218 protein-coding genes and 1 pseudogene (2 of these 219 only partly in view) are annotated in these 230,686 nt (G+C 33.1%); 148 read left to right on the top strand and 71 right to left on the bottom strand.

Annotated elements, in window-relative coordinates; all coding sequences use genetic code 11:
* The 8 genes from GKZ88_RS01325 to GKZ88_RS01290 form a co-directional block, all read right to left on the bottom strand.
* A protein-coding gene (locus GKZ88_RS01325) for an AIR synthase related protein (RefSeq protein WP_155100602.1) crosses the window boundary here: on the bottom strand, window positions 1-820 show its 5' portion. Its footprint begins 359 nt before the window's first position; the window shows 820 of its 1,179 coding nt (coding positions 1-820); it begins with the start codon at window positions 818-820; its stop codon lies off the left edge, out of view.
* Window positions 821-1,009: 189 nt separating this feature from the next.
* Complete coding sequence (locus GKZ88_RS01320) at window positions 1,010-2,500, bottom strand: carboxypeptidase regulatory-like domain-containing protein (protein ID WP_155100601.1); 1,491 nt, start codon at window positions 2,498-2,500, stop codon at window positions 1,010-1,012.
* Window positions 2,501-2,574: 74 nt separating this feature from the next.
* Window positions 2,575-3,951 carry a CsgG/HfaB family protein gene (locus GKZ88_RS01315; protein WP_155100600.1) on the bottom strand — a complete coding sequence of 459 codons (1,377 nt, stop codon included), beginning with the start codon at window positions 3,949-3,951 and terminating at the stop codon, window positions 2,575-2,577.
* 54 nt (window positions 3,952-4,005) lie between these two features.
* Window positions 4,006-4,476 carry a curli assembly protein CsgF gene (locus GKZ88_RS01310; RefSeq protein ID WP_155100599.1) on the bottom strand — a complete coding sequence of 157 codons (471 nt, stop codon included), beginning with the start codon at window positions 4,474-4,476 and terminating at the stop codon, window positions 4,006-4,008.
* 74 nt (window positions 4,477-4,550) lie between these two features.
* On the bottom strand, window positions 4,551-5,288 hold the full coding sequence (locus GKZ88_RS01305; protein ID WP_155100598.1) for a CsgE family curli-type amyloid fiber assembly protein: 738 nt from the start codon (window positions 5,286-5,288) through the stop codon (window positions 4,551-4,553).
* 4 nt (window positions 5,289-5,292) lie between these two features.
* Window positions 5,293-5,781, bottom strand: a complete 489-nt coding sequence (locus GKZ88_RS01300) for a hypothetical protein (RefSeq protein WP_155100597.1) — start codon at window positions 5,779-5,781, stop codon at window positions 5,293-5,295.
* 65 nt (window positions 5,782-5,846) lie between these two features.
* A complete protein-coding gene (locus GKZ88_RS01295; protein ID WP_196216436.1) occupies window positions 5,847-6,434 on the bottom strand; it encodes a hypothetical protein in 588 nt (195 codons plus the stop codon).
* A 420-nt stretch (window positions 6,435-6,854) separates the two neighbouring features.
* Complete coding sequence (locus GKZ88_RS01290) at window positions 6,855-9,044, bottom strand: glutamine synthetase III (protein ID WP_155100595.1); 2,190 nt, start codon at window positions 9,042-9,044, stop codon at window positions 6,855-6,857.
* A 427-nt stretch (window positions 9,045-9,471) separates the two neighbouring features.
* On the opposite strand from GKZ88_RS01290, the gene GKZ88_RS01285 reads away from it, so the two are divergent.
* Window positions 9,472-10,488, top strand: a complete 1,017-nt coding sequence (locus tag GKZ88_RS01285) for a glutamine synthetase beta-grasp domain-containing protein (protein ID WP_073482767.1) — start codon at window positions 9,472-9,474, stop codon at window positions 10,486-10,488.
* 277 nt (window positions 10,489-10,765) lie between these two features.
* A complete protein-coding gene (locus tag GKZ88_RS01280; protein WP_347343850.1) occupies window positions 10,766-11,740 on the top strand; it encodes a TerC family protein in 975 nt (324 codons plus the stop codon).
* A 72-nt stretch (window positions 11,741-11,812) separates the two neighbouring features.
* Here GKZ88_RS01280 and GKZ88_RS01275 read toward each other — a convergent pair whose 3' ends face one another.
* The 3 genes from GKZ88_RS01275 to GKZ88_RS01265 all read right to left on the bottom strand — a co-directional run bounded on the left by GKZ88_RS01275 (window position 11,813) and on the right by GKZ88_RS01265 (window position 14,335).
* Window positions 11,813-12,331: a hypothetical protein gene (locus GKZ88_RS01275; RefSeq protein WP_155100593.1), complete on the bottom strand. Its 519-nt coding sequence runs from the start codon at window positions 12,329-12,331 to the stop codon at window positions 11,813-11,815.
* 85 nt (window positions 12,332-12,416) lie between these two features.
* Window positions 12,417-13,286 (bottom strand): alpha/beta hydrolase family protein, encoded by an 870-nt coding sequence (locus tag GKZ88_RS01270; protein WP_155100592.1) that lies wholly within the window; start codon window positions 13,284-13,286, stop codon window positions 12,417-12,419.
* 176 nt (window positions 13,287-13,462) lie between these two features.
* On the bottom strand, window positions 13,463-14,335 hold the full coding sequence (locus GKZ88_RS01265; protein ID WP_155100591.1) for an AraC family transcriptional regulator: 873 nt from the start codon (window positions 14,333-14,335) through the stop codon (window positions 13,463-13,465).
* Window positions 14,336-14,784: 449 nt separating this feature from the next.
* Between GKZ88_RS01265 and GKZ88_RS01260 the strand changes: the two genes are divergently transcribed.
* From GKZ88_RS01260 to GKZ88_RS01245, 4 genes are all read left to right on the top strand, one after another.
* A complete protein-coding gene (locus GKZ88_RS01260; protein ID WP_155100590.1) occupies window positions 14,785-15,186 on the top strand; it encodes a secretion protein in 402 nt (133 codons plus the stop codon).
* Between the two features lie 472 nt (window positions 15,187-15,658).
* Window positions 15,659-16,060 carry a T9SS type A sorting domain-containing protein gene (locus GKZ88_RS01255; protein ID WP_155100589.1) on the top strand — a complete coding sequence of 134 codons (402 nt, stop codon included), beginning with the start codon at window positions 15,659-15,661 and terminating at the stop codon, window positions 16,058-16,060.
* Window positions 16,061-16,422: 362 nt separating this feature from the next.
* A complete protein-coding gene (locus tag GKZ88_RS01250) occupies window positions 16,423-16,827 on the top strand; it encodes a T9SS type A sorting domain-containing protein (RefSeq protein ID WP_155100588.1) in 405 nt (134 codons plus the stop codon).
* A gap of 374 nt (window positions 16,828-17,201) precedes the next feature.
* Entirely contained in the window at window positions 17,202-17,588 is a 387-nt protein-coding gene (locus GKZ88_RS01245; RefSeq protein WP_155100587.1) for a secretion protein, read from the top strand.
* 53 nt (window positions 17,589-17,641) lie between these two features.
* Here the strand turns inward: GKZ88_RS01245 and GKZ88_RS01240 are convergent, their stop codons facing one another.
* The gene (locus tag GKZ88_RS01240) at window positions 17,642-18,088 is read right to left on the bottom strand and encodes a type ISP restriction/modification enzyme (RefSeq protein WP_155100586.1); all 447 of its coding nucleotides are present in this window, start codon (window positions 18,086-18,088) and stop codon (window positions 17,642-17,644) included.
* A gap of 270 nt (window positions 18,089-18,358) precedes the next feature.
* Here GKZ88_RS01240 and GKZ88_RS01235 point away from each other — a divergent pair, with 270 nt between their 5' ends.
* The gene (locus GKZ88_RS01235) at window positions 18,359-18,745 is read left to right on the top strand and encodes a flagellar motor protein MotB (protein WP_155100585.1); all 387 of its coding nucleotides are present in this window, start codon (window positions 18,359-18,361) and stop codon (window positions 18,743-18,745) included.
* Window positions 18,746-18,803: 58 nt separating this feature from the next.
* Here the strand turns inward: GKZ88_RS01235 and GKZ88_RS01230 are convergent, their stop codons facing one another.
* The gene (locus GKZ88_RS01230) at window positions 18,804-20,006 is read right to left on the bottom strand and encodes a hypothetical protein (RefSeq protein ID WP_155100584.1); all 1,203 of its coding nucleotides are present in this window, start codon (window positions 20,004-20,006) and stop codon (window positions 18,804-18,806) included.
* Window positions 20,007-20,280: 274 nt separating this feature from the next.
* Between GKZ88_RS01230 and GKZ88_RS01225 the strand changes: the two genes are divergently transcribed.
* The 3 genes from GKZ88_RS01225 to GKZ88_RS01215 are packed head-to-tail and all read left to right on the top strand — an operon-like array spanning window position 20,281 to window position 21,176.
* Complete coding sequence (locus tag GKZ88_RS01225) at window positions 20,281-20,541, top strand: hypothetical protein (protein ID WP_155100583.1); 261 nt, start codon at window positions 20,281-20,283, stop codon at window positions 20,539-20,541.
* Entirely contained in the window at window positions 20,516-20,788 is a 273-nt protein-coding gene (locus GKZ88_RS01220) for a hypothetical protein (protein WP_155100582.1), read from the top strand. Before GKZ88_RS01225 ends, GKZ88_RS01220 begins: the two co-directional genes overlap by 26 nt.
* Before the next feature lie 46 nt (window positions 20,789-20,834).
* On the top strand, window positions 20,835-21,176 hold the full coding sequence (locus GKZ88_RS01215) for a hypothetical protein (protein ID WP_155100581.1): 342 nt from the start codon (window positions 20,835-20,837) through the stop codon (window positions 21,174-21,176).
* Between the two features lie 81 nt (window positions 21,177-21,257).
* Here GKZ88_RS01215 and GKZ88_RS01210 read toward each other — a convergent pair whose 3' ends face one another.
* Window positions 21,258-21,701, bottom strand: coding sequence for a hypothetical protein (locus GKZ88_RS01210; protein WP_155100580.1), 444 nt, complete (start codon window positions 21,699-21,701; stop codon window positions 21,258-21,260).
* A 193-nt stretch (window positions 21,702-21,894) separates the two neighbouring features.
* Window positions 21,895-25,335, bottom strand: coding sequence for a methylmalonyl-CoA mutase family protein (locus GKZ88_RS01205; protein WP_155100579.1), 3,441 nt, complete (start codon window positions 25,333-25,335; stop codon window positions 21,895-21,897).
* 298 nt (window positions 25,336-25,633) lie between these two features.
* Here GKZ88_RS01205 and GKZ88_RS01200 point away from each other — a divergent pair, with 298 nt between their 5' ends.
* The 6 genes from GKZ88_RS01200 to purU all read left to right on the top strand — a co-directional run bounded on the left by GKZ88_RS01200 (window position 25,634) and on the right by purU (window position 30,585).
* The gene (locus GKZ88_RS01200) at window positions 25,634-27,181 is read left to right on the top strand and encodes a L,D-transpeptidase family protein (protein ID WP_155100578.1); all 1,548 of its coding nucleotides are present in this window, start codon (window positions 25,634-25,636) and stop codon (window positions 27,179-27,181) included.
* 195 nt (window positions 27,182-27,376) lie between these two features.
* On the top strand, window positions 27,377-27,718 hold the full coding sequence (locus tag GKZ88_RS01195; protein ID WP_155100577.1) for a hypothetical protein: 342 nt from the start codon (window positions 27,377-27,379) through the stop codon (window positions 27,716-27,718).
* 141 nt (window positions 27,719-27,859) lie between these two features.
* Window positions 27,860-28,288, top strand: coding sequence for a cytochrome c oxidase assembly factor Coa1 family protein (locus GKZ88_RS01190; protein ID WP_155100576.1), 429 nt, complete (start codon window positions 27,860-27,862; stop codon window positions 28,286-28,288).
* Window positions 28,289-28,293: 5 nt separating this feature from the next.
* A complete protein-coding gene (locus GKZ88_RS01185; RefSeq protein WP_155100575.1) occupies window positions 28,294-28,722 on the top strand; it encodes a hypothetical protein in 429 nt (142 codons plus the stop codon).
* A gap of 186 nt (window positions 28,723-28,908) precedes the next feature.
* Window positions 28,909-29,625 (top strand): DUF4197 domain-containing protein, encoded by a 717-nt coding sequence (locus GKZ88_RS01180; RefSeq protein ID WP_155100574.1) that lies wholly within the window; start codon window positions 28,909-28,911, stop codon window positions 29,623-29,625.
* Window positions 29,626-29,730: 105 nt separating this feature from the next.
* Window positions 29,731-30,585, top strand: coding sequence for a formyltetrahydrofolate deformylase (gene purU / locus GKZ88_RS01175; RefSeq protein ID WP_155100573.1), 855 nt, complete (start codon window positions 29,731-29,733; stop codon window positions 30,583-30,585).
* 339 nt (window positions 30,586-30,924) lie between these two features.
* Here purU and GKZ88_RS01170 read toward each other — a convergent pair whose 3' ends face one another.
* From GKZ88_RS01170 to pyrF, 3 genes are all read right to left on the bottom strand, one after another.
* Window positions 30,925-32,418, bottom strand: a complete 1,494-nt coding sequence (locus tag GKZ88_RS01170) for a catalase (protein ID WP_155100572.1) — start codon at window positions 32,416-32,418, stop codon at window positions 30,925-30,927.
* Between the two features lie 626 nt (window positions 32,419-33,044).
* On the bottom strand, window positions 33,045-33,845 hold the full coding sequence (locus tag GKZ88_RS01165) for a helical backbone metal receptor (protein WP_155100571.1): 801 nt from the start codon (window positions 33,843-33,845) through the stop codon (window positions 33,045-33,047).
* A gap of 127 nt (window positions 33,846-33,972) precedes the next feature.
* A complete protein-coding gene (gene pyrF, locus GKZ88_RS01160; RefSeq protein ID WP_155100570.1) occupies window positions 33,973-34,794 on the bottom strand; it encodes an orotidine-5'-phosphate decarboxylase in 822 nt (273 codons plus the stop codon).
* 407 nt (window positions 34,795-35,201) lie between these two features.
* Between pyrF and GKZ88_RS01155 the strand changes: the two genes are divergently transcribed.
* From GKZ88_RS01155 to GKZ88_RS01105, 11 genes are all read left to right on the top strand, one after another.
* Complete coding sequence (locus GKZ88_RS01155; protein WP_155100569.1) at window positions 35,202-35,675, top strand: DNA starvation/stationary phase protection protein; 474 nt, start codon at window positions 35,202-35,204, stop codon at window positions 35,673-35,675.
* A gap of 98 nt (window positions 35,676-35,773) precedes the next feature.
* Window positions 35,774-35,959, top strand: a complete 186-nt coding sequence (locus GKZ88_RS01150) for a CsbD family protein (protein WP_133525069.1) — start codon at window positions 35,774-35,776, stop codon at window positions 35,957-35,959.
* 159 nt (window positions 35,960-36,118) lie between these two features.
* Window positions 36,119-36,670, top strand: coding sequence for an AraC family transcriptional regulator (locus tag GKZ88_RS01145; RefSeq protein WP_155100568.1), 552 nt, complete (start codon window positions 36,119-36,121; stop codon window positions 36,668-36,670).
* A 21-nt stretch (window positions 36,671-36,691) separates the two neighbouring features.
* The gene (locus GKZ88_RS01140; RefSeq protein WP_133525071.1) at window positions 36,692-37,141 is read left to right on the top strand and encodes a response regulator; all 450 of its coding nucleotides are present in this window, start codon (window positions 36,692-36,694) and stop codon (window positions 37,139-37,141) included.
* Between the two features lie 14 nt (window positions 37,142-37,155).
* The gene (locus tag GKZ88_RS01135) at window positions 37,156-38,940 is read left to right on the top strand and encodes a CHASE3 domain-containing protein (protein WP_155100567.1); all 1,785 of its coding nucleotides are present in this window, start codon (window positions 37,156-37,158) and stop codon (window positions 38,938-38,940) included.
* Window positions 38,941-39,151: 211 nt separating this feature from the next.
* Window positions 39,152-39,724 (top strand): DUF4142 domain-containing protein, encoded by a 573-nt coding sequence (locus GKZ88_RS01130; RefSeq protein WP_230392445.1) that lies wholly within the window; start codon window positions 39,152-39,154, stop codon window positions 39,722-39,724.
* Between the two features lie 36 nt (window positions 39,725-39,760).
* Entirely contained in the window at window positions 39,761-40,405 is a 645-nt protein-coding gene (locus GKZ88_RS01125) for a porin family protein (RefSeq protein WP_155100565.1), read from the top strand.
* Window positions 40,406-40,441: 36 nt separating this feature from the next.
* Window positions 40,442-40,594, top strand: a complete 153-nt coding sequence (locus GKZ88_RS01120; RefSeq protein ID WP_155100564.1) for a lmo0937 family membrane protein — start codon at window positions 40,442-40,444, stop codon at window positions 40,592-40,594.
* 47 nt (window positions 40,595-40,641) lie between these two features.
* Window positions 40,642-40,926 (top strand): YtxH domain-containing protein, encoded by a 285-nt coding sequence (locus GKZ88_RS01115; RefSeq protein ID WP_155100563.1) that lies wholly within the window; start codon window positions 40,642-40,644, stop codon window positions 40,924-40,926.
* A gap of 46 nt (window positions 40,927-40,972) precedes the next feature.
* Window positions 40,973-41,335, top strand: coding sequence for a hypothetical protein (locus GKZ88_RS01110; RefSeq protein ID WP_155100562.1), 363 nt, complete (start codon window positions 40,973-40,975; stop codon window positions 41,333-41,335).
* A 30-nt stretch (window positions 41,336-41,365) separates the two neighbouring features.
* Entirely contained in the window at window positions 41,366-41,749 is a 384-nt protein-coding gene (locus tag GKZ88_RS01105; protein ID WP_155100561.1) for a hypothetical protein, read from the top strand.
* A 343-nt stretch (window positions 41,750-42,092) separates the two neighbouring features.
* On the opposite strand, the gene GKZ88_RS01100 is transcribed toward GKZ88_RS01105, so the two are convergent.
* Complete coding sequence (locus GKZ88_RS01100) at window positions 42,093-43,424, bottom strand: DUF5723 family protein (protein ID WP_155100560.1); 1,332 nt, start codon at window positions 43,422-43,424, stop codon at window positions 42,093-42,095.
* Between the two features lie 779 nt (window positions 43,425-44,203).
* Complete coding sequence (gene prfA, locus GKZ88_RS01095) at window positions 44,204-45,280, bottom strand: peptide chain release factor 1 (RefSeq protein ID WP_155100559.1); 1,077 nt, start codon at window positions 45,278-45,280, stop codon at window positions 44,204-44,206.
* A 633-nt stretch (window positions 45,281-45,913) separates the two neighbouring features.
* On the opposite strand from prfA, the gene kwaA reads away from it, so the two are divergent.
* The 11 genes from kwaA (at window position 45,914) to GKZ88_RS01040 (ending at window position 54,039) form a co-directional block, all read left to right on the top strand.
* Entirely contained in the window at window positions 45,914-46,504 is a 591-nt protein-coding gene (gene kwaA / locus GKZ88_RS01090; protein WP_196216435.1) for an anti-phage protein KwaA, read from the top strand.
* Window positions 46,485-47,441, top strand: a complete 957-nt coding sequence (gene kwaB, locus GKZ88_RS01085) for an anti-phage protein KwaB (protein ID WP_155100558.1) — start codon at window positions 46,485-46,487, stop codon at window positions 47,439-47,441. The genes kwaA and kwaB overlap by 20 nt, the downstream gene beginning before the upstream one ends.
* Before the next feature lie 56 nt (window positions 47,442-47,497).
* Window positions 47,498-48,193: a hypothetical protein gene (locus GKZ88_RS01080; RefSeq protein ID WP_155100557.1), complete on the top strand. Its 696-nt coding sequence runs from the start codon at window positions 47,498-47,500 to the stop codon at window positions 48,191-48,193.
* Window positions 48,194-48,464: 271 nt separating this feature from the next.
* Window positions 48,465-49,379: a restriction endonuclease gene (locus tag GKZ88_RS01075; protein ID WP_155100556.1), complete on the top strand. Its 915-nt coding sequence runs from the start codon at window positions 48,465-48,467 to the stop codon at window positions 49,377-49,379.
* Window positions 49,380-49,642: 263 nt separating this feature from the next.
* The gene (locus GKZ88_RS01070; RefSeq protein WP_155100555.1) at window positions 49,643-49,927 is read left to right on the top strand and encodes a hypothetical protein; all 285 of its coding nucleotides are present in this window, start codon (window positions 49,643-49,645) and stop codon (window positions 49,925-49,927) included.
* A gap of 7 nt (window positions 49,928-49,934) precedes the next feature.
* The gene (locus GKZ88_RS01065) at window positions 49,935-50,633 is read left to right on the top strand and encodes a hypothetical protein (protein WP_155100554.1); all 699 of its coding nucleotides are present in this window, start codon (window positions 49,935-49,937) and stop codon (window positions 50,631-50,633) included.
* Between the two features lie 4 nt (window positions 50,634-50,637).
* Window positions 50,638-51,297 (top strand): hypothetical protein, encoded by a 660-nt coding sequence (locus tag GKZ88_RS01060; protein ID WP_155100553.1) that lies wholly within the window; start codon window positions 50,638-50,640, stop codon window positions 51,295-51,297.
* 238 nt (window positions 51,298-51,535) lie between these two features.
* Window positions 51,536-52,033 carry a DUF3859 domain-containing protein gene (locus GKZ88_RS01055; RefSeq protein ID WP_155100552.1) on the top strand — a complete coding sequence of 166 codons (498 nt, stop codon included), beginning with the start codon at window positions 51,536-51,538 and terminating at the stop codon, window positions 52,031-52,033.
* Window positions 52,034-52,108: 75 nt separating this feature from the next.
* A complete protein-coding gene (locus GKZ88_RS01050) occupies window positions 52,109-52,639 on the top strand; it encodes a nucleoside monophosphate kinase (protein ID WP_155100551.1) in 531 nt (176 codons plus the stop codon).
* Window positions 52,640-52,645: 6 nt separating this feature from the next.
* Complete coding sequence (locus GKZ88_RS01045) at window positions 52,646-53,329, top strand: hypothetical protein (protein ID WP_155100550.1); 684 nt, start codon at window positions 52,646-52,648, stop codon at window positions 53,327-53,329.
* 53 nt (window positions 53,330-53,382) lie between these two features.
* Window positions 53,383-54,039, top strand: coding sequence for a hypothetical protein (locus tag GKZ88_RS01040; RefSeq protein ID WP_155100549.1), 657 nt, complete (start codon window positions 53,383-53,385; stop codon window positions 54,037-54,039).
* Window positions 54,040-54,125: 86 nt separating this feature from the next.
* Here GKZ88_RS01040 and GKZ88_RS01035 read toward each other — a convergent pair whose 3' ends face one another.
* Window positions 54,126-55,184 carry a tetratricopeptide repeat protein gene (locus GKZ88_RS01035; protein WP_155100548.1) on the bottom strand — a complete coding sequence of 353 codons (1,059 nt, stop codon included), beginning with the start codon at window positions 55,182-55,184 and terminating at the stop codon, window positions 54,126-54,128.
* A gap of 239 nt (window positions 55,185-55,423) precedes the next feature.
* On the opposite strand from GKZ88_RS01035, the gene GKZ88_RS01030 reads away from it, so the two are divergent.
* From GKZ88_RS01030 to GKZ88_RS00975, 12 genes are all read left to right on the top strand, one after another.
* Entirely contained in the window at window positions 55,424-56,440 is a 1,017-nt protein-coding gene (locus tag GKZ88_RS01030) for a hypothetical protein (RefSeq protein WP_155100547.1), read from the top strand.
* Window positions 56,441-56,486: 46 nt separating this feature from the next.
* The gene (locus GKZ88_RS01025) at window positions 56,487-56,789 is read left to right on the top strand and encodes a hypothetical protein (protein WP_155100546.1); all 303 of its coding nucleotides are present in this window, start codon (window positions 56,487-56,489) and stop codon (window positions 56,787-56,789) included.
* Window positions 56,790-57,002: 213 nt separating this feature from the next.
* Window positions 57,003-57,275: a hypothetical protein gene (locus GKZ88_RS01020; protein WP_155100545.1), complete on the top strand. Its 273-nt coding sequence runs from the start codon at window positions 57,003-57,005 to the stop codon at window positions 57,273-57,275.
* 160 nt (window positions 57,276-57,435) lie between these two features.
* Entirely contained in the window at window positions 57,436-58,251 is an 816-nt protein-coding gene (locus GKZ88_RS01015; RefSeq protein ID WP_155100544.1) for a DoxX family membrane protein, read from the top strand.
* A 177-nt stretch (window positions 58,252-58,428) separates the two neighbouring features.
* Window positions 58,429-59,403, top strand: a complete 975-nt coding sequence (locus tag GKZ88_RS01010; RefSeq protein ID WP_155100543.1) for a hypothetical protein — start codon at window positions 58,429-58,431, stop codon at window positions 59,401-59,403.
* 160 nt (window positions 59,404-59,563) lie between these two features.
* Complete coding sequence (locus GKZ88_RS01005; RefSeq protein ID WP_155100542.1) at window positions 59,564-60,064, top strand: hypothetical protein; 501 nt, start codon at window positions 59,564-59,566, stop codon at window positions 60,062-60,064.
* Window positions 60,065-60,123: 59 nt separating this feature from the next.
* Window positions 60,124-60,657: a hypothetical protein gene (locus tag GKZ88_RS01000; protein ID WP_155100541.1), complete on the top strand. Its 534-nt coding sequence runs from the start codon at window positions 60,124-60,126 to the stop codon at window positions 60,655-60,657.
* A gap of 41 nt (window positions 60,658-60,698) precedes the next feature.
* Window positions 60,699-61,067 carry a hypothetical protein gene (locus GKZ88_RS00995; protein ID WP_155100540.1) on the top strand — a complete coding sequence of 123 codons (369 nt, stop codon included), beginning with the start codon at window positions 60,699-60,701 and terminating at the stop codon, window positions 61,065-61,067.
* 202 nt (window positions 61,068-61,269) lie between these two features.
* Window positions 61,270-61,740 (top strand): hypothetical protein, encoded by a 471-nt coding sequence (locus GKZ88_RS00990; protein WP_155100539.1) that lies wholly within the window; start codon window positions 61,270-61,272, stop codon window positions 61,738-61,740.
* 32 nt (window positions 61,741-61,772) lie between these two features.
* Window positions 61,773-62,225 (top strand): hypothetical protein, encoded by a 453-nt coding sequence (locus GKZ88_RS00985; RefSeq protein ID WP_155100538.1) that lies wholly within the window; start codon window positions 61,773-61,775, stop codon window positions 62,223-62,225.
* 93 nt (window positions 62,226-62,318) lie between these two features.
* On the top strand, window positions 62,319-62,915 hold the full coding sequence (locus GKZ88_RS00980; protein ID WP_155100537.1) for a hypothetical protein: 597 nt from the start codon (window positions 62,319-62,321) through the stop codon (window positions 62,913-62,915).
* A 206-nt stretch (window positions 62,916-63,121) separates the two neighbouring features.
* The gene (locus GKZ88_RS00975; protein WP_155100536.1) at window positions 63,122-65,032 is read left to right on the top strand and encodes a S9 family peptidase; all 1,911 of its coding nucleotides are present in this window, start codon (window positions 63,122-63,124) and stop codon (window positions 65,030-65,032) included.
* 84 nt (window positions 65,033-65,116) lie between these two features.
* Here GKZ88_RS00975 and GKZ88_RS00970 read toward each other — a convergent pair whose 3' ends face one another.
* Window positions 65,117-66,133: a hypothetical protein gene (locus GKZ88_RS00970; RefSeq protein WP_155100535.1), complete on the bottom strand. Its 1,017-nt coding sequence runs from the start codon at window positions 66,131-66,133 to the stop codon at window positions 65,117-65,119.
* A gap of 290 nt (window positions 66,134-66,423) precedes the next feature.
* Between GKZ88_RS00970 and GKZ88_RS00965 the strand changes: the two genes are divergently transcribed.
* The 5 genes from GKZ88_RS00965 (at window position 66,424) to GKZ88_RS00945 (ending at window position 72,326) form a co-directional block, all read left to right on the top strand.
* A complete protein-coding gene (locus GKZ88_RS00965) occupies window positions 66,424-66,852 on the top strand; it encodes a copper resistance protein NlpE N-terminal domain-containing protein (RefSeq protein ID WP_155100534.1) in 429 nt (142 codons plus the stop codon).
* Window positions 66,853-66,993: 141 nt separating this feature from the next.
* Window positions 66,994-68,094 carry an acyltransferase gene (locus tag GKZ88_RS00960; RefSeq protein ID WP_155100533.1) on the top strand — a complete coding sequence of 367 codons (1,101 nt, stop codon included), beginning with the start codon at window positions 66,994-66,996 and terminating at the stop codon, window positions 68,092-68,094.
* Window positions 68,095-68,411: 317 nt separating this feature from the next.
* A complete protein-coding gene (locus GKZ88_RS00955) occupies window positions 68,412-70,718 on the top strand; it encodes a type IA DNA topoisomerase (protein WP_155100532.1) in 2,307 nt (768 codons plus the stop codon).
* 174 nt (window positions 70,719-70,892) lie between these two features.
* The gene (locus GKZ88_RS00950) at window positions 70,893-71,369 is read left to right on the top strand and encodes a DUF6265 family protein (RefSeq protein WP_155100531.1); all 477 of its coding nucleotides are present in this window, start codon (window positions 70,893-70,895) and stop codon (window positions 71,367-71,369) included.
* A gap of 531 nt (window positions 71,370-71,900) precedes the next feature.
* The gene (locus GKZ88_RS00945; protein ID WP_155100530.1) at window positions 71,901-72,326 is read left to right on the top strand and encodes a hypothetical protein; all 426 of its coding nucleotides are present in this window, start codon (window positions 71,901-71,903) and stop codon (window positions 72,324-72,326) included.
* A gap of 138 nt (window positions 72,327-72,464) precedes the next feature.
* On the opposite strand, the gene GKZ88_RS00940 is transcribed toward GKZ88_RS00945, so the two are convergent.
* Window positions 72,465-73,625: an MFS transporter gene (locus GKZ88_RS00940; protein ID WP_155100529.1), complete on the bottom strand. Its 1,161-nt coding sequence runs from the start codon at window positions 73,623-73,625 to the stop codon at window positions 72,465-72,467.
* A 181-nt stretch (window positions 73,626-73,806) separates the two neighbouring features.
* On the opposite strand from GKZ88_RS00940, the gene GKZ88_RS00935 reads away from it, so the two are divergent.
* From GKZ88_RS00935 to GKZ88_RS00925, 3 genes are all read left to right on the top strand, one after another.
* The gene (locus GKZ88_RS00935) at window positions 73,807-74,532 is read left to right on the top strand and encodes a DUF4198 domain-containing protein (RefSeq protein ID WP_155100528.1); all 726 of its coding nucleotides are present in this window, start codon (window positions 73,807-73,809) and stop codon (window positions 74,530-74,532) included.
* A gap of 255 nt (window positions 74,533-74,787) precedes the next feature.
* Window positions 74,788-77,016: a TonB-dependent siderophore receptor gene (locus GKZ88_RS00930; protein ID WP_155100527.1), complete on the top strand. Its 2,229-nt coding sequence runs from the start codon at window positions 74,788-74,790 to the stop codon at window positions 77,014-77,016.
* Between the two features lie 187 nt (window positions 77,017-77,203).
* Window positions 77,204-78,517, top strand: coding sequence for an APC family permease (locus GKZ88_RS00925; RefSeq protein ID WP_155100526.1), 1,314 nt, complete (start codon window positions 77,204-77,206; stop codon window positions 78,515-78,517).
* 204 nt (window positions 78,518-78,721) lie between these two features.
* On the opposite strand, the gene GKZ88_RS00920 is transcribed toward GKZ88_RS00925, so the two are convergent.
* The gene (locus GKZ88_RS00920; RefSeq protein WP_155100525.1) at window positions 78,722-81,355 is read right to left on the bottom strand and encodes a valine--tRNA ligase; all 2,634 of its coding nucleotides are present in this window, start codon (window positions 81,353-81,355) and stop codon (window positions 78,722-78,724) included.
* 286 nt (window positions 81,356-81,641) lie between these two features.
* Between GKZ88_RS00920 and GKZ88_RS00915 the strand changes: the two genes are divergently transcribed.
* The gene (locus tag GKZ88_RS00915; protein ID WP_155100524.1) at window positions 81,642-82,022 is read left to right on the top strand and encodes a DUF1573 domain-containing protein; all 381 of its coding nucleotides are present in this window, start codon (window positions 81,642-81,644) and stop codon (window positions 82,020-82,022) included.
* A 127-nt stretch (window positions 82,023-82,149) separates the two neighbouring features.
* Here the strand turns inward: GKZ88_RS00915 and GKZ88_RS00910 are convergent, their stop codons facing one another.
* From GKZ88_RS00910 to GKZ88_RS00890, 5 genes are all read right to left on the bottom strand, one after another.
* Window positions 82,150-82,635: a hypothetical protein gene (locus GKZ88_RS00910; RefSeq protein WP_155100523.1), complete on the bottom strand. Its 486-nt coding sequence runs from the start codon at window positions 82,633-82,635 to the stop codon at window positions 82,150-82,152.
* Window positions 82,636-82,733: 98 nt separating this feature from the next.
* The gene (locus GKZ88_RS00905; protein ID WP_155100522.1) at window positions 82,734-84,866 is read right to left on the bottom strand and encodes an OmpA family protein; all 2,133 of its coding nucleotides are present in this window, start codon (window positions 84,864-84,866) and stop codon (window positions 82,734-82,736) included.
* 10 nt (window positions 84,867-84,876) lie between these two features.
* Window positions 84,877-85,806 (bottom strand): type IX secretion system membrane protein PorP/SprF, encoded by a 930-nt coding sequence (locus tag GKZ88_RS00900; RefSeq protein WP_155100521.1) that lies wholly within the window; start codon window positions 85,804-85,806, stop codon window positions 84,877-84,879.
* Between the two features lie 31 nt (window positions 85,807-85,837).
* A complete protein-coding gene (locus GKZ88_RS00895; protein ID WP_155100520.1) occupies window positions 85,838-88,468 on the bottom strand; it encodes a gliding motility-associated C-terminal domain-containing protein in 2,631 nt (876 codons plus the stop codon).
* A 151-nt stretch (window positions 88,469-88,619) separates the two neighbouring features.
* The gene (locus GKZ88_RS00890) at window positions 88,620-89,948 is read right to left on the bottom strand and encodes a PDZ domain-containing protein (protein ID WP_155100519.1); all 1,329 of its coding nucleotides are present in this window, start codon (window positions 89,946-89,948) and stop codon (window positions 88,620-88,622) included.
* Between the two features lie 123 nt (window positions 89,949-90,071).
* Here GKZ88_RS00890 and GKZ88_RS00885 point away from each other — a divergent pair, with 123 nt between their 5' ends.
* The 5 genes from GKZ88_RS00885 (at window position 90,072) to lgt (ending at window position 95,172) form a co-directional block, all read left to right on the top strand.
* Window positions 90,072-91,268, top strand: a complete 1,197-nt coding sequence (locus tag GKZ88_RS00885) for a pyridoxal phosphate-dependent aminotransferase (protein ID WP_155100518.1) — start codon at window positions 90,072-90,074, stop codon at window positions 91,266-91,268.
* Window positions 91,269-91,454: 186 nt separating this feature from the next.
* Window positions 91,455-92,126, top strand: a complete 672-nt coding sequence (gene folE / locus GKZ88_RS00880; RefSeq protein ID WP_133525116.1) for a GTP cyclohydrolase I FolE — start codon at window positions 91,455-91,457, stop codon at window positions 92,124-92,126.
* A gap of 128 nt (window positions 92,127-92,254) precedes the next feature.
* The gene (gene cysS, locus GKZ88_RS00875; protein WP_155100517.1) at window positions 92,255-93,733 is read left to right on the top strand and encodes a cysteine--tRNA ligase; all 1,479 of its coding nucleotides are present in this window, start codon (window positions 92,255-92,257) and stop codon (window positions 93,731-93,733) included.
* A 164-nt stretch (window positions 93,734-93,897) separates the two neighbouring features.
* Entirely contained in the window at window positions 93,898-94,146 is a 249-nt protein-coding gene (yidD, locus tag GKZ88_RS00870; protein ID WP_155100516.1) for a membrane protein insertion efficiency factor YidD, read from the top strand.
* Window positions 94,147-94,212: 66 nt separating this feature from the next.
* Entirely contained in the window at window positions 94,213-95,172 is a 960-nt protein-coding gene (gene lgt, locus GKZ88_RS00865; protein ID WP_155100515.1) for a prolipoprotein diacylglyceryl transferase, read from the top strand.
* 402 nt (window positions 95,173-95,574) lie between these two features.
* Here lgt and secDF read toward each other — a convergent pair whose 3' ends face one another.
* The 10 genes from secDF to GKZ88_RS00815 all read right to left on the bottom strand — a co-directional run bounded on the left by secDF (window position 95,575) and on the right by GKZ88_RS00815 (window position 115,732).
* The gene (gene secDF / locus GKZ88_RS00860) at window positions 95,575-98,547 is read right to left on the bottom strand and encodes a protein translocase subunit SecDF (RefSeq protein ID WP_155100514.1); all 2,973 of its coding nucleotides are present in this window, start codon (window positions 98,545-98,547) and stop codon (window positions 95,575-95,577) included.
* A gap of 228 nt (window positions 98,548-98,775) precedes the next feature.
* A complete protein-coding gene (gene mdh / locus GKZ88_RS00855; RefSeq protein WP_155100513.1) occupies window positions 98,776-99,711 on the bottom strand; it encodes a malate dehydrogenase in 936 nt (311 codons plus the stop codon).
* A 109-nt stretch (window positions 99,712-99,820) separates the two neighbouring features.
* On the bottom strand, window positions 99,821-101,761 hold the full coding sequence (gene gyrB / locus GKZ88_RS00850) for a DNA topoisomerase (ATP-hydrolyzing) subunit B (RefSeq protein WP_155100512.1): 1,941 nt from the start codon (window positions 101,759-101,761) through the stop codon (window positions 99,821-99,823).
* Window positions 101,762-102,122: 361 nt separating this feature from the next.
* On the bottom strand, window positions 102,123-104,867 hold the full coding sequence (locus GKZ88_RS00845) for a pitrilysin family protein (protein ID WP_155100511.1): 2,745 nt from the start codon (window positions 104,865-104,867) through the stop codon (window positions 102,123-102,125).
* A 197-nt stretch (window positions 104,868-105,064) separates the two neighbouring features.
* Window positions 105,065-106,684 carry an asparagine synthase B gene (gene asnB, locus GKZ88_RS00840; RefSeq protein ID WP_155100510.1) on the bottom strand — a complete coding sequence of 540 codons (1,620 nt, stop codon included), beginning with the start codon at window positions 106,682-106,684 and terminating at the stop codon, window positions 105,065-105,067.
* A 315-nt stretch (window positions 106,685-106,999) separates the two neighbouring features.
* Window positions 107,000-108,676 carry an asparagine synthase B gene (gene asnB / locus GKZ88_RS00835; RefSeq protein WP_155100509.1) on the bottom strand — a complete coding sequence of 559 codons (1,677 nt, stop codon included), beginning with the start codon at window positions 108,674-108,676 and terminating at the stop codon, window positions 107,000-107,002.
* A gap of 584 nt (window positions 108,677-109,260) precedes the next feature.
* Window positions 109,261-109,710, bottom strand: a complete 450-nt coding sequence (locus GKZ88_RS00830; protein WP_155100508.1) for a hypothetical protein — start codon at window positions 109,708-109,710, stop codon at window positions 109,261-109,263.
* 146 nt (window positions 109,711-109,856) lie between these two features.
* On the bottom strand, window positions 109,857-111,608 hold the full coding sequence (locus GKZ88_RS00825) for a TonB-dependent receptor (protein ID WP_155100507.1): 1,752 nt from the start codon (window positions 111,606-111,608) through the stop codon (window positions 109,857-109,859).
* A gap of 157 nt (window positions 111,609-111,765) precedes the next feature.
* Window positions 111,766-112,629 carry a PhzF family phenazine biosynthesis protein gene (locus tag GKZ88_RS00820; RefSeq protein ID WP_155100506.1) on the bottom strand — a complete coding sequence of 288 codons (864 nt, stop codon included), beginning with the start codon at window positions 112,627-112,629 and terminating at the stop codon, window positions 111,766-111,768.
* An 85-nt stretch (window positions 112,630-112,714) separates the two neighbouring features.
* On the bottom strand, window positions 112,715-115,732 hold the full coding sequence (locus GKZ88_RS00815; protein ID WP_155100505.1) for a tetratricopeptide repeat protein: 3,018 nt from the start codon (window positions 115,730-115,732) through the stop codon (window positions 112,715-112,717).
* Window positions 115,733-116,086: 354 nt separating this feature from the next.
* Between GKZ88_RS00815 and GKZ88_RS00810 the strand changes: the two genes are divergently transcribed.
* Window positions 116,087-116,770, top strand: a complete 684-nt coding sequence (locus tag GKZ88_RS00810; protein ID WP_155100504.1) for an ATP-binding cassette domain-containing protein — start codon at window positions 116,087-116,089, stop codon at window positions 116,768-116,770.
* A complete protein-coding gene (locus GKZ88_RS00805) occupies window positions 116,770-117,642 on the top strand; it encodes a glycosyltransferase family 2 protein (RefSeq protein WP_155100503.1) in 873 nt (290 codons plus the stop codon). Before GKZ88_RS00810 ends, GKZ88_RS00805 begins: the two co-directional genes overlap by 1 nt.
* Window positions 117,643-117,791: 149 nt before the next feature.
* On the opposite strand, the gene GKZ88_RS00800 is transcribed toward GKZ88_RS00805, so the two are convergent.
* From GKZ88_RS00800 to GKZ88_RS00790, 3 genes are read right to left on the bottom strand one after another with little or no spacing between them, the layout of a single operon-like run.
* Window positions 117,792-118,877, bottom strand: coding sequence for a glycosyltransferase family 4 protein (locus GKZ88_RS00800; protein ID WP_155100502.1), 1,086 nt, complete (start codon window positions 118,875-118,877; stop codon window positions 117,792-117,794).
* The gene (locus tag GKZ88_RS00795) at window positions 118,874-119,278 is read right to left on the bottom strand and encodes an FdtA/QdtA family cupin domain-containing protein (protein WP_155100501.1); all 405 of its coding nucleotides are present in this window, start codon (window positions 119,276-119,278) and stop codon (window positions 118,874-118,876) included. Before GKZ88_RS00795 ends, GKZ88_RS00800 begins: the two co-directional genes overlap by 4 nt.
* A gap of 3 nt (window positions 119,279-119,281) precedes the next feature.
* Entirely contained in the window at window positions 119,282-120,379 is a 1,098-nt protein-coding gene (locus tag GKZ88_RS00790; protein WP_155100500.1) for a glycosyltransferase, read from the bottom strand.
* A 174-nt stretch (window positions 120,380-120,553) separates the two neighbouring features.
* Between GKZ88_RS00790 and GKZ88_RS00785 the strand changes: the two genes are divergently transcribed.
* Window positions 120,554-121,456, top strand: coding sequence for a glycosyltransferase (locus GKZ88_RS00785; protein WP_155100499.1), 903 nt, complete (start codon window positions 120,554-120,556; stop codon window positions 121,454-121,456).
* 124 nt (window positions 121,457-121,580) lie between these two features.
* Here GKZ88_RS00785 and GKZ88_RS00780 read toward each other — a convergent pair whose 3' ends face one another.
* The 7 genes from GKZ88_RS00780 to GKZ88_RS00750 all read right to left on the bottom strand — a co-directional run bounded on the left by GKZ88_RS00780 (window position 121,581) and on the right by GKZ88_RS00750 (window position 128,453).
* Complete coding sequence (locus GKZ88_RS00780; protein WP_230392444.1) at window positions 121,581-122,327, bottom strand: transferase; 747 nt, start codon at window positions 122,325-122,327, stop codon at window positions 121,581-121,583.
* A complete protein-coding gene (locus GKZ88_RS00775) occupies window positions 122,314-123,813 on the bottom strand; it encodes an O-antigen translocase (protein ID WP_155100498.1) in 1,500 nt (499 codons plus the stop codon). The genes GKZ88_RS00780 and GKZ88_RS00775 overlap by 14 nt, the downstream gene beginning before the upstream one ends.
* A gap of 3 nt (window positions 123,814-123,816) precedes the next feature.
* Complete coding sequence (locus tag GKZ88_RS00770) at window positions 123,817-124,962, bottom strand: DegT/DnrJ/EryC1/StrS family aminotransferase (protein WP_155100497.1); 1,146 nt, start codon at window positions 124,960-124,962, stop codon at window positions 123,817-123,819.
* Window positions 124,959-125,906, bottom strand: a complete 948-nt coding sequence (locus tag GKZ88_RS00765) for a GNAT family N-acetyltransferase (RefSeq protein WP_155100496.1) — start codon at window positions 125,904-125,906, stop codon at window positions 124,959-124,961. Before GKZ88_RS00765 ends, GKZ88_RS00770 begins: the two co-directional genes overlap by 4 nt.
* An 8-nt stretch (window positions 125,907-125,914) precedes the next feature.
* Window positions 125,915-126,517 (bottom strand): trimeric intracellular cation channel family protein, encoded by a 603-nt coding sequence (locus tag GKZ88_RS00760; protein ID WP_155100495.1) that lies wholly within the window; start codon window positions 126,515-126,517, stop codon window positions 125,915-125,917.
* 77 nt (window positions 126,518-126,594) lie between these two features.
* Window positions 126,595-127,443 carry a hypothetical protein gene (locus tag GKZ88_RS00755; RefSeq protein WP_155100494.1) on the bottom strand — a complete coding sequence of 283 codons (849 nt, stop codon included), beginning with the start codon at window positions 127,441-127,443 and terminating at the stop codon, window positions 126,595-126,597.
* A gap of 260 nt (window positions 127,444-127,703) precedes the next feature.
* Complete coding sequence (locus GKZ88_RS00750; RefSeq protein ID WP_155100493.1) at window positions 127,704-128,453, bottom strand: RDD family protein; 750 nt, start codon at window positions 128,451-128,453, stop codon at window positions 127,704-127,706.
* A 20-nt stretch (window positions 128,454-128,473) separates the two neighbouring features.
* Here GKZ88_RS00750 and GKZ88_RS00745 point away from each other — a divergent pair, with 20 nt between their 5' ends.
* From GKZ88_RS00745 to GKZ88_RS00640, 22 genes are all read left to right on the top strand, one after another.
* A complete protein-coding gene (locus tag GKZ88_RS00745; protein WP_155100492.1) occupies window positions 128,474-129,454 on the top strand; it encodes a stage II sporulation protein M in 981 nt (326 codons plus the stop codon).
* A 12-nt stretch (window positions 129,455-129,466) separates the two neighbouring features.
* Window positions 129,467-130,240: a DUF4129 domain-containing protein gene (locus GKZ88_RS00740; protein WP_155100491.1), complete on the top strand. Its 774-nt coding sequence runs from the start codon at window positions 129,467-129,469 to the stop codon at window positions 130,238-130,240.
* Entirely contained in the window at window positions 130,233-131,438 is a 1,206-nt protein-coding gene (locus GKZ88_RS00735; RefSeq protein WP_155100490.1) for a DUF4350 domain-containing protein, read from the top strand. Before GKZ88_RS00740 ends, GKZ88_RS00735 begins: the two co-directional genes overlap by 8 nt.
* A 215-nt stretch (window positions 131,439-131,653) precedes the next feature.
* Complete coding sequence (locus GKZ88_RS00730) at window positions 131,654-132,667, top strand: MoxR family ATPase (RefSeq protein WP_155100489.1); 1,014 nt, start codon at window positions 131,654-131,656, stop codon at window positions 132,665-132,667.
* A gap of 178 nt (window positions 132,668-132,845) precedes the next feature.
* Window positions 132,846-134,177 carry a DUF58 domain-containing protein gene (locus GKZ88_RS00725; protein WP_347343844.1) on the top strand — a complete coding sequence of 444 codons (1,332 nt, stop codon included), beginning with the start codon at window positions 132,846-132,848 and terminating at the stop codon, window positions 134,175-134,177.
* A 178-nt stretch (window positions 134,178-134,355) separates the two neighbouring features.
* Complete coding sequence (locus GKZ88_RS00720; RefSeq protein WP_155100488.1) at window positions 134,356-134,976, top strand: hypothetical protein; 621 nt, start codon at window positions 134,356-134,358, stop codon at window positions 134,974-134,976.
* Window positions 134,977-135,051: 75 nt separating this feature from the next.
* Complete coding sequence (locus GKZ88_RS00715; RefSeq protein ID WP_155100487.1) at window positions 135,052-136,023, top strand: hypothetical protein; 972 nt, start codon at window positions 135,052-135,054, stop codon at window positions 136,021-136,023.
* A gap of 59 nt (window positions 136,024-136,082) precedes the next feature.
* Window positions 136,083-137,171 carry a phosphoglyceromutase gene (locus GKZ88_RS00710; protein ID WP_155100486.1) on the top strand — a complete coding sequence of 363 codons (1,089 nt, stop codon included), beginning with the start codon at window positions 136,083-136,085 and terminating at the stop codon, window positions 137,169-137,171.
* Window positions 137,172-137,208: 37 nt separating this feature from the next.
* The gene (locus tag GKZ88_RS00705) at window positions 137,209-138,135 is read left to right on the top strand and encodes a DUF2167 domain-containing protein (RefSeq protein WP_155100485.1); all 927 of its coding nucleotides are present in this window, start codon (window positions 137,209-137,211) and stop codon (window positions 138,133-138,135) included.
* Window positions 138,136-138,324: 189 nt separating this feature from the next.
* On the top strand, window positions 138,325-139,116 hold the full coding sequence (locus GKZ88_RS00700; RefSeq protein ID WP_155100484.1) for an RNA methyltransferase: 792 nt from the start codon (window positions 138,325-138,327) through the stop codon (window positions 139,114-139,116).
* Between the two features lie 16 nt (window positions 139,117-139,132).
* On the top strand, window positions 139,133-140,671 hold the full coding sequence (locus GKZ88_RS00695; protein ID WP_155100483.1) for a serine hydrolase: 1,539 nt from the start codon (window positions 139,133-139,135) through the stop codon (window positions 140,669-140,671).
* Between the two features lie 174 nt (window positions 140,672-140,845).
* Window positions 140,846-143,065, top strand: coding sequence for a RelA/SpoT family protein (locus GKZ88_RS00690; protein WP_155100482.1), 2,220 nt, complete (start codon window positions 140,846-140,848; stop codon window positions 143,063-143,065).
* Window positions 143,066-143,244: 179 nt separating this feature from the next.
* Entirely contained in the window at window positions 143,245-143,787 is a 543-nt protein-coding gene (locus tag GKZ88_RS00685) for a hypothetical protein (protein ID WP_155100481.1), read from the top strand.
* A 184-nt stretch (window positions 143,788-143,971) separates the two neighbouring features.
* Window positions 143,972-144,430, top strand: a complete 459-nt coding sequence (locus GKZ88_RS00680) for a transcriptional repressor (RefSeq protein ID WP_026981862.1) — start codon at window positions 143,972-143,974, stop codon at window positions 144,428-144,430.
* Window positions 144,431-144,526: 96 nt separating this feature from the next.
* Window positions 144,527-145,798 carry an adenylosuccinate synthase gene (locus GKZ88_RS00675; protein ID WP_155100480.1) on the top strand — a complete coding sequence of 424 codons (1,272 nt, stop codon included), beginning with the start codon at window positions 144,527-144,529 and terminating at the stop codon, window positions 145,796-145,798.
* 56 nt (window positions 145,799-145,854) lie between these two features.
* A complete protein-coding gene (locus GKZ88_RS00670) occupies window positions 145,855-146,436 on the top strand; it encodes an NUDIX domain-containing protein (RefSeq protein ID WP_155100479.1) in 582 nt (193 codons plus the stop codon).
* 73 nt (window positions 146,437-146,509) lie between these two features.
* Window positions 146,510-146,902 carry a hypothetical protein gene (locus tag GKZ88_RS00665; RefSeq protein WP_155100478.1) on the top strand — a complete coding sequence of 131 codons (393 nt, stop codon included), beginning with the start codon at window positions 146,510-146,512 and terminating at the stop codon, window positions 146,900-146,902.
* 24 nt (window positions 146,903-146,926) lie between these two features.
* Window positions 146,927-147,493: a hypothetical protein gene (locus tag GKZ88_RS00660; protein WP_155100477.1), complete on the top strand. Its 567-nt coding sequence runs from the start codon at window positions 146,927-146,929 to the stop codon at window positions 147,491-147,493.
* A gap of 85 nt (window positions 147,494-147,578) precedes the next feature.
* The gene (locus GKZ88_RS00655) at window positions 147,579-148,463 is read left to right on the top strand and encodes a L,D-transpeptidase (protein ID WP_155100476.1); all 885 of its coding nucleotides are present in this window, start codon (window positions 147,579-147,581) and stop codon (window positions 148,461-148,463) included.
* A 320-nt stretch (window positions 148,464-148,783) separates the two neighbouring features.
* The gene (locus GKZ88_RS00650) at window positions 148,784-149,374 is read left to right on the top strand and encodes a TetR/AcrR family transcriptional regulator (RefSeq protein ID WP_155100475.1); all 591 of its coding nucleotides are present in this window, start codon (window positions 148,784-148,786) and stop codon (window positions 149,372-149,374) included.
* 62 nt (window positions 149,375-149,436) lie between these two features.
* Window positions 149,437-150,582 (top strand): NAD(P)/FAD-dependent oxidoreductase, encoded by a 1,146-nt coding sequence (locus tag GKZ88_RS00645; protein ID WP_155100474.1) that lies wholly within the window; start codon window positions 149,437-149,439, stop codon window positions 150,580-150,582.
* 92 nt (window positions 150,583-150,674) lie between these two features.
* Window positions 150,675-151,511 (top strand): hypothetical protein, encoded by an 837-nt coding sequence (locus GKZ88_RS00640; protein ID WP_155100473.1) that lies wholly within the window; start codon window positions 150,675-150,677, stop codon window positions 151,509-151,511.
* Between the two features lie 55 nt (window positions 151,512-151,566).
* On the opposite strand, the gene guaB is transcribed toward GKZ88_RS00640, so the two are convergent.
* The 4 genes from guaB to GKZ88_RS00620 all read right to left on the bottom strand — a co-directional run bounded on the left by guaB (window position 151,567) and on the right by GKZ88_RS00620 (window position 156,522).
* Window positions 151,567-153,039: an IMP dehydrogenase gene (gene guaB / locus GKZ88_RS00635; RefSeq protein WP_155100472.1), complete on the bottom strand. Its 1,473-nt coding sequence runs from the start codon at window positions 153,037-153,039 to the stop codon at window positions 151,567-151,569.
* 208 nt (window positions 153,040-153,247) lie between these two features.
* Window positions 153,248-154,648, bottom strand: a complete 1,401-nt coding sequence (locus GKZ88_RS00630) for a DUF5723 family protein (RefSeq protein ID WP_155100471.1) — start codon at window positions 154,646-154,648, stop codon at window positions 153,248-153,250.
* Window positions 154,645-155,196, bottom strand: a complete 552-nt coding sequence (locus tag GKZ88_RS00625; RefSeq protein ID WP_155100470.1) for a hypothetical protein — start codon at window positions 155,194-155,196, stop codon at window positions 154,645-154,647. Before GKZ88_RS00625 ends, GKZ88_RS00630 begins: the two co-directional genes overlap by 4 nt.
* 459 nt (window positions 155,197-155,655) lie before the next feature.
* Window positions 155,656-156,522 carry a hydroxymethylglutaryl-CoA lyase gene (locus tag GKZ88_RS00620; protein WP_155100469.1) on the bottom strand — a complete coding sequence of 289 codons (867 nt, stop codon included), beginning with the start codon at window positions 156,520-156,522 and terminating at the stop codon, window positions 155,656-155,658.
* Window positions 156,523-156,732: 210 nt separating this feature from the next.
* Here GKZ88_RS00620 and GKZ88_RS00615 point away from each other — a divergent pair, with 210 nt between their 5' ends.
* Both GKZ88_RS00615 and GKZ88_RS00610 read left to right on the top strand, forming a co-directional pair.
* Window positions 156,733-157,344: a hypothetical protein gene (locus GKZ88_RS00615; RefSeq protein ID WP_155100468.1), complete on the top strand. Its 612-nt coding sequence runs from the start codon at window positions 156,733-156,735 to the stop codon at window positions 157,342-157,344.
* On the top strand, window positions 157,341-158,057 hold the full coding sequence (locus GKZ88_RS00610; RefSeq protein WP_155100467.1) for a DUF3307 domain-containing protein: 717 nt from the start codon (window positions 157,341-157,343) through the stop codon (window positions 158,055-158,057). Before GKZ88_RS00615 ends, GKZ88_RS00610 begins: the two co-directional genes overlap by 4 nt.
* Here GKZ88_RS00610 and GKZ88_RS00605 read toward each other — a convergent pair.
* Window positions 158,043-159,077 carry a quinone-dependent dihydroorotate dehydrogenase gene (locus GKZ88_RS00605; protein ID WP_155100466.1) on the bottom strand — a complete coding sequence of 345 codons (1,035 nt, stop codon included), beginning with the start codon at window positions 159,075-159,077 and terminating at the stop codon, window positions 158,043-158,045. The genes GKZ88_RS00610 and GKZ88_RS00605 overlap by 15 nt on opposite strands.
* A 423-nt stretch (window positions 159,078-159,500) precedes the next feature.
* Here GKZ88_RS00605 and GKZ88_RS00600 point away from each other — a divergent pair, with 423 nt between their 5' ends.
* The 7 genes from GKZ88_RS00600 (at window position 159,501) to GKZ88_RS00570 (ending at window position 168,185) form a co-directional block, all read left to right on the top strand.
* Window positions 159,501-161,942: an arylsulfatase gene (locus GKZ88_RS00600; RefSeq protein WP_155100465.1), complete on the top strand. Its 2,442-nt coding sequence runs from the start codon at window positions 159,501-159,503 to the stop codon at window positions 161,940-161,942.
* A 108-nt stretch (window positions 161,943-162,050) separates the two neighbouring features.
* Window positions 162,051-162,635: a hypothetical protein gene (locus GKZ88_RS00595; protein WP_155100464.1), complete on the top strand. Its 585-nt coding sequence runs from the start codon at window positions 162,051-162,053 to the stop codon at window positions 162,633-162,635.
* A gap of 18 nt (window positions 162,636-162,653) precedes the next feature.
* The gene (locus GKZ88_RS00590) at window positions 162,654-163,886 is read left to right on the top strand and encodes a porin (RefSeq protein WP_155100463.1); all 1,233 of its coding nucleotides are present in this window, start codon (window positions 162,654-162,656) and stop codon (window positions 163,884-163,886) included.
* Between the two features lie 86 nt (window positions 163,887-163,972).
* Window positions 163,973-164,956, top strand: coding sequence for a DUF6515 family protein (locus GKZ88_RS00585; protein WP_155100462.1), 984 nt, complete (start codon window positions 163,973-163,975; stop codon window positions 164,954-164,956).
* A 103-nt stretch (window positions 164,957-165,059) separates the two neighbouring features.
* Window positions 165,060-166,202 carry a formylglycine-generating enzyme family protein gene (locus tag GKZ88_RS00580; RefSeq protein ID WP_155100461.1) on the top strand — a complete coding sequence of 381 codons (1,143 nt, stop codon included), beginning with the start codon at window positions 165,060-165,062 and terminating at the stop codon, window positions 166,200-166,202.
* A gap of 117 nt (window positions 166,203-166,319) precedes the next feature.
* Entirely contained in the window at window positions 166,320-167,597 is a 1,278-nt protein-coding gene (gene pepT, locus GKZ88_RS00575) for a peptidase T (protein WP_155100460.1), read from the top strand.
* A gap of 27 nt (window positions 167,598-167,624) precedes the next feature.
* On the top strand, window positions 167,625-168,185 hold the full coding sequence (locus GKZ88_RS00570; protein ID WP_155101186.1) for a DUF1801 domain-containing protein: 561 nt from the start codon (window positions 167,625-167,627) through the stop codon (window positions 168,183-168,185).
* A 355-nt stretch (window positions 168,186-168,540) separates the two neighbouring features.
* On the opposite strand, the gene yajC is transcribed toward GKZ88_RS00570, so the two are convergent.
* From yajC to GKZ88_RS00555, 3 genes are all read right to left on the bottom strand, one after another.
* Complete coding sequence (yajC, locus tag GKZ88_RS00565; protein WP_155100459.1) at window positions 168,541-168,816, bottom strand: preprotein translocase subunit YajC; 276 nt, start codon at window positions 168,814-168,816, stop codon at window positions 168,541-168,543.
* A 96-nt stretch (window positions 168,817-168,912) separates the two neighbouring features.
* Window positions 168,913-169,824, bottom strand: coding sequence for a transcription antitermination factor NusB (gene nusB, locus GKZ88_RS00560; protein WP_155101185.1), 912 nt, complete (start codon window positions 169,822-169,824; stop codon window positions 168,913-168,915).
* Between the two features lie 277 nt (window positions 169,825-170,101).
* Window positions 170,102-171,208 (bottom strand): Glu/Leu/Phe/Val dehydrogenase, encoded by a 1,107-nt coding sequence (locus GKZ88_RS00555; protein ID WP_155100458.1) that lies wholly within the window; start codon window positions 171,206-171,208, stop codon window positions 170,102-170,104.
* A gap of 203 nt (window positions 171,209-171,411) precedes the next feature.
* On the opposite strand from GKZ88_RS00555, the gene GKZ88_RS00550 reads away from it, so the two are divergent.
* From GKZ88_RS00550 to GKZ88_RS00535, 4 genes are all read left to right on the top strand, one after another.
* Window positions 171,412-173,190, top strand: coding sequence for an ABC transporter ATP-binding protein (locus GKZ88_RS00550; RefSeq protein WP_155100457.1), 1,779 nt, complete (start codon window positions 171,412-171,414; stop codon window positions 173,188-173,190).
* Between the two features lie 69 nt (window positions 173,191-173,259).
* Window positions 173,260-173,628 carry a PUR family DNA/RNA-binding protein gene (locus GKZ88_RS00545; protein WP_029268690.1) on the top strand — a complete coding sequence of 123 codons (369 nt, stop codon included), beginning with the start codon at window positions 173,260-173,262 and terminating at the stop codon, window positions 173,626-173,628.
* A gap of 190 nt (window positions 173,629-173,818) precedes the next feature.
* Entirely contained in the window at window positions 173,819-174,649 is an 831-nt protein-coding gene (locus tag GKZ88_RS00540) for an alpha/beta hydrolase (RefSeq protein ID WP_155100456.1), read from the top strand.
* A 21-nt stretch (window positions 174,650-174,670) separates the two neighbouring features.
* Complete coding sequence (locus tag GKZ88_RS00535) at window positions 174,671-175,219, top strand: alpha/beta hydrolase (protein WP_155100455.1); 549 nt, start codon at window positions 174,671-174,673, stop codon at window positions 175,217-175,219.
* Between the two features lie 107 nt (window positions 175,220-175,326).
* Here the strand turns inward: GKZ88_RS00535 and GKZ88_RS00530 are convergent, their stop codons facing one another.
* Window positions 175,327-175,662, bottom strand: a complete 336-nt coding sequence (locus GKZ88_RS00530; RefSeq protein WP_155100454.1) for a tRNA-binding protein — start codon at window positions 175,660-175,662, stop codon at window positions 175,327-175,329.
* A 132-nt stretch (window positions 175,663-175,794) separates the two neighbouring features.
* On the opposite strand from GKZ88_RS00530, the gene GKZ88_RS00525 reads away from it, so the two are divergent.
* Together GKZ88_RS00525 and GKZ88_RS00520 are read left to right on the top strand one after the other, a co-directional pair.
* Window positions 175,795-176,688: an alpha/beta hydrolase gene (locus GKZ88_RS00525; RefSeq protein WP_155100453.1), complete on the top strand. Its 894-nt coding sequence runs from the start codon at window positions 175,795-175,797 to the stop codon at window positions 176,686-176,688.
* Window positions 176,689-177,277: 589 nt separating this feature from the next.
* A complete protein-coding gene (locus GKZ88_RS00520) occupies window positions 177,278-177,673 on the top strand; it encodes a GreA/GreB family elongation factor (protein WP_155100452.1) in 396 nt (131 codons plus the stop codon).
* A 110-nt stretch (window positions 177,674-177,783) separates the two neighbouring features.
* Here GKZ88_RS00520 and GKZ88_RS00515 read toward each other — a convergent pair whose 3' ends face one another.
* The 8 genes from GKZ88_RS00515 to GKZ88_RS00480 form a co-directional block, all read right to left on the bottom strand.
* Window positions 177,784-178,092 (bottom strand): cytochrome c, encoded by a 309-nt coding sequence (locus GKZ88_RS00515; protein WP_155100451.1) that lies wholly within the window; start codon window positions 178,090-178,092, stop codon window positions 177,784-177,786.
* Between the two features lie 100 nt (window positions 178,093-178,192).
* Window positions 178,193-179,125 (bottom strand): peptidylprolyl isomerase, encoded by a 933-nt coding sequence (locus tag GKZ88_RS00510; RefSeq protein WP_155100450.1) that lies wholly within the window; start codon window positions 179,123-179,125, stop codon window positions 178,193-178,195.
* A gap of 48 nt (window positions 179,126-179,173) precedes the next feature.
* Window positions 179,174-180,316, bottom strand: a complete 1,143-nt coding sequence (locus GKZ88_RS00505) for an MFS transporter (protein WP_230392443.1) — start codon at window positions 180,314-180,316, stop codon at window positions 179,174-179,176.
* A 204-nt stretch (window positions 180,317-180,520) separates the two neighbouring features.
* Window positions 180,521-180,868 carry a cupin domain-containing protein gene (locus tag GKZ88_RS00500; RefSeq protein ID WP_155100448.1) on the bottom strand — a complete coding sequence of 116 codons (348 nt, stop codon included), beginning with the start codon at window positions 180,866-180,868 and terminating at the stop codon, window positions 180,521-180,523.
* A complete protein-coding gene (locus tag GKZ88_RS00495; RefSeq protein ID WP_155100447.1) occupies window positions 180,861-181,772 on the bottom strand; it encodes a Zn-dependent protease in 912 nt (303 codons plus the stop codon). Before GKZ88_RS00495 ends, GKZ88_RS00500 begins: the two co-directional genes overlap by 8 nt.
* Before the next feature lie 14 nt (window positions 181,773-181,786).
* Window positions 181,787-182,659 carry a sugar phosphate isomerase/epimerase gene (locus GKZ88_RS00490; protein ID WP_155100446.1) on the bottom strand — a complete coding sequence of 291 codons (873 nt, stop codon included), beginning with the start codon at window positions 182,657-182,659 and terminating at the stop codon, window positions 181,787-181,789.
* A 61-nt stretch (window positions 182,660-182,720) separates the two neighbouring features.
* Window positions 182,721-183,254: an NADPH-dependent FMN reductase gene (locus tag GKZ88_RS00485; protein WP_155100445.1), complete on the bottom strand. Its 534-nt coding sequence runs from the start codon at window positions 183,252-183,254 to the stop codon at window positions 182,721-182,723.
* Between the two features lie 94 nt (window positions 183,255-183,348).
* Window positions 183,349-183,708, bottom strand: coding sequence for a hypothetical protein (locus GKZ88_RS00480; RefSeq protein WP_155100444.1), 360 nt, complete (start codon window positions 183,706-183,708; stop codon window positions 183,349-183,351).
* A 477-nt stretch (window positions 183,709-184,185) separates the two neighbouring features.
* On the opposite strand from GKZ88_RS00480, the gene trmD reads away from it, so the two are divergent.
* From trmD to GKZ88_RS00385, 19 genes are all read left to right on the top strand, one after another.
* Complete coding sequence (gene trmD / locus GKZ88_RS00475) at window positions 184,186-184,866, top strand: tRNA (guanosine(37)-N1)-methyltransferase TrmD (RefSeq protein ID WP_155100443.1); 681 nt, start codon at window positions 184,186-184,188, stop codon at window positions 184,864-184,866.
* A gap of 240 nt (window positions 184,867-185,106) precedes the next feature.
* On the top strand, window positions 185,107-185,457 hold the full coding sequence (rplS, locus tag GKZ88_RS00470; RefSeq protein WP_155100442.1) for a 50S ribosomal protein L19: 351 nt from the start codon (window positions 185,107-185,109) through the stop codon (window positions 185,455-185,457).
* Between the two features lie 282 nt (window positions 185,458-185,739).
* The gene (locus GKZ88_RS00465) at window positions 185,740-187,962 is read left to right on the top strand and encodes an NADP-dependent isocitrate dehydrogenase (protein WP_155100441.1); all 2,223 of its coding nucleotides are present in this window, start codon (window positions 185,740-185,742) and stop codon (window positions 187,960-187,962) included.
* A 152-nt stretch (window positions 187,963-188,114) separates the two neighbouring features.
* Window positions 188,115-190,499: a TonB-dependent receptor gene (locus GKZ88_RS00460; RefSeq protein ID WP_155100440.1), complete on the top strand. Its 2,385-nt coding sequence runs from the start codon at window positions 188,115-188,117 to the stop codon at window positions 190,497-190,499.
* A 14-nt stretch (window positions 190,500-190,513) separates the two neighbouring features.
* Window positions 190,514-191,359 carry a DUF4249 domain-containing protein gene (locus GKZ88_RS00455; protein WP_230392442.1) on the top strand — a complete coding sequence of 282 codons (846 nt, stop codon included), beginning with the start codon at window positions 190,514-190,516 and terminating at the stop codon, window positions 191,357-191,359.
* A gap of 1 nt (window position 191,360) precedes the next feature.
* Window positions 191,361-191,846, top strand: coding sequence for a GyrI-like domain-containing protein (locus GKZ88_RS00450; RefSeq protein WP_155100439.1), 486 nt, complete (start codon window positions 191,361-191,363; stop codon window positions 191,844-191,846).
* A gap of 45 nt (window positions 191,847-191,891) precedes the next feature.
* Window positions 191,892-192,332: a DinB family protein gene (locus GKZ88_RS00445; protein WP_155100438.1), complete on the top strand. Its 441-nt coding sequence runs from the start codon at window positions 191,892-191,894 to the stop codon at window positions 192,330-192,332.
* Between the two features lie 93 nt (window positions 192,333-192,425).
* Window positions 192,426-193,088, top strand: a complete 663-nt coding sequence (locus GKZ88_RS00440; RefSeq protein ID WP_155100437.1) for a thiamine diphosphokinase — start codon at window positions 192,426-192,428, stop codon at window positions 193,086-193,088.
* 164 nt (window positions 193,089-193,252) lie between these two features.
* Entirely contained in the window at window positions 193,253-193,882 is a 630-nt protein-coding gene (locus tag GKZ88_RS00435; RefSeq protein ID WP_155100436.1) for a hypothetical protein, read from the top strand.
* Window positions 193,883-194,064: 182 nt separating this feature from the next.
* Complete coding sequence (locus GKZ88_RS00430) at window positions 194,065-194,520, top strand: hypothetical protein (RefSeq protein WP_155100435.1); 456 nt, start codon at window positions 194,065-194,067, stop codon at window positions 194,518-194,520.
* Window positions 194,521-194,742: 222 nt separating this feature from the next.
* On the top strand, window positions 194,743-195,501 hold the full coding sequence (locus tag GKZ88_RS00425) for a hypothetical protein (RefSeq protein WP_155100434.1): 759 nt from the start codon (window positions 194,743-194,745) through the stop codon (window positions 195,499-195,501).
* Window positions 195,502-195,668: 167 nt separating this feature from the next.
* Entirely contained in the window at window positions 195,669-196,148 is a 480-nt protein-coding gene (locus tag GKZ88_RS00420) for a hypothetical protein (protein ID WP_155100433.1), read from the top strand.
* Window positions 196,149-196,251: 103 nt separating this feature from the next.
* The gene (gene rlmF / locus GKZ88_RS00415) at window positions 196,252-197,196 is read left to right on the top strand and encodes a 23S rRNA (adenine(1618)-N(6))-methyltransferase RlmF (protein ID WP_155100432.1); all 945 of its coding nucleotides are present in this window, start codon (window positions 196,252-196,254) and stop codon (window positions 197,194-197,196) included.
* Between the two features lie 58 nt (window positions 197,197-197,254).
* A complete protein-coding gene (locus GKZ88_RS00410; protein WP_155100431.1) occupies window positions 197,255-197,485 on the top strand; it encodes a hypothetical protein in 231 nt (76 codons plus the stop codon).
* Window positions 197,470-197,772, top strand: a complete 303-nt coding sequence (locus tag GKZ88_RS00405) for a type II toxin-antitoxin system RelE/ParE family toxin (protein ID WP_155100430.1) — start codon at window positions 197,470-197,472, stop codon at window positions 197,770-197,772. Before GKZ88_RS00410 ends, GKZ88_RS00405 begins: the two co-directional genes overlap by 16 nt.
* A gap of 88 nt (window positions 197,773-197,860) precedes the next feature.
* A complete protein-coding gene (locus GKZ88_RS00400) occupies window positions 197,861-198,091 on the top strand; it encodes a uroporphyrinogen decarboxylase (protein WP_155100429.1) in 231 nt (76 codons plus the stop codon).
* Window positions 198,092-198,175: 84 nt separating this feature from the next.
* Complete coding sequence (locus GKZ88_RS00395; RefSeq protein WP_155100428.1) at window positions 198,176-199,150, top strand: alpha/beta hydrolase; 975 nt, start codon at window positions 198,176-198,178, stop codon at window positions 199,148-199,150.
* Between the two features lie 17 nt (window positions 199,151-199,167).
* Window positions 199,168-201,159: an excinuclease ABC subunit UvrB gene (gene uvrB, locus GKZ88_RS00390; protein ID WP_155100427.1), complete on the top strand. Its 1,992-nt coding sequence runs from the start codon at window positions 199,168-199,170 to the stop codon at window positions 201,157-201,159.
* Window positions 201,160-201,258: 99 nt separating this feature from the next.
* Window positions 201,259-203,430 (top strand): prolyl oligopeptidase family serine peptidase, encoded by a 2,172-nt coding sequence (locus GKZ88_RS00385; RefSeq protein ID WP_155100426.1) that lies wholly within the window; start codon window positions 201,259-201,261, stop codon window positions 203,428-203,430.
* A gap of 48 nt (window positions 203,431-203,478) precedes the next feature.
* On the opposite strand, the gene GKZ88_RS00380 is transcribed toward GKZ88_RS00385, so the two are convergent.
* On the bottom strand, window positions 203,479-203,880 hold the full coding sequence (locus GKZ88_RS00380) for an excinuclease ABC subunit B (RefSeq protein ID WP_155100425.1): 402 nt from the start codon (window positions 203,878-203,880) through the stop codon (window positions 203,479-203,481).
* Between the two features lie 55 nt (window positions 203,881-203,935).
* On the opposite strand from GKZ88_RS00380, the gene GKZ88_RS00375 reads away from it, so the two are divergent.
* From GKZ88_RS00375 to GKZ88_RS00360, 4 genes are all read left to right on the top strand, one after another.
* Window positions 203,936-204,739, top strand: a complete 804-nt coding sequence (locus GKZ88_RS00375) for an alpha/beta hydrolase-fold protein (RefSeq protein ID WP_155100424.1) — start codon at window positions 203,936-203,938, stop codon at window positions 204,737-204,739.
* Between the two features lie 28 nt (window positions 204,740-204,767).
* Window positions 204,768-205,778, top strand: a complete 1,011-nt coding sequence (locus GKZ88_RS00370) for a dipeptide epimerase (RefSeq protein ID WP_155100423.1) — start codon at window positions 204,768-204,770, stop codon at window positions 205,776-205,778.
* 2 nt (window positions 205,779-205,780) lie between these two features.
* Complete coding sequence (locus GKZ88_RS00365) at window positions 205,781-206,803, top strand: aminotransferase class I/II-fold pyridoxal phosphate-dependent enzyme (RefSeq protein ID WP_155100422.1); 1,023 nt, start codon at window positions 205,781-205,783, stop codon at window positions 206,801-206,803.
* 136 nt (window positions 206,804-206,939) lie between these two features.
* Window positions 206,940-207,398, top strand: a complete 459-nt coding sequence (locus GKZ88_RS00360) for a DUF1456 family protein (protein WP_155100421.1) — start codon at window positions 206,940-206,942, stop codon at window positions 207,396-207,398.
* A 399-nt stretch (window positions 207,399-207,797) separates the two neighbouring features.
* On the opposite strand, the gene sucC is transcribed toward GKZ88_RS00360, so the two are convergent.
* On the bottom strand, window positions 207,798-208,991 hold the full coding sequence (gene sucC, locus GKZ88_RS00355) for an ADP-forming succinate--CoA ligase subunit beta (RefSeq protein WP_155100420.1): 1,194 nt from the start codon (window positions 208,989-208,991) through the stop codon (window positions 207,798-207,800).
* Between the two features lie 416 nt (window positions 208,992-209,407).
* Here sucC and gltB point away from each other — a divergent pair, with 416 nt between their 5' ends.
* Window positions 209,408-213,925, top strand: a complete 4,518-nt coding sequence (gene gltB / locus GKZ88_RS00350; protein ID WP_155100419.1) for a glutamate synthase large subunit — start codon at window positions 209,408-209,410, stop codon at window positions 213,923-213,925.
* 111 nt (window positions 213,926-214,036) lie between these two features.
* Window positions 214,037-215,491, top strand: coding sequence for a glutamate synthase subunit beta (locus GKZ88_RS00345; protein ID WP_155100418.1), 1,455 nt, complete (start codon window positions 214,037-214,039; stop codon window positions 215,489-215,491).
* A gap of 59 nt (window positions 215,492-215,550) precedes the next feature.
* On the opposite strand, the gene GKZ88_RS00340 is transcribed toward GKZ88_RS00345, so the two are convergent.
* Window positions 215,551-215,775, bottom strand: coding sequence for a hypothetical protein (locus tag GKZ88_RS00340; RefSeq protein ID WP_155100417.1), 225 nt, complete (start codon window positions 215,773-215,775; stop codon window positions 215,551-215,553).
* A 247-nt stretch (window positions 215,776-216,022) separates the two neighbouring features.
* Between GKZ88_RS00340 and lysA the strand changes: the two are divergent.
* The 3 genes and pseudogenes from lysA to GKZ88_RS00325 form a co-directional block, all read left to right on the top strand.
* A pseudogene (gene lysA, locus GKZ88_RS00335) lies at window positions 216,023-217,249 on the top strand (diaminopimelate decarboxylase); the annotation flags it as partial.
* A gap of 291 nt (window positions 217,250-217,540) precedes the next feature.
* The gene (locus tag GKZ88_RS00330) at window positions 217,541-218,026 is read left to right on the top strand and encodes a hypothetical protein (RefSeq protein WP_155100415.1); all 486 of its coding nucleotides are present in this window, start codon (window positions 217,541-217,543) and stop codon (window positions 218,024-218,026) included.
* Between the two features lie 314 nt (window positions 218,027-218,340).
* Complete coding sequence (locus tag GKZ88_RS00325; protein WP_155100414.1) at window positions 218,341-218,892, top strand: hypothetical protein; 552 nt, start codon at window positions 218,341-218,343, stop codon at window positions 218,890-218,892.
* A gap of 202 nt (window positions 218,893-219,094) precedes the next feature.
* On the opposite strand, the gene GKZ88_RS00320 is transcribed toward GKZ88_RS00325, so the two are convergent.
* Complete coding sequence (locus GKZ88_RS00320) at window positions 219,095-220,303, bottom strand: MFS transporter (protein ID WP_155100413.1); 1,209 nt, start codon at window positions 220,301-220,303, stop codon at window positions 219,095-219,097.
* Window positions 220,304-220,403: 100 nt separating this feature from the next.
* Here GKZ88_RS00320 and GKZ88_RS00315 point away from each other — a divergent pair, with 100 nt between their 5' ends.
* The 16 genes from GKZ88_RS00315 to GKZ88_RS00240 all read left to right on the top strand — a co-directional run bounded on the left by GKZ88_RS00315 (window position 220,404) and on the right by GKZ88_RS00240 (window position 230,483).
* Complete coding sequence (locus GKZ88_RS00315; protein ID WP_155100412.1) at window positions 220,404-221,222, top strand: helix-turn-helix transcriptional regulator; 819 nt, start codon at window positions 220,404-220,406, stop codon at window positions 221,220-221,222.
* A gap of 133 nt (window positions 221,223-221,355) precedes the next feature.
* Entirely contained in the window at window positions 221,356-221,715 is a 360-nt protein-coding gene (locus GKZ88_RS00310; RefSeq protein WP_155100411.1) for a hypothetical protein, read from the top strand.
* Window positions 221,712-222,656, top strand: coding sequence for a hypothetical protein (locus tag GKZ88_RS00305; RefSeq protein ID WP_155100410.1), 945 nt, complete (start codon window positions 221,712-221,714; stop codon window positions 222,654-222,656). The genes GKZ88_RS00310 and GKZ88_RS00305 overlap by 4 nt, the downstream gene beginning before the upstream one ends.
* 34 nt (window positions 222,657-222,690) lie before the next feature.
* Window positions 222,691-223,140 carry a hypothetical protein gene (locus GKZ88_RS00300; RefSeq protein WP_155100409.1) on the top strand — a complete coding sequence of 150 codons (450 nt, stop codon included), beginning with the start codon at window positions 222,691-222,693 and terminating at the stop codon, window positions 223,138-223,140.
* Window positions 223,141-223,155: 15 nt separating this feature from the next.
* A complete protein-coding gene (locus GKZ88_RS00295) occupies window positions 223,156-223,623 on the top strand; it encodes a DinB family protein (RefSeq protein WP_155100408.1) in 468 nt (155 codons plus the stop codon).
* Window positions 223,624-223,642: 19 nt separating this feature from the next.
* Entirely contained in the window at window positions 223,643-224,104 is a 462-nt protein-coding gene (locus GKZ88_RS00290; RefSeq protein WP_155100407.1) for an RDD family protein, read from the top strand.
* A 244-nt stretch (window positions 224,105-224,348) separates the two neighbouring features.
* The gene (locus GKZ88_RS00285) at window positions 224,349-224,696 is read left to right on the top strand and encodes a hypothetical protein (RefSeq protein ID WP_155100406.1); all 348 of its coding nucleotides are present in this window, start codon (window positions 224,349-224,351) and stop codon (window positions 224,694-224,696) included.
* Between the two features lie 77 nt (window positions 224,697-224,773).
* The gene (locus tag GKZ88_RS00280; RefSeq protein ID WP_155100405.1) at window positions 224,774-225,241 is read left to right on the top strand and encodes a DUF1572 domain-containing protein; all 468 of its coding nucleotides are present in this window, start codon (window positions 224,774-224,776) and stop codon (window positions 225,239-225,241) included.
* Window positions 225,242-225,267: 26 nt separating this feature from the next.
* A complete protein-coding gene (locus GKZ88_RS00275) occupies window positions 225,268-225,975 on the top strand; it encodes a hypothetical protein (protein WP_155100404.1) in 708 nt (235 codons plus the stop codon).
* Window positions 225,956-226,444 carry a DUF2947 family protein gene (locus GKZ88_RS00270; protein WP_155100403.1) on the top strand — a complete coding sequence of 163 codons (489 nt, stop codon included), beginning with the start codon at window positions 225,956-225,958 and terminating at the stop codon, window positions 226,442-226,444. Before GKZ88_RS00275 ends, GKZ88_RS00270 begins: the two co-directional genes overlap by 20 nt.
* Before the next feature lie 196 nt (window positions 226,445-226,640).
* A complete protein-coding gene (locus tag GKZ88_RS00265; RefSeq protein ID WP_155100402.1) occupies window positions 226,641-227,828 on the top strand; it encodes a hypothetical protein in 1,188 nt (395 codons plus the stop codon).
* Window positions 227,829-227,982: 154 nt separating this feature from the next.
* Window positions 227,983-228,309 carry a metalloregulator ArsR/SmtB family transcription factor gene (locus GKZ88_RS00260; RefSeq protein ID WP_155100401.1) on the top strand — a complete coding sequence of 109 codons (327 nt, stop codon included), beginning with the start codon at window positions 227,983-227,985 and terminating at the stop codon, window positions 228,307-228,309.
* Complete coding sequence (locus tag GKZ88_RS00255; RefSeq protein ID WP_155100400.1) at window positions 228,299-228,799, top strand: SRPBCC domain-containing protein; 501 nt, start codon at window positions 228,299-228,301, stop codon at window positions 228,797-228,799. The genes GKZ88_RS00260 and GKZ88_RS00255 overlap by 11 nt, the downstream gene beginning before the upstream one ends.
* Window positions 228,800-228,845: 46 nt before the next feature.
* Entirely contained in the window at window positions 228,846-229,349 is a 504-nt protein-coding gene (locus GKZ88_RS00250) for an SRPBCC domain-containing protein (protein WP_155100399.1), read from the top strand.
* Window positions 229,350-229,512: 163 nt separating this feature from the next.
* On the top strand, window positions 229,513-230,058 hold the full coding sequence (locus GKZ88_RS00245; RefSeq protein WP_155100398.1) for a transglycosylase domain-containing protein: 546 nt from the start codon (window positions 229,513-229,515) through the stop codon (window positions 230,056-230,058).
* A 53-nt stretch (window positions 230,059-230,111) separates the two neighbouring features.
* On the top strand, window positions 230,112-230,483 hold the full coding sequence (locus GKZ88_RS00240; RefSeq protein WP_155100397.1) for a hypothetical protein: 372 nt from the start codon (window positions 230,112-230,114) through the stop codon (window positions 230,481-230,483).
* Window positions 230,484-230,627: 144 nt separating this feature from the next.
* Here GKZ88_RS00240 and GKZ88_RS00235 read toward each other — a convergent pair whose 3' ends face one another.
* On the bottom strand, window positions 230,628-230,686 hold the 3' end of the coding sequence (locus GKZ88_RS00235; protein ID WP_155100396.1) for a YifB family Mg chelatase-like AAA ATPase. 1,477 nt of this gene lie beyond the right edge of the window; the window shows 59 of its 1,536 coding nt (coding positions 1,478-1,536); its start codon lies off the right edge, out of view — the gene reads right to left on this strand; it ends in the stop codon at window positions 230,628-230,630.

Raw genomic sequence — 230,686 nt, 5'->3', positions numbered from 1 at the left:
TGATAATTGGCGCGTAAGTTCTTGTTGGCGAAAGCACTAATTGACCAGCATTTATTGGACTGTTTTCTACCTCATCAGTTAAATTTACCTGACCTGAATAAATTAGTTCTTCGGGAACGGCTGCATCGTAACTTTCCGGATATTTTTTAGCCAAATATTTCCCGAAAACATCATGACGCGCAGATGTTAATCCGTTGCTTCCCATTCCGCCATTATAGCCTTTTTCATAAGATGCCTGACCAAAAGAAGCCAAACCAACAATTACGTCTCCAGCTTTGATATTTGCATTATCTACAACATCAGAACGTTTCATTCTTGCCGTTACAGTAGAGTCAACAATAATTGTACGTACAACATCTCCAACATCGGCAGTTTCTCCTCCTGTTGAATGAATTGTTACTCCAAAAGATTTTAATTCGTTGATTAATTCTTCTGTTCCATTAATAATTGCAGAAATAACATCGGCAGGAATTAAATTTTTATTTCTTCCGATTGTTGATGAAAGCAAAATATTATCTGTTGCTCCAACACATAATAAATCATCAATATTCATGATTAAAGCATCTTGAGCAATTCCTTTCCAAACCGAAAGATCGCCAGTTTCTTTCCAATACATATACGCTAATGACGATTTTGTACCAGCGCCGTCAGCATGCATAATTAAGCAATGTTCTGAATCTTGGGTAAGATAATCAGGAACAATTTTACAAAATGCTTGTGGAAATAAACCTTTATCGATGTTTTTTATGGCGTTGTGTACGTCTTCCTTTGATGCCGAAACACCTCTTTGTGCGTACCTTTTGCTAGAATCTGAACTCATGAAACTTAGTTTGTGTTGATGTGCTGCAAAGATAACCAGTTTTTTTAATTCTTTGGTTGCTCGCCAATTTAAAATTAGATTTTATTCGGACTTACTATCCTAATTTTACGAACTAATGTTTCAAAAAAAAACCGACAATGAGAACACTGCCGGTTTTTTGAATTCAAATTATTCGAAAATTCTGATATATTATTTCCAGTCTGGCATTGAGGCATTCTGGAACAAGGTTGTTCTTGTACTAGTGCCGCTACTGTCTGATGATAAACTGACGGTTTGAATATTTTTGGCCGACAATCCATCATTGGATGTATTTACAAAAATAACTTTTGCTTCATTTGGTGAAAATTTCACATCAAGATCATTGAATCCATTTTCTTTATTTGATGCTAATTCAGCCGATGTATTTGTCGCTACCGTATAGATGAATATTCGAGAATCTAATCGTCTGTAATCTGCATTTTCAAATCCGGATACATCTCGGGTATATACAACGCTCTTATTGTCAATCGAAATATCGATTCCGCTTGCACCTCCAGTCACTCCTGAAAGCACTGTATATAAAACATTTCCGCTCATATCTATTGCATAAATTTCGACGCTGTATCCTGAAACATCATTTACTTTTAAGATGATCTGGCTTCCATCACGGCTCCATTCGCATTCAGAAATAAATTTCCCGTTTGGTGTTTTAAACAACTGCAGCAATCCAGATCCATCAGCATTTATACGATAGAGTTTATCAAAATTCGGATAAATTAATTGGCTTCCGTTTGTGCTCCATGAATAACTCACATTATCCATATTAAAACCTGCAATAGGTACAAAATTTGTAATTTTTCTCACATCGGTACCATCAGGATTCATGCTGAAAATTTGATTCAAAGATCCGTCAGAACTAATATAAGCAATTCTATTAATGCTCAGATTTTTTCTTGGACGATAACTGTTTACTTCAGCAGAAGACAATTGGAGTTCATTTCCTGCATCATCAGCTGTAAAAATGACGTTATTGTTTTTTATTTTTTTAACGTACATGTATCTCGGATTTGGGAAAGCCAACGTTCTAAACGAACTTGTCGCACTATTTATAGGCTTATTGATTCCGTCATTTACACTTACCTGCCAATAATATTTGGTACTATAACTTAAATCTTTAATCGCTAAAGTTGTTGTTTTAAGATCAGCATACGTTTTGACTTCGTCTGTAGTTCCGTTTTTTACTGTAACTGTATAGGTAAGCGGATCTCCTTCTGGATCTTTGGCTGTCCAGGTCAGATTCAGGCTTAAAGCCTGACCAACAGCATTATCTACAGGAGCTGTAAGCACCGGAATTTCTGGCGGTTTATTAGTAGCCGTTGACACTTCTAACTCAAAAATAACTTCAATTTCAATATCTTTTTCAATTGTAGCGGGTACAAATCTGGCAATAAAGCCATCTTTTTGAGCCTGAAAAGCATATTTACCACCTGGTACTTTATCGATTTTAAAGTATCCATCTTTATCTGTATAAACAGTGCTTGTTGTTGGACTGGACGACACGCGCGCGTTTTCGATTCCTGTGTAGGTTCGAACATCAACAACTCTTCCTTTTATTGATCCTGTTCCTGCTTCGTCAAGCTGTTCTTCACTACAAGAAATTAAAAGAATAAAGCACGCCAAAATTTTTAATCCTATTTTCATTTGAGACTGAATTATATTAAACTTATATTGAACTTAATCCTTTAATCATTAGTTATTAAAGATTGAAAGGCTGCCTATTTTTTCTTGTAATTAATGTTCTTCGGGAAATAATATGTCATTCCAAAACCAAATCGGTAGAAATAATCGTCCCGGACTCCGGCTATCTTATGATCGACATTATCGCTAAAAGCGGCATTAAATTCACCGTATAATTTGAGCCCTACATGTGGCGAAACAAGATATTCGATTCCTGCCCCAGCCTGAACTTTGGCATGGAAATTTTCGCGATGATGATCGAATTCAAATCCTGTTCCTGCAAAAACGAAAGGAGAAAATACGTCCCGGGGCAATACGATACATTCCAGATTTAAATCTAAAGAGAGATAACCGAGATCCATATAATTTTTATTTGCCACTTGAAATGCATTTGATGAAGCACTTAAGTTAAATGTTGGTGAGAAAAAGAATTTCACGGCTCCTCTTATCATTGGCATAGGCTCAGGATTTGGATAATCGCCCTGCATTAGGGTTGTTCCTCCCACGACTTCAATTCCAAATCGGGCTCTTCTGTTTTCGCTTAAGTTTCTATTATATAACTGTGCTAAATCGGCTTCGTCTTTTTCTTTATCGTATTCTGCTACAAAATCGTCAATTTGTTTTTGCGGAGCGTCTACTACCCAAAGTTTATCTTTGATTCCGTCTACGATAAGCCCTTCAACCGCTTTTTCAATTGCTTCTGTAACGGCCATCTGAATTGGTTCATTTCTAGTAAAACCAGTTTCAACTTCGAGTAGTCGGTTTAAATTAACGTATCTAAACAAACTTGCGTCAATACTTTGTGATAAAATAGTTTTAGAAACGTAAACTGTATTTAAAATTTTTCCATTTGAAGTAGAAACTAATCTTAAATAAACAGTAACTCGGTCTTGTCTATATTGTGTTGACCCTCCAGCTCCAAAATATCTCGCACCAAAACCTCCGGTAATAATATTGGTATCATAAGAAATAATCCCACCTTCGAGCAAAACTCCTGCGAACAAAAGAGGTGTCAAGACGGCCTCATTAGGTTCTGTTTTTGATGCATATTCCTGACGAGTTGAACGAATAATATTTCGCTCATTCAAAAGGTTTCCTAAATTTTCACGTTCAATAGGTATAAACCATTTTGAATCTTGAAGTGCTTTAATTAAAATTGACGTTGCTCCTTGTGTAACAGCTGTACTAAAGGTACTCCCTAATTCGGTTGGCTTGTATTGACCTGTCTGGTCCTTAAATTTATAAACACCTACAACTACCTGTTCTTTTGGTTTTGGCATTTCTACCAATTTAGCAGTTGCAGGAGTATTTTCTCCGAAAACCGCTTTTTGAACCCCAGCAGGCTGATTAAAATATGCTCCACATCCTGAGAATAGGCAAATTAACAAAAATAGAAAAAGGGGACTTTTATTCATAATCTTAATTATTTACAATAATACATGAACCTAACTATCTCTAAATTTTAAATCTTATTGACCTGGCAAAATCACTTGTGTCTGCTCACCAGTATCTGTATCAAGTACATCCACTACTAATCCTAAGTTAGAGTGATATATATCAATTGACAAAGTTCCAAATACATAAGTTCCCGGACTAAGAGTGCCATTTCCGGTGCCTGTGCCTGTACCAGTCCCGGTGCCCGTTCCTGTACCCGCAACTCCAGTGGTTGATCCGAATTGATTGCCAAATAAGGAATTCGAAAGTCTGTTAAGTAATTGATTATTCAAATTACTTTTAAAACGCTCCAAATCGGTCTGCTGTTTATACGCCGAAGTCGTGTCTTCCTTATAATCATTCTGAGCCTGAGCCGAACTTAACAGCCAAGGATAGTTGAAAGTTTCTCCTCCAAAATTTGGATTTGCCGGTTTATACGCCAGGTTTTGAGCTATTGATATAGTGCTAAAACCAAATAAGCAAACGAGTAACGCTATAGTTTTCATATAGATACTTTTTTATTATTTTGAACATTAAATAGTAAACTCTTTATCGAAAAAAAGACCCTCAATTGTAAAATTCAATATTGAGTGATCATTTTACTTTGCTTTTCCTGATCTTTAAAATACTTGAATAATTTTGAAGCGGCTGATTCTGCCATGTATTTTAAAAAATCTTCTTCAGGACGTGAAATAAACTCCTCTATAATATCACTGTCAACTAATATTGTAATTTTTGTTGTGCGTCCAAAAGTCAATTCTTCTTGAACGGTTACAATTTTAGTAGTATGAACTTTTAGTTTAGAATATTGAGAATAAAACATATCATAAAAATCATTTCCTAATTTTGTTTTGGTATCATTGGCTACAATTCCAACCATTTCGATACCGTCAACAGGAACAGATTTTTCTGCGTCTGATTGTGTTTCTTCATTAAAAACAATTCGGTCTTTGCCTATTATTGCATTACTTTCATCATAAATCAACAACATTACAATTACTTCATCCTGTTTGGTATAATTTACCTGCGTTTTGGATAATTCTACTTTTTGAATGGGTTCTAATGTTACTCTTCCGTCTTGGGCATTAGTTGATTTATTTGAATTTGATTTGTTTTTCTTGAATACGCTTAACTTATATGAAATATTCTTAAACTCTGATTTTAAATTTTCTGCAGTTCCAGTTATAAATAATAAATTCTCGATTTCCTTAACTTCAATTTTCGCTTTTACCTCTTTATTGTACTCGGTTTGCGAAAATCCGTTTTCAGAAAAAAAAATAAGAACAAATGCAACGATTATGTTTAAATACTTTTTCATGATCTTAACGATTGAATACGTAAATGACACCAGAATTTCCAGACTGATTGATGATCATATCTTTGGATATTGAATTTGATCCAGTACTGAAAATCGTTAAATTATTGCCTTCTTGATTGACTTTCATTTGTTCAGCTCCGCGGGAGTATGATGAAATATCACTTATATAATTATTATTACCGGACTGTATATAGGATTGGTTTATTTCGTCTGCTTTTTTGTAGACATTCATGTAGTTATTGTTACCAGTTTGCTGTGCAGTTACATTAGCATTATTACTGATGATGGTTAAATTGGCTTGATTGTAATTGCCAATTTGAGCGATTTTGACTATATTATGACTTATAATATATTGGTTTGTATTCTGATTCTGATTTTGATTGCGATTGTTTGATTCATTCATGGCTATAGCATAATCACTTATATTCCCGTCAATTGATTGTGAGAATACAATTCCTGTAAAAAGAAAAAATAAGATTACAATAGCTTTCATAATTTTTGAAATAATAAAAAAAGGAAGAACTGATTATATCGAGTCCTTCCTTTTCTTGGTTTTTTTTAGTTTGCTTGTAGCACTACGCTGCCATTTAAGAACCCAGCTTGAGTAACAGTACTAGCATTTCCCCATCCTAATTGTGCTGTCAAAGCATAGTTAGCAACTCCGTATTGATCAATACTAGAATAGTTTCCAATTCCAAGTTGAATTGTTGAAGCTGAATTGAATAATCCTTCTTGATAAGTTTCAGATACGTTGCCGAAGCCAAATTGATAAGCATCCGCATCGTTGCCCCAACCTACTTGAACTGCACTAGAACTATTAAAGAATCCGATTTGTGTTAGATCAGCATCATTGCCAATTCCAAATTGAAAAACTGTAGCACTATTTCCTAATAGTGGACCTTGGTCAATATCAGAAGTATTTCCCCATCCAATTTGTGTAACTGAAGCAGAGTTTGCAATACCTAATTGATCAATAGTTGATGAGTTATCAACACCTATTTGAAGAACAGATGCAGAATTTAAAATACCATCTTGGTGAACATCTGAATCATTTGATCCAACTTGAACAACTAATGCTCCATTTAAAAAACCATCTTGGTCAACATTACTAGTGTTTTGTGCCACGGCAACACCTACAAACAGCATCGCGGAGATGCTTAGAATTACTTTTTTCATAATAAATATATTTAATTGGTTATTAATACAAATTATTATGCAGGTTGTAATTTGGGGAAAAAAACTTGGGATTTTTTACGTGAAATCTATGCTGAAAATGGGGTTCTTTCTTGATTTCTTTTTCAAAATTAGGAAACTTATCGAAAATCAAAACAGGTATAAATACGTATTTTACAAGTTCTTAACGTGTTTTCGATGAACTGTGAAACTATCTCGATGAACTGCCATTTTTGATTTTTTACTTAGTAAGAAAAAACTTATTTCTTGCAATTTATTTACATTTATTCCTAAACAGACGTTAAAAAAAAGTTATAAAGGCACTTATTTTAACATATTCATAAAAAAAGCCTGTCTTTTTGAGACAGGCTTTAACTAAATGTTTACAAAACGTTATTTGGTAAACAATAACTCTCGGTACTTTGTTAAAGTCCAGTTTTCATCATCTACTAACAATTCTAGTTTATCACAGTGATTACGAATATCTTCAAAATAAGGTTTTACTTTATTACAATACACTTCAGCCATTTTTTGAGCATCTGTCAACTGATTCGCTTTCTTTCTTTCATTTGTCATTGCCAATACTTTAGAATTGATTCCTTCAATATGACCTGAAATCTCTTTAATTAAAGTAATCTGCTCTTTTGCAATCGTTTCAAATTCTTTTCCAAAGATTTCTTTTAAGCCTTTTACATTTTCAATTAAAGTATTTTGATAACGAATTGCTGTCGGAATAACATGGTTTCTGGCAATGTCTCCTAAAACCCTTCCTTCAATCTGGATTTTCTTAGTGTATTCTTCCAATTCAATTTCGTAGCGGGCTTCTGCTTCTACGTGATTAAAAATTCCAAGCTCTTCAAATAAATCCAAAGCCTGTTTAGAAACTTTAGCTTTTATAGCTTCTGGAGTAGTCTTAAAATTACTCAAACCTCTTTTTGCTGCTTCTTTTTCCCAGGCCTCGCTGTAACCGTCTCCTTCAAAAAGAATCTTTTTCGATTGTTTGATGTATTCTCTCAAAACATTAAAAATAGCATCGTCCTTTTTCATGTCTTTTGACTCGATCAGGTTCTCTACTTCATTTTTAAAGTCTTTTAATTGTTTTGCTACAATTGCATTAAGTGTTGTCATTGCATTTGAACAGTTTGAATTTGAACCAACGGCTCTAAACTCAAATTTATTTCCTGTAAAAGCAAATGGCGAAGTTCTGTTTCTGTCTGTATTATCTAATAATACGTCTGGAATTTTTCCAACTACATTTAATTTAAGATCTGTTTTTTCTTCAGGAGATAATTTACCGGTTGTTACGCTTTCTAATTCAGATAATACTTTTGTAAGCTGTGCTCCAATGAAAACTGAAATAATAGCCGGCGGTGCCTCATTTGCTCCCAACCTGTGATCATTGCTCGCTGTTGCGATCGAAGCTCTTAACAACGTTTCGTAATCGTTAACTGCTTTTATCGTATTAATAAAGAACGTCAAGAATTGCAAATTGCTCATTGGCGTTTTACTCGGACTCAATAAATTAACTCCTGTATCTGTTGCTAATGACCAGTTATTGTGTTTTCCTGAACCGTTTACACCTTTAAATGGTTTTTCGTGGAATAATACTTTAAAATCATGACGCTCTGCCACTCTCTGCATCACATCCATTAATAAAGAGTTATGATCTACGGCGAGATTTGTTTCTTCAAAAATTGGAGCCAGCTCAAACTGATTTGGCGCAACTTCATTATGACGCGTTTTTACCGGAATTCCCAATAACATACATTCCTGCTCCAAATCTCTCATATAAGTAAGAGCACGAGTTGGAATTGATCCAAAATAATGATCGTCTAATTGTTGTCCTTTTGCAGATGTATGCCCTAATAATGTTCTTCCAGTCATCACTAAGTCAGGGCGGGAATTTGCCAATGCTTTGTCAATCAAGAAGTATTCCTGCTCCCATCCTAAAGTTGCCGTTACCTTTTTTACGTTTTTGTCAAAATATTTACAAACTTCTGTCGCCGCTTCATCAATTGCAGATAATGCTCTTAATAAAGGTATTTTATTATCTAAAGCTTCACCTGTATAGGCGATGAAAACTGTCGGGATACATAAAGTTGTACCATATATAAAGGCTGGCGATGTAGGATCCCAGGCTGTATAACCTCTTGCTTCAAATGTATTTCTGATTCCTCCGTTAGGAAAACTTGATGCATCTGGCTCTTGCTGCACTAATTGTGCACCGCCAAATTTCTCTACAGGATCGCTTCCATCATACGATATTTCAAAAAAAGCATCGTGTTTCTCAGCAGTTGTTCCTGTTAATGGCTGAAACCAGTGTGTATAATGTGTTACGCCTTTGGCCAAAGCCCATTCTTTCATACCCATGGCAATATAATCTGCCAGTTTTCTTTCTATTTTAGTTCCATGCTGAATCGCATCTCGCACTCCTTTTAAAGCATCTGAAGTTAAGTACTGCTTCATTGCTTTTTCATTAAACACATTTGAACCAAATAGATTAGACTTTCTATCCATTTCTTCAAAGTGTACCGGCTTTCTTGTAGAAGCTTCTTTTAAAGCTTGAAAACGTAATGTTGACATGTATATTAATTTTAAGAATTCGTAATAATTTTCACAGAAAAATGAAGAACAAATATAAACAATAAAAATGCCTGTTTAGAATATAAGTTTTAGATTTTTGAACTGTGATTCCGCAACAGATCATGCTTTTTTCAGAGAATAAGCAAACACATTCCAAAAATGTAACAAAAAACAGCAATAATCCCTATTAAATAAACATTTTTTCATAATTTCTTAACCCATAAAATCAAAAATAGTACTTAATTATTACGAATTTATTTTTTATAGCGGTTAAAAATTGCTTTTTTAAAAATATACCCCTGCGAAAATTACGCTTCTCTGAAAAATTATACTCCGCAAAACAAAATAGCCCCCTAATTTTTAGGAGTAAAAAAATAAATCTATATTTGACCCAGCGAAAAAACAAAAAAAATAAATTTATATTATTATGGCTAAAATTAAGTTAGAGTACATTTGGTTAGATGGATACGAGCCAACTCAAAATCTTAGAAGTAAAACTAAAGTTGAAGAACACGAAAATTTCAAAGGAACATTAGAAGAACTTGGAAATTGGTCATTTGATGGTTCGTCAACAAAACAAGCTGAAGGTGGTTCATCTGACTGTTTGTTAGTTCCTGTTGCAATCTACCCAGATCCAACTCGTATCAACGGATATTTAGTAATGTCTGAAGTTATGTATGCTGATGGAACACCACACCCTTCTAACGGAAGAGCTACTATTGATGATGAAGATGATGATTTTTGGTTTGGATTCGAACAAGAATATTTCATCATGGACACTAAAACTTTATTGCCATTAGGTTTCCCAGTTGGAGGTTATCCTGCTCCACAAGGTATGTACTACTGCTCTGTAGGTGGAAAAAACACTCACGGAAGAAAATTAGTAGAAGAACATGCTGATTTATGTATCGCTGCTGGAATCAACTTTGAAGGTATTAACCAAGAGGTTGCTTGCGGACAATGGGAATTCCAATTATTCGCTAAAGGTGCTAAAAAAGCTGGAGACGAAATTTGGGTTGCTCGTTACTTATTAGATCGTTTGACTGAAAAATATGGTTACTATATTGAATATCACCCAAAACCTCTAGGAGATACTGACTGGAATGGTTCTGGAATGCACGCTAACTTCTCTAACGAGGTGTTAAGAACATGTGGAGACCAAGCTACTTACGAAAGAATTTGTGAGGCTTTCCGTCCTGTTACTGCTGAGCACATCGCAGTTTACGGAGCTTACAATGAGCAACGTTTAACTGGTAAACACGAAACTGCTTCTATCCACGATTTCTCTTATGGAGTTTCAGACAGAGGATGTTCTATCAGAATTCCTTTAATGACTGTTCAAAAAGGTTGGAAAGGTTGGTTGGAAGACAGAAGACCAGCTTCAAACGGAGATCCATACAAAATCGCTGCTAGAATTATCAAAACTGTTAAGTCAGCACTATAATTCAAAGCTTAATTTATATTCTAAAAAGTGCCAGTTTCATTACTGGCACTTTTTTTTATGGCAAAAGCATTTCGACTTCGCTACATGTGACAGCGACGGAATCACTTTAATGAAGTTTACTATAAGATTGTCACATTGAGCGAAGTCGAAATGCTTTTTACCTTTCACATCTAGCATTTTACAAAAATCTCTTAAATTTAAGAGCAAGTTTCCTATAATTAATTTTTCAAAGTTGAACTTCAAAACTTATCTTTGTAGATCACTTTAAAAAATCATCATAATGGTCTGGACTCTGTTTTTAATAGCTGTTGTTTTAATTCTTGCTTTAGATTTGGGCGTTTTCAATAAAACACCGCATATCATCAGCACCAAAGAAGCCAGTAAATGGACATTGATCTGGGTTACTTTATCCTTCCTGTTTTCTGGAGTAATTTATTGGCTGTACACTACAGACTATATTGCAAACCCAGATAAACTGCTTCCTATGGCAGCCTCGATGAAGTTTATTACTGGTTATTTAATTGAGCTTTCGCTAAGTGTTGATAATATTTTTGTAATCGCAATTATTTTTGCTTCCTTCAAAATTCCGCAAAAATACCAGCACCGTGTTTTATTCTGGGGAATTCTGGGCGCAATTGTTTTCCGCGGCTTAATGATTTTCTTCGGAGTTATGCTGATCAATAAATTCACTTGGACAACTTATTTGTTTGGTGCTTTCTTGATCTTTACTGCCTTAAAAATGTTATTTTCTGGCGAAGATGAAGATTTTCACCCGAAAGATTCTTTCGTATACAAAACATTAGGAAAAATTATTCCAATTACATCAGAAATGGATGGGGAAAAATTTTTCATTTCAACCAAAACAGCAAGAAAAGCAGCAACTCCATTATTTGTCGCTTTAATTGTAATTGAAGTAATGGATGTTTTATTTGCGGTTGATAGCGTACCAGCAATTTTAGCGATTACTAAAGATCCGTTTTTAGTATTCAGTTCAAATATTTTTGCCATTTTAGGATTGCGTTCTATGTATTTCTTCCTTGCTAATATGTTGGCAAAATTCAGTTATTTAGAATATAGTTTGGTTGCCATTTTAGCATTTGTTGGATTAAAAATGATTCTTCACGATTGGATTCAGGTTCCAGAATGGGCTTCTTTAGGATTTATTGCCTTATCACTTTTAGTGGGAGTATTAGTTTCTCTTAAATTTGGACAAGAGAAAGTATTAACGGATTCAGATTTAACTGAACAATAATTTTATAAACATACAGTCATAAAAAAAAGGAAATCTTGCGATTTCCTTTTTTTTTTATAAAATTACATTTAATTATAATTTAATTGTTTTGATTTTAGTATCATCAATGTTATACTTTTTGATTACCGCTTCATAATCTGAAAAATCAGGTTTATTAACCGATTTTCCTGTTCCAGTCAAATATCCCGGAATAATCACGATTCTAAATATTTGATTCAACCTGAAAGAAGTTTGAACACTTCCTAAATCCTTCCCATCTAAATAAATGCTGACATCACTTTTAGTAAAATTAAAATTATAACCAAAATTAAATGTTCCATCTGCAAAATAATAAAGTTCAGGAGTCATTTTCCAAACATCACGACCATTATCAACTCCTGCCAATCTATATAAAACCACCATGTCAGAATCAAAAATCGCAGGATTTAAAGGGATAATAGGATTATAATCATTATTATCAGTAAAATTAACATTACTTACTTCATAAACTTCAGCAAGTGGCCCTGGCTCTCCCGGAGGCCCTTCAGGTCCTTCACAGCTTGAAAATGCAATTAATCCAACTACGGCAAATAAGGTAAGTATCTTTTTCATAATATTTGTTTTTTAAAGTTTATAAAAGCATTCCAAAAACCAAACCAAAAATTTTGTTAAACAGGTTTTTGAATGAAATTTCTAATTATTTTTTTGCAACAACCTGATTTTTAAGCAAAATTTTGTTGAAAAATAATACATGGTACGGCAGTGAATTTTCCCAATAATCCCAAGTATGTGCGCCAGGACGTTCGGTATAATCGTGTTCTACTTTATTGTAAACTAATCTTCGGTGCAATTCTCTATTTGGCTCAATTAAAAAATCATCAACACCGCAATCTATAATTAAAGGCAATTTATTTGCTTTTATTTTATCCAGCATATTCATAACGGCATATTGCTCGTACATTTCGGTACTGCCGCTTTTATCGCCAAAAACCGGCTGCATTAATTTTACAACTTGAGCTGCCGAATCCCTGTTCAGCATCGTACTCATATCTACTGCACCGCTCATACTTCCGGCCGCACAAAATAAATCGGGATGTTTTGCTGAAAGATACAAAGCACCATGACCTCCCATTGAAAGTCCCGTAATTACTCTTCCGTTTTTATTGCTGATGGTTCGGTAGGTTTTATCTACTTTCTGAATCACTTCTTGCGTTATAAAAGTTTCAAACTGGCTTTCTTTATTTACTGGGCTGTCTAAGTAAAAACTAAACACCTCGCCTTCTGGCATTACAATAATCATATTGTATTGATCAGATAATGTCTGAACTAATTTTTTATTCGGTGTATTTTTCAACCAGTCGCTAAAATGCCCGTAAGCACCATGTAAAAGATACATAACTGGAAAAGCTTGCTTGCTTTTAGCATAAGAATTTGGTAAAACTACCGCAGCTTTATAGGTTTTACCCATAGCGGCACTGGCAACTTGTAAAGTGTCAACTTTTGCTGCATATGTCATAGTAGTCAAGCAAAGCAAAAATACAGACAGCAACATTTTAAATTTCTTCATTTTAATATAGTTTTTTTTCTGATTAGGGAATGTAAATATACCTTTTTCAAAATAAAATATATGAAAAATCCGACCGCTTTTATGTAAAAAAGAAATAGCCACGAATTCACGAATTTATGCTAATTAAATTCGTCAATTCGTGGCTAAAAAATTATTTAACCAGCAATATAAAAATTCTAACTTATTATAATCTTGTGTTCCAAACGGTATTGCGATGCGCTTTTACCAGTGTATTGTTTGAAAGATTTACTAAAATGACTGAAATTATTAAAACCGCTTTCATAACAAACTTCATTAATACTGATTTGCTTTTCGGCCAAAAGTTTAGATGCGTGAACCAAACGATATTCGTTCACAAATTCAGTAAAAGTTTTATTTGAAATCTTTTTGAAATAACGGCAAAATGAAGGCGTAGTCATACTCACTAGATTTGAAATCTCGTCAATAGCAATTGATTCCTGAAAATGATCTTTCACATAATTAAAAACCAAATTCATACGATCACTGTCCTGTGTCTGTAATTCTAACGAAAATCCGTCAGCGTTCAAAACCGTATATTCTTCAGATGCCTCTAATTCATCTAAAATACTCAAAAGAGTCAGCAAGCGCTCAAAAGGAAGCTGGTGCTCCATCATTTCGATTTTTTTGCCAATCTGTTTTTTAGTCTCTCCGTTAAACGCAATTCCGGCTTTTGACTGACTAATGATATTCTGCACCCTTTTCATTTCGGGAGCAACAAAAAAATCGTTTCCTAAAAATTCAGGTTTAATATGAATCACGGTTTCTTTTTTATTTCCCGTTTGTTCATTTGTAAAACCGCAATGTGGCAAATTTGCACCTATTAATATCAAATCTCCATTGGTATAATAAGAAACATGGCTTCCTATTTGTCTTTTTCCCGCACCTCCATTAATATAAACCAACTCAATTTCTGGATGATAATGCCATAAATGGGCTTTACTGTTGGTCTTTTCGGCATGTTTAGTGTAGGTAAAAGAACTTCCGTATGAGTTTGATATCACTTCAAGAGCTGGGGCGACTGTTTTCATGATATATATCTTTAAAAAATAATAGCAAATTTAACAAAAACACCTAAAATAATTCAAATTTTAACCTATAACGGTTTCGTAAATAAGAATTATGCATGAAAATCAGCAAAATATCGTTGCTAATTTTATACGTAAACCGCCTTTTTTTTAGGGTCTGATTTTTTTATCCCTGATTTTTTTAAAATATCATATTTAAAACCGCTTTTTTATATTGATATAGCATTTCTGTAAGAAAACCGGAAGATTTTAACAAACTTAGTTTTAATCAAAACATTGAAAAATATTAGCGCAATTAACAAAAACACTTAAAATAATTCAAATTTTAACCTATATCGGTTTCGTAAATGAGAATATAGCATATAAATTGGAAAATAGAGTTGTGTTTAAAAAGCTGCTGCTGCAGTAATTTTACATCAGAGAAATGAACTAATAATTTAAACATAGAGAATATGAAAACGATTTTAAAATTAAGTTTAGTAGTTGCAGTATTATTATCAGGATTGAATACTTATGCAATTAATGGAGACGGAGAATTTGGTCTTCATGTATTAAAAGGAGAAGGAAAGCTTATAACGTTTGCTTTAAACCAGACAAAAAAAGCGAATCTATCTATTTATGACAAAGCAGGTACTTTATTATATTCTGAAAACGCATATGGAAAAGATGGTATCTTAAGAACTTTCAGTTTAGAAGAATTTCCAGCTGGAACTTATTATTTAGAAGTTGAAGACAGCGCTAAAAAAGTAAGACACGAAATTACAATTACTGATGATGCTACCGTTTTATCATCAAAAGCAATTTCATCTGTTTACAAAACAGATGCTAAAAATACAGGCGTAGCAGTACGCTAAAAAAGTTATACTAGAACACAGTATAAAAATGAGGTTAGATAGTTAGTAAAGTTTAAAAACCGTCAGGTTTTAGAAACAGCTCTTTGTGGTTATTGAGCTGTTTTTTTTTGTTTTTTATTTAACCGTAGATTTTTTTTAACCGCAAAGACGCAAAGGTTTTACGCAAAGTTCGCAAGGTTTTATTTTAAAAGCTTTGCGAACTTTGCGTTTTTTGATTTGCGTCTTTGCGGTTAAAATCAACAGATCTTTTGTAAAGAAATCATCAATTCAATGCAAAGCCAAAATCATCAAAACTTTAAAAAATAACAACCTAATTAACACAATCATTAAATATAATTTAAAATTTAACCTATAACGGTTTCGTAAATGAGAATACAGCATCGAAATCAGCAAATGCAGTTGTGCAATTAGCAATATATCATAACTAATTTAGCATCAGAGAATTAGATCTATTAATTTAAAAACGAATGCTATGAAAAATTTAAAATTAAGTTTAGTGTGTGCAGTGCTTTTCACAGGAATGAGCGCTTTTGCAATTGACGGGAACGATAATTTGAACGTTCACGTATTAAAAACAAATGGTAAAGTGATCACGTTTGCGCTTAATCAAGTTAAAAAAGCAAACGTATCAATTTACGACAAAGATGGAACTCTAATTTATTCAGAAAGTGCTTCTGGTAAAGATGGAATTTTAAGAACTTTTAATTTAGAAGAATTTCCAGAAGGAACTTACTATTTAGAAGTAGAAGATAATGTAAAGAAAGTGAAACATGAAATTATTATTACTGATGAAAAAACAGTTTTATCAGCAAAAGCAATTTCATCAGTTTACAAATCAGGATTTTCTAAAAATACAAGTGTAGCAACACGTTAACAATGATGCTTGTATTGAAAAACAAAATTAGATTTTATATTCTTTAAAACAGCTTTCTTAATAATGAGGAAGCTGTTTTTTTTTGCAAGGTATTTTTTTCACTGATCTATTTTGCAATAATGAATTAAAGATTCTCAATTTCTCTTCTCAAACCGAAAATCCTTATTCTGAGACGATTAAAAACTTTAAAAAATAACAATCAATTTAACAAAAACACCGAATATAATTCAAACTTTAACCTATATCGGTTTCGTAAATGAGAATATAGCATAGAAATCTGCAAATAGAGTTGTGCAGAAACAGCAGTATCAGGAGTAATTTAGCATCAGAGAATTAGAACTATTAATTTAATAACTAAGATTATGAAAAAGATTTTAAAATTAAGTTTAGTATGTGCAGTACTTTTTGCAGGAAGCAGTGCTTTTGCAATTGACGGGAATGACAATTTGAATGTTCACGTATTGAAAGGAAATGGAAAACTAATTACGTTCGCTCTTAATCAGGTTACAAAAGCCAACTTAGCGATTTACGACAAAAACGGGGAACTGATTTACTCCGAAAGCGCTTCAGGTAAAGACGGAATCCTAAGAACTTTTAATTTAGAACAGTTTCCAGAGGGAACTTACTATTTAGAAATTGAAGACAATACAAAAAAAGTAAGACACGAAATTACAATTACTGATGATGCCTCAGTTTTATCATCAAAAGCTGTTTCGTCAGTTTATAAAGCAGGTTCTGCTAAAAATACCAGCGTAGCAGTACGCTAAAAAAGTTATACTTCTCATAAGGGTATAAGGTTAGATAGTTAGTAAAAACGTGATTGTTTTACAAACAGCTCTTTGTGGTTATTGAGCTGTTTTTTTTATGCCTAATTTTTACCTTACTTATGTACTCTTTCATTTTTTCACAAAAGAATTCTTAATAATTTTAAAAGTCTGATTTCTACACTTTTAAAAATTTTCATCAAAAAAAATCCAAAAACGAGGTTTTTTCGTATATACTGTAAGAAAAATACAGAAACATCTTTAATTCAGCAACTTAACCGTTTGAAAACGGCAATTTTTTGCAGAAAATTAAATTTCTTTTGTAGTTTTGCTGTTCCACTATTGAGTATAAACTTTAAAAAAACAATTAAAAAAACATGACAAAATTTACCAAAATGGGCTTAATTGCCGCCCTCTTATTTACCTCGATTTTTACCTACGCATTTAATGGAAAAGGAGACTATATTTTGAATATAGTTACAGGAAACGGAAAAGTAGTAAGTTTTACTTTAGACGCAGTTGAAAACACCTCTTTTTCTATTTATGATGAAAACCACAATTTAGTTTATACTGGAGCATCTGCAGCAGATAAATTAGAAATTTCAAAAACAATAAGCTTAGAAGGTCATCCAGCCGGAACTTATGTTTTAGAAGTAACAGAGAACGGTAAAATTGCGAAACACGAAATTAAAGTTGCAGCTAAAAAAGTGAAAGCTGTTAAGTTAGACGAAACAGTGAACCAAAGTCCGTCTTTCCGCCGCTAACCCTTTTTGTCCCAACAAAAAATAAAAGCAGCTCGTTCCAGGAGCTGCTTTTTTTATTCTTCTGTTTTCCGGATGTTGTTGCCAATTTTTACCAAATTCCAAAAAGAATCTGCATCTGGTGGAAATATTATTTTTTGAGTTTCTTTATAAAGAGAGCAATGCGCAAAAGCATATACATAATCTAATACGTCTATTAATCTAAAACTTTGCCTGTATTCTGATCGTAATTCAATGCTTTCTGCATAACAGACGTTTCCTATTTCTTCTTCCAAAAAAAATAAACCTGAATGATTTGAAAATTGCTTTATAATTTCTGAATTTATTGCAATTGATTTAGAAACTGATTTCTGAAAAAAAGAATCAAGTGCAAAACCGTTTTCAGCAATATTTGAGGACATTTTCAAAACAAAATTTTCCAGATCAAGATTATCAAAAAAGGCATTTCTGTTTTCGGTTTTCTGCAAAAGATCGATTTTAATTAAATATTGCTGTATTGTCATGACACTGATTGCTTTACAACTATAAAGTTAGATTATATATTTCGAATTCATGAAAAATAGTCTTTAGAAAGGTTTTTTCACTCGAAAACATACTAAAATTGAAAAATAACAGTTTTGACAGTATATTTTAATCGATAAAATGAAAAAAAACACCGTTCAATTACACGTTATATCACTGATTTATATACATTTGCAATCTAAACTAGCAGTTTACAATAAAATTATCAGAGAAAAAATGACTATCAAAACCAATCTTTTAAACTAATACTTATGCAACAGAAACTTATTGTTTTAGTATTATTGATTGTTTTTTCATTTCGTGCAGCTGCTCAAAGTGAAAAAGTTTATGTAACTGATAAAATAAGCGACAAATACGCTTATGTTGACGTGATAAAAACGTACGAGAAAATTGCAGCAAAAGGCTACAAATCTGTAGACTTATTTCAGAAATTAGGAGATTCCTCTTATCAACATGATAAACTAGAAAAAGCAGCCGATTGGTATGATCAACTATTTGCCATGACCTCTGACTTAGAACCTGTTTATTATTACCGCTACGCAGAATCTCTAAGATTCATTTGCCAAAATGAAAAAGCAGATGCAATTATTGAAAAGCTGAAACGAAAATCTAAAGGAACAATCAAGAAAAAAGTTTAAATTCTTTAAAATTTTATAAAATATAGAAAAACCTCTCATTGCTGAGAGGTTTTTCTATTTAATTTGTTCCAGTAATAATTTTATACAATTCTTGACAATAAGTAAACTTGTCATTTTGCTGGTTTCTTTTATATTCCTGACCCGTTTCATAAACCATAACCTGAAACCAATTTAATATCCTAATAGCCATATTTTGCTCTAAACGATTTTTGTCATCAAACTTCATAACATTCAAATCCTCAATTTCAGATTTCCAAAACTTTAAATTAGAAGTACTTTTAGCCCATTTTAATTCCTGGTCAAAGCGAAGTGATAGTTTGTCCATTATTTTGTTTTCCAAAGCCTTTATTTCTTTCATTTTGGCCATTTCATCTTTATACTCTTTGGATTTTTTGATTTCGGCAATCTTGGCTCTTAGAATATTGTCTTCATTAGTATTAAAAAAAGTAATACCCTTTTCGTAGGCATTTATAGAAAGTAGTATTTCTTTATTCGCTTTTAAACTATCGGCTATTCGCAAATTGGTATCGTAAATTCTTTTAATAATCGAATCGTTCTTCGGTCTTATATTTTTTCTATACGCCTGAATTTCCAACCAGTCAAATGCGCGAAGCATTTCAGATGGTTTAGGCCAAGCATGCCCCGCATGAGTAACAAAAAGTGTATTTACAATCTTTGTTTTATCGAGCCATTCTCTATTTTCGATCATTTCCTGATAATTCATATCCCGATCCCCAACTATACCAACGTAGGAGAAATTATTTGACGGAGTTATAAACTTATCCATGCCATTAAAAGAAGCGCCACAAGCAATAACACCCTGAAAAGCACCTGTAGATATCCCAAAAAGACTAGCTAATCTTGCACCTCCCGAAAAACCTGATATATAAAGTTGTGAAGCATCAATAGCATATGTTTGCAATACAGCATCAAATAATCGATTGGCAATGGTAATATTATTTTGGACTAATCCATTTTTCAAGGTATTGGAACATACCAAAATATAATGATACGTTTCTGCTGCCAAAATAAAGGGTTCAATTCCTTTTTTGCCTCTAGCCGCTGGATCAAAAATAAAAACCAATGGTAGTGGCGTTTTTGCATCGTATTTTTTAGGAAAATATATAGCATACGATTCTGTTGGAGCAGTTGCAATTTTTACTGAATCGATAACAACTCCTGTTTGTAATAATTGCTTATCCTGAGAATATCCAAAAACCGTAACAAAAAGAAACAGAATATAATAGATTGTGTTTTTCATAACATTAAAATTAAAAAAACCTTTCGTTTCTGAAAGGTTTTTATTTATCATTAAAAATTAAAAAAATTCTATAACAATTATATGACATTTGTTCTAACACGGAAAATGACAAACTTTATGGAATTTTATTGTGCTGCTTTCCTGAACTTATCGCTCGTGCATTACTTTGCATTCACGAATTGCTCTAGCATAGAATTGTTCGTGAGAAATCAATAATAATTTTTAAAATGTTTCTATTTTTACATCATTATCTGACTAATAAATAAGACATAAAATGGCTAGAAGAATAGAACTAGAAGTTGATTATGACGATTCAAATGCACCAGGCTTTTATACTAATTTTGATAATTATGGAGCAATATTATACTATGCCTATTCAGTAAATAAAGATTTAGCATTAGAATTATATAAAGCCATGGTCAGTGAATATTATTATAAATTAGAAACTGATATTGCTTTAGAAGGATTAACTGAATTTGATACAAATTGTTTATTTACCATTGAGCGATTTGCCTCAAGTAATAACATTTATTGACAAGCAAGTTCTACCCTCTTTACAACCATTACCATTAAACTTAGATTTAACCACTACATGGAATATAGGAAATAGCTTTGATGCTTTTTTAATGAATCAAGGCAGTTTTTTTGAATATTTTAGTATTGATGATATAGAACAAGATGGCTACACTGTTAAATATTTTATAGGTACTTTTAGTAAATTGAATGCTTTTTTTCAAGAGGTTGTTGATCAAAATGTAAATTACAAAGTAACAATCGCTTAATTGCTGGTGTTGAGACAGTTTAAAAAGCAAATTAAACACAAAAGCCATGGATTATAACACAAACGAACTTTTTTATTATCTAAATCAATCTTTACCAAATAATGTAACTTATACAGAGTTATCAAATTTATGCTTAACATTATTTTGTACTTGTAGTATTTTGCCGGAAAGGTTTGAAACAGCAATTATTGACAAAGATAAATTAGCAATAATATTTTCTAAAATTGCAAAAGAGAAAAACATTGTTTCTTATCCATCAACTGCTTCATTTTATGGAGCTTCATTTCATAACACTTCTAGTGAAGGTCATTGGTTAGAAATAATGGCTAGCGTATTGAAATTAGCAAGAGAACCAAATATAGCAGAAGCTAAAAATTTATTAGTATAAATATTTTGCTGGCGCGAGCGTCTCCCTCGTGCATTACTTTGAGTTCACGAGCGAGACGCTTGCGCCAGCGACGTATTCTACTTAATCTGCAATTTTATAATCAGTGAACTTATAAGTGTTATCAATTTTTCCCATTAATTCTACAGATTGAAAATCAACTCCTTCATCCGTAATCTTGTAATCGTAGACATCTATAACTCCATCGTAGTTATGCAATTCGTAATACTTTCCATTTTCAACCCACCACTTTCCATTTTCAGTTGTTTGGTCTACTTTTCCATTCGGGTATATTACAACAAATAACAAAGTACTTGTTCCATTTTTAAAACGGCATGAAACCCAATATTTACTTACACCATCTTGCTGTTGTCCAGTTTCTGAACCTTTCCAACATCCAAAAAGCTTTGAATCGTATGTTTTTGTTTCAGGTTTGTTTTGTGATTTTACAGCCAGTTTTTCCTTTGTCTGGCTAAAACAAAAGCTTGTGAGAAGTAATAATCCTATAATAAAAATGTTTTTTCTCATTTAAGATTAAATTTTAAGATCGTTTATAGTTTGCAAATTTTCAAATAAATATTATACGCTAATATATATAAACATATTTCATAAAAATTACGTCAAACCGTAAAGTCTCAAAATTTCTAAAAATCAAGTCTTATAAACAAAAAACCTCTCAATATCTGAGAGGTTTTTCCATATCATTTAAAAAACAAAAAACTTACATATTCCTTCTATACTGCCCTCCCACTTCAAACAATGCCGAAGTAATCTGACCTAAAGAACAAACCTTTGCAGCTTCCATTAAATGGTCGAATAAGTTTTCATTTTTAATAGCCGCTTGCTGTAACGTATTTAAATGTTCGTTTACTTTTTCTTCGTGGAATTTATGCAGGTTATCCAACATCGTAATTTGATATTGTTTTTCTTCTTCCGTTGCACGAATAACCTCAGCCGGAATTACCGTTGGAGAACCTTTTGAACTCAAGAATGTATTTACGCCCACAATTGGGAAATCGCCATTGTGTTTTAAAGTTTCGTAGTACAAACTTTCTTCCTGAATTTTAGATCTTTGGTACATCGTTTCCATTGCGCCAAGAACTCCTCCTCTTTCTGTAATTCTATCAAATTCCTGTAAAACTGCAGCTTCAACTAAATCAGTTAATTCTTCGATGATGAAGGAACCTTGAATTGGGTTTTCGTTTTTCGCCAAACCTAATTCTTTATTTATAATCAGCTGAATGGCCATTGCACGACGTACCGATTCTTCTGTAGGCGTTGTAATGGCTTCGTCGTAAGCATTAGTGTGTAAGGAATTACAGTTATCATAAATGGCATATAAAGCCTGTAAAGTTGTTCTAATATCATTAAAATCAATTTCCTGCGCGTGTAACGAACGTCCAGAAGTCTGAATATGATATTTCAGCATTTGTGCTCTTTCGTTGGCTCCGTATTTGTTTTTCATGGCTTTTGCCCAAATTTTACGTGCCACACGACCTATAACTGAATATTCTGGATCTACTCCGTTGGAGAAGAAGAACGATAAATTTGGTCCGAAATCGTTGATGTTCATTCCTCGGCTCAAATAATATTCCACGTAAGTGAAACCATTTGAAAGCGTAAAGGCCAATTGCGTAATTGGGTTTGCTCCTGCCTCTGCAATATGGTATCCTGAAATCGAAACCGAATAGAAATTACGAACGTTTTTAGTAATGAAATATTCCTGAACGTCGCCCATTAAACGCAGAGCAAATTCGGTCGAGAAAATACAAGTATTCTGCGCCTGATCTTCTTTCAAAATATCGGCCTGAACAGTTCCACGAACTTGCGATAATGTTTTTACTTTAATTTCATTATAAACCTCTAAAGGCAAAACCTCATCTCCGGTAACGCCTAAAAGCATTAATCCTAAACCGTTGTTTCCTTCTGGCAAATCGCCTTGGTATTTTGGTCTTTCGATTCCTTTTGCTGCGTACAATTTGTTGATTTTTGCTTCAACTTCTTTTTCTAAATCATTTGCTTTGATGTAAATCTCACATTGCTGATCGATTGCCGCATTCATAAAGAAACCTAACAACATTGGCGCAGGTCCGTTGATTGTCATACTTACCGAAGTTAACGCATGAACCAAATCAAAACCTGAGTATAGTTTTTTAGCATCATCTAAACAGCAGATTGAAACTCCCGCATTTCCAATTTTTCCATAAATATCCGGACGCAAATCTGGATCGTTACCGTATAAAGTTACACTGTCAAAAGCAGTAGAAAGACGTTTTGCTGGCATTCCCGCGCTTACATAATGAAAACGTTTGTTGGTTCTTTCTGGTCCGCCCTCGCCCGCAAACATTCTTGACGGATCTTCGCCTTCACGCTTAAACGGATATAATCCTGAAGCAAAAGGAAATTCTCCAGGAACATTTTCCTGTAAATTCCAACGCAGAATATCACCCCAAGCTTCATATTTAGGCAAAGCAATTTTCGGAATCTGTAAATGTGATAAACTTTCAGAGTGCGTGGCAATCTTGATTTCTTTATCACGAACTTTAAAGGAATAAACCGGATTTTTATATTTTGCTACTTTTTCATCCCAATTCAAGATAATTTCCCAATTGTACGGATCTAAGTCCATTTTTACTTTATCAAACTGATTCAGTAAAAGATTTAAAAAGATTCTGTTTTCATCGTGTTCTTGAATTCCGCTTGGCAAAACAGATGCATCATCGATTCCAGCTTTATTGATTTGAGGAATTTTTCCAGAAACCGATTCAATCGTTTTGAAAATTCCGTATAATTTCTGTGCTACTTTTTGTTGCGAAATTGCTGTTTCATCATAACTTCTGTTATTCTCTGCAATTTCAGATAAATAGCGTGTTCTGTGAGGCGGAATCACGAAGATTTTCTCGCTCATTTCTTTCGTGATCGTAAAAGTCGATTTCAAATCTGAAGCCGTTTTTTCAACCACTTTATCCATAATTGCTTTGTAAAGCGTATTCATTCCAGGATCGTTAAACTGCGAAGCAATTGTTCCGAAAACTGGCATTTCATCAGGATTTTTATCCCAAAGATTATGGTTTCTTTGATATTGTTTTTTTACATCGCGCAAAGCATCTAGTGCTCCACGTTTATCAAATTTGTTTAAAGCGACTAAATCAGCAAAATCAAGCATGTCGATTTTTTCCAATTGTGTTGCCGCTCCAAATTCTGGAGTCATTACATATAAGGATACATCAGAATGGTCCATAATCTCCGTATCAGACTGTCCAATTCCTGAAGTTTCTAGAATAATCAAATCGTATTTTGCTGCTTTTAAAACCTGAATCGCTTCGGCTACATATTTAGATAAAGCCAAATTCGACTGACGTGTTGCCAGCGAACGCATATACACACGAGGATTATTAATAGCATTCATTCGGATTCTGTCTCCTAAAAGTGCTCCTCCAGTTTTTCTCTTCGAAGGATCGACAGAAATTAATCCGATTGTTTTTTCTGGAAAATCAATTAAAAATCGGCGAACCAATTCGTCTACCAAAGAAGATTTTCCGGCACCGCCCGTTCCTGTAATTCCCAAAACTGGAATTTTAGAACTTGCATTGCTTTCATGAATTTGATCAAAAACAGGTTTTGCGATTTCTGGGAAATTTTCTGCAGCAGAAATCAAACGCGCAATTGCGGTTGGAACTTTATTTTCGATGTGATCAATTTCTCCGTTTAATTTATCTCCAATAGGAAAATCAGCACGCTGTACCAAATCATTAATCATTCCCTGAAGTCCTAAAGATCGTCCATCATCTGGCGAATAAATTCGGGTGATACCATATTCATGCAATTCTGAGATTTCGCTTGGCAGAATTACACCGCCTCCGCCTCCAAAAATCTTGATATGTCCTGCTCCTTTTTCATGAAGCAAATCATACATATATTTAAAGTATTCGTTGTGTCCGCCTTGGTAAGATGTCATAGCGATTGCATTTGCATCTTCCTGGATTGCGGTATTTACTACTTCTTCTACACTTCGGTCATGACCTAAATGTATTACCTCAACTCCCGTTGACTGTATAATTCTGCGCATGATATTGATTGCAGCATCATGTCCGTCAAATAGCGAAGCGGCTGTGACAATTCTTACTTTATTTTTAGGAATATATGGTATTTGTGGTTCCATTTTATGAATATGATAATTTTGAGCGACCAATGTACAAATTATTTTAATATTTGATTAAAAGAATAGCTTTATGTTAACAAAAAAATGAAAAATGTTTTTTTGAGGATATGGGGTAACAATTTTGAAGACGAATTGATATAAGTTAAAGAAAGCTTAAAGACATGGCAATTTCGCAACATTTAAACAAAATCTAAAAACGTGTTTCGCTCTCTCTCATAGTAATTTAGCAGTGTAGAAAAGCCCCAAATTTTTACCAAAACTTAGCAAATAAAAAGTAAAACGTAAAAATTTAAAAAAAATGAAAACTATATATTCTTTCACCGTAATTTTAAGCTTAGGTTTTTTTGTAACTTCCTTTAATAGAATTGAAAACAGCAATTTCTTAAATACAAAAACTCCAAACGCTGCTGTCATCAATATTAATCTAAATAATGATGACGAAAATGAAATTTCAAACGACTTCTTTAAAAGATATTCCGATTTGAAAAAATACAAATCTGATATTATGTCATTGTACAAAAACAGAACTCTTGGAAGTATCTGGTATGATGAAGATCAAATAAATGAATTTGCTGCTGCTTTATACCAAAAAGCAAAAACAAATAATTTGGAAATTCCGTATCAAAAAGAAATTGATCAGCTTTTTGATTCTTCAGCAACAACAAATCTTTCAAAAACAGATGCTGATATGCTTTTAAGTTCCTTATATATTATATATGCGAAAAAAAGCAATGCGGATAAAAACGTGTCTTATGATACTATGCTGAAAAACTTTATGAATTACAGCACAATTGAAGAAACAGCTGCTGCATCAGAAGATAATAAAGTAGCTTTTGATCAATATTATAAATTGCAAGGCGCTTTGAAACAATACCAAAAAATAGAAAGATCAAATAAATGGAAACCTATTGTTGCAGAAACTCCATACAAAGATTTACGTCCTGATGCTGTTTCGGCTACAATTGCGCAAGTTAGAACTCGTTTATACTTATTAGGCGATTTAAAACAGGATTCTAAAAGCGATGTTTATGACCGTGAATTGATGGATGGTGTTATGAAATACAAAGTGAGAAACGGATTTAAACCCAACTATATTCTTGCAGAAGAACATATTAAAGAAATGAATGTGCCGCTTTCTGATAAAGTAAAAACGTTGATGTTAAATATAGAAAGATGCCGTACAATTTCTGCTCAAATGGCTGGTAATGATGAATATGTTTTTGTAAACGTTCCTTCTTATGAATTGGTTTATGTTAAAAACGGAAAAGTTGTTTTAAAATCTAATGTATTTGTTGGTTCGCCTTTAACCAAAACTACCATTTTTAATGGCGAAATTGACAGAATAGTTTTCAGCCCTTATTGGACAGTACCACAAAGTATTGTACAAAATGAATTGAAATCTAAAATCGCTGCAGATCCAAATTATCTTGCTGATCATAATATGGAAATGATAAACGGTCAAGTTAGACAAAAACCGGGACCAGAAAACTCTTTAGGATTAGTAAAATTTGTGTTTCCAAATCCTGATGATATTTATATGCACGATACACCGGCTAAAACTTTATTTGATTTTGAAAAAAGAACTTTCAGCCATGGTTGTGTAAATGTGAAAATGGCCAAAGAATTAGCTGTTGCAATGCTTAAAGATTATCCAGAATGGACACAAGCTAAAATTGATCAAGCTATGGCTGGAAAAACAGAAAACAGCTTTAAATTAACTAAAAAAGTGCCGATCTACATTACCTATTTTACTTCATTAGTGAATGAAAATGGCGAAATCGGTTTCTTTCCCGATGTTTATCAAAGAGATAATGAACAGGTTTCTCAAAGTGTAGTTTTAAATTAACAATATAATAAACTAAAATTTTCAAGAGAGAATTTATCAGCTGATAAGTTCTCTCTTTTTTTTCATTCCTTTTTTAAACCAAAAAAACACCTTAATCTATTAATTTTAAAACTCTTACATCCTGAAAAAGCTTTTTCAAAATTTGAACTTTGCAAAATAATATACCACTAAATAGTAATGCAAAATCAATTTATCATGAAAACAGAAAATATAGATGGATTAACGCTTTTTGAAATCAATTTATTAATTCAGCAAGGCGGAAGATTTGTAACATTTCCAAATACGATGACTAAAGATAAAAGTTCAACAATCTATTTTATTCGCCCAAATGAAAAAGTATTCAAGTATGCATTAAAGCATTTTATAAAAAATTTAATGCTCGGATGGAAATCATTTCCTTTAAGACCATTTCAAGTATCCAAATCTTTATTTTATTTAGCAATTGGAAGCAAAGATTATACACAAACTATTTTGGCTGATGCAAAAACAATCAATCCGGTTTACAATCCTAATTTATACTGTTTAGAATACGTTTAAATCGTAACAATCTAAAAATCAAAGCGGAAATAAACATTTTATTTTCGCTTTTTTTATTTTCATAACCCCAATCTGATCAAAAAATGTGTATTTTTAAGTTCCAATTACGAATGTCATATATAAATTAGCAAACCTTAAAATATGGAAGATTCAAACGAACTTATAGAAGATAAAAGAAACTGGTGGAATCGAAACTGGAAATGGTTTGTTCCTACTGGCTGTTTAAGTCTTATCGTATTATTTGCTTTATTTTTATTTGGAGTATTCTTTGAAGTTACTTCAATAATCAAAGATTCTGATGCTTATATAGAATCGATGACAAGAGTTGAACATAATAAAATACTGATCGAAAAGCTTGGATCACCTATTGAAACTGACGGAATGGTTTCTGGAACTGTCAGTTCAACAAATGACATTAGAAAATGTGATGTACAAGTACCGCTAAAAGGGCCAAAAGGCAAAGCAACGCTCTTTGTTGTTGGCGAAAAAAGAGGAACCTGGAAGTACAGCGAAATGTCTGTTTATATTGAAAAAACAGGTGAGAAAATTGATTTGCTTAAGAAAGAATAATACATATGCAAAAGTATATTTTCACTATGTTTTTGATCTTCTTTATTTCTTGTAATAAGATTGAAAACAATAAAAGCTTAAATCAAGAAGATATTAAGTATATCCAAAATCTAAAGATTTTAGACAAAAATGAAGTCATTCTCAAGTTTTACAGCGAATTTAAAAAAGAATTTGCAGGCAACTTTTTCACTGATAAAAGAGTCGCAACCTACTGGATAGACAAACGGAATTCAGAAAAAAATAAAATTGATTTTGCGTTTTATTCTTCGATATCGAAAATTGACACTGTATATAATGCCGGATTAACCTACTGCCCCTATGCTCTTATTACCAAAAATGATGGAAGCAATTTTAAAGTCAGCGTTGATGGTGATAAACAAGAAATCAAATCTTTCTTTGAAGATTTATTGCACGAATGGCATAAAAGGAGATAAACATATTTTCAAATAAAAAAAATATTATACCTAATTTGTGCTTAGGGTAAAGTCTTTGATTTTCCTTAAAAGCAAATAATAAGGAAAGTGTGTTAGTTATGAAACAAAATCTTTCTGCTCCTGAAATAAAATTGTGGCGTTGTTTTTGAATAAGTAGTATTTTTGAAACTTAAATAAAACCCCCAAATGAAAAAGATTTTATTATTAGCCGTTACATTTTCACTTGTTTCATGCGCAGAAATGCAGCAGACTTTAAATCAGCTCCCACAAATAGCATCGCAAATTCCGGTTGGCGGTGTTGATATTTCAGCTGGATTAAAAGAAGCTCTAAATAAAGGAATTACACAACAAGTTAGCAAGTTAACCGCTGTTGATGGTTTCTACAAAAATGAAGCTGTAAAGATTTTAATGCCCGAAGAATTGCAAAAAGTAGATGCTACTCTGCGAAAAGTTGGTTTAAGTTCGCTTGCCGATGAAGGAATCAAAATGTTGAATCGTGCTGCGGAAGATGCTGTTAAAGAAGCAACTCCAATATTTGTTACGGCCGTGAAAAATATGTCGTTTACAGATGCTAAAAACATTTTGTTAGGAAATGACAGTGCTGCAACAACGTATTTACAGGGAACTACAACAACAGCTTTGTACGGAAAATTTAATCCGGTGATTAAAAATTCATTCGCAAAAGTTGGTGCCGATGTAGTTTGGGCTAATATTATCAACAAGTACAACACTATTCCGCTTGTAAAAAAAGTAAATCCTGATTTGACAGATTATACAACGAATCAGGCCTTAGCAGGTGTTTACAAAATGATTGCTGTAGAAGAAAAAGAAATCCGAAATAATATTAGTGCAAGAACAACACCTTTATTAAAAAGTGTTTTTGCTATGCAGGACGGAAAATAGTTTTTTTTCGAAGGTGCAAAGTAACAAAGTAACAAAGGTACAAAGAGCCCTTTGTTACTTTGAACCTTTGCGTCTTTGTCACTAACCAAAAACCAAAAAACTAAGATGCAAAAAATTACCATTCTTATTCACTGTAAAGACCAAAAAGGAATTATCGCTGCAGTAACTACTTTTATTGCTAAAGTAGAAGGAAACATCACCTATATTGATCAACATGTTGATGTAGAGCAAAATGTGTTTTTTATGCGATTGGAATGTGAATTTACCAATCACAAAACGACAATTGAAAGCTTTAAAGCCGATTTTAACCAATCCATCGCTGCCGACTTTAATATGTCTTGGGATTTGTACAATCAGGAACAAAAACCAAAAATGGCTTTGTTTGTCTCTAAATATGACCATTGCCTTTTTGATATTTTAGGACGTTACAGTGCTGGCGAATTAAATGTTGAGATTCCAGTCATTATAAGCAATCACAACGATTTAAGATCAGTTGCCGAACGATTTAATATTCCGTTTCATTGTGTTCCTTTTACAAAGGAAAATAAAGAAGAAGGTGAAGCCAAACAAATTGAATTATTAAAGCGATACGAAATCAATTTTATTGTTTTGGCGCGCTACATGCAGATTGTTACACCAAATCTGATTTCGCTTTACGAAAATAGAATCATCAATATTCACCATTCATTTTTGCCTGCTTTTCCGGGAGCAAAACCGTATCATTCGGCTTTTAAGCGTGGTGTAAAAATTATTGGTGCAACAAGCCATTATGTTACCGAAGAACTAGACGAAGGACCAATTATCGAGCAGGATATTGCCAGAGTTTCTCATATTCATTCGGTCGAAGATTTTATTATGAAAGGAAGAGACTTAGAAAGAATTGTTTTAGCAAGAGCAATTAAATTACATGCTGAACGCAAAACAATGGTTTATAGCAATAAGACGGTGGTTTTTTCTTAAAGATGCTAAGGTTCTGAGATGCTAAGATTCTAAGGTTTTTTCTCTTTTCCAAAAATTAATAAACCCGACAGGTTTTTAAAACCTGTCGGGTTTATCGTTTTATATTTTTAACATATCAATCAAACCGGATTAAAATCCGGCCCTACAATATGATCCGAGCCAAAGGTTCTTTCACAGTTCCGAAGGAACGAACCATATTGTCGAGCTGGACTTCAGTCCAGTTTAAATAAAGACAATAAATAAACCCGAGAGATTTTAAAAATCTCTCGGGTTTAATTTTAAATTCTGGTTTAAGATTAAAACCTTAGTAGCTTAGCATCTTAGTATCTCAGAACCTTTTTATCGAACCACAATCGACAATCTAGGATCATCAAAAGCATTAACTTCAGCCATTGTCAAGCCTAAAGCATTTGCCACTCCTTCTCCATAAGCTGGATCTGCTTTAAAGCAATTTCTGATGTGACGAATTTGAATAAACTTCTGTGCTCCTCCAACTTGTGCTGCAGTATTTTTAAACAGCAATTGTTTTTTCTCTGGAGTTAATAAGTTGAATAACAAACCTGGCTGCGTGAAATAATCATTATCATCATCTCTGAAGTTATGTGCCCATGCGTCGCCATGAAGTTTTAATGGCGGTTCTTTAAATTCTGGCTGTTCTTGCATTTCACCAAAACTGTTTGGTTCATAATGTTTTTTAGATCCGTTATTTCCATCTACGCGCATTGCTCCGTCTCTGTGGAAAGTGTTATAAGGACATCTCGCAGAGTTCACTGGAATCTGGAAATTGTTAACTCCTAAACGATATCTGTGTGCATCTCCATAAGAGAATAAACGCGCCTGAAGCATTTTATCTGGTGAAAAACTAATTCCAGGCACCACGTGCGCCGGATTAAAAGCAGCTTGTTCTACTTCGGCAAAATAATTTTCAGGATTTTTATTCAATTCGAATTCTCCAACCGGAATCAAAGGAAAATCACCTTTTAACCAAACTTTCGTTAAATCAAAAGGATGAAAACGATATGTCTCAGCTTGTTCTTCGGTCATGATTTGAATGAATAATTTCCATTTCGGAAAATTTCCTTCTTCAATAGCATCAAATAAATCACGCTGATGGCTTTCTCGGTCGCCTCCAACTAATTTAGCCGCTTCTTCATCAGAAAGATTATCAATTCCTTGTTGTGTTACAAAATGAAATTTCACATAATGTCTTTCATTTTGATGATTTATAAAACTAAAAGTATGACTTCCAAATCCGTGCATTTGTCTGTACGATCTCGGAATTCCTCTATCGCTCATTACAATAGTAACCTGATGCAAAGCCTCTGGTAATAATGTCCAAAAATCCCAATTGTTATCAGCACTTCTCAAATTGGTTTTTGGATCACGTTTTACAGCATGGTTCAGATCAGGAAATTTCATTGGATCTCTAAAAAAGAATACCGGAGTATTATTTCCAACCAAATCCCAATTTCCTTCATTGGTGTAAAATTTCAAAGCAAAGCCTCGAATATCTCTTTCTGCATCTGCAGCACCTCTTTCTCCTGCAACGGTAGAAAAACGAGCAAACATTTCGGTTTTCTTTCCAATTTCTGAAAATAAATCTGCTCTCGTGTATTTTGTAATATCGTGAGTAACAGTAAAAGTTCCGTAAGCTCCAGATCCTTTGGCGTGCATTCTTCGTTCCGGAATCACTTCACGGTCAAAATGTGCCATCTTTTCTAAAAACCAAAAATCTTGTAATAAAACAGGTCCGCGAGGGCCAGCAGTTTGAATGTTTTGATTGTCTGGAACGGGAGTTCCTGTTGCAGTTGTTAATTTTTTGTTTGATTCCATATTGCTGATATTTAATGTTTTATCAAATATACAAACTTATCTTTAGCATATTAATAAACAAAATTGATTGTTATTATATTTTAATAACCAAAAGTTATTTAACGCTGCAAAAAGCTCAGAAATGGGTTTTAAAAAATCTTAACTTATGGTCAACAAAGTAATAACAAAACCTTAACAGCAAAAGATTGATATATGTCGGACATTTGTAATGTAATAAACTGGTTATTTATTATTTTGGTTTTGGTTAGTTAAATGATGCCGGCGTCTTCGAGATGCCGGCATTCTTTTTTTTATTAAATCCCAATAAAAAAATTCCAAATTCCAATTTAAGCAAGTTTGCATTTTGGAATTTGGAATTTGAAAAATATTGTAATTTAAATTTAGACATTAACTTATTTCCAACAAAGTAATAACAAGAACTTAACAGCATAAGATTGATATATGTCGGATCTTTGTACTGTAATAAACTGGTTATTTATTATTTTGGTTTTGGTTAGTTAAATAATGCCGGCGTCTTGAAGATGCCGGCATTTTTTTTTGCTGTAAATGCCAATAAAAAAATTCCAAATTCCAATTTATTTTAAGCTTGGAATTTGGAATTTATCCCGAAGCTTCGGGATTGGAATTTAGTTTTTCAATCTTTCGTGAAGTAATTTAAAATAAGCGAAAGCCTTTAATAATCGGCTTCCGTGCCAGGAGAACATTTCGCCGTCTACGAAAATGGTTTTGGCGTGGTGTGTGAACCTTCCTATTTCGAAAGCATCTTCTTCTTTAAAAGGATACGGTTCTGAAGAAAGAAAAACAATATCTGGATCGCCTTCTAAACGCATTTTTTTAAGTTCGACTTCAGGATAACGCCCTTTGTCTTCATAGATATTTGTAAAATGATTCAGTTTTAATAATTCATTTATATAAGTATTTTTTCCGGCAACCATGTATGGATTTTTCCAAATAAAATAAGCTGCTTTTTTTACTTCAATATCCTGAATATATTTTTTGAAATCGCTCAAGGCAAAAGCCAATTTGTCATTCCACTTTTGAGCTTCGGTTCTACAATTGAAGATTTGACCGAAATCTAAAATCATCTGAAAATTATCTTCTATAGAAACAATATTCGTTACCCAAACCGGACAAATTTCCTGTAATTGTTTTACGATTTCTTCTGTGTTTTCTTCTTTATTACAGATGATAATATCAGGCTGTAAAAGCTTTATTTTTTCGAAATGAATCTTCTTGGTGCCACCGACAATCTTTTTGGTAGATTTTAAATAATATGGATGTACACAGAACTTTGTAATTCCGATTATTTTTTCTTCTAAACCTAAATCATAAAGCAATTCTGTTTGAGAAGGCACGAGAGAAATGATTCTCTTTGGAGAATTTTCAAAAGAATGTAAAGTTCCTAATTGATCTTGAAATTGCTTCATTGATTTAGATTGTCATTTTAACCGCAAAGTTCGCAAAGATTTACGCTAAGAACGCAAAGTTTTTTTCCTTGCGAACCTTGCGAAAAATCTTTGCGAACTTTGCGGTTAAATGTATTTATAAAGTTATTTAAAACTTAGAATTAATAATTTCTTCCATTTCTTTTTGCACTTTCAAAGCCTCTTCCCTAGCCTTTTCAGCAAAGTCAGTTCCTTTTGAAGCGTAAATAATCGCTCTTGCAGAATTTACTAATAATCCGATTTTATCATTCATTCCGTATTTGCAAACTTCTGATAAACTTCCGCCTTGAGCGCCAATTCCGGGAACTAATAAAAAGCTGTCGGGAACAATTTTTCTGATAGCCGCAAAATATTCGGCTTTTGTCGCACCCACAACATACATTAAGTTTTCACTGTTTTTCCATGTTTTAGAAGTTTCCAAAACTTGTTTGTACAATTCGGTTCCGTTTGTATTTAAAGTCTGAAAATCGAAAGCGCCTTCATTTGAAGTTAAGGCCAACATGATGGTATGTTTGTTTTCGAAAGCGAGAAAAGGCTCTACCGAATCTTTTCCCATATAAGGTGCAACGGTTACGCTGTCAAAATTTAAATCTTCAAAAAAAGCTTTTGCATACATACTTGAAGTGTTCCCGATATCACCGCGTTTTGCATCGGCAATGGTAAAAACTTCAGGGTAATTTTCATTGATATAATTAATCGTTTTCTGCAATGACATCCAGCCTTTTATTCCGTATGCTTCAAAAAAAGCCGTGTTTGGTTTGTATCCAACTGCTAAATCGTGAGTGGCATCGATTATCGCTTTATTAAATTCGAAAATTGGATCTTCGGTTTCTAATAAATGTGATGGAAGCTTGCTTAAATCAGGATCTAAGCCAACGCATAAAAATGATTTTTTTTGAAGAATTTGTTCGTGTAGCTGTTGTGTTGTCATAGTGTGTTTTAATAGTGGGGCAAAATTACAAATTATAATTGTGAATTGTAAATTGTGAATTGTGAATTGTTGTCAGGCGGAGCGAAGTCGAAGCCTACATTCCAATTGGAACGCCCTTCGACTTCGCTCAGGGTGACACTCTAAATGTTTCAGGTTTTTCTTGTTTCACGTTTCATGTTATACTCGCATTGTCAGGCTGAGCGGAGTCGAAGCCCACGTTCCAATTGGAGTGCCCTTCGACTTCGCTCAGGGTGACATTGGAGATTTTTCAAGCTTCATTTTCTAATTGCCACATTATCTAATTATCTAATTCACATTGAATTCCTATAACAACTTCTCAAAATTGTGTAAGAAAAAAAGAAGCCGTCTTCTTTAATTTTGAAAAAGAACCCAAAAATCAGACAGTTATGAGTCCAAACATCGGAATATCGACGAAAAATTTAAAGAAAAGCACTAGCATATTAGCCACGATTTTATCAAACGAAATGACATTGTATGTAAAAACAAGAAAATTTCATTGGAACATTTCAGGAAACAGTTTTATGGAACTTCATAAATTGTTTGAGGAACAATACCGAATTTTAGAAGCTCAGATCGATGAGGTTGCAGAAAGAATCAGTCAGCTTGGTGAGAAAACCATTGGAACAATGAAAGAGTTTATTGAAAATTCGACTTTAAAAGAATCTCCAAAAGAATATGCTTCGCAAAAACATATGCTAGAAGAACTTTTAGAAAATCACGAACAATTAGTAACCGAATTTAGAGATTATATTCCGGTTTTTGAAAATGAAACAAACGATGCCGGTTCTGCTGATTTTATTACGGGACTTTTGCAGGAACATGAAAAAATGGCTTGGGTCCTGCGCCGTTATCAAGTTTAAAAATGTGAATTATGCAACGTTAAGCGAAATAAATGTAACGCGTTTTTAAGACTTAAATTAGAACTTTACAAAACAATAATTACGAAAATCTGACTATCATGAATACTACTGAAATAAAAGGAAACTGGAATGAGCTTAAAGGAAAATTGAAACAAAAATACGCAGATCTAACAGATGACGATTTGATGTATGCTGAAGGAAAAGAGGACGAAATGTATGGAAAACTTCAGCAGAAACTGGGAAAAACTAAAGAAGAATTTCATCAAATCTTATCCGATTTGTAAAACCTTTGAACTCAAATCAGGGAATACCGTCTAATACTTGTACTAGACGGTATTTTTTTGAAAATTTTATTTGTTTTTCAGCTGTTTTCAGCATTTCTAATGAATCTTAAAGACCATAACCAAAAATAAATTAAGTATCTTTAACCAAATTTTTATAAAATGAAAGTATTTATAAAGTTCGACATTAATACCATTTGTTCTCTTTATCTAAAACACAATCTCGACCAGCAAAATATAAATTTTACTAGTCTGGGATTTGGTGAGATCGAGATTGCTGACAACCTTGATGCTGATGCTCTCGAAACTTTAAAAAATAATTTGAGTCCGTGCGGTTTTGAAATCGTAGAGAATCAAAAAAGTGTTTTAGTACAAAAAATAAAAGATGCCATTATTGAACTGGTTTTCATGGAAGACAGCAACAATTACAAAAGCTCTGTTTTCTTAGCCGAGAAACTCAATCACAGTTACGGCTATTTATCTAATGTTTTTTCGGAAGTAACGTATTCTTCTATCGAAAATTTTATCATTTTACAAAAAATTGAAAGAGCAAAACAACTCATTATCATAAATGAAATGAGCCTGACCGAAATTGCTTTTTTACTAAATTATTCGAGTGTTGCCCATTTGAGCACACAGTTTAAGAATACAACCGGAATTACACCTTCGGCTTTTCAGAGAATAATTAAGAAACGAAGAGAAAATTTAAAATAAAAACCTAAATACCACACTAAAATGCAAAAAAACGCATTATATATTTTACTGGCTGATGATGATGAAGATGATCGTCTTTTTTTTAAGGATGCATTTGAAGAAATAAAAATTCAGACCAATGTAGATTTTGTTCACGACGGAATGCAGTTAATGGATCATTTAAATAATCTTGACAACAAACTTCCGGATATTTTGTTTCTGGATTTGAACATGCCAAAGAAAACAGGTAAAGAATGTTTGATTGAAATCAAAAAAACCGAACGCCTAAAAAATATCATTATTGCCATCTACTCTACTTCATCATCTGAAGAAGATATTGAAGACACGTTTATTCAGGGTGCCAATATTTACATCAAAAAGCCAAGCGATTTTAATACGCTTAAAAAAATAATTAATGAAGTCGTGACCGTAAACTGGCACTATCATACCTCCGGGTTAAACCGTGATAATTTCCTGCTGCGACTAAAATAGTATAAGCCTGTCACATGAAATGGATACCAAATTTTAATTCTTCAAACTCATTGAGAGTTATTTTTGTAGTCGCAGTTTTCATTCTGTTATTTCTTTCATCCATTGCTTACAAACACAATCAGGACTTGAATGAATCAAGCAAGCTTGTGATGCATACTTATGAAATAAACATTCAATTAGAACGATTAATGTCGGCGATTAAAGATGCTGAAACAGGCCAACGCGGGTACATTATAACACGCAACGGCCGTTTTTTAGCGCCCTATCTTTATTCGCGCGACAAAGTAAATGCCTCGTTCATTACCTTAAAAAAACTGACTGCCGATAATCCGCTGCAGCAGCAAAATCTCGAAAATCTATTCAAGCTCATTATTCAGCGATTTGTCTCTTTTGAAAATTGTCTGAAATACAGCGATCCTAAAACATACGACAAAAGAAAACTTGACAATTATATGTTTGGTGGCCGAATTTTAATGGAAAATATTCGGTTTCAGGTGGACAAAATGAATGATATCGAAAAAAAATATTTAGAAAAAAGGCTTAAGATTTACGATCAGGAAATTTCGTTGAGTCCTATTTTTTCGATTTCACTATTTTTAACGGCATTGACTTTTATTTTGTTGGCCTACAGACAAATCAGCCGAGATTTCGAGCGTTTGAAAGTATTCAATAAAAAACTTTTAATTTCCAGCGGTTTGATGGCCGAGTCCGAAATTATTGGGAAATTCAGCACTTGGCAATGGGATTTGGATTCCAATAAAATCGATTATTCAGACAATCAATTCCGAATTTTAGGAGTTGCACCTAACTCTTTTGTTCCAGAAAAAGAAACATTTCTTGATTTTGTACATCCAGATGATAAAGATGCCGTTGCTGCATCAATGGAAAGAATTATAGAGAAAAAGAATCTTCCTTTTATTTACTATAAAATTATTCGTAAAGATCGAGAAATCAGACATTTTAAATCGACCGGAAAATTATTGACCGATCAGCAGGGAAGCAAAATTTTACTCGGAATCAACTTTGATATTACCGATGAGCATCTTTTAAATATTGAACTTCAGGAACGAAATCGAGAACTGGAAAAAAGCAATAAAGAACTGGCTTCTTTCAATCACGTTGCGAGTCACGATTTGCAGGAACCGCTTAGAAAAATACAAACTTTTATTTCAAGAGTTTCTGATGCCGATAAAGCCGTAATGTCTGACAGCGCGCGCGAATATCTTTCTAAAATTGAAAGTTCAGCAAAAAGAATGCGTGTTTTAATTGATGATCTTCTTTTATTTTCAAGAACCAATACGACTAAAAAAGAGTTTCTAAAATCAAATTTGAACGAACTTCTGGAGAATGCCCAATCTGATTTAGCCGAAATTATTCAGGAGAAAAAAGCCGTTGTTACGACTTCCAAACTTCCAAAATTAGAAGTGATTCCGTACCAAATTGAACAGCTTTTCATCAACTTGATCGGAAATTCTTTAAAATACAGCCAGCCCGACCGAATTCCGGAAATTGTTATTGAAAGCGAAAAAGTACTTTCGACCAGTTATCCTGATTTATTGGAACAAACTATAAAAAAATACCATAAAATTACTTTTTCAGACAACGGAATGGGATTTGACCCGCAGTTTAAAGAAACCATTTTTGTTCTTTTTCAGCGTCTGCATTCTAAAACTGATTATCCGGGAACTGGAATTGGTTTAGCCATCTGCAAAAAAATTGTCGAAAATCATAAAGGTTATATTTTAGCCGACAGTCTTCCAGGAAAAGGCTCTCTATTTACCGTTTTTCTTCCGGATTAAAAAATATACCAATTCTTACAAAGAGCGTTCACTGCAAATAAATGATTATTTGCAGTGAACGCTCTTTTTTTTCTGCCAAAAAACGCCTTAGCACCTTGATATAAACCGATTATGGGAATTATATAACGATTCTTTTTTATGCTGTAAAGCAAAATAAGGTATTCGTTAGCAACTTTGTAATGTAATACTTTATGAAGTAATAATGAAAGCAATGCTCCACATAAAAGCAACTATTTTAAAGGTCTTTTTCTTATTGATTATAATCTCTTTTTCAGCATGCGGAAAAAAAGAACATCAAAAAGCAAGTCCATTTATAAAGGAAACTTTTAGCCAAAACAACAAACAGTTCAATGATAAAGATCAAGTGGAATCTTCCTTTTTTATTGCTGTGGCAAATGTGAGTAATGCCCTTATTTCAAAAAGTCAATTTGCACAAAAACGTTCACAAAGTCCGATACAGGAATTAAGCAAAAAAATTGAAGATCATCAATATCAATTGCTTCAGAAAATATCAGAAATGGCAAATAAAAAGCTCATTATTATTACTGATATCAATGTAACTCATAAAAGAGATTTATATGAATTGATTGCTACTGATGAAAGTTCTTTTGATAAAACATATCTGAATTCGATTTCAGCGTCATTATCAGAACAGATTAATTTATTAGAAAATATTTCATCTGAAACAAATGATGAGAAGATTTTAAAATTAGTGCTTCAGTATCTGCCAGACCAGTACCAGCTTTTGAGAGAAACCGAAAGATTAAAAACAGAATTTATTTAAATGCCTTAAAATCTATTATTAACTAAATTTTTTACTATGAAAATGCACACTAATTTTTTATGCGCCTTAGCCTTATTTTTTTCAGCTTCATTTGGAATGCTTCAAGCTCAAAATGACGAAAATGTTACTACCGAGTTTGGTGTAAAAGGAGGATTCAACATGTCAAATTTATACAACAATAATGCTGACGACGAAAATATTTTATACGGTTTTAACGCCGGTGTTTACGCAACATTGCCTATTTCAGATTTTATTGCCATTCAGCCTGAAATTTTATTTACTACAAAAGGCGCCGAGTTAGAATATAACAATGCCTTTGTAAGCGGAACCGGAAAATTTAAACTGAATTACATCGAAGTTCCTTTGTTAGTGAGAGTAAATGTTACCAGAAATTTTAATATTCATGCTGGTGGATATGCATCGTATCTGGTAAGTTCTAAAGTTTCTGGCGACGGTGACTTCAACTTTGACGAAGAAATTAACGCCGATGATTTAAATAGATTTGATGCTGGTTTAGCTGCCGGTATAGGAGTCGATTTTAGTCCGATCAGTATTGGTTTACGATACAATTACGGATTAACAACGATAGGAAAAGAAAGAACCGTTGCAGGAGCAACTTATACCGTTCCTGATGCTAAAAACAGCAACTTGTCTTTATACCTGTCGTATAAACTGAATTAGTAAAACGAATTAATTAACCCTCTAAAAATAAAAACCATGTCAAATTTATTATACACAATCGCAGTAATATTAGTTATTCTGTGGGCTCTTGGTTTCTTTGTTTACAGCTTCGGAAGCGTTATTCACATCTTATTAGTGATTGCCATTATTGCTGTATTGCTTAGACTTATCAAAGGCAGGGAAATTTAAAACAAATCATATTAACAATTATATATTAATCATTAAAATCAAATATTATGAAAGCAAGTAACACCATTTTAGGAATTGTTGGCGCTGCAGCTGCAGGAGCATTATTAGGAGTTTTATTCGCACCAGATAAAGGTTCAGAAACTCGCAAAAAAATCAAAGATAAATCGAAAGATTACGGAGATAACTTAAAATCAAAATTTGACGGAATTGTAGATACAATCAAATCAAACGGAAAAGAAATTGTAGATGAGGGAAAAGCTAAATTTAACCAAGTTAAAGAAGACTACAATACAATTAAAGACGAGGCAAAAACTGTAAAATCAAACTACTAGTATTATAGTACAAAGTGAGATTTTTAAACCATAAATACCTTATATCATGGAATCAAATGCAACAACAAACGAGAATTTAAATCTTTATGAAAAAGCGGAAAACTATACTAAAACGAGTTTAGAATTACTAAAACTCAAAACAGTATGTGCAGTCGCAGATGTGGTATCCACCTTAACATCAAAGATCGCAGTTGGCGTGGTTGTTGCATTTTTTACCTTGTTTCTTAATATCGGGATCAGTTTATGGATTGGCAAAGAACTTGGAGAGTATTACTACGGTTTTTTTATCATGGCATTTTTTTACTTAATTGTGGCCATTGTGATTCATAAAACGCATCACAGTCTGATAAAAACCCCAATTGGAAATACTATCATTTCAAGTATTCTAAAAGAAGAGAATAAAAACTGATTTAACTGTTAATAACTAAAAAAGACTATAATGGAGCCTATTTACACTATTGATCAATTAAATCAGAGAATAAAAATTTTAGAAAATCGTCAGGATACCGAGTGGTGTTCTATCAAAGACGAAATAGAGGATATTAAAGAGAATTTAAAACCTCTAAACCTGATTCGGAATACGGTTGAAGAAATCAACGAAACTGTTGGTTTTAAAAGCCACATTGCCCAGTCTGCTATCAGTATCGGAATTGGATATCTGGCAAAGAGATTCATCGTCGGAAAAGGCGATTCAATGTTCAAGGGAATTTTGGGTTCAATCGTTCAGCTGGTCGTAACCAATCTGGTTTCGAAACCACAGCACGAATCTTCAGATGCATCTTCAGAAGAAGAAACATCAAAATACGAACCATCTAAAGAGTAGTTTGTCTAACGTAAATTTTATATCATGGAAAAGTTAAGCGAAATCGTAATAAAAAATGGAGTTTACATGTACTCTAATCTATATAAATGTTTTGAATACACAAGAGTATTTCTAGGTATCTAACTTGTTTATACGTTTCTTTAAAACAAACGGTTAGGCAGTTAATACACTATATATATTTTAAGGTTCTAAGGTTCTGAGTTTCTAAGATGCTAAGACTCTGAGATACTAAGTCAAAAAGCTTTCGAACCAAAAAGAGACTGTTTCACAGAAGTGAAACAGTCTCTTTTCATTATAAAAAACTCAAAATCTTAGTATCTCAGAGTCTTAGCATCTCAGAGTCTTAGTTGTAATTTCTAAAAAGCGGCAATTTCAAACCAGCATACAAATTACACGCTTTTGAAGTATTCGAAAACAAATTCGAAATCAGCGATCCTGAACCCACAAACAACGGACCTGCTCTAAAACCAGTTCCAACCTGTGTTCCACTGTATTCCATATACGTTACCGGAACATAAAAACTGAATTGTCTGGTTTCATAACGAGGCGTAAATGTAACCGAATTTGGAAGTGCAGTTCCGTTTATAGTTTTTGCATTCACTAAGCTAATATCCGTGCTTAAATTCAGATAAAATTTACTGTCAATATTCCAGTCGAAGTTGGTGTGGAGCGCCGTTGGCAAATTCGCTTTTACGCCAGTTCTTGACGAAACTTTTGTATAATGCTTGTCGAAGAATTCGAAAATACTTTCCGCATTATCAATATCAGCCTGGGTTACTCTTCCGGCCAAATTATAGGTGTTTTCGGTGATGTTTTTGTAATTGATTTTTCCAATATCTGTTATAGATGCAGCAGCTTTAAGCTTATATCGGTTTCCAATACAGGTATGGCAATTTGTGCGGTATTCGTATGTAAAACCCAAATCAAGCCCTACGCCTGCCGAGGCTCCGCTAAATTTAGGATCATTTCCGTTTTGATAATCATAACTCGCAGCCGTTTTTAATGTTCCCGTCGAATAATATTCGCTCAGCGACGGATTTGCATTATTTTTATTGAAAGCAACGCTCAAGTCATTTCCGCTGATATAACCGTTAACGCCTGCCATTAAATATTTTACAGTCAGACCTCCTTTTATAAAATGATCTTCTTCGTCTAAAAATATTGTGGCATAACTTGCTCCAATTTCTGCCCACGTATTGCTCACGCCATTAGGATTGCCTCCTTTAATTAAAAAACTATTTGAAACATCAAGGTTTTTGCTAACCTCATCAATCAGCTGTCCGTTTACATCAACCATTCCTGTAACGCTTCTAAATCGTGTAAAAAGAGCGATACTATGTTCAGGTGTAATATTCATCATAAACGAAGGCCCTAAAATATCGAAATTCACATTTCCTCGATTGTTTGTTTTAATGGTTTTGCTGGCATCTTCATGAATGTCGTAATTTCCGTCCAGAACCTCAGCAAAATTAAAACCGTACAAATCATTTTGTCCCGTTGCACTGGCTGAGAAAATAGTAACATCGGCTCTGTACTTAGAATCTACAATGACAGACGGATTAAACAAAGCCGACTGGATTCCAGCATAATTATCATCCCTGAATCCGAAATACGATTGCGATCGCGCATAAAAAAAGCTTCCAAAGAAGCAAAATAGTAGTAAAGTTCTCTTCATAGATTTTTTATAAGGGGTTGGTTTCTTGTGCTTTTCATGAAAATGCACACAAATATTAACAAAAAAATGGCAAAAAAAAACTTCCTTAATCTGATCGATTAAGGAAGTTTTTTTGAGATGCTAAGATGTTAAGTTACTAAGCAACTAAGTTTTAAATAAAAATATTATTAATCTTACTTCATCAAAACATCTTGTAGTAATGCTCTTAGTTTAATATGTAGAATTTAAGAAAATCCCCAACACATCTATTAACAATTTAATCTCAGAAATTTAACATCTTTCAGAAGAAAAAACTCGAAAATTTAAAAATCTAAGAAGGTTCTTGCATTTTTTTTAAGGTGCTGAGATACTAAGGTGCTGAGGTTCTAAGGTTTTCTTATTGGGATGAATGAAAGAATTTGAAATATAGCGCGTGGTTTCAACCACGGGGAACGAATTGGGAATGGATCGTAAATGAATCGTAATCATATTGCATCCCAATGGTTGAAACCATTGGCTATATTGAAAATCAAATTAAACAATTCCCAACATCAAACATAGCCCGTGGTTTCAACCACGGGAGACGAATTGGGAATGGATCGTGAATGAATCGTGATAATATTGCATCCCAATGAATCGTTATCATATCGTGTCCCCGTGGTTGAAACCACGGGCTATATTTTAATATTTTTGACACAATTCAAAAAAAAAAGCCGAACATAAGTTCGGCTTTTCAAATATTTATAGATTCCAAAGAGAAACCTTAGCATCTTAGTATCTTAGAATCTCAGCATCTCAGATTAGTAAACTTCTGAAGCTTCCTTCAATTTCTCCATATTATTCACTAACTGAAGCTCAGCAACAATTTTCTGAATATCACCATTCATTATATTTCCTAAATCGTAAAGCGTCAAACCAACACGGTGATCGGTTACACGGCCTTGCGCGTAGTTGTAGGTACGAATTTTAGCCGAACGGTCACCAGAACTTACTTGAGACGTACGTTTTGTAGCATCTTCAGCTTCTTTTTTGGCCAATTCTTGTTCGTATAAACGAGAACGTAAAACGTTCAACGCTTTATCTTTATTCTTGTGCTGCGATTTCTGATCCTGACATTGCGCCACCAATCCTGTCGGAATGTGCGTTAAACGTACCGCTGATTTCGTAGTATTTACCGATTGTCCTCCAGGTCCTGATGAACAGAAGAAATCTACACGAACATCGTTCATATCGATTTGAACATCAAACTCCTCCGCTTCTGGTAAAACCATAACAGTCGCCGCCGATGTATGCACACGACCTTGCGTTTCCGTTTGAGGAACACGCTGTACACGGTGAACACCCGCTTCAAACTTCAAAGTTCCGTAAACATCCTCTCCCGAAACTTCAAAAATAACCTCTTTGAAACCTCCCGAAGTACCTTCGTTCATATCCACCACAGATGTTCTCCATCCTTGGCCTTCACAGTATTTAGTATACATTCTAAATAAATCCCCTGCAAAAATACTCGCTTCGTCCCCACCCGTTCCGGCGCGAATCTCCACCATAACATTTTTAGCATCTTCAGGATCTTTAGGAATCAACATAAATTTGATTTCCTCCTCTAGTTGAGGCAAGCGTTCTTTTGCTTCGTCAAGCTGCATTTTGGCCATTTCGGTCATATCAGCATCGCTTCCGTCAGCAATAATTTCGTTTGCTTCGTCAATATTTGCTAAAACAAGAATGTATTCTTCTCTCTTATCAACCAAAGCTTTTATGCTTTTATATTCTTGGTTGAGTTGCACATAACGTTTTTGATCAGCAATTACATCCGGCTGAATAATCAAATCCGAAATCTCATCAAAACGCTGCTTTACATATTGAAGTCTATCTAACATTTTCTAATTCCTTTTATTGGACTGCAAAATTACAAAATTTTTGTGGAAAATTCTAGTGGTTATTTGTTGTGTTTTTTAAGTCTGATATTTAGTGGAATTAGGATGGTTTTTAGGAGCTCTTTCCTGCTATCCGTTACAATCTTTTGCGCCGAACCCCGGCACAAAAGGATTTTCACTTCTATCAGGGCTAGGGCTTTTCGGGTTTTAATTGGCTTTTATGGATTTCCGTAAAATCATCCAATTAAAAGGATATATTATTGACAAGAACTATTTAAAATAAAATCAGGTGTTTTTACTTGGTGGTGAATTTAAATTAAAAGCGATGTTTGTTAGAAATATCTAAATACTGTTTGCCTAGAAAGTATATCAATTCTATAAAACCATAACCTTTTTTTTTTGAGTTTTACGGTTATCCATAATATTTTTAAATCATTAAAAAATAGATTTGAAAAAAATATTAAAAAAATGTATTATTTCACATGGGCTTGTTCAAAAGTTTTTGAGGATTTATTATTTAGTCATTTAACTTAATAATATTTGATATCTATCTAGCCTATTACTAATAATTAGAATCGATAAAACTTTATAAGGCTCATAAACAAAAGTTGGGATTAAAATAGAAAAACACAAGTAATGAAACTTAAAATTCAACTTTACATATTATCATTATGGTTGCTTTTTATTTTATTGTTTATCAATAAAGTAAAGATCCCTCTTTGTTTTTCCGATTGTAAATTCATTGGATGGAAAAATTTATTTTTAGATAATATAATACCTACGATTTCTATTGTTATTGTGTTACTTGGTTTCATCTTTTATTTCAGATTCAAGTATATTGTAAGTGGCAACAAATCGTTACCAGAGAAAGTAACCAATATTGAAAACATAAACTGGGAACATTTAACCTTTTTGGTCACTTATGTAATCCCACTTCTAAGTTTTGATTTAGACTTTAACTTAGATGAAGATAGAAATAGCCTAATGTTCTTTTTAGTTTTAATTATTATTGGTTTGATTTATGTGAAAACTAATATGTTTTATACAAATCCAACACTTGCAATTTTAGGTTATCACATATATAAAATTTCTACGACTAAAAGGAATAATGTAATTTTTATTTCTAAGGATGTAATTTCAGAAGACGATTGGATCGAGCATAAACTATTGAGTGATAACATTTACATAGCAAATAAATCTAAAAAAAATGAATCTAGAAGAACTTAGAGAACAATTAGACATAATAAATGATGACGTAAATCCAATTGGAATAAATGTTCATCTTATTAAAAAAAATGATGATGAAACAGAAACAATTTTAAAAGCTGATATTTCCATTGAGCTTGCAAATGAGTTGAAGGAAATATTCCGAACGACAATAAACAATAAATTTTTCAACAATGAAGAATTAGTGTTGAGAGAAATTTCAAGTTCTATTGAAACTGTCAATTCAATTTTCTATTATGATTTAGAAGAATTTCCTGAAAAATTATCTTCAGCAAACAACTTTGATCCATTTACCGAATACGAAGATTTTTCATTTAATAATCATGATATAGAAAGTATAAAAGCAATCCTAATTACCGTTGGTAATGTTGATAATTATTTTACAATATACAAACACGTTTATCCTGTAACAATTGTAAGACAAGATAGAATGCTTGGATTTCTTCCAATTGGTGATAGATTTGAAAAATTAAATTCAAATATATTGCAGATAAATAACTCAATCGATTTTCTTTTTACAAATGATAACTTATTTGTAAATAATATTAAAACATTGTCATCTGCATACGGTTACAATGAAATAATAAAAAATCAAGCAAGAGAAAATATAACTTTAATTCAAAATTTGGATTTAATTGATAATATTGCTGAATTGACTTCTTTTGTTGATAATATTAAATATGCTAAAAGAGTTTTAAGAATCAATGCAAATTCACCAGTACTACAATTAGCGAAATTGAGAATAATCGATTTTATTACAAATCATCCGAAATTAAGCACTAAAATTAGAATGAATATTACTAATGACAGAATTATGCTTGATACAGATATATCCAAAATTATTACTATTGGAATATTAAACGATGATTATTTGAAATCAAATTTAACCGACTTAGATTATGAAAGTGAAAACAAATCTGAAATAGAAGAAAATTAAAATAACTCTGCTAGCGCGAGAACCTCGCTTTTAATAAAGACAGACAATTTGTAGGGATGATAAAATTAAATAAAAAAAAAATCATTACTGAGGATTCATTAAGAGGCATTGGCCAAAATTTCAATGGTAAAAGTCCTCAAGAGACAGTCATCGCCGGAAAAGATATTTGTGAAATTGAGTCTGCGATGAATCTTGCAGCATATAAAATTGGAAGAATAAATATTGACAATGCATTTTTACTTTCTGACAAAAAGGATATTTTTTATTTATACGTTAATATTAAATACCAGAATTATAGAAAATTGTTCTTAAAATTTATTAATGAGATTCCTAAGCATTATCATGTTGACCATATTTTAGCGAGAACATTAGCAAAGCATTATCTTTATAAATATTTATTAATTTGCATGTTACCTGGAATCGTAAATAAAAAGCATGGAAGAATAGAAAAAATCAAAATGTCATTAGAAATCTCAAGTAATTTGCCCTCTGTATGCTTTATGGATGATAGGATATACAATAAAATTCTCTCAAGAAATCCTACAACGAGACAAAAAATTGAAGAAATAAAATCCGGATTTTCTCCAAAATCATCCCCTAAGTATGGATTAACGTTAAAGCAAAAAGGTATTTGGAATAGTTCATTTGGTTTCTATAAATCTAAAATTAAAATATTATTTGAGTCTGGAATCTTGAGAAAAATAGAATCTGACTCAAACCATTCCTTTCTGGTACGCAGGTCTCGCTCTTAACGTAATCAAAAAAAAAAAACGCTCTGCGATCATGAAAAGTTACGCAAATGTTCCCATTAGACCAGATTTCCAATTAGTGCCCGCAACAACGCAAAACAACACAAATCATCAAAAAACAAAAGCTACAAAAAAATCATGTTGCTTTTTTATATTTACAAAACACAAACCAATCTTTGCGGGCACAGATTACAAATCTGTGCGATCGTGATTTATTTTATACAAATAACTTGTAGCAAATTCAGTACAATAAAATTTAAAAAAAAAACTAAAAATGGCACTCCAAAAAATATCTACACAAGCTATAATTGCACTAAAAGATGCTTTATCAAATATATATTGGCGGAAGAAAGATTTAAGACAATTCATTGAATTAACAATTGAAAATTCAGCAATAGTTTCAACAATTGATTGGCAAGAACCTTTAAAACAAGAAAGCGTTTCAATACTTATAGACCGAATGATTGCACGTCAAGATTTATTTCAGAATGATTTATTAAAGTTAATTCAAGAAACGGGGAACTTCAATGATTTTTCGCATTTAGATTATTTTGATAAAGATGGAAATTTGAAAAAGAGAGCTAAAGAAAGTGTTACAAAATTAAGAAACCAAACTAAAGGATATTTTGATGCCATTGAAGAATTAAAAAAAGCAGAAGAAAGAAGAGAAATAAATATAGAGAAAGTAAAAACCACAATGTATTTTACTCAAAAACTTGAAGAGTTAAAATCCAAGTTTTTTGAAATAGCAATTAATACGGATAATCAAAAAAGAGGATTTCAACTTGAAAAACTTCTAAATGAGCTATTCCTATTATTCGAATTATCTCCAAAATCATCTTTTAAAATTTCAGGAGAGCAAATCGATGGCGCATTTACTTTTGACAGTTCGGATTTTTTACTCGAAGCTAAATGGCAAAAAAAGCTTGTCACAGCAAGTGAACTTTATGCGTTTGGCGGAAAAATAACAAACAAGCTAAAAAATACACTTGGTTTATTTATATCAATAGATGGTTTCTCTAAAGACGGTATTGAAACAAATAATCCATTAACAAAACAAATGATATTGATGGATGGAGAAGATTTAATGATGGTTTTCGATGGAAGAATTCGTTTAAATGAAATTATTCTTTTAAAAAGACAACATGCATCTCAAACGGGAGAAATATTTTATAAACTAAGAAAATAATAAAATCCCCCCTGTCCGAAAAATTCTCATGAACCGCTACGCAAATGTCTCTGACTTTGCGGTATTTTTTTAAGTTCTTAAAAACCATAAACCCTACAAAGTCTCACGACTTTTGACGAATTGCTCTAAAATAATTATTTTTAGAAACATTTATAAAGTCAGAGACTTTGAATATTTCTGTTTTTCAAACAAATTATATAAAATACTGCAAAGTCAGAGACATTTGCGTATTGGAATAAAAAAAAATAACTTTTATAAAATAAATGACATCAACAACATTAAACATTATCGGGCTTATAACCAACATCGTAGGGACAATTATACTTGCTTTTAGTTTGAATAAGTATATTCGTTCCATAAGAATGGCAATAGATGCTCATGAACTTTTCATAAAATCAATTTGCCACCCTACGAAGCCAGTTATACAAGTTACAGGTACAAATAGTCATATGAATAGAGATAAAAAAATAGCAGCTATTCTCTCTTGGCTTGGAGTTGGTCTTGTGCTTTTAGGTTTTATTTTTCAACTAGCCTCTTACATAAAATAAATTTACGATGACAGAAAAAGAAATCAGAAATAACTTTTTTAAAAACTTAATGATCGGGTTGATTTATCCTGCTGTTTTAGGAAACATAATCTACATTATCCTATCAGTTGTAAAAGACCATTCCAATATAAGCGACTTCAACTCGAAATTTGCAATTTTATTAACAACCACTATTTTTTATTTATGTGATTATCTTTACATTTATTTTACAAAATCTTTTAAAATATGGATGTTTTTCTTAGACATTCTTTTTGTAATAATTCTTTTTTTAACTTACCAAGAAATTCACATTTCAATAGATCAGACAGATTCCGCTTTATCTGCCAATATTTTCAATATTCTATGTTACTATTTAGTTTTTATAACTCTTTATTTCTTTTGGGACTTATTCGAGTGCAAAAACACTAGTGATACTGTTGAAAAATTAATGTACAAACGGATTCTAATTTGGGAAATGCTCTCGGGCGGTTTACTTATTGCGAACATTTTTCTACATTATTTTGATAATATACTTCTTAGTTACAAAAATATAATTTCAATAGCTTCAATTGTAATCATTACGATTTCGTTTTGTGTTGTAAATTTTTGGAAGTATAAATTTTGGATGCAATATGAAAAGGAAAAGGAAAACGAAAAAAACAATAAAATGGCCCCAAGCGGGATGCTAACGCCAGCCGAAGAGAACATTACTTCAACATTAAAGTAAAAAAATGGACCAAACAGAACTTCTACAACATCTTAAAGAACAAATTTATTTCATTGAAAAATGTATTGAAGATTATGATAAAAATGAAATTGAAGCAAAAAGAGTTGCTACACATATAAGAACCTTAGTTCATGACACTTCAATTTCAATTTCTTTATTGAAGCAACTGAATTTAAAAGAAAGAATGTACATTAATACCAATGTACCTAAAAATGCATTTGCTTATTGGAAAGTAAGTCATATTGGAATGTCAGGAGGAACGATTAACAATCAAACGCCATATATTGGAATAGTTGGAAAAGAAGTATATGGCAATAGTGACGGATCTATTTCGATTAAATATTTTCCTATTTATAAGGAGTGGAAAGATTTTAGTCCAAGTATGGATTTCGACACGTGGTGGAATGCTGAAATATATGACAACAGAAATGGTGATGTATTAACTAGAAAAGGTTTAATTTTAAATGTAGCCAACAAAGATGGTGGTGCACATATTGACAATTTGAAACAGGAATATAGATCTTTTAAAAAAAATGATATAATCCAATTTAAAGTAAATGAAAATTTACAAGGATTTGACAATATACCAGCATATCCGGCAGTTATACAGATTGCTTGGGAATTACTAAATTCTATAAAAAATGAAATAAATTCACACTACTAATCACTCACAAACACAATCCAAACAACTCAAAACAAAAAAAGCTGGAAAAATTTTTTGTAACCCTGCGCTCTTCGAAGTCTTCTTACTAAAAAAATAGGCTTTGGAGAACGTGAATACTACAACATAAATTTAAGCCCTAACAGAATTTCTTTTACGGTTTCCCGTAAGGAAATTGAATTTAAAGCGATTATGTTTGAAAAAAAACTACGTTTAACTCCATGAAACCAACCCAATACAAATGAAATTTATCTACACTTTACTTTCGTTCTTTATTTTACAAACTATTTTTTCGCAGGCTGTTATTAAATCTAAAAGTTTTGGAACTCTAGAACTTAAAGAACTTGATTACGGGCTTTCAAAAGGCGAATATGGCACAACAGAAAGTGCCAACACGCCAACAGGCAATCATATCTGGCTAAAAGACTTTGCCATGATCAAAACTACTGATTCGATTAAGGCGGTAAAAAAAGCCAATTTTGGAGTGGTTTATATCGTAAAAGCCAAAGACACGGTGAATATACCAATCGACATTGAATGGATTTATCCGGAAAAAGTAACCAACAATAAAGGGGAAAAATTTAAAAGTATACGATATACCACGGAAAGACCAACAAATATTCCGTCTGCTTCTTCCTACAGTTTAGATGAACCTTATGAATTAGTTAAAGGAAAATGGGAAATGAACCTTTATATCGAAAATAAACGTGTCTACACCAAGACCTTTATTTTATATTAATCAATCTTGTTTATTAATACAACTATAACCCACGCTTTAGTACTAAAGCTTTGGCGGTTATACTAAAAACACGAAATGACAGAAATTAAAATAATTTTTCGTTATAATATATCTGAAGTTGTATATCCTCCAATTGAAGAAATCGTATATTCTGAAAAAAAAGTAAATATTATTTCCGGGGACCGAATTAAAAATGATTTTTTGAAAAGTGAAAATCCTATTGCAAATAAGATCAATAACCTTATAAACAATGGAGAATTGATTCCAACACAATTGTGGTCTTCATTTTGGACGGCTATGATTCATGAAGAACAAATCAATGTTTTTACAGCGGCAATAGGAAATATTGAACAGTTTAAAGAATTTGAAAAATGTATAGAATCTAAAAAATTCACACTTACTGAAATTATTTATTTAAAGCTGAATGATATTTCTAAACTTACTGAAATGGCAAAACAGAAATATTTTAAAATGTATGATAACGAAGACATATTGAAAAAACATATTGAAGAATATCATACAATGAGAGAAGAAGTAATAAATTATGCTTTGCCAAAATATAAAGTATCAATACATGATTTTTTTCTAGAACAAATAAAAATATAACCTGCAATGAAATATTTAAGCTTAACCATTTTGATTTTTCTAATTTCTTGTGCAAAGAAAAATGAATCCGAAAATTTAAATACAGGAGCTGTAACTTTAAAAACTGAAACGTCAATAAAATTAACAGACAAATCGGTAAAATTTTTATGGAGAGCAGATGAATATGACAAGGAACTAAAGGACACGGTCAGTAGGATTTTTATAAATCAGGAATATTCCAAAAACATTTCTGAACCCGAAAAAGCAGCTCTCGGATTTGTTGCAAGCTTTATTGGAAGTGACTGCGATTGGGATGGAGAACCCAATGCAAAATATGATAATTTAAGCTGTAAAATTAATACAGCGCTTCATCTTGGTCATCAATGTTCAGAGGAACATTTAGGTTTTTTAAGAAAGTGGTTTAAAAATGACAAAAAAGCGTTAGAACGTTTAAAAGATTGCTCTGCAGTTCCCTATACAGCAAGTGTTCAGTCAACATTTGATTACATCAATATTACAACTAAAGGCGACACTATTACAATATCCTTTGCAGCAAATGGCGTAAATATGCGCACTGAACAATCTTGGAGTTATAAAGAAGAAGATACATTTGTTTTCAAGAAAGACAATTTAGTTTTTGTAAAATCTAAAGAATCAGAAAATGAAAAAAACTCATTTGGAATAGATGATGAACCAGAAGAAGAAAAATAAACGCTGCAAAAAATCATGCAGCTTTTTTTTATATTTACAAAAAAGCAAATAGTATGGTCTGGAACGATAATAAGACATTATTAGAATATTCAAAACGCACACCATGCAAAGAAATATTTCAAGCAGTGTGTGATGAACTTGGCAAACATTATGCAGCAAAAGGGTTTAAATATTCTCGTTCACGACCAAAATTAACTCTTGAAATAGACGACATAAAACTAGTAATTGAATTTTGGTCAACCAAAAGCAATACGCCTGGCAAATCTGTTTCGTTTGAAATTTTACCCAATTTTTACTCTAAACAGTTAGCTAAAACGAGTACTATAAATGGATTTCTATTTGGACATACGGGACTTTTTTACCATAAATATACTGACAACCCCAAACAAATACTGGTAAAACAAATATTTGGAGATCAATTGGAACGCATTGATGAATATAGTACTGAATCCAATATAATTGAAAACCATTACTGCAATGTTTATGGCATTGACAAAGAAAAATTTGATTCAATAGTAAAATTTATTGATGACAAAATTGTTATCTGGATTTCTAAACTTGCAACCAACGAAGGAATTTTGGAATTAATAACAAATGCATGTCGCACAAGAGTTTGGGCAATAAATGGAAAAGGCACTAATTCTGACTTTGTAAATTATGTAAAACTCCATTTTTCAGATATTGATATTGAAGAAAAACTTGGTTTATAATAAACTCGCTTAACGAAGGAAAAAGTTCCTTCTAAAAAAGTCAGTCCCGAAAGTTTTCGGGACTGCGCAACATCAAATAAGTCTTTTTAATTTGATAAATAAATATTCTCTTTAGTAATTTTCAAAGTATTTTCAGGAGCTGTATACCACGCAATAAATTGATCCATTTTATCCTTATTCTCAGTTTTCCAAGCAGTAAATTCGTCCTGTGCTCCCATTTGAAAAAGATACTCGTTGTAAGTTTCAAATAATCCTAAATCAAACAAGTTTTTTTGATATTCTAAAACCACATTCGGGTATTTTTTAAAATCTTCTTTAAAGTAATTTTTAATAAAATTCGACCTGATTTCTGAAAGTGATTTTAAAGTAATTTCTTTTTGCCCAATTACACTCAACGAAAGATTCATGCCATAAACCGCACAAAACGGAAGTTTTAAATCTTTAATATCGCCGTTGCTGTTAATTACAGTTTTACATAAATCAACTTTAATTTCGTTGTCCTTAAACTGAATACTGTTTTTATACGTTTTATAGAGCAACTCACTTATTTTTTGAGTTCGCTTTGTCGTTCTTTCCAAGTTCACAAAAATTTCGCCATACATTAAACCTGCAAGTTTGTTGTCTGAGCTTAAATAAAGCAATGCAGCCCTGTAATAGTTAGAAGGATACATAGGCTCGACTTCTATTCCTTTTGCGTAACTCGAAACAGCTTCCAGATAATTCTGCTGCGACTCATAAATAACACCTTTTTCAAGGTACAATCTTCCAGCATTTGGGAATTTTACTAATCCTTCCTCATAAGTTGCAATGGCTTTTTCAGGATTTTTGGCATAATCGTAATTGTTTCCCAGCAACTGATAAAAATCGGATTCGATGCCAGCATAATTTTTTATTTTTTCAAGCTGGTCAATCGCTTTTTGATACTCTTCTTTATGTGTGTAAGCCAATGCGATTTCGTATGGATAAGCATAATCTTTAGGATCTGTTTTTTCGCATTCTTTCAGGATAGCAATACTTTCGTCATATTTGCCTTCGTCTATTAATTTGGCCGCTTTATAAATGTCCTGACATTTAAATTCTCTTTTTTGAGCTTGTGTGGTTACAATAAAACATAGAGCAGTAAACAGAAAGAGGTTTTTCTTCATAAGATTAGGTTGTTTTTGGTTAAACCAAATATAAGTATCCTGTGCTTCATATTTTTACGGGAAAACGTAATTAAATAGAATATTGATTTTATAACTTGCTTATTTCTTTATCATTTGTAATCCATGCTCAAATCATGTGACTTTTTTTATATTTACGAGGAAAACAAATCGATTTTAGCTGAAACAAATTATTTCGTCAGTTCACTATCAAAATTTTATAGACTTATAAAGCAACTTTAATGAAAAAAATTATCGGAATAATTTTAGGTGTAATTATAATTGTGTTCGCTTATAATTATATTTCTAATTTTCTTTGTGAATGTGAAGTCAAATGCAAAAACTGCCCCAAAACATCTAAAAATAGTGAATTTTCTAAAAAATCAGGATTTTACATTGGTACTTATACCCCTTCGTTTGATACAATTAAATTGAAAAATTACAACGAAAAAATTATCATTAAAAATGTTTGGGTTGAAAAAACCTGGTTTAAAAATACTGATAACTGTACTTCTCCAAAGCTCGAAAAAACAGAAGGCTACAATGTTATTCTCGAGTTCAGTAAAACAAATAAAAATTTCATTTTTAATTTAAGGCCTATAACAACAGATAAATTTGGAAAATACTCGAATGGGATTAAGGAAAACAAAAAAGAAATGCGATTTGTAAATCTGCCAAGCAAAATTCAAATAATTGTGCAAGAACGAAGTCCTGATAAAAATGTCGGTTGGACAAAAATCACTGTCAGTGACACATTGGTACTGAATTTATCGAGCAAAAAAAAAGCCTTAAAACGCCAAATAGAAAATCGAAAGTTTTTTGTTGGCGATGTTGATAATGATGAAGTCAGCGACACTGCCTTTGTAAGTTATAAATGGAATAATGAAACAAATGAGATTGAGTGTGGAGAAAAAATTTGTCATGCAACTATTAAATTTAAAAAAAATATTCCAACAATAAGTATGGAACAACGTTTAGCAGGACTTACTGTTATGAAAACCGAAGATGTTAATCAGGATAACGCAAATGAAATTTTAATTTTTTCCCGAACAAATGAAGGCTGGTGGAATACTATTTCGGTTTGGTCTTTTCAAAAAGGAACTTGGAATGAAATTGCAAAAACAAATGCATTTATATCTGATGATAAAGATTTTGAAAATCGAATAATTAAAGAAAAAGGAAAATACTATTTAATTGGGCAGGATAAATGGAACGAAGATGAAAATGGAGATTTCAAAGAAGTTAAAGTCAAATTATAAAAACGGAATGTTTTGCTTACAAATAACTTATAATCCGAATTCCTGAATGAATTTTAAAACTGACATAGAAAATAGAATTAAAACAGACTTTGGAGAAAATTCTTCGGAAGTTTTTAAAATCCTTACTGCAGCGGTGCAGAAAAATGATTATTTAAAAACAGACAGAATAATCAGGTGTATAGTATTCTTGTCTGAAAGAAGTATTGAAAAACTAAAGCAAAGCATTGAAACTGCAATTCTTGACCCACGAGATGTACTATTTTGGGCAGAATACACAATTCGAAAGGAATTAGGAACAGAAAAAAGAGTGAGAGATTTCAATAATAATTTTGATGATGCTGATTTGTAATCCCTGCTATAAGACAAGAAAAAACTTTAACTATCAATGAAAATACATTCAAAATTTCGGACCTTATTTTTAATTAGGATAAACTTGGTTTACGTTATATTTGATTTCATTTGTCTCTCTTATTTTTTCGGCAGTTTTCGTACTGAAAATTATAAAGTAACTTTCGGATCGCTTATATTTTTAGCGTTAAGTTTATTTTTTCACATTAATAAAATGCGTTCGGTTTATGAAATTACTGTCACAAAAAAAGGGATAAAAAGAAAAACTTTAACTTCGAGTAAAGAAGAATTCATTCCTTATTCCTCCGTTTTAAAAGTTCAAACAGAACGTATTCAAGGATCTTATAGTGATGCAGGACAAATTACAACAGGTTATTTTGAAAGCACAGTCTTTCTTGAAAATGGTACAGAACTACTAATAAGTCCTGATCATTTTGAAAATTACCATGAAATTATTGTAGCGATCAGGAGTAACGTAACGAATTAGCTTTTCTCGCTCTAAGAAATATTCTTACTTAACCTCTTCTACCCGTTAATTTTTTACCACAAAAACAAAACGCACAGTAAATCAATACCTTACAAATTAATTTATATATTTGACAAATCCAAAATCTATTCTTTAATCATTTTTTCTAACTAAACCACTAATGGAAAAACTCATTAAAATTGGCCGTGTCTTTTTTGGTATCGGCATTATTGCTTTAGGGATTCATCAACTTATAATCAAAAAATTTCGTTCCGAAATTTTAGCTCCATTTCCTGCCTGGGCAAATAACAACAGCATCTTCCCCATTCTTATCGGTCTAGCTTTTATAGTAACAGGAATTATCATTTCAGGAATATTTAAAATCAAATTTATTGACACTAAAAAAGTATGTCTTTATTTGGGTTTTGCTTTTCTGGCTTCTGTCCTAGCTTCTCACCTGCCTTATATGATAATGCTAAGTGCAGAAAAAACACCTGATTTTCAAGTTTGGATAAATGCTCTCGAAGCCTTAACGTATAGCGGTGGAGCGTTTGTAATGGCAGGATCATTTATAGAAAACAGTTCCGGAGGCGAAAAGAATTTTACCTCATTCTTAGAAAAACTTATTCCGTGTGGACGCGTTTTTTATTCCATTTTGATGATTGTATTCGGGTTGAGCCATTTCTTTTTTGCCAGCTTTATCGCGACATTGGTTCCAAAATGGCTGCCTGCGCCTATGTTTTGGACTTACTTTTTTGGCGCTGCCCTTGTTATCGCTGGCCTATTCATTATTTTCAAAATACTGATAAAACCAATTGGGCTTCTTTTAGCCTTTATGCTTTTACTGTTTTTTCTGTTCTTTCATATTCCTGATGCCGTTGCAAACCCATCAGCTGGCGGTGGAAATGAAATTGTACGTGCACTTATATGCCTGCTTTTTTGTGGTATTGCTTTAGTAATTGCATTGACAAATGATTGTAAAAGAGAGGTTAGTTGAAATAACACAAAACGATTAAAAAAACAATAAAACAGTTATGAGCGAGATACTCGCGCTAATTGAAAATACAATATAATTCAAAGTAAAAAAGCCACAAAAACTTGTGGCTTTTTTATATTTATAAACAAAAAAAATAGTAATCTTTGTGTGCATCACTACAATCAAATTCTAAAAAAAATGAACACAAGAACTCTATTGATCTTAATTTTTCTTCTACTTGCCAAACATGCAAAAGCCCAAAACAAAATTGATGAGATTTTTAAATTGAAAACGGAACGCGCAATGATTTCGAGAGGAGATAATTTTCCTGATTTTAAAATAAAAAAAGACAGTTTAGATATTTTGTTGTTTGCACTTCACAAAGGTTTTTCTGTAAAAGATTTTCAAGATTTTACAAAGTTTAATGATGAAAAAATGACCAATGCAATTGCCTTTTTAGAATCTAAAAATTGGCTTCATAAAGTTAATAATCAGTACAAACCCACCATTTTTATTGCCGACTCAAAAGATGGTGAATTACTTTATAAATATGCAAAACCCATTTCAGCTAAAATAACAAAATCGATTACTAAAAAATTACCCGAAATAAAATCACTATTCAGCACTACAGCAATTTCTAAAACGCAAAGTTTTGAGAAATGGTCGTTTCTAATTTTAAGTGATGTTTTACTGGATTCTTGGCAAATTGATAATGTCGAAAAAGAATTTCTAAAGCAAGACGATAGACCTTTGAGAAATGGAAAACATTATTATTTCAAGATTAGTGAAAATACAAATTCGAAAACTGAATCTTTCGGAATTTATGGTAATCAATCCTATCAAACGGGAGATACTTACAGCAGTATTTATGGAAATAACAGAAACGATTTAAATAGTTCATCGTCTAAAAACATAATCTCAAAATCAGATGATCAAATTTTTAATGAAATGGCTAAAATCTATTTACCTGATTTATTGAAAAATTTAGAAAGTGAAAGAAATTACAGTAAACAGATTTATGTCAAATTAGGTTACGATAAGGAAATATCTTTTGAAGAATTTTTTATTTGGTGGTACCATTTCATTTATACACAAGCAACAAACGAAATGAAAGCAAACGGAATTTTAACAATCCCGGTAAATGGCAATTTTGACTATATTTTAGAAGGATAATCATACTTTAAAATTCACATACTAGCGCGAGCGTGGTATGTCTATAAGCTTACATTAATCATCTTAAAAACAGCTTTTACGGTTTTACGTAAAGTATTTAATTTCAAACCACTTACTTTTAAAGCTCCGCAAACCAAAACCATTATATTCTATAAAAATTATGAATAAACTAAAATTGATATTAACGTTACTTCTTTTGTTGCCCAATTTTATTTTTTGCCAGACAACGACAGATTTCTCTAATGTAAAAACGCCAACTGGTGAGCTAAAAATTCCCGGAAACTGGGAACAATTGAATACCGTAAATGACTCCGGCCAGACGTATTTAAAAAACAGTGAGGGCGTAATAATTGCCGTTGCTCAAAATCCTAAAAAAGCATATTCGTTTTTTAAAAGCAATAAATCTGCTTTCGAAAACGTAAAATTATTTTATACTTGGGATTCTGATTATATGAAAGAAAGTAAATTCAAAACAGATAAAATCAAAGAGAATTCCAAATCAGAATACATCATTTGGAAATACAATGATGGAAAACTGGATAATATGTTTCTATTCGGTTCGGCAAAAGATAATTTTTTAAATCTGTTGGTGTGTACCAATGTTTGGGATGAAGATAAAAAGGTGCTGTTTTTAGAAAATCTGTATGAACTGAATAAATAATGCTTCTGTACAAGTTTCCTCAACGCATTCTGAATAACTAAATAATTACAACAAAAACTATGAAATACCTATTACTCCTTTTTTTCACATTCTCAATATCATTGGCACAATCTCCTAAAAGAGTAATAAAAAAGCTAGGAGAAAATCCTGTTTTTTTTATTGACAGTGTTAATGTTGATAAGGATGATTTACAAAAATATGACCCAAACGAAATTAGTTCGGTAACTGTTTTTAAAAATAAAGAAGCAATAGCATTGCTGGGAGATGATGGAAAAGATGGTGTAATTTATATTGAGACCAAAATTTTTTCAAGAAAAAGATATTGGAGATATTTTGCATCAAAATCTAGCGAATATAAAGAACATGTTAATCCTACTGATGATACTAATGTTCAATATATTTTAAATGACCGTGTTTTAGTAAAAGATTCTTCTGGTGATTTGGCTTCAATTGACGATAAAATTTTCAAGTCAATAAAATTTATAAGCAAAGAAGAATTATCAAAAAAATACAATATTGAAAACAAAGATTTTGGCTTTCAAATACTATCAGAAACTCCGAAAAATTTGTACCACGGAAATCAAAAATTTTAAAATAATCTAAAATCTATAACCAAAATCTACAACCTGTATTTATGAAAAAAGCGCTTTTTTTTCTTTTACTAGTTTTTCTTTCTAACAAAGGTTTTTCTCAAGAATCGAATTGCGAAAAATTTAAAACCGGAAAATTTCTGTACACAAGCCAAGGACTTCCAAGTATAACGGTAACCAGAACCGAAACCACACAAACGGAAAAAATTAATCCATTGGCAGAAGAAGTTACAGGAACAATTATCTGGAAATCAAACTGCAATTACGAATTCACCTTCACAAAATGTCCTGTACAAGAACTTTTAGGAAAAATGCTATCTGTCGAAATATTTGATGCAAAAGGAAAAATTGCAAAAGGAAAAAGTACGTTTCAAGGATCTGCTATTAATTTCAATATAGAGAAATTGGATTAACTGGTTCTGCGAAAAACTTTAAATTAGGCTGTGCAAATGTGCTCGCTAGCGCGAATATCATGCTTGTGAACACAAACCAAAATAAAATCTAATTTTTTAATAGAAATAGAAAAACTCCTTTTATTATCAGTAATTATTCTTCCCCACGCTGACGCGAGCGTCCCGTTCGTGCATTAAGTAAAAATAAATTAATTGAATGTTGATGAACGAAATACCTGAAATTGAAAACAAAATTGAAGCTTTGTATTTATATATAAATAGTAATTCCGCAGATCAAGAGGGTGATTCGTGGTACTATGACCATAATCCAAAAATAGTCTCACACATCAATAGTTTTTCTAAAACCGAATGTGAAAAATTTGTTTCTGAACTTTGGAATTGGAAAGAAGAAATCATTTTTGATTTAGCCGATCCATTTCTCAATATCGTTAATCCAAATTTAAATGGATCTTATCTGTATTGCAAACTTATTTTATATGTTGATGATATAGAAAGTCAAGAATATTTAGTACAAAATATACAAGTTGTCCATAATATCCCTATAAAGGCGCAACCAATAGATTTCTATCTAGATTTAGCGAAAAAAATCTTAATTATAAACGAAAAAAATAATCAGAATTATAATTATGCTGTTGAGGAAATTAGATCAAAAATTACAACCGAAAAATCTTAAAAAGACTAATCAAAATTTACAACCTACAATTTATGAAAAAAGCACTCTTTTTTCTTTTACTTATTTTCAGCATTGTAAGCTGTAAAAATGAAAAAACAGATTTCAAATTATATTCCTGCGAATATAACGTAGGGCAATACACTGATTCAATTTATTATAGCAAATGGATCGATAGTAAAGATGATGCGTTTAAAACAAAACTCACTTTCGATGATTCAAAACTAAACCAAAGAAATTTGGATAGTTTATATAAAAAAACTGCACAATTTTTATTTGTTATTGGTGGTGGTAGCCTTAGTATACTTCCAAAAGATTGTGTGCCTGAAATAAAAAATGATACTCTTTTTATACGATATAAAGCAATAAGTCATAGTGGCGTTGGTGAAATTGCTTCTTCAAATATTTGTTTAGAAATCAATAAAAAGAAATATCCTAATTTTAAAAACATGAAGATTGCTTTTGTAAAATGGGATGGGTTGTTTTAAAAGATTTTTTAATTAAAAGCCTTCCTCACGGGAGCACTTCACTAAAAGATACAACTCTTAAAAAACTATTCCCAGCAATATCTGACTTATAAAATGAAACTAAAAAACCATCGCTTTTTTAAGAAATATAGAAATCTTAAGTACTTTTTATTAGTTCATCTGTTTTTTTCTCTATTAGTTTTCATTTCACTATTAGTTCATGGAATAATAGATGGTAATATCTTGGAAACTTTAACAAACCCGTATAAAAATTATACCGCATTATCGAATCAAAAAAAATACTTGAAAAACGATTTTTTTGTACTTGATACAGTTTATACTAAAGAACAATCGCAAGACAGAAAGACCTCGCCACGTCCACTTTATACAATCATTCAAGGAAATTTATTGCATTCAAAAATTAAACAAGAAATAATTTATCGAGGAAATATTTTAGATACATTTTATAAGGGAAATTTGATTCTTATAGACGATAATTTGACTTATGTTTATAACCAAAAAAAATCAAAAATTATAAAAGTATGGCGAAACACACTTAATGATGACGCTTTATTAAAAAACAAAAAATATTTAAGCGATGAAAAAGTCAACAATTTCACGATTATATATTTCCAACTTTCTCTTATTATACTTATTGCAATCTTAATAATTTTAAAAAAGAAATCGGAAGTGAAAAATTTAAAAATCTGATAACAGATCTATTTTTCAATTCAAAATTTCGTATTTCTTCCCAACAAAACCAATCGGTTATACAATTTAAATCATCTTTAATCAATATTAGAAACTTTTTCTTACTTTTGAAATTATACAAACCACATTTTCAACAAAATACAATATTTCAAAAATGTATTTTATTGAAACTTTTATAATTCCAGAAACACCAAAAAAAGCAAAATATGATTAGAAAATCCGTTTTATCCGTTTTAGTTGTTTTGGCAACACTCTTTATTTCCTGCAAACAGGAACCAAAAGAAACCCCTGCCCCATTAATTGATGTGAAAACTTTTTTCAAAAATGGAGAAAAAAGTTCCTTCCGAATTTCACCCGATGGAAATTATTTTAGTTATCGCGCCGATTACAAAGGAAAAACCAACGTTTTTGTTCAAAAAGTGGGCGAAGAAAAGTCGGTTCGTGTGACCAATGATACGCTGAGAAGTATTTTCAATTATTTCTGGAAAGGCGACAGAATTGTGTATGCTCAAGATATTGGCGGAGATGAAAATTTTCAGCTTTTTTCGGTAAAAGCAGACGGAACAGATTTAAAAGCATTAACGCCTTTTCCAGGCATCAGAAGCGATATTACAGACGCTCTGATTGATATTAAAGGAAAAGAAAAAGAGTTGATTGTGCAGATCAATAAACGCGTTAAAGAATATTTTGACCCGTATCTTTTAAATGTTGAAACAGGAACTTTGACGCTGCTTTACAACAATAAAGAAAACTACGACGGCTGGGTTACTGATAATAATGGTGTCATTCGCCTTGCATCAAAAACAGATGGTGTAAACATTACGTGGAATTACAGAAATTCAGACAAAGAACCTTTTACACCTTTGATTACAACGACTTTCAAAGATATTTTTACACCTTCGTCTTTTGATAAAAACAATAAGAATATTTATGCGCTGAGCAATATCGGAAAAGACAAAGTGGCTTTGGTTGAGTACGATCCTATTGGCAAAAAAAATGTAAAAGAACTTTTCGCTGACAGCAAATATGATTTAGACGGCATTAATTACGACAGAAAAAAACAAGCTTTGGTTTCTGTTGACTGGGAAGGTGAAAAACAAGAAAAACATTTTTTTGATAAGGATTGGGAAGAAATCAATACCAATCTGAAAAAACAAATTGAAGGCTACGAAACCGAAATTGTTAGTTATGATGATGCCCGAACTAAAGCTATTGTCTGGGCCGGAAATGACAGAACTCCAGGGAAATTTTATCTATATGATTTTAAATCAGCCGAAATTAAAGAAGTTGCAGATCCATATCCGTGGATTAAGGAAAATCAAATGAGTCATATCAAACCTGTTACGTATAAATCAAGAGATGGTTTAGAAATTCATGGTTATCTAACGCTTCCGCTTGGTATTGAGCCAAAAAACCTGCCGGTGATTATCAATCCGCATGGCGGACCTTGGGCAAGAGACGGCTGGTATTATAATCCAGAAGTTCAATTTTTAGCCAATCGCGGTTATGCTGTTTTACAAATGAATTACAGAGGAAGTACGGGCTACGGAAAGAAATTTTGGGAATCAAGTTTCAAACAGTGGGGAAAAACCATGCAGGACGATATTACAGATGGCGTTGAATGGCTGAAAAAAGAAGGCATTGCCGATGAAAAACGAATTGCAATTTACGGAGGAAGTTATGGCGGTTACGCAACGCTCGCCGGAATCACTTTTACTCCAGATTTGTATGCGGCCGCGGTTGATTATGTGGGCGTTAGTAACTTGTTTACGTTCATGAATACAATTCCGCCTTACTGGACACCGTATTTGGATCAGTTTCACGAAATGGTGGGCGATCCTAAAAAAGACAGTTTACTGCTTGCATCATCATCTCCGGCATTACACGCTGACAAAATTAAAACACCATTGTTTATAGCACAGGGCGCAAACGATCCAAGAGTAAACAAAGCCGAAAGCGACCAAATGGTTGAAGCGCTAAAAAAACGCGGTGTCGTGGTAGAATATATGGTTAAAAATGATGAAGGACATGGTTTTAGAAATCAGAATAACCGTTTTGATTTTTACTCGGCTATGGAGAAATTCCTTGACAAACATTTGAAACAGAAAAGCAAATAAAACTGAGATAATTGAAACCAAAAAAGGCTGTAAATAAATATTTTACAGCCTTTTTTATTTAGTAAAGTTTATGTCAAAAGTCTTTTATTTTGGTGCAAATCGATTATGATCATACGATTTTTTCTCTACAATATGCTGTATCACAAGATTCTTGATTTGATCTTCGTTTAAACTCTGAGTGTATTTTTTAGCAACAACAACCTCTAATCTGTTCAATTCCTCTTTTGACAAATTCTCAAAATAAGAAATTACCCTTTCTTTGTCTTCAAGTTCGTTTATATCAAGATTCGGAATTACTTCAAGCGCTGGAGCAGTTTCTTTGCTTCTTTTTAAAATAGTATTTTTTTCTGTTTTTTCAGCAACTTTTTGAGGTGAGACTTTAACGGGAGTATTTACTTTAGAAATATTCAAATCATTCCTCTTTTCAGGTTCTCTTGAAACAGGTAAATCGGCATAGTTCAATTGTGAAGCTTCTTTTAAAATATATCCTAAAACAGCAGCCGTAAAAGCTTTCAGCAAAAATGTTAATACTTCACTACCTGTAATAGATACAACTGCAAATGCAGAAAATACACCCAGTAATATTAATAAAAAACCCAAAACTTGGAAAAATTTCTTTAAAATAATATCAATTTTTAGGATACGAATTCCCAATAAAATATTAACAATTATCAATGTAATATTAGAGAGAACCAGCACTAAGGCACTTGAAATAGAGACTGAAGCAAAAGACGTTAAGGAATTAATATCTTGCTCCCCATCAAGCGATAAATATAGCTGTACCGATTTAAATACAACCAAAGCCACTGAATAAAGCCCGATTAATAAGAATACCAAAGAAACATTTATCAATGAATCTGCTTTTTTATACTTCAATATTCGATTTAAAAAAAGTTTAAAAACGATCAATATTCCCATCCAAACCAAAGTACTTATAAGGGATAAACTATTTGCTGTAAGACCATGAAACCATGTTTTGTCAACATAAAAAAATAGTTTATAAACTCCAAAGAGAATTGTAAAACCAGCATAAATAAAGACTATTAATGCGGTAATGTTGTAAAATTTCGGTAAACTGGTTTCTGTAGTAGAGTTGCTCATAAAAAGTAGTAATTTCTTAATTGGTGATTTGATTGATGTTTATAAAAATTTGGCAAAATGAACTGTGTTGTTTTATTTAATATGAATTGTTATTTTAATAGATATATTCACAAAACAGCATAATACTTAATCAAGATACATACCAAAACCATAAAAACAAACTATTATTTTAGTTAATAGGAACAAGAAATAAGCAAACACATTTCAAATCAAAAATATATAAATTTTAATTACTAATCATCAGAAGATTTTTACTTATTTTTATTTTTCATTATATCTAAACCAAACTTATGAAACAACTAATCATCGCTCTATTTTTAATTTCAAACATAACATTATTGGCACAAACTAGTCAGTTTTCAGGCAATTACAACAGAAAACTTTCTGACGGAGAAAAACATATAATCGAATACCACTTGACTTTAAATTCGGATGGAACATTTGTATTTCATTCCTATTCAAAACTGCAAGGTGGAACACCGCCAGAAGCCAACCAATACGGTAAAGGAAAATGGAGTGCAAAAGGTGATTTAATAACGTTCTCTTCGAATAAACAAGAAGATTTTGACGAAAAAAATACTTTGGATTTTAATAAATCAACCGCACGATTTATAACTAAAAATCCGAGAGATAAAAGCGATAAAATCGTTAAAACAAAACTTCAATTTTTAGAATCAGAAATTTTTTGGATGAGCAGAATTGATATTTTTAAAGAATAGCACCATTTTAATTTTTCACATAAAACTAAAAAGCTGTAAGAAATATTCTGCAGCTTTTTGCTTTTATAAACTTAAAAATGAATCTTTGTAGAGATCGCCTAAAAACGATCAAACTATTAAATTGAAAACCGAAAGGCCAATATGACTACCCAAATTCAACCAAACCAAAATTCGAATCCCGAAACAGTAAAACCAAAACAGCATTTTGAAATCCTTGACGGCTTAAGAGGAATTGCCGCTTTAGCCATTGTCGTTTTTCATTTTATGGAAATTGTTTATCCGCCAAATGAAAATTTCATTGCACATGGTTTTTTGGCTGTCGACTTTTTCTTTTGCCTCTCCGGATTTGTTATTGCCTATGCTTATCATGATCGAATTGGCAAAATGACGCTGAAAGAATTCTTTAAATTAAGGTTAATCCGATTACATCCTTTGGTTATTTTTGGTTCCATTCTGGGTTTGCTGACATTTATTTTTGATCCTTTCAGCAATCATTTTCAAAACTATGAAACTGGTAAATTAATTCTGGTGATTGTAAGTTCACTTCTTCTAATTCCGTTTCCGGCAATGCCAGACCGTTATTTTAATTTATTTGGTTTAAGCGCACCTGCGTGGTCTTTGTTTTGGGAATATATTGCTAATATTTGTTATGCTCTTTTTCTTCATAAGCTAAGTCGTCGCATCCTGTTTTTATTAACTATTCTTGCTGGAGCAGGAATCTGTTTTATCAGTAATCGCGCGGGCGGTTCGTTAATGGGTGGCTGGAGCGGTGAGACTTTCTGGGATGGATTTGGACGTATTTCCTACTCTTTTTTAGCCGGAATGCTCATTTACCGTTCTAACTGGATTATTGAGTCAAAACTGGGTTTTGTTGGTTTATCCATATTAATGTTATTAGCACTTTTAATGCCTTTTACGAGCTGGAATTGGCTGAGCGAACCTGTTGTTGTATTGCTTTATTTCCCTCTATTAATTGTATTGGGAGCCGGAGCAAAACTATCAGAAAGCTTTAGAAAATTATGTGTCTTCTTCGGAAAAATATCGTATCCGCTATACATGACGCATTATGCCGTAATGTGGATATTTGCAGGTTATTATGCGAAATATAAACCAGATGCAAGTCAACTGACTTTTATTATAATTATTGGAACGCTTCTTCTGCTTGGTTTTGCCTATTTAACAATGGTTTTTTATGATACGCCAGTTAGAAAATATTTGACGGAGAGAAGAAAGAAGATATAATCTTATTTCACGCAGATTTAAAAAGATTTAAGCAGATAAAGGCAGATCATCCTATTATGAATCTGCTTAAATCTGCCGAATCTGCGTAAAAAAACAATAAAGCTATCAATCTATGTAGAGTTTCTTGTGTGATCCTTCCTCTCTCAAGATGACAAAAAACTTTGCGCCTTAGCGTCTTTGCGAGATTTAAAAAAAATAGCTTTAAAAACCTTTGAAGTTTTGTCCCGATAGTTATCGGGATTGCATCTTTGTCCCTCTATAATTTCGATACCAAATTCTAAATTCCTAATTTCGCCTATCAATAAGAAAAGGAGAAAATGAAGGTATGTATTGCTGAGAAACCAAGTGTAGCACGTGAAATCGCATCCGTTTTGGGCGCTAATACCAAACATGACGGGTATTACGAAGGAAACGGTTATGCCGTAACCTACACTTTTGGGCATTTATGTACCTTGAAAGAACCCAATGATTATAAACCGCACTGGAAAAGTTGGGATTTGAACAATCTGCCTATGCTTCCTGAAAAATTTGAGACTAAAGTCGTTGAAAATTCGGGAATCCAGAAACAGTTTAAAATCATTAAAAGTCTATTCGATAAAGCCGAATTGGTTATAAACTGCGGGGATGCTGGACAAGAAGGAGAATTGATTCAGCGCTGGGTGATGAACGAAGCAAATTATAAAGGCGAAATACAGCGTCTTTGGATTTCGTCCCTAACCACCGAAGCCATAAAAGAAGGTTTTGACAACTTGAAACCCTCTGAAAACTACGATAATTTATTCTACGCCGGATTTTCGAGAGCGATTGGCGATTGGCTTCTCGGAATGAATGCTACTCGTTTGTACACCGTAAAACATGGCGGTTACAAACAAGTTTTGTCTATCGGGCGCGTGCAGACACCAACATTGGCAATGGTTGTGGAAAGATTCAAAGAAATTGAAAACTTCAAACCACAGCCATATTGGGAATTACAGACTTTGTACAGAGAAACACTTTTCAGCTATGAGGAAGGCCGTTTCTTAAAAAAAGAAGACGGAGAAATTCTGGCTGAAAAAGTAAAAGAAAGTGATTTCGAAATTGTTTCTGTTGATAAAAAAAACGGAAACGAATATGCACCAAAACTATTTGATTTAACAGGTTTGCAGGTTTATTGCAATCAAAAATTTGGATTTTCTGCAGAAGAAACGCTTAAAATTGCACAGACTTTATACGAGCAGAAAGCGATTACATATCCCAGAGTTGATACGACTTTTCTTCCAGGAGATATTTACCCTAAAGTGCCGGGAATTCTGCAAAAACTGACGCATTATGCTCATTTAACAGAGCCTCTTTTAGGAAAGAAAATTAAAAAATCGCCAAAAGTTTTCAACGATAAAAAAGTAACGGATCACCACGCTATTATTCCAACCGGAATTGAGATTAATCTGCCGTACAATCAACAGCAGGTTTATGATATTATTGTAAAACGTTTTATTGCTGTTTTTTATGACGATTGTTTGGTTGCCAATACTACAGTTATTGGAAAAGCGGCCGATGTAACTTTTAAGGCAACTGGAAAAGAAATCTTGAAAAAAGGTTTTCGTATTGTTTTTGAAGATCCAAATGCGAAGGAAAAAGAACCCGATTTACTGCCGAGTTTTGTTGTGGGTGAAAAAGGCCCGCACGAGCCTTCTTTCCTTCAAAAAGAAACCAAACCGCCCAATCATTTTACAGAAGCAACTTTACTGCGCGCGATGGAAACCGCAGGAAAACAAGTTGATGATGAAGATTTACGCGAATTGATGAAAGAAAACGGAATCGGGCGTCCGTCAACGCGTGCGAATATTATTGAAACCCTTTTTAAGCGTCAGTATATTGTACGAAATAAAAAACAGGTTTTACCGACAATAACCGGAATTCAATTGATTGATACGATTCAGAATGAATTGATCAAATCGGCGGAGCTTACTGGTTCTTGGGAAAAACAATTGAAAGATATTGAAAAAGGCACTTTTACGGCTGCTGCTTTTATAAGAAACATGAAACGAATGGTTGAAGCTTTGGTAACTGAAGTCCGAAGTGAAACCAGACATGCTAATATTTCGCATGCTGCAACGATTCAGAAACCGGTTGTAAAACCGGAAAAGAAGAAAGCTGCGGGAGGAATTTTGGCAGAAACTTGCCCGAAATGTCAGAAAGGAAATTTGATCAAAGGGAAATCGGCTTATGGATGCAGTGAATATAAATCGGGCTGTGATTTTGTACTGCCTTTTGTTTTTTCTGATAAAAAAATTACGGAAAGCCAATATTTACGATTGGTTCAAAAAGGTTCAACCGTAAATATAAAAGGCTTTAAAACCGATGCTGGAACAGTTGAAGGTTTGATTCGTTTTGAGGAAAATTACAAACTCAAATTAGAACCCAAGAAAACCGAAGCTAAAAAATCTGCAAAAGAAACATCAGATTCTTTAACATGTCCGAAATGCAAAAAAGGCACAATCCTGAAAGGCAAAACAGCTTATGGCTGTGCCGAATATAAGTCGGGTTGTGATTTTAAAGTTTCTTTTGATGAAGTTCGAGCTAAACTAAAAGACCAAAAACCAACGAAAGAATTGGTTTACTCTATTTTACAGGAAAGCGTTTAAATTATTTCACGCAGATTTAAAAAGATTTAAGCAGATGCGCGCAGATTTTATTTAATTAAAATCAGAATTAAATCTGCTACAATCAGCAGAATCTGCGTGAAAAAATCATTTCAATCTTGGTAATCTGTGGCAAACATTTTTTTCATACTTTAGTGCAACCAAAACCTTTAAATTATGTTTCAGAAAATTACTCTTTTAGCGCTTATAATCACTTTCGTTTCTTGTCAAAAGAAAGAATCTGTTGAAAAAGATAAAATCAAAGTGGCCGACTGGCTTATTGGAAACTGGGAAAACAAGTCTCCTGACGGTGTTTTGACTGAAAACTGGCAAAAATTAAACGACAGTACTTTCAGTGCTGCTTCGTATTTTATAAAAGGAAAAGATACTTTGCATTTTGAATCTATTGTTTTGGCTCAATTAGGCGAAACGCTTACTTATAAAGCAACCGTAAAAGGACAAAATGATGATAAACCGGTTTCATTTCCGTCAACATCTGAAACAAATCAAAAATTAGTTTTCGAAAATCCGAAACATGATTATCCTCAAAAAATCACGTATACAAAAGGTGCAAATAATACTTTAACAGCTGAAATTTCTGGGAACTTGAATGGAAAGCTGACAACGGAAAGGTTTATTATGACGAAGAAGTAAATCAATGAAACAGAGAATAAATTACATCCAGATAATTTTTCATTTCATTGCGTCTTATTTCATTATGTTTTCTTTTCGGACATTTTCATGGCTCCGCGATATTAGACTGATTGAACTATCACAAATTCACGGTTCTCAATATGTTATGGACAATCACAAAAAGCTCGGAATAACTCTAGAGGAAATAGCTTATTTTAATTTTTGGCCGAATATTTATAGTTTGATAGGAATTGTTTTTGCTCTTGTTATATCAATTGTGATCTCAAAATTTAAAAAATGGTCTGTTCTAAATAGCTTTATCGTGCTGATACTAATTTATCTTTTATACCGATATAATTCTTTGGGTTGGGATTATTTTAGAATTTTAGCAATAGGTCGTTTTATTGATGATTACCGATTAAATTTTATCATAACCGGATCATTTTTTTTAATTATTGGACTTATTATTTTCTTTTCAAAATGGACAAATAGACTAATTCAAAATCAATATCAGAAAACAACTTAAATAAAATTTTAACTATAATTATTAAAATGAAATACAGTATTTCAGAAGAAAACAAACAAAAATTTATAAAGAAAAGTAGAATTTTCATGTCTGTCTATTATGGAAGCGGTATGTTAATCGCGGCTTATGTTTTGACAAAAGATTTCAATTCAGGGTCAATGCAAATAATGATCTTTTATGTTTCAATCCTAATTGTTTTACCAATTGCTTGGTTTTATTTTGACAAAAAATGGAAAAAAACACTTTCTACAGTTTATGAAATTGACAATGAAAAAATAATTATAACAGAAAAAGGAAAACCAACAAAAACTATTTCCTTAAACTCAATTTTTGCAGTCACAAAAATTCCTAACGGGTATCGGGTTGAATCCAAAAATGGAAAATTTTACATTTTTAGATTAATCGAGAAACAAGATGAATTAGTAGACGAATTAAAAAAACATATTAGATAAATCATGCATAATTTCCAACGGATTGAAATTCGTTGCTACTACACATTCCATTCCTACGGAATTTTACAAAAGAATAAAGAACAAAAGGTTCGAAAAATCTTGTAGAGCTGGACTTCAGTCCAGTTTAGATTGAAAATTTTATTCGTTTTCCCCAATTTTATTCACCATAAAAATCATCAGAATTCCTAAAAGCGCCATAACCAGAAAAGCCCATTTCATACTTAAATACTCTGAAATAAAACCCACCATTGGCGGCACCAATAAAAATCCCAAATAACCAATAGTAGAAATAGAAGTCAATGCCGAACCGCTGCTTAATTTTGAAGATCTGCCGGCAATGCTGAACACCAACGGAACCACGCAGGAAACGCCAAAACCAATCAACATATAACCAAAAATAGTTGGATATATATAAGGCAGAATGAAACAAATACCAAAACCTACTGTGATTAAAATCCCGCTGTAAAGCAGAATTTTTTTAGTTCCAAATTTCATTACGCCGTAATCTCCAAATATACGTCCTAAAGTCACTGCGGATGCAAAAAATACAAAAGCGGCACTGGTTAATTTTGGAGAAGCTTTTAATATATTTTCGAAATAAATACCACTCCAGTCGTACATTGTATTTTCACAGGCCATTGAAACAAAACAAATCAAAGCGAACTTCACTAAGTTTTTTTCAGGCATTGAAAAGAATTTCTTTTTGACCGGAACAGGCTCATTATGAATACTCATTGGATAAAAACAAGCTGTAACTGCCATCATAAAAACACTTACTCCTAATAAATGATGCGAGGGTGCAACATGCTGCGTAACCATGACATAACCCAATCCGGCACCTGTAAAAATCGCGATACTCCAAACAGCGTGAAAACGAGTTATAATTGATTTGGGATATAATTTTTGGACCTCCAACGACTGTGCATTAATTGACAAATTGAAAATATTTCGAGAAGCTCCAAAAATTAAAAGTACAATAACCAATTGCCACACAAAGGCAACCAAACCGGGCAAAGCCAGTACTATATTAAACATAACTGCTCCTAAAAGCATGATATAACGACTGCTGTATTTATTTAATAATCTTCCTGTAAAAGGCATTGTAAGCATTAAACCAATGGGAAAAGCAAATAAAACGGCACCAAATTGTGCTTCAGACAAATGCAATTGTGCTTGTATGTGCGGAATTCTAGAAACCCACGATGAATATCCAATTCCGGAGAGAAAGAAAAAAACCGTGTTAGCAATACGATAGCCTTTGGGGGTATTTTGGTACTTTTTTAAGAAAGGTAAAATCATGAAATCAATTTTCTGACTGCAAAATTAAGGCTTTTAAAATGAACTTCTTCTTTTTTATAAAATACTAAATCTTAAAAAAAATGAAAACTTTACAAATCTTTCTTTTCTTTTATTTTTAATTATTCTAAATAAACTTTAAGTTTGTGCAATAATCCTATTTTATAATTTTAAACTTCATTATATGAAATCGAAAACTTTAAAAACAATTACATTTTTACTTTTAATGTTCGCTGCCAGTCCGCAATTATTTGCCCATGCACTTTGGATCGAAACAAAAGCTACGGGAGTGAAAGGAAAAGCACAGGAAATTTCAGTTTATTTTGGAGAATTTTCAGAAAACGATATTACAAAAGCTGACAAATGGTTTTCAGATCTAAAAGATTTCTCATTGGCAGTTATCAGTCCGTCAAAGAAAGAAACTAAACTTACTTCAAAAGCTTTAGATAATAAGTATCAGGCATTTTTTACGCCAGATGAAGATGGAGTTTACACTATTGTAATGCATCACACAGTTAAAGATGTTTACGGAACAATGAAGTTAGATTATAATTCAAGTGCAACAGTTGTTGTTGGAAATAAGACTGCAGGAAATACAATACTGGCAAACAAAAATCAGATCAGTTTATTTTCTGAAAATGCCGACATCGCAAAAAAAGATGCAAAAGTATCCGGTGTAGCAGCTTATGAGGGAGCATTAGCAAAAGAAACCAAAATCAAAGTAATTGCTCCAAACGGCTGGGAAAAAGAATTATGGACAAATGATAAAGGTGAATTCTCATTTACTCCTATCTGGTCAGGAAATTATATGGTTGAATATGCACACACAGATAAATCGTCTGGAGAGCACAACGGCAAAAAATATGATGAAATTTGGAAAATGGCTACTTACCAAATTACAGTAAAATAATAATACCCCTTCATTTTTAAATTAGTCTTAGTAAAAAACCTTGTTCGTAAGAACAAGGTTTTTTTGTTTTCAGTTTGCTTCTTTTAATTTATTCTAAATAATAAATAAGAATATAAAAGACAAAATCTTAAGCAAATCTTAAGATAAAATTAATGCAACTTTAAGTAAGAAAACCCTTTTATAAATTTTGTTAAACGCTCTATGCAGCCTTATATTTGCACAAAAAATTATTTTTATTAAATCTAAATAAGCCAAATGAAACATAGTTTACTACTTGCTTTATCTTTGATAAGTTTTGCATCATATAGCCAGGAATTTACAAGTGCAGATAATGCCACAACTGCAAGTGATACCGTTAAAAATAAAAAAGGAGAAATTCTTAACGAAGTAATTATAACTAAAAATAAAGAACCAAAACCGGTAACTGCAGTTCGTTCTGGATTAAAACCAATGGATAATCCGCAAGCGATACAAGTTATTGGTTCTGAAGTTATCGAACAGCAACAAGCGGTTAGATTAAGTGAAGTTCTTAAAAATGCAAATGGTGTATATGTTGGTTCAGCCAGAGGTGGTGCTCAGGAATCTTTTTTCTCAAGAGGTTACGACTTGTCAGCCAATAATATGTTTAAAAATGGATTTCGTTACAACGCAGGTTCTATTCCGGATGTTTCAGGTTTAGATAAAGTGGAATTCCTTAAAGGAGGTTCTGCATTATTATTCGGAAATGTAGCTCCTGGTGGAATCGTTAACCTTGTAACAAAAACTCCTCAATTTAAGACTGGTGGTGAAGTATCTATGCAAATAGGAAGTTTTGCTTATTACAAACCAACTATTGATTTTTATGGAGGTTTAACTAAATCAATTGCTTTTAGAATTAATGGTTCTTACGAAAATTCAGAAAGCTTTAGAGATGTCGTAAAAAATAAGCGTTTATATGTAAACCCGTCGTTGCTTTTTGTTATTAGCCAAAAAACGCAAATTACAGTACAGGGAGATTATTTAACAGCAGACTGGACACCAGATTTTGGAACAGGAATTATTGGTACACAAATTCTTGATTTACCTCGTAATGCTTTTTATGGATCACTTTGGTCTAATGGAAATACGAAATCTGCTAGTGCTTCTGCCTTATTGAATCATGATTTCAATAAAAACTGGAAGCTTAACTTCAACAGTTCTTACCAAACTTATAATAGAGCTTCAAAATCTACAGCTCAATTATCGACAATTAAACCTAACGGAGACTGGACAAGACCTTTAGTTCAAAACGAAAACTTAGAACAAATACTTGGAGATCAATTAAGTCTTCAAGGGAATTTTAATACCGGATCAGTAAAGCACCAAATATTTACAGGTTCAGACTGGGAAAACTCATTTGCAACAGCTTACACTTTTGCATTTAACCCCGCAAATTACGACACAATTAATCTTTTCAACTTTGATCCGTCAACACAAAGAAATGACATTCCTGATGCCAGAGCAACACAAATTGCAAAAACAGAAACAAACCGTTTTGGTGTCTATTTTCAGGATTTGATTTCAATCACAGAAAAATTCAAAGTATTAGCTGGTGTACGTTGGTCATGGCAGGAAGCTGAAGTTACCACTTACAAAGAAACATTAGTAAACGGAAAACAAACTGTAGCTCCAGAAAATGCAGTACCGACAGTTGGTGCTAAAAAATTAGACAATGCATTTTCTCCAAAATTTGGATTAATATACCAGCCAAGAAAAGACATTTCTATATTTGGTAGTTATTCTACATCCTTTACTCCAAACACTGGAACGACAGCAGATTTAAAACCAATTGAGCCATCTATTATTGATCAATATGAAGCAGGTATTAAAACTGATTTCTTAGAAGGAATGTTGAGTACTAATTTTACTGTTTATCAAATCGTAAACAGCAACTTGGCTCAAACGGCTGAATTTAAAGCTGACGGAAGTTTAAACACCGACACAAACGTAAAAATTTTGAGTGGTGAAACTAAAAGTAAAGGGATTGAAATTGATGTTACGGCAAGACCAATCGAAGGATTAAATATTATTGCAGGCTACAGCTATAACGATATGCGTTATTCTAAAACATCAGGTTTAAACGGAAGTTTTATTGAAGGTGATCGTCTTGTTAGAACTCCTGCAAATACAGCAAACTTAAGCTTCTTTTACACCGTACAAGAAGGATTCTTTAAAGGAGTATCTTTAGGAGCAATTGGAAATTACATTGGTGACCGTTTAGGTGGATGGAATGATCAATACAGTACAGATACTGTGACGTATCCTGATGGAATCTACCACAGAGAAATTCCGTTGAAAGGTTACACTACAATTGATGCTTCAGCTGGTTACACTTGGAAAAAAATCTCGATTTTATGTAAATTATCAAACATTACAAACGAGTTAAATTATACAGTTCACGAAAATTATAGTGTGAACCCTATAGCACCTCGTCAAATTATGACGAGCTTACGATACAAATTCTAAATTTTTGAATTAGATTTTAATTTGTTAAAACTATTCTTCACTTTTTTAAACAGTGAAAGTTTCGGTTTAAATTTCGACAAAAACCTCATTTAGCAATAAATGAGGTTTTTATTTTTTAGCAGAAGAAAGTGCCTTAATTATCTTTACTTTTGCTCTAAATTTTCCACTTTAAACAAAACCAACTTCTATGTCAGATTCCAAAAACCAATTAAAAAAAACACTTGGATTAAGTTTTAACATTGCTGTATTAATTGGCGGAACCATTGGAGTCGGGATTTTACGAACGCCGGGTTCCATTGCAGGACTATTAAATAATTACTGGCTGATTATCGCTTCCTGGATTTTTGGAGGTTTATATGTTTTACTGGGGGCAAACTCTTATTCAGAATTGGCCACAATGCTGCCAAAAGCTGGTGGATCTTATAATTATATCAAAAGAGCTTTAGGTGAATATGCCGGTTTTTTATCTGGTTGGTTTGATTATATTGTCAATGCCATTCCGCCTGCATTTTACTGCATTGTAATCAGTGAATATTCGATTATTTTATTTCCATCTCTTGCCAATTATTCAACTGTAATATCCATTTCTCTATTAACTGCTTTTGTATTGCTTCATTTAAGCGGTGTGAAAAACGGAAGCGTAATTCAGCAAATTACAAGTTTCTTAAAAGTGATTTGTTTTGTCGCTTTGGTAATTGCTTGTTTTATGTATTCAGGAATTGAGGTTCCAAAAATCAAAACCGACAGTTCCATCTTTCAAATCGGACTTGTATTTGGATTTTTTAAATCTTTACAGCTTATTATAGGAACTTATAATGGTTGGAACGCTGTTTGTTTTTTTGCAGAAGAAAATGACGATCCGAGCAAAAATATTCCAAAATCTTTATACAGTGGTGTTTTACTGGTTGTGGCAATTTATGTTTTAGTAAATGCTGCCTTTTTTCACGTATTGTCTATTGAAACTTTGGCAAAATCAAATTTGGCCGCTGCCGATGTTGCCAAAGTTCTTTTTGGAGAAAACGGCGCCGTTGTTGTAACGGTGATTTCTATTTTCTCTTTAATCAGCATTCTGAATGCGTTTATGATGATACCGCCAAGAATTCTTTACGGATTAAGCCGTGACGGATTTTTTATAAAAAAAGGAACTCAGGTTAATAAAGGTGGAACGCCAATTGTCGCGCTTTTGGTTTCGTCGCTTTTCAGTTTGTTTTTAATCTGTATTGGTTCTTTTGAAGTATTATTTTCTTTCGCCGCTTTTATCTCTATAATTGTTTGGGGACTGGCCTATTATTCGCTTATAAAATTAAGAACCACAGAACCTGATTTACCGAGACCTTATCGTTCATTCTGGTATCCTTGGACGACTATAATAGCAATTATATTTTCTATCGCATTGCTTGCAGGTTTCATTTACAGCGATCCTAAAAGTTTTATTATTATTGTTGGAATTACGATTGTTTCTTATCCTTTGTTTTTGGTTTTGAGAAAGAAAAAAAAATAGCCACGACCCAAGCGATAGCGAATTGGCGAAGCAATTCACGAATTTTATTTTTACAATTATTCGTGAATAATTCAGTAAATTATTATTTTACTCAACGATTGCAAAAATAAAATTCGTGAATTCGTGGCGAAAAAAAATAACAAACCCGACAGGTTTTTGAAACCTGTCGGGTTTAATTCTATAAATTAATAGAAACTCTGAATTTTATTTTAATCCAGCTAAACTCTGCTCAATTGTCGCAATTTTTGCTAAAGCATCGGCTTGTTTTTGTTTTTCTATGTTTAGCACTTTTTCAGGAGCTCCGTTTACGAATTTCTCGTTTGAAAGTTTTGCTTCTACAGATTTTAAGAATCCTTTTGTGTAATTCAATTCTTCTGTCAATTTTGCGATTTCAGCTTCAACGTCAATATTTCCTGTAATCGGAATGAAATATTCATTTGATTTTACACGGAAAGATAAAGCACCGTCTACTTTTTCAGAAACATATTCGAATGCAGAAACGTTTCCTAATTTCGTTACAACTGAATCAAAATAAGTCGAAAGATTTTCGCTGTTGATTCCTTTTAATTCGATTGCATCTTTAAACGGAATATTTTTGTCTTTACGAATCGTTCTGATTCCAGAAATTACTTCAATTGAATTTTCAAAATCGGCAATCAATTTAGCATCAAATGGTTTTAATTCTGGCCAAGTCGAAACAATTAAAGCTTCTTCCGGAGTTCTTTCTGCAATTAACTGCCAGATTTCTTCCGTTAAGAAAGGCATGAAAGGATGTAGCAATTTCAAGTTACTTTCTAACATTTCGATTGCTTTATCAAAAGTCGCTTTATCAATTGGTTGTTGGTAAGCCGGTTTAATCATTTCTAAGAACCAAGAACAGAAATCATCCCAAACCAATTTATAAATTGCCATCAATGAATCTGAAATTCTGTATTTTTCAAAATTATCTTCAATGTCAACTAAAGTCTGCTGTAATTTCGCTTCAAACCATTCAATCGCTACTTTTGATGATTCTGGCTGTGGAATAGTTTCAGAAACTTCCCAACCTTTAATCAATTTGAAAGCATTCCAAATTTTGTTTGAGAACGCTTTTCCTTGATTACATAATTCCTCATCAAACATAATATCGTTTCCTGCAGAAGCGCTTAAAAGCAATCCTACACGAACACCATCGGCACCGAATTTCTCAATCAAGTCTAAAGGATCAGGAGAATTTCCTAATGATTTAGACATTTTACGACGTTGTTTATCACGAACCAAACCAGTCAAATATACATTCGTAAATGGTTTTTCTCCTGCATATTCGTAACCTGCAATGATCATTCTCGCAACCCAGAAAAACAAAATGTCCGGACCTGTTACTAAGTCATTTGTTGGATAGTAATATTTATAATCAGCACTTTCCGGATCCATAATTCCACCGAAAACAGACATCGGCCAAAGCCAAGATGAAAACCATGTATCTAACGCATCAACATCCTGTGTTAAATTGTTAATTGTTAATTGTTGATTGTTAGTTCTTTCTTTTGCTAAAACTAACGCATCTTCTATATTTTCAGCAACTACGAAATCTTCTTTTCCGTCTCCGTAGTAATACGCCGGAATTTGTTGTCCCCACCATAATTGACGAGAAATATTCCAGTCACGAATATTGTTCAACCAATGCGCATAAGTGTTTTCGAAACGTTTTGGATGTAATTTAATATCTCCCGTTTCTAAAACCGATTTAATAGCTGGTTTTACCAAATCTTCCATTTTCAAAAACCATTGGTCCGATAATCTTGGTTCGATTACGGCTTTGGTTCTTTCAGATGTTCCAACTTTATTTAAATGGATTTCAGTTTTTGCCAAAGCTCCAATTTCTTCTAATTCTTTTGCAATTTCAGTACGAACTACAAAACGATCTTTTCCTTGATAATGTAATCCGAAGCTGTTTAAAGTTGCATCTTCATTAAAAATATCAACGATTTCAAGATTGTGTTTCTCTCCAAGCGTTTTATCGTTCATATCGTGCGCAGGAGTTACTTTCAAACATCCTGTTCCGAATTCAACATCTACATATTCATCTTCGATAATTGGAATTACACGACCGCAAATTGGAACGATCGCTTTTTTGCCTTTTAAATGTGTAAAACGCTCATCATTCGGATTGATACAAATAGCAGTATCTCCAAAAATAGTTTCCGGACGCGTTGTCGCAATCGTCAAGAAATCTTCTGAACCTTCAATTTTATATTTTAGGAAAAATAATTTCCCTTGTTGTTCTTCGTAAATAACTTCTTCGTCAGACAAAGTCGTTTTTGCTTCCGGATCCCAGTTTACCATTCGGTATCCTCTATAAATCAAACCTTTGTTGTATAAATCCACAAACGATTTAATTACAGATGCGGACATATCTGGATCCATAGTAAATTTGGTACGTTCCCAATCGCATGAAGCTCCTAATTTTTTAAGTTGCTCTAGGATTGTTCCACCATATTTATCTGTCCATTCCCAGGCATGTTTTAGGAATTCTTCGCGGGTTAAATCATTTTTGTTGATTCCTTCTGCTTTTAATTTGGCTACAACTTTTGCTTCAGTAGCAATAGAGGCGTGATCCGTTCCCGGAACCCAGCAGGCGTTGAAACCTTTTAAACGTGCACGACGAATTAAAACATCCTGAATAGTATTGTTCAGCATGTGACCCATATGCAAGACACCAGTGACGTTAGGAGGCGGAATTACAATAGTATACGGCGTTCTATGATCTGGCTCTGAATGAAAGTAATTGTTTTTCATCCAGTAATCATACCATTTATTCTCAATCGTCTTAGCGTCAAATTGTGCTGGAATTGTCATTTATATATGTTTAATCGTTTATTTGTTTAACCGTTTAATCGGTTTTGATCATTAGAATATAAATTGATTCATTTAATTGTTTTTCTGTTTTAAAAACATCATTTACAAATCCATCATTACGATTAAACAAATAAACGATTAAACAGTTAAACAAAAATTTGGTTCAATTTTTGTAATTATAACTGACAGCAAAAGTAAATAATTAAAGACACTATAAAAAGCGAATTATTAATTTGTGTGTTAATTAAAAGAATGTATATTTACTTACAATTTAAAATAATTTCAAATGAAAAATGTTGCCTCTTTTATTGCAATCGTATTGTTTTCTGCAATCGGTTATGCGCAAAACGGCCCAAAAATTGAATTTGCAGCCCAAGACAATACTATTGATTATGGAAAAATTTCTAAAGGTGATAACGGAGTCCGCTCTTTTGAATTCACCAATACCGGCGATGCCCCACTGGTAATTACAGGTGCTGAATCAACCGTAAGTTCTATCGTAGTTACTAAACCTGCCGATGCTATACAGCCTGGCAAAAAAGGAAAAATTGACGTTAAATACAATATGACTTCCGGCCCAATCCGTAAAACGATTACGGTTGAAACCAATGCTGTCAACTATCCTGACGGAAGAGTAGCCTTAAAAATTAAAGGTGAAGTTTTATAAATAAATTAAAATCTTAAAATACAAAAAGCCGTTTCTGAAATTTAGAAACGGCTTTTTTATTTCAGCATTGTCAAATCTTTGTCAAAGTTTAGAACTTTGAAAAAGATCGTTAAACGCAAAATCTTCTTTATTTTTTATCAGCGCATTCTGCACTGTCAAATTTATATTTTACACGGTCAAAATCGATTGGTTTGTCTTTTAGCAAATAGGTAACTCCCATTGTAGTCTGCATCTCTCCCTTTCCTAAAATAAGCTTTTTGTCTCGTTTTAAAAATGCCATTGGGTTTTTGAACGTTTTGTTTTTATTGGTTACTTCAACAAAAGTGTAATCAGCAAACAAAGTATCTCCGTGAAATTCTCCAGCAATCTCACCGGTTGTTTCTGTCGCCTGAGCCACTTTCATGATCATATTTCCAGCTATTTTCCCATTCTTTAAAGTATTTAACTTTAACTGAAGCGTGTCTTTTTCATAAATTGCCTGATAACATTCACTGCTGACAACCTTTTCGCCTTCGGCTTTTGCTGCTTCAATTTCTTTTTGTTTTTCTTCATTTTTACAGCTTTGGAATCCAATGCAAGTAATAAGCAAACATGATAAGGCTAATTTTTTCATAATTTGATATTTTATTTTGATACGGTTATTTTATAAAATTAAATAAAAAAGAAGCCAAAAAAAAGGCTTCTTAATTAAATTTATGTTTTTTAGAAAATCTACAGTTTCTTAATTACAAATTCTGATCTTCTGTTTAATTCGTGGTCTTCTTCTGAACAGGCATCGTCTGTTTTGCATTTTATAATTGGCACCGATTCTCCATAACCTTTGGCCGAAACTCGACTAGCGTTTATTCCCGACTGGATTATAAACTCTCTTGTCGAGTTTGCTCTTTTTTGAGACAGTTCTTCATTAAATTTAGCATTTCCTCTAGAGTCTGTATGAGAACCAATCTCGATGACCATTCCTGGATATTTGTTCATCAAAGCTACTACTCTGCCCAAAACAACTTTTGATTCTTTACGGATATACCACATATTGTAATCAAAATAAATAGGATCTGTTTTGATAATTAATCGGTCCTTATCGTCTTTTACAACATCTTTTTCCTGTTTTAAAATCTCCGTTACTTTCTCTTTTTTCTTGACTTCTTCCGCTTTTATTTCATCAGCTTTTGCTTTTTTCGCTGCTTCATTTAAAGCAATAATTGCCAATGCTTCTTTTTTCTTATTTTCTTCTTCTAAAATAAGTTCCTGTTTCCTTTTGTTTTCGGCAAGTTGTTTTTCTTCTAATTTAATTGCTTCTAAAGATTTAAGTGCCAATGAACCGTCGTTAGTAACATTTCTAATTTTTCCGATGGTCAGTGTTTTAGATTCGTTGGTGTATTTTTCTTTAAAAGCAACCACTGTATAAATACTTTCACAGGCAACTGTAAAACTGAATTTCCCGTCTGCCAAAGTTGTAATGGTATTCAATGTTTTTTTATCAGCATCCTGCAGCATTACTGTTGCATTTTCTAGTGCTAAATTTGTATCAACATCCGTAATTGTTCCAGCAATAAACTGTTTACAGTCTTCAACAATTAATTCTTTTGTTTCTTTAAATTGATAAATATCGTCGCTTCCTTTTCCGCCTTCTCTATTTGAAGCAAAAAAACCTTCTTTGGTATTTACATCAATATAAAAAGAAAAATCATCTAAATTAGAATTTAGAGGCAATCCGATATTTACGGGTTCAGAATATTCATTTCCGTTAATTTCTGAAACAAAAACATCAAGCGATCCGTAACCTAAATGTCCATCTGAAGAAAAATAAAGTTTATTATCAGCAGCCACAAAAGGAAACTGTTCTCTTTTATCGGTATTGACAATTGGCCCTAAATTCTTTGGAGTGTCAAATGCGCCTTTATTAATGTTCACCGAATAAATATCAAAAGAGCCAACAGATCCAGGCATATCCGAAGAAAAATACAACACTTTTTCGTCAACACTCAAAGCTGGATGTTCCACCGAATAATTTGGACTATTGAACGGAAGCGATATAACATTTGTCCATTTTCCATCAACTAATTCGGCTTTGAAAATTTGAAGATTCGAAACTTTCTGATCGTTTGTTTTTCTTGTTTTATTTTTTGAATTGTTTCGGGTAAAATAAACCGTTTTTCCATCTTTTGTAAAAACTGCATTTGATTCGTGCATTCCTGTTTTTAACTCTGAAGCAAAGTAATTAATGTTTGGTTCAGCTGCATTGATTTCATTTAAAGGAACAGCAACTAAATTTAAATACGTTTCATTGTCCCATTTAAACTTTTTATCAAATAATCCCGGTTTCAATTTTACGGCAGCAAAAACCAAATTATCGTTGTATTTAACAGCTCCAAATTCAGAATTTGGTGTGTTTAAAGCCAGATTTTTTATTTCAAATCGGTTTCCTATTGCCGAAACATTTTCAAGTTCTTTCAGTTCTTTTTGAAAATAAACAGAATCTTTGCTGGTAGTCGAAGAAGCATAATATTGTTTCAGCGCCGCATTTGCATCGGCATAACTATTGGTTGCTTTTAAGGTCTGAGCGTATCTAAAATAATATTCACGATTTAAATCCTTATTATAATTTTGAAATAACAACCTATAATAACGCTGTGCTTTCACTAAATTATTGCTATAATAATAAGAGTCTGCCAGGTTTTTAATTACTTCCTGTGAAGGATTTTCTTCAGCTAATTTTTCATACAGAATAATCGATTCGGCATAATATGTTTTATCAAAGAATCGTTTGGCTCTGGCCAATTCTTTATCTTGGGCGTTTATAAATTGTATTGAAAATACGAATATAATAACTAGGAGTTTTTTCATATTTTTCATTTTAAAAGAATCTAGGGGATTTATCGTATCCTTTACCTAATAAATCTAAATCGAACAGAAGCATAATTTCATGCGTCCCTGAATTAAACTGACCTAAATTTGAAAGTGTATAATCGTAGGCATAACCAACTCTAAGCGATGGCGTAACATTAAAATTAAACAAAGCACTTACCGAATCATCGATTCTGTATGCCGCACCAAGCTCAAACTTTTCGTTGTACAAAATATTCGCACTCAAATCAATAGAAACAGGAGCTGCTTTTACAAATCTTGTCATAAAAGCTGGTTTGAATTTCAAATTATCATTGATTTGAAAAACATATCCTCCGGTAAAAAACATGTGTATTTCTTCTGAACCAAAAGCATTTACTCCTGATTTTTCTTCGATATATTTAGATTTTATCAAATTTGGAGCAGAAAATCCGATATATAAATTATCTCTAAAATAATAAGCTCCGACACCAATATTAGGTTTCGTTGCATTTATATTTTCCGAAAAAGCAAAATCAGTTGCAGGATCGCTAAATTTAAATCCGTTAAAATTAGTCTGCATTGATGAAACTCCCGCTTTTAAACCCAGTGAAAGTTTATTTTTTCCCCCTAAATTCAATACATAGGCAAAATCAGCATAAATATTATTCTCCTTTTTTGCACCATCGCCAATATCATCAGAAATCAATGAAAGACCCACTTCAACTTTTTCAGATAAAGCAGTATGTCCAAAAAAAGTAAAGGTTTTTGGCGCTCCTACTGCCCCAACCCATTGGGTTCTGTATAATCCTCCAAAATTCATCATTAAAGGAGTTCCAGTTGCATAGGCCGGATTTACAACACTCATATTGTACATATAGTGTGTATATTCAGGATCCTGTTGTGCAGAAACAGTCGTAAAGCAAAAGAGAAAAGTTATGTAGAGTATTATTTTTTTCATTTGAATTATATTAAAATATTGCAAAATGGAATTATCGGTTTAAATAAAGGCGTCCTTGAATTGGAGGTTTATTGCCTTTATTAAATTGAAGCGTATAAAAATAAACTCCGTTTGGCGCTATTCCATGAGCAAATCCGCCTGTCTGCCAGTTGGTACCATCCCAACCTGCTTTGTCTTTAAATCCTTCGTACATTCTGTTTCCGTATCTATTGAAAATTTGCAGATAATAATCAGGAAATAAAAAATCAATGTTAGGTATCACGAAAGTGTCATTTATTCCATCACCATTTGGAGAAAATCCGTCAGGAATAAAGAAATCAGGTGGTACAGTATCGCAATCGGTTAATGAAACAACAACTTCCAGGCTTTCATAAGAAAGACAATTTTCGGTGGTCGAAAAGTCAAATCCGTAATATTTTTTTTTATCGACTAAAAGAGTTGAAGCAGGCAAAAGCGTTCCTCCTTTAGGCGCATCATACCAAACTACAGAAGATGGGACATTTGTATTATTTGATAAATTAGCAAGTGTTGGAGCATCTAAACCGCAAAAATTCTGACCATCTGTATTTAATTCAGGTGCAGGAGTATCTCTAATGACAACCTTAAACATTGTTGCAGCAGAAGTACATGATAAAGTAGTTTCGGTAACATAATACGTTTCACTTTTAAGCACATAAGTATTTGCAAGAGGTGTTGTCAATGTTGGTGAATTATACCATTTAAACTGTGTTCCATTTGGTACCAAATTACCAATAATAGCATTATCAGACTTGCAAAAAGATTGGTCAGCAACTGTTGGCGCAACTGGAATAGGATTTATTGCAAATGTTGCTGCAATACCAGTTACAGCGCTCTCACAGCTCGTAATATTATTTTTTAAATTAGAAACTCTAATTGTCGTTGAACCAGTATTGACAAGCAGAGCAGCAGGAATAACAAAACTTGCATTTCCGCTTACTGGAGACAACGCAATTGTTTGTACTGTCGCAGTATTAGCTCCAGAAAGTGTGTATGACAAAGTAACATCTGTCAAAGTTCCTAAGCCCGTAACCGAAGCTGTAACAACAGATCCAAAACAAACTGGTGCAACTTGTATTCTTAAATTTGAAGTATTAGGCAAAGGGTTTACGGTAATATCGCCTGACACATTAGATGAATTTGTACAACCAGAAACTGTATGAGTGATTTTAACAATTTGAATGGTTCCGCTTCCGCTCTGTGAACTTAAAATTGCAGGAATATAAAAAATTGCATTACCTCCAGAAAAAGTAGCAGATGCTGTTTGAGATGAAGCATTATTAGCACCGGAAATGTTGTAAAGAATATCATAAGTTCCATCAACAATTTTTACAGCATCCTTAATTGTAACTTCAGTAATTGTATTTTGACAGGTGCTTACAGGTGGTATTTTTGCACCTGCCAAATCTGGAATTGGGAATATTTTTACAACTTCTGAAAGATTGTTAATTATGTTTCGACATGCTCTAACACTATTTGTGTCATATATATTTGTAACTGTTACAGTGTAGTTACCAACTTTTTGAAAATAATCTGATTTTAAAGGGAAAACAAAAATACCATTAATAAAGTTTCCTGGCACTGTTTCACTTCCGCCGTTTGGCCCGGAAACCGTAAATGAAACATTATAATCACCATTTGGTATCGCAGCTGCTCCTTTTTTAATTGTGGCTGTATATGTGGCTGTAGGTATTGCTGTTTCACATATATTGTTATCAACAATTTTAAGTTCTGCGCCTGTAAAATCAAGTTTTTCCTCCAAAACGATTCGAACAGTTGTCTGCTCATCTGAACAAATTGGATTATTAGATTTTACTGTATAATTATAACTATAGCTTCCTTTTCCACGATTCGTGTAAATTCTCTGAACATTAACAAAATGATCGCCTAGATAAGTCAGCTCGCCGGTATTACTAGCTTCAGTCCATGTTCCTCCAGCATCTTGTCCAGAAATCAGATTATTTAAATCATAATCCGTATAAGCTGACAAACCGTCGCTTGCACACAATCGCAGCGTTTGACCAGTACCAGATTTAGGTGCCCTAAAAATGGTTACAACCGCAGTCGAAGACATAGCTGGACAAGTTCCTATTGCAGGCATAGTGTATGTGTACTGAAAAGTTCCCTGCATATCTGAAACATTCACAATAGCTCTTACATTTTGATTTGTAGTATCATTATGCCATTGTCCATTTGAGTGTGGACTAATATATACTCCGTTAAAAGCAGAAAAAAGATTAAACTCACCAACTGCACTGCAGACAGAAACATTTGGAGAAGTCACTCCAGAATAGCCACCAATGGTTACCGTAACTGTTGCCGTATTATCAGGACAAAGACCAATTCCGTCAACTGTATAAAGATATCTGAAAGTACCACTTTGGCGAATCTGCTGTGCATTTAAAATTCCAGTATCTACATCTAAACCACCAGTACCATCAACATCTGTCCAAACGCCACCAGAAAGAGGAGAACCTGTAAGATGCGCATATAAATCAATTGCCTGACTGCTCGCTGCCGGAATATCACAAACCGTTAAAGTTCCGTCATCACCCGCACATTGTGCATAAATTTTATTTGGGATTGCAGATAAAAAAATAAAAAAAAGAATGATTCGTAGGAAATTAATGTATTTTTTGACCATAAAATTATATTTGGCTAAACATTATAATTAGGAGCACGTATGTAAACAATAAAACAATTTAACAATTATTTTATCACAAAAGTGTACTTACTTTCCAAAAATAGTCATTCTATTGATTATGACCCAAAAAAACTTTCTAAAATATCCTCTCTTAAAGTTCGTCTTCAAGTTTAAATCTAAATTTTAGTATCAAGCTATTACGCTCAACCTCAAGAGTTATCCAGACATCTTCCTCCGATTTTAAGAGGCTATTTATTTGCTGCAAAGAATATTTATAAGGCATCGCATTATTTATGCTGACAATTACATCTCCTTTTTGCAGACCACACCTTTCGGCAGCAGATTTTTTCCGAATATTTACAATTTCGTAAACTGGTTTTAATGAAAACTTATATTTAAAATTGTCATCTTTTTTTCCATCGTAACCACTAACATCTGACATTGTTGTTGCAACTTGCACAGTTTCTAAATGTACTGTTTCCTGAACCCATTGCAATCCATTATGCTGTACCGTAATACCGCTTTTATTATAAGTAAACGGTTCTGAAAATTTATTATTTTTTTTAAGATACATCTTTTGATCGGCATAATCTAAAACTATAGTAAAACGTTTTAAAACTTCACCTCCTATTGAACCTATACGGCCTGGCACCATTTTTACGTTTCGAATCGAACTTGAATCTGGAAACGAGACAATTGGATTTTTAAAAGAAAATTCATCGATAGAAAATTTAGCAATTTTTGCCCGATGCCCTTCAATATCACCACTAAATCCTTTTCCTAAAAAATCAGGAAAGTTTTTTTTAGGCAATTTGATTTTATTATTTTCGAAAATCCAAAAAGCATCACTGTTGCCAATATCAATTAGCAATTTCGCAGGAATCTCAACACTGTCAACAATTGCTTGTGTTGTTATATAAGGTTTAGATTTTTCTATTGAAATTGGGATTGCTTTGAATTTCTTAGCCAATTTCTCTCTGACTTCATTATTATTCTGATAAACGTAAACCCTTTTCTTTGAGTAATTAATTTCGACTAAGTTGTTTCTAAAAAACTTATATCCAATTATCCCATTTACAGGAATCCCAATATGTGATGATAAGTTAAAGTTTTGATCCAGAATAATATAAACCAAATGATTACTGGATTTTATACCATGCGTTTCAAAAACATTATTAGTTGATTTTAGTCCTTCGATTTCTTCTTCACTTCCTAATCCTCTCAATTTTACTTTTACAACATTATTAAAACTGACTTTCTTTTGTTCTTCCATACTAAACAAGATGGTTTCTTCGACACCTGAATCCAATAAGAAATTCAATTCAACTCCGTTTACTTTTATCGGAATAAAAACAAGATTATTAATCAATTTAAATGGGATTGTGATCTTACTGGAATGACCCTGTATCAAAAAATCATCTTGAGCCCAAATGTTAAAAGATACCAAAAGCCCAAAAAACAACATGAAATATTTTTTCATTGCTAATATTTTAATATAAAATTAATAAAAATATTGATAATTGTTACATTTCGATAACACCTCATAATGTTTACGTTAAATTCGAAAAAAAAATGCAAATTTGCACTTCAATAATTTATACTCATGCCAACAATTTCACACAAAGGCAGAAACATGCCTGAATCTCCGATACGCAAGCTGGCTCCTTTTGCAGATTTAGCAAAGAAAAAAGGACACAAGGTGTATCACTTAAACATTGGTCAACCGGATATCAAGACACCCGAAGTGGCCATCGAGGCGGTAAAAAATATTGACTTAACTCTAATAGAATACAGTCCGTCAGCCGGATATGAAAGCTATAGAAAAAAATTAGCAAAATTTTACCAGCGCCAAAATGTAAACGTTAACACAGAAGACATCATTGTAACAACTGGTGGTTCTGAAGCCTTACTTTTTGCACTGGCCACAATTACAGATCCTGGAGATGAAATTATTATTCCAGAACCTTTCTATGCTAATTATCATGCATTTGCATCTTCAACTAGTGCAACTGTAGTTCCATTAGTTTCGACTATAGAAACGGCATTTGCATTGCCAAGCATTGAGGAAGTTGAAAAATTAATTACACCAAAAACAAAAGCCATTCTGATTTGCAATCCTGGAAATCCGACTGGATACTTATATTCTGAAGCAGAAATTAAACAATTAGCAGGCTTAATCAAAAAGCATGATTTGTATTTAATTGCTGACGAAGTATATCGTGAATTTTTATACGACGGTGATGATGTGCATTATTCAGTAATGAATTTAGAAGATGTGCAGCAAAACGTTATTATGGTTGACTCTGTTTCAAAACGCTACAGTATGTGCGGCGCAAGAATTGGCTGTTTGGTTACTAAAAATAAAGAGGTTCTAGCAACAGTAATGAAATTTGCGCAAGCGCGTTTAAGTCCGCCGACAATTGAACAGATTGCCTGCGAAGCTGCTATTGACACTCCTCAAAGTTATTTTGATGAAGTTATTGCCGAATATAAAGAGCGCCGCGACACTTTAATTACCGAATTAAATAAAATTGACGGCGTTATTGTAACTAAACCAAAAGGTGCTTTTTACTGCATTGCCCAATTACCAATTGCAGATTCAGATGATTTTGCACAATGGCTTTTAGAAAGCTACAACCTAAACGGTGAAACTGTAATGATTGCGCCAGCAAAAGGATTTTATTCGACTCCAGGAATGGGATTAAATCAGGTTCGAATTGCTTACGTTTTAAACAAAAAAGATCTAATTACAGCAGTAAACATCTTAAAAGAGGCTTTACTGGCATACAACAATAGATAAAATAAACTAAACTTAAACTTTCAAAAGACAATAACCATTTTCGTTATTGTCTTTTGTTTTTTGCATCAATTTTAAATTATATCCAAAAAGGATCGATTAAATAATAAAAACCATAGAAAAGGTTTCCTATTTATTAATTATCTTTACCCCCTTAAAAAGATATACCCATTATAATAGTAGTTTTTAATGATAAACAACGAAGATTTTTTAGACGAAATAGGTGACAGTCATTTCAGCAGTAATGCAAAAAACCCTCTTAGAGCGGATGCTTTTGACATAACTGATGAAGAAAAAATAGAAAAAATAAAAAAAGATGTTGAAAACATTCTGCAGACACTTGGAATGGATTTGACAGATGACAGCATAAAAGGTACTCCAAACCGAGTAGCTAAAATGTTTGTAAAAGAAATTTTTGGAGGTTTAAACCCTGCAAAACAGCCAAAAGCTTCTACTTTTGACAACAATTACAAATACGGTGAAATGTTAGTTGAAAAAAACATTACCGTTTATTCTACCTGTGAACACCATTTACTGCCAATTATCGGGCGCGCTCACGTTGCTTATATTTCAAGCGGAAGAGTTATTGGTTTATCAAAAATGAACCGTATTGTTGAATATTATGCAAAAAGACCTCAGGTTCAGGAGCGTTTAACCATGCAGATTGTTCAGGAACTTCAAAAAGCATTAGGGACTGAAGATGTTGCCTGCGTTATTGATGCAAAACACCTTTGTGTAAACTCTAGAGGAATTAAAGATATCGAAAGCAGTACTGTAACATCTGAATTCGGCGGAAAATTCAAAGATCCTCAAACAAAAAGAGAATTTCTTGATTACATTAAACTAGAAACTCAGTTCTAATTTTTTACGATATTTCTATTATATTTATGATCTAGCCCTGATGGAAGCGGCATCCTTTTATGGTGGGGTTCACCATAAAAGATACAGCGGACAGCAGGAATAGCTCCTAAAAAAACAATTAAAACAATATGCCACTATATAACAGTCAACCCTTAAAAATATACAATTCACTTTCGGGTGAAAAAGAAAATTTCAAACCAATCCATGAAGGAAATGTTGGAATGTATGTTTGCGGACCAACGGTTTATAGCAATGTGCATTTAGGAAATGTGCGAACTTTTATGTCTTTTGACGTAATTTTCAGGTATTTTTTACATCTGGATTATAAAGTTCGTTACGTTCGTAATATTACCGATGTTGGCCATATTGTAGATGATGTTGACGAAGGCGAAGATAAAATTGCAAAAAAAGCACGCTTAGAACAATTAGAACCAATGGAAGTTGTACAGCGATATACTGTAGATTTTCATGACATTTTAAAAGCTTTTAACTTTTTACCGCCAAGCATTGAACCAACTGCAACAGGTCACATTATTGAACAAATCGAAATCATCAAAAAAATCATAGATACTGGAATTGGTTATGTGGCCAATGGATCCGTTTATTTTGATGTTGTAAAATATAATGAAACCAATAATTACGGTATTCTAAGCGGCAGAAATATCGAAGATATGCTAGCCAATACCCGTGATCTTGACGGACAATCTGACAAAAAAAATCCACAGGATTTTGCACTTTGGAAAAAAGCAGAACCAGAACATATCATGAGATGGCCTTCACCTTGGAGCGATGGTTTTCCGGGCTGGCACTTAGAATGTACTGCAATGAGTACAAAATATTTAGGCAATCATTTTGATATTCACGGCGGTGGAATGGATTTAAAATTCCCTCACCACGAGTGCGAAATCGCTCAAAACGAAGCCTGCACAGGACAATCGCCTGTAAATTACTGGATGCATGCCAATATGCTTACTTTAAACGGCAAAAAAATGGCAAAATCAACCGGAAATAATATATTGCCAGGTGAAATTTTAAGCGGAGACAACACAATCTTAAGCAAAGCATTTTCTGCATCGGTAACGAGATTTTTCATGCTTCAGGCACATTACAGAAGCATTTTAGACTTTTCTGATGATGCGATAACAGCTGCCGAAAAAGGATATAAAAGATTAATCGAAGCGCTTGATGCATTGCCGGCAATTAATGCAGGAAAAACAAGCTCAATTGATTTTAATGCATGGAAACAATTGTGTTATGATGCAATGAATGACGACTTCAATACCCCAATTTTAATTGCTCATTTATTTGAAGGCGTTCGTTATATCAATTTGCTAAAAGACGGAAAAGAAACAATTTCTGCTGAAGATCTAAAAGTTTTCACCACAGCAATTAATGCTTTTGTTTTTGATGTACTTGGATTAAGCGACGAAAAAGGCGCCGACAGCAACAATGATAAATTAGAAGGTGTTGTAAACATGCTTATCGGAATGAGAAATCAAGCCAGAGCTGATAAAAACTTTGCTCTTTCTGATCAAATTCGTGATCAGCTGATTGCTTTGGGAATTCAGCTAAAAGACGGAAAAGACGGTACGTCTTTTAGTATTTAGCAAAAAAAGTGTTCAGTATTCAGTTTTTTAGTGTTCAGATTTGAACTATAAGTTAAACTGAATGCTAAAAAAACTGAATACTAATTACTAACAAAGAAGGTTTGGATTTTGAACGGCAAATTAAACTGAATACTAAAAAACTGAACACTGATTACTAAAATAGTATGTTTTCAAAAATTCTAATATACCCATTTGTACTGCTTGTCCGTTTTTATCAAACTGCCATTTCGCCGTTTACACCAGCGTCATGCCGCTTTGAGCCAACATGCTCAAGTTATATGATTGAAGCCTTGCAAAAACACGGATTATTTTATGGCGGTTACTTAGGAATGAAACGAATTTTAAGCTGTCATCCATGGGGAAGAACCGGTTATGATCCCGTTCCCGAAAAGAAATGTTCACACAAACATTAACTTTTTATAAATAGGAACTCTGCTTTAAATATTTATTTTTACAATTAATAAAAAACACAATACTACATGACACACGCCTTAAATCTGGTTTGGAACCCTTCAGAAGGAATAAATTTAGGTTTTTTTATGATTCGTTATTACAGCTTAATGTTTGTAATTGCTTTTGGTTTGGGATGGTTTATAATGAAAAAAATCTTCGAACGTGAAAATGAATCTCTTGACAAATTAGATTCTCTATTTGTTTGGACCGTTTTAGCCACTTTAATAGGCGCACGTTTAGGACATGTTTTCTTTTATGACTGGGAATATTTCAGAAACCATATTGTTGAGATATTTTTGCCAATTAGAGAAAATGAACAAGAAACACTCTTAGGTTTTATAAAAGGCTGGGAATTCACAGGTTTTCAAGGTTTAGCAAGTCATGGTGCAGCAATTTCTATTATAATTGCAATGTATTATTACAGCAAAAAAATCTTAAAACGTCCTTTGTTATGGATTTTAGACCGTGTGGTTATTCCAGTTGCAAGCGGTGCTATTTTTGTACGTTTAGGTAATTTCTTTAATTCTGAAATTACCGGACATGAAACAACATCTGCATTCGGAATTCGTTTTTTACATGAAAAATTCGCTAAAAATGTAGCAATGGAAAAAACCGGAATTGCAAACCCAAAAGAAGCTTACGATGCAATCGCACACGATCCAAGATTCGCTGATTTATTAGCTCAGGTTCCTGCAAAACACCCAACTCAATTATACGAAGCATTCTGTTACATTTTTGTCTTTGCAACTTTATACTTCTTATATTGGAAAACAAACGCAAGACTAAAATCTGGATTATTATTCGGATTATTCCTTGTTCTTTTATTCGTAGTGCGTTTCATTGTTGAATTTGTAAAAGAAAGCCAAGGTGGTTTTGAGAACGAATTAGGCATTTTCTCAACCGGACAATGGCTAAGCATCCCTTTTATCATTATCGGGCTTTTCTTTATCATTAGAGCACAAAGAAATCCTTTAGCGACATCTTAAAAAATACATTTTAAAAATACAGAAACGCCCAATATTAAATATTGGGCGTTTTTTTTATTATAATAGTCCAAGTTAATCTTAATTTTTTGAAGCAGATAAAAGTGTTTTCAAAACAACTTTCAGTCCCGCTGTCCACTATATCTTTTCCCTGCTAAAGGAGCAGGAAAAAGGATATCGCACCCATCGGGGCTAAACTACAACTTTTGTTTTCAAAAGACGTTTTAGTAAGATTGCTTAATAAGCACTTAATCTTCTTTCTTCTAATAATAAAAACAAAAGAAGAACCAAAGAAACAAAGAGATTGATTCTTTAGCTATGGCTCTCCGAAATACAACCAATTAAAGCAAAAAAAAAAGATCCAGTTTTCACTGGATCTTTTTTCTATATAAACTAAGGTTTAAATTATGCCTTATTATGTTTGTCTTCGATTGTGTGTTTATCATCTTTAGAAATCGTGTCAACCAATACTGGCGTTGCGATAAATAATGAAGAATAAGTTCCAACAACGATACCAATTAACATCGCGAAGATAAATCCTCTAATTGACTCTCCACCAAAGATAAACATTGTCAATAATACAATGATCATCATTAATGACGTATTCAATGTTCTAGATAATGTAGTATTAATAGAAGCATTTACGATATCTTCAAAAGTCCCTTTACGGTTACCAATGATAAACTCTCTAATTCTGTCAAATACAATTACTGTATCGTTCATAGAATATCCAATTACCGTCAGAATCGCAGCGATAAAATGCTGATCCATTTCCATGTGGAAAGGCATGAATTTATAACATAATGAGTAAATTCCTAATACAAAGATAACGTCGTGCGCAACAGCAGCAATCGCACCTAATGAATATTGCCATTTACGGAAAGAAATCATTAAGTATAAGAAGATAACAGCCATAGCACCAAGAACCGCCCAGTAAGAGTTAGTTTTGATATCTTCTGAGATAGAAGCTCCAACTTTAGACTGTTGTAAAACCCCTACTTTTTTGCCATCAAAAGAATTGATGAATTTATCGTAAGTAGTATTTGGATAATACTTGTGTAAAGCTTGATATAACTTTTGGTTTACTTCCTCATCGATAGCAACACCATCTTCTTTAATTTTGTATTTAGTTGTAATTTTCAACTGATCATTATCACCTAAAACTTTAGCCTCAACAGGAGTTCCGAAAGCAGCAGACAATTCATCTGAAATAGCTGTAGCATCAACCGGTTTTTCAAATTTAACTTGGAAAGTTCTACCTCCAACAAAATCAACACCTTCGTCTAATCCGTTAACGAAGAAGATAGAAACTAAACTCACAACAACTACAATAGATGAGAAGATATAAGTGAATTTTTTGATTTTAATAAAGTCAAAGTGGAAATTAGTAAACCAGTTTTTAGTAATGTTTGTAGAGAAAGTTAAATCACCTTTTCCAGCAATGTTTCTGTCAATAAAAATTCTAGCAATAAAAATTGATGTAAACAATGAAGTTACAATACCAATTAATAATGTTAAAGCAAAACCTTTAATTGGTCCTGTTCCAAAAATAAACAAGATTGCTCCAGTTAAAACGTGCGTTACGTTCGCGTCAATAATAGAACGCATTGCACCATGCCATCCGTAAGAAGCTACAACAGCCTCAGACAATGATTTACCTTCACGTAATTCCTCTTTTGCTCTTTCAAATATAATGATGTTCGCATCTACCGCCGTACCTAATGTTAATACGATACCTGCAATACCTGGCAATGTTAATACAAAACCAAAACTTGCCATAATTCCGAATAAGAAAAGTAAGTTTAATAATAAAGCAAGGTTTGCATACCATCCAGCTTTACCATAATAGAATACCATCCATAAACAAACTAATAAGAATCCTAATACAGATGAAACAGTTCCAGCATCAATTGCAGCCTGACCTAAAGATGGTCCAACAACAGTTGATTGAATAATATCAGCAGAAGCTGGTAATTTACCTGCATTTAATACGTTAGCTAAATCTTTAGTTTCAGCTACGTCAAAAGAACCTGTAATTTCAGATCTTCCACCAGCAATTGGTCCACTTGTAACTCCAGGAGCAGAATAAACGATATCATCTAAAACAATAGCAATATATCCTTTTTGAGAGAAAGCTCTTCCTGTCAATTCTTCCCAAACTTTAGCACCTTGGCTGTTCATTTGCATAGAAACAGCTGGTTTTCCTAATTGGTCAAAAGTATCTTTTGCATCAGTAACAACACCACCGCTCATTGCTGGAGTATTATCTCTGTTACCTTTTAAAGCATATAATTCAACTGCTTCAACTTCTTTTCCTTTAGCATCTTTTAATGTAGTTGGTTTACTCCAAACAAATTTTGCATTGTGTTGGTCAGCACCCAATAAAATTCTAATGTCTGCTCTTTTGAAATATGCATTAACTGTTGCAGTATCTTTTGGAGCAAAATATCCTAAAACTGGTCCACCACCTTGACCAATCATTTTGTCAAATAATGGATTGTTTCCTTTTTTAGTATCTACAGAATCTTTAGCATCTGTCAATAAAGCATTCAATGAATCTTTAGCAACAGTTTTAGTTTCTGTTTTCTTAACTTCAGTTTTTTTCAAAGCCTCATTAGAAGCTACTAAGAAGTTTCCGATTTCTTCAATTTTAAAAGTTTCCCAAAACTCTAACTGAGCTTTTCCACCTAATAATTTTTTGATTCTATCAACATCTTTAGCACCTGGAAGCTCAACTAAGATTCTTCCTGTTTCTCCTAATTTTTGAATATTTGGCTGTGTTACACCAAATTTGTCGATACGCTCTCTTAATACTTTATAAGCACTTTCGATAGACTCACCAACTTTTCTTTTAATTACTTTTTGAGCATCAGAATCAGACATTTTAAAATCAATTCCGCCTTCACCTTGCATACTTTTGTTTGCAAAGATATCTGGAGAAGCTAATTTTACAGTTCCGTTTGAATTTGCTTCGAAAGCTTCAAAGAACTTATTTAAATACGTTTTGTTTCCTTCTAAATTTGCAGTTGCATCAGCTAATGATTTATTAAATACTGGATTTTTAGAATTATTTGCTAAACCTTTTAAAACGTCTTTAACAGAGATTTGAAGAATCACGTTGATTCCTCCTTCTAAGTCAAGACCTTTGTTTAGCTGTTTGTTCTTTACTTCGTTGTAAGTATAATCTGTAAAACCAAGATCAAATACTTTCTCTTTACCAATAGAATCTAAATATTTTAGCTCTTTATCAGGATTATCTCCTGCAAAAGCTTTAGCCTCACCTTTGACATTATTTGCCACAAAAGTGAATGAAAGTTGGTAAATACTTACCAATGCAAATAGAATTGCGAAAAATTTAATAAGTCCTTTATTCTGCATTATTACTAAAAATTAATTATGTTTTATTGTTTGTTTTTGGTTCCAAATTCCCTTAAAATAAGCCCTGACATGAGATTTTAAAACTAAAAAATCGAGATCACGAATTACAACATTTTTTTTAAACCGAGCAAATATATAATTCTCGAAATGATTAAGCAATTTATTTATTAATTAATCTCAAAAAAAAGACTGCAAAAGTGCAGCCTTTTCTTTTTTTTACCGTTTTTATTATACTAAAATCGACTTTAGAGCATCATTCATGTTACGAACTGCATCTGCACTTTTCGAAAATAATGCCTTTTCTTGGTCATTTAAATTTATATCGACAATTTCCTCAACCCCGTTTTTACCAATTATACAAGGTACTCCAATACAAATATCGTTTTGTCCGTATTCACCTTCTACAAAAACAGAGCAAGCAATCATTTTTTTCTGATCGTTCAAAATACTATCAACCAAATATGCTACAGAAGCTCCAGGAGCATACCAAGCCGATGTTCCTAATAAACCTGTCAAAGTAGCACCACCAACCATTGTATCAGCAGCTACTTTTTGAAGCACTTCTTCTGAAAGAAATTGTGAAACCGGTATTCCATTATAAGATGCTAAACGTGTTAATGGAATCATAGTCGTATCGCCATGTCCTCCAATAACCATTGCAGAGATATCATTTGCTGGTTTGTCCAGCGCTAAAGAAAGATAAGTTCTGAAACGAGAGCTGTCTAATGCACCTCCCATACCTATTATTCTGTTTTTTGGCAAGCCTGTTGCTTTTAATGCTAAATAGGTCATTGTATCCATAGGATTAGAAACAACAACAATTATTGTATCTGGAGAATATTTAAGTACGTTTTCGGCAACTGTTTTTACAATTCCTGCATTTATACCTATTAATTCTTCTCTTGTCATTCCTGGTTTTCTTGGAATTCCTGATGTAATAACTACTACATCACTGCCGGCAGTTTTAGAATAATCGTTGGTCACGCCCGAAACTTTGGTATTAAAACCTGTGTTTGTGGCACATTGCATAATATCCAACGCTTTACCTTCGGCAAAACCTTCTTTAATATCCAACAGCACTACTTCGCTAGCAATTCCTCTATAAGAAATAACATCTGCACATGTAGCTCCAACATTTCCTGCTCCTACAATGGTAACTTTCATATTTTATACTTTATCGGTTATTAATTTGTCTATTCCTTAAACAGACAATTCGTTTAATTGTCTAGTAAATTTAAACAATTAAACGAATTGGAATTATTAATTTTTCATTTTATGCGTCAATATTTGCGTAAACTGCATTTTTCTCGATAAATTCTCTACGAGGCGGTACTTCGTCACCCATTAACATAGAGAAAACACGGTCAGCCTCAGCAAGGCTGTCAATAGTTACCTGACGTAAAGTTCTGAAGTTCGGATCCATTGTAGTTTCCCATAATTGCTCCGCATTCATCTCTCCAAGACCTTTATAACGCTGAATAGCAGCACTTCCACCCATCCTTTCGTTAGCTTGATCACGCTGTACATCATTCCAAGCATATTCTTTTTTTTGTCCTTTTTTAACTAAGTATAAAGGCGGTGCAGCAATATAAACGTGTCCTTCTTCGATAAGTTCTTTCATGAAACGGAAGAAGAACGTTAATATTAAGGTAGAAATGTGACTACCATCGACATCGGCATCACACATGATGATTACCTTATGATATCTTAATTTTTCAAGGTTTAATGCTTTACTATCTTCAGCAGTACCAACTGTTACTCCTAAAGCTGTAAAGATATTTCTAATCTCTTCGTTTTCGAATACTTTGTGATGCATCGCTTTTTCAACGTTCAAAATCTTACCACGTAGCGGCAAAATTGCTTGAAAGTTACGATCACGACCTTGTTTTGCAGTTCCACCCGCCGAATCTCCCTCGACTAAGTAAACCTCGCATCTTGCTGGATCCTGCTCAGAACAATCTGATAATTTTCCTGGCAATCCGCCACCGCCCATAACGGTTTTACGCTGTACCATCTCACGCGCTTTTTTCGCAGCATGACGGGCTTGAGCAGCTAAAATTACTTTTTGAATAATGATGCGGGCGTCGTTTGGATTTTCTTCCAAATAATTCTCCAACATTTCTCCAACAGCTTGAGAAACCGGAGAAACTACTTCTCTGTTTCCAAGTTTTGTTTTCGTTTGTCCTTCGAATTGAGGCTCAGCAACTTTTACCGAAATAATCGCTGTTAAACCTTCACGGAAGTCATCCCCAGAAATTTCAAATTTCAGTTTATCCAACATTCCGGAAGCATCGGCATATTTTTTAAGTGTTCTTGTCAAACCACTTCTAAAACCTTGTAAATGCGTTCCTCCTTCGTGAGTGTTAATATTATTTACATAAGAGAAAATATTCTCTGTATAACTTGTATTGTAAATCAAGGCAACTTCAACTGGAATTTCACCTTTTTCATTATCCATGCTGATAACGTGTGAGATAATTGGTTCACGATTTCCATCTAAATAACGGATGTATTCTTTAAGACCTTCATCAGAATGAAAAACTTCGCTTTTGAATTCACCTTTTTCATCAACTTCTCTTTTATCCGTAAACGTGATTGTAATTCCTTTGTTTAAGAAAGAAAGCTCACGCATACGAGCTGATAAAGTATCATAAGAGAACTCTGTAGTTTGAGTAAAAATAGTATTGTCAGGGTAAAAAGTCTGACGCGTACCTCTTTTATCTGTTTCTCCGATTTGTTTTACCGGATATAATGATTTCCCTCTTTCATATTCCTGCTCATAGATTTTTCCATCTCTAAAAACAGTAGATTTCATATGAATCGAAAGTGCATTTACTACCGAAACCCCAACACCGTGCAAACCTCCAGAAACTTTATAAGAATCTTTATCAAATTTACCTCCGGCACCAATTTTAGTCATTACCACCTCAAGTGCAGAAACACCTTCTTTTTTATGTAAATCTACAGGAATACCACGACCGTTGTCCTCAACTGTTACTGAACCGTCTTCGTTAATTGCAACACCAATGGTATCACAATGTCCTCCCATTGCCTCATCAATAGAGTTATCTACAACCTCATAAACCAAATGATGAAGCCCTCGAACCCCTACATCTCCAATATACATCGATGGACGCATTCTTACGTGCTCCATTCCTTCTAATGCCTGAATACTATCTGCTGAATAATTGTTCTTCTTGATTTCTTCGCTCATATAATTTATCCTAAAAAAATGTAATTATTGTCTAACACGCAAATATATAAAAACGCAAATTATATATCCGTTAAAATACCATTTAAAGCGCTTAAGTTATTAACATATTATCAAAAAAAGCCAATTAAAAAAGGAACTATCGATTTAAATTCCAATTTTTTAAAATTTAAAATTCCAAAAACAGGAATAGCATAAAAATTCTCTTTGCTGTTATAAATTCCAAACCTGCAAATTCCAAATTCCAAACTTTCTAAGCACACAAAAAAGCCGAAATAACATTCTAAAATGTATTTCGGCTTTTTATATTTTAAGTTCCAAATTGGAATTTGGAATTTAAGAAAATTGAAATTTCATTCGTTTATCACTTTTTATTAAAATCTCCAGCATAGATTGATGTCATTTTATCTAAACTCAAGTATTTTTTCAAAACAGCATTCACCTCTTCAACTTTAAGGACTTTTACTTTGTTTTCTAGATCATCATAATCTTCAAGCGGAATTCCGTACTGTAAATACGTATTTACTAAACTCATCAAAGTGTTATCAGTTCCTAATCTGGTTTTTCTTTCGTTCTGCCAGCTTACCAAATTCGATTTTAATTCTTCCGCCGTAAATCCATCTTTCAATGCTTTTGCAATTTCTTCTTTTGCAGCCGTTTCAACAGCATTCTTTTTCGTTGGATTTAAAAAAGCATAATAACTCCATGATGCCACATCGTTTGTAATTGGAATCGTGATAAAAGACCCTGCGCCATAGCTTATACCATCTTTTTCTCTTAATCTCATTGGAATTCTCGCACTTAAAAAACCGCCGCTTCCTAATATTTCATTTGCCATAACAAATGCTGGGTAGTCCGCATTTTTTGTATCCATTTTAAAACTAACTCTTCCTACGGCAACTGCATTTTCTTTGTCTGGAGTAATGATATCTTTATCCGATTTTTGTGTTTCAAAATAAGTTGGAACAGCACGCTCATATTTCGATTTAGAATTCCATTTCCCGAATGTGTTTTCTAAAATTGCTCCAGTTGATTTTCCATCTAAATCTCCAACTACACTTCCAACACCATTATTTCCGCCTAGGATGTTTTTATAAAAATCTACAATTTCAGATTGTTTTATATTTTTAAAAGCATCTATTTCTTCCTGTGTAGTCGAGGTGTAAAAAATACTGCCTTTTGGATATTTTGTCGTTTGTCTTGCAATTTCTGTAAAAGCAATAGATTGCGGATCGTTTAAGTTTCCTTCCAAATAAGTATTATATTCTGCTATTGTTTTAGTTAATTCATTTTGCGGAAAAGTTGAATTAAGAAGCACATCTTCTAATATCCCCATCACCTCTTTAAAACTTTCTTTATAAGTATTTACATAAACAGACAAAGTTTGATGATCAAAATTAAAATAAATACTTGATTTTAATTGGTCTAAACGATCTTGAATCTGTTCTTTGCTTTTTGTTGTTGTTCCCGTTTTCAAGAGTTGCGCCATAATACCGCCAACATCAGATTTTCCATCCAAATCTTTCTCATTACTTACAGGAAAACTAAAATTGGCCTGTACTTTTCCGCCTTTAATTTCTTTTTTAATCAAGCCATATTTCATACCGTTGCTTAATTTTCCCTCCGTCAAATTTTGTTTTAAGTTTTTGATTGAGGCTTCAAACGCCGCAACTTCTTTTTCCAAAGCTTTTCCTTTATAATCTTTAGTAAGAGCAACAATCTGTTCGTTTGTATATTCAACAGGTTTTAATCTCTGCTCATCTTTTGACGGAATAAAAATACCTACTGTTCTATTGTTGCTTCTAAAGTACTTTTCTGCAACGCGTTGAATATCTTCTTTTGTCAGTTTTTCTACAGCATCACGATATAAATATCCCAATCTATAATCGCCAGAACCAATAATTTCAGTCAGATTAATGGCAAATGAAATGGTATTATTTTTAATAGATTCTATTTGTTTGATAATTTTTGCCTGCGCTCTGCTAACATCCTGATCTGTATATTTTATGTCAGTAATTTTATCTAATTCAGCTCTTACAACATCTTGCGTGGCTTTGATATCTTTATCGTTAGCTACTGCAAATCCAAAATACATGTAACTTGCATCTCTTACTGTTGGCTGCCAATAATACAAACTAGAAACTTTTTGAGTTTCAACCAATGATTTATATAAATATCCTGAAGGATCAGCGGTTAAAATTTCGCCCAAAGCATCAAGTGCAGCATAATCTTTATCAGCATATGAAACCGTGTGATACAAAGCACCTACATTTTTACTGTCTCCTGCTCTTTTTAACTCCACAAATTTCTCACCATCCTGTGACGGCTCAATTGTATAGGTTTTATCTAAAACTCGTTTAGGTCTTGGAACAGCTCCAAAATACTGTCCAATATACTGCAGTGTTTTTTGTTCATCAAACTTTCCTGCAACAATCAACGTTGCATTATCTGGCTGATAATATTTTTCATAAAAAACTCGAAGTGTGTTTGCTTTTACGCGTTCGATATCTTCTTTGCTCCCAATCGTACTATTTCCATAGTTATGCCATAAGTAAGCTGTTGACACAATTCTTTCCTGCAAAACGCGATCAGGATTATTTTCTCCAATTTCAAACTCATTTCTTACTACCGAAAATTCTTTATCAAGATCGGTTTGCAAAATAGTAGAGTTTACCATTCTGTCCGCTTCCATTTCAATACTCCATTTCAGATTTTCATCATTTGATGGAAAAACTTCATAATAATTTGTTCGGTCAAGCCAAGTAGTTCCGTTGGCATTTCCTCCTTTATCCGAAAGCATTTTTTTAATATCTCCTAGATTTTTAGTGCTTTTAAAAAGCATATGTTCCAGCAAATGCGCCATTCCTTTCTCACCATAACCCTCATTTCGAGAACCTACATTGTAAACAATATTGACCACCATGTTGCTTTGTGAAGCATCAGGAATCAAAAGAACTTTTAATCCATTTTTTAAAGAATATTCTTTAACACCTTCGACATTGGTAATAAATTTAGGTGTCTCTTTAGGCGTTGCCGCTTTTTGTGCATAAACTGAACTCATGGAAATTAATGAGCAGCATAAAATTCCGCTTAGTAATAAGTTTCTCATAGATTGATAAATGGTTTGAATTTATATTATTCTTGGTAACCAAATATAATATTTTTCTTAAACAGAAAATCCTTATTAACTTACTTTTAATATTTTACGGCATTCCGTAAAATAGTATAATTGCGAATAAAAAAACCGAAACCACATTTAAAATGCTGTTTCGGTTTTTATAATTTATAATTTTTAAAAAAGCCCTTTTAAAGCGTAATTCCTGATTTTGGAAGTTCTACACCTGGCACTTTTACGTGTGCAGCATTGGCTCTTCCGCTCGGATCAAGATTATCCTGCCATTTCGGAATCCACTTGCGCACTGTATGCGCAGCGCTTACCTGAGGATAATACTTGTGAAAAATACTTCGGTACAAATAAGCTTCTTTTGTTGTTGGAGAATTGTATGGGAATTCTGCACTTGCACCAGCCAGCTGTTCATCTGTTACTTGTGATGCACAATATTCAATCAATTCATCAACCCACTGATAACCTACTCCATCTGAAAACTGTTCTTTTTGACGCCATAAAACTTCAGCAGGCAAATAAGGATCTTCTGGAGTATCAAATGCTTTTCTTAAAATATATTTTTCGATGCCATCATATGTTTTTGGCTGTTTTTCTTCTGGTTTAATTCGGATGGCAACATCTAAAAATGAAGTATCTAAAAACGGAACTCTAGCTTCTAAACCATGCGCCATTGTTGTTTTATCAACACGCAATAAATCTGCAGTAAAGAGCTTTTGCACTCTTTCTATAGTTTCATCCTGAAATGCTTCTGTAGACGGCGCATTTCTGAAATATAAATGTCCTCCAAAAATTTCATCTGCACCTTCACCAGAAAGAATAACTTTTATTCCTGCATCTGCAATTGCTTTTGATAATAAATACATTGGCACACCAGATCGTACAGAAATAATATCATACGTTTCAATATGATAAATTACTTGTTCCAATACTTTAACTCCCTCTTCAACAGAGAAATGAACTTCATGATGCTCAGTTCCTAAAAACACTGCTGCTTTTCTTGCTGCCGTATTATCAGGCGCATCTGCATTTAAACCGATAGAAAATGTATGTAGTTTTTCGCCTTTTTCTTTCAAAAGTCTTGAAGTAATAGACGAAATCAAAGAAGTATCTAAACCTCCAGATAATACAGCTCCTAGCGGAACATTACTCAATAAACGCTTGCGTGTCGCTTCAATTAAACTCTCACGGATTAAGCCTAAATCCAGGTTTTCAACTGCTTTTTTATGATCCTCACATTCTGGCTGATAATATTTTACAAAACCAGTTTTAGCGGTATAATAATGTCCCGGAGGAAAAGTTGAAAACGACTTGCATTGATCTGCAATTGATTTCATTTCTGACGAAAAATAAATTCTTCCTCTTTCGTCAAGTCCATAATATAATGGTTTCACTCCAATTGGATCTCTGCCTGCGATATAATCATCTCCATCGATTACAACGAAAGCAAAATCTCCATCAAGTTTATTACAGAAATTATATCCAAATTCTTCATACAAATGAACAATTACCTCTGAATCAGAATTGGTTCTGAATGTATGCTCTTTTAAAATCGTGCTTTTTAATTCTTGATAATTGTAAATCTCACCATCATGAATCATCCACGCTCTATTTGTTCCTTGAATAGGCTGTTTGCCCGTATTTAAGTCAACAATTGATAAACTTTCGTGGCAAAGCACACTTCCGTTATCCATAATGTGCAAATCACTCTCATCTGGTCCGCGATGAGACATTCTTGCTGAAAGCTCTTGTACAAGTTTTGGGTCTTTTCCTTTGCCTATAACGGCCAATAATCCAGACATATTCTATTTTTTTTACTTATTATTTTCTTCAAACTCACTTTATGAAGCCAATTAGCTGCAAAAACAATTATACTTTATAATCTGCAGCAAAACTAAATATTATTTTCTGCTTTTCTTTTATAATCCTACTATAATATCAGGCATTTAACTTTATTTCGGCGAATGCCAAATATAAAAAAGAAAGTCAAATTATTGTCAAAATTATTTCTAACTATCTGTAAATATAGAATCTAAACAATTTAAGACAAGAAAAACGTCCTCAACTAAGAGAACGTTTTTCTGCAATATATATACTAATTCTAAAATTATACTTGATTATGCTTTAACGTAAGCGTCGTCATGAACACTTGCGACAGCTCTTCCTGAAGGATCGTTCATGTTTTTGAAAGCTTCATCCCATTCTAAAGCGATTTTTGTACTGCACGCAACACTTGCTTCCTGAGGCACACATAATGCAGCAGCATCACTTGGGAAATGTTCCGTAAAAATTGAACGGTAATAATATTCTTCTTTTGAAGTTGGTGTCTGCAATGGGAATTTGTATTTCGCATTTGCTAATTGCTCATCCGAAACTTCTCTTCCTACAACTTCTTTCAAAGTATCAATCCAGCTGTATCCTACTCCATCAGAGAATTGCTCTTTTTGTCTCCATGCAACACTTTCTGGAAGCATTTCTTCAAAAGCTTTACGAACAACCCATTTTTCCATTGGATGTTCTTTGTTGATCATTTTATCCTGTGGGTTGATGCGCATTGCAACATCCATAAATTCTTTATCTAAGAAAGGAACTCGTCCTTCAATTCCCCAAGCCGCTAAACTTTTGTTTGCACGCAAACAGTCGTACATATGAAGCTTACTTAATTTACGAACGTTTTCTTCGTGGAATTCTCTTGCATTTGGCGCTTTGTGGAAATATAAATATCCGCCAAACAACTCATCTGCACCTTCACCAGAAAGAACCATTTTGATTCCCATTGATTTAATCACTCTCGCCATTAACCACATTGGAGTTGAAGCTCTTACTGTAGTTACATCATACGTTTCAAGGTTGTAAATCACATCACGAACAGCGTCTAAACCTTCTTGAATTGTAAATTTAATTTCGTGGTGAATGGTTCCAATATGATCTGCCACTTTTCTTGCAGCAGCTAAATCAGGAGAACCTTCTAAACCAACTGAAAACGAATGTAATTGCGGATACCAAGCTTCTGTTGTATCATCAGACTCGATTCTGTTTTTTGCATATTTTTTGGCTACAGCTGAAGTAATAGACGAATCTAAACCTCCTGAAAGTAAAACTCCGTAAGGAACGTCACTCATTAATTGTCTGTGAACTGCAGCTTCAAGTGCTTTCTTGATTTCAGGAATACTTGTTTCGTTGTCTTTAACTGCATCATAATCAACCCAGTCTCTTTTGTACCATTGTACAAATTCTCCATCTTTGCTTGTTAAATAATGTCCTGGAGGAAATAATTCAATTTTTGTGCAATATCCTTCTAAAGCTTTTAATTCTGAAGCCACATAAAAAGTCCCGTGCTGATCCCAACCGATATATAGTGGAATAATTCCCATATGATCACGAGCAACAAAATATTCATCTTTATCAACATCATAAATTGCAAATCCGAAGATTCCGTTCATTTCATCAACAAAATGAGGGCCTTTTTCTTTGTAAAGTGCTAAAATAACTTCGCAGTCACTTTCTGTTTGAAAGTTGTATTTCCCTTCAAATTGTTTGCGAAGCTCTCTATGATTGTAAATTTCACCGTTTGCAGCCAAGACCAACTTTTTATCTTCTGTAAATAAAGGTTGTTTTCCCGAAGCTGGATCTACAATTGCCAAACGCTCATGAGAAAGAATTGCTTTATCATTGCTGTAAATTCCGCTCCAGTCTGGTCCGCGGTGGCGAATGATTTTAGACATTTCTAATACTTGAGGTCTTAAGGTTTCGGCTTTTTGTTTTAGATCAAAGGCACATACGATTCCGCACATAATTATATATTTTTAATTGTAAATTTTATTTTGATAAGGCAAAGATGCGGTATTGGTTATAATTGAAAAACACAAATACCAATTTCAGTTATAATTTTAAACCATAATTTTAATTTTACATATAAAATGTAAAATTTTAACACAAAAAAATGACCTAAACTTGAAAATTTCAATTTTGAAGAGGAAATGCGAGTAAAATTTAAGGTTTTACAGAAATCTTTGAATTAAATTTTGAGATATTCAAATATTCATGAAAGATTGACAAACAATATCCAAAAAGGCATTCACAAATTATTCGATGTTCAATTTTACCATTAGATATTCACATGCAGTTTGTCATTTCGAAGAACGAGAAATGACATACTTTGCGATTAAGGCATCGCTTTAAAAAAATAGACTATTCCAAAAATTATCAGCATAATTATAATCGTCCAATTTTTGAACGCCTTAAAATTAATTTCAAATTTATATAGTTTATTATTTTCATTAACATCTTTCTTCCATAATTTATGAATCTTATAAAAAGCATAAGAAGCACCAAAAAAAGAAAAACTACAAATTAACGACAGATAATCCATTTTAAATTAATTAACTTCTTCTATCGTATAATGCGTCTTATTAATCTCAAACTGAAACCCAACTTTATTTCCCATTAAATGATTTCCTAAAGGAGATTGTGGAGAAAGCGCAATAACATTAATGCCGTCAATTGCAATTTTTGGAAGTGCAACACTCACATATAAATAAATTCCGTTGGCTTTTACCAAACTTCCTGAAATGATATTTTCAGTTGTTTTTGAAGCGTCAATTTTATCTAAAATCGCTTTTTGAGCAATGGCTTCTTTTAGTTTATTAGTCAGTTTTTCCTGTTCGATATGCATCATCGACAAAGCCGTTTCGTGTTTATCGCCAGCCGAACCTTTGGCATCGTTTTTAGAATCTTCGGTCAATCCTGAAATCATGTCTTTGAAAACATCAATTCGGTCTTGAACCATTTGTGAATAATGAGAATGTATTTTTTGCTTGAATTCCATAAGTCGTCTGCCACGAAGGCGCTAAGTCGCAAAGATCAAAAAAATTAGCCACGAATTCATGAATTTACTCCAAAAAATTCACAAGTCCATGGCTAAAAAACGCACTTTTACAAAAAAATAGTGCCCTAATATTTTCGTGGAAAACCTTAAAAATCGAATTTATAATTTCCGCCTACTAAAACCTGAAATCCCTGAACAGGATAATTCAGCCATCTTTCGTAAGCCTGATTTCCGATATTGTTTAGTTTTAAGAAGAAAGTCAAACGCTCGTTATATTTATATCCTAAATGTGCATTGGCATCAAAATAGCTTTTTAGCGTAACAGGAACGCCAAGAGTTGCAACGTCAAAATTAGTCTGCATGTCTTTACGTTCTCCTACAAAGAAAACATTCAAACCAGCGTACCATTGCTTGGTGATATTAACATCTAAATTTGAACTTATTTTCATCGATGGCAAATTCCAAGCTTCTAAACCATCTGTTTTATAACTATTGAAAGTTCCATTAATTCCGAAAGAAACATTTTGCGAAAAATCGGCTTTTAATTCTCCGTAAAAACGAAGCGTTCTCACGTCATCATAAACTACTCCAAAAGAGTTTCCAAAAGCATAATTCTGGTTCGAAAAGTCTTCTGTATAATCATTGCTTTTAAACAGCGCTTTTTCTTTTTCGTTCAAGTAAGAACCTGTCAAATTATAACTTACATTGTTTGCCAATTTCCCTTTCAATCCAGCAAAAACATTGTATTGTGTACTACTCGGCCTCATCTCTAAAGTCGGTGATAAAAATGGATTTTCAGTCACAAAATCAGCATAAGAATTCTGATTTAAACTTCCGTTTACTCCTGTGTAGAAAATCATTAAATCACCCACTAATTTATACGAAGCATTTACTTTTGGATAAATATAAAACTTGTTTCCGCTGTTTTCAGAATCCAAGGCATAGAATAAACCAGCACCTAATTCAAGTGTCCAGTCATTTTCATGCACCACAAAACTTGGCTCAATCCCAAAATTAGTCAAACTATATTTTACTGGCTCAGTGTTCGTTAAATCATAATTATTTTCAAAAGAACCGCTCACATGATCAATAATAACATTCGTATTTATGGCTTGATCCATAACATCAACTTTAAAAGTCGGTTTTAGATAAAAACGATTTTCTGAAGAAGAAAAACTATCTGAAAAATGGGTGAATCGTGATGAAATTTTACTGAAAACACCTTCATTAAATTCCACATTTCCACCAAGTGAAATTGTGTTATAAGAGTGATTCGGATTAATTCCTCTTATTAAATCATCCTGTGTTTGCGGAGGCAAAGTTGCTCCAAAATCAGTTGGCAAACCATACCAATTGTATAATTGATTTTGATAACCCAAATCGACGCCCCAAGACATATCGCGATTGATTACGCCGTAACCAACATTTAAGGCCGTGTCATAAAATTCATCATTCAGGTTTACATCTTTTATGCCGCCTTGCGAAGAATGATGACGAAGCATTCCAGCTACATAATCATTGTTTCCTAAATCCTGCGTTACAAACAATTCTGCATTTAAAGTTCCGTAATTTCCAACTCCTAAAGTTGCGTAATTATTGAATAATTTCTCTTTTTTAGATTTATCAACACCTTGCGCATTTCCCTTTGACGGCGTAAAAGTCGACGCAACCGGAACAGACAAAATACTATACTTAATAGTCTCTTTTGGCTGATTTCCACTGTCATCAAGCGAAGGAGTCTCTTTCACTTTAAAAGCATCCGATATTGTAGGCGAATAAGGTTTTACTACGTTTACCGTTTCAGTTCCTATAGTTTCATTTTTCTTCTGTGAAAACGAAAGCTGACAGGCAAATAACACTAGTAAAACGATAATTTTATTGCGGCAATTAATTTTCATATTTCTTTCTTTTTTAGAGAAAAGAAGCTAGAATAAAGAAGAAAGACTGCTCTCCTATTTCTAAATTTTCCTCTATTCTATTCTAGTTTCTAATATATTGACTCTTTCTTCTTTGCTCTTGACTCTTTCTTCTTTGCTCTATTTTCTATATTCTTAATCAAGCTTCCCACTCGCCTTTAGCCACAAACTGGGCTTTTCCTCCAATATTGATATCAAACTGATCATCAGCTAATTTCCCTTTAAAATAAATTTGAGAAGGACGACCGATGTAATCTCCCTGATAATTAATCAATTCAAATTCTGGTATATGATATTTCAGTAGAAAGGCTTGTAAACAAGTACTTGCACTTCCTGTTGCGGCATCTTCTACTAATTGGTTGTGTTCTACGCATAACATTCTGCTGAACAACTTTTCTCCTTCTAAATAATAAAAATATAAGCCTCGATGATCTGTTTTGCAATTATTTCTCATCCATGCATCGGCTTTATCTTTGTCTAAAACTAAATTTTCAAGTGCTCTTTTACTGCTTAATCCAACCATAACAAAAGCGCTTCCGGTGGTAACTTCCTGAATTGGAAATTGATTCTCAAAATCACTTACCTGCAGATTGGTGAAAAATGTAAAATCGATTTTCGAAAAAGTATCCCAGAATTTTGGCTGCGCTGCTTTTAACCAAATTTGATCTTCTGTTTTATGAATCGCAATGGGTCCAATTGGAACTTCTAGCTTAATTTCAGTAGGGAAATTTTCAAAAACTTTATTCATCAAAACCCATGAAGTTCCAATTATCGGATGTCCCGCAAACTGCATTTCATGAGCTGGAGTAAATATTCTGATCTCGGCTTTATTGTTTTCTCTGTCCAATTTTGTTACAAATGTGCTTTCTGCAAAATTTATTTCACGGGCCATTTGTTGCATTTCTTCTGAACTCAATTTTTCCGCATCCATAAAAACCGCCAACTGATTTCCGGCATATTTTTTATCTGCAAAAACATCCACTATATAAAAAGGTAAACTCATTTCTTTCATTTTTCTAAAGAGTCAAGAAGAAAGAGACAAGACTTTCACAAAATCTTGCTTCTTGTTTCTTGCTTCTAAATTATCTTTACTTATTAATCGACGAATTCGTTTTTGACTCTTCTAACTTAATCGCGCTTAATTCTCTTTTTGCTTCTTCAACCACATCCGGATAATCTGTAAAATTGTTTATTACGTTATCTAAAATATAAGTTGCTTGATAACTGTCTTTTAATCCGTAGAAGTTTTTGGCCATTAAAACCAAGCCTTTCGCTCCGTAATATTTGTAAGCCGAATAACTTTTAGCCAGTTTTTGTACAGAAACATTCGATGCATCAAATTTTCCTTCTTTTGTTTTGAAATAAGCATCATAATAAAGTGCTTCTGCCGCTAATTCTCCTTTTGACGTTGCCGAAAGTTTAGCATAAGCCGTTTTAGCTTTGTCTTCGTTTCCTGTCTGCATTGCAGCGCGGGCAACAATTATCTGCGCATCGGCTTTTACTCCTGCATCTGATTTTGGGTTTTCCAATACTTTCTCAGCAGCAATAACCGAATTGTCATAATCTTTTTTATCATAATAACATTTCATCAAGTTTGCTTGAGCAAAAGTTTTATTTTGAGGAAAATCGGCTTCTTTTTCTAAACGAACTAAAACTGGAATCGCTTTATCACAATCTTTTGCTTTTAAGAAAATTTGAGCCAATCTATTCAAAGCTTGTTCAGTAAATTCATTTCGTGGCTGCTCAATTACATACTGATAATTTGGAACTGATTTAGTCTCTGAACCATCTGCATAATATAATTGTGCCAAATAAAAATTAGCTTCTAAAGCATGCAAACCAGAAGGGAATTTGCTCACATAACCTGCAAAACCAGTAATGGCAGTTTTGCTGTTGTTTTGGCTGTATTGTTTGAAAGCGGCATCGTAAGTATCATTATCCAATTCCGCATCTGTAACCGAAACAAAATCTAATGTTCTAACCCAAGTTGCATATTCATCTACTTTTCCTGAATCAACATAAATTAATCTTGCAGTCGAAACAGCTTCTAAAGCTTCTGGACTTTTTGGAAACTCTGCTGCCACTTTTTTAAATTTCGTCAACGCTTGTTCGTCGCGATCCGAATTGTAATAAATCAAACCTTGTTTTAAAATGGCTTTTGAAGTAAAAGATCCATCTTTAAACTCTGAAATTAACTGATCATACGTTTTTATAGCCTGATCATTTTTCTTTTCTGCAACGTAAGTATTTCCCAATTCAAATAAAGCATCATCACGGTAAGATGATTTTTTATACATCTGAATAAAGTTGTTCAATTCTTCCACTTTCTTTGTATTGTTTGACATGAATCCGTAAGAAAGTGCTTTTTGAAACTGAGCATAATCCGCATCAACACCTTTTGCCGCAATAGCTTTTGCGTATGCTTCGTTTGCTGCACTGTATTTTGAAGTCACAAAACGACAGTCTCCTAAACGTAAATAAGAATCGTTTAAACGAACTTTATCTGATGGCGAATTATCAATTTGTGCCTGAAATGAATTTGCGGCTTGATCGTAGTCCTTCAATTTAAAATACGTGTAACCAATATTATAATTGATATTTTTATACTCTTCTGTCGATTTTGCCGCGGTCATTCCTGCAAATTGCTTATAAGTCAATAATGCATTTTGCATATCGTCATTTAAGTATTCTGTTTCGGCTTTCCAGAAAGCAGCGCGTGCTGTAAATTCAGGCGTTTTTGGTTCGCTTATTGCGCTTTTAAACATCTTTCCAGCTTCAGCATAATTAGATTCGTTGTACAATTCTAAGCCTCTGTAAAAAAGCACTTTTTGATACGCCGTTTTATTTTCAGCCGATTTATTTTTTTCTAATAAAACCAAAGCTTCTTTATAATTTTTAGTCGAAATATAAGAATCAACTAATAATTTTTCAACTTCTGCTTTGCTTGAATTGTTTGGATATTTTTTTAAGAAATCAAGCAAAATTCCAGGAACAGTCTGATACGCATTTCCGATATCGTAACTCAATTTGGCATAATTCAAAGCAGCATCTTCCTGAATTTGAGCATTGAATTCCATTTCCGAAGCGTTTTTAAATGCATTCAGCGCTTCTTGTTTTTTTCCTGTATTCAAATAACTTAAACCTAAATGGTAATACGCATTTTGAGCAACGAAATCTTTTCCTTCAATGATTTTATTAAATTGAGAAATGGCTTTTTCGTACTCTTTCTGTTCGTAATACGCGTAACCTAACTGATAAAAATCGGTATTATTCCATTTTCCTTTTTTACCTGCGTATAGTTCCAAAAACGGAATCGCTTTCCCGTATTGTTTTAAATTGAAATAACTTTCTCCAATAATTTTATTTAATTCCGATTTTTCTATTTCATTAGATTTCGCCATTGCTTTTTGGCCCAAATCAATTGCCTTTTGGAAATTTCCTAATTTGAAATTCATATCGGCCTGATAGTACGAAAGCTTTTCTTTGTATTTTTCTTCTCCCGAAACTTCATCAAAATATTTGGTTGCTTCTTTGTAATCGTCACCTTCATAAGCCATAAATCCTAAATAATATTTTGCTTGCGAACCAAATTCAGGTGAGTTAACCACTTTATTAAAATACGTTGTGGCTTCTTTTTTCTTTTTGGCAGTAAAATAACTATAACCTTTCTGGAAATTAAATTTATCAGAATCAGTTTTGCTCATATAACTTTCATCAACTTTATCAAACCATTGCAAAGCTTTTGGATAATTTCCCTGTTCGAAGAAATATTGAGCAACTTCAATATATGCTTGATTTTGTTTGGTACTTGTTGGATAATCTTCAACAAATTTTTCCATCAAAGCATCCGCATTTGGCTGATTGGTTCTGATGGCGCAGTTTGCGATATAATAGGCACAGTCTGATTTTACTTCTTCAGTTGGCGCCGTATTATTTTTTACATATTCAAAAATATGCTGTGCCGAAGCGTATTGTTTGTCATTGTACAAAGCCACCGCTTTGTCAAAATCCTTTAATTCGTAAGTATATATAGCTGATTTTTGTGCCGAAACCGTGGTCGAAATAAGAATAATTTGGAGTAAAAAGAACCAGGAAAGTCTACGCATTTTAGTTTTATTTAGTATTCAAATTTATCATTTTATACCGTTTATAACGAAACGTTTCTGTCTTTTATTATGAACAAAAAATTTAACAGGCGCTATTTAGCAGCTTCTAATGTGGCATTTTTTAACCATATAAGTCACATAAGTAATTATAAGCTAGGTGTTTTCGTGATCCCTTTTTTGTTCCAAAATCATATAAGCTTTGACCAATAAAAACTTCCACGTGTTGATCTCTAAAATGAACTTATATTACTTATATGGTTAAATTTTCATTTCAATATTTTACAAGAAATGATTGAAATTTATTTTGAATCCAACCGTTATCTTATTACTTTTACCAATCAAATCAATTTTACTATGTCACAAATCGTACTATCTCTTAAAGAAGTTACTATATATCAGGAAGGAAGAAAAATTTTATCTCATATTAATCTGGATGTAGAGCATGGCGAATTCATCTATATTATTGGAAAAACTGGTTCTGGAAAAAGTAGTTTCATGAAAACTTTGTACGCAGATTTGCCTTTAACTGAAGGTGAAGGCCATATAGTTGAATTTGATTTGGCAACTTTAAAAGAAAATGATATTCCGTATTTGAGACGTAAAATCGGTATCGTATTCCAGGATTTCAAATTGCTTCCGGACCGCTCGGTAAAAGACAACATGCTTTTCGTTCTAAAAGCAACCGGCTGGACTGAAAATGAAGCAATGGAACATAAAATCGATGAAGTTTTGAATAAAGTAGGAATGAAAGATTTCCTTAACAAAATGCCGCACCAGCTTTCTGGAGGTGAACAACAGCGTGTTGCGATTGCAAGAGCTTTGCTAAACGATCCCGAATTTATTTTGGCCGATGAACCAACAGGAAACCTTGATCCTCAAACAAGTTCTGAAGTTTTAGAAGTACTAAAAAATATCAATGCTAATGGCAAAACCATTATCATGGCAACTCACGATTATGCTTTGTTGATGAAATTTCCATCTAAAACATTGAAGTGCGAGGATGAAAGAATCTTCGAAGTGGTGCAAAGAAGCGTGTAATGCTTTCTATTTTAATTCCGGTTTATGATTATAATGCTTTTCCTCTCGCTGAAGAACTCGTAAAGCAATGTAATTTATACGGCATTACTTTTGAAATACTTTGTCAGGATGACGCTTCAAACTCACAGGAAAACATTTTAAATCAAGAAATTAACACTTTTTCTAATGGTTCATTTTTTATAAATGAAAACAATTTAGGAAGAGGGAAAAACATCAATTCATTAGCTAAAAAAGCAAAATACGATTGGCTGTTAATTTTAGATTGCGACACTTTTCCGGCAAAGGATAACTTTATTCAAAACTATATTACTGCAATTTCAAATTCCGAAAAAAAAATTGTTTTTGGCGGGATTATTTATGAAGATAAAAAGCCTGAAAAAGAACAACTTTTGCGCTGGATTTACGGCCAAAAAAGAGAAACTGCTTCAACTTTGACTTCTAATTTATGGATTAAAAAAGACGTTTTTCTGCAACATCCTTTTGATGAATCGATTACTAAGTATGGTTATGAAGATTTGTGTTTCTTTTCAGTTTTAAAAAAGAATCATTTTGAAATTTCCCAAATCGAGAATCCGACTTTTCATTTGAATTTAGAAACTTCAGAAGTGTTTTTATCCAAAACAAAAACAGCTTTAGAGAATTTAGTTTTGCTTTATAATTCTGGAAAAATTTCTTCAAAAGAAAGTAAAATAATTAAAGCTTTTGAAATTCTTAAAAAAGTAAAATTGATTCGTTTTGTACTTTCACTTTTCAAAAAAAATCAAGTTAAAATTGAAAGGAATTTACTTTCTGAAAAACCATCTTTATTTCTTTTTGACATTTATAAATTGGGGTATTTTTGCTTTTTAAATTCCTGCAAGGTTTTAGCATAGTTATTTCGCCTAGTTTGTCATTTCGACTGAAAGGAGAAATCTTCGCAAGTAACTCTACAAAGATTGGCGATATTCTGGACGGAGCTTCTTGTGGAGATTTCTCGTTCCTCGAAATGACAAACACGAGAGTTATTCAAAAAAAAACAATATTATAACTTTTCTAAAAACTGCCTCCATTTTTCCATTATTTTATCAACAGAAAAATTTTCAGAAGTTTCTTTTGCATCACGGCCAAACTTCAATCTAACTTCTTCATTTTCAATTAAAAAAGAAAGTTTTTCAACATACATTTCAATATTATTGTCCGGAATCAAAAAACCATTTTCAGCATTCGTTATAATAGTTCTCGGACCAATTGGGCAATCATACGCTATACAAGGCAAACCGGAGGCCATTGCTTCCAACAAAACCATCGGAAAACCTTCTGTTCTGGAAGTCATAGCGTAAATCGAATATTCGAGGTATTTTTCTTCAATGTTTTTGATAAAAGGAAAAATATTTGTGTTTGATTTAATTCCTAAATCAGAGATTATATTTTCTAAAGATGCAACATCATCCGTATAAATATCTAAAGTCCAATCTGGATGTTTTTCAATTATTTTTTCCCAAATTGACAACAATCGATCTAATCCTTTTTCATAGGAATATCTAGCAATTTCAATTACTTTTTTATTTTTTAAATCGGAAACATTTTTTGTCTGAATCCATGACGGATTCGGAATTATAATTCCATTTTCAACATTCCATTCTTTTAGACTTTCTTCAGATAAAGCAACTATTTTAGCGAACTTTCCGGCACTAAAACTCTTAAATCGATATTTAAAATTCCGATTAAATTTGGACAAAAAATCAGTTTTCTGGCTTTCTTCTTCAATAAATTTTGAGCCATGACATTCAAATACAATTGGAGTTTTTGTTTTTGCAATAAATGGAAAAATAAAAGCCTTTAAACCATTATCTGCGACCAAAATAATATCAGGATTTATTTCGATGATTTTTTGATTTATTTGTTTTCGAAAAGCTTTAAAAAAGCCAAAACCTTTTCGGTTTAAAGTAATATTATGAAAAACAATTTCAGAATTGAAGTCATAAAAAAACGAATCATTTTCTTCGTTTTGAGACAAAATATGAACTTCATACCCAAATTTTTCGACGAAATAATTCGCTTTTATAGACAAAACCCGCGAGACTCCGCCAGCATTTTTTATTTTGGGAACAATGTAAAGCAATTTCATTTTTTGGAAATCAAGAAAGTTCCAAAATCCCTGATATAATCCGATTCTTCAAAAACATCTGAAGCCAAAACCAGACAGACAGCACCTGATGAAAAGTTTTCTAATTCACGCCAGATTCCTTTTGGCAAATGCAATCCGATATTGGGTTTGTTGAGCAAAAAGCTTTTTTTATCAGTTCCGTCAGTCACTTTCACTTCAAAACTGCCGCTTAAAGCGATCAAAACTTCTTGCTGTTCTATGTGCGAATGACCTCCGCGAAAAGCAGAGCTGGGAACATCAAAAAGATAATAAACACGCTTGAATTCAAATGGTAAAATATCATTTTGAATAAAAGCCAAATTCCCTTTTAGATCTTCTACAACCGGAATTTTAAGTACTGTTATATCTTGAATCGTTGTCATATTTTAATTCGCTTTCATCAAATGTAACCATTGTTGACCAATTTTTTCCAGTAAAAATGGATCAATACTTTTCAATGTATTTTGTTTGATATTTTGATACAAAACTTCATCTGAAATCAATAAATTCATTGCTTCTGAAAGTTTCTCCCAATTTTGATTTTCCACTAAAATACCATTTTCAAAAGAAGAAATCATATCTCTCGGACCAAAATCACAGTCAAAAGAAATAACTGGAGTTTTGCAGGCTAAAGCCTCTAAAATAACATTCGGGAAACCTTCATTTTTACTGCATAAAACTAAAAATTGAGCTTTGCTTAAATATTTAAACGGGTTGTTTTGATATCCCAAAAGATGAACAAAATCTGAAACATTGTTTTCTAAAATCGCTATGTTAAGCTTTGCTTCATCGCCATTTCCAACAATAACTAAATGTATTTTTTTTCGCAATAAGTCAGATTTCGCGTAGCTTGAAATCAGTTTGTCAAATTGTTTTATTTCATTCTCATATTGCCCAATAGCAATTATAAAATCAAATTCAAGGTCAATTTTTTCATTTTGTTTTTTTACAATTTCTTCCAAATAAACTGGATTGTGAATTGTGACAACATTTTTTAACTGATGCTTTTTTTCAATCAACGTTTTCATTTCGTTTGTAATCGCCACATTGGCAAAACAATGATTGTACATTAATCGTGTCAGCCAAGAATTATTCGGCATATAATGATCAATCAAAAAACTGTGAACCGTAAAAATAGTTTTGGTATTATAAATAAATCGGGCTAAAATAAGTTCCTGAATTATCTTGGTTCGGAAACGAAAATCAATAATAAAATCGAATTTATTTTCATTCAAATAACTTTTCAAAGCCTTTAAACGTTTAATTTTATTAAAAACTCCGTTGCTTTTGCTTTTCAACAAACCCAAATTCACTAATTTTCCCAAATACGGAAAACTTACTTCGTCTAAAACAATAATAATATCGACTTCAAAACCCTGATGCTGAAAAAAGATTGACAAATTTGCCATCACTTTATCGCTCCCGCCTCCGCTCAAGCGATAACCAATTAAAGCGATTTTCTTTTTTTTGTGAGTCGATATCATTCGTGATTTCTTATTTTCGTATCAAATATAACTCTTTAAAATAAAATAAGATTTAGAACCATTAAGACATTAAGTTGCATAAAGCTTTGGGCTTAATTTTCTTAACGGAGAAAAGAAAATTAAGCTTTTGTTCAACTTAATTTCCTTAATATCTTAATGGTAAAACAAAAAAATATGAAGGACAATTCATTAGTAACTATTATTTGCTTGTGCTATAATCAGGAAAAATTTGTTGTCGAAAGTTTAACTTCGGCAATAAATCAGGATTATCCGTTTATTGAGTTAATTATTGTTGACGATTTTAGCACCGATAATTCTAAAGAAACGATTGAAAAATGGCTTATTGATTATCCTGAAATTCAATTTATTGCAAATGAAAAAAATTCAGGAAGCACAAAATCATTCAACAAAGCTTTAAAACTGGCCAAAGGCGATTTTATAATTGACTTGGCTTGTGACGATATTTTATTGCCCAATTGTGTTTCATTGCAACTAAAAGCTTTCCGCGAAAGCGACTTTAAAGATCTAGGAATCGTTTATGGAAATGCTGAATTAATCAATGAAAAAGGCAAATTTTATTTTTATTATTTTCCTGTTGATGAATCAAAAAAAACAATTGAAAAAAGACAAACCGGCGATATTTATTTAAGCGTTATTTCAGGCGGAAACAGTATTTGTTCCGTTTCCTCTATGGTCAAAAAATCAGTTTTTGATGATTTAGAAGGTTATGATGAAAATCTGGCTTATGAAGATTTAGACCTTTGGATTCGGGCTTCGAGAAAATATGATTTTGATTATATCGATGAGATTTTAATCAAAAAAAGAATTTCGACAACGTCTCTTGGTACTCATTTCTTTCTTAAAAACGATGAAAGATCCAGAAAAATCAATTTTTCAACTAATGTGATTATCAAAAAAGCGATTGCTTTAAATAAAACAAAAGAAGAACATAAAGCCATTTTAAAACGAATGCATTTTGAAATGATTTTGGCGTTTAAAACTTCGAATTTTAAATTGTTGTTCCGATATATTTTATTAGAAATAAAACAACGTATTCATATTATAATAGAACGCTGATTTTACGGATTTACTTCGTAAAGACGCGGATAAAAACAGATTTTTTTTTTGATTAATGCATTAAAAAAAATCCGTTTTTATCCGCGTCTTCGCTTTAGCGAATTTGTGATATCCGCGTACTTTTTTAAATTGTCAAAAAATCATCTAATTGTTGTTTTTCGCCTTGCCAATCTCGTGAAATATTAGTTCTGATTAGTTTTGCTGGAACACCTCCAATTAAAATATTATTTCCCCAAGATGTATAATCTTTATTGCAGAAAGAATTAGTTGCAATGGTACAAAAATCAGGTGTTTTGGTATTTTTCATAATCGAAATCCTGCTTCCGCTAAAAGTATAGTCTCCTATAAAAATTGGTCCCGTTTTTTTTTGTTTTTCACCGGTAACAGTATCAATCATGTCATGAAAATTGGTATCAATAATCTGGCTTTCTGCACCTAGACGAACGTAATTTCCTAAAACCACTTTTTCAAGGCAAATTAATTTTGCGTTTGAAGCCATTGAGGACATATTTCCTAATTCGCAAACCGCATTTTCTCCAACAAAAAGAAAATAATCTTTCCCAAATTGAAATTTTCCTTTAAAAATTAGCTTCCCCTGAATATTGATTTCTGCAATGCCGCGATGGACGGTGTTCAATTCGTAAGGCTGACCAAAACCAATCATTCCCTTTTCAATATTTCCATCAATTTGAATTTCACCAGAAATTGAACTGAACTTTATTCTTTTATAAAAGAAAACAGGAAGCTTTTTAGCGGTTTCAAAAGGGAATTTTTTGAAATTAAAGTACAGCGTTTTTGTCCAGTTTACTGACCAGTAAAACCTGAATTTATGATATATCGAACGACATTTTCTGTAACTATTCCTGATCATTTTTACCTTTTTTTCGCTGAACAAATGACGTAAATATTTCGCTTAAATTCATCTTTTTATTGATTTCGTAAAAACTAAAACCAAAAGACAATAAAATCATTAGGGCAAATAATCCATATTTTAAAACTTCATTTTCTATGAAACGTACCAAAAATGAAGCAAAACAAATGACAAAACAAATAAAATGGATATTGTAAAATTCTCTTTCGAAATAAAAATTATAGCGGTTTTTAGTTATTATTTTCAATCCTATAAAATGACATAAAAAGTAAAGGCAAAAACTAATTCCTAAACCTTCTAAACCATAAAAATAGTAGCCTGAAACATTCATTAGCAGAGACAAAATATTAAAACCAATGGCAGTTTTAATAAACATTTTTGAATCACCTTTTGCTATTAAAATAAATCCCATCGACCAGGAAACGGCTCGAAAAAGCATTCCTAAAATTCCAGCGCAAATCATTGGAACTATGGCTTCAAATTTTGAAGTATAAATTACTTTTACAATTATTGGGCTGAAAACCAAAAACAAAACAATAATGGGCATTATAATCAAAACGGAAATAAAAGCCTGTTGCTGAACACTTTCTCTAACTTTTTCATTATCAGAATTGATCGCAGAAAGTTTCGGAAAATAATCCGTACTCATGACGGTGAAAATAATTCCGACATACGAATTCAGTAAAGTAAATCCCGCGTTATAAAACCCAACTTGTTCTAAACCGCCTATTTTTCCAACATAAATCTGAACTAAATAAGTAGACAAAAGCGTTAAAACACTGCTGATTGTCAACATAAAACCCAATTTCACAATGAGTTTACTTTCAAGAAAAAGAGTTGAATTGGGAATTTTTTCTCTTTCAGTTTTAATCTTATTCGAATAGTAAAATGAAAATACTAAAGCCGAAAACGACGCAATTATAATTGTTGGAAGAATGGCATCAACTTTCAGAAAATAATACAGCGGAATCGAAAAAAGCAAACCAAAAAGGTTGCCATATAAATTGGCTTTCGCTAAAAAACGAAAAGATCGCAAACCTTGCAAAACTGCCAATTGTCCGGAACTTAACTGCTTGAATAAAACTGTTACAGAAAGAACTGCAAAAGCAAATGTCTGGCTTGAATCTCCAAAAGTGATTATACTTAAGACTTTTGAAAAAGCTAGAGTCACGATCATTCCAAATATTCCGGTAAAAAAAACAATCTTTTTTACGATTTGAATGGTTCTTGAAACGGTCTTTAGATCTTCGTTTTTATATTTTTCAGAGATATTTTTTATCGAACTTGTTTCTATTCCAAAACCCGAAATACCGCTTAAAACGCTCAAAGTTGAGTTCAGCAGCGCAATTATTCCCATTCCGGCCGGGCCAATAAAAACGGCAATTAATTTGGTTCGGACAATCGAAATTAGAATCGAAAAAAACTGAACGCCGCCAAAAAGTGAAGTCGTTTTTAAAATCTGCTGATATGATTTTTTATCCGGCACGAATTAGTATTTATTTAAAATTTCGATGATAAAATCTACTTCTGTTTCTGTCAAAACCGGACTCATTGGCAAGCTTAAAACTTCGTTGTGAATCTTTTCGGTAATTGGAAAAGACAAATTATTCCACGCAGAAAAAGCTTTTTGTTGGTGTGGCGGAATCGGATAATGAATTACGGTCTGAATATTATTGTCAGTTAAATATTGCTGTAAAGCATCTCTATTTTCAGTTCTAATAACAAACAAATGAAAAACATGATTATCTGAGAAATCCCAAAACGGAAGAATTATTTTATCGTTTTTAATTTCGGATAAATAACGTTTTGCAATCGTTCTTCGTTTATTATTATCGCGATCTAAATTTGGTAATTTCAGACTCAAAAAGCCAGCCTGAAGTTCATCTAATCTTGAATTTACGCCAATATATTTGTTATAATATTTTTGCTCAGAACCATAATTACGAAGCGAAAAAAGCACCTTAGCCAATTCGGAATCGTTCGTTGTAATCGCACCGCCGTCACCGAGACAGCCTAGATTTTTTCCGGGATAAAAACTATAAGCGATTGCTGATTCTAGATTATTGATTTTAGATTTTGGATTTTCTACTGTTTGGAATTTGGAATTTGAAATTTGATTTTTGAAATTTGATTTTGCTCCATGTGATTGTGCAGAATCTTCGACAATTATCAAATTATTCTGAATTGCAATTTCATTTATCTTGTCCATTTCAGCTAATTGTCCGTATAAGTGAACGGCTAAAATGGCTTTTGTTTTTGAGGTGATTTTCTCCTGAATTAGATCTGGATTGATATTGTAAGTTTCTAATTTCGGCTCTACCAAAATCGGAACTAAATCGGCTTGTACAATGGCTAAAATACTTGCGATATAGGTATTTGCAGGAACGATAACTTCATCGCCTTTTTTGAGTTTTCCGAGTTCGATATAACCTTTAAAAATTAGGACTAAAGCGTCAAAGCCATTTCCTGTTCCGATGCAATATTTCGTTTGATTGTATTCGGCGAAAGCCTTTTCAAAAGTTTGTACTTCTTTTCCTAAAATGTACCAGCCGTTGTTTAAAACCAATTTCAGTTTGTCCTGGAAAGCGGTTTCATACGGTTCGTTTATTTTTTTTAGATCGAGAAATGGTATCATTTTAAATCGATTTTATAAAAATCCTGATTGTAAACCGCACAGCCCAATTCTTCTTTTTGTTTTAAAAGTCCTGAATGATAACCGCTTTCGCTGTCTTCATTAACAATTCCCATATCAAAAAAAAGCTTTCCTTTTCGTTTGTATTTATGAATCAGATTAATGAATAAAAAGTCTAGTGCTCTCACTTCTTCGCCTTTTTTTGAAGTGGCGCCATATTGCGATTTAACCACATTTTCAGTCTCAAAAATCGTTATTCCTGCAATAATTTCATCGTTTTGATAAACCGAATATTGTCTGATATTTTGTGGAAAATTCTGTTTTAACAGTGTAATTTCCTCTTTGCTGTGAACTGGTTTTGAATTGAATTTTTCTAATAATCTTGGTTCCAGAATTTGTTCCCAAAAGGGTTGAAAATCATTTTCTTCTATAATATCTAAATCAAGATTTTCAATTCGCCTGAAATGCTTCATTTTGCTTTTTGAAATTTTTAATGGCATTTGCAAATTAACTGCCAAATTCATTTCTTTTCGTTCAGGAACGGCATTTCTTTTAAATAAAAAAAAGTCGATTTCTCTATTTCCTTTTGAAAAATAAAAATCGGGAATTGGTTTATAATGAAACGTTTCTATTTGATTTTCTTTCAAAAAAAACAAAATTTCGTCCAAAATATTTTCTGCTTTTTCTGCTTTTAATTTAGACGAAAAAATCAATCCGCCGTAAGTAAGACCTTGATGCGAATGAACCGATTTTCCTTTTTTATTAGCGGGAAGAATGGCTTTTAATTTTTCATCTTCAAAAACTAAAAGCGAAAAATCTTCAAAACGATCTTTATGGTATTCCATGAAATCACGGTGAAATAAAAACGTAGCATTTTTAGCTTCGGCGATAAAATCGTTCCAAAGCTTATAATCGTTTTGATCGTATATTTTTACAGTAAATGCCATATTCAAAATTACTTATGATCAAATGCCTTCAAATGCCATTTGTATTTAACCGCCATTAATCGAACTACAATGATAACCAATGAAGTCACCAGATATAAAACATCTACATTTAGATTTAATTTTCGTAAACCAAAGAAAACGATTCCGCCTAAAATACAGATTGTGGCGTAGATTTCTTCTCTAAAAACATTCGGGATTTCGTTGCACAAAATATCTCTGATTACGCCTCCAAAACAGGCTGTCATAGTTCCTAAAGCAATACAAATTACGGGATGAAGTCCCGTTGTAAGTCCTTTTTCAAGACCAATCAAAGTAAAAACACCCAAACCAATTGTATCGAACAAGAATAAAGAAGTTCGAAGTTTATCAAAGCTTTTTCTGAAAAGAATAGCAAGAAAAAAACCTAAAATAATCACATAAACGTACTGCATATCGCGCATCCATCCAACGGGCGTCCTTCCAATCAAAACATCACGAAGTGTTCCACCGCCAACGGCAGTTACAAATGCAATAATAAAAACCCCAAACGGATCGAGTTTTTTATGCATTGCCGTTAAAGCGCCAGACATGGCAAAGGCCATTGTACCGATAAGATCTAAAATATGGAACATTTTTGTTTAAAGTTGCAGAGGTTCAGAGGAACAAAGGTACAAAGGTTTTTTAGGTGTAAAGTTGTAATTAATTGTATTTATTTTTTTACGTAAATCGGACTTCTTTTCAGTAAATACTGCACCGAATCGATCCAACTGTCTTTTACTGCCAAAAACGGTTTTCGGGTTTGGGAGTATATTTTTGAAGCGTTTTTATACAGATCAAAATAGACTGTGTAGTAATAATAAAGCTGATTATTTGCCGTAGTTGTCGAATAATCATTGGTTGTGACCTTTTTATTATTGTCGCTTACTTTTGCATTTCCGCTATTGTAAGTAGTTGCTGTCGTGGCAGTTCCTATTGTATAGGAGATTTTTGCTGCGATGATATTATCAACACCTAATATTTTTTGAAGGTCTTCAATAGAGGTTTCATCAACATTATTATGATCAATTCCAGCTTTATGAAGCAGTGTATTTGTGGTTCTTAAATCTTGAACTGTAAGCGGAAAAATATTGGAAGACTTGTCTAATAATTTGTTGTAAATATCATTTTGAGCAAATTTTGCCATGTCTTCAGAACCTTCCTGATTGTCTGAATTCACATAAGGAACGGGCAAAACGGCAATTGTATTCGGTTTCATTTCTGAAGAAACAACATCTGAATTTGATGCTGATGGTGAAGTGCTTTCCTGACTTACATCAAATGTCTGCGATCGTCCGCTTGCAAAATCGATTCGGGCAATCTGTGAAACATCCAGAACAATTTGCAGTGTTTCTCCAGGCAGTGAATATTCGACAGTTTTATCAGATATTTTAGAAATTGTACCTTCAATAATCGTGTAATCTCTTTTTATAATTTTATCTAATTTTTTTCCGCTTTGAGCGAAAGAAAAAATAGAAATAAAAAACAATAGTAATATCGCGGCGGCTTTTTTAATTTTCATGGTATTTACGCTTAAATTTACCTACTCTTTGGCTTTTCGGAAACTCCTTTTCTAAATATTAAACTTGTTAAATTTAAAAAATTAAATCCAAAGCATTGTTAATAAACCTTTTAAACTAAAAAAACACTAAAAAAAAAATCTCGAAAAGCCGCAAAATCGCAAAGTTCATAATGAAGAAAATGTCTGACAAATAATTAAGCCTTAGAGTATTTTACTAAAAAACTTAGAACCTTAGCAACTCAGAAACTTAGAGCCTTTCCTTACATATTCTGCGTATAAAAATTATAATCTTTTAAAACCACTCTAATAAAATCGCTGTTATTTCCTGACTGATTTTTGATTCCGGTAACGCTTTCAATTTTTGCCACTAATTTGCTTATGATTTCATAATCATTTTTATCGGCCGCTTTATTGAAAGTTTCTTTGATGATTCGCATATCATTGTCAGATAATTTTATTACAAGAGGATAAGTTGGCACATAGGAAGTTCCAATGTCTTCTAAAATCGTATGACTTATATTGATATTATTTTTTAAAGTAATCACGGCCGTTCCTGCCGCCATATCTCCCAAACGTTGTGCTTTTTTACTTGATATTACGGTAATTAAAGCCACAAGTCCGTAAATTATGGGAATAAAAAAATCAATAATTCCAAAAAACCAGCGAATTAAATAGTCACCAAATCCAGCTTGATAGCCGTCAATTTTTACCACTTTTATTTTGAGCAGAATTTTTCCTATCGACTGTCCTTCAAAAATACTTTCTAAAGTAAGTGAGTAAAACATTAGCGGAATGGCAAATAATGACATTAAAGCTCTGGCCGACCAGCTATCTAAGCCATCCATTAGAACACCAACTTTGAGCCAATAAAAAAACACAAACCATACTACAAGTATATAGGCGATTTTTACCGATGCATCAATAAAATAGGCCCCTAATCGCTCGCCGATAGAAGCTGCTATAAAATTTATTTTAACATTTTGTGTTGTATTAATAGATAATTCTGACATATTTTATATTTTAGCCTGCAATGAGAGAAATCGCTTTTATAAAACAAAATAAAGAAAAATGGCTGGAATTTGAGCTAGCTATTTTTGGTAAAGCTAAAAAAAATCCTGACGAGTTAGCTAATTTATACATTCAAATGATGAATGATTTGTCGTATGCGCAAACGTATTATCCTAAAAGTAAAACAGTTATTTACTTAAATCACCTTGCGTCACAGATTTATCAGAAGATTTATAAAACCAAAAGAACCGAAAAAAACAAAATCGCAGAATTTTTCATAACCGAAGTGCCATTGCTTGTCTATCAGTACAGGCGTTATTTAATTTATGCCTTCGTTTTGTTTTTTGCGACGGTTGCTATTGGTGTAATTTCGGCAAAATACGATCCTAATTTCGTTCGTCTTATTCTTGGCGATAACTACGTTAATGAAACTTTAGAAAACATAAAAAAAGGAAACCCAATGGCCGTTTACGGTTCCGGAAGCAACTGGGGAAGTTTCATTTCTATTACTATGAATAATCTTATGGTTGGTGCAAAATGCTACTTTTTTGGTCTTTTTGCTGGATTAGGAACTTTTTATATCTGCCTGAACAACTGCATTATGCTGGGATCTTTTCAATATTTCTTTTATGAACAGGGCGTTTTCTGGAAAAGTGTGAGAGGAATCTGGATTCACGGGGCAATGGAAATTTTCGGAATTGTAATTGAAACTGCTGCCGGATTTATTTTAGGAGCTTCCATCTTGTTTCCGAAGACTTTTTCGAGAATAAATTCTTTTAAAATTGGTTTCAAAAACAGTTTTAAAATCTATTTAAGTACTTTTCCTTTTACAATCGCTGCAGGATTTCTGGAAGGTTTTATTACTCGATATTCTATTGATATGCCAAACTGGCTCAGCAGTTTTATAATATTATTTACGTTAGGAATAATTTCATTTTATTATTTGGTTTATCCTTTTATCGTCTACAAAAAAACACAAAATTATCAGCCCAAATTGACTTAACCGGAAACCATAATGAATAAAATTTTCTTCATTTTACTTTTTGTTTTTTGCTGCAGTTTTTCGAATGCACAGGATTCTCTTGTGACCGAAGAACCGCCAAAAATCGCTTCTATTAAATACACCGAAAAAGATATTCAGGTCGATTCTGCTGCAATTCCTGTAAAAACATTTAAAAAAGATTTTAAAGAGAATTATAAAGGCTCCGATTTTGTTTACGAGACTAAACCTCCAGAAAAAACATTTTGGGATGATTTTATGGAATGGCTGGCAAGCATTTTCAGAAGAATTTTCACTTTCAGCAATCCTGAGGCTTCAGTTAATTTTATCGCGATCCTTTTTAAAACCTTGGCTGCAATCATCATTATTGTAGTTATATTCTTGATTGTAAAAGCATTAATCAATAAAGACGGTCAGTGGATTTTTGGCAAAAATTCGCAAAAACGAACCATTTATTATTCTGATACCGAGAAAAATATCCATCTTTTAGATTTCGAAAAACTGATTAAAGAAAATATCGAGTCCGATCAAAAACGAATTGCTATTCGCTACTATTATTTATGGCTGCTGAAAGTAATGGCGCAAAATCATTACATAGAATGGGATATTGAAAAAACAAATTCAGATTATTTATACGAGATTCAAAGCCCTATTCATAAAGAAGAATTCACTTATTTATCGTACTTGTACAATTACATTTGGTATGGTGAATTTGATATTAATACAGCCATTTTCTTAAAAGCCGAAAACCGATTTAAAAATGCCATAAAAACCTTCAGCCATGAATAAATCTATCAAAATTTACATAGGCGTTCTGGTTTTTCTATTGGCAATCATTTTAATGGTTGATAAAGGACAGCCAAAACCAATTGACTGGCGCCCTACTTTTTCTGTGCACGACAAAATCCCTTACGGATTGTATGTTTTTGATAAAGAAATTAAAGGTCTTTTAAAAAGTCAAAAAATCGAGAGAATCTCAACCATTACACCTTATGAGTATTTAGATTCGAAATATAATGCAGACACTTTAGTTGAAGATTACCGAATAAAAGGCACCTTTTTAAATATTGCTGCAGAAGGCGATATTGACGAGCAATCTGTAAAAGAGCTTTTTTATTTTGTATCGAGAGGAAACAGTGCCTTTTTAAGCATGAGAAGTTTCCCAAAAATCTTGCTGGACAGTTTAAAACTGGAAACTGAAACAGATTTGAAGCGTGTTAGCAATACATCGATTTGGATGGCAAATCAAAAAATAAGCGCTAAAAAATATGCTTTTAAACAATCAATTGAGGACTATTTTTCGAAAATTGATACTTTAGAAACTACCGTTTTGGGTTATCAAAGCAAAGAAAAAAAGGAGAAGCATGTTAATTTTATAAAAGTTAAATACCACGATGGTTATTTTTTCTTGCATACTCAGCCTGCTGCTTTTACCAATTATCATTTATTAAAAGACAATCATTATCAGTATGCTGAAGATGTGTTGTCTTATATTCCAAGAGGAGACGTATTTTGGTACACCAAAGGACAAAATAATGAATCGGTTTCAAATTCACCGTTACGTTATATTTTTAGTCAGCCGGCATTAAAATGGGCCTATTTGCTGAGTTTATTAGGGCTTGTAATTTTCATTTTTTTCAATGCCAAAAGAAAACAGCGTATTGTTCCTATTGTAAAACCACTCAGTAATTCAACAGTTGATTTTACCAAGACAATCGGAAATTTATATTATCAGGAAGGTGATCATACTAATATTATTGATAAGAAAATCATCTATTTCCTTGAAAAAATGCGAAACGAATATTTGATGGATACCACAAAACTTGATGATGATTTTATTAAAAAACTGCATCTTAAAACGGGTAAAAACATTGCCGATATTCAGGAACTTGTCTTTTTGATCAACGAACACAGAAAAAGTTATCACGGAAGTCTTGAAGAAGATTTAATCCGAATTAATAATGCAATCGAAAAAATTATACATTAGATAAGATATATCACAGATTAAAAAGAATTAAATTTTTCACGCAGATTCTGCAGATTAAGCAGATATTTTTTATAAATGAAGTTCAAGTAAAATCTGTTTAATCTGCAGAATCTGCGAGAGAAAACAGTTAACATAAATTAAAATATAAATCTATTTAATCTTTTAATCTGTGGCAAAAAAACAACCAAAATCAACAAAAGAAAACATACCAAATTATGGACGATATTAATACCCCAGAAACCGAAATCACAAACGAAAATGTGAATTTTGAAACCCGAATAAATTTAGCACCGCTTTTAGAGCACGTTACTGCCATTAAGAAAGAAATCGAAACCGTAATTGTTGGACAGCACAAAATGGTCGATCAGCTTTTGGTGGCGGTTTTGTCAAACGGACACGTATTGTTAGAAGGTGTTCCGGGTGTTGCAAAAACTATTACGGCAAAACTTTTGGCAAAAGCCATAAATATTGATTTCAGCAGAATTCAGTTTACTCCAGATTTAATGCCGTCAGACATTTTAGGAACTTCAATTTTTAACTTAAAAAGTTCTGAATTTGAGTTTAAAAAGGGACCAATTTTCTCGAATTTAATTTTAATTGACGAGATAAATCGTGCTCCGGCAAAAACTCAGGCGGCTCTTTTTGAAGTTATGGAAGAACGCCAGATTACAATTGATGGTTCTGTTTATCAGCTGGAAACTCCGTTTTTAGTTATCGCAACGCAGAACCCAATTGAGCAGGAAGGAACGTATCGTTTACCAGAAGCGCAATTAGACCGTTTTTTATTCAAAATTGCGATTGATTATCCAAAATTAAACGAAGAAATTCTGATTATTCAGCGTGAACATTTATTACAGAATCATGGCAAATTAGAAGCTATAAAAGCTGTTCTTTCTGCTTCAGAAATTAAAGAATACCAGGCTTTGGTAAAACAAATCAGAGTCGAGCCAAATTTATTGGAATACATTGCCCGAATTGTTGTTAACACAAGAGAAAATGCGTTTTTATATTTAGGAGCTTCGCCTCGTGCTTCAATTGCAATTTTAAATGCTTCAAAAGGTTTCGCTGCCATTCGCGGACGTGATTTTGTGACTCCTGAAGATATTAAAGATGCCGCAATTCCGGTTTTACAGCATCGTGTAATTGTAGCACCAGAAAGAGAAATGGAAGGAATTACAAGTTCTGAAATTATTAAACAGATTATTGAAACTGTAGAAATACCTAGGTAATTATTAATTGTGAATTGTTAATGATGAATGGTAAATTGAAAAACGAGCCTTGGACTCCGCTCAGGATGACAGCTGTTTTAATGAACCTTTTTATTTTTTGTCATGCTGCTGAGCGTCCCGAAACTTCGGGAGAAGCAAACTTGAAACCTGAAACTTGAAACATTAAACAAACAAAAAAGTGAAATTCATAAAAAGTCTATATCTCAACAACTTCTTTTTCTATGTGCTTGCGAGCATAATAGGATTGTTTGTCTGTGCTTTTATTTTTCCGAATATTTATAATGCGGTTTGGTTTGGGGTTTTGGTTTTAATTACTTTTCTAGGTCTCGATATTTTGCTCTTATATTTGACCAGAACCGGATTTGAAGCAGATCGTGTAACACCTGAAAAACTGTCAAACGGAGATTTAAATCCGATAACTCTCGTTCTGAAAAATCATTACACTTTTCCGGTTTCAGTAAAAATAATTGACGAAATTCCAGTTCAGTTTCAGGTTCGTGATTTTAAACTTATAAAATCAGTAAAAGCTTCGGAACAAAAAGAAATCGGTTACGATCTGCGTCCAACAGAACGCGGGGAATATTATTTTGGCTATTTAAACATTTACGTTTCTTCGCCTTTGCGATTGATTTCTCGAAGATTTACGTTCAATAATGAGCAGATGGTTCCTACGTATCCTTCGTATATTCAGCTGAGAAAATACGATTTACTGGCCTTTTCAAATAACTTATATCAATTCGGAATCAAGAAAATTCGCCGAATTGGCCATACAATGGAATTTGAACAAATTAAAGAATATGTTCAAGGCGACGATTTAAGAACGATCAACTGGAAAGCAACCGCAAAGAAAAATGCTTTGATGGTCAACCAGTTTCAGGACGAAAAATCACAGTCGGTTTATATGGCGATTGATAAAGGGCGTGTGATGCAATTGCCTTTTGACGGTTTAAGTTTACTAGATTATGCGATAAACTCAACTTTGGTTTTATCTAATGTAATTCTGAAAAAACAAGATAAAGCGGGTCTTTTCTCTTTCTCTAAAAAAGTAGAAAACCGAGTTTATGCCGAGAAAAGAGGTTCGCAGATGCAAAAAATCCTGGAAACGTTATACAACATTAAGACCGATTTTTTTGAAAGCGATTACAGTCGATTGTATGTCGACATCAAGAAAAACATCAACCAAAGAAGTTTGATTATTCTGTATACCAATTTCGAAACTATGGACGGTTTGAATCGTCAATTACCTTATTTAAAAGGAATTGCAAAAAACCATTTATTAGTTGTTGTTTTCTTTCAGAATACAGAATTAAATGCCATCATCAACAAAAAAACAGATACCATTCAGGAAGTCTACGATAAAGTTATTGCCGAAAAATTCATGTTTGAAAAACGCTTAATTGCAAATGAATTAAAGAAATACGGAATTCATTCGGTTTTAACCCAGCCAGAAAACCTGACTTTGGATGCTATTAATAAGTATTTGGAAATAAAGGCTCGAGGGATTTTGTAAAGATGGTGAAATGTTTTTTTTTGAAATGTAAAATGAAGGTCTATTCTTTTTTTATCTGATTTCTTCATCTTTTAATTTGTAGTTACATTACGTTATTCCGTAAAATTTGCTTAATTAAATTAATTAGTTTTGAAAATCATATTTACACCCAATCAACGTAAATTCAAACTAATAGAAAATGAAAAAAGCATTTCTTCTTATTTTTACATTTTTGATTTCTTATTCTTATGGGCAAGAGAACAAAATTGAAATAATTTCTAAATTAGATGTACCTTCTTTCGGATCAAGAGAATTTATTTTAGAAAGCTTTCAGGGAATCGAAAAAATCGATTTAACTTTTACTAATTCTGAAAAATTAATTGGCAAAAATTACAAGATTATAATTCAAAAATATAAAAAAGGAAAAGTTGCTATTGAAAAAGTTGCTAAAGACACAAAAAGAGATGAAGATCCTAAAATTGGTAAAGATTTTAAGTTTTCTATTGTTACTCAACAACTTTTAAACAATGAAAAAATCACATTTGCTTTTTCAAATTCTTATAATAAAAATATTTTTGAAGTAAACTCAAAGTACAAAGACAATACATTTTCTCTTCGCGAAATTTCTAATCAAAAACCACTTGAAATCCAGATTGGAAAAGAAATTCAAATTGCTCTGATTACGCCTCCAAATGAAAATTCAGAAAAAGGTGAACTCGGTTATTGTGAAGTTACCAAAGGCTATATAGACATTGAAAAATGGTATAAGCAATATGAACTAGATGAATTTTTCCTTATTTATTTAACTATTGAAGATTAACAAATTCTTTATGATTTGAAAATCTAAAAAGAGTGTTCGTAAGATATACAATTTGTAGATTTAGATCGAAGAATAATGAAAAACTTTGAAATTTTTAATTCAAAAAATATGAAAAAACCATTCTTAATTCTATTCTTTTTTATAAGTTTTTTATCCAGTGCGCAAAAGAAAGAAACTGTTACAATTCCAAAAGGTGTTGTGTATAAATATGCTGATGCCAAAATCATCGAAAAAGCTAAAAAATTAATTAGCGACAATTTGTCTGAAAATAATGATTACAAAATATTGCAAAACAATTTAATCATTGGTCCTGAACTCTGGAAAAGGTTTAAAGCCAATGAAAAAATACAAAAAATAGAAGGCGGAGCAGTTCAATTTCATGTAGACGATTTAATATTAGATGGTAAAATGTGTCAAGATATCACTGACACTAAAATAGTATGGGATGAATTTAAAAATGAAGTTTCAAATCAATTTATCATACGAAAAGCCAATGAACTGGAACTAGCCTATTATTGGTCTGTAATATCATTTGATATTGAGGAACCTCTATTAATTGTAGAAACAAAAGAGCATAACTATATTTTAAATCTGCTAAAAAAAGATTTAAAACTATTGTGGTTAGATGAGGCTCCAAAAACAAATTATATACGTGTTCCTGGCAAAATATATCAAAACGGAAATGAAATTGAATCCGTTTCTGAAGGAATAAAAGAAACCAGACTTGAGAAAGTTGTATTTTTAAATTCTGATGCAGAATTGGCAGAAAATAGTTCTTTAGAAGACCTTCAATTAATTATACAAAAGACCGATAAAATATTTGACGAGTTGTTCAAAAATTCAATGAAATCAGGAAAAATAATGGTTGAATTTGAATTAAAAAAGAAAAAAAACGAGATCACCTATGCTGTAAAAGATGATTTGGATTTAGATATCATGAAAGAATTTGAAAAAAGAGTGAATAGCGAACAATATCCGAATTCCAAAAATGATCCTATTAAACTTCAACTAATTTACAAGGTTAATTCGTTTAATGATACCGAATAAACTTTTATAAACACTGTTTAAAACTTTAAAACTAAGAACTTTCGTAATTCAAAATAGATATGAAAAAAGTAATTTTATTTGCATTCGTTTTAGTAAGTTTTCTATCTAATGCACAAAAAACAGAAAATATCATTATCATAACTACAGACGGTTTTAGATGGCAGGAAGTTTTTAAAGGTTTAGATCCTGCAATTGCTAATGACAAAAAATTCAATCAAGGGGACAGCGCTTATATTTATAAAAAATATGGAAATGCCGATGTCAAAGAAGCGCGCAAAAAACTGATGCCGTTTCTTTGGACCGAAATTGCATCAAAAGGACAAATTTATGGAAACAGAGATTTAGGAAATAAAGTTGATGTTGCCAATCCGTATTGGTTCAGTTATCCGGGATACAGCGAAATCATGACGGGAAATGTTGATTTAAAAGTCAATTCAAACGGCTACAAAGCCAATCCAAATGTCAATGTTTTAGAGTTTTTAAATCATCAGTCCAAACTTAAAGGAAAAGTGGCCGCATTTGGCGCTTGGGATGCTTTTGACCGAATCTTAAACGAAGAACGAAGCGGTTTTCCTGTAATTTCGGCTTTTGATAAAGTGGGCGGAAATAAACCAACGGCATCTCAAAAATTGTTAAATGAAATGCGTGACAACTCGTTTAAGCCTTTCCATGAAGATGAATGTCTGGATGTTTTCACACATTATCAAGCAATGGACGAACTCAAAACCAAGAAACCAAAAATCCTTTATATCGCTTATGGCGAAACTGATGAATGGGCGCATCACGGGCAATATCGTTCGTATCTAGATGCTGCAAATCAAGTTGATAAATGGCTTCAGGAAATCTGGAATTTTGTTCAAAATGATCCTCAGTATAAAAACAAAACCACCCTATTTATAACCGTTGATCACGGCCGTGGTGACAAAGTAAAAGCGCAATGGACAGATCACGGCGCCGATGTTGCGGGTGCATCTCAAATTTGGTTCGCAGCAATGGGACCAGAAATTGCTCCAAAAGGCGAAATCACAACGGAATCTCAAATTTATCAAAAACAATTTGCTCAGACTATTGCAAAAATTTTAGGCTATAATTTTACTGCTGAACATCCTGTCGAAAAAGAGATTTCAGAATTATTTCAAACCAAATAAAAACCAAAATAATTAACCATTTTTAACTAACCCCAAAATGAAAAAAACTGTACTTTTTCTTTTTCTATGGCTGATTTCCATTTCTAAAATCAATGCACAGGCAGATACACTTGCTGCTTTTTACGACAAGATTGAAAAATCTTTTACTTATGAATCAGGAAAAATTAAACTTCCCGAAGGCGACGGAACTTTAAATGTTCCTAAAGGATTTAAATTCTTAAACAGCAAACAGACTCAAGACGTATTAAGCAATTTATGGGGAAATCCTGAAGATAAATCGATTCTTGGTTCACTTGTTCCTGACGGAAAAGGAGTTACACACGCTGACAGCTGGATGTTTGTAATAAGCTATCAAGGTGATGGTTATGTAAAAGACGATGATGCTGGCGATATTGATTATGATGATCTTCTTAAAACTATGAAAGAAGATGTTGCTGCAGAAAATACGGAAAGAAAAAAAGGCGGTTATCCTGAAGTTCAATTAATTGGATGGGCATCTAAACCTTATTATGACAATAATTTAAAAGTGCTTCATTGGGCAAAAGAACTGCAGTTTGGTCAAGATAAAGAACATACTCTTAATTACGATTTAAGAGTTTTGGGAAGAAAAGGAATGTACAACATTTCTGCTGTAGCAGGTGTTAATCAGCTTGCTGAAGTAAAAGCAAGTATTCCTGGAATTATTCAAAGTGTGGAATTTAATGACGGAAACAAATACTTAGATTTTGACGCCGACACAGACACAGTTGCTGCGTGGACAATTGGCGGTTTAGTTGCCGGAAAAGTATTGGCAAAAGTTGGATTTTTTGCTATTCTGGCAAAATTTGCAAAAGTGATTGTGATTGGAATTGTAGCCGCTTTTGCAGCCGTAAAAAAATTCTTTTTTGGAAGCAAAGATCAAGTCGTAAGAAAACCTGAAGAAGAAACGGCTCTTTTAGAAGAAAACAATTCTACTGAAGAGTAATATTTTTTATTAGCCACAAATTCCACCAATTTCCACTAATTTTTTCCCCCTTCATGCAAAAGAATTAATTCGTGAAAATTGGTGGAATTCGTGGCTAACTTTTTTCCAAAACCGACAAGGTTTTAAAAACCTTGCAGGAAGAAAAAAACTCAGTACCTTAGCGCCTTAGAATCTTAGTCGCTTAAAAAAATGAAACAAATCACTTCAGTACAAAATCCGTTTATAAAATCACTTGTTTTACTTCAGGAAAAATCCAAAGCAAGGAAACAGACCGGAACATTTTTGATTGAAGGACAACGCGAAATTTCATTAGCCATAAAAGGCGGTTACGAAATCGAAACGGTTTTATTTTTGCCCGAATTAATTTCTGAAAACGAAATAAACAAACTGATTCAGAATCCGTTTCAAATCATCGAAATTAATAAAGAAGTTTATCAAAAACTGGCTTATCGCGATACTACCGAAGGTATTTTGGCTATAGCCAAAACCAAATCACTGAAACTATCTGATTTAAAATTATCTGAAAATCCGTTAATTCTTGTTGTTGAATCTTTGGAAAAACCAGGAAATATCGGAGCAGTTTTACGCACTGCTGATGCTGCGAAATTAGATGCCGTTTTAATTGCTAATCCAAAAAGTGATTTATATAATCCAAATATTGTCCGTTCCAGCGTTGGATGTTTATTTACCAACCAAATTGCAACTGGAACATCAGAAGAAATCATTGCTTTTCTGAAAGAAAAAAAGATCAGTTTTTACAGCGCAACTTTACAAAATTCAACTTCTTATCACACTCAAAATTTTACCACTCCAACGGCTTTAGTTGTGGGGACAGAAGCGACAGGCCTAACACAACAATGGCGTGATGAAGCGACTCAGAATATCATTATCCCAATGCAGGGCGAAATCGACAGTATGAATGTCTCGGTTGCCGCCGCAATTTTAATTTTCGAAGCAAAACGTCAAAGAGGATTCAATTAATTATAAATCAAAAATTATGAATTTTAAACTATCACTTTTAGCATTATTTTTCTGTTTTACTGCTTCGGCACAAATTACAAATCAGGAAGTTGATGAATTGGTAAACAGAACAATCAAAGCTTTTGATGTTCCCGGAATCGCGGTTGCGATTGTAAAAGATGGAAAAGTTGTTCTGGCAAAAGGTTATGGTGTAAAATCAACATTGACACAGCAAAAAGTTGATGCGAATACACTTTTCGGAATTGCGTCAAACAGTAAAGCATTTACTTCTGCAGCTCTGGCAATGTTAGTAGATGAAGGTAAAGTTAAATGGGATGATAAAGTCATTAAATATCTTCCGGATTTTAAAATGTACGATGATTTTGTAACGCGTGAATTCACCATTCGCGATTTATTGACTCATAGAAGTGGACTAGGTCTTGGCGCAGGAGATTTGATGATCTGGCCTGACGGAAGTGATTTTAAAGCACAGGATATTATTCATAATTTACGTTATTTAAAACCTGTTTCGAGCTTTAGAACAAAATATGATTATGACAATCTAATGTATATTATCGCCGGTGAAATTGTTCATGTTGTAAGCGGAAAAACTTGGGCAGATTTTGTAGAAGAACGTATTATGAAGCCTTTGGAAATGAATAATAGCGTAGCTTCAATTAAGCGCTTAAAAGATACTTCAAATGTAATTACACCACACGTTCCGATTGATGGAAAACTAAAAACAATAAAACGTTACGAAAATCAGCTTTTTGATGGTGCAGCGGGAATTTACTCAAGTGTAAACGATTTAAGCAAATGGGCCATTTTGCAAATCAATAACGGAAAATACAGCGATAACAAACAATTATTTTCTGAAAAAGAACATGATGAAATGTGGCAATTGCAAACAATTATTCCTGCCAAAACCAGACCGCCATATAACACTCATTTTTCTGGTTATGGATTGGGTTGGTTTTTAAGTGATGTAAAAGGATACAAACAAGTTTCACATACGGGAGGTTTGGAAGGAAATGTGACGCAGACAACATTAATTCCAGAAATTGGTTTGGGAATTATTGTTTTGACGAATCAGCAGTCTGGAGCCGCTTTTAATGCAATTACAAACACTATAAAAGACAGTTATTTAGGCATTAAATCAGATGATTATGTGACGGTTTACAGCAACAGAATGAAGGCCAACGAAGAAAAAGCCGATAAAGTTACAGACGAAGTTTGGGCTGTTGTTGCTAAGAATAAAAAAGATAAAATAAAAACTGATTTTTCTAAAATCGTTGGGACTTACAAAGACAATTGGTTTGGTGAAGTTACGATTACAGAGAAAAAAGGAAAAGTATATTTTGCTTCTAAACGTTCTCCACAATTGGCTGGCGAAGTTTCTTTTTATAAAGATGGAAATTATGTTGTAAAATGGAATAATGCTTTCTTTCATGCTGACGCCCATTTACTTTTCAAATATGATGAAAGCGGAAAAGTTACTAACCTAAAAATGCTTCCAATCTCAGAATTAACTGACTTTAGCTACGATTTTCAAGACTTGGATTTTTCGAAAGAGTAATTTTTGCTTCAAGTTTCAGGTTTCAAGTTTCAGGTTGAAAACCGGAACTAAAAACTCAAGTTAAAAAACTTGAAACCTGAAACTTGAAACAAATAACTTTAATCACAAATCAACAATCTATTCCCTTGCGTATATTCAAACTAATGCTTATTTTTAGTACTTGAATATGCCGTTATGATAGAAATAGATATTGAGAAAGAAAACAAAGCGATTGCGCAGGAATACAAGGAATTACTTCGAATAAGTTACCAAACTTTAACCCCCGCCGATAAAAAACTGATTCGGAAAGCTTTTGATGTTGCCGTTGACGCTCATAAAGAGCAAAGACGCAAATCGGGCGAAGCGTATATATTTCATCCTATTGCAGTTGCGAAAATTGTTGCCTCAGAAATTGGTCTGGGTGCGACCTCTATTGCTGCGGCCTTATTGCATGATGTTGTCGAAGATACACCAATGACGGTTGAAGAAATTGAGCGCTTATTTAACCCAAAAGTGGCTCAATTAGTTGAAGGTTTGACTAAAATTTCTTTGGTTCAAAAAGATTTGAATGCTTCAATGCAAGCTGAGAATTTTAGAAAAATGATCCTTACGCTGAATGATGATGTCCGTGTTATTTTGATAAAACTGGCTGACAGACTTCATAATATGCAGACCATGGATTCGATGGCAGAATATAAACAAACGAAAATTGCTTCGGAAACCCTTTATATTTATGCGCCACTCGCCCACCGTTTAGGACTTTATAATATTAAAACCAAATTAGAAGATTTAGGTTTAAAATATACAGAGCCTGCTGTTTACAATGACATTGTAAGCAAAATTAGAGAAACAAAAGAGGAACAGGATGCTTACATAAAAGACATATCGGATGTTTTGAAGAAATCTCTGGATGTCGAAAATATTGATTATATCATAAAAGGCCGTCCGAAATCTATTTATTCGATCCGTCGAAAAATGCGTGCTCAAAATGTAAGTTTTGATGAAGTTTATGACAAATTTGCACTTAGAATTGTCTATAAATCTGATCCTCATGACGAAAAATTTATCGCGTGGAAAATATATTCAATCGTAACGGATCATTACCGACCAAGTCCGAGCCGTTTACGTGACTGGATTTCATCTCCAAAATCAACTGGTTATGAAGCACTTCACATTACCGTTATGGGACCAAAAGGACGCTGGGTTGAAGTTCAGGTGCGAAGTGAACGTATGGATGAAATTGCAGAAAAAGGTTATGCTGCACATTATAAGTACAAAAATGGAGCAACTGAAGAAAGCGGTTTAGATGTTTGGCTGAATTTACTTCGCGAAGCCTTAGAAAATCCGGAAACAAATGCCGTAGACTTTGTTGAAGATTTCAAAATGAATTTATATTCAAAAGAAATTTTCATTTTCACGCCAAAAGGAGAAATAAAATCATTGCCTAAAGGCGCTACTTCATTGGATTTTGCATTTAGTATTCACTCTGAAATTGGAATCAAAACCAGAGGAACACGTGTTAACGGACGTCTTGTTCCGTTAAATCATGAATTAAAAAGCGGTGATCAGGTTGAAGTTATTACATCTGCCAATCAAAAACCAACGGTGAACTGGCTGGAATATGTTACGACTTCACGCGCAAAAAACAAGATTAAAAATGTTCTAAACGAGAACACGAAAAAAATCGCTGAAGAAGGAAAAGAATTACTTACACGAAAATTAAAACACTTAAAAGTAACCATCAACGAGCAGGTTATTAATGAATTAGTTAACTTTTTCAAATTAAAAACAAGTTTAGATTTATTTTACAGAGTTGGAATTGGTGCGATTGAAAATCAGCAGTTAAAGGATTATGCTGCTCAAAAAAGCAATTCGTTTATCAATTTCTTCAAAAATAAAATCAAAAGAAATAAAGATACTGCCGACGAGGATATTCATAAACCAGTTATCAGCAGCAATTATGACATGCTGGTTTTTGGAACAGAGCATGACAAACTCGATTATAAGCTTTCACAATGCTGTAATCCAATTCCGGGAGATGATGTTTTTGGTTTTGTTACCATTAACGAAGGTATAAAAGTGCATAAAAAAGATTGTCCAAATGCCATTGGAATGCAATCCAATTATGCTTACCGAATCATGAGCGCCAAATGGATTGATTCCTCACAAGAAGAATTCAAAGCGATTATCAATATTACCGGAATGGATGTTTTGGGACTTACAAATCAATTGACAAAAGTAATTTCGAACAATATGAGTGTGAATATTCAAAGTATTTCTTTGAGTACCGATGCCGGAATTTTTCACGGACAGGTTGCTGTAATTGTTAAAAACAACACCATTTTGAAAAAAATGATAAATGCTATCAAAAAAATAGACGGAGTTGATAAAGTAACAAGAGAATATAGAACATAGTATTTACTAATAAAGAATGTCAAAAAAATTAATTTAACACATAGAAACATAGATTTCTTTGTCGATAAAGGCGTTTCACTTATATTAACAAACATAGGCTATGTGTTAGAAACCAGTTTCTTTTTGCCCTCTTTTTTAGAAATAAAACCTATGTTTCTATGTGTTTAAAATAATTATTTATGGAAAATGAAAACTTAGAAATTCCTGAAATCAATTTTGACGAAAACGGAGAACTTATTATTATTGCTTCTGAATCTTCTTCAAAAGATGACTTTGATTTTTTCAAGGGAAAGTCTTTCATTCGAAATAAAAAATTAAAACAAAGATTTGCGAATTGTACCGAATGGATTGAGTTTCCATCAACTCAGGAAATGTATAAAATCCTGAACGGAATTGGAAATATTGATAATTTTCTGGCCACTTTTGACGGAGAACCTTTTGAAGGAATGACCGTCAGATTGTTTAATCCAAAAACCAGATTGTGGAGCATTTATTGGTCCGATTCAAACACGGGAGTTTTAGACAAACCTGTTGTGGGTTCATTCGAAAATAATATTGGACATTTTTTCTCAAAAGATATTTTTGAAGAAAAAAAAGTGATTCAGGTTTTTCGCTGGGATGCCAGAGATCAGGACAATCCTGTATGGAGTCAGGCAATGTCTGATGACAATGGAAAAACCTGGGAATGGAATTGGTACATGTACATGACAAAAAGCAAATAGAAATTTGTTAATTTTATTGTAATTAAAAATATTTATGTTAATTAAGGTTTTTTAGATTCTCCAAAACATATCACTGCTAAAGCCTGTAAATATTGCATTTTTACCACTCTGATATGATTTTGAACGTTAAACTTTAAAGCCGAAACTTTTATTGATTAAAAATAAAAAATTATCTTTGCCGGATATGACACTCATTTCAACTGACAACACTAAGAATCAAGAAATTGTAAAAAATGTTTTTACAATGTATCTTGAACAAAAAGGGCATCGCAAAACTCCTGAGCGTTATGCTATACTTCAGGAAATTTACGATAGCGAAGAGCATTTTGATATTGAAAACTTATATATCAAAATGAAAAACAAAAACTACCGTGTGAGCAGGGCTACATTGTACAACACGATCGAGTTATTGTTAGACTGCGCTTTGGTTAGAAAACATCAATTTGGACAAAATCAGGCTTATTACGAAAAATCGTATTTCGACAAACAGCATGATCATATTATCATGACTGATTCGGGAGAAGTTATTGAATTTTGCGACCCAAGAATTCAGACCATCAAAAAAACAATCGAAGAAATATTTGATATCGAAATTACGAATCATTCACTTTATTTCTACGGAAACAAAAAGCAAAAACAATAATCCAAGAAAGGAATTATTCAAAAAATAAAAAAAAAGAAAATTAACTACATTAATCAGTAGGACAGCTTGGCTTGTCTCAACGCAAATTAAAACAGAATGACCGTAGATTTATTACTAGGATTACAATGGGGAGATGAAGGTAAAGGAAAAATTGTTGACGTTCTTACCTCAAATTATGATATTATTGCACGTTTTCAAGGAGGACCAAATGCAGGACATACATTAGAATTTGACGGAATTAAGCACGTACTTAGAACTATTCCTTCTGGAATTTTCCATAAAGATTCTATAAACATCATCGGGAATGGAGTTGTAATCGATCCTGTAGTTTTTCAAAAAGAAATTGAAGGTTTAGAGAAATTTAACCTTGACATTAAAAAGAAATTAATCATTTCTAGAAAAGCACATTTAATTTTACCAACACACCGTTTACTTGACGCTGCTTCTGAAGCATCAAAAGGAAAAGCTAAAATTGGTTCTACTCTAAAAGGAATTGGACCAACTTACATGGACAAAACTGGTAGAAACGGTTTACGTGTTGGAGATGTTGAATTAGAAGATTTCAAAGAGCGTTACAGAGCTTTGGCAGACAAACACGAAGCAATGATTGCTTTTTATGATGTTGCGATTCAATATAATTTAGCTGAATTAGAAAAAGAATTCTTTGAAGCTATTGAAGAATTAAAAAAATTAGATTTTATTGACAGTGAAGAATATATGTACCAAGCTCAAAAAGCAGGTAAATCTATTCTTTGTGAAGGAGCTCAAGGTTCTTTATTAGATGTTGATTTTGGAACTTATCCGTTCGTAACTTCATCAAACACTACTGCAGCAGGAGCTTGTACAGGTTTAGGAATTGCTCCTAACAAAATCAAAGAAGTGTACGGAATTTTCAAAGCTTACGTTACTCGTGTTGGCAGTGGACCTTTCCCAACAGAACTTTTTGACGAAGTTGGTGCTACAATGGCAAGAGTTGGTAACGAATTTGGATCGGTAACAGGAAGACAAAGACGTTGCGGATGGTTAGATCTTGTAGCTTTAAAATATGCTGTTCAGGTTAATGGTGTTACTCAGTTGATGATGATGAAAGGTGATGTTCTTTCTGGATTTGAAACTTTGAAAGTTTGTACGGAATACAACTATAAAGGACAAAATATTTCTCACTTTCCTTACAACATCGAGCCAGAAAATGTAACTCCTATTTACAAAGAGTTTAAAGGATGGCAAGCTGATTTAACTGGATTGACAACTTACGATCAATTGCCAGTGGAGCTAAAAGAATATATCGAATTTATTGAAGCTGAAGTTGGAGTGCCAATCAAAATTGTATCGGTTGGGCCAGACAGAAAGCAAACAATAACAAAATAACACATTTTAAACGCTCTGATAATCAGAGCGTTTTTTTATACAAATTTATTCGCCTTATGAAAAATCCAGAAATTAAAATTACAGAAACCAAGTTATTATCAGACAATTGGTATATTTTAAACAAAGTTACTTTCAGTTATCAGAAAGAAAGTGAAAAAATTCAGACGCACGTTCGTGAAGTTTATGACCGTGGAAATGGAGCTGGAATTTTATTGTACAACACCACAAAAAAAACAGTTATTTTAACAAGACAATTTCGTCTGCCGACTTTCCTTAACGGAAATAAAACCGGAATGATGATCGAAGTCTGCGCCGGGCTTTTAGACGAAGATAATCCTGAAGAATGTATTATTCGTGAAACGGAAGAAGAAACCGGATACCGCATCAAAAAAGTAGAGAAAGTAACACAAACCTATATGTCTCCTGGAGCCGTTACTGAAATTTTGTATTTGTTTACTGGCGCTTATGATGAAAGCATGAAAGTAAGCGAAGGCGGCGGATTAGCTTCTGAACAGGAAAATATTGAGGTCCTTGAATATACTTTTGATGAAGCGTATGCGATGATTGCATCTGGAGAAATCGTCGATGCTAAAACTATTATTTTATTACAGCATGCTAAGATAAAAGGATTGATTTAGATTTTTTTTACTATGTTTAATGACGATAATTCACTGTGCAAATTATTCGAAAAACTAAAACCAAAGTAAAAAAATGAAACTATTAAAATCATTATCCCCTTTTATCTTATTTCTTATCACGACACTTTCAATGGCTCAAAACAATCAAAACTTTGACTGCAAAATACTTAAGGATATTAAATTAAAATATGCACATAAGCCAGATGATCGGTCTTACATTATTATAAAAGATAATAAACATGTTGAAAGTTTAGAAGATGGAAAATATTTCATAAAATCAGATTTAGAGTGGATTAGCGACTGTGAGTATAACGCAACAATGACAGAAATCACGTTGCCAAACTTTTCTTTTAAGCCGGGAGAAATCATGAATGTGAAGTTTGAAAAAATAAAAGATGGTTTTATTTACGGAACAGCCACTGTGCGCAATCAAACCTTTCCTGTAAAATATTTAGTTATAAAATAGAAATCCTTTTTCAATATAAAAATAATGTCTAATTTTTCTCAAAATTTCTGGCAACAATTTGCAAAGGAAACCGGTGGTACTTTTAAAGAAGGCTATTCCTGGCACTCAGATTCTGTTTCTATTGAATACAAAAACTGGTTTGTAGCTTTTGACAATTTTACATTGTGGTCTGGAAAATATAGTACCGAAATGACTCGAATTATTGCTCCTATTACTTTAAAAGACAATTTTAAATTTGAAATTTATAGAGAAGGATTTGTTCGTAAAATAGAGAAAATATTTGGAGCGCTGGATATTGAAATTGGTTATCCTGAATTTGACAAAGCTTTTACAATTAAAAGCAATAATGAATTTAAAATTAAGACCTTATTACAAAATAAGGAGATCAGAAATCTGATTATAACTCAAAAAGATGTGAACATTCAAATTTCTAATCAAAAAGGCATTTGGGAAGAGGAATTACCCGAAAATGAAATTGAATTATCCTATTTTATGGATGGCGAAATTCATGATTCAAAAATCTTACTGTCTATTTTAGAGTTGTTTAAACTTATCTTAGATGATTTATTTCAAATAAATTCTATTGCCTAATGAAAATCCCGAAAACAATTCAAAAAATTGTGTAACGCCTTTGCCCTATCCTATTTATAACTTTACTTTCATAAAATTACTACCTATGAAAAAGTTATATTACTCCGCAAACGCCCTACTTATATTGATGTTAGTTTTATTAGGTTCTTGTAAAAAAAGTGAAACAGTACATTTATCTGAAAATAAAAAAGAAAGAAAAGTAATTGAATATAAGAAACCTGCTACTGCTATTTCCTATCAAATTCAAAATACTAAAGAATGGCTGAAAACGAACGAAGCTGACAGCAGTAAAATGGATCTTGTTTACGCTTTAAACAGAACCGATAAAACAAATTTCAAGAAATTGGATTCCGTTGTGATTCCGGCGGATTTTAGCGGTGATTTAGTTTATTATATGCCATTTCCGCTTCATGTTGCTGCTTTGGAAGAAGTTTCAAAAGTTATCATCTTCTCCTATCCTACTCAAACATTTGGTGCTTACGAAAATGGTGAATTAGTTCGCACAGGTCCAACAAATATGGGAAGAAAAAAAGATCCTACACCAACCGGATTGTTCTTTACCAATTGGAAAGCAGAACAAACAACCAGTACTTTTAATGACGAATGGGATTTAAAATGGAATTTTAATATCGAAAATAAACTTGGAGTTGGTTTTCACGAATATGAATTGCCGGGTTATCCAGCTTCGCATTCCTGTTTAAGACTTCAGGAAGAAGATGCGAAATACCTTTACAAGTTTGCCGATGAATGGATTCTGAAAGACAAGGAAAATGTAAAAGTAAAAGGAACGCCAGTAATTGTTTTTGGAAGTTATGATTTCGATGGCCCAAAACCTTGGCTTCAATTAACTTCAGATTCAAAGGCTTTAAATATTTCAGAAAGTGAAATAGAAAGTCAGGTACAACCTTTTCTACAAAAGATTTTAGACAATCAAAAATTACGTGAAGCTGAACCAAGTTCAACTATATAAGAACTGGTTTTAATATATAGAATCCGCTGAAACATATAAATAATGTTTCAGCGGATTTTTTATAGATAATATTCAAAATTTGGCTAAAGCCTTTCCTCTTGCATCCTATAAACCTCCAGCTAAAGCTGGAGGCAATTCAACTTTTAAGAATTATTAAAATCTGTAGTTCCAACAACAAACAACAAACAATAAACAACAAACCATCAACAATAAACAAAAAACCTCAGAACCTTAGCAACTTAGTATCTTAGCATCTTAAAAAAATAAATAAGCGAACATTCACTTATTATTTATATCTTTGTGCCATAATTCAGAAAATTATGAGAACAAGAGACATAAATAAAGAAGAAATTGTAAAACAAAAAGCAATCGAAATGCTGGTTTCACAAGGCGTAGAAGGTTTCGGAATGAATCGCCTGGCTAAAGAATGCGGTGTTTCTGTGGCGACACTTTATATTTACTATTCTGATAAAGAAGATTTGATTAAGAAAATTGGAACTGAAATTGGCCAAAATTTCTTCGAAGAAATGCTGGTCGGATTTTCTTGGGAAATGTCTTTTGTTGACGGATTACGCAAACAATGGGAAAACCGTTCAAAATACACGATAAATCATTCTTTGGAAACTTCCTGTTTCGAGCTTTTAAAACATTCCACTTACGGAGAGGCAATTCTAGCAGAAATCACTCCTGATTTTAGAAGCGAAATGACAAAATTCATCACAAAATCAATTGAAAAAAAAGAACTTGTTCCTATGACGTTTGAGATATTTTGGAGTATTGCTTATGGCTCTCTTTACTCTCTTTTAGAACTTCACAGAGAAGGAAAATCGATGTCAGGAAAGCCTTTTCTTTTTACTGACGAAATTAGAGACGAAGCTTTTAATATGGTTTTAAAGGCGCTGGTTCCTTAGAAAAAATCATTAGCAATAGCAATTACAAAAATCAATATCAATTACAATATTAAATCAACAGAATGAAAACTTCACTTATAGAAAATAAAAAAATTGCCATTATTGGCGGTGGTCCTGTTGGACTTACAACGGCTAGAATTTTACAAATTAATGGCGCAGATGTTACGGTTTACGAAAGAGATCTAAATGCACAAGCCAGAACCTCAGGAGGAACACTTGATATACATTCAGGTTCGGGTCAATATGCGATTCAGAAAGCCGGACTGATGGAGGAATTTTACAAATATGCGCGTCCTACTGGCGAGAAAATGGCTGATATGCATGGAAATATAAATTCCGATGAAATGCCAGACGAAACCAATTCCTATTCAAGACCAGAAATTGACCGTAACGATTTGCGAAAAATTATGCTGGAAAACCTTCAGAAAAATACAGTTGTTTGGGACAGCCAATTAACAAATATTGAAAAAGAAGAAAATCAGTATGTTTTAGAATTCAAAAACGGTACAACAGCAAAAGCCGATTTTGTAATTGTGGCTAACGGAGGAAGATCAAATGCTCGAAAATGTGTGAGCAACCAAGAACCACAGCTTTCAGGAACTTATATTATTCAGGGAGAAATTGTAAATCCTGAGCAAGATTACCCAGAATTCAAACCTAAATATGGAAACGGAAATGTAATGGCAATGGGAGAACAAAAAATGTTTTACACACACACTATGAGTGATGGTTCAGTGCATTTTGGAGTTTCTTTTAAAGCCGATGAAAATTGGGTTTTAAATCACGGAATCAATTTTGAAGAAGACAAAGCGGTGATTTCTTTTCTAAACGAAACTTTTAAAAACTGGAGCGATGATTACAAAAAATTCTTTGCAGTTTCGACTGAATTCTCAGGTTTGCCATTAAGATTGTTTTCTTTAGAAGAAGATTGGAAAGAACATTCAAATATCACACTTGTTGGCGACGCGGCACATTTAATGCCACCTTTTGCAGGTGAAGGCGTAAATATGGGATTATTTGATGCTTTTCATTTAACCGAAAACTTAACCAACGGAAAATTTGAAACAATCGATGGCGCCATTCAAGATTATGAGAAAAAAATGTTTGGTTATGCATTAGAAGCACAGCGCATGACGAAAAAAATGGAAGATTTACTGCATTCTGATATTTCAGCTAAAGATATTTTAAACAGCCGAGTTGATGATTAAATGCTTCACAGAAAAATTTCAGCTTAATTAAAGTCGTTTTATTTTCTTACTTTCGTTTAGAACAAACACAAAAATTCCATTAAAAAACATCGATGAAAAAAATATTTTTACTTCTTTTTAGCACTGCAACACTTCTAAGTTATAGCCAGTCGAATCAAGTTTTAGACTTTAAACTAGGATTTTCTCCTCAAACCTCTTACAATCAATCAACAGTAACTGTGGCTGAATATGAGCTTAGTTACGAAGGGTCACAAGAAATACTAGAAACGCTAAAAAGTAATGGTATTCAGAATCCAGTTATTACAAAAAACTCAGTTGACATGGAGACTGTTTTAAAAACAGGAAAAGCAGACGCTTCGGGAAATTTTCCTGTGGTAATTGAGTATCTAAAATCTTTAGATGCAAATGGTAAAACTATTATCCCAAACGGTACTCTGATATATGGAAAAGGATCTGTTTCATCTTTACCAAAATTAGATTCGATTGTTGCAAAAGGTCTCGATGAAACATTTAAAAAAACTGTTTTTCAAATCGTGCAAAGTACATTTGCGCAGTTAGCTCTGCCAGAAAAGAAACTTAAAGCCGGTGAATCATTTGCGCAAGAAACACCAATTAGCATTCCTGTCGGAGGGCTGAATATTGATATGATAATCACTACAACTTACAAGCTAAAAAGTATTACAGGAAAAAATGCCTTTTTTGATATTGATCAAATATATACCGCTAAAGTTTTAGACAAGGATAAAAACAATATCAATGTTTCAGGAACAGGAACTGGAAATCTAATTTACGATATTCCAAATCATTTTTCAACTGAAAATAATCTAGACATGAAATTTATATTTGAACTAAAAAAAGACGAAATTACAGTCAAATTAAATTCAACTAATAACATGAAACAAAAAGCAACAATCACTAAAATCAAATAAAAAAAGGCGTAAGAATTAAATCTTACGCCTTTTGCTTTATATTGAAAACTAAAAATTATCTAGAATAATTTGGAGCTTCTTTTGTAATAGTTACGTTATGCGGGTGACTTTCTGTGATGCCGCTTGACGTGATTCTAACAAAACGTCCTGTTTCTTGTAAAGTCGGAATATCTTTAGAACCGCAGTATCCCATTCCGGCACGAAGACCTCCAATAAATTGAAGCATACTTTCGTTTAATTCACCTTTGTAAGGAACACGTCCAACGATTCCTTCAGGAACTAATTTCTTAACATCGTCTTCAACATCTTGGAAATAACGGTCTTTAGAACCTGTTTGCATTGCTTCAACAGATCCCATTCCGCGGTATGATTTGAATTTTCTTCCTTCAAAAATAATAGTCTCACCTGGAGATTCTTTCGTTCCTGCTAATAATGAACCTAGCATTACACAGTCAGCACCGGCAGCGATTGCTTTAGGAATATCTCCTGTATAACGAATTCCTCCATCAGCAATAACTGGAACTCCAGTTCCTTTAATAGCGGCAGCAACTTCTAAAACTGCTGAGAATTGAGGGAAACCAACACCTGCAACAATACGCGTAGTACAGATAGAACCAGGTCCGATTCCAACTTTTACACCATCGGCACCATTTTCTACTAAATATTTAGCAGCTTCTGGAGTTGCGATGTTTCCAACAATTACATCTATTTGAGGGAATTTTGATTTTACTTCTTTTAAGGTATTTACAACACCTTCTGTATGTCCGTGCGCTGTATCGATAATGATAGCATCTACACCGGCGTTAACTAAAGCTTCAGCTCTTTGAACTGCATCTCCAGTAACTCCAATAGCTGCAGCAACTCTTAAACGTCCAAAAGAATCTTTATTTGCGATTGGTTTTTGAGTCAGTTTTGTAATGTCTCTGAAAGTAATTAAACCTACTAATTCATTTTTATCGTTTACAACTGGCAGCTTTTCAATTTTATGTCCTTGTAAAACTACTTCTGCTTGTTCTAATGAAGTTCCTTCGGCAACGGTAACCAAGTTTTTACTTGTCATTACCTCAGCGATTGGTCTTGCACCGTTTTTCTCGAAACGTAAGTCACGATTGGTTACAATTCCTTTTAAGATTCTGTTTTCGTCAACGATTGGAATACCGCCAATTCCGAATTCTTTCATGGCGTTTTTTGCGTCTGCAATAGTTGAATTCATTGGCAAAGTTACCGGATCGATAATCATTCCTGCTTCTGCACGCTTTACTTTTCTAACCTTCGCAGCCTGTTGCTCGATGGTCATGTTTTTATGTAAAACACCAATTCCACCTTCTTGTGCCATAGCAATTGCCATTGCACTTTCGGTCACTGTATCCATAGCTGCAGATACAATTGGAACATTTAGTGTTATGTTTCGTGAAAATTTTGATTTGATACTCACTTCGCGAGGAAGCACATTCGAGTAGTTAGGTACTAATAATACATCGTCGTAAGTTAAACCTTCGCCGATAATCTTGGAGTTGTGTGCTATCATGGTGCAATTTCTAGTTGAATTGCGTGCAAATGTAGTGAATAAATTGGTAACTTGAGTACTAAGTAATTCATAAAATTGTATTTACAGGAAAATGCTTACTATTTAAAAATTCCAAAAAAGAAATTCCAAATTCCAATAAAAAGCAAAAATGAAGTTTCATTTTTGGAATTTGGAATTTTCCTTTTTTTGAAATTTCTTCTTTTAGATTTTACTCTTCTTTGTCTTGGAAAACGAAATTTATACCGATCTGAAACGCGGCGCTGCTGGCTTTGGACATATCTTTATATTCTAAAACATTATTTGCCAAGGCATAAATATTCACTTTCCAAATAGTTCCAGAAAGTCCGAGGCCAATATTTGTCGCCGAAAATGTATCGACGGTATAAGTTGCTTTTAAATCTAATTTTTCGAAAATATTTCTTTTGTAAAAAGCGGTTAAAGCAACAAGCGGTTCTCTTGGTGCGGACATGGCAAAAAATTGAAGTCCGGCAGCATTTTTATATCGTTCTTTAACTTGCCCCATGCAATTACAGTCTGCATTTGAACGAGACATGCCAAATGAATATTCAACAGATGTATATAATTTTGTTGGACGCCAAGTGGTATATTTATTATATAAGGTATCTCTTGGAATTGCTTTTTTAAATTCATCAAAAACATTTTCTGGATCATCTGAATTCATAAAACTGGGATTCGCACCTTGATATTGATACGTTCCTTTGTAGGTCAGGGTTTCAATATCTTTTGATTGTTTTACAAAACCAAGATCAATAATACTGGCGGTAACCTGAAGATTTTCTTTTAAATAATAGGTCACGCCGGCATCAAGGCCCAAACCTAAACTTCCGTTGAAAAAAGTGTTGTGCGCAATATCTCGTGCAATATTTCCATCATATTCATCTTTAGTAAAAGGAGCAATTCCAGAAGTTTTAAGTTCTAAATTAGACGAAATAATTTGATTATAAAGATTTGGTGTTCCCGGTTCCTGCCCCGTATAGATGTAACCCGAATTGTGAACCGAAACTGCATTGGCACCGCTGGAATAAATTTTAGCACGACCGCCGAGAACTAATTTATCATTCAGTTTTTTATGGAATCCAACATGAAAAACAGAAAGCACTTCCGCTTTAACATTAAGATCGTCCAGATGAAACATTCTTCCAATGTAATCTTTATTACCGTCTAAAGCCAATATCGCCAAGTCTTTAGGCATGTACATAAAAAAATCAAACTCCTGATAAAGTCCGAACGAAATATACGAACGGCTTTCTCTCCCGCCTATTCTAAATCCGCCAGAAAATATTTCCAACTGTTCATTCGTAACTACTTTATCATTTCGCGAAGATTTATTGACAACATCTCTCACTTTTTGATTGAAATCGACTCCATTATCGGCAAATAAATCATAAGCTGAAAAACTGCTTGATCCTGCATTTAGAGAAACGCCAGACAATACAGGAAAACCAAAATAAAATTTATAAGAAACATCGGCGCCGGGATTTACCAATGAAGATTGCGGAATTGTAGTGAAATTGTACAGCACTTCTTTATTTTGAGCAAAACAAGAAAACTGTATCAGGAGCCCTAAAACTAAATATTTTATCCTCATTGGATCTCAAAATAAGTGGTTGCACTTGATCGTAACTTTAAACTTCCTAAACTGTTTTCATCTAGCGGGGTTCCAGATGTCATCAGGACAATAAAACCAATTCTCTCGGTTTGTTTTAAAAGTTCTAATCTTTGATTTTCAAAAACTTCAGTAGGATATTTTATAACATTTGGACTTCCTTTGTAAGCGGGCACGCTAAAAGTTTTAGTTATAAGAATTTGATTTTGTGAATTGAGAAGCAGCATGTTTATTACAAAACCACGCTCGATAGTATTATTAATTTCGACATCAAATTCAGCTTTTTTTAAATAGTCTCTAAGAAACTGTTTTTTAAAAATGTCAAAATATCTGGAATCATACACAATCTGATTACCGCCGTTATCTGTTAACTCATTTGCTGGAACATCAAAATAAGCAAGATTGGCAATATAAGCAGGTTCCAATTTTAAATCTTTCACCTGATCAAAATCTAAATCACTCGAACAGGAAAAGAACAAGGTTGCTGTGGCAAAAATCTTTAGTATACTATTGATGCAATTCAATTTCATTTTTGAAAGAATTTTAAAATAATAGTAACAACTGGGGACTTGTTGCTTTTAATGCTTTGATAAGTAAATATAAGATTTTTTTTAATGAAACTTACCAAATAATTTTGAAGCTCTAAAAGGGAATTTATCGATCTTCATTTTTTGAAATTATACTTGAGTTTAGTATTTCTTCCAAATTGCCAGTTTTTAGCAGATCATCAATCGTTTTTTCAATACAATCTCTAGTTAATTCTTTAACAAATAAATCAGGAGGAATTAGGTATAAACCTTTTAAATTTTCACCAGAAACAGCATTATAATCAACTGCAATTTTAAGAAATTATAGGTCCAAATATTTATTCCATATTTTCTTCCATCATTCAATTCGACATGTATGTTACAAAAATCATTATTGACATTCCAATTATCAGGATCGACTTCCTCAAATTCCAACCATAGTTTAAAATCATTCATTTTTCATTAATGAAATTTTCCAAACAATTTTGAAGCTTCATTATAAGCACTTTCAAAACTTAAGGAATTAAGTCCGGTGATTTTTTTATTGGCAGTAAAATAAGAAACCAGTTTTTCTGTAGGCATATTCCCTGTCAATTTATCTGTTGCCATAGGACATCCTCCAAATCCTTGAATTGCACCGTCAAAACGTGTACAGCCAGCTTTTGCTGCTGCATCAATTTTTTCAAACCAGCTTTCTGGAGTGGTATGCAAATGAGCTCCAAACTCAATTTGAGGGTATTTCGGAATTAAATTAGAAAAAAGATACGTAATGACATCTGGCGTTGAACTTCCCACCGTGTCTGAAAGCGATAAAATTTTAACGCCCATTCCGGCCAGTTTTTCGGTCCACTCCCCTACGATTTCAATATTCCAAGGATCTCCGTATGGATTTCCAAAACCCATTGAAAGATAAGTTACAACTTCTTTATTCTTTTTATCGGCAATCTCCAGAATTTCTTCTAAAGTAACCAGCGATTCGGCAATGGTTTTATGTGTATTACGCATCTGAAAATTTTCAGATATCGAAAAAGGAAATCCTAAATATTGAATAGATTCAAATTCTGAAGCCAAAGCTGCGCCTTGCGTATTGGCAATTATAGAAAGTAATTTACTTGAAGTCTGCGAAAGATCCAGCTGTGCCAAAACTTCGGCGGTATCCTGCATTTGCGGAATTGCTTTTGGAGAAACAAAACTTCCAAAATCAATAGTATCAAAACCCACACGAAGCAATGCCTGAATATAAGTAACCTTATTTTTTGTTGGAATAAAATCCTTGATGCCTTGCATAGCATCTCGCGGACATTCGATAATCTTGATTTCTTTATTCAAAACTTTTTCTTTTGTAAAGGCTAAGTTAGTTTCTTTTTTAAAGAAATAAAAGCAATTTAATCAGAATCCAAAATTATTACACAAAACTGCAATACTATAAAAAATTACCAAAAAACGTAATAATTACAAATATTACCAAAAAACGTAATAATAAAAAATATTACTTATATTTGTAATAGAAAGTTTATTATTTTTTAATTATATTTGGTTATGACTAGTGTAATTACAGGCGACATTATTGGTTCAAGACAGCAGAAATCAAATCATTGGGTCGAAGATTTGAAAAAAATCCTAAGTCCGTTTGGCAAAACACCAACCGAATGGGAAGTGTACCGAGGAGATGAATTTCAAATTGAAATCAAAAACCCTGAAGATGCTTTATTAGCTGCTATTTTAGTAAAAGCGCATTTACGTACAATAAAATCAGATGCTCGGATGAGTATTGGTTTTGGAGATAAAACATATACAGCTGAAAAAATATCCGAAAGCAATGGCGTCGCATTTATAAATTCAGGAGAACTTTTTGAGACTTTAAAAAAGCAAAAAGTAACTTTAGCTATGCGAACTGGCGATTTTGCTTTTGATGAAAAAATGAATTTGATGCTGCAGCTTGCGCTCACTTTTATGGACAGCTGGCTGGTACAATCAGCAGAATTTGTTGCCGTGGCTATCGAAAATCCGACGCTGTCACAGGAAGAACTTGGACAGAAATTAGGCATTAATCAGGCCGCTGTAAGCCGAAGACAAAAACGCGCTCAATTTGATCTAGTCATGAATTTAGACCGATATTTCAGAACTCAAATAAAACAACTTGCCCCATGATTTTATTCGTAAAACTGCTTTTGGCACATTTATTAGGTGATTTTATCTGGCAGCCAAATTCTTGGGTCGCCGACAAAGAAATTAAGAAACATAAAAGTATCTACTTATATGTTCATGTAGTGTTACACGGCGTTTTAGCTACAATTTTAGCCGGAGAAATCAGTTTTATTCCATATGTCATTTTCATTGCTATTACGCATGGAATTATTGATTTAATCAAACTGAATTTTCAGAAAAAGAAAACCAAACGTACTTGGTTTGTTGTTGATCAAATCGCACATATTCTGGTTTTAATCGCCGTTGTGCTACTTTATCAAAACAAAAATATCATTCCTTTTTGGCAGGACAATACTTTTTGGATTTTGCTTACAGGTTTTTTACTTGTTACAAAACCAGTATCAATTTTCATCAAAACCATTATTTCAATCTGGAGTCCTGAAAGTCAAAATAGCCACCAAGATAATTCTCTTGCCAATGCAGGAAATTACATTGGCATATTAGAACGTTTGCTTATCGTTTGTTTTATTTTAACCAATCACTTTGAGGCAATCGGATTTTTATTGGCCGCAAAATCTATTTTTAGATTTGGAGACCTACAAGAGGCCAAAGACCGAAAACTTACTGAATATGTAATGATTGGAACTTTAATCAGTTTTGGAATTGCAATCGTAACCGGACTTATTATCCAGGCACTTCTTTTACAATTTAGCTAAAACTTTTTTATTGATTGCTTTTATCAGCGCCGGACCTTCATAAATAAAACCAGTGTACAATTGTACTAAACTTGCTCCTGCATTTAGTTTTTCAATGGCATCATCGGCTGAATGAATTCCTCCTACTCCAATAATTGGGAAAGCTTTATTGCTTTTTTCTGAAAGAAAACGAATCACTTCTGTAGAACGTTTTGTTAATGGTCTTCCTGATAAACCTCCCATTTCAGATTGATTTACAGACTGTAAACCATCTCTTGAAATGGTCGTATTTGTAGCAATTACGCCCGCAATTTGAGTCGTTTTTACAATATCAATAATATCTAATAATTGCTCGTCTGTTAAGTCTGGAGCAATTTTTAAAAGAATCGGTTTTACTTTTTGAGTGCTTGTTTTTTGTTTTTCAACATTTCTGTCCTGCAATGTCTGCAATAAAGCTGTTAAAGGCTCTTTATCTTGAAGCGCTCTTAAATTTGGCGTATTTGGCGAACTTACATTCACTACAAAATAATCGACGTGATCAAACAATGCGTCAAAACAAATGATATAATCGTCAACAGCATTTTCGTTTGGAGTTACCTTATTTTTTCCAATATTTCCTCCAATCAAAACTCCCGAATTCTTTTTCAAACGTTCTACGGCTTCAATAACACCGCCGTTGTTAAATCCCATTCGGTTAATAATGGCTTGATCTTCTTTCAAACGGAATAAACGTTTTTTAGGATTTCCTTCCTGACCAACCGGAGTTACAGTTCCAATTTCAATAAAACCAAAACCAAAATCCCCAAGTTCCTTATATAACTTGGCATCTTTATCAAATCCTGCTGCAAGTCCAACTGGATTTTTGAATTTAATTCCGAAAACTTCTCTTTCTAATCGAGCATCTTTTACTTCATAAATTGCTCTTATAATTGACGAAACTCCTGGGATTTTTGAAATGAATTTTACAAATGAAAAAGTAAAGTAATGTACTTCTTCTGGATCAAACCAAAAAAGTATCGGACGAATTATCAATTTATACATAAGAATTTTGTTGTGTTGTTTTCGGATGCAAATTTAAATATTATAGTTTAAAAAGGTGCTTTTTTATAGAAAACAAATAATTACAATTTTATTCAATTCCTTTTAACCTATTCAAAAAAGTAGAAGTCAAGATTCAAAATTTAAGGTTGCAAGTTATAAAATGAAACAATTTTAAGGTTTATCAAAAGACTTGATCATCTATTTATTATTTAATTTTGAGTTAGTTACAAAAAAAACACCTCAAAAAAATTCATTTCAATTAGAAGCCATATAAAAAAGGAATATTTAAATCTATACGCTCTAAAAAACTATTTACAAATAAGAAAATCAGGTTGCATTATTTTTTACCCGTTAAATTATTATCAAAAATTCAAGAATTGTTTACCAAGACAAGAATAAAAATAAATTTAATACCATAAAATCATGAAAGCCAGCACTCTTACGATACTTAAAAAAAGTATCCTATTATTTCTACTTTGCCTTCTGCCGTGCATCGCTCCAAAAGCATCAGCACAAGCTGATCCTCAACAAATTACAAAAGAAAACTTTAAAGGCAAAATTAGCTTAGATGTTCGAGATTCTAAAGAAGACTGGGCACCTTATAATCCAAAAACAGCTCCAAAAGGCGCGCCAAATATCTTATTTATTTTATATGATGACACTGGTCTTGCCGCGTGGTCACCATTTGGAGGCGCTATTAATATGCCAACCCTGCAAAAATTAGCTGATAATGGTCTTATATACACACAATGGCATACAACAGCTTTATGTTCGCCAACGCGTTCTACCTTGCTTACTGGCCGAAATCATCATTTAAACGGAATGGCTGCCATTACTGAAGCTGCTGCAGGATATCCCGGTGCAAGCGGAAGACTGCCAAAACAAGTTGCTACCATTGGGCAAGTATTGCAAGATAACGGATGGAGTACCTTCTGGATTGGAAAAGATCATAACGTTCCTGAACAAGACGTGGCTTCTGGCGGCGATCGCAGTACTTGGCCATTACAAATGGGATTTGACCGTTATTACGGATTTCTTGGAGGAGAAACCAATCAATGGTATCCTGATTTAGTGGAAGACAATCATTTTACAGAAGCAAAATATGGCCCTGAAGATGGTTATCATTTATCTAAAGATTTAGCCGATCATGCTTTAGAATATATTCGTGACCAACAAGCAACAAACCCATCAAAACCTTGGTTTATGTGGTATTGTCCGGGAGCAAATCATGCACCGCACCATGCACCCGAAGAATATATTGCAAAATACAAAGGCAAATTTGACGAAGGCTATGACGCTTATCGCAAATGGGTATTGCCTCGTATGATAGCTAAAGGAATTATCCCTGCCGGAACTAAATTTGAGAAATTCAATCCGCTTCCTCCGGGAGTTTCAAATCCAGGTGATGAAGTTTTAGATTGGAATAAATTAAGCGCAGACGAAAAGAAATTATTTTCAAGATTAGCCGAAGTTTATGCCGGTTTCTCCGAATATACAGATGCTCAGGTAGGCCGTATAATTGATTATTTAGAAAAAACGGGGCAATTAGAAAATACAATCGTTTTATATGCTGCTGATAATGGAGCTTCAGGCGAAGGTTCTCCTTCTGGTTCTGTAAATGAAAATAAATTTTTTAACGGATATCCGGATGAAGTAAAAGAAAACTTAAAATATTTAGACAAATTAGGCGGACCAGATACTTATGAGCATTATCCAACAGGATGGGCTGCCGCATTTTCAACTCCATTTAAAATGTTCAAAAGATACAGTGAATATGCAGGCGGAACTTGCGATCCTTTAGTAATTTCTTGGCCGAAAGGAATTAAAGCAAAAGGAGAAGTTCGCAATCAGTTTCACCACTCGACAGATATCGTTCCAACTTTATTAGAAGTTTGCGGTGTTGAGATGCCAAAAGTATATCGTGGTGTTCCGCAATATCCATTATCTGGAGTATCGATGAAATATACCTTTGATGCTGCACCAGATGCCAAAACTCAAAAACACATTCAGTATTTTGCCATGCTGGGAAGCCGTGCTTTATGGAAAGACGGCTGGAAAGCAGTAGCATTGCATGCGCCACTGACTGGAAAAGGGAATTTTGATAAAGACGAATGGGAGCTTTATAATACAGATGTTGATAGAGCAGAATCTAACAATTTAGCCAAAAAAAATCCAGACAAATTAAAAGAATTAATTGCCGACTGGAATACAGAAGCAACCAAAAATTTGGTATTGCCACTTGATGACCGTACAGCAATTGAACAATTAGGTATTGAAAGACCATCAACAGAAGCGCCTCGCAGCAGATATGTTTATTATCCAGGAACTGCTCCGGTACCAGAAGGCGTTGCTGTAAATGTTCGTGGACGTTCCTATAAAATCGTTGCAGACGTTGATGTAAAAGATGCAAATGCTTCTGGAGTACTTTTTGCACATGGATCTCGTTTTGGAGGACATACCTTGTTTCTAAAAAACAAAAAACTAAATTATGTCTACAATTTTTTAGGAATCGCTCCTGAACAAAAATTTACTTCAAACGTAGATATTACGCCAGGAAAACATGTTTTCGGGATGGAATTTACACGCGAAAAGGAAGGCCCAAATGGTGAATCACTTGGAAAAATGAAACTTTATATTGACGGCAAAGAAGTGGCGTCTGGACCAATGAGAACACAAACAGGAAAATTCACCCTTTCAGGTGATGGCCTTTGTGTTGGTTTTGACAGCGGTGATGCTGTAAGTCAAGAATACAAAACTCCAGGCGAATTTAAAGGAGGAGAAATTTTTGGTGTAGGCGTTGACGTTGGTAAAATCGAATATTCAAATTTAAACAGCGAAGCGAAAAGTGCTTTGAATAGAGATTAATTAAAATTTAGATTTATAAAGAGGTATTTGATTTGAACAGTAAAATGGACAATAAATACCTCTTCTATTTATAAGTCAGTTTCCATTTTTCAATTAAACAATTATCAAATGCTTTATGTAAATAACAATTTAAAAAAGCTTATCCCTTTTATATTTATTCTGAGCTTTAGTTTATTTAATTATAAATGCATTGCTCAGGAAAATGAAGAAAAAGCTTTCAGTCCGCATCATCAAATAGGAATTTCAATAAATCATGTTCATGTTTTTGAAGGCCGGGATGACGAAGGAAACAAGGAAGTTTTAAGTCTTCCGGCTTGGGGATTAGATTATACTTTTCAATTTCAAGAAAAATGGTCAATTGGTCTTCATACTGATTTTATTATCGAAAAATTTAAAGTCGAAAAAAATCTGGAAAGCGGAGACGAAAAAGAAACCGTTGAAAGAAGTTATCCAATTGCACCAGCAGTGATGGGAATTTATAAACCAAACGAACACTGGAGTTTTCTTTTAGGCTTAGGAGGTGAATTTGCCAAAGAAGAAGATTATTTCTTAACCAGAGCCGGAGTTGAATATGGTTACGAACTGCCAAAAGATTGGGAAATTTTTGGAACTGTCAGCTATGATTTTAAATGGAATGCTTATGACAGCTGGGGAATTGGATTAGGAATTGCAAAAAACTTTGGAGGGAAATAAATATTTTAAAAACCAATTATGCACCTATATAAAACAAATAAAACTGTTTCGATTTCAAAAATTCTTTTGACATCCTTACTGCTTTTAATTGGTTTAAATGGAATGGCACAGCTCGAAAAAGAAAAAGACACTACCAAACTGATCAATGTAAGCTACGGAAGCAAAGGAATTGAATTACGAACCAGAGACAACAAATTTCTTTTTCAATTACAGAGCAGACTCCAATTTCGATTTTCTACTCCTAACGATACAGATCCGCTAACTTATGACGATTACAGTCAGGAAGCAAAAACAACTTTTAAAATCAACAGAGCCCGTTTAAAAATTGGCGGGCATGCCTTTCATCCTTGGCTGAAATATTATTGGGAATATGAGCTCAGTCAGTCAAATTTATTAGATTTTAGGCTGATGATTGAAAAATGGGAATGGCTCAGTTTTAAAGCCGGTCAATGGAAAGTTGAATATACTCGTGAACGTTTTATAAGCAGCGGTGAACAGCAAACGGTTGACCGATCTTTAATAAACCGTCCTTTTACCGCCGACAGACAAATGGGAGTTGAAGTTTACGGACATCTTAAAGGAGCCGGTATTGCCGATTTTAATTATTGGGCCGCAGCACTTACCGGAACCGGACGAGGAAATACAACAAATGACGATGGAAATCTGATGTATTTTGGCCGTGCACAATGGAATTTCTTAGGAAGATTTCTTGACTTTGAAGGCAGCGATTTAGAATTTCACGAAAAACCAACTCCAATTATTGCAATTTCAGGATTAACAAACCGAAGCCCTTATACCCGATTTTCACAATCTGGCGGAGGATCTTTAGAAGGTTTTGAAAATGGTGCTCCCGGACAGTACCGCGTAAATCAATGGAATTTAGAAACCGCTTTTATGTACCGTGGTTTCTCTTGGCAAAGTGAAATGCATACAAAAAAAATCATCGATAAATTAAATTTTGACGATACTACTACATTGAAAGGTTATTATGTTCAGGCAGGTTATTTCTTTAATAATGTTTTTGAATGGTGGCCAAAAAAATTAGAAATGGCGGCCAGACACGCTGGATATCGTCCTGACAGTTCAATAAAAGAAAACTCTCAGGATGAAACCACTATCGCTTTTAACTGGTTCTTTAATGGACATAAAAACAAATTAACCTCAGAGGTCAGCTATTTCAGTTTTCAGGACAAAACATTGCCCTTAGAGCAAGGCTGGCGCTTTAGAATACAATGGGATATTTCATTATAATTTTCAAGATGTCTCAACTGAATTATAGTTAAATTTTGAAGAAGAAATCATTTTTTTAATAACTTTATAACACTAAAACTCTGAAAATGAAAAATATAACCCAAACAATAAAAAAAACGGTTTGTATGCTTTTCGTGGGATCGCTTTTTATGATTTCATTTGACAGTTTTGCACAGCGTGGCCGTGGCGGTTTTCACGGAGCTGGCGGTGGAGGCGGACAAACTAGACAAGCAAGACCAGCAACGCAATCTAGACCCGCTAATATAAATAGGCCTTCAAATGCAAGCAGACCTGCTAATATATCTCGTCCAGGAGCAAATAAGGGAGGAACCAGAATTAACGGAGGAACTGCCAATAATTCCAATATCCGAAACAAAAATGGCAATAATCGAAATTCAAACAGTGGAAACAGAATCAATAATTCTGGTAACAGAAATACCAATATAAGCGGTAATACCGTGAACAGAAACAGAAACAACGTTAATATTAACGTTAACAACAGTGTTCATGTTCGCAACAATCGCAACACAATAGTAAGACCAGGAGTAAGACCTTATGTACGTCCACCTTACAGATATGGCGGTTACAGATACAATTGCTATCACCCTTATTATCCACGTCCTTACAGACCATTTTATTGGGGGCCAGTTTGGCATCCATGGGGATTTTTTGTAGCTACCTTAGCAACAACGGCTATTATTGTGAGTGTTGAAAACCAGAAATATCATTATGACCAAGGCGTTTGGTACTCTTCTACAAGCGGAGGCTATACAGCTGTTCCAGCACCTGTTGGAGGCACTGTTAATAATATTCCGAGTGGCGCAGAAACGGTAAATACTGGAACGGTAAATAATTATTATTACGGAGGAACCTATTACGAAAAGGACGGAAGCTCTTATAAAGTAGTAGCTCCAACGGCAGGAACCATCGTAGACAATTTACCCGAAGGTGGCGAAGAAGTAACTATTGGTGATGTAAAATATGTGAAGTTTGGCGAAACATATTATCAGCCAGTTCAAGTTGATGGTAAAGATAAATATGAAGTTGTATCGGTTGAAAAAGATAGTTAAACAAATTAGTCTATAAATTCTATAAAATAAATAGACTATTCTAATCTTATTTTTATAATTTTATCACCCTATTAACAACCACTACATCTTAAAAACGATTATAATGAAAAATAAAACCTATTGGATATTTGCACTGCTGACCATTTCAATTATTTCGATTGCTTCTTTTGGATACACTAAATTAGTGGTTCCAAAACAAGAAAAACCAGTCGCAATGGATTGTGCAGAAACTCCAAATACCGCTGAAGCATCAGCATTTAAGCCAACTATTGAAAACAAAAACAAACCAGCCGGAAAAGCGCCAAAAGGAATGGTATGGATTCCAGGCGGTGAATTTTCGATGGGATCAAATGTTGAAGATGAAAGTTTATGCAGTGTAAAAGGCGTTACAAAAGATGCGGCTCCTATTCATCGCGTTTATGTTGACGGATATTATATGGACCAAACAGAAGTAACAAATGAAGAATATGAAAAATTTGTAAAAGCAACCGGATATGTAACCGTTGCCGAACAAAAACCAACTAAAGAAGAGTTTCCAACAGCTAACGAAGAAGATTTAGTAACGGGATCAGTTATCTTTACTCCTACTCCTGCTGCCGTAAATTTAAACAACTTCTTACAGTGGTGGCGCTACGAACCAGGTACCGACTGGAAACATCCTGACGGACCTCAAAGCACTATTAAAGGAAAAGAGAAATATCCTGTTGTACATATTGCTTATGAAGATGCAGCAGCTTACGCAAAATGGGCCGGAAAAAGATTGCCAACCGAAGCGGAATGGGAATTTGCAGCAAGAGGTGGAAAAACCGGAAATCTTTATTCATGGGGAAATTCATTAAAACCAAATGGAAAATTTCAAGCGAATATTTATCAAGGACATTTCCCTATAAAAGATGGTGATACTGGTGAAGACGGCTTTAAAGGAATTGCGCCCACTGGACAGTTTGCTCCAAACGCATACGGATTATATGACATGGCTGGAAACGTTTGGGAATGGGTTAACGACTGGTATAGTGTCGATTACTACAAAACATTGGCCGAAAGCGGAGAAATAGCAAAAAATCCGCAAGGACCAAGCGCTTATAATGATCCAAATGATCCAACTCAGATTAAAAAAGTACATAGAGGAGGCTCTTTTTTATGTACAGACCAATATTGCACACGCTACATGGTTGGAACCCGCGGAAAAGGCGAAATTCGATCTGCCGCAAATCATCTTGGTTTTAGATGCGTCAAAAGCAAATAACAAAAAATAAAAAGAGATTTATAAATTTTATAAATCTCTTTTTTTGTCCCAAACTGCAAATAAAATTTTAAAATCATACGATTGAAAAATTTCTATATTTGCTAAAAAAACAAAAAAATGCAACATATCATAGATCGTTTTATCAGTTATGTAACAATTGACACAGAATCAGATCCAAGCTCAAAAACTACTCCAAGTACAGAAAAACAATGGAATCTTGCCAATAAACTAGTCGAAGATTTAAAAGCAATTGGACTACAGGATGTTACAATTGACGATAAAGCCTACATTATGGCAACTTTGCCAAGTAATGTAGATCATGAAGTTCCTACAATTGGATTTGTTTCTCATTTTGATACTTCGCCAGATTTCAGCGGAGCAAATGTAAAACCTCAGATTGTTGAAAATTATGACGGAAAAGACATTGTTTTAAACGCAGAAAAAAACATCATTTTATCTCCAAATTATTTTAAAGATTTGCTTCTATATAAAGGTCAGACTATCATTACAACTGACGGAACAACTTTATTAGGCGCCGATGATAAAGCCGGAATTACCGAAATTGTTTCGGCTATGGAATATCTTGTTCAGCACCCTGAAATTAAACATGGAAAAATAAGAATCGGTTTTACTCCTGATGAAGAAATTGGTCGCGGTGCACATCATTTTGATGTTGAAAAATTTGGCGCGCAATGGGCATACACTATGGACGGAAGTCAGATTGGCGAATTAGAATACGAAAATTTTAATGCGGCTGGAGCCAAAATTACTTTTAAAGGAAAAAGTGTTCATCCTGGTTATGCCAAAGGAAAAATGATCAACTCGATGTTAATTGCCAACGATTTTATTAATGAGCTTCCGAAAGGAGAAACACCACAGGAAACAAAAGGCTACGAAGGTTTTTTTCACGTGCATCATATAAAAGGAAACATTGAAGAAACGGTTTTAGAATTGATTATTCGTGATCATAACAAAATTAAATTTGAGAAGAGAAAAGATTTAATTGGTAAGATTGCCAAAAAAATCAATAAAAAATATGCGAAACAATTTGGAGAAGATATTGTAACAACTGAAGTTAAAGATCAGTATTATAATATGAAAGAAAAGGTATTGCCTGTAAAATATATTGTTGATATTGCCGAAAAAGCAATGCGCGAATTGAACATCAAACCAATCATTAAGCCTATTAGAGGCGGAACTGACGGGTCTCAATTGTCATTTATGGGTTTACCATGCCCGAATATTTTTGCCGGCGGACATAACTTTCACGGAAAATACGAATATGTTCCCGCAGAAAGCATTCAGAAAGCAACAGAAGTAATTGTAAAAATTGCTGAACTTACTGCAATACCAGGAATTTTTGATGCTCCAGAAAAACCCAAAAGAACAAAATAATTGGAAGCTAAACCAGAAAATAAAGGCATGTGGAAATACGGCGGACAGTGGGAAGAAGAATTAATCCTGCTTAAAGCTATTATTGACAAAACGGTCTTAACCGAAACCACAAAATGGGGAGGCTGTGTTTATGTTTATGACAAGAAAAACGTTGTTGGAATTGGAGGTTTTAAAGATTATTTTGCTTTGTGGTTTTTTAATGGCGTTTTCCTAAAAGATGAAAAAAACAAACTGATAAACGCACAGGAAGAAGTAACAAAATCTTTGCGCCAGTGGCGATTTACGTCCAAAGAAGAAATAAATGAGGCCGTCATTTTAGAATATATTGCGGAAGCAATTGAAAATGAAAAACAAGGAAAAGTCATAAAACCTTCAAAAAAAGAAGCGATTATTTCTGAGCTTCTTGAAAAAGAAATGGTTCAGAATCCAGCTTTAAAAGACGCTTTTCAAAAATTCTCACCTTATAAACAATATGAGTTTTTAGAATATATTGAAACCGCTAAACAGGAAAAAACGAAACTTTCAAGAATCGAAAAAGTAATTCCGATGATTTTAGCGAATGTTGGACTGAATGATAAATACAGGTAAAAATTATCTAAAAATTCCAATATTTAAAAATTCCAAATTCCAATTGCATTGTCACTCTGAGCGAAGTCGAAGAGCATACAACTATACGAGACCTTTGTCAAAGTTTTAAACTTTGACAAAGGTTTTTCGTACAGAAACATCTATCATTTTGCTAAACATAGCCTGTGGTTTCAACCACAGGGAAACGGATTGTGACCATGATTGGGCTCCCGTGGTTGAAACCACGGGCTATATTTTAAATCAATGATCTTGTCATAAATGACAATCATACACATAACTGTCCATTTTGAAACAAAAAAAATCCCAAACTCCATTGAAGAGTTTGGGACTTTTAAATTGAAAATTTTTAAAAAAATTAAGCTTTTTTATTCAAAGTAGCACTTAATTCTAAAGAAATAGCTGAACGCTCTAATTTTAATTTTCCAGACATTGTTTCGATCACAACTGTAGTTTCTGCAAGTTCAACAACTTTACCGTGAAAACCACTTTTCGTAATTATTTTATCACCTACTTTTAGGCCGCTTTCAAATTCTTTTTCGTTTTTCGCTCTTTTTTGCTGTGGTCTGATCATGAAGAAATAGATTACCACAAACATTAAAAGAAATGGCGCAAACTTAGATAATTCTCCCATAATTTAATTTTGTTTTTGATTTATATTAATATTTTCTTTGCTTTGGCTCTTCGACTTCGCTCAGAGTGACAACTCAATTTTTTTAGATTTTTAATTTTACATTAACCCTCTTCCAACTTTTACCATCTTTTTATTGGCTTCAAGTTCTTTTACAAGGTTATCTAAAATTCCGTTGATAAAAATACTGCTTTTTGGTGTAGAATACTCTTTTGCAATTTCTAAATATTCGTTAAGAGTTACTTTTACAGGAATTGAAGGGAATTTCAAAAATTCGCAGATTGCCATTTTCAAAATAATCGTATCAATTTCAGCAATCCTTTCACTGTCCCAGTTTGGCGTTTTATCGTCATATTCTTTTGCAAGAACAGATTCGTTTAAAACTGTACGTCTAAATAAATCTTTTGCAAAATCTTTATCTTCAACGTCTTTGTATAATTTTGGAACTCTAAAAGCATCTGGATCTTCCGTTTTGATTGCTTTTAATTGTTTAATGATGTGTGTGTTTACAACTGGAATATCATCAACCCAAGTTAATTTATCATCCTCAAGATATTCGTATAATTTCTCATTCGGAACAATAACATTTTCAAACAAATCAATTATAAATTGTCTGTCTTCTTCAAATGTATTCACGTTATTGCTCATGTATTTTTTATACAAATCGCTCGCTTTAATATCATTTAAAAGCAAAATGATATAATCGTCATTTAAAGACCAGTTATTGATTTTACGAGTTTCTAAAGCAATACTAAGAGAGTTGCTTTCGGCAAGAAGCTGAAAAATTTTGTTTTTCACAAACTTTTCGTTCGGGTTGCGTTCTGCTGCAGTCGCAAGGTGTTTTTTGCTTGAAAGATGTAAAAAAACAGATTCTTTTTTGCAGATTTCAATCAATGAAGAAAGCATTATAAGATATAAGTCCTGAATATTATCTATGCTGTAAAAAAGAAATTTTTCTTCTTTTTCCATATTATCAGAACCGCTTTGATGCATTGCATAAATGGATTGCATTACTTTAACGCGTATGTGTCTTCTATTTACCACCTTGTAAGAACTTTTAAAAATTAGTCTGCAAAATTAGGAATTTCAATCCTTATATTAAAATTTATTCGCAAAAAAGTCATCGTTTTAGTGGTCAGTTTTCAGAATTTAGTGGTCAGTCTGCGTTTGTAGTGGTCAGTTTTCAGTATTTAGTGATCAGTTACAATATACCTATAAAAAAAGTCTCAGTTTACAGAACAAACTGTAAACTGAGACTGAGACTATAAACTGAACACTGAACACTTAATTATTTCGCTGCGTTCTCAATTCTTCTCGCATCAATACGATTTTGAGCAATTGTAAGCGCTGCTTTATGCGTTGTCATTCCGTTTTTCACAGCATAATCGATAATTTCTAAAGTAGTGTTATAGATATTTTCGGTTTTACTCATGATTTCGGCTTTACCGTAGTTTGCTAATTCAGCATAAACATTGATGATTCCACCAGCGTTGATCAAGAAATCAGGAGCATATAAAATTCCTCTTTCCTGTAATCTTGCACCGTGTACATTTTCGTCAGCTAACTGATTATTTGCTGCACCAGCAATAACTTTAGCTTTAATTTTATCTACAGTATTATCATTTATAATTGCTCCCATCGCACATGGCGCATAAATATCAACATCAGCAGTATACAAATCTTCACCTGTATAAATTGTTGCGTTGTATTTTTGAGCAACTTCGTATAATTTTTCTTCATTGATATCAGAAATCGTTACGATTGCTCCCTCTTTAGTTAAATATTCTACTAAAGCTTCACCTACGTGCCCAATTCCCTGAACCAAAACTTTTTTGCCATCTAAAACATCAGAACCAAACTGACTTTTAGCAGCCGCTTTCATTCCTAAATAAACTCCGTAAGCTGTTACAGGAGAAGGATTTCCAGAACCACCTCTTTCTTCAGAGATTCCAGTAACATAAGGCGTTACATCTCTAACAGTGTCCATGTCTTTTGTCTCCATTCCAACATCTTCAGCAGTAATATATCTTCCGCTTAAAGAGTGAACAAATTCTCCAAACTTGCGCATTAACTCAGGTGTTTTCTGCGTTTTAGCGTCACCAATAATAACAGCTTTTCCACCGCCAATATTAAGTCCGGTAATGGCCGATTTATAAGTCATACCTCTTGAAAGGCGTAAAACATCATTTAAAGCTTCCCATTCTGTGTTGTAATTCCACATTCTGGTACCTCCCAAAGCTGGTCCCATAACCGAATTATGAATACCAATAATTGCTTTTAAACCTGTATCTTTGTCATTGCAAAATACAATTTGTTCGTGATCGTCAAAAGATAATTGACCAAAAACAGGATCCATTTTTTGAAGTTCCTTTCCAGTTGCGAAAGTTGCATCCATAGCGCTAGTATTAATTAGTTAAAATTATGAATTTGTCAAAAAGACTTCTCAAACATAATTAAAAAATACACATGTGCTAATTTTTTATCTTTAAAATAACAATTTTACAATATAATTGTTTTGATTAAAACGCAGTTTATTATAATTTTAATTAATAATAATTCATAATTTTAAATCAATTCAATATCACATTTCTTAAAAAAATGAAAGAATTAAGCTATTTAAACAAATATTTCATCAAGTATAAATTCAGTTTCTCTTTTGGAATTTTAATCACAATTATCGCACAAATTTTCTTTTTATTTACTCCAAAGCTTGTCAGCCACTCTTTTGATGTTATCGAACGCTTTCTGAAACTCTCTGAAGCAGATCAAAAATCCGCTATCATCAGAAATTTTTACCGACAAGATTTGATTGATAACGTACTGTTAATCATTGGAAGTGCGATTGTAGCTGGTTTTCTAACCTTTTTAATGCGCCAGACATTGATTGTAATGTCACGTCATATTGAATTTGATTTAAAAAATGAAGTCTTTAAACAATACGAAACGCTTTCGCAGAATTTTTACAAGCAAAACCGTACCGGAGATTTAATGAACCGTATCAGCGAGGACGTTTCAAAAGTGCGTATGTACGTTGGCCCGGCCGTTATGTACACGATTAACACTTTTATTCGTTTTGCAATCGTTATTATATATATGTATAATGTTTCGCCATTATTGACTTTATATACGATTCTTCCGTTGCCAATTCTTTCTTACTGCATCTTTAAGTTAAGTTCTGAAATCAACAAACGAAGCACCACTTTCCAGCAATATCTTTCAAAAGTTTCCAGTTTTACACAGGAAATTTTTTCTGGAATCAGAGTTATAAAAGCTTATTCGCTAGAAAATCAGCATCAAAATAATATGATTGATCTGTCAGACGAAAGCAAACGCAAAAGTTTAGATTTAGCCAAAGTTCAGTCCTTATTTGGTCCGCTTATGATTGCACTTATCGGAATCAGTAATCTGGTTGTGATTTATTTTGGAGGTATCATGTACATCAATGGCACAATTCCTACTATTGGAACAATTGCCGAATTTATTTTATACGTAAACATGCTGACATGGCCAGTAGCTTCTTTAGGCTGGGTTTCATCGATGGTTCAGGAAGCCGAAGCTTCTCAAAAACGTTTGAATGAATTTTTGAAAATTGAGCCGGAAATAAAAAACAACAATCCAAATTCATCAGAAATTCTGGGTTCAATTGCATTTGAAAATGTAAGTTACACCTATGAAGACACAAATATCGAAGCTTTAAAAAATGTAACATTCTCAGTTAAAAATGGAGAAACATTGGCCATTTTGGGTAAAACCGGTTCTGGAAAATCAACTATTTTATCTTTAATTTCCCGTTTATATGATGTTACAGATGGAAGAATTACAATTGACCAAAACGAAATCAGCACTTTAAATCTAAATGATTTGAGAAACAACATTGGAATTGTGCCTCAAGATGCCTTTTTATTTTCGGACACTATTAAAAACAACATCAAATTTGGTAATCAAAACGCTACAGATGAAGAAGTTATTGAAGCGGCAAAAAACGCTGTCGTTCATGACAATATTATCACATTTAACAAGCAATATGATACCATTTTAGGAGAAAGAGGAATCACACTTTCGGGCGGACAAAAACAGCGTGTATCAATTGCGCGCGCTATAATTAAAAATCCGGCGATTTTACTTTTCGATGATTGCCTTTCTGCGGTTGACACGGAAACTGAGGAAACCATCTTAAATAATTTGTTTGAAATTTGTAAAAATAAAACTACAATAATTGTAAGCCACCGAGTTTCATCGGCCAAGAATGCTGACAAGATTATCATTTTAGAGGATGGCAAAATAATTCAACAAGGCTCTCATAATCAATTAATAAATCAGGAAGGTTATTATTCATCGTTATATTTAAAACAACTTTCGGAAAAAGAATTACTTTAATTGTTGTGTAATAGATAATTTTTTATGATTTTTGATTACTATTAATTCCAAAAAATGATAGAACGTATTATGAGAGAAAATGACATGTTAGAAAAAGAAGAGATTTTTTCTAAAGTATTACGAGCAGGAAGAAGAACTTATTTCTTTGATGTGAGAGCTACCAAAGCTGACGATTATTACATCACGATTACCGAAAGTAAAAAATTTACTGAAGAAGATGGTTCTTTTCATTTTAAAAAACACAAAATTTACTTGTACAAAGAAGATTTTAGTGCATTTGCTGAAATACTAGAAGAAATGACTTCATACGTCTTGAACCACAAAGGCGAAGAAGTAATCTCTGAAAGACACCAAAAAGATTTTAAAAAAGAATACGGTTCTGACAAACCTGAAGGGCAAAGATCTAGTTTTACTGATATTGATTTTGACGATATTTAGTCCCAAATAGCTTTTTAAAAAAGTACGAGTCCAATTTGTCCAGCATTTTGGACTTTTTTTATATATTTATGCCAATGGTTAAACGTTAGAAGTTAAAAGTTAAACGTAAAATGACGATGTTGATTTATGATAAATGCTAAGTTTCTTCCACTTTTAACATATAACTTTTAACAAATAACTTCAAAAGAAAATGAAAAAACTAGTTCTCTTATTTGCTTTCCTTTTTATTACTGCTTCTTCATTTTCTCAAAAATTAGAATACGACACTAAATCGAATATTCAGTATTATAATGCCACAGTCAATAAATCTGACAGTTACATTAACGAAAGATGTGTTTTAGATATCTATTTTCCAAAAAACACTAAAAACTTTGCTACTATAATTTGGTTTCACGGCGGTGGATTAACTGGCGGAAGCAAAGAAATTCCAGAAGCTTTAAAAAATAAAGGGTTTGCCATTATTGGTGTTAATTACAGGCTTTCGCCGAAAGTAAAAGCAGAAAAAGCGATTGAAGATGCGGCCGCTGCAATTGCATGGGCTTTTAACAATATTTCTACTTATGGAGGTGATCCTTCGCAGATTTTCGTTTCGGGACATTCTGCTGGCGGTTATTTAGCCTTAATGACTGGACTGGATAAAAAATGGCTTCAAAAAGAAGGAATTGATGCCAATAAAATCGCTGGCCTTATTCCGTTTAGCGGGCAATGTATTACACATTTTGAAATTAGGAGAGAAAACGGAATTCCAGATACAACGCCAACAATTGATGCTTATGCGCCACTTTTTTATGTTCGTGCTGATGCTCCTCCACTTCTGCTAATTACCGGCGACCGCGAACTTGAAATGTTAGGCCGATATGAAGAAAACGCATATATGGCGCGCATGATGAAACTAAAAGGCCATAAACAAACCAAACTTTATGAATTAGACGGTTACGGTCACGGAATGACGGAACCTGGTTTTCCACTTCTTATTAATGAGATAACCCGAATTTTAAAAGAAAAACAAACACAAAAATAAACACAATAAAAATCCACGGCAATGGACACACAATTATTGATTTTACCCGGATTAGGAAATTCTGGCGACAAACACTGGCAGACCTTTTGGCATGAGAAATTTAAAAATTCTATTCGCTTAGTTCAAGACAATTGGGATGAACCGCTTCTCGAAGACTGGATTTCACGTTTAAACGAAGAAGTTGCGAAACTTGAAAACCCGACAATTTTAGTGGCGCACAGTCTGGCGGTTTCTCTAGTACTGCATTGGGCCGAAAACAATTCAAACAAAAATATTATCGGCGCATTATTGGTCGCGCCTGCTGATGTTGATTCACCTGAGCATACGCCAGATATTATCCGGAATTTTTCGCCAATGCCTCTTTATAAATTACCATTCCCATCAATAGTTGTTGCCAGCGAAAATGATCCTTATGCTTCTTTCGAAAGAAAACAATATTTCGCCGAAAAATGGGGAAGTGATTTTGTAAACGTTGGAAAGCAAGGCCACATCAACTCTGATTCTGATTTAAAGTACTGGGAAGAAGGACAGGTTATTTTGAATCAGTTGATCGCTAGTATAGAAAAGTAATTAGTGTTCAGCATACCTTCTAAAAGTGATCAGTGTTCAGGTTTTTAGTGTTCAGTTGTTTCTTCATTTTAAGACTGAACACTAAAAACCTGAACACTGAATACTAATCACCCTATTCTAAGTCCATTATCTATCTTAAAATCGGGCGCTAATAAAATAACATCTCCCTCCTCTCCTACAGCACCAAGAACTAGGCATTCACTCATGAATTTTCCGATTTGTTTCTTCGGAAAATTTACTACCGCAACAATCTGCCTATTCACTAAATCTTCTTTTTTGTAGCGTTTAGTAATTTGTGCCGATGATTTTCTGATTCCAATTTCAGAACCAAAATCTATTGTTAATTGAAATGCGGGTTTTCTTGCTTCGGGAAAATCATTTACCTCAACAATGGTTCCAATGCGCATATCAGTTCTTTCAAATTCATTCCAAGTTAAATCCATTTTGTAAGCTATCTAGTTTATTTACAAACCTATAATTTTGTAACGAATTGCACTAATTCTATAATTAGTTTTTCTGATGTCACATTTAATTTTACTAGACAGATTAATGAACTAACAGTAAAAACATATAAAATGGAAAATAGTGTAATAGCTCCTGGTATTTCTCTAAAAGATTTCGATTTTGAGGTTAATAAATCAAATAGCGATAAATATATTGAAACTGCAAAGAATGTAAAGCTTTATGTAAAAGATTATGGGAAAGGAAAACCAGTAATTTTAATTCATGGCTGGCCGCTTTCAAACGAAATGTGGGAGTATCAAATCGAATTTCTGGTTCAGAATAATTACAGGGTAATTGCTTATGACCGCCGTGGTTTTGGTAAATCATCTCAGCCTTGGGATGGTTACGATTATGATACTTTGACTGATGATTTGAGCGAAATCATTGAACAGCTGCAGTTAGAAGATGTAACTTTAGTAGGCTTTTCTATGGGTGGCGGAGAAGTAGTACGTTATTTTAGCAGACATCAGGGAAAAGGCGTTACAAAAGCAGTTTTGATTTCTTCTATAATTCCATTTTTATTAAAAACGGAAGACAATCCTGAAGGGCGCCCAAAAGAAAAAAGCGAAACAACAGCAGCTTCAATCAAAGAAGACAGAATTGGTTTTCTAGATAATTTTGGCAAAATCTTTTTTGGGGTAAATATCATCAATAAACCTCTAAGTACGCCTTTGTTGGAATATTACAGAAATTTATGTGCTGTAGCTTCGCCAAGAGCTACTTTGCAATGTGCTGAATCTTTAAATACGACCGATTTTAGAGATGAACTTCACACTATTAAAGTTCCAACTTTGATAATTCATGGAACCGATGATAAAAATGTTCCTATTGAAATCAGTTCAGAAAAAACAGCAAAAGCAATAGAAAACAATACTTTCATTGCTTATGAAGGCGCACCACATGGCTTATTTTATACCGAAAAAGACAGATTAAACAAAGATCTAGTTGAATTTTTAAATTCGTAAACAAATCTATTGATCAAATAGCTCCCGCAGATTGTGCAGATTTGGTAGATTTTTTTTAAACTTTCAAAGAAATAATCTGCACAATCTGCGGGAGTTTTTTTTAACGCATTTTTGTAAATCATTTTAATCTCGTAATCTTTGGCAAAAAAAAAAATCAAGCAGCGTAAGAATTCTTTCTTGCGCTATTTTTTTAACAGAAATTAAATGGAAGTAAACTTTCAAAAAAGTTTGTTATCTTTGTGAAACAAGCAAAAATTACTCATTGTGAGCACTCTAATACTATTTACAGTTTCGGCATTACTGTTTTCTTCTCCAAGAAAACCGCTTTCGGCTGTATTTATTTCACATAGTAAGGCCTTTATTAATTAGGCCTCCGTCTATTTCATTTCTTCTTTCAGGCGGAGGATTTACATTTTTTTTAAACTTTATTTTATTTGACAAAATCAAATTTTGGTCAGATATTTTTTTGTTTTCCCCCATTTAAGCATTTCAAAATTTCGACCTTTTTAAAGGTTCTGAAATGGCTTGCTTTATCTCTCTAAAAGAAGAAAAAATCATTCAAAAAAAACAATAATAAACTCAAACAGATATGAAACCTATCCCAACTTTCACTAAATCAGAATATCAATTTTTAAGAGAATTGATTTTAAAAAGTAAAAATTCAACAAATGCTAAAGAAGCCAATCAACTTTCACAAGAGTTGGATAGAGCGGTTATAAGCAAGGAAAGCGATTTAGATCCATCGGTTATCAGAATCAATTCTTTTGTAACCATTGAAGATGTTAACGCCAAGAAACAAATGACAATACAAATTGTTCTTCCTTCATCTGCCGATTTAAAAGAATCTAAAATTTCGATTCTCGCGCCTTTAAGCGTTGCCATCATTGGTTTTAAAGAAAATGATCAAGTCGATTGGGAATTGCCTGCCGGAATTAAAACTTTAAAAATCATTGCAGTTAATAATGCTGAAGTACCTACTTCATAAACTTTTAAACACCTCATTTATGTGAAGGTGTTTTTTTATATCTGTCTGAAAAAAAAAACTATTCAATACAATTACTGAATAGTTTTTTTTATGATTTTTTCAAATGCAAATTACAACTGCGAATGAATATAGTTTGTTATTGAAGCCATATTAGTATCGTCCAGTTTTGCTTTTTTCTGCATACGGACTAAGATTGGCTGCCATTCTTCTTTCGTAAATTTTGTAGGCTCATATAACTTATGACATCTTGCACAACTGTTTTCATATAAGCTTTTCCCTGCAGCAAGTTCAGGAGTTAATTCCTTTGCTTTTGCAGTTTCAGTTACTGCAGGCGCAGCTGGAGCTGCTGGCGCTTTTTTTGTACCGCAAGAAGCTAATAGCAACACTGCTGCGGTTAAAACTAAAATTTTTGATTTCATTGCTTTGGTTTGTTTTTATTTTAAGTAAATATAAAAAAATCCCATATGCCGCAGCATATGGGATTACTATTTAAAACAATACTAAATTGTTTTTGTATTCTTATTTAACGTCCATTAATTCAACGTCAAAAATCAAAGTTGCGTTTGGTGGGATAACTCCTCCAGCACCTGATGGTCCGTAACCTAAATCAGAAGGAATTACAAAACGAGCTTTGTCTCCAACTTGCAATAAAGCGATACCTTCATCCCATCCTTCTATAACCTGACCAACTCCTAATTTAAATTCGATTGGTTTTTTTCTTGGGTAAGAAGAATCAAAAACTTTTCCGTTTTCTAAAGAACCTTCATAGTGAACCGAAACTGTTTTTCCTGCTTCAGCTCTTTTGCCTTCACCTTTTTGAATCATTTTGTAACGTAAACCGCTTTCTGTTTTATCAAAACCAGCAGCTAATTGTTCCATTTTTGCTTCAGATTCTGCTTTTAAAGCTGCTTCACGTTTTAGACGAGCACCTTTTAAACCAATAAAAGCCTCAATAGCATTAAATTTTTGAGCTTCCTCACCCACTCTGATAATTTCTAAAGTTTCAAGAGCATCACCTTGAGCAACAGCATCAACAACATCTTGTCCTTCAACAACATATCCAAAAACACTGTGTTTTCCGTCTAACCAAGGAGTTGGAACGTGAGTAATGAAAAATTGAGAACCATTGCTTCCAGGTCCTGAATTTGCCATAGATAAAACGCCTGGACGATCGTGTTTTAAAGTTGGGTGAAATTCATCATCAAATTTATATCCAGGATCTCCAGTTCCAGTTCCTTTTGGACATCCTCCCTGAATCATAAAATCAGCAATTACTCTGTGAAAGTTCAATCCATCATAGAATTTTTGTCCTTGAGGTTTCACTTTATTTTCCATATTTCCTTCTGCAAGAGCTACAAAGTTTCCTACAGTTCCTGGTGTCAAATCGTGTGTCAATTTTACTAAAATCGAACCTTTGCTAGTATTGAATTTAGCGTATATTCCGTTTTCCATTGTTGTATTTTTTTTTATTCGAATGCAAATTTACAAATTAATTGTTTATCAATTTGTCTTTCTATTTTTAGATTTATAAGTAAGTCCGTAAACAATAAATGCCAATGCTGATAAGCCAACACATCCAAGAGCAACTGCATGCCACCCGCCCAGTTTCCAAAGCAACAATCCGTATGCAGATCCAGCAGCAGTTCCTAAAAAACTAAACGACATAAATACCGTATTTAATCTGTTTCTTGCTTCTGGCAATAACGAGTAAACTCTGGTTTGATTTGAAATATGAACGCCCTGAATTCCTATATCAATAAATACAATCCCAATCGCAATTCCGATTACGCTTTCTATCGAAAAATAAAAAATCAGAAAGCTTATTAAGATTAATAAACAGCCATAACCAACTGCAATTCTCGAATTTCCTTTGTCGCCAATTTTACCAACCAAAGGCGCCGCCAAAGCTCCAGAAGCCCCTACAATTCCGAATAAACCAATTGTGGCACTGTTAAAATGAAACGGTTCGCCTGAAAGCAATAAAACCATTGTTGTCCAGAAAGCGCCAAATTGAGCAAAACTGAAAACATTGATTGCTGTGGCTTCACGCAAAACCGGCTGTGTTTTTATAAGTGTAAATAAAGATTGAATCAATTGCCCGTAAGTTCCTTGAAACTGAGGTTTATTAACTGGGAATTTATTTTGGATTACAAAAAAGATCAAAAGACAAATTCCAGCGGCGATATAAAACATCGATCTCCAGCCTAAAACTTGGCCTATAAGTCCGCTTAAAGTTCTGGAAAGCAAAATCCCGACCAATAAACCGCTCATAATTGTTCCAATAACTTTTCCTCGCTGTTCTGGCGTACTTAATGACGCTGCCAAAGGCAAAATAAGCTGTGGCACGATCGACGTGATTCCGATCAGTAAAGAAGCGATTTGCAAAATAAAAAAACTTTTGGCTGTTGCAGCAATCAAGAGCGCGATTACAGAAGCAAAAGTGGTGATCAAAATTTGCTTTTTACGTTCTAATTTGTCACCAAGCGGTACCATAAAAAAAAGACCAATCGCATAACCTGCCTGCGTCAGGTACGTTATTGTTCCGGCGCTGGCTTCGGGAATTTTAAATTCGTTGGCAATTAAAACAATCAAAGGCTGGCAGTAATAAAGATTTGCAACTATAAGACCAGTGCAAACTGCCATAAACAAGACATTGGTTTTAGATAAATTCATGGTGCAAAAATACCATCAATATTTAATCTAAACTTATAATTTAAGTTATTTTTTTAATAAAATCTGGGTGTTCGCGATAGCTAATCTACGTCATCAGTGTTCTAAAAATTGACGCTGATTAAACGGATTCGCTATCGCGAAAACATCGATATCAATTGATTCCCTTTATTTCGTTTATTTTAAAAAATCCTCGCGAACAGGGCTGAAAACATCGGTAAGCATTCCGCTTTCAAGACAAACAACGCCATGAACAGCATGAGGCGGAATATAAAAACTATCGCCTTCTTTTAATGTCTGTGTTACACCGCTGATCGTTACATCAAATTTTCCGCTTGCAATATAAGTCACCTGCGAATGGTAATGATCGTGTAAAACGCCAATACCGCCTTTTTCAAAATGAACATTTACAAGCATAATTTTATCATCAAAGGCAAGTATTTTGCGTTTGATTCCTTCTCCTACTACTTCCCACTCTATATCATCACCTTTTATAAATTCTTTGCTCGTTGCCATTTTATTCATTTTTAATTTTTTCAATATCTTTTTTCATTAATGCTAATCCTTCTGCCAAGTTATTTTCTTTAAAATACTTTTCCAATTCTTTCAGTCTTTTTACATTATCGTATTTGAATCCAGTATTTATTTTTCTTTGGCAGAGCGAACACAGTCTAAGGGAATGTTTATCTGTTTCAGACAAACTATTAGTGCCATTCATAGTGCAATCAGCCTCAATACAGTGATGCAGTCCAAACATATGTCCAATTTCGTGCGAACAAATTTTAAGTAATCGTTCTAAACACAAACTAAAATCGGCTCCTTCCATTTTTTTGTCATACAGCCTGTGAATCGAACTTACTGCAATTTTATCTCTATAAGATGCAAGTCCAAAAACATAATTCCATTCCGGCTTTGGATACAAATCCTTTTCTGTTATCGCCATTAATGCGATTCCTTTTTCATGTTTTTCTTTCTTTAAAATGCTGTCTAAAATATATCCTGCCAAAAATTGTTCTTGACCAAGATCTCCTTTTCTTCGAACATTTTTTGGAATAATATCATTTGAAACATCTTTCAAAACCTTTGTCTTCAACTGAAAAAATATTTCTAAATATTGACGAACCAGCTCAATTTGTTTGACTTGCAGTGGGTCGAATTTTCCTATTGGCTGCAAATAAATAATATCTTCTTCTTTTGTTGGTACAACATGTTTTGTATTCATAAATTGCTCAAAACTCTGGCCTTTTTCCTTATGAGAATCTAACCAGTCACCAAAAACCGGCGTACCAAGCTTTATATCATTAACTTGAATTTCTGCAAAATATGGATTTGGAGGTAAATTTAATTCCGGATTTACTCCTGAATTTTCTTTTTTATTTGATTGACACGAATAAAGAATCACTAATATCAGCAAAAGGACTTTCTTCATAAAATACCAATAAATTAAATTAGATTTTTCGCAATAAAATCGCTGCTGGTTTTGATTGATTCAAAAGCATTTGGCACATAATTATTTTCCTGTTCTACAAAAAAATGAATCATTCCAGATTGTTTTGCTGCTGCAAATAAAGGCTTAAAATCAATTAACCCCGAACCAATTTCAGTATTAAGCGCTTGATTTGCCTTATCCATATCTTTTATATGCCACATTTTAAATCGGCCTGGATTTTCATTAAACAATTTTAAAGAATCGTTTCCTGATCTTGCAACCCAGTATAAATCCAATTCAAAATAAACTAAATCTTTATCCGTTTCCTTCAGCAAGATTTCATAACCTGTAACACCATCATGTTTTTGAAATTCAAAATCGTGATTATGATACGCTAATTTCAAACCGGCTTTTTTACACATTTTAGCAGCTTCATTTAAACGCAAAGCAATCGTTTTATAATTGTCAATACTTTTTCTAAAATGCTCATCAACCCATGGAACGGTCAGAAATTCATTTTTCAAAACTTTTGCAGCTTCAATTGCAGCAATAAGTTCCGCCGTATTTCCATCGTATAAATAACTTCCTAAATTATAATGACCGCTCACTGCTTTTAAATCATTATCATCCAAAATCTTTTTCAACTCTTTTGGCGATAATCCCCAAAACTGATCTTTTATAGAAAACCCGTATGTCTCGACTGTTGTATAACCCGCTTTTGCTACTTTTTCTAAAGTTGATTTTACATCTTTTGGAAGTTCATCGCGCAGTGTATACAACTGTAAACCTATTTCTTTTTTGTTCATAGTAAAAGCTAATGATGGCAGGGCCAAAACTGCAGTAGTTGCTAAGCCCGTATTTATAATAAAGTTTCTTCTTGTTATCATTTTAATCTTAAAAAATCTAAAAGTAAAACTAATCTTTTTATTGAAACGCTGCACAAATCAATCAAAATTGATTTTCAAAATTATTGACAAAATTGGCAAGTGCCTTTTCTGTATCAGGATTTGTGATTTTTCCTTCGTCATTAATTTTTCCGCGAATCCCTTGTATCAATAATGTTGAAGCGCTGTCGAATTCAGCTTCAAGTGTTTTCATAATAAGTAAAAGCTGTTCGTGCGCCATTTCGCCAGAAGCCGAAGCGGTAATAAGACCAGTCTTTTTTCCTGAGAAAATAGTAGTCGAAACACACCATTCTAAAGCATTCTTTAAACTTCCCGGCAAACTGAAAACATATTCTGGCGTACAAATCAAAATACCATCTGCCTGAGCAATTTTATTTCTGAAATCAATTACATTTTCAGGTGCATTTTCTTTATCCAAGTCGGGATTAAAATGTGGCAATTGATCTAGTTTTTCAAAAATTTCAAACTCAAATTCTGGTTTTATATTTTCTGAAATATGTTTTAGTATTTTAAAATTACTGGCATTTTTTCTGGTACTGCCATTTATTGCGAAGATTTTTATTTTTTGAGAAGACATTTCTAATTCACACTATTTTTAAATTCAACCTTTAAAAATAATATTTTATTTATTAACCTAAATAAAATCTTTCACACGAAATTATCCTTCGAAATCACTTCACAGTCAACAAATTCATCCCCGCTAATTTATCAGAATCAATAGATTGTGGTGGGTAATTTTGTTTTTCATTTCTAAAAGAAACTATTTTCCCTGCTTTGTTTACGTAGATATAAATATAATTCCAATATAACGGGCCGGCCATTCTTGAATCATGGTCTTTATCTTTTTCATACACTTGATCTGCATAAACAAGTATTTCGCCATCTGTTGTGTTATCAAATGTCCTTATTGGTGTTCCCCAGCTTTTTATTAGATTTTGTTTTGATTTACCAACCCATTTATCCCCTGAGTTTTTCGAACTTGAACATGCACATAAGAATAGTACAGTAATCAAAAGAATGATATTTTTCATAGGTTCATATTTTTAAGATTTGGTGCTAATTACTTTTGTAATGTTAGTTAAATTTACTAATTAAAACTTTACATAACTACTGTTCAATGTTATATAATTATTACCTACAATATTGACATACAACACCTTAATACAACAACAACAATTACTTGAATCTCTATTTAGTATCTAAAATAAAATCCAATTTATTTTTAATACTTTTTTTGCAATTCAATGATATAATATTGTCTTTTTCTTGACTTGTCCTCAATAGTATTTTAAAATAAAACTTGAAAACAAATTAATTTGAAAATTTTTTACTACAAAAATAAAGAATTAAAATTTTAAAAGTAAGTTAAATAGTACAATATTAATAATTTATTTATATGTGAAATATTTTTTTAGCAGATTCGATTATATTTTACACTACATCATAAATCCAATAAATCTCAGATATTAACTTTGTATCTTTGCATTCAAAACTTTTGAAAGAGCAAAATGCGAATTGACATTATCACACTTTTACCTGAATTATTAAGAAGCCCATTTGAAGCTTCGATTATGAAACGTGCCATTGACAAAGGTTTAGTCGATGTACATTTTCACAATCTTCGTGACTATAGCACTAACAGACAAAAAAGCGTTGACGATTATCCGTTTGGAGGAGGTGCAGGAATGGTGATGACGATTCAGCCAATTGACGACTGTATCACACATTTAAAGAGTCAGCGTAATTATGATGAAATCATTTATATGTCGCCTGACGGAGAAACACTGAATCAAAAAATGGCCAACAAAATGTCGATGTATGAAAACATCATTATTTTATGCGGACATTATAAAGGTGTTGACCAAAGAGTTAGAGATCATTTTATTACTAAAGAAATTTCGATTGGCGATTATGTTTTATCTGGCGGAGAATTAGGCGCTATCGTTTTATCTGACGCTTTAATTAGATTGATTCCCGGTGTTTTAAGCGATGAAACTTCGGCTCTGACCGACAGTTTTCAGGATAATTTACTTTCTGGACCTATATATACAAGACCTGCAGATTATAAAGGATGGAAAGTTCCAGAAGTTTTAACCAGCGGTCATTTTGCCAAAATTGACAAATGGCGCGAAGATATGGCGTTTGAACATACTAAAAATAGACGTCCGGATTTATTGGAAGGACATTAAAAAATTAGTTTCAGGTTTCAGGTTATTTTTGTTTCAGACCAAAACTCTACACAACAACAACTTGAAACTTGAAACCTGAAACAAAATAAACGATAACTACCATTTTATCAACAACTTAAAATAATTTACAATTTATAATTCATAATTTATAATTATTTTTTACATTTGCACCCGAATTAGACTAACCTCTGGCGAAATGCGTGAATGTTGCTCTATTAAAACTATAATAATAAAATTATCATGGCAGATTTATTAAAATTCGTTCAAAACGAATTCGTTGCTAAAAAAGATTTCCCTGAGTTTGGAGCTGGAGATACTATCACAGTTTTCTACGAAATTAAAGAGGGTGAAAAAACAAGAACTCAGTTTTTTAAAGGAGTTGTTATTCAAAGAAGAGGTTCTGGTAACACAGAAACTTTTACTATCCGTAAAATGTCAGGTGCTATTGGAGTTGAGCGTATCTTCCCAGTAAACTTGCCAGCTTTGCAAAAAATCGAAATCAATAAGAAAGGTGCTGTACGTAGAGCTAGAATTTTCTACTTCAGACAACTTACTGGTAAAAAAGCTAAGATTAGAGATAAAAGAAGATAATCATTTATCCATCTGTTATAAAAAACTCGTTTCATACTATTTGAAACGAGTTTTTTTTATGGCTTATTTTTAACCAATATCAAAACCGTAATTTTTTAATATCAAAATCACCAATTTGACAATTTAAAGACGACGAAATAACAATCTGATAATTCCTGTATTTCTCTGGAAAACTACACCGTTTTCGGACTGTTTTTATTATATTTGCTCCGCTCATTTTGAGCCGACTATACTTTTCATATCGTCATCTTTTGACGACACGCTTATAAAAAAAAAAAAAAAATGACACAGAATTCAAAAATTTTTTACACCTTAACTGATGAGGCGCCATTATTAGCGACTTATTCTTTGTTACCAATTGTGCAGGCGTTTACATCTACAGCAGGTATCGCTATTGAAACCAGAGACATCTCTTTAGCAGGAAGAATTTTATCAAACTTTCCTGAATCATTAACAGATGCTCAAAAAACAGGAGATGCTTTATCTGAACTTGGCCAACTAGCTACAAAACCTGAAGCTAACATCATAAAATTGCCAAACGTTTCTGCATCTGTACCGCAATTAAAAGCAGCTATTGCTGAATTACAATCTCACGGATACAACATTCCTAATTTCCCAGAAGATCCTCAAACGGATGCTGAAAAAGAAATTAAAGCAAAATATGCAAAAGTTTTAGGTTCTGCTGTAAACCCAGTTTTACGTGAAGGAAACTCTGATCGTAGAGCTCCAAGAGCTGTTAAAAACTTTGCAAAAGCAAATCCGCATTCAATGGGTGCTTGGTCTGCTGACTCAAAAACTAAAGTGGCTTCTATGCCAAACGGTGATTTCTACGGAAGTGAACAATCACTTACTGTTGCTGAAGCTAATGATGTAAAAATTGAATTCGTTGCTAAAGATGGCTCTACAACTATTCTTAAAGCAAGTACGCCGTTAAAAGCTGGCGAAATTATTGACAGCTCTGTTTTAAGCGTAAAAAAATTAAAAACTTTTGCAGCTGAAGCAATCGCTGAAGCAAAAAAAGAAGGTGTATTGCTTTCTGTACACTTAAAAGCTACAATGATGAAAGTGTCAGATCCAATTATCTTTGGCGCTATCGTTGAAGTATATTTTGCTGATCTTTTCAAAAAATATGAAGCTTTATTTGCTGAATTAAACATTGATACTAGAAATGGTTTAGGTGATATCTATTCTAAAATTGCTGGAAGACCTGAACAGGCTGAAGTTGAAGCTGACATTACGAAAGCGATCGAAAACGGACCAGCTCTTGCAATGGTTAATTCTGATAAAGGAATTACAAACTTACATGTACCTTCTGATGTTATTGTTGATGCTTCTATGCCGGCAATGATCCGTACTTCTGGACAGATGTACAATAAAGAAGGAAAACAACAAGATACAATCGCAGTTATTCCAGACCGTTCTTACGCAGGACTTTATACTGCAACTATTGACTTCTGTAAAAAACACGGTGCTTTTGATCCTAAAACAATGGGAAGTGTTCCAAATGTTGGATTAATGGCTCAAAAAGCAGAAGAATACGGATCTCACGACAAAACTTTCCAAATGAAAGCGGACGGAGTTGTTCGTGTTGTAGATGCAAATGGAAATGTTTTAATGGAACAAAACGTTGAAACAAATGATATTTTCAGAATGTGTCAGGCAAAAGACGCTCCTATTCAGGACTGGGTTAAACTAGCTGTAAACAGAGCTCGTTTATCTAGCACGCCTGCTGTTTTCTGGTTAGACGAAAACAGAGCGCATGACAGAGAATTGATCTTAAAAGTTCAAAAATATCTTAAAGACTACGATACTACAAACTTAGATATCCGTATTTTAAACCCAATCGCTGCAACTGAATTTACTTTAGACAGAATCATTAAAGGTTTAGATACTATCTCGGTTACAGGAAACGTTTTACGTGATTATTTAACAGATTTATTTCCAATTTTAGAACTTGGAACTTCTGCAAAAATGTTATCTATCGTTCCATTAATGAATGGTGGTGGATTGTTCGAAACTGGTGCTGGAGGATCTGCTCCTAAACACGTTGAGCAATTTACTGAAGAAGGATATTTACGTTGGGATTCATTAGGAGAATTTTTAGCTCTTGGTGCTTCATTAGAGCATTTAGGACAAACTTTAGACAATTCTAAAGCGATTGTTTTATCTGAAACTTTAGATCAGGCAAACGATAAATTCTTAGCAAATGATAAATCTCCAGCCCGTAAAGTTGGTCAGATTGACAACCGTGGATCTCACTTTTATTTAGCATTCTACTGGGCTCAGGCTTTAGCTGCTCAAAATAAAGATGCTGAATTAAAAGCAATCTTCACTCCAATCGCAGCTGAATTTGAAGCTAACGAAGCTAAAATTGATGCCGAATTAATAGGTGCACAAGGAAAACCTCAGACTCTTGGCGGTTACTACCAGCCAACTCCTGAATTAGTAAGCAAAGCAATGCGTCCTAGTGAAACATTCAATGCAATTATTGCTAAAATCAAATAATACCAGAGCATAACTAAATGTGCTGCTGCAGATAAATAAAAAAAGACAACCCTATAAGGTTGTCTTTTTTGCTTATCTTAACCAATGTTTAACATAATTTCCATGTTAAATATTAGTAAGAATTCTTAACTATGTAAACCAAAATCAAAAAGATGATTATAAGAAAGTTTGGCATCCTTATTATTTTAGTTTTAACGGCTTTTACTTCATTTTCTCAAGAAAAATTTACTTTGAGCGGTACCATAAAGGACAATAAAAGCAATGAAACTCTAATTGCTGTCAATATCTATATTCCATCTTTAAAAATTGGAACTACAACAAACGAATATGGTTTTTATTCACTCACGATTCCGAAAGGCGAACATCAAATTGAAATTAGTTATGTTGGCTATCAAACACTTCGGCAAACGATAATTCTAAACCAAAATACTAAACAAAATTTCAGCCTCAGCGAAGGCGAAGGCCAAGAACTTCAAGAAGTCGTTATTACCGACAACAAAGGAAAAATAAATACGAAGTCTCCCGAAATGAGCGCCAACAAGCTCTCCATTGCAACCATAAAAAAAATGCCGGTAGTTTTAGGAGAAGTTGATGTTCTTAAATCGATTTTATTGCTTCCGGGGGTTACAAATGCAGGTGAAGGCGCATCAGGATTTAATGTTCGAGGCGGCGGTGCTGATCAGAATTTAATTTTATTAGACGAAGCAACAATTTTTAATTCATCACACGTTTTTGGTTTTTTCTCGGTTTTTAATCCGGATGCAATTAAAGATTTAAAATTATATAAAGGAGGAATTCCAGCACGTTTTGGCGGACGAGCTTCTTCTGTTTTGGATATTTATCAGAAAGATGGAAACAGCAAAGAATTCCATGTAAACGGAGGCATCGGATTAATTTCGAGCCGACTTTTAGCCGAAGGTCCTTTGGTGAAAGATAAAGGTTCTTTTTTAATTGGAGGAAGAGCTTCCTATGCTCATTTATTTTTAAAATTATCTGCAGATCAAAAAGACAATTCGGCTTATTTTTATGATCTTAATACAAAATTGAGCTACAAATTAAATGACAATAATAGTTTGTACTTGTCAGGTTATTTTGGACGCGATGTTTTCAGCCTAAACAAAAGCTTCACTAATATTTACGGAAATTCAACTTTAAATCTTCGCTGGAATCATTTATACTCAGACAAATTATTCTCAAATTTATCGATGATTTACAGTGATTATTATTACGGATTAGATCTTGATTTTGTTGGTTTTAAATGGGATTCAGGCATTCAAAACTATAATATTAAGTACGATTTCAAACATTATCTTTCAGACAAATTCAAATTGAGTTATGGCTTAAACGGAATTTATTACAAATTTAATCCGGGAACCATTAAGCCAAGCGGACCAGATTCTGGAATTAATCCAGATCAATTGGATAAAAAATATGCGTTTGAACCTTCAATTTATATCGATGCCGAAAATCAGCTTTCTAAAAAAGTTACTGTTGCTTTCGGATTGCGATACAGTTTGTTTTATCGTTTAGGTCCTTCTTCTGTAAATCTTTACGAAAACAACAATCCTGTTATATTTGATTCTAATTTGCAGATTTACGAGAAAGCAACTCCCATTGGAACAGAATATTTTGGCAAAAACAAATCAATCAAAAATTACAACAATCTAGAACCTCGATTTTCTATTTCTTACCAATTAAATGATGATCAAGCCATCAAAGCAAGTTATAATAGAATGGCGCAGTATCTTCAGCTGATTTCAAATACCTCATCACCTACTCCGCTGGATGTCTGGATGCCAAGCGACAATTATATTAAACCACAAATTGCAGATCAGGTCGCGCTGGGTTATTTCAGAAATATCAAAAACGGTGCATATTCATTGGAAGTTGAAACCTATTATAAAGAAATTCAAAATAGATTAGATTACATTGACGGAGCCGATTTAATTGCAAACAATGCCATTGAACAAGTAATTTTAAATGGACAGATGCGTGCTTATGGCTTAGAAATTATGGTAAAGAAAAACGAAGGCAAATTCAACGGATGGATATCTTATACTTTATCAAAATCAGAACAGCAGACTCCTGGAAGAACTCCAGAGGAAACTGGAATCAATAATGGCCAATGGTACAATTCCGCTTACGATAAAACGCATAATTTAGCTGTAACTTCGGCTTATAATTTGAACGAAAAATGGTCTTTTGGTGCTAACTTTGCATTACAGTCCGGACAGCCAGTTACTTACCCGATTGGACAATATGAATATTTAGGAATCACAGTTCCGAGTTATGGCCTGCGTAACGAAAATCGATTGCCGGCTTATCATCACCTAGATGTTTCGGCAACTTTAACTCCGAGAAAAAACAAAGACCGAAACTGGAAAGGCGAATGGGTTTTTAGTATTTATAATTTGTATAACCGTAAAAATGCAGCTTCTATAAATTTCCGCCAAAATGTTGATACAGGTGACAATGAAGCAGTAAAAACGTCCATTTTTGGAATTGTGCCTGCGGTGAGTTACAATTTTAAATTTTAAAAATATTCCTTTTTATGAAAAAGCATATTATGAAAAAAACAGCTTTATTAATTGTAATTTTTATAGCGACATTCTTTACAAGCTGTGAAGAAGTTGTAGATGTTGATTTAGATACAGCGCCACCAAAACTTGTTATCGAAGCTGCTATAAACTGGCAAAAAGGGACGACAGGCAGACAACAAACCATTAAACTTACCACAACAACCGGTTATTTTGAAAACGTAATTCCAACAGTTTCTGGCGCTCAGATTTTTATAAAAAACAGTGCAAACGAACAGTTTAATTTTATAGAAATTCCGAAAACAGGCCGTTATGTCTGCACCAATTTCAAACCAGTTTTAAATGCCGAATATACTTTGACTGTAAAAACAAACGGACAGACCTATACAGCTGTTGAAACTTTTCAATCTGTTGCTCCTATAACACATATTGAACAAAATAACGAAGGCGGATTTACTGGAAAAGACATTGAAATAAAAGCGTATTATAATGACCCCGGAGATGCTGATAATTTCTATTTGTACAAATATGTGTACTCCAATAAAATTAAATCTAATTATTACGTCGACGACGATAAATTTTTTCAAGGAAATGAATTTTTCAGTCTTTCAGATGATGATGAATTAAAATCTGGAGATCAAATCGAAATAACACATTTAGGAATCTCAAAGCAATATTACAATTACATGAGTATTTTGGTAAGTATTGCAGGAACTAACGTTGGCGGACCTTTTCAGTCCCCTCCGGCAACGGTAAAAGGAAATATCATCAACTCAACTAATAAGGAAAATTATCCGCTAGGCTATTTTTCACTTAGTGAAACCGATTTAAAAAAATACACCATAAAACAAACCTACTAAAATGGAAGCCCAAATTAAGATTTTAACCGAAAAAAAATTGGTCGGAAAATATATTGTAATGTCGTTTTTGGAGAATCATACTTTTCAATTATGGAACGGTTTTATGCCAAGGAGAAAGGAAATCAAAAATACACTTAATTCAAATTTATACTCACTTGAAGTTTTTCCAAATGGCTATTTCAACAATTTTGATGCCAGTAAAACATTCCAAAAATGGGCCGCTGTTGAAGTTAAAAACTTCCCTGTTGTCCCTCCTCCAGAGATGGAAACACTCATAATTCCGACTGGAATTTATGCTGTTTTTATTCATAAAGGTCCTGCCAGTGAAGGACATAAAACCTATCATACTATTTTTGCAGAATGGCTTCCAAATTCGGAATACACGGTCGATGACAGACCCCATTTTGCGGTTATGGACGAAAAATACAAAAAAGACGATCCAGATTCTGAAGAAGAAATCTGGATTCCTATAAAAAATAGAGATTAATCTTAGCTAATTTCATTATTCAAATAGTTAAATCAAAAAAAAATCATGCTGACCGAAACGCTTAAATCGTTATTTGAACGAGACTTAAACAAACTGAAATTCGAAATCGAATCCTATCAAACTGAAAGCAAAATTTGGGAAATTGATAAGAACATTTCAAATTCGGCAGGAAATCTTTGTCTGCATTTAATTGGAAACCTAAACACTTACATTGGAGCCGAAATTGGAAAAACAGGTTATATCAGAAATCGTCCTCTGGAATTTTCTCTAAAAGATATTCCAAAAACAGAATTAATCAAGAAAATTGAAGATACTCTTTTTGTAGTCAATAAAGCTTTAGATTCTTTAACTGAAACTGATTTACAAGCCATTTACCCACAAATCGTTTTTGAAAAAGAAATGACAACCGGATTTTTCTTAGTGCATCTTTCGACACATTTGGCTTACCATTTAGGACAAATCAATTATCATAGAAGACTAATATAATTTTAGATTATTTGAAAATCTTTGGCAAAAAATTCTAAAATTTAAAATCTAAAATACTAACCGTATATTTGCTCCACATTCAAAAAAACACACATGTCATCACATCATATAGTTCGCGACGATCAGGAACCTGCTTTAATTATTGCTAACGGAGCCGCCTGCAGCAGTGAACTATTGGGGCAGCTGCTGGAATGGTCGCCTCTTGTTGTTGTTCTTGATTCTGCAATTGAAAGAGTTATTGAATTAGGCATAAAAATCGATGTGCTTTTGGGCGATTTTGACCGCGGTTTTGATCCAGAAGTTTATAAAACTTCACAATATCCAATAGAAATTGTTCATACACCAGATCAAGATAAAACAGATTTAGAAAAGGCATTTGATTATTTAATCGAAAGAAAAATTCCGGCTGTAAACGTTGTCTGGGCAACCGGAAGACGCGCCGATCACACGATTACAAATCTTACCAACATTGTTCGTTACCGCGATTTGCTTAAAATTGTGATTCTCGACGATCACTCAAAAATATTTTTACTGCCTGCTAAATTCGAAAAATGGTACACTGCCAAAACTCCAATTTCACTTATCCCAATTGGTGTTGTAAACGGAATTTATTCTAATAATTTAAAATACGAACTTCAAAACGATACACTTACAATGGGCTACAGAACCGGAAGCAGTAATTCTGTTGAGCAAGATGGACTTGTATTGATTTCGCATCGTGAAGGGGATCTTTTGATGATGGAATGTTTTGACTGATTTTTTTTCTGATTGCCTAAAAAGATTATTTATATATTTAATTAAAATATTACCATTATATATGAATTTGGCTGGCTTTGTATTTTGTTATGATTTGTCAAATTAGAAGAATGGGCTTAATTTAGTCCCAAACCCACTGTAGTAGCAGAACGTTATATGCAATTATGAAAACACACTTCTATTTTTTAGCAACACTCCTTCTATTTTTGTCATGTACTGATAAAAATAAAAATTTAATTACACCAGAAATTAAATCAGATACTGCTAAATTATATCAAAAGAAAAAGGAAGTAAAACCTGTAATTGATACTATATTGAATGACGGTAGTGTAATTATTTATGGAGATACAACTATTCAGAAAGATAAAATTAGAGAAGTTCTAATAAAATTTGAACCATACATAACTTTTGATGATTTTAAAGTTAGTGTTGAAAATGTCAAAGCTAAACTTGACTTAAACTCTCACGAATTAGGAAGGCGATTTAGAACTGCAATTAGAGAAAGTTATAATGATCCTGAAAATCTTTTTGCAGGGCATTATACTTTTGCTACTTGGGGTTGTGGAAGTCCTTGTCAGATGAATGTACTAATCGACAGAAGAACTGGAAAAATATATGATGCTCCAGATTCATCAGTCGGCTCAGAATTTAAAAAAGACAGTAGAATGTTAATTATTAATCCACCTGAAGAAACAAATTATTTTTACAATAATTGCTCATACTGTAAACCGGAAATATATATTTTAAATGAGACAACAAAAAAGTTTGAAAAGAAAGAGCCTTATAAAAAATAACTGCATATAACAGCCGCTACAACGGATTTGGGCAATAGGCTTGATGGAAAAATGTTTTTGTATTTGGAATGATTTGGCAAATCCGAAAATAGGGCTTAATTTACTCCCAAACCCGCTGTAGTAACGGAACGTTGGCAGACATTGCAAAAAAAAAACGGAGAATTGAAAAAATTATTAAACAAATGAAAAAAATATTGCTTTATATTGTTGACTTTTTTAATATAAGTCGTAAAGAAAAACAAAGAAATTTTTACGGTTTTGGAGAAATTAAATTAGATACTATTTTTAAGAATTTATCATCTGCAAAGCATTTCAATAAATTGTCAAAAAGGGAATTTAAAATAGACACTTTTAAATTGTCAGAAGAAATTGGCTTTGTCAAAAATCTAATAGTAAAAATTAAGAATGAAAAAATTTATGATGTAAGTTTTGATTGTACTGAAACTACAGATATTCATTTTATAGATTCATCGATGGAAAAATTAACTGAATTAAAATCTTTGAATAATGTAGAGAATAAATCTTTGCCTGTACAATTTTATCAGCAAAGTGATGGTAATGTAATATTTTCTAAAATAATTGAAAAAAAAGCTTCTCTCGTTACTTACAGATATTGTGACATACGGAAAATACTATAGTTTACTAAATATTAAAGACAATAATAACCAAAGCAACGCTCTGCCAACAGCTACTACAACGGATTTGGACAATAGGCTTACTGGAAAGCTGGTTTTGTATTTGGGATGATTTAGCAAATCCAAAGAATGGGCTTAATTTAGTCCCAAACTACTTGTAGCGCGGGAACGTTGACAGTCATTGTACCAAAACTACACCAACAAACAATTATCAATTTTCCAAATATGAAAAAAGAAGAAGTAGAACTAATAATTTTCAAAGTAACGGCAGACGGACAGGAAGCCTTTAATATGAAAATTTACAAAAACGGAACAACTTGCAGACACGGAGTTGGCGGACTTCCCCAACTTGGAATTTCAGGAATGAGTTTTTTTAACAACTCAAATTTCTTTGACCAACTAATTTCAAAAGTTCCTGAACAACTTTTGGAAAATCCAATGAACTATGAAGAAGAAACACCAAATGGATATTTGGAATATGTGATTGCATTTTATGGTGTTTCAAATAATGGTGACACAGGAGAAAGGGCAAATTGGACAAAGTCAACAGGAATTAGGGCGAAGTTAGACCACCAAAGCAATTTTAGAGACCCAATTATGGGTTTCTTAGACGGTTTAACTTTAGATGCAGCCGAACTAACTAACGAATGGTATTTTGACATTGTAATACTTGCAAAATATAAAATGCAGAGTTCAACAATACCGAAAGAAACAATTTTAGCACAACCAAAGACTGACGAAGAAATTCACAATAACTATGAAAATTATGTGAATATGATGATGACAAGTGCAAGAAATTGGACTATGAGTAATTTTGATAAAAACAAAACTTACGAAAGAGACGGAAAAACATATACAGCAATTATTCAAGAGGACGAACAATCTTTTAGCATAAACTTTATTGACCTTGGTAATTCAACGACAGAATATAATGCAACTAATCCAACAGATAAAGACAAAAAATCTTGGTGGAAAGTATGGTAGAAAACAACGAACCGCCAACACACGCTACAAGCAAGCTAGGCATTTGGCTTAATTTGAAAATGGTTTTATATTTGAATGATTTGGCAAATTAGAAGAATGGGCTTAATTTAGTACCAAACCAGCTGTAGTACCAGAACGTTATACCTAATTAAAAGAGCACAAAACGAATGAACATATTTCCAAAAAGCTATTATACTTTCAAAATAATTGGAGAAGAAACCGAAACTCTTGAACGCTTAAAAAGAAGAACTGAACTTTCTGAAAGTTTGACTTCAAAAATAACCGACAAATCATTTCGTGGAATAATTAAAGACAATTCATTCAGGATAATATCCTCAGAAATTGGAAAAGGCGCATTCTGTGTTTTAACAGGCGAAATTGTTAACAAAGATGGACAAGTCGAAGTGGAAATAAATAAAGCCTTCCGAATTTTGCTAAGTATTTTATTATGCTTTCCTTTCATTGGTTTCATTACTCTATTTTTTTCTAACAAACAGGAATTTTCAATAATCTCAATACTTGCGGTAATATTACAATTATTAATGATTAGATATGTATTTATTGAATTAGCATTCAGACGATTCTCAAAATCTAGTTTGACTAAATTGAGTGACGTACTGGACATAGATTACATTGAAAAAAACTAGGTACAACAGCTACGACAACGGATTTGGGCAATAGGCTTAATGGAAAATTTCCTAAAATCATTTCTAAAAAAGGAATACCTATCTTTGCACGAAATTTATAAAAATGAAAGCAAACGATAATTCACAAAAAGACAATTTACATCCAAGAAATCTGCATCGTTCGCGATATGATTTTGAACTTCTTATTTCAAATTGTCCCGAATTAAAAGCTTTTGTTTCCATAAATAAATACGGAATTGAAACCATTGAATTCAGTAACCCGCTTGCTGTAAAAGCTTTAAACAAAGCTTTGTTGCAGACTTATTATGATATTCAAAACTGGCATATTCCAAAAAATTATCTTTGCCCGCCAATTCCAGGAAGAGCTGATTATATTCATTACATCGCTGATTTATTGGCCGGAAGCAACAACAATCAAATTCCAGAAGGAAATTCTGTTTTGGGATTAGATATCGGTACAGGTGCAAATTTAATCTATCCGATATTAGGAAATGCCATTTACAATTGGAGTTTTGTCGGTACAGATATCGATGGGAAAGCAATTGCAAACTGCAGTAAAATAATAGAAAACAATCCAAAATTAATCGATGCAATCAGTTTACAGCAGCAGACTGAATCTCGATTTATTTTCAAAAATATTATTATTCCTGAAGACAAATTCACTTTCACAATGTGCAATCCGCCTTTTCATGCTTCGGCAGAAGAAGCAAACAAAAGTGCTTCACGAAAAGTTTCGAATTTAAAAGAAAAAAGAAGCACAAATCCTGTTCTGAATTTTGGCGGTCATAACGCCGAATTATGGTGTAATGGCGGTGAAATTGGATTTGTTACACAAATGATTTACGAAAGCGTCAAATATGCTTCACAATGTCTTTGGTTTACTACACTGGTTTCAAAACAGGAAAATCTTTCCTCAATTTACAAAACATTAAAAAAGGTAAATACCGTTTCAGTAAAAACAATTGAAATGTCGCAAGGACAAAAAAACAGCCGTATTGTGGCTTGGTCTTTTTTAAGTGAAGCGGAACAGAAATCATGGAAACTTTAAGAATTATTAAGTCCTGATATTAAATTTTGTTTTGTAACTTCGAGTAAATTATAGTATTATGGATACAATTCAGCTCAAAAATATCTTGATTTCTGAAATTGAAAAAATTGATGATGATATATTTTTATCAGCATTAAAAACGATTTTAGATAGTCGAAAAACTTCCCCAAAAGAATATTTGGAACAATACAATGATGAGCTAAAAGTTGCTGAAGAAGATATTGAAAGCGGTAATTTTTATTCTCATGATGATGTCAAGAATAAAATGGAACAATGGAAAAAAAAATAATTTGGTCCAACACTTCTCTGAATCAGCTTGAAAAAATTTACTTCCATTTATTTAAAGAATCTAAAAGCAAAAACATTCCAAACAAAGTAATTGATAAAATTTACAGCTCTGTTTCAATTTTAAGTACAAATTGGGAAATATATGAATTGGATGAAATGAAAATTCCAAATCATATAAATTATAGAGCCTATGAAATTTACAGTTATCGTATATCTTATAAAATAACTCTCAACGAAATTCATATTTTAAGAATTCGACATACAAGTCGGAATCCTAAAAGAATCTAAAGTTTTAAATCCTTGATTTTCAGCCCCAACTCTTGATTATATAATTAGGTTTTGTTACATTTATTGTAAACTATTTAATATCAAGACTATGGCAGAGTATATTGGTTACCTAGCATCTGTTTTTATCGTTGGAGGATTTTTGCTGAAAGACCTCAGAACAATCCGGTTTATTAATATGTTTGGCTGTATCTGTTTTGTCATTTATGGCATCTTTTTAAAAGATTACAAAGATTTTAACCAATGGCTTTTACCTGTAATCATTCCTAATGCGATTTTAGCTTTCGTGCAAATTTATCATTTGACAGTGAAAAAAAACTAGAAGTTATAATTATGTTATTTTAGAGCAAAATTCTGAAACTTCTTCGAAATTAGATTGTTGTACCTTTAAAGTAAATTAAATTTTATGAGTACTTCAAAAATATACGTTCGGTTATTTTTTATTTTATTACTTGCAGGATGCGCTTCTTCTAAAGAAACAAAATTCGAAGACTACGTTTTTAAAACCAAAAACGACAAGCAAAATTACACTGAAGCTTACGACAAATCCCTTAAACTTTGGGACATTCCTTATACAGAAGAAAATGTAAAAACCAGTTTTGGAACTGCGCATGTTATAATTGCAGGACCAAAAAATGGAAAAGATTTAGTACTTCTTCACGGAATGGACGCCAGTTCTACAATGTGGTATCCAAATATTAAAGTCATTGCTAAAAATCACCGTATTTATGCTATAGATTTTATAATGGAACCGAGCAAATCTACTTTAACTGCAAAATCACTTTCATCAGAAGAAATTGTCGCTTGGTACAACGAAATTTTCGACCATTATAAATTAAAGAAATTTGATGTTATTGGAGCTTCACGCGGTGGCTGGATTGCGACATTGCTAGCCGTTCAAAAAAATAACTCAATTGACAAAATTGTTCTCCTGAGTCCCGCGCAGACGTTTAAATTTATTGATAAGCCTAGAAAAACATCAGCCGCTTTATTTTTAAAACTTTTTCCCAGTCAAAAGAAATTCAGTAAAACATTAAAAACATTTTCGACGCATCCAGAAAAAATTAGTCCTATCTATAATAGACAATTTTATTTGGCCAACAAATATGCCAAATCGAACTCAAGCATGCTCAAAATGACGCCCTTTTCAGATTCAGAATTAGAGTCGATCAAAAATCCTGTTTTAGTTTTAATTGGTGATCATGATGTCATAAATTCGGATGAAAGTTTAGAGCGCGCAAAAAAACATTTAACCAACAGCAAAACAATAATGATTACTGATGCGGGGCATTTTTTAAGTATTGATCAGTCAAAATTTACAAATGATGCGATTATTAATTTTCTTGAAAAGCCTTCAAACTTTGTATCTTTACAAAACTAATTTTTCATCAGTACCAAATGAATTTTCAAGTATCCTCAGAATATAGTCCAAAAGGAGATCAGCCTCAAGCCATACAAAAACTAGCACAAGGTGTAGTCGATGGAGAAAAATATCAAACTTTATTAGGAGTTACAGGATCTGGTAAAACTTTTACTGTTGCAAATGTTATTCAGGAAGTACAGCGCCCTACTTTAGTTTTAGCACACAACAAAACTTTAGCTGCACAATTATATTCAGAATTCAAGCAGTTTTTTCCCAATAACGCTGTTGAATATTTCGTTTCTTATTACGACTATTACCAGCCGGAAGCTTTTATGCCCGTTACAGGTGTCTTCATCGAGAAAGATTTATCTATCAACGAAGAACTTGAAAAGATGCGTCTAAGCACTACTTCTTCCCTGCTTTCAGGACGAAGAGATATTCTAGTTGTAGCTTCAGTTTCTTGTTTGTACGGTATTGGAAATCCCGTTGAATTTAAGAAAAATGTGATTGAAATTGCAAGAGATCAGGTTATTTCGAGAACTAAATTATTACATAGTCTTGTTCAAAGTTTATACGCCAGAACTGAAGCCGATTTTAATCCGGGAACTTTTAGAATCAAAGGTGATACTGTTGAAGTGTATCCAAGTTATGCTGATGATGCGTACCGAATTCATTTCTTTGGGGATGAAATCGAGGAAATTGAAGCATTTGACGCTAAAACTTCACAGGTAATTGAGAAATTTAAAAGACTGACAATTTATCCGGCCAATATGTTTGTTACTTCGCCAGAAGTTTTACAGGGTGCGATCTGGGAAATTCAGCAGGACTTGGTAAAACAAGTTGATTATTTCAAAGAAATAGGAAAACACTTAGAAGCCAAACGTTTGGAAGAAAGAACGAATTTCGATTTAGAAATGATTCGGGAATTAGGTTATTGCTCCGGAATCGAAAATTATTCCCGTTATCTTGATGGAAGACAAGCCGGCACAAGACCTTTCTGTTTATTAGATTATTTTCCGAGCGATTTTTTAATGGTTGTTGACGAAAGTCACGTTACCGTTTCGCAGGTTCATGCCATGTACGGAGGCGACCGCAGCCGAAAAGAAAATCTGGTGGAATATGGTTTTAGATTGCCAGCCGCAATGGATAACAGACCTTTGAAGTTTGAGGAATTTGAAGCACTTCAAAATCAAGTAATTTACGTTTCGGCAACTCCTGCCGATTATGAACTGCAAAAATCTGATGGTATTTATGTCGAACAGATTATTCGTCCAACTGGATTATTAGATCCAATTATTGAAGTACGCCCGAGTTTAAATCAGATTGATGATTTGATTGAAGAAATTCAGGTTCGATGTGAATTAGACGAACGCGTTTTAGTAACAACTTTGACCAAAAGAATGGCAGAAGAATTGGCCAAATATTTAACCAAAGTAGGTGTTCGATGCCGCTATATTCATTCTGAAGTTGATACATTAGAACGTATTGAAATCATGCAAGATTTACGAAAAGGTATTTTTGATGTTTTGATTGGTGTAAACTTACTTCGTGAAGGTTTGGATTTACCTGAAGTTTCACTTGTTGCAATTCTTGATGCTGATAAAGAAGGTTTTTTAAGAAACCACAGATCTTTAACACAAACGATTGGGCGTGCTGCAAGAAATTTAAATGGTAAAGCCATTTTATATGCTGATAAAATGACTGGAAGCATGCAAAAAACCATAGATGAAACAAATTATAGAAGAACAAAACAAATAAATTTCAACACAGAAAATAACATTACGCCTCAGGCTTTAAATAAAAAAATCGACAGCGCGTTTACCAAAAATCCTTTAGTTGAATATGAATTAGGACATACTTTGCCTCTTGCAGCCGAGCCAGAAACGGCTTATTTATCGAAAGCTGAATTAGAGAAAATGATCCGCGAAAAACGAAAATCAATGGAAAAAGCGGCAAAAGAGTTAGATTTTATGCAGGCAGCCAAACTGCGTGATGACATCAAAAGACTTCAGGAACAATTGCCTTAAAAATTTTATAACTATTTTAAGTAAAATGTTTTTATAAATTTACACTTACAAAAACACGCCATATTTTATTTAATCCTAGTTATAAACCAAGCAAACAACATGAATAACCGATTCATTCTAGTTATTACTTCATTTTTAGGTTCCATAATTTCACTTTCTGCACAAAATAAGCCACAACCAGCCCCAGAAGTAATTGTTACGGACAATTATTTTGGAAAAATCGTATCCGATCCTTATCGTTATCTCGAAAATCTTAATGATCCAAAAGTAATCGACTGGATGAAGAGCAATGCAGATTATGCGCGCGAAAAATTAAACGAGATTCCAGAACGTGAAAACTTAATAAAAAAAATAAAAGAATTAAGTTCTAGAAGAGGCAGTACAATTTCTGAATTAGAAATAACAGAAAATAATAAATATTTCTATCTGAAAAGAAACGTAAACGACGAAAATGCTAAACTATATTACAAACAAGGATACGAGGGCGCTGAAATATTGCTTTTTGATCCTGTAGGCTACAAAAAAGCTAATGGCGTAACTTATAACATCAGCACAATTACGCCAAATATTGAAGGAGACAAAGTTGCTATCCAAGTTTCTCCAAATGGCTCCGAAAGTGGTGAACTCTTTATAATCGATATTAATGGAAAAACATATCCTGAAACATTTGATAGATGTTGGTCCAGCTATGTTTCTTGGTTCCCTGACGGAAACTCTTTTACATTTACAAGACTTAATTCTTCTGATGTTAAAGATGTAAATCGCTCATTAAATACTAAAGTCTATTATCATAAATTAGGTCAAACCGAAAAAGAAGATGTTGAATTTCTTTCTAATGTCACCAATCCTGAACTTAATATCCGTCCTGAAGAAGCTCCATATAATATTTATCAAAAAAATTCAAAAAACTACGCCCTACTGCGTACTGTAGACGCCAGAATTAGATTGTACACTTCTGATTTCAATAATAATCCCTCTCCAACGACTTGGAAAAGTTTGGTCACTCAAGAAGATGAAGTTGTACGCTTTAGAACCGATAACGAATTTATCTATTATTTAACTTTTAAGAACGCTGCTAATTTTAAAATTATTAAGGTCCCTCTTTCAAGTCCCGAAATAGAAAATGCTATAACTGTTGTTAAAGAGCCGAAAAATGGAAATATTACTAATTTTGCTGTCACAAAAGACGGGCTATATTATTCGATTACAGAGAATGGCATTGAGGCAAAAGCCTATTTTTTAGCAAAGAACAAAACTAATCCAATTGAACTAAAATTACCTTTTCAGGCAGGTTCGGTATCCTTTTCAAACATTAGTATGAACAAAAGCGATATTTGGATGACAATTGAGGGCTGGACTTCTCAACAAAAAAGGTATTTTTATAATCCGATTACCAATACATTTACTTTTCAGCCTTTAACAAAACCGATCGAATATCCAGAATTCGAAGACATTATCTCAAAAGAAATTATGATACCGTCATACGATGGCGTGATGGTTCCTGTTTCACTTATTTACAACAAAAACATCAAATTAAATGGTGATAATCCTGTACTTATAGGCGGATATGGATCTTATGGAAGCTCTATGGAACCTTATTTTAGTCCTGGTCGTCTTTTACCTTATTGCCTTTATGGCGGCATTTATGTTGTAGCTCACGTTAGAGGCGGCGGAGAACTGGGTGATAAATGGTATAAAGCAGGTTTTAAAGAAACAAAACCTAATACCTGGAAAGATCTGATTGCAACAGCAGAATATCTGATTAATAAAAAATATACTACGTCCAAAAAAATCGCAATTCGAAGTGAAAGCGCAGGCGGAATACTAATTGGAAGAGCGATTACAGAGCGTCCTGATTTATTTGCCGCATCAATAATTCAAGCAGGTTCATTGAATGCTATTCGATCCGAAATTCAAGCTAATGGACCAGCAAATATTCCTGAATTTGGCACTGTAAAAGATCCGAAAGATTTTAAAGCTTTATTAGAGATGGATGCTTTCCATCATATTGTGAAAGGAACTGCATATCCGGCTACCTTAGTCACCGCAGGAATAAACGATCCTCGTGTTACTGCATGGGAACCAGCAAAATTTGCTGCATTACTTCAAACTGCAAATTCGTCTGATAAACAAATACTTTTCTTTACTGATTTTGAAGCTGGACACGGAATAGGAAACAGCAAATCAAAAAACATGGAAATTTCAGGCGACATAATTAGTTTTGCATATGCCAATACCGGACATCCAAAATTTCAAATCTCAAAAAAATAATTTCCACATAAAAAAGCAAGGACTGCAAAAATGCAGTCCTTTGTTATTTTAATTGTGCTGCTCCTGAAAAACCTTCAATAATATTTTAGGATCAATCATAGCATTTGGTGCATTTTTCATCAATTCTAAAACGCGTTTTACCGCACTTGGGTTTAATCCCATTTCAAGAGCAATTTGATGAATTGCTTTTGATTCTTTTTCGTGCAAAATGCCATCGCAATGCATAATCAAAGCCAATCTATAAAATTGCTGAATACGCTGAAATTCCGATTTGATTACTTTTACCGTATGTTCCTGATGAAATAAATCCTGAAAAAGATCCTGCTTAACATTAAGTTCCTGAGCAACTTTCCACAAAAATTCGAGTTCGCGTTTATGCAATTGCCCATCAACTGTTGAGAAAGCAATCATTTCTAAAAGTAAACTTCTTTTTTCTTCTTCGGTATTCATCAAATTTGTTATTTTTAGCTAAAATATTACTTTAATATCTAAAACACAATAACTAATGATTCGAGGATTCTTCTTTTTTATTCTTTTGTCGCTGGCTAATATCGGAAATGCACAGGAAAGCACGGCATCCAAAAACGTATCCACTTTTACCATTGAATCGCCACAGCTTAAAACCACTAAAAAAATCTGGCTTTATCTTCCTGAAGGTTACTCAGCTTCAGTCAAAAAAAGATACAGTGTAATCTATATGCATGATGCCCAAAATTTATTTGATGCCAAAACATCGTTTGTAGGCGAATGGAATGTAGATGAAAAACTGGATAGTTTGAAAGCGCCCGTTATTGTTGTCGGAATCGAACACGGAAATGAAAAAAGAATGGACGAACTTACACCTTACAAAAATGAAAAATACGGTGGCGGAAAAGCTGATGATTATGTTGATTTTATTGTAAATACATTGAAACCATACATTGATAAAAACTATAGAACTAAAACTAAAGCCAAAAACACTACGATTATGGGAAGTTCACTTGGCGGTTTAGTTTCCTATTATGCGGCCGTAAAATATCCGCAAGTTTTTGGAAATGCAGGCGTTTTTTCACCTTCTTTTTGGTTTTCAAATGAAATTTACACTTTCACAGAAAAGTCGCCAAAAATCAAAACCCGATTTTACTTTTTATGTGGCGACAAAGAAAGTGACGAAATGGTTAAAGATTTAGAAAAAATGGAGCGTTTATTAGACAAAAATCGCTGTTATTGCCTTCACCTCAGCAAAACAAAAATTGTAAAAGGCGGAGAACATAACGAAAAATTATGGCGAGACGGATTTGTAAAAGCTGTCCTTTGGCTAGGTTATTGAGGAATAAAGAATAAAAAAATACTACAAAATGAAACTAATTTTAAGAGAATATAATTTAAAACTAAAACACACTTTCACTATTTCAAGAGAATCGATTGATTTTCAGCCTTCATTAATTGTTGAATTACAAAGTAATGGTTTTTCTGGCTTTGGTGAAGCCACTTCAAATCCGTATTACAAAACGACGGTTTCAATGATGATGGCAGATTTAGAAAAAATCAGAGCAGTTATTGAAAATTCAGAAATCGAAACTCCTGATGTTTTTTGGTCCAAAATTCATCCGTATTTAAAAGACGATATGTTTGCTTTATGCGCGCTGGATTTGGCTTATAATGATTTATATGCCCGAATAAAAGGGAAAAAACTATACGATCTGTGGAATTATACCACAGAGAAAAATCCGTTGACCGATTATACAATCGGAATTGCTTCTATTGAAAAAATGGTTTCGAAAATGCAGGAACTTCCGTGGCCAATTTATAAAATCAAATTAGGAACTAAAGAAGATATAGCAATTGTAAAAGAACTAAGAAAACATACAAATGCCATTTTTAGAATTGATGCAAATTGTGGCTGGGGAGTTGAAGAAACAATAAATAATGCAGTTGAATTAAAAAAATTAGGAGTGGAATTTCTGGAACAGCCTATGAAAGCTGATAATTGGGAAGGACACAAAGAAGTTTTCAAACATTCGGTTCTTCCTGTAATTGCTGATGAAAGCTGTATTATTGAAGAAGATGTTGCAAAATGTTTCAATCATTTTCATGGCGTAAATGTCAAATTAGTAAAATGCGGTGGTTTAACTCCTGGAAAACGAATGATTGAAGAAGCTAAAAAATTAGGCTTAAAAACCATGGTGGGCTGTATGACCGAATCGACTGTGGGAATTTCTGCAATTGCACATTTGCTTCCGCAGCTTGATTATGTTGATATGGACGGCGCACTTCTTCTGTCTGAAGATATTGCAACCGGAGTAACTATTAAAGATGGTGTTGTAAATTATTCTAATCTAAACGGAACCGGAGTTACACTTCTATAAAAATGAAAGTCGAAAAATTTCCTGATAGAATTATTGAAATTGACCATGAACAGTATTTGTATTTTGGCGGAACTGCATATTTAGGGCTTCCAACAAACGCAGCATTTCAAGATCTTGTCATAAAAAATATTTTAAAATGGGGAACTACTTACGGAAGTTCGAGAACGGCAAATATTCAATTAACAGCTTATGATGCAGGCGAAAAATTTTTAGCTTCACATATAGGTTCTGAAAATACTGTTACCGTTTCTTCAGGAATGCTGGCTGGAAAGCTGGTTGTCGATTTAATGAAAAAGCAAACAGATTGTTTTTTTCATGTTAATGACATTCATAATGCAATCAGCATTGAAAACAGTCTTCCGTTGTTTATAGACAAAAAATTAAATGAACGTTTATTAGATGCAAAACCGGAGAAAATAACGATTCTTACAGACGGAGTTCCTTCTTTTGAAACAAAACCTATTGATTTATCTTTCTTAAAACAAATTCCGAAACATAAAGAAATTACTTTAGTTGTTGATGAATCGCATGCATTCGGAATTGTTGGCCAAAATGGTTCTGGACTTTACGCTTCAATTCAGTATCCCGTTAAAAGAAAAATAATGGTTTCTTCTTTAGGAAAAGCATTTGGATTAACTGGCGGTGTTATTGCTGGAGACTCAGATTTTATAAATGAAATTAAAGAACAGGAAACCTTTACAAGCGCAGCCGGAATGAACCCTGCTTTTGTACAGACACTTTTTGATGCTTCGGCAATTTATAAAATGCAGCATCAAAAACTTAAAGACAATTTAAGTTACATTGATTCGATTTTAATCAAAAACAGCACTATTAAATTTGATAAAAACTATCCTTTAATTTATTTGTTATCAAAGGAATTAGTAGAAAAATTAAAAGCAGAAAAGATCATTATTGCCAGTTTTAAATACACAAAAGAGGCAGAACCGCTGAATAGAATTGTAATTACGGCTAATCATCTTAAAGAAGATTTAGATAAATTAATTCAGGTTTTAAATCATAAATAAAAAAGTTCGCCACGAATTACACAAATTTCCACTAATTTATTTAAAATTTTAATTCGTGAAAATTTGTGTAATTCGTGGCGAAAAAAAATACTCCAAATCTTTGCTTTTAAACCGTACCTTTGTAAAAAATTAAACAATGACGAATAACGATATACTTAAAAAACTTCGCGTGGCTTTGATGCTCCGTGACGACCAAATAGTTGAAATTTTAGAATTAGTAGATTTTAGAATTTCAAAATCAGAATTAGGTGCTTTTTTCAGAGCTGAAGATCATGAAAATTACATGGAATGCGGTGATCAGGTTTTGCGTAACTTTTTGAATGGATTAGTAATTCATTTAAGAGGAACAAAAGAAAATCCTAAAAACCCAAATGATGTTTTAGCAAAGCATAAAGCTGAAATTCCGAAGAAAGAAACTTCAAAAGAAAGACCAGAATTTAAAGCGGCACCGAAAGATTCAGAAAGAGCAAGAGGTGATAAAGCCCCTTCTAAAACTGGTACGGCAGCTAAAAAACCTTTTAAGAAAAAACCAGCTACACCAAAAATTCAGGTGGTAGAAAAAGTGGTTTACAAAAACGGTAAGAATAAAAAATAATTTAACCGCAAAGGGCGCAAGGTTTTTTACTTCTAAGACTTTATATAAAACGCAAAGTTCGCAAAGCTATATGGAATATAGGTTTGCGAACTTTGTGTTTTAAAAAATACCCTAACACAAGTCCAATTTTTAAATATAGCCCGCGGTTTCAACCGCGGGAACGCTTGGGAGAGCGCTCAGGAGTTCCAAATTGTGCGATATACATTGTGTCTCCTTGGTTGAAACCACGGGCTATATTCTTAAAAGTTCACAAAGCTGTCAAGATAAAGCTTTGCGAACTTGCGTTTATACAAAATCCTACAATAAAATCCTTGCGTTCTTTGCGGTTAAATCGATTCCAAAAAAAAATCCCTCCGAAGTATCGGAGGGATTTTCTATATAAATTGATTTCTTATTTAATTAAGAAAGAGCAGCTTTAACTTGATCAGCAGCTTCTTGGAATTGAACAGCTGATAAGATTGGCATACCAGAGTTGTCAATTAATTCTTTTGCAATTTCAGCATTTGTTCCTTGCAAACGAACGATAATTGGCACATTGATAGCGTCACCCATGTTTTTGTAAGCATCAACAACACCTTGAGCAACACGGTCACAACGAACGATTCCTCCGAAGATGTTAATTAAAATAGCTTTTACGTTTGGATCTTTCAAGATAATTCTGAAAGCAGTTTCAACACGTTTAGCATCAGCAGTTCCTCCTACGTCAAGGAAGTTAGCAGGCTCAAAACCAGCGTATTTAATTAAATCCATAGTTGCCATTGCAAGACCTGCTCCGTTTACCATACATCCTACAGTACCGTCAAGGTCAACATAGTTCAAGCCTACTTCTTTAGCTTCAACTTCGATTGGATTCTCCTCACGGATATCTCTCATTTCAGCATATTTTGGTTGTCTGTATAAAGCGTTATCATCGATATTCACTTTAGCATCAACAGCCATAATTTTATTGTCTGAAGTTTTCAAAACTGGGTTGATTTCAAACATAGAAGCATCAGAACCAATGTAAGCATTGTAAAGTGCATCGATGAATTTAACCATTTCTTTGAAAGCATTTCCAGAAAGACCTAAATTGAAAGCAATTCTTCTAGCTTGGAAACCTTGTAATCCAACATTAGGATCAACTTCTTCAGTAAAGATTAAGTGTGGAGTATGTTCAGCAACTTCTTCGATATCCATTCCACCTTCAGTAGAATACATAATCATGTTGCGTCCTGTAGCTCTATTTAATAAAACAGAAACATAAAATTCAGAAGTTTCGCTTTCTCCAGGATAGTAAACATCTTCAGCAACTAAAACTTTGTTTACTTTTTTACCTTCAGCAGAAGTTTGAGGTGTAATCAACTGCATTCCGATAATTTGTCCTGCAATTTCTTCAACTTGCTGTAAATTTTTAGCTAGTTTAACTCCACCGCCTTTTCCACGTCCACCTGCGTGAATTTGCGCTTTTATCACGTGCCATCCTGTACCAGTTTCGGCAGTTAATTGTTTTGCAGCAGCTACAGCTTCAACCGCATTGTTAGCCACAATTCCGCGTTGAATGCGTACTCCGTAACTTGCTAAAATTTCTTTTCCTTGATATTCGTGTATGTTCATAATATAGAATTTGTCTGGTTCTGAATTTATTTCAGAATAAAAGTGCGACAAAAGTAGCAAAATTCAACTTAATAGTAAAATCTTTTTCCAATTAAAAAATGAGTCAATTTGTTATTAATTACAGATTCTTTTTCAAAGCAAATTAATCGTTAACGAATTGCATCGAAAAAGTTAACACAAAATCACTATATCGTTTGATATTTAACAAAAAAACCTATTGAATTATGGGCTTGACGCCGATTTTTCCTAATATTATTTAAATGTTATTATGATTTTATCATTTCGCAATGCCTTATATAATATTATTATCATTTAAGAAGCCTTTTTCTAATATTACAGTAAAAATGTAAGCTAAATTATAATTTCACTACATTATGTTTAACGAAATCTCTATTTTTGTAGAAAAAATATCAAGAATGAAAGTTAAAGAACAAGGGCTTTATTTGCCTGAATTTGAACACGACAATTGTGGTGCAGGATTTATTTGTAATTTGAATGGTATTAAGTCAAATGATATTATTCACAAAGCATTAGACATCTTAATTAAATTGGAACATCGTGGTGCCGTTAGTTCTGATGGAAGAACTGGAGACGGGGCTGGAATTTTATTCGACATCCCTCATGATTTTTTTAAGAAAGTTTGTGACTTTGAAATCCCTGAAACGCGTGAGTATGCAGTAGGAATGGTTTTTTTACCAAAAAGCAAGAACCAGGTTTCTTTTTGTATTAATGCATTTGAAGCAACTATCAAAGACCAAAACTTAAAGGTTTTAGGTTGGAGAGATGTGCCTGTTGACGTTGAAAATTTAGGGCAAATCGCCGCAGAAAAAGAACCAACAGTTAAACAAGTTTTCGTTTCTAAAAACGGACAGAATTTAACTGAACAAGAATTTAATGCAAAACTTTTTGCAGCTAGAAAAATTGCTGAACATGCCGTAAGAGGATCTAAAACCTCTGAAAGCCATATGTTTTATTTTACTAGTTTATCGACAACTACTATAATATATAAAGGTCTATTGATGCCGGAAGACATCAGCCGTTATTATATAGATTTGAAAGATCCAGACTTGGTGACTCGTCTTGCACTTGTACACCAGCGTTTCTCTACAAATACATTCCCATCTTGGGACTTAGCGCAGCCGTTTAGATACATGTGTCATAACGGTGAGATCAATACACTTCGCGGAAACGTTAGCCGTATGCGTGCTCGTGAAGAGCTTATGGAAAGCAAAGTTTTTGGCGATGATATCAAAAAATTATTCCCAATTATCTTAGAAGGAAAATCAGATTCTGCTTCTATGGATATGGTTATTGAACTTTTATTAATGACAGGCCGTTCATTGCCAGAAGCGATGATGATGGTAGTTCCTGAAGCTTGGGAAAAACACCAGACAATGTCTCCTGAGAAAAAAGCATTTTACGAGTTTAATGCTTGTATTATGGAGCCTTGGGATGGTCCTGCTTCTATTCCGTTTACAGATGGAAACGTAATTGGTGCTTTACTAGACAGAAACGGATTACGTCCTTCTCGTTATACATTAACACACAGCGGATTCGTTATTATGTCATCTGAAATTGGTGTATTAGACATTGATCCAGAAGATGTAATTCAGCACGGTCGTTTAGAGCCAGGAAAAATGTTCTTGGTTGATATGAACGAAGGCCGTATTATTGAAGATGAAGAGGTTAAAAAAGCCATTGTAACAAAACGTCCGTACCAACAATGGGTTGACGAAAACTTATTGCCACTTGCAAAAGTTCCTTACACAAACAACCCTACTCCTGTTGAAAAATTAGATTTCTTGACAAGACAGCGTTTGTTTGGTTACACAATTGAAGATTTAAAAACAATCATCAATCCAATGGGAAGTGACGGAGCTGAAGCAATCAGTTCTATGGGTAACGATACTCCTTTGGCCGTTTTATCAGAACAGCCTCAGTTGTTGTATAATTACTTCAAACAATTATTTGCTCAGGTTACCAACCCACCGTTGGATGGTATTCGTGAAGAAATTATTACTGATATCAGTTTAGCAATTGGAGGAGATTTCAATATTTTCGAAATCGCATCTAAACAATGCAAAAAACTTAAAATTCAAAATCCGGTTATTTCTAATGAGGATTTGGATAAAATTAGAAATATCGATCACGCAGATTTCAAATCGGCTACTATTTCTACTTTATATAAAATAGAAAAAGGAGTTAACGGTTTAGAGCGTGCGCTTGAAAAATGTGTTCAGGCTACTTTCAAAGCAGTTGAAGAAGGATGCAACATTATCATTCTTTCAGACAGAGGTGTAAGTGAAGAGTTAGCTCCAATCCCAATGTTATTGGCTTGTTCTTATATTCACCACTCTTTGAACATTTTACAGGTTCGTTCTAAATTCGGAATCATCATCGAATCTGCTGAACCGAGAGAGCCTCATCATTTTGCTTTATTGTTCGGATATGGTGCAAGTGCAATCAATCCTTATATGGTAAATGAAATCATTCACGATCAAGTTGAAAAAGGTTTCATTACAAAAGTAAAAGCGGATTATGCAGTTGTAAACTACAACAAAGCGATTGCAAAAGGAATCGTAAAAATCATGAACAAAATTGGTATCTCTACTTTACATTCATACAGAGCTGCTCAGATTTTCGAGATTTTAGGTTTAAACAAAACATTCACATCTAAATACTTCCCTTACACTCCATCAAGAATTGAAGGAATTGGTTTAATGGAAGTAGAAAAAGAAGTAAAAAAACGTTTCCAAAAAGCTTTCCCAAATTCAAAAGTGGCAAGTTTGCTTTCTCTTGAAATTGGAGGTATTTACAGATGGAGACGTGGCGGTGAAAAACACATGTTTAACCCAACTACTATTTCTAAATTACAACAAGCGGTTCGTTTAAACAGCCCAGAAAGTTATAAAGAATACTCAAATGCCGTTAACGAGCAAAGCTCAAACTTAATGACGATTAGAGGTTTATTTGAATTCAACAACTTAGATCCAATTTCTATTGATGAAGTAGAACCTTGGACAGAAATTGTAAAGAAATTCAAAACGGGTGCAATGTCTTACGGATCTATTTCTAGAGAAGCACACGAGAATTTAGCGATTGCAATGAACAGAATTGGCGGAAAAAGTAACTCTGGAGAAGGTGGAGAAGATCCAAAACGTTTCCAGAAAGAAATTAACGGAGATTCTAGAAACTCTGCAATCAAACAAGTTGCATCAGGACGTTTTGGTGTTTCGATCAACTATTTGACAAACGCTAAAGAAATCCAGATTAAAATGGCTCAAGGAGCAAAACCTGGAGAAGGTGGGCAGTTACCTGGAGAAAAAGTAGTGCCTTGGATTGCTGAAACTAGAAACTCTACACCTTATGTAGGTTTGATTTCGCCTCCTCCTCACCACGATATTTACTCAATTGAGGATTTATCTCAGTTGATTTACGATTTGAAAAATGCAAACCGTGAAGCTCGTATTAACGTAAAATTAGTTTCTGAAGTTGGAGTTGGAACCATCGCTGCCGGTGTTGCCAAAGCAAAAGCTGACGTTATCTTAATTTCTGGTTATGACGGAGGAACGGGAGCTGCACCTTTAACATCGTTACAGCACACAGGTATTCCATGGGAACTTGGTTTAGCTGAAGCGCAACAAACTTTAATCTTAAATGATTTAAGAAGCCGTGTAGTTTTAGAGTGTGACGGACAGTTGAAAACTGGTCGTGACGTTGCCATCGCAGCTTTATTAGGAGCTGAAGAATTCGGTTTTGCAACTGCACCGCTTGTAGCTTCTGGATGTATCATGATGAGAGCTTGTCACTTAAATACTTGCCCAGTTGGTATTGCAACTCAGGATCCTGAATTGAGAAAAAATTTCAAAGGAACTCCAGAGCACGTAATCAACTTCATGTATTTCATTGCTGAAGAGTTAAGAGAAATCATGGCGCAATTAGGTTTCAGAACTTTAAAAGAAATGGTAGGCCAGTCACAAAAATTAAATGTGAACAAAGCCATCAAACATTATAAAGCAAATGGTTTAGACTTGTCATCAATTCTATACAAACCGGAAAAAGCGAAAACAGAGCCAAATCATAATACTACTACTCAAGATCACCAACTTGAAAATGTATTGGATTTTGACATCATCAAAGAAGCGATTCCGTCTATTTATAGAAAAGAAAAAACAAGAGTAACTTTTAAAATTAAAAATACAGACCGTTCTGTAGGTGCGATTTTGAGTAACGAAATCTCAAAAATCTACGGCGCACAAGGATTACCTGATGACACTATTTTAGTTGATTTTGAAGGTTCTGCCGGACAAAGTTTTGGTGCTTTTGCAACAAACGGATTGTCATTTAAAATTCACGGAAACTGTAATGATTATTTAGGAAAAGGTCTTTCTGGAGGAAAATTAATTGTAAAAGTACCTCCTACTGCAACCTTCAAACCTGAAGACAATATCATTATTGGAAACGTTGCCCTTTACGGAGCTATTACCGGAGAGGCTTATATTAATGGAATGGCCGGAGAGCGTTTCTGTGTGAGAAATTCTGGAGCAACAGCAGTTGTTGAAGGAATTGGAGATCACGGATGCGAATACATGACCGGTGGTACAGTAGTAGTTTTAGGAAAAACAGGAAGAAACTTCGCAGCTGGTATGAGCGGTGGTGTGGCTTATGTTTACGATCCAAATAAAAAATTCGACTCGACAGTATGTAACATGGAAATGGTTGCATTCGATCCATTGGAAGAAGAGGACGTTACGAAACTAAGAAAATTGATCAAAAATCATTCATTGTACACAAGCAGTCCATTAGCAAAAAGAATTTTAGCAGACTGGGAAAACCAACAACAGCACTTCGTAAAAGTAATGCCAACTGATTACAAAAAAGCATTACAAAGAATTGCAGAAGAGAAAAAAATAGAAGAATTAATAGCTGGATAAAAATCAATTTCAAAAAATAAAATTCCAAATTCCAATGGCAACATCAATGCCTATAGTAATAAAAAATTGGAATTTGGAACTTAAAGAAATTGGAATTTAATTTAAAATGTCATGGGTAAAATAGGCGGATTTAAAGAATATAACAGAGCCGATGAAAGTAATTTAGCAGTAGCAGAACGTGTTTCGAACTACAACGAATTTACTATTCCATTAGCAAAAGATAAAGTAAAAGAACAAGGTTCAAGATGTATGGATTGTGGTATTCCTTTTTGCCACAGTGGTTGTCCGTTAGGAAATTTAATTCCTGACTTCAACGACATGGTACATCAGGAAGAATGGCAGAGTGCATTAGAGATTTTACAATCGACTAATAACTTTCCTGAATTTACAGGACGCTTATGCCCTGCTCCATGTGAGAAATCATGTGTATTAGGAATCATCAAAGATCCAGTTTCTATCGAAAACATTGAGAAAAACATTGTTGAAATTGGTTTTGCTGAAGGATGGATCAAACCGCAGCCACCAAAAAAGAGAACGGGTAAAACTGTTGCTGTTATTGGTTCAGGACCTGCAGGATTAGCTGCAGCACAGCAATTAAACAGAGCGGGACACACCGTTACTGTTTTTGAAAGAGACAATGCAATTGGAGGTTTATTACGTTACGGAATTCCGAATTTCAAATTAGAAAAAGGAATTATCGACAGACGTGTAGCGATCCTTGAAGCAGAAGGAATCACTTTCAAAACTGACGTAAATGTTGGTGTAAACTTCAGCGTAGCAGAATTAAATGCTTTTGATTCTATCGTTTTATGCGGAGGAGCAACAGAAAGAAGAAGTTTACCAACTAAAGGAATCGAAAGCAAAGGCGTTGTTCAGGCAATGGATTTCTTAACACAGCAAACTAAAGTTTTATACGGAGAATCAATTCCAGATCAGGTAAAAGCAACTGGTAAAGATGTTATCGTTATTGGTGGTGGTGATACAGGTTCTGACTGTGTTGGAACTTCAAACAGACACGGAGCAAAATCAGTAACTAACTTTGAGATTTTACCAAAACCTCCAGTTGGAAGAAGCGAGTCAACTCCTTGGCCTTTCTGGCCGTTGCAGTTAAAAACATCTTCTTCTCACGAAGAAGGATGTGACAGAAACTGGCTAATCAATACGAAAGAATTCATTTCTAACGATAAAGGCGAATTAACTGGATTAAAAACGGTTGAAGTACAATGGAAAATGACTCCAGGTCAGCGTCCAGAATTAATCGAGAAAGAAGGTTCTGAGAAAATCTGGCCTTGCGATTTAGCTTTATTGGCTCTTGGATTTACAGGTCCGGAGAAAACATTAAGCGAGCAATTAGGCTTGGAAATTGATTTCAGAAGCAACTACAAAGCGCATAATTATCAGACAAATGTTCCTCACATTTTCACTGCAGGTGATATGAGAAGAGGACAATCATTAATCGTGTGGGCTATTTCAGAAGGTCGCGAAGCAGCAAGAGAGGTAGATTTGTTCTTAATGGGCTCTACAAACTTGCCTACTAAAGGAAAAGGAGATTTACCTAGCCTATAATTTTAGGTTCTAAGATGCTGAGATGCTAAGGTTCTAAGTTTTTTTTCCTTGCATTTTATTTAATCTTTATTCCTATAAACAACATAACTACTAGCAAACCCTTGAATTAATAATTCAGGGGTTTTGTTTTTTTGAAGCATCACAATTGGCATTTTAATAAACATGGTTCCCGCTTTCGGCTTTATCTCTCCTCCCGATAGCCATCGGGATTCGAGGATACCGCCTCTATCGGGGCTAAATTCAAATATTTGGCTTCTTTTAAAAATTGGGACAAAAAAATCCATCTAATCAGTTTAATCTGTGGCAAAAAAATAATTTCAACTACATTTAAGAATGAGTTAAATTCGTGAATTCGTGGCAAAAAAACTTTGTATCTTTGGGCATTTACCAATTTGTATCTAATTTCTAGTTGTAAAAATCCGAAATAAGCAACTTTTTGTTTAAAAATAAACAATTTGTTATAATTTGTTATTTTTCTACAATTAATTTGCAGTTACTCAAAAGTGTAATAACTTTGCCCAAAATGATTTAAAAATGCAAGCAAAAGATTTACTGCAGTTAGCAGACCAATTTGGAAGTCCATTATATGTTTATGATGCCGAAAAAATCCAATCTCAGTACAACAGGTTAACTAAAGCTTTCTCTAAGGTAGAAAACTTAAGAGTTAATTACGCCATGAAGGCATTGTCAAACGTTGCGATTCTTCAGTTATTAAAGAACATGGGGTCTGGTTTAGATACTGTATCAATTCAGGAAGTTCAGTTAGGACTTCATGCTGGCTATGATCCTGAAAAAATATTTTTTACACCAAACGGAGTTTCTTTAGAAGAAATTGAAGAAGTTGCCGCAATGGGTGTCCAAATCAATATCGACAATTTATCTATTCTGGAGCAATTCGGAACAAAACATCCACATATTCCAGTATGTATTCGTATCAATCCACACGTAATGGCGGGTGGAAATGCTAATATTTCTGTTGGACATATTGATAGTAAATTCGGAATTTCTGTGCATCAGATTCCGCATATATTGCGAATTGTTGAAAATACAAAAATGAGTATTGTTGGAATTCACATGCACACAGGATCTGATATTTTAGATATCGAAGTATTCTTGTATGCTGCTGAAATCTTGTTTGATACGGCTAAACATTTCAAAGATCTACAATTCTTAGATTTCGGAAGCGGCTTCAAAGTTCCTTACAAAAAAGATGATATCGAAACAGACATCGAAGAATTAGGTAAAAAATTATCTAAAAGATTCAATGCTTTCTGTGCAGAATATGGAAGAGATTTAACGCTGATTTTCGAACCAGGAAAATTCTTGGTGAGCGAAGCAGGTTTCTTCTTAGCAAAAGTAAACGTAGTAAAACAAACAACCTCAACAGTTTTCGCCGGAATCGACAGTGGTTTCAACCACTTAATCCGTCCGATGTTTTACGGTTCTTCACATTATATTGAAAACATTTCTAATCCAAAAGGAAAAGAGCGTTTTTACTCAGTTGTAGGATACATTTGCGAAACAGATACTTTTGCCAATAACCGCAGAATCTCTGAAATTACTGAAGGCGATATTTTAGCTTTCAGAAACGCTGGAGCATATTGTTTCTCAATGTCTTCGAACTACAATTCAAGATACAAACCAGCCGAAGTTTTATGGATGAACGGTCAGGGAATCTTAATTCGCCAAGCTGAGACATTCGAAGATTTACTTAAAAATCAAATTCCGTTGCCACAAGAAATTGCTGCAACAGTTTAAAAATAAAAAAAAAGAGAATATCTATTTAATCCCGTTTCTTAATTGAGGCGGGATTTTTTTTGTTTCTCGCGGATTAGGCAGATTAAACAGATTTATTTCTTTATCTTTTTGTCAGGCTGAGCGAAGTCGAAAAAAATTCAAATCCCTACAAAGAGATTTTACCACTTTTATCCCTTCACGAGGGCATACATTCATCTCTTGAATACCATCTAAGTGACAAGAATATGGATGAATTTAATCAATACTAAAAATAATTTAATATCTTCCGTCTAAACTTCTGAAACCTCCAAAATGAATTTTGAAGTACTTAATATACGCAAAATAGACTCTTCAACAGGAAATTTCAAATTAAATGAAGATTATATTCTTTCTTATGATCATTTTGATGGTTGGTCAGAAAGATTGTTGAGTTTAGGGATTTATATCGACATCATTTTTGAATGTAAAGTTCGCTTACATTTTCGTGATAAAAATATGGAAAAATTCGAAAAACAATTTGAATGTGAAATACCTGCTGAGATTAAGAGCATAATTTTAGAAATACAAAAAATAGATAATTTTGCATTAAAACATTATTACGCTGATATATTTTTGGAAGATCAAGCTAATCAGGATTACGTTATTAATCATTTGGGTAAATCACATAATATCCGAATAGGAAATTTGTTGAAAAAACCAAAATCTGAAAACTCTTCTGAAAAATCATTTTTTGTTTTAATTGATCTCTTTACAAAATGGAGGGAAGATATTTATCAGGAATGTTTCCAATCTTTGTAGAGCAACTTACGAAGATTTCTCCTTCTTCTAAATGACAAGATTACTGATAATTGGGATTTAAAGTCTAAACAATTTAAGTATTCCCTTCACACAGTACTTTCTGTTATATCTTTCGTTTAATTTCACTTCACAAAATAGTATCGTCTCTATCCTAATCTTTAAAAAGTATTCTGTAAGACAAAAAAAACACATTTGATCATCTACAATAAAAAATAACTATTTTAGACAACTTTATTGGAATACTTAAGTCATCTATGGCTCATTTACAAAAGTTAATTAAAAAATTATAATCCTTAAACCAAACAAATAATTCTATGAAAAAAAACTTCATAAAAATACTGGCATTAATTTTACTGACTCTAAATTCTTGTTCAGTAGCAAATTTACCTTCGAAAAACATTCCCAAAAAACTAAATCTTGAAAACGACAATGGCATATCAATTGGAGCACTCGCATTTGATAAAGCCGGGTCAACAATTGATAATAGTTATTATTTTTTCTATTCTAATATTAAAAAACTCGATAGCCCAAAAGAAAACCATATCAAAATAATTCCTTCACAAACAGTTTATATGCATTTCAAACCGGATTTTTTTGATGGTGAAAAAGCTATTTATTATTTCAAAATCGAAAAACCGAAAGGAAAATATAAATTTTATGCAATCAGAACGACTAGAGAAGGTGTTCAAAATTTTACAATTCAAACAGACACAATCAATATACCTTTTGAGATTGAAAAAGGAAAAATTAAATATATTGGAGAGATTTACTTTAAAAAAGACAGGAAAGTTGAATTAATTGATAAATCTAAAAGAGATTTAGACACTTTAAAAGTTAAATTTCCATCTTTAGAAATTTACAAATAAATTGTCAAAGGTTCAATTATCCTCAAGAGTATTCAGGGGTTAAGTATTTCATAAACTTTACATACATGACCCCAACAATCGCACTAATCACAATAAAAAAACACACATAATTTTCCAATCCAGAAAGCTATGTGTGTTTTAAACAAATGAAATTCCTTTTTCAAGACAATCCAATTCCTATGTCTCTATGTGTTTAAAAGAATTAAACTTTCTTCTTTCCCTCAATATTTGGCAAGAAACCAGTAATAATCCCAATCAAAGGCAGAAACGCACAAATTTTGAAAACATATTCTATACTTGTTGCATCGGCTATTTTTCCTAGAACTGCTGAACCTAAACCTCCCATTCCGAATGCAAATCCAAAGAAAAGACCGGCTACTAAACCCACTTTTCCTGGCAATAATTCGGTTGCGTAAACTAGAATTGCAGAGAATGCCGAAGAAAGAATCAATCCGATAATGACAGATAAAGTTCCGACCCAAAATAAAGACACATACGGCAACATCAAGGTAAATGGAGCAACGCCCAAAATTGAAACCCAGATTACATATTTTCTTCCAACACGGTCGCCAATTGGTCCGCCAATTAAGGTTCCTGCTGCAACGGCTCCAGAAAACAAAAACAAATAGATTTGAGACTGCTGAATCGAAATATGGAATTTATCAATTAAAAAGAACGTATAATAACTCGTAATACTGCTCATGTAAAAATATTTAGAGAAAATCAAAACCAATAAAATAATCAAAGAACCAATCACTCTGTTTTTTGACAAATGATGTGTTTCGATTTTATGCGCTGCTTTATTGGCATTTCTTTCAGACAAATGTTCCGTGTACCAAAGCGCAATTTTGTACAAAGCAAAAATTCCGACTAAAGCGATAATACAAAACCAAGCCACATAACTTTGTCCGTGCGGAATGATAATAAAGGCTGCCAATAAAGGTCCGATGGCACTTCCGGCATTTCCTCCCAATTGAAAAATAGACTGCGCCAATCCTTTTTTACCGCCCGAAGCCAAATGTGCTACTCTCGAAGATTCTGGATGAAAAATTGAAGATCCTATTCCTATTAAACTTACTGATAATAATAGAAAAGTGAAACTAGAAGCAATAGACACCAGAAATAATCCGGTCATGGTGAAACACATTCCAATAATAAGCGAATAGGGTTTTGAATTTTTATCCGTATACATTCCCACAAAAGGCTGTAAAATTGAAGCAACGATTTGATAGGTAAAAGTGATAATTCCGATTTGAGAAAAACTCAGTCCGAAATTTTCTTTAATAAGCGGGTAAATTGACGGAACTACAGCTTGTAAAAGATCATTAATTAAATGCGAAAAACTGATTATAAAAAGTATTGAATACGTTGTTTTTTTAATTACTTCTGGTTGTACTTTAACGGTTTCCATGAGTTGTTTTTAGGTTAATCTTCATTTTAAAAATAACAGCTGTATTATTTTTTTACAAAATTGAAATAAATTATAATGTCAAAATTGCTATATTTGGACAATGAATAATCAGATTCGGACATATCGAATGGCACAGGATTATGGATACCAAGTTGATCCATCGATACCTGTTATAGGTTATACCGAAACGGTAAACAATGAAATGTGTATTTCGCACTCGCATCCCAGAGCGCAGCTTATTTATGCTACGCGCGGTGTCATGCATGTTGTGGTTGGCAACCATATTTGGGTTGTAAATCCGCTGCAGGGGTTGTGGCTTCCGGGCGGTGTCGAACATCAGGTTACTTTTCAGAAAGACGTTAATTACTACAGCGTTTTTATCGATCCGTCTGCGACCGAAGGATTGCCAACAAACAGTTTTTCTTTTGATATTCCGATGTTTTTAAAACAGCTGGTTTTCAAAATTATTTCTTTCGGAACCAATGGAAATTTAACCGATTCACAACGAAGAATCATCGCGGTTTTTCTGGATGAATTGGCTCAGATTGTACCAAGTGCTACTTTTTTACCGACGACAAATAATGAAAGATTACAAAAAGTTGTCGAGCTTTTATTAAACGATGTGGCGAGCAAACATACCATTGATCATTTTGCCGAACTTTCGTTTATGAGCAGCCGAACATTATCACGCTTATTTATCAAGGAATTAGGAATGAATTTTAGTGATTGGCGTACTCGTTTAAAACTAATCGAAGCCATTAAACGACTAGGCGAAAAACAATCCATAAAAGAAATCGCTTTAGATTTAGGCTATGAAACGGCCAGCGCTTTTATTTTTATGTTCAAAAAGCATTTAGGAAAAACGCCTTCTAATTATATTTTAGAAGATGAAAATGATACAGATAAAATATCAGCATAATTTTTTTTGATAAAGAATCAATCCAAAAAACTGGAATCAAAAATTGTTGAATTCTGTTTGAAGACTTCCCAATTTTATACCGCATTTAATATTATATTCGTGTAGAAAAATGTCATTATTAAAAACATACAAAATGAAACCACAAGTACGAATTCTTTTTTACTCCATTCTCTTCTTTTTATATCTTACAACAACTACTATTTTACTTACTGTTGGAGAAAAATTAAAAACAGATCCTTATAAAACTTTAGGCTGTGGTTTTGCCATTCTCAACTTAATTTATGCTTTCGTGGCTTTAAAATGGAATGTATTGCTTAATATAATCTGCTCGATCTCTATTGCTGCTTTGTCACTGTTTTTGGCCTTAAAATTTACCAATTTACATTTGGTAATAGATTATGATCCGTATCAGGTTAAAACTGCAATCTTTGCAAATGCCGTGTTTTCAATTATTTTTTGGGAAATCGTTTATCAGGTGAAAATTAGAAGATGATTTTTTCTTCTAAAAAACATAAAAAGCTTTTGGCTTTTGTATTTCTCTTAGCTAATACATTTAGTTATTCTCAGAAAAACAATCTCAATTGCTCCGATTTAAAGTTTAAAAATTATTACTATAAAGAGAAAAACACATTTAAAAATGGATCAATAAAATTATTTTCTGATAAAAACGGAAAGCGTCTTGATGTGCTGAACAAGTTGATTTTAAAAAACAGTGAATATCTTTTAGAACTAAACCTAAAAAATAACAGCATATCATTTCATAAACCCGATTCTATTTTTGATAATTCTGAAGAGAACAAAACATTTCAAAATTGGGTTGATCATCTTGATCTTTCTAAAATTTTCACTTTAGATGCTGAGTCAAAATCGTATCAAAAATTGTCTGAAGAAAGGCAACTTAATAATGAATCTGGAAGTCTTTCGACGGAAATTGTATGCTTAAATAAGATTCTTGTTTACAATATTGAATTAAATGATGGCAGAGATAAAGGATCACCATACAATGAATTTCTAAATATTGATTTGACTAAGATGGAATTAATCGATTTTAAATTATTAGTTCCAATTAATCAATTGAGTGGTTTTAACAAAGCAGTTCTCAATTATGCTAATGGTCATAAAAAAGAAATCGTAAATAATTATAAGGAAATAATAGCTAATGGTTTTGGCGATTTATTAGCTAGTTATCAGGATGCTTTTGAACAGCCCACCTATAATTTTAATAAAATAAATTGTAAAATTGATTCCTCAAATTTTTCTCACTTCAATTCTGAAGGCATTACTTTCACAGTTAATATCACGGATAAAAATTTAAATATGAACGAAGAAAGAGATCAAATTGGAGAATATGTTTCTGAAATAATTATTCCGTTTAAGGAAATTAAAAAGTATTTAGATAATAAGAATGTTTTATTTTCAAGTTTGATTAAATAGATCAATCAACATAATAAACTAAACCCCAAAAACCATGAAAATTACGATTCCCCTGTCGGCATTATTCCTATTTCTTACCACAAATTTATTCAGCCAAACCATCGCTGATTTAAAATTAAAACCTAAAGAAATTCCAAAAGCTTATACTTTTAATGACGGTAATATCTGCATTACGCCTCAAGCCTGCACTTTTTATAACGATATTGAAACGTACAGCAACATTGTTGGAACTGTAAAAAGCAAAGCCATTCAAAATTTTAGAAGTAAAGGCGACCGCGGTTCTATCATGTATTTTGAATTTGAACACGTATTTAAAGGCGATCGTTTTCTGCAAGGATTATTGTGGGGAAAAGACGGTCAGCCAACTGATGAACATCCAGAAGAATATGTCGCTAAAGGCAAATTTTTGATTATTTGGAGTTTTCGTCCAGACAGCGCTTTACGAGAAAAATCAGAAGCTAAAATTGAGGCACTTTTGCAGTAAACAACAATTCCAAAAATGAATAGAAAAGGTGCAGTTGGTGCATTACTCGACATTTACGAACAAGCAATTTTAGATCTTCAGAATGTGATTAAAAACATTCCTGATAATGCTTTGACAAACATTATAGACGAAAAAACAACAAACGAAGATTGTAAATCGGTACAGACCATTCTATCTCATGTTGTAAGTTCTGGCTACAGCTATGCTATAAGTATTCAAAATCTGAAAGGACATAATCTTCAACGGCCAGAAAAAATTTTTCACTTAACTATTGCCGAATATTTGAACGACCTAAAGAATGTTTTTGACTTTACTGAAAGTATTTTCAGAGAAATTAAAGACGAGGAATTAGAACAATATGATGATTCATTAAAAATAAAAACGGGCTGGGGACAGCTTTATGATATCGAACAACTAATGGAACATGCTATTGTACATATTTTGCGACACAAAAGACAAATTGAAAAATTAAAATCAATATAAGGCTTACAAAAACAAGCATATGAATCAAGAAAAAATAGTTACAAAACCAAATCTTAGAAAAAGAATGCTTGCGGGCTTAGTCGATTATACTTTGTTAATCGGAATGACCACGGTTATGTTTATTTATTTTGGAAAAAAGATCGATAACGGATATCAGCTAAATGGATTTCCAGCATTTCTAAACGCATTAATATGGTTTGGTTATTTGGTTGGTTTTGAATTGAAATTTGGAGGCACTCTTGGCAATCTAATGTTTGATTTACAAGTTGTTTCGATTCGAGATAATGACAATTCCAGTATAACCATTGGACAATCATTTAAAAGACACTTATTGGATATGTTCGATATTTGGTTCTTTGGAATATTTGGAATTTTATTAATTAAAAACACCAAATACAATCAAAGACTTGGTGATATTTGGGCACATACAATTGTAATAGATACAAAAGATGAAGAGCAGTTTTGCAAGCGCATTATTTGAAAAATATTCCAACCGCCAATATTTAATTTCAATTGCCTCCAGCTTTAGCTAGAGATTTATAAAATAAGTCCTAAAGAAGCTTTAGCCAAAAAACACTTCCTAAAAAAATGAATCAAACCGAAGCTCAAATAACGGATAAAGACATTAAAACCATAAAAAGAAAAGTAAAAAAACAAAAATTTACTTTTTTGTTTTTCCTGCATTTATTGCACTTTGGGCTTGGGGACTTAGTGATAAAGATTCTTTGTTTACGATATTAAATATCTTCATTTTTGTTTTTATTATACTAACTATCATTGCATTAGCATTTTCTTTAAAAAGGCTAAGCGTAACAAAAAATGACCTTACAGCACAAATTAAAATTGTAAGCACTTTTAAAGTAATTGACAAATATTACACGATACGAAAAAACAGCAGTTATTTTATTGCATTCGATTCAAAAGATATCCCAAAATATGAGGTTACAAAAAGAACTTATGAACTTATAAATATTGACGACTCGATTGAGATCGAATATTCAAAATTTGCTTTCTGGATTCTAAAAATCGAACATAACGGGAATGATATCGAAAATAAACAAAATGTTCAATAACCAATAAAACTGGAGTTTTTTTGTGCGTAATTTTTTATATTAGTATTTTGATTTTTTCCATATAAATTTATTTAACGATGAAAAATACAATAGAAATTGCCAATCGGTTTAGAGAAGTTATCTTAAACGGGACTTGGATTGCTAATACCAATTTTAAAGACCAGCTCGAAAATCTAGACTGGAAAATTGCGGTTAGTCCGATTCAAAATTTAAATACAATTGCAGTTCTGGCACAGCATATTCATTATTATATCACCGGAATAAATCAAGTCTTTAAAGGCGGAACACTGGATATAAAAGATCAATTTAGTTTTGACTTCCCTCCCATTCATTCGCAAGAACAATGGGATACTTTTCTAACTAAATTTTGGAATGATGCTGAAGAATTTGCTCTTTTGATTGAAAAAATGAACGATGAAAAAATCGATGACGTTTTTGTGGATGCCAAATACGGAACATACAAAAGAAATATCGAAGCTATGATTGAACATAGTTATTATCATTTGGGACAGATTGTTTTGATCAAAAAATTTCTAACGAATTAAATGCCTAATTCCTGCAAGTCAAAAAAATGAAAAAGTATCTTTTCGCTTTACTATTTTGTGCACAGTTTTCATTTTCGCAAAATACAGATCATCTAAATTCCGTTTTAAGACAGCTTAAACTAAAAGAAAGTCAAATAGACTTGGAACTTTTTACTGAAAAAGTGCTGCCATATGATAAAGCTAAAAGCGTATTAGTTATTCCAAAATATGCTTCTGAAGTTGCCGAAGATTATTTCGTATTAGACGCTTATATACTGATGATCGATAATACGACGGGGAAAATAATCTATAAATTTATGGAACCTAATGCTTGGACTTCAGATGCCGTAATTTTAACAGACATTTCGATTGATACAGGTTTGTACCTCTTAAACAAAAGTACAAGAGCCTTTGGAATCAGAGTAAATTATCGCAACCAAAGTCATCCGAATCCTTACAGCGAAAGCATCTTATCGTTGTATATTATCAATAAAAATGTATTAAAACCAGTGCTTCATAATTATACCATTTCACAATATGGCGGAGAATGGGACACTAACTGTGATGGAGAATCTGAAGAAAGCAATTCGGCTATTGATATTGATAAACTGCAGACCAATAATTTTAGTAATCTTATTGTAAAAACAAAGATTCTCCAAACAAAAAGCGCCTTTAAAAATGGTGATTGTATTTCTAAAAAAACGATAAAAACTGAAACCTCTAAACTGCTTTTTAATGGAAAAGAGTATAAATAAATATGAAGCTCTGGAAAAATTCTATTATTTTGAAAAAGAATATTGTTACCCAGTTTTAACTGTTACTGACAAACCTCAAATAAAAGCTTTAACAGATCACTATTGTTCTCAACTTTGGAATGAATATGTTTCAGAAACCAAGCATCACCTGATGCTTGTAAATGACCTCAAAGATTGGAAAATAAAAAATGAGATTAAAAAAGAGTATAATTGGCAAAAGGACTGGAACAATAATATCATTGAAGCATTCGAAGAAAATATAAAACCTTTACTAGACTGGAAAGATGAAGACCCTGTCTTCTTTTTTTGGAACAAATTTTCTGGGATAGAAACTACATGGAGTTTGATTTGTAAATACTGGATTTCATTTTTATATGAAGATGAAGCCAATATTTTAGTGAGTCCTAAAAGCAAAAATGTGATTATTTTAAGTGTAAATGGGAATTTGACGATTGCTGAAAGAGAGTGATATTCTTATGAAAAACAAAATGAACTAATCTAGCCCCGATAGAGCCGATATCCTCGCAGTGGAACGGAGAGATAAAGGCGAAAGCGGGACTGAAGGTTCTTATGAAAACATCCGTTTCTGCTCCTTAAATAAATTAGAAAAAAGGCATAGTTGTTGAAAGTTAAAAAGATATATTTACACCTTCAAAAAATACAATATGCAAAAAATTACTTTTCTATTTTCTATATTATTTTTAGCCTTTTCTTCGTGCGGTGTAAAAACAACTCAGGCACTAATAAGCGACGGTAATTATGACGGCGCAATTGATCGTGCGGTTGAAGCTTTGAGAACAAATAAAGATTCAAAAGGAAAACAAGATTATGTGTATTTGCTCGAAGAGGCTTTTGCAAAAGCGAAAGACCGAGATTTACGCAATTTAGAAATGCTTAATAAAGAAAATAATCCTGCCAATGCTGAACGCATCTACAATACTTATTTACAGCTAAATAATCGTCAGGAAAAAATCAGGCCGATCTTGCCTTTGCCTTTATTGAAACTGGGAAGAAACGCGCTTTTTCCGTTTGATAATTATTCGAATGACATTGTAAACAGCAAAAATACGCTTTCAAAATATTTGTATGACAACGCTTCTGCCCTTTTGAAATCGAATAACAAAATGGATTTTAGAAAAGCGTATGATGATTTTTCATACTTAGAAAGTATAAATCCCGGCTACAAAAACACCAAGAAATTGATGGATGATGCGCTTTTTAAAGGAACTGATTTTGTCGATGTCTATGCAAAAAACGAAACCAATTTGGTGATTCCGAAAATGCTTCAGGACGATTTGCTGGATTTTAAAACCTACGGATTAAACGACAAATGGACGGTTTATCACAGCGCCAGACAAAAAAATGTGAAGTACGATTACAGCCTGATTATTAATTTTAGAGATATTTATATTTCACCGGAGCAGATTAAAGAGAAGGAATTTAGTAAAGAACGACAAGTAAAAGATGGCGTAAAAACACTTTTGGACAGTCGCGGAAAACCTGTAAAAGATAGTTTAGGCAAAGAAATTAAAGTGGATAATTATAAAATTCTTCGTGCGACGGTTTATGAATTTAAACAATATAAAGCATGTCAGGTTACTGCAAAAGTGGATTATGTGGATTTGAAATCGAATCAGCTGGTTCAGACCTTTCCTGTCAGCAGTGAATTTGTTTTTGAGAATATTTATTCGACTTATAAAGGTGATAAAGAGGCCTGCGATGATAATTATCTCGGCAACTTTAATAAGCGTCCGGTTCCGTTCCCGAATAACGAGCAAATGGTTTTTGATACGGGCGAAGATCTGAAAGCTAAATTGAAAGATATCATTGTAAAAAATAAGTTTCGACGATAATTATATAACACCATAGTAGAAAAAAAGACGCAATTTTAATGCGTCTTTTTTTGTTTATGATCTTTCGAAAATAAAAAAAAATCATTTTTTTAATTGCGCAACCAAAAAGTTGCGTATATTTGCAACTGATTAGTTGCGTAATTTTATTTTAAAGATGAAACGAGATATTTTTCAGGCAATTGCCGATCCGACACGAAGAGCTATTTTGGTTTTGATTTCTGTCAATGCATTGACTCCAAATGCTATTGCGGAACAATTTAATACAACGAGACAGGCAGTTTCGAAACATATTAAAATCCTGAATGAATGTGAATTACTCGAAGAAAAAAAGATGGGAAGAGAAATTTATTATCAACTCAAAATCGACAAGATGAAAGAAATAGATCACTGGCTGGAGCAATTCAAGAAAATTTGGGAAAGCCGTTTTAGTCAATTGGACCAAGTATTAATGAATTTAAAATCTAAAGAAAATGAAATCTGATCTTACAATGAATTTTTCCGTAGATAAGGAAAATAAAACCGTAAATGTGACACGCGAATTTAATGCGTCATTGTCAAATGTTTGGTCTGCGTGGACTGAAGTTGAAATTCTCGATCAATGGTGGGCACCGGCTCCGTTCAAATCAAAAACAAAGCGCATGGAATTTAAAGAAGGCGGACGAAGATTGTATGCTATGGTGAGTCCTGAAGGCGATGAACGCTGGAGCTTTTTTGAATATACATCTATTTCTCCAAAAAAGAATTTCAAACATACTTCGACTTTTTGTGATGCTGATGAAAATCCGGTTCCGAATTTTGGAAGTTCGCTTTGGGATATCAGTTTTTCTGAAGATGGTGAACTGACTGTTGTTGACATTGTAATTAAACGCGACACCTTGGAAGAAATTGAACAAATTATTGCCATGGGCTTTAAAGATGGATTTACAAGTGCGCTTAAAGGTTTGGATAAAATACTTGAAGCAGAAAAATAAGCCTTTTATTTAACCAATTATTAATGCTTTTAAAAACTGAAAAAATATGAAATCAAATTTTTTAATGGATTTTACTGTAGATAAAGAAACCAATAAAGTAAATGTAAAACGTGAATTTGGCGCATCGTTATCAAATGTTTGGTCGGCTTGGACAGAACCTGAAATTCTGGATCAATGGTGGGCACCGGCGCCTTGGAAAGCCCGAACAAAAAGTATGGAATTTAAAGAAGGCGGACGCCGACTGTATGCGATGGTGGGCCCTGAAGGCGAAGAACATTGGGCAATTGCTGATTTTACTTCTATAACGCCAAAAACGAATTTTAAATATCTGGATGCTTTCAGTGACAGCGAAGGAAATTTAAATGTCGATTTTCCACGATCAGACTGGGATGTGAATTTTTCTGAGCAGGGCGATTCTACTTTTGTTGATATTGCTATTAAACACAAAAACCTGGAAGATCTTGAACAAATTATTGCAATGGGCTTTAAAGAAGGTTTTACGATTGCAATGGAAGGTTTGGATGCGATTTTTGCAGAAAAACAAAAATAATTTTTTCTTATATTATTAATGAAATCCTGCTTTTAGTTAAGCGGGATTTTTTTATGTTTTAATGAGTTGATTGGATTAACATTAAAATTCGTATTTTCGATTTTAATCTCCTTTTTCAGAAGAAGTTAAATATGATTTTGAATACTTTAAGACGTAATTAAACATGTTGAAAAAAATCTTTAAAATAATTGTATTCATCGCCACAATCTTGGTTGCGCTGTACATTTATCTTTTAAGTGATTATAACCCAATGTTCAAAAAGGATGATTATGTTTATCTTACTAAATCATTGGACAATACGAAAGCGGAAGATCTTGAACCAATTATTGCCTTGTATAATAAAATTCATGAAAATGAATCCAAAGGTTGTTCTTGCGAAGCTGTATTGAAATTAGTTAACTCCTATAACTATGGAAGTCTTTTAAAAAAAGCGGTTTACATCTCGAAAATTAAAAAAGAATATGGTGAAGATACTTGCTTAAAACTTGAATTATTAAATTATGATTTTTGCTTTAGAACAATCGGAATTCATAATGCTTGCCAATTTTATTTCCATAAAACAGTTGGAGAACTAAACGAAAAAGAAAAACTAACTATCGTTGCAATGATTTCAAATTCAGCGCTATTTAATCCTATAAAGAATAAAAAAAGAGTAGAAAATAAGATTTTGATGTACCAAAAAATCCTTCATCAAGACAAACGTAAATAATAAAATAGAAAACTTTTAAACTAACAAACCTAACCATTCTAACCAAAAAAATTATGATCAAGTTTATTACCACAACACTTTTACTTGCCACCGTTTCTGTTTTTTCTCAGAGCAGATATGAACTTTCCGACGAAGGAAATGATAAATTTTATCTTTCGGATTCTATTGTAAATTTAGCTAAAGCCGGAAAAATCACTGCTCAGCCGATTGTTGTTGTTGATGGAATTCCGCATCGTTTTCAGGATTTAGAAAAAGAAAAACTTGTTTTGTCTAAAATTGAAATCGCAAAAATTATTGCTATCGATAAACAAAAAGGCATCAGCATTTATGGAAATTATGGTGAAGCCGGCGTTTTGATTATCACAACAAATAGAAGTAGCTATCACAAACCTGTGCAAGAAGTGAAAGAAATGAAAGAAAATTAATTTTCAGGTTTCAAGTTTCAAGTCTCACTAACAATTGTCAGGCTGAGCGAAGTCGAAGCCCACGTTCCAATTGGAGCGCCCTTCGACTCCGCTCAGGGTGACAATCGGTTTTACAATTCACAATTAATAATTAATAATTAACAATTACCCCAGCCATCCTTCACGATCTAGACTTCTGTATTGAATAGCTTCGGCGATGTGTT

It is taken from the genome of Flavobacterium sp. LC2016-01 (assembly GCF_009711135.1).
GTDB lineage: Bacteria > Bacteroidota > Bacteroidia > Flavobacteriales > Flavobacteriaceae > Flavobacterium.
The sequence above is the reverse complement of the archived record's forward strand: the minus strand, read 5'-3'. Positions and strand labels throughout refer to the sequence as shown.

What these genes read in the sequence shown, in the direction of transcription:
- nusB (WP_155101185.1), bottom strand. Translation starts at nt 169,824, where the DNA reads ATGCAATCCATTTATGCAATGCATCAAAGCGGTTCTGATAATATGGAA.
- GKZ88_RS00550 (WP_155100457.1), top strand. Translation starts at nt 171,412, where the DNA reads ATGAAAGAATTAAGCTATTTAAACAAATATTTCATCAAGTATAAATTC.
- GKZ88_RS00605 (WP_155100466.1), bottom strand. Translation starts at nt 159,077, where the DNA reads ATGTATAAATTGATAATTCGTCCGATACTTTTTTGGTTTGATCCAGAA.
- GKZ88_RS00325 (WP_155100414.1), top strand. Translation starts at nt 218,341, where the DNA reads ATGAAAAAAAACTTCATAAAAATACTGGCATTAATTTTACTGACTCTA.
- GKZ88_RS00340 (WP_155100417.1), bottom strand. Translation starts at nt 215,775, where the DNA reads ATGGATTTTTTTGTCCCAATTTTTAAAAGAAGCCAAATATTTGAATTT.
- GKZ88_RS00825 (WP_155100507.1), bottom strand. Translation starts at nt 111,608, where the DNA reads ATGAAAATTAATTGCCGCAATAAAATTATCGTTTTACTAGTGTTATTT.
- GKZ88_RS00585 (WP_155100462.1), top strand. Translation starts at nt 163,973, where the DNA reads ATGAAAAATATAACCCAAACAATAAAAAAAACGGTTTGTATGCTTTTC.
- GKZ88_RS01080 (WP_155100557.1), top strand. Translation starts at nt 47,498, where the DNA reads ATGATAAAATTAAATAAAAAAAAAATCATTACTGAGGATTCATTAAGA.
- GKZ88_RS01065 (WP_155100554.1), top strand. Translation starts at nt 49,935, where the DNA reads ATGACAGAAAAAGAAATCAGAAATAACTTTTTTAAAAACTTAATGATC.
- GKZ88_RS01020 (WP_155100545.1), top strand. Translation starts at nt 57,003, where the DNA reads ATGCGTTCGGTTTATGAAATTACTGTCACAAAAAAAGGGATAAAAAGA.
- guaB (WP_155100472.1), bottom strand. Translation starts at nt 153,039, where the DNA reads ATGATAGCACACAACTCCAAGATTATCGGCGAAGGTTTAACTTACGAC.
- GKZ88_RS00945 (WP_155100530.1), top strand. Translation starts at nt 71,901, where the DNA reads ATGAAATACAGTATTTCAGAAGAAAACAAACAAAAATTTATAAAGAAA.
- GKZ88_RS00535 (WP_155100455.1), top strand. Translation starts at nt 174,671, where the DNA reads ATGGACACACAATTATTGATTTTACCCGGATTAGGAAATTCTGGCGAC.
- GKZ88_RS00645 (WP_155100474.1), top strand. Translation starts at nt 149,437, where the DNA reads ATGAAAACTTCACTTATAGAAAATAAAAAAATTGCCATTATTGGCGGT.
- GKZ88_RS01260 (WP_155100590.1), top strand. Translation starts at nt 14,785, where the DNA reads ATGAAAACGATTTTAAAATTAAGTTTAGTAGTTGCAGTATTATTATCA.
- GKZ88_RS00290 (WP_155100407.1), top strand. Translation starts at nt 223,643, where the DNA reads ATGAATCAAGAAAAAATAGTTACAAAACCAAATCTTAGAAAAAGAATG.
- GKZ88_RS00455 (WP_230392442.1), top strand. Translation starts at nt 190,514, where the DNA reads ATGAAAAAGCATATTATGAAAAAAACAGCTTTATTAATTGTAATTTTT.
- GKZ88_RS00540 (WP_155100456.1), top strand. Translation starts at nt 173,819, where the DNA reads ATGAAAAAACTAGTTCTCTTATTTGCTTTCCTTTTTATTACTGCTTCT.
- GKZ88_RS00265 (WP_155100402.1), top strand. Translation starts at nt 226,641, where the DNA reads ATGCAAAAAATTACTTTTCTATTTTCTATATTATTTTTAGCCTTTTCT.
- GKZ88_RS00510 (WP_155100450.1), bottom strand. Translation starts at nt 179,125, where the DNA reads ATGGAAAACGGAATATACGCTAAATTCAATACTAGCAAAGGTTCGATT.
- GKZ88_RS01015 (WP_155100544.1), top strand. Translation starts at nt 57,436, where the DNA reads ATGGAAAAACTCATTAAAATTGGCCGTGTCTTTTTTGGTATCGGCATT.
- GKZ88_RS00765 (WP_155100496.1), bottom strand. Translation starts at nt 125,906, where the DNA reads ATGGCATTTACTGTAAAAATATACGATCAAAACGATTATAAGCTTTGG.
- GKZ88_RS00795 (WP_155100501.1), bottom strand. Translation starts at nt 119,278, where the DNA reads ATGACAACGATTCAAGATATAACAGTACTTAAAATTCCGGTTGTAGAA.
- pyrF (WP_155100570.1), bottom strand. Translation starts at nt 34,794, where the DNA reads ATGACAACACAACAGCTACACGAACAAATTCTTCAAAAAAAATCATTT.
- GKZ88_RS00755 (WP_155100494.1), bottom strand. Translation starts at nt 127,443, where the DNA reads ATGAAAATTAAAAAAGCCGCCGCGATATTACTATTGTTTTTTATTTCT.
- GKZ88_RS00365 (WP_155100422.1), top strand. Translation starts at nt 205,781, where the DNA reads ATGAAAGTCGAAAAATTTCCTGATAGAATTATTGAAATTGACCATGAA.
- GKZ88_RS01290 (WP_155100595.1), bottom strand. Translation starts at nt 9,044, where the DNA reads ATGTCAACATTACGTTTTCAAGCTTTAAAAGAAGCTTCTACAAGAAAG.
- GKZ88_RS00780 (WP_230392444.1), bottom strand. Translation starts at nt 122,327, where the DNA reads ATGATCAGGAATAGTTACAGAAAATGTCGTTCGATATATCATAAATTC.
- GKZ88_RS00545 (WP_029268690.1), top strand. Translation starts at nt 173,260, where the DNA reads ATGAGAGAAAATGACATGTTAGAAAAAGAAGAGATTTTTTCTAAAGTA.
- GKZ88_RS00525 (WP_155100453.1), top strand. Translation starts at nt 175,795, where the DNA reads ATGGAAAATAGTGTAATAGCTCCTGGTATTTCTCTAAAAGATTTCGAT.
- GKZ88_RS00420 (WP_155100433.1), top strand. Translation starts at nt 195,669, where the DNA reads ATGAACATATTTCCAAAAAGCTATTATACTTTCAAAATAATTGGAGAA.
- GKZ88_RS01210 (WP_155100580.1), bottom strand. Translation starts at nt 21,701, where the DNA reads ATGAGAAAAAACATTTTTATTATAGGATTATTACTTCTCACAAGCTTT.
- GKZ88_RS01215 (WP_155100581.1), top strand. Translation starts at nt 20,835, where the DNA reads ATGGATTATAACACAAACGAACTTTTTTATTATCTAAATCAATCTTTA.
- yajC (WP_155100459.1), bottom strand. Translation starts at nt 168,816, where the DNA reads ATGGGAGAATTATCTAAGTTTGCGCCATTTCTTTTAATGTTTGTGGTA.
- GKZ88_RS00300 (WP_155100409.1), top strand. Translation starts at nt 222,691, where the DNA reads ATGAAAATTACGATTCCCCTGTCGGCATTATTCCTATTTCTTACCACA.
- GKZ88_RS00630 (WP_155100471.1), bottom strand. Translation starts at nt 154,648, where the DNA reads ATGAGGATAAAATATTTAGTTTTAGGGCTCCTGATACAGTTTTCTTGT.
- GKZ88_RS00625 (WP_155100470.1), bottom strand. Translation starts at nt 155,196, where the DNA reads ATGAAATTGAATTGCATCAATAGTATACTAAAGATTTTTGCCACAGCA.
- GKZ88_RS01165 (WP_155100571.1), bottom strand. Translation starts at nt 33,845, where the DNA reads ATGAAGCAATTTCAAGATCAATTAGGAACTTTACATTCTTTTGAAAAT.
- GKZ88_RS00925 (WP_155100526.1), top strand. Translation starts at nt 77,204, where the DNA reads ATGTCAGATTCCAAAAACCAATTAAAAAAAACACTTGGATTAAGTTTT.
- GKZ88_RS00830 (WP_155100508.1), bottom strand. Translation starts at nt 109,710, where the DNA reads ATGGAATTCAAGCAAAAAATACATTCTCATTATTCACAAATGGTTCAA.
- GKZ88_RS00370 (WP_155100423.1), top strand. Translation starts at nt 204,768, where the DNA reads ATGAAACTAATTTTAAGAGAATATAATTTAAAACTAAAACACACTTTC.
- rplS (WP_155100442.1), top strand. Translation starts at nt 185,107, where the DNA reads ATGGCAGATTTATTAAAATTCGTTCAAAACGAATTCGTTGCTAAAAAA.
- GKZ88_RS00670 (WP_155100479.1), top strand. Translation starts at nt 145,855, where the DNA reads ATGAAAAATCCAGAAATTAAAATTACAGAAACCAAGTTATTATCAGAC.
- GKZ88_RS00655 (WP_155100476.1), top strand. Translation starts at nt 147,579, where the DNA reads ATGAAAAAGTTATATTACTCCGCAAACGCCCTACTTATATTGATGTTA.
- GKZ88_RS00990 (WP_155100539.1), top strand. Translation starts at nt 61,270, where the DNA reads ATGAACGAAATACCTGAAATTGAAAACAAAATTGAAGCTTTGTATTTA.
- GKZ88_RS00930 (WP_155100527.1), top strand. Translation starts at nt 74,788, where the DNA reads ATGAAACATAGTTTACTACTTGCTTTATCTTTGATAAGTTTTGCATCA.
- GKZ88_RS01225 (WP_155100583.1), top strand. Translation starts at nt 20,281, where the DNA reads ATGGCTAGAAGAATAGAACTAGAAGTTGATTATGACGATTCAAATGCA.
- GKZ88_RS01285 (WP_073482767.1), top strand. Translation starts at nt 9,472, where the DNA reads ATGGCTAAAATTAAGTTAGAGTACATTTGGTTAGATGGATACGAGCCA.
- GKZ88_RS00735 (WP_155100490.1), top strand. Translation starts at nt 130,233, where the DNA reads ATGAATAAATCTATCAAAATTTACATAGGCGTTCTGGTTTTTCTATTG.
- GKZ88_RS00665 (WP_155100478.1), top strand. Translation starts at nt 146,510, where the DNA reads ATGAAACTATTAAAATCATTATCCCCTTTTATCTTATTTCTTATCACG.
- GKZ88_RS00255 (WP_155100400.1), top strand. Translation starts at nt 228,299, where the DNA reads ATGAAATCTGATCTTACAATGAATTTTTCCGTAGATAAGGAAAATAAA.
- GKZ88_RS01270 (WP_155100592.1), bottom strand. Translation starts at nt 13,286, where the DNA reads ATGAAGAAATTTAAAATGTTGCTGTCTGTATTTTTGCTTTGCTTGACT.
- GKZ88_RS01055 (WP_155100552.1), top strand. Translation starts at nt 51,536, where the DNA reads ATGAAATTTATCTACACTTTACTTTCGTTCTTTATTTTACAAACTATT.
- GKZ88_RS00330 (WP_155100415.1), top strand. Translation starts at nt 217,541, where the DNA reads ATGAATTTTGAAGTACTTAATATACGCAAAATAGACTCTTCAACAGGA.
- GKZ88_RS00530 (WP_155100454.1), bottom strand. Translation starts at nt 175,662, where the DNA reads ATGGATTTAACTTGGAATGAATTTGAAAGAACTGATATGCGCATTGGA.
- GKZ88_RS00395 (WP_155100428.1), top strand. Translation starts at nt 198,176, where the DNA reads ATGAGTACTTCAAAAATATACGTTCGGTTATTTTTTATTTTATTACTT.
- GKZ88_RS00740 (WP_155100491.1), top strand. Translation starts at nt 129,467, where the DNA reads ATGAATAAAATTTTCTTCATTTTACTTTTTGTTTTTTGCTGCAGTTTT.
- GKZ88_RS00375 (WP_155100424.1), top strand. Translation starts at nt 203,936, where the DNA reads ATGATTCGAGGATTCTTCTTTTTTATTCTTTTGTCGCTGGCTAATATC.
- GKZ88_RS01000 (WP_155100541.1), top strand. Translation starts at nt 60,124, where the DNA reads ATGAAATACCTATTACTCCTTTTTTTCACATTCTCAATATCATTGGCA.
- GKZ88_RS00275 (WP_155100404.1), top strand. Translation starts at nt 225,268, where the DNA reads ATGAAAAAGTATCTTTTCGCTTTACTATTTTGTGCACAGTTTTCATTT.
- GKZ88_RS00705 (WP_155100485.1), top strand. Translation starts at nt 137,209, where the DNA reads ATGAAAAAAACTGTACTTTTTCTTTTTCTATGGCTGATTTCCATTTCT.
- GKZ88_RS01155 (WP_155100569.1), top strand. Translation starts at nt 35,202, where the DNA reads ATGAGTCCAAACATCGGAATATCGACGAAAAATTTAAAGAAAAGCACT.
- GKZ88_RS00485 (WP_155100445.1), bottom strand. Translation starts at nt 183,254, where the DNA reads ATGTCTTCTCAAAAAATAAAAATCTTCGCAATAAATGGCAGTACCAGA.
- GKZ88_RS01105 (WP_155100561.1), top strand. Translation starts at nt 41,366, where the DNA reads ATGGAGCCTATTTACACTATTGATCAATTAAATCAGAGAATAAAAATT.
- GKZ88_RS00600 (WP_155100465.1), top strand. Translation starts at nt 159,501, where the DNA reads ATGAAAGCCAGCACTCTTACGATACTTAAAAAAAGTATCCTATTATTT.
- GKZ88_RS00900 (WP_155100521.1), bottom strand. Translation starts at nt 85,806, where the DNA reads ATGAAAAAAATAATACTCTACATAACTTTTCTCTTTTGCTTTACGACT.
- GKZ88_RS00805 (WP_155100503.1), top strand. Translation starts at nt 116,770, where the DNA reads ATGCTTTCTATTTTAATTCCGGTTTATGATTATAATGCTTTTCCTCTC.
- GKZ88_RS01245 (WP_155100587.1), top strand. Translation starts at nt 17,202, where the DNA reads ATGACAAAATTTACCAAAATGGGCTTAATTGCCGCCCTCTTATTTACC.
- GKZ88_RS00785 (WP_155100499.1), top strand. Translation starts at nt 120,554, where the DNA reads ATGAAGGACAATTCATTAGTAACTATTATTTGCTTGTGCTATAATCAG.
- folE (WP_133525116.1), top strand. Translation starts at nt 91,455, where the DNA reads ATGATAAACAACGAAGATTTTTTAGACGAAATAGGTGACAGTCATTTC.
- GKZ88_RS01010 (WP_155100543.1), top strand. Translation starts at nt 58,429, where the DNA reads ATGAACACAAGAACTCTATTGATCTTAATTTTTCTTCTACTTGCCAAA.
- GKZ88_RS00570 (WP_155101186.1), top strand. Translation starts at nt 167,625, where the DNA reads ATGTGGAAATACGGCGGACAGTGGGAAGAAGAATTAATCCTGCTTAAA.
- gltB (WP_155100419.1), top strand. Translation starts at nt 209,408, where the DNA reads ATGAAAGTTAAAGAACAAGGGCTTTATTTGCCTGAATTTGAACACGAC.
- GKZ88_RS01235 (WP_155100585.1), top strand. Translation starts at nt 18,359, where the DNA reads ATGCAACAGAAACTTATTGTTTTAGTATTATTGATTGTTTTTTCATTT.
- GKZ88_RS00270 (WP_155100403.1), top strand. Translation starts at nt 225,956, where the DNA reads ATGGAAAAGAGTATAAATAAATATGAAGCTCTGGAAAAATTCTATTAT.
- GKZ88_RS00980 (WP_155100537.1), top strand. Translation starts at nt 62,319, where the DNA reads ATGAAACTAAAAAACCATCGCTTTTTTAAGAAATATAGAAATCTTAAG.
- GKZ88_RS00750 (WP_155100493.1), bottom strand. Translation starts at nt 128,453, where the DNA reads ATGTCAGAATTATCTATTAATACAACACAAAATGTTAAAATAAATTTT.
- GKZ88_RS00720 (WP_155100488.1), top strand. Translation starts at nt 134,356, where the DNA reads ATGAAAAAAGCATTTCTTCTTATTTTTACATTTTTGATTTCTTATTCT.
- GKZ88_RS00460 (WP_155100440.1), top strand. Translation starts at nt 188,115, where the DNA reads ATGATTATAAGAAAGTTTGGCATCCTTATTATTTTAGTTTTAACGGCT.
- GKZ88_RS00985 (WP_155100538.1), top strand. Translation starts at nt 61,773, where the DNA reads ATGAAAAAAGCACTCTTTTTTCTTTTACTTATTTTCAGCATTGTAAGC.
- mdh (WP_155100513.1), bottom strand. Translation starts at nt 99,711, where the DNA reads ATGAAAGTTACCATTGTAGGAGCAGGAAATGTTGGAGCTACATGTGCA.
- yidD (WP_155100516.1), top strand. Translation starts at nt 93,898, where the DNA reads ATGTTTTCAAAAATTCTAATATACCCATTTGTACTGCTTGTCCGTTTT.
- asnB (WP_155100510.1), bottom strand. Translation starts at nt 106,684, where the DNA reads ATGTCTGGATTATTGGCCGTTATAGGCAAAGGAAAAGACCCAAAACTT.
- GKZ88_RS00685 (WP_155100481.1), top strand. Translation starts at nt 143,245, where the DNA reads ATGGAAAATGAAAACTTAGAAATTCCTGAAATCAATTTTGACGAAAAC.
- GKZ88_RS01005 (WP_155100542.1), top strand. Translation starts at nt 59,564, where the DNA reads ATGAATAAACTAAAATTGATATTAACGTTACTTCTTTTGTTGCCCAAT.
- GKZ88_RS00245 (WP_155100398.1), top strand. Translation starts at nt 229,513, where the DNA reads ATGTTGAAAAAAATCTTTAAAATAATTGTATTCATCGCCACAATCTTG.
- GKZ88_RS00710 (WP_155100486.1), top strand. Translation starts at nt 136,083, where the DNA reads ATGAAAAAAGTAATTTTATTTGCATTCGTTTTAGTAAGTTTTCTATCT.
- GKZ88_RS00650 (WP_155100475.1), top strand. Translation starts at nt 148,784, where the DNA reads ATGAGAACAAGAGACATAAATAAAGAAGAAATTGTAAAACAAAAAGCA.
- GKZ88_RS01310 (WP_155100599.1), bottom strand. Translation starts at nt 4,476, where the DNA reads ATGAAAACTATAGCGTTACTCGTTTGCTTATTTGGTTTTAGCACTATA.
- GKZ88_RS00885 (WP_155100518.1), top strand. Translation starts at nt 90,072, where the DNA reads ATGCCAACAATTTCACACAAAGGCAGAAACATGCCTGAATCTCCGATA.
- GKZ88_RS00580 (WP_155100461.1), top strand. Translation starts at nt 165,060, where the DNA reads ATGAAAAATAAAACCTATTGGATATTTGCACTGCTGACCATTTCAATT.
- GKZ88_RS00970 (WP_155100535.1), bottom strand. Translation starts at nt 66,133, where the DNA reads ATGAGCAACTCTACTACAGAAACCAGTTTACCGAAATTTTACAACATT.
- GKZ88_RS00295 (WP_155100408.1), top strand. Translation starts at nt 223,156, where the DNA reads ATGAATAGAAAAGGTGCAGTTGGTGCATTACTCGACATTTACGAACAA.
- GKZ88_RS00260 (WP_155100401.1), top strand. Translation starts at nt 227,983, where the DNA reads ATGAAACGAGATATTTTTCAGGCAATTGCCGATCCGACACGAAGAGCT.
- gyrB (WP_155100512.1), bottom strand. Translation starts at nt 101,761, where the DNA reads ATGAGCGAAGAAATCAAGAAGAACAATTATTCAGCAGATAGTATTCAG.
- GKZ88_RS01150 (WP_133525069.1), top strand. Translation starts at nt 35,774, where the DNA reads ATGAATACTACTGAAATAAAAGGAAACTGGAATGAGCTTAAAGGAAAA.
- GKZ88_RS00890 (WP_155100519.1), bottom strand. Translation starts at nt 89,948, where the DNA reads ATGAAAAAATATTTCATGTTGTTTTTTGGGCTTTTGGTATCTTTTAAC.
- GKZ88_RS01030 (WP_155100547.1), top strand. Translation starts at nt 55,424, where the DNA reads ATGAAAAAAATTATCGGAATAATTTTAGGTGTAATTATAATTGTGTTC.
- GKZ88_RS00935 (WP_155100528.1), top strand. Translation starts at nt 73,807, where the DNA reads ATGAAATCGAAAACTTTAAAAACAATTACATTTTTACTTTTAATGTTC.
- GKZ88_RS00920 (WP_155100525.1), bottom strand. Translation starts at nt 81,355, where the DNA reads ATGACAATTCCAGCACAATTTGACGCTAAGACGATTGAGAATAAATGG.
- GKZ88_RS00770 (WP_155100497.1), bottom strand. Translation starts at nt 124,962, where the DNA reads ATGATACCATTTCTCGATCTAAAAAAAATAAACGAACCGTATGAAACC.
- GKZ88_RS00745 (WP_155100492.1), top strand. Translation starts at nt 128,474, where the DNA reads ATGAGAGAAATCGCTTTTATAAAACAAAATAAAGAAAAATGGCTGGAA.
- GKZ88_RS01205 (WP_155100579.1), bottom strand. Translation starts at nt 25,335, where the DNA reads ATGGAACCACAAATACCATATATTCCTAAAAATAAAGTAAGAATTGTC.
- GKZ88_RS00595 (WP_155100464.1), top strand. Translation starts at nt 162,051, where the DNA reads ATGCTTTATGTAAATAACAATTTAAAAAAGCTTATCCCTTTTATATTT.
- GKZ88_RS01045 (WP_155100550.1), top strand. Translation starts at nt 52,646, where the DNA reads ATGAAATATTTAAGCTTAACCATTTTGATTTTTCTAATTTCTTGTGCA.
- GKZ88_RS01125 (WP_155100565.1), top strand. Translation starts at nt 39,761, where the DNA reads ATGAAAATGCACACTAATTTTTTATGCGCCTTAGCCTTATTTTTTTCA.
- GKZ88_RS00615 (WP_155100468.1), top strand. Translation starts at nt 156,733, where the DNA reads ATGACTAGTGTAATTACAGGCGACATTATTGGTTCAAGACAGCAGAAA.
- GKZ88_RS00555 (WP_155100458.1), bottom strand. Translation starts at nt 171,208, where the DNA reads ATGGATGCAACTTTCGCAACTGGAAAGGAACTTCAAAAAATGGATCCT.
- GKZ88_RS00995 (WP_155100540.1), top strand. Translation starts at nt 60,699, where the DNA reads ATGAAAAAAGCGCTTTTTTTTCTTTTACTAGTTTTTCTTTCTAACAAA.
- GKZ88_RS00440 (WP_155100437.1), top strand. Translation starts at nt 192,426, where the DNA reads ATGTCATCACATCATATAGTTCGCGACGATCAGGAACCTGCTTTAATT.
- GKZ88_RS00905 (WP_155100522.1), bottom strand. Translation starts at nt 84,866, where the DNA reads ATGAAAAAACTCCTAGTTATTATATTCGTATTTTCAATACAATTTATA.
- GKZ88_RS00280 (WP_155100405.1), top strand. Translation starts at nt 224,774, where the DNA reads ATGAAAAATACAATAGAAATTGCCAATCGGTTTAGAGAAGTTATCTTA.
- GKZ88_RS01145 (WP_155100568.1), top strand. Translation starts at nt 36,119, where the DNA reads ATGAAAGTATTTATAAAGTTCGACATTAATACCATTTGTTCTCTTTAT.
- GKZ88_RS00520 (WP_155100452.1), top strand. Translation starts at nt 177,278, where the DNA reads ATGAAACCTATCCCAACTTTCACTAAATCAGAATATCAATTTTTAAGA.
- GKZ88_RS00845 (WP_155100511.1), bottom strand. Translation starts at nt 104,867, where the DNA reads ATGAGAAACTTATTACTAAGCGGAATTTTATGCTGCTCATTAATTTCC.
- GKZ88_RS00490 (WP_155100446.1), bottom strand. Translation starts at nt 182,659, where the DNA reads ATGATAACAAGAAGAAACTTTATTATAAATACGGGCTTAGCAACTACT.
- asnB (WP_155100509.1), bottom strand. Translation starts at nt 108,676, where the DNA reads ATGTGCGGAATCGTATGTGCCTTTGATCTAAAACAAAAAGCCGAAACC.
- GKZ88_RS01075 (WP_155100556.1), top strand. Translation starts at nt 48,465, where the DNA reads ATGGCACTCCAAAAAATATCTACACAAGCTATAATTGCACTAAAAGAT.
- GKZ88_RS01200 (WP_155100578.1), top strand. Translation starts at nt 25,634, where the DNA reads ATGAAAACTATATATTCTTTCACCGTAATTTTAAGCTTAGGTTTTTTT.
- GKZ88_RS00940 (WP_155100529.1), bottom strand. Translation starts at nt 73,625, where the DNA reads ATGATTTTACCTTTCTTAAAAAAGTACCAAAATACCCCCAAAGGCTAT.
- GKZ88_RS01040 (WP_155100549.1), top strand. Translation starts at nt 53,383, where the DNA reads ATGGTCTGGAACGATAATAAGACATTATTAGAATATTCAAAACGCACA.
- GKZ88_RS00320 (WP_155100413.1), bottom strand. Translation starts at nt 220,303, where the DNA reads ATGGAAACCGTTAAAGTACAACCAGAAGTAATTAAAAAAACAACGTAT.
- GKZ88_RS00385 (WP_155100426.1), top strand. Translation starts at nt 201,259, where the DNA reads ATGAATAACCGATTCATTCTAGTTATTACTTCATTTTTAGGTTCCATA.
- GKZ88_RS01110 (WP_155100562.1), top strand. Translation starts at nt 40,973, where the DNA reads ATGGAATCAAATGCAACAACAAACGAGAATTTAAATCTTTATGAAAAA.
- GKZ88_RS00450 (WP_155100439.1), top strand. Translation starts at nt 191,361, where the DNA reads ATGGAAGCCCAAATTAAGATTTTAACCGAAAAAAAATTGGTCGGAAAA.
- GKZ88_RS00435 (WP_155100436.1), top strand. Translation starts at nt 193,253, where the DNA reads ATGAAAACACACTTCTATTTTTTAGCAACACTCCTTCTATTTTTGTCA.
- kwaA (WP_196216435.1), top strand. Translation starts at nt 45,914, where the DNA reads ATGAAACTTAAAATTCAACTTTACATATTATCATTATGGTTGCTTTTT.
- GKZ88_RS00505 (WP_230392443.1), bottom strand. Translation starts at nt 180,316, where the DNA reads ATGGCAGTTTGCACTGGTCTTATAGTTGCAAATCTTTATTACTGCCAG.
- GKZ88_RS00405 (WP_155100430.1), top strand. Translation starts at nt 197,470, where the DNA reads ATGGAAAAAAAAATAATTTGGTCCAACACTTCTCTGAATCAGCTTGAA.
- GKZ88_RS00695 (WP_155100483.1), top strand. Translation starts at nt 139,133, where the DNA reads ATGAATTTTAAACTATCACTTTTAGCATTATTTTTCTGTTTTACTGCT.
- GKZ88_RS01265 (WP_155100591.1), bottom strand. Translation starts at nt 14,335, where the DNA reads ATGAAAACAGTCGCCCCAGCTCTTGAAGTGATATCAAACTCATACGGA.
- GKZ88_RS01115 (WP_155100563.1), top strand. Translation starts at nt 40,642, where the DNA reads ATGAAAGCAAGTAACACCATTTTAGGAATTGTTGGCGCTGCAGCTGCA.
- GKZ88_RS00640 (WP_155100473.1), top strand. Translation starts at nt 150,675, where the DNA reads ATGAAAAAAATATTTTTACTTCTTTTTAGCACTGCAACACTTCTAAGT.
- GKZ88_RS00400 (WP_155100429.1), top strand. Translation starts at nt 197,861, where the DNA reads ATGGCAGAGTATATTGGTTACCTAGCATCTGTTTTTATCGTTGGAGGA.
- GKZ88_RS00700 (WP_155100484.1), top strand. Translation starts at nt 138,325, where the DNA reads ATGAAACAAATCACTTCAGTACAAAATCCGTTTATAAAATCACTTGTT.
- GKZ88_RS00465 (WP_155100441.1), top strand. Translation starts at nt 185,740, where the DNA reads ATGACACAGAATTCAAAAATTTTTTACACCTTAACTGATGAGGCGCCA.
- GKZ88_RS00480 (WP_155100444.1), bottom strand. Translation starts at nt 183,708, where the DNA reads ATGAAAAATATCATTCTTTTGATTACTGTACTATTCTTATGTGCATGT.
- GKZ88_RS00965 (WP_155100534.1), top strand. Translation starts at nt 66,424, where the DNA reads ATGAAACAACTAATCATCGCTCTATTTTTAATTTCAAACATAACATTA.
- GKZ88_RS01195 (WP_155100577.1), top strand. Translation starts at nt 27,377, where the DNA reads ATGAAAACAGAAAATATAGATGGATTAACGCTTTTTGAAATCAATTTA.
- GKZ88_RS00430 (WP_155100435.1), top strand. Translation starts at nt 194,065, where the DNA reads ATGAAAAAAATATTGCTTTATATTGTTGACTTTTTTAATATAAGTCGT.
- GKZ88_RS00515 (WP_155100451.1), bottom strand. Translation starts at nt 178,092, where the DNA reads ATGAAATCAAAAATTTTAGTTTTAACCGCAGCAGTGTTGCTATTAGCT.
- GKZ88_RS00820 (WP_155100506.1), bottom strand. Translation starts at nt 112,629, where the DNA reads ATGAGTTTACCTTTTTATATAGTGGATGTTTTTGCAGATAAAAAATAT.
- GKZ88_RS01060 (WP_155100553.1), top strand. Translation starts at nt 50,638, where the DNA reads ATGGACCAAACAGAACTTCTACAACATCTTAAAGAACAAATTTATTTC.
- GKZ88_RS00950 (WP_155100531.1), top strand. Translation starts at nt 70,893, where the DNA reads ATGTTTCAGAAAATTACTCTTTTAGCGCTTATAATCACTTTCGTTTCT.
- GKZ88_RS00240 (WP_155100397.1), top strand. Translation starts at nt 230,112, where the DNA reads ATGATCAAGTTTATTACCACAACACTTTTACTTGCCACCGTTTCTGTT.
- GKZ88_RS00425 (WP_155100434.1), top strand. Translation starts at nt 194,743, where the DNA reads ATGAAAAAAGAAGAAGTAGAACTAATAATTTTCAAAGTAACGGCAGAC.
- GKZ88_RS00895 (WP_155100520.1), bottom strand. Translation starts at nt 88,468, where the DNA reads ATGGTCAAAAAATACATTAATTTCCTACGAATCATTCTTTTTTTTATT.
- GKZ88_RS01300 (WP_155100597.1), bottom strand. Translation starts at nt 5,781, where the DNA reads ATGAAAGCTATTGTAATCTTATTTTTTCTTTTTACAGGAATTGTATTC.
- GKZ88_RS01035 (WP_155100548.1), bottom strand. Translation starts at nt 55,184, where the DNA reads ATGAAGAAAAACCTCTTTCTGTTTACTGCTCTATGTTTTATTGTAACC.
- prfA (WP_155100559.1), bottom strand. Translation starts at nt 45,280, where the DNA reads ATGTTAGATAGACTTCAATATGTAAAGCAGCGTTTTGATGAGATTTCG.
- GKZ88_RS00680 (WP_026981862.1), top strand. Translation starts at nt 143,972, where the DNA reads ATGACACTCATTTCAACTGACAACACTAAGAATCAAGAAATTGTAAAA.
- GKZ88_RS01130 (WP_230392445.1), top strand. Translation starts at nt 39,152, where the DNA reads ATGCTCCACATAAAAGCAACTATTTTAAAGGTCTTTTTCTTATTGATT.
- rlmF (WP_155100432.1), top strand. Translation starts at nt 196,252, where the DNA reads ATGAAAGCAAACGATAATTCACAAAAAGACAATTTACATCCAAGAAAT.
- GKZ88_RS00975 (WP_155100536.1), top strand. Translation starts at nt 63,122, where the DNA reads ATGATTAGAAAATCCGTTTTATCCGTTTTAGTTGTTTTGGCAACACTC.
- uvrB (WP_155100427.1), top strand. Translation starts at nt 199,168, where the DNA reads ATGAATTTTCAAGTATCCTCAGAATATAGTCCAAAAGGAGATCAGCCT.
- GKZ88_RS01315 (WP_155100600.1), bottom strand. Translation starts at nt 3,951, where the DNA reads ATGAATAAAAGTCCCCTTTTTCTATTTTTGTTAATTTGCCTATTCTCA.
- GKZ88_RS01275 (WP_155100593.1), bottom strand. Translation starts at nt 12,331, where the DNA reads ATGAAAAAGATACTTACCTTATTTGCCGTAGTTGGATTAATTGCATTT.
- GKZ88_RS00315 (WP_155100412.1), top strand. Translation starts at nt 220,404, where the DNA reads ATGAATAATCAGATTCGGACATATCGAATGGCACAGGATTATGGATAC.
- GKZ88_RS01230 (WP_155100584.1), bottom strand. Translation starts at nt 20,006, where the DNA reads ATGAAAAACACAATCTATTATATTCTGTTTCTTTTTGTTACGGTTTTT.
- purU (WP_155100573.1), top strand. Translation starts at nt 29,731, where the DNA reads ATGCAAAAAATTACCATTCTTATTCACTGTAAAGACCAAAAAGGAATT.
- GKZ88_RS01250 (WP_155100588.1), top strand. Translation starts at nt 16,423, where the DNA reads ATGAAAAAGATTTTAAAATTAAGTTTAGTATGTGCAGTACTTTTTGCA.
- GKZ88_RS00410 (WP_155100431.1), top strand. Translation starts at nt 197,255, where the DNA reads ATGGATACAATTCAGCTCAAAAATATCTTGATTTCTGAAATTGAAAAA.
- sucC (WP_155100420.1), bottom strand. Translation starts at nt 208,991, where the DNA reads ATGAACATACACGAATATCAAGGAAAAGAAATTTTAGCAAGTTACGGA.
- kwaB (WP_155100558.1), top strand. Translation starts at nt 46,485, where the DNA reads ATGAATCTAGAAGAACTTAGAGAACAATTAGACATAATAAATGATGAC.
- GKZ88_RS01050 (WP_155100551.1), top strand. Translation starts at nt 52,109, where the DNA reads ATGACAGAAATTAAAATAATTTTTCGTTATAATATATCTGAAGTTGTA.
- GKZ88_RS01185 (WP_155100575.1), top strand. Translation starts at nt 28,294, where the DNA reads ATGCAAAAGTATATTTTCACTATGTTTTTGATCTTCTTTATTTCTTGT.
- GKZ88_RS00810 (WP_155100504.1), top strand. Translation starts at nt 116,087, where the DNA reads ATGTCACAAATCGTACTATCTCTTAAAGAAGTTACTATATATCAGGAA.
- GKZ88_RS00910 (WP_155100523.1), bottom strand. Translation starts at nt 82,635, where the DNA reads ATGAAAAAATTAGCCTTATCATGTTTGCTTATTACTTGCATTGGATTC.
- GKZ88_RS01025 (WP_155100546.1), top strand. Translation starts at nt 56,487, where the DNA reads ATGAATTTTAAAACTGACATAGAAAATAGAATTAAAACAGACTTTGGA.
- secDF (WP_155100514.1), bottom strand. Translation starts at nt 98,547, where the DNA reads ATGCAGAATAAAGGACTTATTAAATTTTTCGCAATTCTATTTGCATTG.
- GKZ88_RS00660 (WP_155100477.1), top strand. Translation starts at nt 146,927, where the DNA reads ATGTCTAATTTTTCTCAAAATTTCTGGCAACAATTTGCAAAGGAAACC.
- GKZ88_RS01320 (WP_155100601.1), bottom strand. Translation starts at nt 2,500, where the DNA reads ATGAAAATAGGATTAAAAATTTTGGCGTGCTTTATTCTTTTAATTTCT.
- GKZ88_RS00500 (WP_155100448.1), bottom strand. Translation starts at nt 180,868, where the DNA reads ATGAATAAAATGGCAACGAGCAAAGAATTTATAAAAGGTGATGATATA.
- lgt (WP_155100515.1), top strand. Translation starts at nt 94,213, where the DNA reads ATGACACACGCCTTAAATCTGGTTTGGAACCCTTCAGAAGGAATAAAT.
- GKZ88_RS01190 (WP_155100576.1), top strand. Translation starts at nt 27,860, where the DNA reads ATGGAAGATTCAAACGAACTTATAGAAGATAAAAGAAACTGGTGGAAT.
- GKZ88_RS00495 (WP_155100447.1), bottom strand. Translation starts at nt 181,772, where the DNA reads ATGAAGAAAGTCCTTTTGCTGATATTAGTGATTCTTTATTCGTGTCAA.
- GKZ88_RS00800 (WP_155100502.1), bottom strand. Translation starts at nt 118,877, where the DNA reads ATGAAATTGCTTTACATTGTTCCCAAAATAAAAAATGCTGGCGGAGTC.
- GKZ88_RS01135 (WP_155100567.1), top strand. Translation starts at nt 37,156, where the DNA reads ATGAAATGGATACCAAATTTTAATTCTTCAAACTCATTGAGAGTTATT.
- GKZ88_RS00690 (WP_155100482.1), top strand. Translation starts at nt 140,846, where the DNA reads ATGATAGAAATAGATATTGAGAAAGAAAACAAAGCGATTGCGCAGGAA.
- GKZ88_RS00610 (WP_155100467.1), top strand. Translation starts at nt 157,341, where the DNA reads ATGATTTTATTCGTAAAACTGCTTTTGGCACATTTATTAGGTGATTTT.
- GKZ88_RS00360 (WP_155100421.1), top strand. Translation starts at nt 206,940, where the DNA reads ATGACGAATAACGATATACTTAAAAAACTTCGCGTGGCTTTGATGCTC.
- GKZ88_RS00715 (WP_155100487.1), top strand. Translation starts at nt 135,052, where the DNA reads ATGAAAAACTTTGAAATTTTTAATTCAAAAAATATGAAAAAACCATTC.
- GKZ88_RS00310 (WP_155100411.1), top strand. Translation starts at nt 221,356, where the DNA reads ATGAAACCACAAGTACGAATTCTTTTTTACTCCATTCTCTTCTTTTTA.
- GKZ88_RS00250 (WP_155100399.1), top strand. Translation starts at nt 228,846, where the DNA reads ATGAAATCAAATTTTTTAATGGATTTTACTGTAGATAAAGAAACCAAT.
- GKZ88_RS01070 (WP_155100555.1), top strand. Translation starts at nt 49,643, where the DNA reads ATGACATCAACAACATTAAACATTATCGGGCTTATAACCAACATCGTA.
- GKZ88_RS01170 (WP_155100572.1), bottom strand. Translation starts at nt 32,418, where the DNA reads ATGGAATCAAACAAAAAATTAACAACTGCAACAGGAACTCCCGTTCCA.
- GKZ88_RS00345 (WP_155100418.1), top strand. Translation starts at nt 214,037, where the DNA reads ATGGGTAAAATAGGCGGATTTAAAGAATATAACAGAGCCGATGAAAGT.
- GKZ88_RS00305 (WP_155100410.1), top strand. Translation starts at nt 221,712, where the DNA reads ATGATTTTTTCTTCTAAAAAACATAAAAAGCTTTTGGCTTTTGTATTT.
- GKZ88_RS00590 (WP_155100463.1), top strand. Translation starts at nt 162,654, where the DNA reads ATGCACCTATATAAAACAAATAAAACTGTTTCGATTTCAAAAATTCTT.
- GKZ88_RS01255 (WP_155100589.1), top strand. Translation starts at nt 15,659, where the DNA reads ATGAAAAATTTAAAATTAAGTTTAGTGTGTGCAGTGCTTTTCACAGGA.
- GKZ88_RS00730 (WP_155100489.1), top strand. Translation starts at nt 131,654, where the DNA reads ATGGACGATATTAATACCCCAGAAACCGAAATCACAAACGAAAATGTG.
- GKZ88_RS00960 (WP_155100533.1), top strand. Translation starts at nt 66,994, where the DNA reads ATGACTACCCAAATTCAACCAAACCAAAATTCGAATCCCGAAACAGTA.
- GKZ88_RS00380 (WP_155100425.1), bottom strand. Translation starts at nt 203,880, where the DNA reads ATGAATACCGAAGAAGAAAAAAGAAGTTTACTTTTAGAAATGATTGCT.
- GKZ88_RS01295 (WP_196216436.1), bottom strand. Translation starts at nt 6,434, where the DNA reads ATGCTGTTTGTAGGTGTTGCCGTGGCACAAAACACTAGTAATGTTGAC.
- GKZ88_RS00760 (WP_155100495.1), bottom strand. Translation starts at nt 126,517, where the DNA reads ATGTTCCATATTTTAGATCTTATCGGTACAATGGCCTTTGCCATGTCT.
- GKZ88_RS01100 (WP_155100560.1), bottom strand. Translation starts at nt 43,424, where the DNA reads ATGAAGAGAACTTTACTACTATTTTGCTTCTTTGGAAGCTTTTTTTAT.
- GKZ88_RS00955 (WP_155100532.1), top strand. Translation starts at nt 68,412, where the DNA reads ATGAAGGTATGTATTGCTGAGAAACCAAGTGTAGCACGTGAAATCGCA.
- trmD (WP_155100443.1), top strand. Translation starts at nt 184,186, where the DNA reads ATGCGAATTGACATTATCACACTTTTACCTGAATTATTAAGAAGCCCA.
- GKZ88_RS01305 (WP_155100598.1), bottom strand. Translation starts at nt 5,288, where the DNA reads ATGAAAAAGTATTTAAACATAATCGTTGCATTTGTTCTTATTTTTTTT.
- GKZ88_RS01240 (WP_155100586.1), bottom strand. Translation starts at nt 18,088, where the DNA reads ATGACAATACAGCAATATTTAATTAAAATCGATCTTTTGCAGAAAACC.
- GKZ88_RS01180 (WP_155100574.1), top strand. Translation starts at nt 28,909, where the DNA reads ATGAAAAAGATTTTATTATTAGCCGTTACATTTTCACTTGTTTCATGC.
- cysS (WP_155100517.1), top strand. Translation starts at nt 92,255, where the DNA reads ATGCCACTATATAACAGTCAACCCTTAAAAATATACAATTCACTTTCG.
- GKZ88_RS00915 (WP_155100524.1), top strand. Translation starts at nt 81,642, where the DNA reads ATGAAAAATGTTGCCTCTTTTATTGCAATCGTATTGTTTTCTGCAATC.
- GKZ88_RS01120 (WP_155100564.1), top strand. Translation starts at nt 40,442, where the DNA reads ATGTCAAATTTATTATACACAATCGCAGTAATATTAGTTATTCTGTGG.
- GKZ88_RS00815 (WP_155100505.1), bottom strand. Translation starts at nt 115,732, where the DNA reads ATGCGTAGACTTTCCTGGTTCTTTTTACTCCAAATTATTCTTATTTCG.
- GKZ88_RS00790 (WP_155100500.1), bottom strand. Translation starts at nt 120,379, where the DNA reads ATGATATCGACTCACAAAAAAAAGAAAATCGCTTTAATTGGTTATCGC.
- GKZ88_RS00675 (WP_155100480.1), top strand. Translation starts at nt 144,527, where the DNA reads ATGACCGTAGATTTATTACTAGGATTACAATGGGGAGATGAAGGTAAA.
- GKZ88_RS01140 (WP_133525071.1), top strand. Translation starts at nt 36,692, where the DNA reads ATGCAAAAAAACGCATTATATATTTTACTGGCTGATGATGATGAAGAT.
- GKZ88_RS00445 (WP_155100438.1), top strand. Translation starts at nt 191,892, where the DNA reads ATGCTGACCGAAACGCTTAAATCGTTATTTGAACGAGACTTAAACAAA.
- pepT (WP_155100460.1), top strand. Translation starts at nt 166,320, where the DNA reads ATGCAACATATCATAGATCGTTTTATCAGTTATGTAACAATTGACACA.